This is a genomic window from Nocardiopsis sp. CNS-639, assembly GCF_000381685.1.
In the GTDB taxonomy this organism is placed as follows: Bacteria; Actinomycetota; Actinomycetes; order Streptosporangiales; family Streptosporangiaceae; genus Nocardiopsis; species Nocardiopsis dassonvillei.
This window is the reverse complement of the sequence record NZ_KB906855.1, coordinates 1-228,128: the sequence shown is the minus strand read 5'-3', so window position 1 is coordinate 228,128 and position 228,128 is coordinate 1. Positions and strand designations below refer to the sequence as shown.

The window sequence follows — 228,128 nt, the reverse complement described above, 5'->3', positions numbered from 1 at the left end:
GGATCAGCAAGGGCGTGATCTCCTACCACTTCGCCGGAAAGGACGAGCTCATGGACCAGGTGGTGACCGACGTCTACACCGAGATCGCCGAGTCCGTCTTGCCCGGGATGCTGGAGCAGACCAACGCCGCCGACATGCTGCGGGCCCACGTGCGCGGCGTGGCCGAGTACGCGCTGTCCCACCCCGAGCGCATGGCCACGCTGGCGCAGATCTTCACCCACGCGCGCAAGGCGGACGGCTCCCCGCGCTACGGGGCGGCGGAGTCCGACGTGCTCTACGAGTCCCTGGAGGGCCTGTACCGGTCCGGACAGGAGAGCGGCGAGTTCCGCGACTTCGACGTGCGGGTGATGGCGGTGACCCAGCAGACGGCTATCGACGCGATGTTCGCCTACTGGAGCGTCCATCCCGGCCACGACCTCATGGCGCACGCCCGCGAGCTGGGCGAACTGCTCGTGCGCGCCACCCGCGCCGACCGCTCCCCACCCCCGAACGACTGACGAGGACACCATGACTCAGCACGCCAGCCCACCCCTCCTCCCGGACCCCGCGCCGCCCGCGCGCGGGCGCCTGCACCACGTCGACAACCTGCGGGTCGCGCTGACCGTGCTGGTCGTCCTGCACCACGTCGCGCTCACCTACGGCAACATCCCGGTGTGGTTCTACCTCGAACCGGCCCAGGACCCCTCCGGCGGCCTTCTGGACCTGTTCGTCTTCCTCAACCAGACCTACTTCATGGGACTGTTCTTCCTGCTCGCGGGCTACTTCGTGCCCGGAGCGGCCGACCGCCGGGGCGGGCGCGGGCTGGTCCGTGAGCGCCTGGTGCGCCTGGGGGCGCCCTTCCTGCTGTTCGTGCTGCTGGTCCGCCCGTTCCTGATGATCCCCAACTACGGTCCCGCCGTCGAGATGTTCGCGGCCGAGGGCGGCGAGCTGCCGTTCTGGCTGTTCCTGATCGTGACCTACGACCCCGGGCCCATGTGGTTCGTGGAGGTCCTGCTGGTCATGACCCTGGCCTACGTGGCCGTGCGGAGCCTGCGCGAGCGCCGCGCCCGGCAGACGGGCGCGGCGGTCGAGCCCCCCGCGCGGCCCGCCGACACCGCTCCGCTGCGCTGGGCCGTGCCCGTCGCGGCCCTCACCCTGGGCCTGGCACTGGTCACCTTCGCCTGGCGCTACCTGGCCCCGGCCCCGTACTGGCCGATCGTGGGGCTGCCCAGCCCCGGCTTCCTGCCCCAGTACGTCACCCTGTTCGTCCTGGGCGTGCTGGCCTACCGGGGCAACTGGCTGGTCCGGCTGCCCGGCGCCGCCGGGTGGTGGGGCGCGGCCCTGGCCCTGACGGGTCTGGCGGCGGGAGCGGCGGTCACGGTCCTGCTGGGCGAGATCACGCCCGCGTCGGGCACCTGGCAGGCGCTGGCGCAGATCACCTCCGAGTCCGTCCTGGCCACGGGCGCGATACTCATGCTGTTGGTGGGCTTCCGGCGCTTCGCCAGCGGGAGCAACCGCCTCACGCGCTGGTTGTCCGACAACGCCTTCGCCGTGTACGTCCTGCACCCGCTGGTGCTGGTGGGGCTGGGTGTGGCCCTGAGCGGTTGGGAGGCCGGCGCGCTCGTGAAGTTCCTCGGCATGGGAGCGCTCGCGGTTCCGGCCTGCTGGGCGCTCGCCACCGCCGTGCGGGCGGTTCCCGGAGCGCGTCGGATCCTGTGAGGGACCGGTCGGGACCCGTCTCCGCGAAAACCGGAGACGGGTCCCGACCCGCGTGTGCGCCGGGCTAGGGTCGGAACGCGACCGACACGAAGGGACCGTGGTGACCAGCCAGAAGGAACGCATGCTCGCCGGTGAGCTCTACCAGGCGGACGACCCAGAACTCCAGGCCGACCTCGTCCGGGCGGAGAGGCGTGCGGCGGCGTTCAACAACGCCTCCGTGGACGACCCGGACCGCCGGAAACTCCTGGCCGACCTCGTGGGCGAGCTGGGCGAGGACGCCTGGGTCCGGCCCCCGCTGCGGGTGGACTACGGCTCCATGATCACCATCGGCGCGCGCACGTTCGTCAACTGCGGCGCGGTGATGCTGGACGTGGCCCCGATCAGTATCGGCGCGGACGTGCAGATCGGCCCCAACGTCCAGCTGCTCACCCCCACCCACCCGGTGGACCCCGAGCAGCGGCGCGACAAGTGGGAGGCGGCCGAGCCGATCACCATCGGCGACAACGTGTGGCTGGGCGGTGGGGTCATCGTCTGCCCGGGTGTGACGATCGGGGAGAACACCGTGGTGGGCGCCGGGGCGGTGGTCGTGCGCGACCTGCCCGCCAACGTGGTGGCCGTCGGCAACCCGGCCCGCGTGGTGCGCCACATCTGACCCGTTTCCGGCCTCGGGAAGGGTTCCGGAGCGTCCTCAGGGGTCGTCTCGACGCCGTACGCACCGCCCGGTCGGCACGTCCCCGCGTGCTGACCGGGCACGGAGAACCGTCCCCCGGTGTGGCGCCACCGGGGGACGGGGTCTGTGGCTGCGGAAGCGGCCCCCTTGCGGAGGCGCCCGCCCGAAGGCGGGGGAAGGCTCCGTCCTGGCCTTCCCCCGCAACTCCTCTAGGACACCGCCTGTCCGGCGGGGACCCCCGCGGGGTCGTCGGCGGCGAACTGGGTCCGGTACAGCTCCGCGTAGCGGCCGCCCCGTGCCAGCAGTTCGGTGTGGGTGCCGCGCTCCACGATCCGCCCGGCCTCCACGACCAGGATGGCGTCGGCGGCGCGGACGGTGGAGAGCCGGTGGGCGATGACCAGCGCGGTCCGCCCCTCCAGTGCCTCGGCCAGGGCGGCCTGCACCGCGGCCTCGGAGGTGGAGTCCAGGGCCGAGGTGGCCTCGTCGAGGATGACCACCTCGGGTCCGGCCACCAGCAGGCGGGCGATGGTCAGGCGCTGGCGCTCACCGCCGGAGAAGCGGTACCCGCGCTCGCCGACCACCGTGTCCAGACCGTCGGGCAGGGCGGCGACGAGCTGGTCCAGGCGGGCGCGGCGCAGCGCGTCCCACAGCTCCTCCTCCGTGGCCCCGGGCCGGGCCAGCGACAGGTTGGCGCGCACGGTCTCGTGGAACAGGTGCCCGTCCTGGGTGACCATGCCCAGGGTGGCGCGCACGGAGGCGAAGGACAGGTCGCGCACGTCCACCCCCGCCAGGCGCACGGCGCCCGAGTCCACGTCGTACAGGCGCGGGGCCAGCTGGGCGATGGTGGACTTGCCCGCGCCGGAGGAGCCCACCAGGGCGACCGTCTGCCCGGGTTCGATCCGGAAGGACACCCCGTGCAGGACCTCGCGCTGCTCTGCGGTGTCCAGGACGGCGACCTCCTCCAGGGAGGCCAGCGACACCCTGTCCGCGGAGGGGTAGGCGAAGGAGACGTCGTCGAACTCCACCGACACCGGCCCGGCGGGGACCTCGCGGGCCTCCTCCCGCTCCTCCACCAGGGGCCGCAGGTCCAGGACCTCGAAGACCCGGCTGAAGCTGACCAGCGCGCTCATCACCTCCACTCGGGCGCTGGCCAGGGAGGTGAGCGGGGCGTACAGGCGGGTCAGGAGCATGCCCATGGACACCACCGTGCCCGCGTCCAGGCGGCCGGCCAGGGCGTAGAAGCCGCCCAGGCCGTAGACCAGGGCCAGGGCGAGCGCGGAGACCAGGGTCAGGGCGGTGAAGAAGACCTCCTGGACCATCGCGGTGCGCACGCCGATGTCGCGGACCCGCCCGGCGCGGCGGGCGAACTCGGCCGACTCCTCCTCGGGGCGGCCGAAGAGCTTGACCAGGGTGGCGCCGGGAGCCGAGAAGCGCTCGGTCATCTGGGTGCCCATGGCCGCGTTGTGGACGGTGCGCTCGCGCTCGATCCTGGCCAGGCGCGCGCCCATGCGGCGGGCGGGCACCACGAACAGCGGCAGCAGCACGAGCGCGAGCAGGGTGATCTGCCAGGACAGGGCGAGCATGACGGCCAGGGCCAGGACCAGGGTGACCAGGTTGCTGAGCACCCCGGAGAGCACGTCGCTGAAGGCGCGCTGGGCGCCGATGACGTCGTTGTTGAGTCGGCTGACCAGGGCGCCGGTGCGGGTGCGGGTGAAGAAGGCGACCGGCATGCGCTGGACGTGGTCGTAGACGGTGGTGCGCAGGTCCAGGATGAGCCCCTCGCCGACCCGGGAGGAGAGCCAGCGCACCACCAGCCCCAGGGCGGCTTCGAGGACCGCGACGGCGGCGATGAGCCCGGCCAGGAACAGCACGGGTTCCAGCGGGCCGCCCCCGGTGATGGCGGTGACGACCCGTCCGGCCAGGAGCGGGGAGGCCACGGTCAGGGCGGCGGTGACCACGCTCAGGGCCGTGAACCAGGCCAGCTGGCGCGCGTGGGGACGGGCGAAGGAGGCGATCCGGCGCAGGACGGGCAGGGAGAAGGGGCGCTGGTCCTCGCGGGCGTACATGGCGTGGTACATCGAGTTGATAGCGGCCATTTCCATACTCATGGGCGTCCACCGGATCTGTCGGAGTTGATGACTTGGACCGTAGAACCTCAACAAATGTTGAGGTCAAACTCCCGCCACCGCCCGGAGACCGCCGCGCGGGAGAACGGGACACCCCCAACCGGCACCCGGGCGCGGAACCCTCTCCCGTCGCCCACCGCGTCCCGGAGACCGCTGCGCGAAGAGGCGGAACACCCTCGACGGACGCCCCTTGCGTTACCTACCACCGCCCGGAGACCGCCGCGCGGGGAGGCGGAACACCCGTGACCGACACCCGTGCACCGGCTCCGGCGGCCGGATCCGGTCCCCGTACACCTCTTCTCCGGCCGCCGACGCTCTGGTAGAACGGCCCGGTGGACCCCCAAGGACTCCTCGCGCTCCTCCTCCTGGCCATCTTCTCCGTGTACTCGGTCCACTCCGGCTCCAAGGACCTGTCGGCGGCCCTGCGGGTCCGGCGCGACGCCCGACTCCTGGACCGGACCGGCGTGCGCGTACGGGGAGTCGTCACATCGGTGCACCCCCTTACCCGGAGTCCCCACGGCCACACCGTCACCGTGGCCTTCCGCGACGCCGACGGCCGGGAGCGGGAGGCGGTCGACACCTCGGGGCTGGGCGGATACCTCGTCCGCGAGGGCACCCCGGTCGAACTCCTGCACTCGGCCGACGACCCGCGGCTCGTCCGGGTGGAGAGCGCCGCCCTGCCCGGCTCGGCGTCCGAGCACTACCCGGTCCGCCTCGGACACCGCCCCGGCGGCACGAAGGCGATCGCCGCCGCGCTCCTGACGATGCTCGCCGTTCCCGTCTTCACCGCGGTCGTCGTCACGCTGTCCCTGGTCGGCGGGGACGGCGGCGGTCTCCTGCGCTACCTGCCGTTCCTGTTCACCGTCGTCGGCCTCGGCATGCTCCTCTCCGCGACCGTGTCCGCGGTGCGCGACCGCGCGGGCGGACGGGGCTACACCGGGGAGGCCGACGGGACCGTCACCGACTCCTGGCGGGAGGCCAGCAACGCCACGGTGAACCGCCGCCGCGTGTACACCCATCCGTTCACCGTGCACTTCTCGGCCGGTGACGGGCGCGAGGTGCACCGCCGCTACCGCCGCTCCAGCACTTCCTACCGCCCCGTCCCGGGGCAGAGCGCACGGGTCAGGTACGACCCCGGGGCCCCGGCGCGCTTCTCCGTGCCCGAAGCCCACCGCTGGGGGTGCGGACCCGGCGCGGTCATGGTCGTCGTCGGCCTGGGCTTCGTCCTCATCGGAACGTTCGTCGGCCTCATGCTCCTGCTGTCGGGTTCCCTCTAGCCAGGCGAGTGGTTCCGTGAGCCGTCCCGCGCCGGGGGAGGGACCTCCTCGCGCGCCCCGAGGTCAGGGCGCTGACGGCGTTGGCGGCCACCACCGCCCCGATCGCCGCCCAGTCCAGACCGTCCAGTTCCTGGCCCAGCACCACCAGCCCCGCCAGGGCGGCCATCACCGGGTGCACGCTCATCAGCTTCTCGGCCCTGAAGGACCGAATTTGCGAGTAGGCCCATGGTCTGGCTGCCAGGTCTCCTCCCGCGTCCAACACCCTCTCAGGGAGGGGGCGTAGGGACGGCTGACAGGCGCCCCTCGTGCCACGCGACCTGGCCCCAGCGGGCAAGGTTGTGGGAAGCATTCACATCGGCGTTCATGGTCACGCCGCAGGAGACGCAGGCGAACTTTGCTCGGGTGGTGCGGTTGTTTCTGCTGGGGTGATCGCACTCCGAGCAGGTCTGGGAGGAGTAGGCCGGGTCCACGATGACCACGGGCACCCCCGCTCTGCGGGCCTTGTACGTAATGAAGTCCCGCAACTGCGCGAACGCCCAGGAGTGCAGAGTAGCCCTTTGGGCTTTGGCTTGCCGTACCCGACCACGAATCCCCCGGAGATCCTCCAGGGCGATCCCGTGTCCGGTGCGTTTAGCCCGCTTCACAATGTTCTTCGAGACTTGATGATTGACATCGCGGGCACGGCGCGCCTCCCGACGCCGCAGCCGCTTCAGAACACGTTTGGCACTCTTGGTGCCCTTGCGCTGGAGTTTGGCGCGCAGCCGGTTCATCCTCTTGCGGTGCCGGTTCAACCCCCGGCCCGCGTACCGGCGCCCGTCGGAAGTGGCGGCGATATTGACAACTCCGAGGTCCACCCCCACGAACCCGGCGGGTGAGGTGTTCAGCGGCTCCTCGGGGATCTCGCAGGTGGCGTACAGGAACCACATGCCGTCCCGGTGGACCAGGTCACTTTCCCCTTTGCGGTACTCGGCCAACAGTTTGAGCTGCTCGGTCGAAGCGGCAAAGGACAAATTCCTCATTCGCCCCTGGACGGTCCAGATCGAGACGGTGCGGGCATCCACCTGCCAGGATAGACACCGACTGTCAAAGGGTTGAGCCGCGTCCGGGCGGAAGCTGACCGGCGTGGCGGTGGCTTTCTCCCGACGTCGGGAACCTGGTGGTCCGAGGTCGCCTGCGCGCAAGTTCGAAGCTCGGGTGGTGTAGGCATCGGCGACCTTGCCGATCACGCGCACCACCGGTTGGGCTGAGAGGCCATGCTCGGCTTTGAGACGGTGATAGACCCGCTCGTGGAGTGCGTACTTGTGCGTGGCACCGGTGTCAAAGGCAACCTGGGAGGCAGCGTTAGCAGCCTCGTTGCAGGAGTGCAGAGTCACTGACAACGCCCTCGCCTGCTCGGAAGAGGGCAGCAGCTTGACCTGCACGGTGGCCTTCATGATCGAACACGTTAGCGAATCAGGAAGTAGCCGTGGGGGCGTATCTGAAAACTCTCGTCAGAATTTTCCCAGATTCGCTGACACCTTTCCAGAGCGGGCGCGCCCGGCCCTGGAGCACGTCAACGACATCGACGACTGGCTGGCCGGGATCGCGACCGGGCGCAGCGTCGGGATCACCGCGGAGAGCACCGTGACCCAGTACCGGCGCGACGGCATCGCCTTCCGCCTGGTGGGCGACGCCCCGCGCGTCCCGGTCCGGGTGCTCTGGCGGCGCCACGACCCGCACCCGGCCACCTTCGCGGCCGTGGCACTGCTCTCGGAGCTGTACGGGGAGCGGAGGCGGTCCTGAACGGCACGGTCACGCGGCGCTGGCCGGTGACGGCGCCGCCGCCCGACCCACGGGGCGGGCGGCGGGGGTGCGCCGGGCGGTGGGCCTCACACACCCGTGACCGCGGGCTCGGTGTTCCGGCCGTGCGGTCGCGCGGTCTCCTCCTGGCGCGGCGCCGCGGTGTACACGCCCACGCAGGGGTCCTCGGGGGCCAGCAGCAGGGCCCGGCCCAGCGTGGCCTGGGTGTGGGCGCAGGCGCGCGCCACCAGGGGCAGGGTGAGGGCGAACAGCACTCCGGCGAGCATGTGCACCGCCGTGGTCGCCAACACCGGGTACTCGGGCAGCAGGTAGGTGCCCACGTCGGTGTAGCCGGGGATGGTGTACAGCGACCAGCCCCACAGCGGTTGGAGCAGCCCGGCCAGGGCGCCCGCCCACCAGGTGGCGGTGAGGCAGAAGCCGACCACGGCCACGGGCGGGAGCGCCAGCGCGTGCAGGACGTCCAGCCAGCTCTGCGGGCAGGTCAGCGGGGTCAGGGCCCGGCGCAGGGGACCGGATCCGGGGGCGGGGGAGCGGTAGGGGCGGCGCGCCACCGGTCGGCGGCCCAGGTCGGCCAGGCGGACGCGTTCGACGTGGGCGAACCCGCGTGCGGCGTACAGGGTGCCCGTCATCAGGAACAGGCCCGCCATGACGACGGCGGTGCCCGCCCCGGCGGCCAGACCCGTCAGGACGACCACGAAGGCGATGAGGGCCAACGGCAGGCCCAGGAGGATGTGGCGGGTGTCGGCCAGGAGCCGGGCGACGGCGTTGCGGGTCGTGTCCATGGCCCCGAAGTTACGCCCGGCCGGGCCCGGAGTCAGGGCGGTACGGGTGCGGACCGGGGGTGGTGCTGGCTCCACCCCGCGTCGGCGCCGCCTCGCCGCGGGCCTTCGGTCACAGGCCGCCCAGCAGGGCGGCGGCCTCCAAGGTGACGGGTCCAAGGCTGATGATTCCGTCGAAGACCCCCGCGAGCCACAGCCCGTGCCGCAGGACCAGGAAGCCGACGATGCCGATGATCCAGCCGAGGGCCTCCCGGGAGCCGGACTCGACCTTGGTGCGCCAGCGCTCCATCCGGGGCCGCAGCCGCTCGCCGAAGGCGCGGTGGGCCAGGTAGAGCAGGATCGGCGGGAGCACCATGACGACGTTGTAGGCCGCCAGCAGCGGCACCCAGGCCACGGCGGGGAGCCCGGCGGTGGTCATGATGCCGATGGCGCCGAAGTAGGGCAGCGCGGTGCCGCCCTCCAGCAGACCGGTGGCCAGGCCCAGTGCGACCATCGCGCCGGTGCGCAGCGAGGCGGGCCTGCGCTGTCGGCGAGGTCCGCTCGGCATGAACAGCGCGTAGGCGAGCATGCCCCCGCCCAGCACCACCATCACCCAGCCCAGGACGGGGCTGTCGGCGAGGTCGTCCAGGGCCTCGAACGCGAAGCCGAGGCCGAGCATGAGCGCGCAGCCCAGGGCGAAGTAGAAGGCGGCCACGGTGGCCAGGTAGACGAACAGGGGGCGGGCCACCGACCGCGCCCCGCTGAGTAACACGTACAGCGAGACCCCGATGGTGGCGGGGCTCAGGGTGTCCAGCAGCGCCAGTCCGGCGACCGGCAACAGCACTTCGAGGGACGGCATGGTGGTCTCCTCCCGCTCTCGTTTTCACACGGCTGTGTCAAATAAAATAACACATGTGTGCTAGAAAGGGGAGGTGCCCAAGATCGTCGACCACGAACAGCGCCGCCGGGAGTTGGCCGAGGCCCTGTGGCGGGTCATCGCCGAGTCCGGCCCGGCCGCCGTGTCCATCCGCTCCGTCGCCGCCGAGGCGGGCTGGTCCCCCGGAGCCCTGCGCCACTACTTCCAGACGCGCGAGGACCTGCTCGTCTTCGCCATGAACCTGTCCGAGGAACGCGTCACCGCGCGCGTGACGGCCCTGAACGGCACCCAGGACCCGAACGCCCCGCTCCTGGACCGCATGGCCGAGTACGCCGAACAGCTCCTGCCCCTGGACGCGACCCGCCGCGCGGAGTACCGCGCCTGGGAGGCCGCCGGGCTGCTGGGGGAGTACGACCGCGACCGGGAACAGCGCTGGAACAGCCAGCGCAGGCTCTACCGGCTCCTGATCGCCGCCCTCACCGGGCAGCCGGTGGAGGATCCCTTCCAGCCCCACCCCGACCCGTGGGTCGAGGAGTGGTCCGGGTACCTGCACACCCAGGTGGACGGGCTCGCCCTCCAGCTGATGGTCACCCCGGGCATGAAGGGCCCCGAGGGGGCGCGGCGGGAGCTGCGCGCCTTCCTGGCCCGCACCGAGGAGGCCTGGCTGCACCGCCAGGCCTCCTGAGCGGTCGGCGTGCGGGGGACACGAAGCGGCCCGACCCGCCCCGGTCGGCCGCACCCGGGGGTCCGGGGACCTCACACCGCCCGGCCCGGGCCGGGCGGTGCGTCCGTCCTCGGCGTCAGACCAGCCAGCGGCCGTCGCGCATCAGCTCGCGTCCGGCCATCTCGTTCACCTCGCGCCAGGCCTGGACGCGGAGCGGCGTGACGCGGAACCAGAGGTAGGGGGCGGCCAGCGCGCGCGGGTCGAAGCCCGTCCTCCCGGCGAACCGGTCGCCCCGCTCCCGCGTCAGCGCGTCCATCCCGAGGACCTCGACCCGGCCCTCGATCATGGTCACGTCGCGGGTGCCGCCCAGCCCCAGCCGGACGGTCCGGGTGGCGGCCAGGTTCCTGCCGGTGGGGCTGCCCGCCGCGGTGGCCACCAACAGCGACTCGCCGTCCCAGTCGAAGGACAGCGGCACCAGGTGGGGCACGCCGTCCTCCGAGGCGCTGGCCACCCAGACGTCGACGTCGCGGGCGAGCCGCTCCTCGGTGTCGCGGCGGCGCCGGGCACCGGAGCGGGGCTCGGCGCCCGCCGGACCCGGCGCCGTCGTGGTCTCCTGCGCGTGAGAGCTGGTCACGGTCACTCCCCGTGGTCGTGGTTCGCGGTCGGCCCGGCGGGTTCGGCCGGGTGCGATCGCCGTGGTCCCAGCCTCCCCCGGCCGGGGCGCGGACCGCCTCCGTACCGGCCACGGAAACCACCACCCATATTGACTCCCTCTCCTGCCTGAAGGCAGGAGAATCCGGAACCACCTACCGGTGGTTCGAGGCCAACGCCTCGTCACGGGTCGCCCCGCGGCCTTCCTGTTTCATTGCCGGTCGCCCCGTCCGGGAGGACTCCCGTTGAGGTCTCACACCAGCTCCACAGGCAGATGCCGCCAGCCCGGCGGCCCTGAGGTTGTGCGCCGCGTTCACATCGCGGTCGTGGACCACCCCGCACCGGGGGCACGTCCACGTCCGTACGTTCAGCGGCAACGACGCGTGCACATAAGCGCACCCGAGAGTCGAGCACAACCGGGAGGAGGGGAAGAACCGGTCCACCACGACCAGCTCCCGCTCATACCAGGCGCACTTGTACGCCAACATGGTGCGCAGCTCACGCCAGGCCGCATCCGAGACCGCCCGGGACAGCCTCCTGTTCTTGACCATGTTGCGCACCGTCAAATCCTCGATCACGACCACTTGGTTCTCGCGGACGAGTCGAGTGGAGAGCTGGTGCAGGAAGTCGCGCCTGCGGTCGGTGATGCGGGCGTGCACCCGCGCCACCTTGCGGCGGGCCCGCTCCCGGTTCGCGCTGCCCTTGGCCTTACGGGCCAGCGCCCGCTGCGCCTTGGCCAGCCTGGCCCGGTCGCGTCGCTCGTGGCGGGGGTTGGCCACCTTCTCCCCCGTGGACAACACCACCAGCGACGTCACACCCATGTCCACACCCACCGCGTCGTTGGCGGCCGGAGCCGACTCGACGGTGTCCTCGCACAGCAGGGACACGAACCAGCGCCCGGCCGCATCCCGGGACACCGTCACCGTGGACGGCCTTGCTCCTTCAGGCAGGGGGCGCGACCACACGATGTCCAGCGGTTCGGCCATCTTGGCCAGGGTCAGGTGACCGTCGCGGTAGCCAAAGGCGGACCGGGTGTACTCCGCCGAGGCGCGGGACTTCTTCTTGGACTTGAACCGCGGATACTTCGCGCGCCGGTCGAAGAAGTTGCGAAAGGCGGTGTGCAGGTGGCGCAGCGTCTGCTGGAGCGGGACGCAGGAGACCTCGGTGAGGAAGGACAGCTCCTCCGTCTTCTTCCAGGCGGTGAGCATCGCCGAGGTCTGGGAGTAGCCCATCCGCTCCTGACGCTGCTGCCACGCTGCGCTGCGTTCGGCCAAGGCGCGGTTGTAGACCAGGCGCACGCACCCGAACGTGCGCGATAGCTCAGCCGCCTGCGCATCGGTCGGGTAGAAACGGTACTTGAACGCCCGCTTCACGCTCTTCCTGATCATGGCACACACCGTAGCGACCGCTCCGCGACCGCATGAGCCAAATCCAACAGAAAGCCACAGAAGGGAGAGGGCGTTTCCTCCCCGCCCTGAAGGACGGGGTGTCCACGCCCAACCAACAGATGAGTTCGGTGTCCAGTCCAGTGGTCTCGGCTCGGGAAGCCGAAGTACTCGCCCTCCTCGGGGAGCACCTCAGCAACGCGGAGATCGCCGCGCGCCTGGTCCTGTCGGTGCGCACCGTCGAGTCGCACGTCTCCTCGCTCCTGCGCAAACTGGCGCTGCCGGACCGGCGGGCGCTCGCCCGGCACGCGACCGCCTCCGCACGCGCCGAGCGCGAGCGGTCGGCGCCCGCCCTGCCCGCGCCGTTGACGTCGTTCGTCGGCCGGGTCCGCGAGCGCCGGGAACTGGCCGGGGCGGTGACGTCGCACCGGCTGGTGACCGTGGTCGGGCCGGGCGGGGTGGGCAAGACGCGCCTGTCCCTGGCCGTGGCGGCGGACGTGGCCGACGACTTCGCCGACGGGGTGTGGTTCGTCGATCTGGTCCCGGTCACCGAACCGGGCCGCGTGGGGGCCGCGGTCGCGGCGGCCGTGGGCGTGGGCGAGCAGCCCGGAAGCGGCGTCGACAACACGGTCCTGGCCGCGCTGGCGGACCGCCGGGCCCTGCTGGTCCTGGACAACTGCGAACACGTGCGCGACGGGGTGACGCCGTTCCTGGAACGGCTGCTGGCGGCCTGCCCGCGGCTGCGGGTGCTCGTGACGAGCCGGGCCCGGCTGATGGTGCCGTTCGAGCGGGTCCTGCCGGTCCCGCCGCTGTCGCGGGACGGCGGCGAGGAGTCGGACGCGGTGGCCCTGTTCATGGACCGGGCGGCCGTGGGCGGCTGGCCTCAGGGACCCGCCGCGAGTGAGGAGGTCGTGGCCGTCTGCGAACGGCTCGGCGGTATGGCGCTGGCCATCGAACTGGCGGCGGCGCGGTGCTCGACGCTGGGGCTGGACGGACTCACCGCCGGGCTCTCCGACCAGCTGCGGGTCCTCACCGGCGGCTCCCGGGCCGACGACAGGCACCGGTCGGTGCGGGCGGTGCTGGACTGGAGCCACGACCTGCTGGGGCCGCGGGACCAGGCCCTGCTGCGCCGGGTGTCGGTGTTCGTCGCGCCGTTCACCCCCGAGGCCGCCGCCGGGGTCGCCGGGTTCGCCCCGCTGGACCCGGCCTCGGTCGTCGACGGGCTCGGCAGACTCGCCGAGCACAGCCTGCTCTCCGTGACACCGTCCGCGACCGGTACCCGCTACCACGCGCTGGAGACCATCCGCCAGTACGGGGCGGAGCGGCTCGCCGACACCGGCGAGCTGACGCGCGTCCGCTCCCGGCACCTGGACTGGTGCCTGGCCGGCGCGGCCGACCTCACCGCGACCGCGGGCGCGGACTGGCGCGCCCGGTTCGACGCCGCGGCGGAGGACATGCGGGCCGCCCTCATCTGGGCCTGTGACCAGCCCGAACAGCGCGCGGACGCCCACCGGCTCGCCCGCGCCGTGGCCGAGCTGTCCTTCACCCGCACCCTGCTCGGCGAGGCCCAGCAGCGGTTCGAGCAGGCGGCGCGGCTCGCCGACACCGGCGCCGTCGCCGACGCGCTGCGCCAGGCCGCCGCGGTGGCCGGATGCCGCGGCCTCGACGACGACATGTACCGCCTGCACCGCGCCGCCGCGCACGCCGCCCTCCGGGCCGGGGACACCGCGGGCGCGGGCCGCGACCTGGCGGCCGCCGCCACCGTCGCGTACCGGTTCTCCAGCTCGTTCACGCGGCTTCCCGCCGTGGAGGAGGTGAGGGACGCGCTCGCGCGGGCGCGGGAGCTGTCCGGCGACGCCCCGGCCGCCCGGGCCGCCGTCGCGCTGGCCGAGGCGGCGGTGGTCGCGGACGCGTTCGGCGCGGTCCAGGGGGATCCGGACAACACCGCCGAGGAGACGGTCGAGAGCGCCGAACGGGCGGTCGCGCTCGCCCGCGGCGCGGGCGACCCGGTGGCCGAGTCCGCCGCCCTGGACGCGCTCTCGGGCGCCCAGAGCTGGGCCGGGAACGCCTTCGCCGGTGCGGCCGCCTCCCGGCGCAGGGTCGACATCCTGGCCCCGCGACCGCCCACCCCCGCCAGCACGCACGAGCTGATGGACGCCCTGGCCATGGCCGCCGGAACCTCCCTCGGCGTGGGGCGGCTGCCGGAGGCCCGCCGGTGGGGCAGGCAGCTCGCCGACCACCCGCTGCTGGCCGAGGCGGGTCACAGCGCCACGTCCTGGCTCCTGGTCGCGGACGCGTTCAGCGGTGACGTCGACGGGGTGCTCACCGGCAGCACGAGGTTCCTCGACGCGTGGGAGCAGAACGGCCGGCCGCGGACGCGCTCCCTGGGGCCCGCCGCCGCGTCGGTCGCGATGGTCCACGGCCTGCGCGGCGACCACGACGCACGGGCGGACTGGCTCGCGATCGTCGACCGGGCCGGCTCCGAGGCCGACCACCGCCTGGGCTACGGCGCGGTCTTCGACACCATGGTCCTGCTCCACCACGGGGACGCGGAGTCGGCCCTGGAGCGCGTCGAACCGGAGCCGGACCGGGTGTGGAAGTGGGTGTGCTGGGTCTGGCTCCACTGGTACGTGGCGCTCAGGGCGGAGGCGGCGGTGCTCGCCGGGCACCCCAAGGCCCGGGAGCGGATCGCCTCCGCCAGGGCCGTGGTCACCGGCAACCCGGTCGCCGGTGCCCAGGTGGACCGTGCGGAGGCGCTGCTCGACGGCGACCCGGCGGGGCGGCTCGCCGCCGCCGCGGCGTTCGACGCGGCCGGTTGCCGCTACCAGGCGGCGCGCACGCTGGTGCTCGCCGGGGGTGAGCACGCCGCCGCCGGCGGGGCCGCGCTCACCGGCCTCGGCCTCGCGCCCGGCCGATGAGCGCGCGGGGGCCGGGGCCGGTGACCGCGTGAACCCGGTGACCGCGCCTCAGCTCACCGCACGCCTCACCAGCTCGGCGATGCGCGCCTCCGTCTCCTCCGTCTCCTCCGTCACCTCGGTCAGGGCGAAACCGGTCGCCCACATCGTGCCCTCGTCCAGCTGGGCTAGGTCGCTGAACCCGAGCGTCGCGTAGCGCGTCCCGAACTTGGCCGCGCCCTGGAAGTGGCAGACGACCTTGCCGTCCAGAGCGTAGGCGGGCATCCCGTACCAGAGCTTCGGCGCGAGGGCCGGGGCGTTGGCCGTGACGACGGCGTGGACGCGCTCGGCCATGACCCGGTCCGAGTCCCGCATCCCGGCGATCTTGGCGAGCACGTCGCGTTCCGCCTCCGCCGCCTTCTCCGCGCGCGAGGCGCGGCGCGCCGCCTTCTTCTGCTCCCGGGCGTGGTCCTTCATCGCGGCCCGTTCCTCGGCCGAGAACCCCTCGTACGTGCCGTTGGCGGTGCTGGTCATGGTCACTCCTTCGGTTGCGGGCCGCGGTCGGCCCGGTGTGTGCGGCCGTGCCGGCCTCCGTGTCCACAGCCTCTCCCGGCGGGGGTGCGCGGCGCCTCCGTGCTGACCACGGAAACCACCACGGACCACGGGGTCGGTGGCGGCCCCGCGCTCACACGGCGCCGGGATCCCCTTCCGCCGCGCCTTTCTTGCACGGTGTTCCTCCGCCGCCGTGTTCCGTATGCCCCTTGCGCCCCTCTTGCCCCAGGGGTCCGTGTTCTTCGCTATGTCCGGTGGCCGATACTGGGGGTGCCAGCGGCCGGAACCAACGGGGGAGATGCGTGTGACCACCAGCAGTGAGACGGCTTCGGGGCCCTGGACCGACCTGGTCTACAGGACCGCCGTCACCGATGACGTCCCCGCGCTCGTCGAGCTGGTCAACTCCTGCTACCGCGGCGACTCGTCCAAGCAGGGCTGGACCACCGAGGCCGACCTGCTCGACGGCCAGCGCGTGGACGCCGGGGGCATGGCCGAGCTGCTGGCGCGCACCAACACGATCGTGCTGGTCGCCGAGGCCGAGGGACGGATCGTGGCCTGCTGCGAGCTCCAGCGCGGCGTCAACGGCGCCTACTTCGGCATGTTCTCGGTGCGGCCCGGCATCCAGGGCGGGGGCCTGGGCAAGCGGGTCCTGGCCGAGGCCGAGGACACGGCGGTGCGCGAGTGGGGCTGCCGCCTGATGCGGATGAAGGTGCTCAAGCAGCGCCCGGAGCTGATCGCCTGGTACGAGCGCCGCGGCTACACCAACACCGGCAAGACCGAACCCTTCCCCTACGGTGACGCGACTTTCGGTCTGCCCAAACGCGCGGATCTGGCCTTCGTCGAGCTCACCCGGGAACTTCCCGCCCCCTGACCGGGACGCGGCCGGGCGGGGTCCGGCCGCGTCAACCCTGTTCGAGGTTGGCCGACATCCGCTCCAGCACGTCGACCGCGGTCCGGTACTCCTCGTCGCTGATCCCCCGCGAGATACGGCGGCGGGCCTCGTCGACCCTGGCGAAGAGGGCCTCGTGCGCGGCCTCTCCCGCCGCGCTGAGGTTCAGGGAGACCAGGCCCTCCACCCAGCCGCGCCGGCGCAGCTCCTCCACCACCGGGGTGACGCTGTACTCGTCCTCGTCCAGGAACGCGGCGAGCCTGCGGTCCAGGTCGGCGATCGTGCCGGGGTCGGTGTGCAGGGAGTGGAGCACCTGCCAGTGGCGGCGCCCCAGCGACTCCGCGGCCAGGGTCCGGTCCAGGTCGTTCTCGATGAGCCGGTCCAGGTGCTTGAGCCAGTAGCCGATCGGCAGGTCGGACATGGTGCTTCCTCCAGCGGGGACTGCGCGGGCGTCCACTCTTCGAGACACGTCGAAGATAGATCGCCGCACGGCGCACCGCCAACGACCGGCGGCGGTGTCGGCGCGCGGGGGCCCGGGCGCGGCGGGAGGCGCGCCCGGGCCGCGGACCCCTCGTGGCGGGTCAGGCCCGGCACAGGATCGCGCCGCGCGGGACCACGAACACCCCGTCGGGGTCCTGGCTCCAGGTCGTCCAGCCCGCCGAGATGCGCTCCAGCTCCTCCCGGGTGGCGTGGCCCTCCGCGACCGCCTGGCGGCCCATGTCCGACTCCAGGATGCGCCGGGACCACATACCGCCCCACCAGGCGCGGCGCTCGGGGGAGGAGTGGTTCCACACCTCGGCCACGTAGGTGACGTCCTCGAACCCGGCCTCGCGGGCCCAGGAGGCCATGCGCCGCCCCGCGTCGGGCTCGCCGCCGTTGGCGCGCGCGACGCGCTGGTACAGGTCCATCCACGCGTCCAGCTCGGGCAGGCGCGGGTACCAGTACATGCCGGAGTAGTCGCTGTCGCAGGCGGCCACGACCCCGCCCGGCCTGGCCACGCGGCGCATCTCGGTCAGGGCCCGGACCGGGTCGGCCACGTGCTGGAGGACCTGGTGGGCGTGGACGACGTCGAAGGCGTCGTCGGGCAGGTCCAGGTCGTGGACGTCACCGACCCGGAACTCGATGTTGTCCGCTCCGGCCTCCCGCGCGCTGGCGCGGGCCAGTTCGACGGCCTCGGCCGAGGCGTCCACGGCGGTGACCCGCCCGGGGGCGACCCTGCGGGCGAGGTCGGCGGTGATGCTGCCCGGGCCGCAGCCCACGTCCAGCAGCGAGTGGCCGGGGACCATCCGGTCCAGGGCGTAGGCGGCGGAGTTCTCCGCGTCGCGCCAGCGGTAGGAGTCGGTGACCGTGGGGTGCTGGCCGTGGGTGTAGCGCGTCATCGGAACGCCCTCTCATGGGTCGCAGGCGGGAGCGAACACCTGGGACCCTACACCGACATCTCTGTGAATGAGATTCAATTCTCGCCATATGAGACAAGAATCGGGGTGTCCTGTTCGGAGGGGTTCCTCCCGGGGCCGCGGAGGCGACCGGCCACGGAACGGGCGAGAGGGGCGAAACTCCTGGGAAAAACCCCGCCCGGACCGATGAGTTCCGCCGCCCGGACGCGTCATCACGGGTAGAGCGGACGCGCGCAGGGCCGCGCCGCACACCGAGAGGACCAGACCATGACACGGCTCAACAAGATCACCCCCTGCCTGTGGTTCGACACCCGCGCCGAGGAGGCGGCCCGCTTCTACGTGGGCCTGTTCGACAACTCGCGCATCCTGCGGGTCCGGCACTTCGGACCCGACGGGCCCCGGCCCGCCGACATGGTGCTGACCGTGGACTTCGAGATCGACGGCCAGCAGATCACCGCGCTCAACGGGGGCCCGGAGTTCACCTTCTCCGAGGCGGTCTCCCTCCAGGTGATCTGCGACAGCCAGGAGGAGTCCGACCACTACTGGGCAAAGCTCAGCGAGGGCGGTGAGGAGAGCCAGTGCGGCTGGCTCAAGGACCGCTTCGGCTTCTCCTGGCAGGTCTTCCCAGCCGAGCTGGACGACCTGCTGGCCGACCCCGACCCCGGCCGGGCCGGACGCGCCATGCAGGCCATGCTGAAGATGGGCCGGATCGACCTGCCCGAGATCCGGCGGGCCGCGGACGCGGCCTGACCAGCGGCGGCCGTCCGCGCCGGGAGACGGCGGCACGGACGGCCGCGTCCGGTCCCAGACCCGGGCGAGGGGCAGGTAGGCGAAGCCGAGCGTCTCCCGGGCGCCGCGCAGCCAGAAGTCGCGGTACCGGTCGGCCCTGGCCCGGACCTCGTCGGTGCTCCGGGGCCCGGACACGGCATCCCCGCGTCCGACAGGGCACGGGGCTTCCCCGTCAGCGGTGGTTCGGGAGCGGCCGGGTATTTCCGGTGCGCCGACCCGGCGGCAGGGTCTAGACTGCCGCGCATGATGGCAGTCGCAGTCACGGAGTAGGCGGGCGTCCGCGCCCGCCGCGCGCCGCGCCCGGTCCTGGGAGGACCGGCGGGGCCCGCTTGGCGTACCGCGCGGGCGGAACGGCTTCCCTTCCGTTTCCCGGCCCGCCTCGACGCGGGTCCGACCCGATCGGCCATCATGAACTCCTTCCGAACTCCCGACGCGCGCTCAGGCCGCCGGGAGCGCCCCACCGCTGCCCGCCGCTGGTGGGCGCTCGCCGCGGTGTCGATGCTCCAGTTCCTCATCGCCGTGGACGTCACGGTCGTCAACATCGCCCTGCCCTCCATCGGCGCCGACCTGAACGCCGGGCCGCAGGGCCTGACCTGGGTCGTCGCCGGTTACACGCTGGTCGGCGGCGGCCTGCTGCTGCTCGGCGGACGCGTCTGCGACCTGCTGGGGCGGCGGCGCATGCTGCTCCTGGGCGCCGCCCTGTTCGGCGCTGCCTCGCTGGTCGCGGGCGCGGCGCCGGACCTGCCCTGGCTCCTGGCCGCCCGCTTCGGGCAGGGGGCCGGTGAGGCGCTGGCCTCCCCGGCGGCGATGTCGCTGATCGCGATGCTCTTCCCCGACCCCCAGGAGCGCGCCAGGGCCCTCGGCGTCTGGGGCGCCATCTCCAGCTCCGGCCTGGTGGGCGGGGTGCTGCTGTCCGGCGTGATCACCGAGCTGCTGCACTGGCGGTGGATCTTCCTGGTCAACCTGCCCGTGGTCGCCGTGGTCCTGGTCGCGGTCCCGCTGCTGGTCGCGCCCGACCGCGTCCGCGGCGCGGCTCCGGGGGCCCAAACCCCGGCCGCTCCGGCCGCCGCGACCGGCGCCGCACGGCGCCGCCCCGACGTCCTGGGCGGGCTGCTGCTGACGGCCGGTCCCCTGGCCCTGGTGCACGGGGTGCTCCAGGCGGCGGAACACTCCTGGGCGGAGCCGCGGGTGTACGTCCCCGTGCTCGCGGGCGCCGCGGCGATGGGGCTGTTCGTCCTGGTCGAGGCCAGGTCGCGCAACCCGCTGGTACCGCTGTCCTTCTTCGCCGACCGCACCAGGCTGGTCGCCAACGGGGCGACGGTGCTGCTCAGCGCGGCGCTGTCGACCTCCTTCCTGCTGGTGACGCTCTACCTCCAGCACGTGCTGGGGATGAGCCCCATGCAGGCGGGGCTGGCGTACGTGCCGTTCTGCGGGGCGATCCTGGTCTCGGCGACCGTGGTCGGCCGGATCATCGGCGCCCTGGGCCTGTCCGGGGCGGCGATCGCGGGCCTGCTGTCGGCAGCGGCCGGAACCGCCTGGCTGTCGCGGCTGCCGGTGGACGGCAGTCTGTGGACCGACGCCATGCCCGGCATGCTCCTGGTCGGCGTCGGCATGGGCGTCGGCCTGATCGCCCTGCAGAACGCCGCCCTGCACGGGGTGACCGAGGCCGACGCGGGGGTCGCCTCCGGCGTCCAGCGCTCGGTCGACCAGCTCGGCGGGGCCACCGGCATGGCCGTCCTCGTCGGCGCGGCGGTCGCCGCGGGCGCCTCCGGTGACGTCGCCGCCTCCGTCGAGGGCTATCGCACCGCCTTCTCCTGGGCGACCGTCGGCGTCCTGCTCGCCGCCGCCGGTGTGGCCCTGTCCGCCTGGCGGTCCGTCCGCGCCTGACCGGCGCCACCGCCCTTCCGGGGCCGCCCGTCGCGCGGCGGCCCCGGAAGGGCGTACGGCCGCGGTCAGATGTGGCGGGCGCCGCCGGACCCGTCCGCGGGGCCGGGGTGGTCCACGTAGTGCAGGATCACGTCACAGCTGTACTGGAACTCGTCCATGAGCCGCTGCGCCTCGATCAGGAGGACGCCGTAGGGCAGCCGGAGGTCGTCGAAGGGCGGGGACCCCTCGTCCTCCTTGGCCCGTACGAGGTCGTCGTGGCGCTCCCGGGCCTGCTCCGCGAGCTGGCACAGCCTCCTGGACTGGGGGCCGAGCCGGTCCTGGTCCAACCCGCTGAGCTCGCGGGTGATCTCGGCGACCGAGGCGAGGAAGTCCCCGTAGAGGCGCAGGAAGTCCTGGTAGACGGAGCGCTCCTCGTCACGGCTCCACAGGTGGATGCTGCGGGCCAGGGAGCCCAGCTGGTGGGTGGTGCGCTCCAGGGCGTCGACCAACTGCTGGTAGCCCTCGAAGGCGACGTGGTGGCGGTGTCTGCGCAGGAGCCTGGCCGGGTTGAGGTAGACGCTCTCCCACGCGGTGTCCACCGCCGAACGGGTCTGCCGGACGGTCGACGCGAGCCGGTTGGCCCGCTGGCGCCAGTTCTCGGCCTCGTCCTCGGTCAGTTCCCCCCGTTCCATTCCGCGCCGGATGTCCCCGATCAGGTTGCACTCGGCGTGCGCGAGGGAGCGGATGGCGTACTCCGCGCTGCGAAAGCGCATGGGAGGCAGCACGAGGACGTTGACCGCGGTGCCGATGGCGCAGCCGATGAGCACCAGCAACAGGATCTGGGCCAGGTCCACCAGGCGCCCGGTGTAGCCCTGGGACGTCAGGAAGGTGGAGAAGGCGAAGAACGCGGCCGTGACCACCTGGGAGCCCTGGCTGCCCAGGGGCCTCCACCGGCCGATGATCAGGGCGATGAGCGTGACCACGACGAAGGTCAGCATGTCCGGGCCCGCGGCGAAGCCCAGGACGGCCTGCACGGTGATCCCCAGCGCCACCGCGCCCACGTAGCGCAGCGACTGGACCACCGACTGGTAGACGGTGACCTGCATCATCAGGACCGCGGTGAAGGGCGCGAAGGCCGGTGAGGCGGCCTGGAGCAGGTGCTGTGCGACGAACCACGCCAACGAGGCGGCCAGGGCGCTCTTTCCGATGGACAGCACCGTGTGCCGTTCGTGCCCGTCCGCGCCCACCGCACGGCTCACCCACGCGCGTGCGCGGGCCACGGCTCCGCCCGCGCCCGCCCTGTCCCGACCCGCCACTGTTTCCTCCCACCGGTGCCCTCGCCGACCTTCTTCCAGGGGCGCAGCTACCCGGGGTGAGGGGCGGCGAAGCACGGAGGGGGGACAGGTGTGGATCACTCAGCGGCGCAGGGCGCAGTCCCCGCAGTACCCCGCGCCCGGCACCCGGTAGTACAGGCAGCACGTGGTGCGCCGGAACACCCCCAGGCCGGAAGCGTCCACTCCCGTGTAACCGCCGGTCCCGGCCAGGGAGGGACGTCCCAGCAGGTCCGCGGCCACCTCCCCGGCCCGCGCGCGCACCGCGGGCCGATCGGCGCCCAGGGCGCGCACGGCCCCGGCCAGGGCCGCGGCGGTGTTGCCCCGCAGCAGCCCCGGCGCGACGCCACCCGCCCCGGTCAGTCCCCGTGCCGCACGGGCCAGGACGCCGAGGACCACCGTGTGCTCGACCCAGTCGGCCAGTTCCGCCGTCCCCCCGGTCACCGCCGCGGCCCCCTCCTGCGCGGTGCGCAGCACCACCGGCCCCTCCCGGCGCGGATCCCAGTGGAACCGCGCCGCGTCCACCAGCACCCCGTGGCACAGTCCGGCCGCCAGCACCGGCGACAGCAGCCGCGTCGCCAGCCCCTGCTGGAACACCGACGCCGCCACCCGCCACTCCACCACCGCGTCCGGCCGCCCCGCCAACCGCGCCAGGTGACCGCGTACCCGCTCCACCTCGGCCGCCAGGGCGCGGGGCTCCAGGGCCCCGCCGCCTCCCAGCGGCAGCCACCCCGGGCCGGGAGGGACCGTCTCCACGGCGAACAGCGTGTTGACCCGACCGACCTCCGCCAGGACCGGCCGCACCGCCGTCGTCCCCGCTCCGTCCACCCCGTACCCGTCCTTCCCCTCGCCCGGAAACGCCCGAGTGGTGCCAGCACCACCGGTACTCCACGTGCTGTTGGGTTCGTGCCCCCGGGCCGCCGAACCTAGATTGGTTGCGTGACCGGTCAGAGCACGCGCACCAGAGCCAGGAACGGCGGGGGAGGAGGGTTCCTCACCGCCCTCTCCGCCCTGCCCCGCGTGGCCGAAGCCTACGGGTCCGGCTGGCGCGTGCGCGTGGTCGAGGTCCTGCACCTGATGACCTCACTGGCCCTGGCCCTGTGCTACCTGGTGCCCGTGTCCATGCTGGTCGTCTCGGCCACCTGGGTCGGCTTCGCGGTCTCCGGCCCCTGGCTGCCCGAGGTGTCCCGGCTCGTCCCCGACCGGATGCTCTCGGACTCGCTCGCCTTCCTGGTCGGCCTCCCGGCCCTGGCGACCCTGCTGGCCCGCCTGTCCTGCCGGGTCCAGCGCAACCGGCTGGACAACGTGTTCGGGATCGTGGAGACCAGCCCGCCCGATCCCCTGGCCCACGACAAGCCGCTCGTGCGCGCCTGGCGGTTCGTGTTCGGCCGCGACGCCTGGTCGGCGGTCGTCTACAGCACCGTCGCCGGGGTCCACGGCCTGCTGGCCGGGGGCGTGGTGGTGGCGCTGGTGGTGTGCGGCGGGGCGTCGGTCGTGGGGGCCCTGATGGGGATCGTGTTCGTACTGGTGATGGGCTCTCCCGGCGACCTGGTCGGCCCCCTGGTGCTGGTCGTGCTCGGGCCGCTGTGCGCCCTCGTCGGACTGCGCCTGGCCCCCTACATGGTCGCCACCGAGGTCCTGCTGCACCGCAGGCTGCTGTTCGAGGCGCCCGAGGTGCGCATCCGCCGCCGCCTGCTGCACGTCCAGGACAGCCGCCTGCGCATGGTCGACGCCGCCGAGGCCGAGCGCCGCCGCATCGAACGCGACCTGCACGACGGCGCCCAGCAGCGCCTGCTCGCCCTGACCATGACCCTGACCCGGGCGCGCTCGCGCGTGGCCACCGACCCCGACACGGCCCTGGAGCTGATCACCGAGGCTCAGCGCGAGTCCCGGGAGGTCATGGACGAGCTGCGCCAGGTGGCGCGCGGACTCCACCCCCGGGTCCTGACCGACCACGGACTGGGCGCGGCCCTGCCCGTGGCCGCCGGACGCGCCCCGGTCCCCGTGCGGGTGGACGTCGAGTTGGAGGAGCGCCCCTCCCCGCGCGCCGAGGGGGTGGCCTACTACGTGGCCTGCGAGGCGCTGAACAACGTCGCCAAGCACTCCGGCGCCACCGGGGTCACCGTGGCCGTGGAGCGGGTGTCGCGCCCCGCCCGCGACGGCGGCGACCTGCTGCGGCTCACCGTCGTCGACGACGGCTCCGGAGGGGCCGCTCCCCGGGCGGGCACGGGCCTGAACGGCCTGTGGGACCGCGTGGACGCGGTCGACGGCGTCCTGACCATCCACAGCCCGGCCGGTGAGGGCACCGTCCTGACCGCCGACATCCCTTGGGAGGCATGACCGTGTACACCGGTGCGAACCCCGTCCAGCCCGCGGAGAGAGGGCCCAGGGTGGTCATCGCCGAGGACTCGGTGCTGCTGCGCAGCGGGATGGCCCGCCTGCTGGAGGACGCGGGGGTGGAGATCGTCGCGCAGGTCGGCGACGCCGACGCGCTGATGCGGGCGGTGGAGGAGCACCCCGACGTGGACCTGTGCCTGGTCGACATCCGCATGCCGCCCACCTACTCCGAGGAGGGCATCCAGGCGGGTATCGCCATCCGCCAGAAGTACCCGGAGGTGGCGGTGCTGCTGTTGTCCCAGCACGTGGTCAGCCGCTACGCCGCCGACCTGCTCGGCAGCGGGGCCAGCAGGGTCGGTTACCTGCTCAAGGACCGGGTCGCCGACATCGACGAGTTCCTGTCGGTGCTGCGCCGCGTCGCCGGGGGCGGCGCCGCCATCGACCCGGAGGTGGTCTCGCAGCTGCTCAGCCGACGGCGTGACAACGCCCTGGCCCGGCTCACCCCGCGCGAGACCGAGGTGCTGGAGCTCATGGCGCAGGGGCTGAACAACGCGGGCGTGGCCTCGCGACTGACCGTCACCGAACGCGCCGTGGAGAAGCACATCCGCTCGATCTTCACCAAGCTGGACCTGGGCCACGACGACCACGACCACCGCAGGGTGCAGGCCGTGCTGCGCTACCTGCGCGGCGCGGACCGGGACTGACCGCGGACACCAGAGGGGGCGCGAGCCCGACGAGGAAGGAAGAACAGTGACATTCAAGGCACGGGGCCTGTACGCCTCATCGAGCAAGGAGCCGCGCAGGTTCCGCGTGGGCCCGTGGCTGCTCCTGGGCGCGGTGCTGGTGCTGGGCGTGGTGGTGGCGACCGCCTTCTCGGTCCTGGGCAACGTGGGCGTGGACCGCGGCACCCGCAGCGACGCCTACGACGCGCCCCAGGCCCTGGAGATCGAGAACGGCACCGGCGGCGACGTCGTCCTCACCGGCGGCGCCGAGCGGGTGCAGGTGGACCGCACCCTGCGCGGCACCCCCCTCACCGAACCGGAGGAGGACATCGAGGAGGACGACGGCGCCCTCCAGGTGGAGGCCGAGTGCCTGGGCGTGCCGTTCTTCGACGGCTGCCGGATCGACTACGAGGTCGCGGTCCCGGTGGGGACCGCGGTGACCGTGGAGACGGTCAGCGGCCGGATCAGCGTGGAGAACGTCGACGGCGAACTGGAACTGGGCAGCCTCAGCGGCGAGGTGCGGGTGGACGGCAACAGCGGCGACGTCACCGCCGAGTCCCTCAGCGGCACGATCGACGTGACCGGGGTGGAGGGCTCCGTGGTCGCGGAGACCGCCAGCGGCCGGATCATCGCCGAGGGGACGGGCGAACACCTCCAGGCCGCGAGCACCTCCGGTGACGTGGACGCGTCCGGGTTCGACGCGCGCACGGTCGTGGCCGAGTCCACCAGCGGCGACGTCCGGGTGGGCGGGGGCTTCACCGAGGCCCAGGTCTCCACTGTCTCGGGGGGCATCGGGGTCGCCACCGACGACGCCTTCGACCTGATGAGCCTGGAGAGCGTCAGCGGCGGGATCGACGTGCGGGTGCCCGAGGGCGCCTACGAGGTCACCGGGGAGTCCGCGTCCGGGGAACGCCGCGTGGACGTGGACACCTCCCCGGACGCGGAGGCCCGCATCCAGGCCGATACCGTCAGCGGCGCGCTCAGCGTCACGTCGGGTTAGACCGGCCCGCTCCGGCGCGCTCGAAGCGCAGTGCCGCCCAGTCCGAGTCGATCGGCACCTGGGCGGTACCGCGCCACCCCGAGTCCAGGAGCGGGCCCCAGCCCCGGTCCGCGGCCAGGTCGGTGATGATGGTGCCGCCGCGCCGGGGGTAGCACACCCACAGGCGGGTGCCCGGCCCCACCACCTCCAGGACGCGGGGAGCCTCGCGGCCCACGGTGCCCCGGTCCAGGGCGAACAGGTGCACGTCGTCGTAGTCGGCGCCCTCGATGGGGCCCAGGTCGATGTGGATGTCGGGGGGCGGTTCCAGCAGCCGCAGGTAGCGCTCGGGGGCGTTGAGGACGAGCAGCCGGTCGCCGGGGCGCACCCCGAGCCTCTGGGCGAGAGTGCCTGGGTTGTCCGACATATCCCCCTCCGTTCGTGGCCTGCGGGCGCCTCGCCCGTCTCCTGGCCACCGTACGGGCCGCGGCCGCGGAAACCGAGCACCTTCCCCGCCCGCACCCCGGCGAGGCCCTGTTTTTTAGGATGCTCCCATGACAGATGAAAACGGCGTACTGCGCTGGGGCGTGCTCGGGACCGGCGGCATCGCCCACTCCTTCGCCGAGGCGCTCGGGTCCACCCCCACGGCCCGGCTCACCGCGGTCGGCTCGCGCACCCCCGAGCGCGCCGAGGAGTTCGGCCGGGCCTGGGACGTCCCCGAACGCCACGGCAGCTACGAGGCCCTGGCCCAGAGCCCGAACGTGGACGCCGTGTACGTGGCCACCCCCCACCCCTGGCACCACCCCAACACCCTGACCTGCCTCAGAGCGGGCAAACACGTCCTGGTCGAGAAGCCCATGGCGATGAACGCCCTCCAGGTCTCGCAGATGGCCGAGGCGGCCCGCGAGGGCGGCCTCTTCCTGATGGAGGCGATGTGGACGCGCTACCTGCCCGCCTCCCGCCTGGTCCGCGACCTGGTGGAGGACGGCGCGATCGGCGAGGTGCGCTGGCTCTCGGCCGAGTTCGGCTTCAACGCCCCCTACGACCCCGACCACCGCCTCTTCAACGCCGGCCTGGGCGGCGGCGCCCTGCTCGACGCGGGCGTGTACCCGCTGGCCTTCGCCTCCCAGCACCTGGGCGAGCTGACCGTGGTGGGCGCCACCCGCCACCTGTCTCCCGACCGGATGGTGGACACCGCCACCACCGTGCTCGTGCGCGGCGAGAACGGGGGCACCGGCTCGCTGTCGTGCGCCTCGCGGACCACGCTGCCCAACCGGGGGGTGCTGGCCGGGACGAAGGGCAGGCTGGAGATCCCGAACTTCTGGATGGCCACCGACGTGGTGCTGCACCGCGACGGCCACGAGCCGGAGGCCTTCTCCCGGCCCTTCCGCGCCAACGGCTACGAGTACGAGGCCGAGGAGGTCGCGCGGTGCGTGGCCGCCGGTGAGCTGGAGAGCCCCGACATGCCCTGGGCCGAGAGCCTGCGCCTGGCCCGGATCATGGACCAGATCCGCGACGTGGGCAGCCTGGTCTACAGCCCGGCCACGGTCAAGGCCGTGCCCCTGGCGTGATCCCGGCCGTTCCCTCCCTCTCCTTCTTGGGAGCGGTCCCACGCCCTGGTTCCCCGGCGCCCGCGGGAAGGTCCCCGGCCTCCCGCGGGCGCCGCCGCGCGTGCAGCAGGCGTGCGGCGGTGGCCCGTGTCAGGGCGGGCACGCTCATGCGGACCACCATCAGCACGGCGTCGCGGGGGCCGACCTCGTGGGCGAAATAGTCGTCGAGAGCGAGGTGGCCGCTGCGGGGCCGGATGCCGTAGATCCGGCCGTCGAACATGCGGTAGGCGTCGTGGATCAGCAGCGTGTCGGGGTCCAGGTTGGGCCCGTCGCCCAGCCACTCGGCGGCCTCGCCCGCGACGCGCCGGACCCGAGCGGGGAGGGGCCGGAGCTCGTTGGGAAAGACGCGCGCGTCGCCCAGGCTCCGCCGCCACGCGGCGTAGACGGCCGGGTGGCGGGTGCGCAGGACGACGTAGGTGGTCCGCAGCGGGTGGGCGAGGACCTCGCGGGTCAGGAAGTGGATCATCAGGGCGGCGGACAGGCCCGAGCGGCGGTGGGCGGGGACCACGCCCGCCGCGTCCAGGTACACGGCGCGCCGGGAGGCGAAGCGGCGGCGGTGGTAGCCGCCCCAGCCGACGGGGGAGCCGTCGGGGCCCAGGATCAGCGCCAGGGAGGCGACCTGGTCGAAGAACCCGGCGTCGATCCGGGCGCGCCAGTAGGACGAGTGGTCGGCGCCGAAGGCCCGCGCGGCCAGGTCGCGCAGGACGCGGTGCAGGCGTTCCCGGCAGGGCGGGGCCAGGGTCGCGGGGGAGTCCCAGCGGGCGAGGCGGTAACCGGGGCACAGGTCCCGGACGGTGGGCGGCGCGCTCAGGTCGCGCAGTTCGGGGTTGTGGTCGTGGATGGTCACCTGCACCACTACTTTCACTACTCTCCGGAAAGAAACGACTCCCTAAAGTAGTGGTTTTGGCGCGCGCTCGGGCGAACTCCGCTCGAACGGGAGGGGGCCGGGCTACGATTGCCACACAGGTGTTCTCCCACGATGGGTAGGCGGGTATGTGCGCACAGCCGGTACCGGACTGGCTCATCCCCCCGAGCAGGGGATTCAGAGCCGAGGACCTGGACACTCTGCCCGACCTTCCCCCGCATACCGAACTGATCGACGGGAGCCTCGTCCTCGTGAGTCCCCAGATGGGCTTCCACAGCGTTGTGATGGACCTGCTCACCATCGGTCTACGCCACACGGTTCCAGCTCACTACCGTGTGCGCCGTGAGATGACCGTGACGCTCGGACCGCGCCAGCGCCCCGAGCCGGACATCATGGTCGTGGCCACCGAGGCGGTGGACAATCGGCAGAGCACCTTCCCGCCGAATGCGGTGGCGCTTGCGGTCGAGGTGGTGTCGCAGGAGTCCATGGAGCGGGATCGGCACCGTAAGCCCCAGCTCTATGCCCAGGCGGGCATCCCCCACTTCTGGCGGGTGGAGAACAACGACAGCTCGCCCGTGGTGTACGTGTACGAGCTGGACCCGGCCAAGGCCTGTTATGTGCCCACCGGTATCCACCACGACCGGCTCAAGGTCGAGTTCCCCTACCCCGTGGACATCGACCTGACCGAGGTCCACCGACTCTGAGCGCGCGGGCTCAGCCCGAGGCCGCCGCGCGGCCGAACCTCTCCGACAGGCGCGACATGTGCCCGCGCAGCTCGGCGGGCTCCTCCACCTGCATCTCCACGTCGAGCATGCCCAGGTAGCAGGCCATGTGGAGCAGCGAGTCCCCGGAGCACACCAGCACGCACGAGCGCTCGTCCACCGGCTCGATCCGCCCGAAGCCCGCCGCCGTGCGCTCGGCCTCCTCCGCCGGGACGAACAGCCTGATCCGCGCCCGCACGGGCCACATGTGCACGTCGATGCGCTCCCGCAGGTAGGCGGCGACCCCCTGCTCGGGCGGGTCGCGCGGGGGCACCCGCGGCCCGGTCGGCGTGAGCGGGCGCATCCGGTCCACCCGGAAGGTGCGCCAGTCGTCGCGTTCGGTGTCCCAGGCCACCAGGTACCAGCGCCGCCCGCGCGAGACCAGCCGGTGGGGCTCCACCACCCGGCGCGAGGCGCTGCCGTCGTGGCGCTCGTAGTCGAAGCGCAGCCGTTCGCTGTCCCGGCAGGTGGCGGCCACCAGCGCCAGAACGTCGGCGTCCACCGTGGGCCCGTCGGAGGGCATGGGGACGGTGAAGGCGCCCAGGGCGTCCACCCGGCGCCGCAGCCGCGAGGGCAGCACCTGCAAGAGCTTGGCCAGGGCGCGCACCGAGGTCTCCTCGATCCCCGACACCCCGCCCTGGGCGGCGGTGCGCAGCCCGACCGCGACCGCCACGGCCTCGTCGTCGTCCAGCAGCAGGGGCGGCAGGGCGGCGCCCGCGCCGAGCTGGTAGCCGCCCCCGGTGCCCATGGTGGCCTGGATGGGGTAGCCCAGCTCGCGGAGGCGGTCCACGTCGCGGCGGACGGTGCGCGGACTCACCTGGAGGCGGTCGGCGAGTTCGCCGCCCGGCCAGTCCTTGCGGGTCTGGAGCAGGGACAGCAGGCGCAGCAGGCGCGCGGAGGTCGCTCTCATGTCGGCAGTGTGCCAGGAGCGGAGGACGCTTTCGGTCCTCCACTCCTGGCGCCGGCCGGTCGGGCGGGACGCCCGGGGCGGGGGAGGGACGCCTCAGCCGGTCACGGCGACCGCCTCCACCTCGACCAGCTGGTCGTCGTAACCGAGCACGGCCACCCCGAGCAGGGTGCTGGGCGCGTCGTGCCCGCCCATGTGCGCGCGCACCACATCCCAGGCCGCCACCAGATCCTCCTGACGGTCGGAGGCGACGTAGACCGTGGTCTTGACGACGTCGGCCAGGTCGGCTCCGGCGTCGTTCAGCGCGGTGCGCAGGTTGCGCATGACCTGCTCGGCCTGGCCCGCGTAGTCGCCGACCGCGACGGTGCGGCCGTCCCCGTCGAGCGGGCAGGCCCCCGCGGTCCACACCACGCGCGCGGGCGCCCGGACCGTGGCGGCGTAGGCGTAGTCCACGGCCCCGGTCAGGGTCTGGCTGCGGATCAGTCGGACGGCGCTCATCGTTCTCCCGGGGGCTTCGTCGGTCTTCGGCACCCCCACCAACGACCGCGCGGGGGCCGCGGGTTCCGGTTCTGCCCACGGCAGAGGGCCCGCCCTCCCCCGAGGGAGGGGGCGGGGCCAAACCGCGTGCCCTCCCGCGCCGATCCGCGCCGCCGACCTCTCAGGACCGGTCGGGGATCAGGACGCTCAGGCAGGTCACGCACGCCTCCAGCTTCTCGAACTCGGAGATGTCCACCGGCAGCACCCGCCACCGGTCGGCGCTCAGCTGGTGGATCGTCTCGTGCGCGGCGGCGCTGACCAGCACGTCGCGTCCGCCCAGGGGCAGCACGTGCGCGCCCCGCTCCTCGGTCGCACGGCGCACGGGAGGCAGCGCGTCGGCCTCCACCAGCTCGGGCAGGCCCACGAGCGTGCCGTCGGGCAGCGCGGTCACCGCCGACTTCAGGTGCGGTGCCGCGCCCATACCCACGCGCACGACCTCCCGGCCCAGCGGCTTGAGCAGCTGTTCGAGCTGGGCGGCGCCCTCGGCGTCGGTGCGCCCGCCCACGCCCACGTAGACGGACGATCCCACCTGGAGCACGTCACCGCCGTCCAGGGTCCCGGGCGCCTCGATCCGCGCCACCCGCAGTCCGAGCCTGCGCACCGCCGCCTCGGCCCCCTCCACCTCGCCGCGGCGCTCCCGCGCGCCGGGGCGGGTCAGGACCGCCAGGTCCCCGCACACCACCACGGTGTCCTCCACGAACACCGCGTCGGGGTGTTCGGGCGCCGGTTCGACCTCGCACACCCGCCACCCGGCCGAGGCGACGGCCTCCTGGTAGATCGTGTACTGGCGTGCGGCCAGGACCGGGTCCACCTCCGTGCGGGGGGCGACGCCCCGTGCCAGGTCGGGGCCGGGGCGGCGCATCAGGGCGACCCCGTAGTAGGTGTATCCGTCCACGTACACGTCCTCCAGGGGTGCGGCGCCGGGATCTGGGAAGAGCACAACCTATCGCGCACCCGTACCCTTTTTCCGGACGCGGCACGCGGGTCGTTCGGCTTGTTCGCCGGTGCGGGCGGGGGCAGGGTGGTGGCCATGGACGTGATCATTGTCGGCGGCGGGATCGTGGGGACGAGCGCGGCGTTCCACCTGGCCAGGAAGGGCGTGTCCACCGCGCTGGTGGACGCCTCGCACCCCGGGCAGGCCACGGCCGCCGGGCTGGGGGTGGTCTTCCCCTGGCCGCTGCCGTGGGACGAGCCGCCGGTGTGGGACTTCAAGGCCCGCGCGGCCGAGCACTACCCGCGGCTGATGGCCGAGCTGGCCGAGGACGGCCAGGCCACCGGTTACGAGGTGGTCGGGGGCCTGTCCGTGGACCGGGAGGGCGACGACGCCGGGTTCGACCTGTTGCGCAACCTGTCCGAGCGCGCGGAGTTCGCGACGATGGGCGCGGTGGAGCGCCTGGCCCCGGGCGGGCCGCGCGAGCGGTTCCCGCTGCTGCCCGAAGCCTACGGCGGGGTGTTCGTGGAGGGCATGGCGCGGCTGAACGGGGCGGCGGCGCGGGTCGCCCTGTTCAACGCCGCCGAGGAGCGGGGGCTGCGCTACTTCAAGGGGGAGTGCCGCCTGCTGTGGGACGGCCGCCGGGTGGGCGGTGTGCGGGTGGGGAGCGAGGCCCTGGAGGCGCCCGTGGTCGTGGTGGCCGCGGGCGCGTGGTCGGCCGGACTGCTGGCGACCGCCGGTGTGGACCTGCCCGTGCACCCGGTGCGCGGGCAGGTGACGCACTTCGCGCTGCCGGGGCGCGACACCCGGGCCTGGCCGGTGGTGCGGTTCGGCGAGCACGGGTACTTCGTGTCGGCCTTCGGTCCCGACCGGGTGGTCACCGGCGGCACGTGGGAACCGGAGGCCGGGTTCGACCGGCGGACGACGGCGTCGGGTCTGCTGCACAACCTCTCCACCGCGGTCGAGGTGCTGCCCGGACTGGCGGACGCCACGGTGGTGGAGACGCGGGTGGGGCTGCGGCCGTGCACGCACGACGGACGGCAGCTGCTGGGGACCGTGGAACGGCTGCCCGGTGTGGTGGTGGCGACCGGGCTGGGCGGCGAGGGGCTGACCTTCGGGCCCTTCCAGGGGCTGGTCGCCGCCCGGCTGGCCATGGGGGAGGACCCCGGGGTGGACCTGTCCCCCTTCCGGCCCGACCGGCCCATGGCCCCCGCCTGACCCCGTCCGCGGCGGGAGCGGCCCGGACCGTCCGGGCCCGGCGGGGCCAGGCGAAGAGTTGAGTAGCGGTACTCAGGCGCGCGATCCGGGGAGTCGACAGCATGGACGCATGAACCCCTACACCCCCCAGCCCCGGTCCACCCCGCAGTTCTTCCTCCAGTCCGTCCTGTCCTTCGGCGCTGCGTCGGTCGGAGTGGGCGCGGGGATCGTCTACCTCCCCGTCGACCTGTGGATCCGGGCCTTCCTCGGTCTGGGCCTGCTCTACGTGATCACGTCCACGTTCACCCTGGCCAAGTGCGTGCGCGACCGGCAGGAGGACGCGCTGGCCGCCGAGGCGGCCCAGAACTACCAGCAGATCCCCGTCTGGAACGCGGAGCAGCCCGTCCCGCGCTCCTGAGCGGGACGGGTCGGCGCGGCGCGCGGGGACGGAGCGCGCCGCGCCCCGGGTCGCGCCGGTGTCAGGCGTTGGGCGGAAGAGCGGTTCCGGCGCCCCTCCGGCGCGGCCTGAGCAGGTCGTGGCGCTCCCTGGGCAGGGTGGGCTCGCCCGCGCCCTGCACGGTGAAACCGGCGTCCTCGATCATCTCCAGGTCGGCCCGGCCCGCCTGTCCCTCGCTGGTGAGGTAGTCGCCCAGGAACACCGAGTTCGCGATGTGCAGCGCCAGCGGCTGGAGGGAGCGCAGGTGGATCTCGCGGCCGCCCGCCAGGCGCACCTCCACGTCGGGGAAGACGAACCGGGCGGCGGCCAGGACGCGCAGGCACCGCTGCGGGGTCAGCTCCCACGTGCCCTCCAGCGGGGTGCCCTCGAAGGGCATGAGGAAGTTGACCGGTACCGAGTCCGGTTCCAGCTCGCGCAGCGCGAACAGGGCGTCGACCAGGTCGTCGTCGCTCTCCCGCATCCCCGCGATCAGCCCGGAGCAGGGGGACAGGCCCGCCTGCTTGGCCCTGGTCACGGTGTCCACCCGGTCGGCGAACTCGTGGGTGGTGCAGATGTCGGCGTAGCGCTCCTCCGAGGTGTTGAGGTTGTGGTTGTAGGCGTCGGCCCCGGCCCGGCGCAGCCGGTCGGCCTGGCCCTCGGAGAGCAGGCCCAGGCAGGCGCACACCTCCACGCCGGGGTGCTCGCTCTTGATGCCCTCGATGGCGGGGGCCAGCCGTTCCACGTCGCGGTCGGTGGGGCCGCGCCCGCTGGCCACCAGGCAGACCCGGGTGGCGCCCGCCCTCACCCCGTGGGAGGCGGCCTCGCGGGTCTGGTCGGGCCTGAGCCAGGTGTACCTGACGATCCCGGCGTCGGAGCCCAGGCGCTGGGAGCAGTAGGAGCAGTCCTCCGGGCACAGTCCGCTCTTGACGTTCACGAGGTAGTTGAGCTTGACGCGGCGCTCGAAGTAACGCCGTCGGACACGGAAGGCCGCGGCGACCAGGTCCATCAGGTCGTCGTCGGAGCTGCTCAGAACCCCGAGGAGTTCGGCGCGGGTGGGCGTCTCGCGGCGAAGGGCCTTCTCGGCCAGGGGAAGGAATGTGGTCACGGGGACGATCCTGGGGCTCCGGACGCGGACGGCGCAGTCGCCTAACCAGCCAAAAACGCGGCGGAAGTCTTGTGCGGGGCGGCTGTTTGCCCCCGCCCTTCCTCCCGCCGGGGACTCCGCAAGGGGGTCCGGGCCGCCCGGTGGCCGCTGGCGCCGGTCTTCGTCGCCTGGGGCCGCCGTACGCGGGCCGGGGGCGGCGGGAACCGCTGAGGGCGTGAAGCGCTGGTCAGCGGCTCCCGCCGGGACACCCCCTGGTCACCGCTGGAGCGACGCGGTGAGGCGTCGCAACGAGGCGTGGGCGGGCGGGCCCCAGGTGGCCTTGCCGCCGGGGCGGCCGTGGACCCCGGCGTCCCCGATGTGGATACCGCTGAGGGCGCGCAGCACCGCCCAGCCGCGGGCGCGGCGCAGGGTCGCGGCGTCCGGGCCCGGCCGGTAGGCCGCGTGGAAGAGGTCGGTGGCGCCGTCCGGCAGCAGGATCCACGCGGCGGCGAGGTCGCAGGCCGGGTCACCGGCGAAGAGGTCGCCGAAGTCGATCACGCCCGAGAGGTCGCCGCCCGTGGTCAGGACGTTGGCCGGGTGCAGGTCCCCGTGGAGCCACACCCTCGGGCCCGCCCACTCGGGCGCGGCGACGGCGTCCTCCCAGACCGCGCGGACGGCGTGCGGGTCGCGGACCAGACCCCGTTCGACGGCCGCGGCGAGTCCTCGGGTGAAGTCCTCGGCGGTCTCGGCCAGCGGGTTCCCCCGGTCCCGGCCCGTCGGCGCGTCGTCCGGGGCGGGGTGGTGCAGGGCCGTCAGGAAGGCGGCCAGGGTGGCGGCGGCCTCCTCGGCGCGTGTCGCGGGGGCGCGGTCGGCGGGTTCGCCGGGCACCCAGGTGGTGACGAGCCAGGGCCGCGGGAACCGCGCGGAGGGCTCGGCGAGGCGCTGCGGGACGGGGACCGGCAGGGGAAGGAGCGGGGCCAGGGCGGGCAGCCAGGTGTGTTCCTTGCGCAGCAGCGCGTCCGCGGACCGCGTCGCCCAGGGCAACCGGACGGCGAGGTCGTCGCCGAGCCGCCACACCTGGTTGTCCCAGCCGCGCGCTCCGAGTCTCAGGGGCAGGTCCGCCAGGTCGGGGTGCCGCTCGCGCAGCAGGTCCCGGACCAGGTCCTCGGTGATGTCCGTTCCATGGGTTGTCATCAACGGCAACGATAGAGGGGCGGCGGGTTCGGTCGGCGGACGGTTACCGGCCGTGGGGGCGGGCGCCCCGCAGGAACTGCTCGACCGCGGTCTCGACCAGCCCGTCGAGCCTGTCCGCGTCGATCATGCCGCCGTTGACCATCGTCGCGATGCCCTGCACGGTCGCGTACAGGATGATCCCGATGCGCTCGGGGTCGCCGTGTTCGAGCGCGCCGCGCTCCTGGCCCTCCTCGATCAGCTCGCTGACCTGCCCGAAGGCGGCCTCGGCCGCCTCGACGAGCCGTGTGGCTCCCGGCCGGTGTTTGCCGGAGTTCATCAGTTCGAGCAGCGCGGCGTTCTCGGTGGCGAAACGGGCGAAGGCCAGCACGGCCCCGTGCACCCGCACGTCGAACGCGTCCCCGGCCTCCGCCAGCGCGGTGCGCAGCTCCTCGCCCAACCGGACGAACCCCGCCTCGGCCAGGGCGTCGAGGAGCGCCTGCCGGTCGGCGAAGTGCCGCCGCGGCGCGGCGTGGCTCACGCCGACCTCCCTGGCCAGGTCCCGGAGGGAGAGCTGGTCCGCTCCGTGCTCGCGCAGCTGGCGCGCGGCGGCGTCGAGGATCGCGCTGCGGAGGTTGCCGTGGTGGTAGGGGCGCTGCCCGGCGGGTGGGGTCACGTCCGCCATCCTAACACGCAATGTTTGCATTGACATCATTGTTTGCACTGACTACATTCGGGGGTCATGACAGCGTTCTCCGCCGAAGACGTCCCTTCCATGACCGGCCGCACCGCCGTCGTCACCGGCGCGAACAGCGGGATCGGACGCGTCACCGCCCGCGTCCTCGCCGAACGCGGCGCCCGGGTCCTGCTCGCCGTCCGCGACCTCGACAGGGGCCGCGCCGCCGCCGCGACGATGACCGGTGGCGTCGAGGTCCGCGAACTCGACCTCGCCGACCTGTCCTCGATCCGGGCGTTCGCGCGGCGACTCACCGAGCCCGTCGACCTGCTCGTCAACAACGCCGGCCTGTCGCTCCCGCCGTTGTCCCGCACCGCCGACGGTTTCGAGTCGCAGTTCGGGACCAACCACCTCGGCCACTTCGCGCTCACGAACCTGCTGCTGCCGCGGATCCGGGGAAGGGTCGTCACGGTGGCCTCGCTCGCGCACCTGATCGGCTCGATCGACTTCGCCGACCTCAACTGGGAGCACAAGCCCTACCGGGCCTATCCCGCCTACGGCCAGTCCAAACTCGCCAACCTCCTGTTCGCCTCGGAACTCCAGCGGCGCCTCGCCGAGGCCGGTTCCCCGGTGACATCGACGGCCGCCCACCCCGGAATCTCGGCCACGAACCTGATGAGGACCGAGGGGCGCGGCCTGTGGCTGCGGGCGAGCCAGGCACTGATCGGTCTGGCCACGCAGAGCGCGGAACAGGGCGCCCTGCCCACGCTCTACGCCGCCACGGCGGACGTCCCCGGCGACAGCTACGCCGGTCCCCGCCGTCTGATGGGGCTCCGGGGCGCCCCGAAGCCGGTCCCACGCGCGGCGAAGGCGCGTGACGTCGACGCCGCGCGCCGACTGTGGCAGGCCTCCGAGGAACTCACCGGAGTGGCCTTTCCACTGAGGACACCTCACGCCGCCTGACATCCCCCGCAACGCCATGAACCCGACCGTCCACCGACTCCGCCGCCGTCGACACCGGCGCGCTCCAGAAAGGAACGTCCCTTGATGCGGACACACCACACGCGGCCCCACGACGCCGAACTCAGGCGTCTGCTGGACCGAGCCGAGATCAGCGAGGTCCAGACCCGCTACGCCACCGGAACCGACTCCCGTGACTGGGAGCTGTTCCGCTCCTGCTTCACCGACGAGGTCGAGGTCGACTTCGGCGAGGGCTTCGGCCAACCGGCCATGCGCATGGCGGCCGACGAGTGGGTCGCGGGTACCGCGCCGCGGATGGAGTCCTTCAAGGCCACGCAGCACATGATCACGAACCACGTGATCACCTTCGACGGGGACGACCACGCCACGTGTGTGGCCTACGTGCGGGCGAGCCACCACCTGCCCAACAGCCTGGGCGACAGCGACCAGACGGTCTACGGGTACTACACGAACCGGTTCACCCGGACCCCGAGCGGTTGGCGCATCGCCGGTGTGAAGCTGACGCCCCTGTGGATGACCGGGAACTTCGCCGTCTTCCGGTCCGCCCTCGCCGCAGAGGACGCCGCCTGAGGCGGCGGTACCCGAGCCGAGCCCCGGACCGCGCGGCGGACGGGGCTCAGCCCGTCGGAGCGGACTCCCAGCGCGCGAGGCCCTCGCGGAACCCGTCGGCGGCGGTGAACACGTGGCCGCCCATGCCCAGCGCCTCGGCGGCCCGGACGTTCTCCTCGCGGTCGTCGACGAAGAGGATCCGCCCCGCCTCCACGCCCAGGGCCTCCTGGCACCACCGGTAGGCGTCCGGTTCGGGCTTGGCGCGGCGGATACGGCAGGAGAAGGCGCGCACGTGGAAGCGGTCGAGCCAGGGGTGGTGCGCCTCGTAGTGGGCGGCCAACTCCTCGGGGATGTTGGACAGCAGCCCGATCCGCCGGCCGGAGGCCGCGAGCTCCCCGACCAGGGCGACCATGGTCTCGTCCACGGCGCTCCAGCTGGCGACGTCGGCCTCGACGAGCGCGGCGACGCGCTCCCCGTCGAAGCGTGTGCCCAGGTCCTCGCCCACGCCGCGCCAGTACTCGGCGGCGCTCACGTCCGCGCGGTCGTAGGGCTGGCGCCGCGCCCAGTACGCCTCCCAGAAGGCCGGGGCGGGCGCGCCCGCGATCCGGACCAACCGGTCCTTGCCCTCCTCGGACTGGTGGCGGGCCAGGACACCGAACAGGTCGAAGAGCACGGTCAACAGGACACACCTTCCTCACGGCACCGTCGGGAACCCGTCCAGATCGTACGCGGTCGGGCGCCGCGGGACCGATACACGTTGCGGGCCAAACGATGGACATCTTTTGGCCCGTGGGCGTTTTGTCCGTGACCCTCGGCTTCCCGGCGTGTCCACTCTGGGGACGAGCACTGTGCGACGTGGAAGGGACACCAGACGTGAGCGGAGCCAGACAGGCCGGGGACGAGTCGGTTCCGGCGGGGGAGGGCAACATCGTCCACGTGACGATGATCGCCGCGGCCGCGGCGATGGGCGGTTTCCTGTTCGGCTACGACAGCGCGGTCATCAACGGAGCGGTACCCGCCATCCAGGAGTACTTCGGAGTGGGTGCCGCCACGCTGGGCTTCACGGTCGCCGCCGCGCTCCTGGGCTGTGTCGTGGGCGCCGCGGTCGCGGGCGCCCTGGCCGACCGCCTCGGCCGCATCCGCACCATGCAGATCGCCGGCGTGCTGTTCGCGGTCAGCGCCGTCGGCTCGGCGCTGCCGTTCAACGTGTGGGACCTGACCGCCTGGCGGATCCTGGGCGGTGTCGCCATCGGCCTGGCCTCGGTGATCGCCCCGACCTACATCGCCGAGGTGTCGCCCGCGGCCTACCGCGGCCGCCTGGCGTCGTTGCAGCAGCTGGCCATCGTGCTGGGCATCGCCGCCTCGCAGCTGGTCAACTACGGCATCGCCCAGATGGCCGACGGCACCGCGAGCGGCATGCTGGGGCCGATCCAGGCCTGGCAGTGGATGCTGGGCGTCGAGGTCCTGCCCGCCCTGGTCTACCTGGGGCTGAGCGTGCTCATCCCCGAGTCTCCCCGCTACCTGGTGCGCGTGGGGCAGACCGAACGCGCCCGCCGCATCCTGGCCGACGTCGAGGGCGGCGGAGCCGAGCGGGTGGACAAGCGCATCGGGGAGATCCGCGAGGCGCTGGGCTCGGAGGTCCGGCCCAGGCTGAGCGACCTGACCGGCCGCTACGGTCTGCTGCCCATCGTGTGGATCGGCATGGCCGTCTCGGCGTTCCAGCAGCTGGTCGGGATCAACGTCATCTTCTACTACTCCAGTTCGCTGTGGCAGTCGGTGGGGGTGGAGGAGTCGGCCTCGCTGCTGCTGAGCCTGTTCACCTCCATCGTGAACATCGTGGGTACGTTCGTGGCGATCCTGCTGGTGGACCGGGTCGGCCGCAAGCCGCTGCTGCTGGTGGGCTCGGCCGGGATGACGGTGGCGCTGGCGCTGGCCGCCTACGCCTTCAACCACGCGGTGGTGCGGGGCGAGGAGGTGACGCTGTCGTTCGGCTGGGGCGCGGTGGCGCTGACCGCGGCCAGCCTGTTCGTGCTCTTCTTCGCGCTGTCGTGGGGCGTGGTCGTGTGGGTGCTGCTGGGGGAGATGTTCCCGCTGCGCATCCGCGCCGCGGCGATGGGCGTGGCCACCGCGACCCAGTGGCTCACCAACTGGCTCATCACCGTGAGCTTCCCGAGCCTGCGCGACTGGAGCCTGAGCGGCACGTACCTGATGTACGCGTTCTTCGCGCTGGTGTCGTTCTTCTTCGTGCTGAGGTTCGTGAAGGAGACCCGCGGCAAGACCCTGGAGGAGATGCGGGGCTGAGGGTTCAGCGCTCCAGGTCGATCTTGCGCTGGAGGAACTCCTCCCGGTCGATCTGGCCGCGCGCGTATCTGAGCCGCAGCTCCTCCTCCGCCGCGTCCACGGCCTGTGGCGCGGGCGCGGCGGGGGTCCGGCGACGCCCCGGTCGGGCCAGGTCGGCACGGGCCGCGCCCGCCACGGACGCCACCGTGACGACGAAGAAGACGCCCAGCGCCACCATCACCATGATGACGACCGCGGCCATGACGTAGGTCATCGTCTGCTCCCCACTCCTGGAAGAACCGCTCCTCCCCTTCCTGTGTACCCCTGTCCGGGGTTCTTCTCCAGGGGTCCTTCACGCCTGTGGACAACCGCTCCGTCCGGATCGCCGTAACCTGGATTGTCGGGATCCGGACGAAAAGGGTGGTTATGCGCGTCCTCCTCGTGGACAACCACGACTCCTACACCTACAACCTCTTCCAGCTCCTGGCGCGCGTCCTCGGCCGGACCCCGGCGGTGCTCACCCACGACGATCCCCGCTGGGACCGGATCGACCCGGCGGACCTGGACGCCGTGGTCGTCTCACCGGGCCCGGGCCGCCCCCAGAACCCCCGCGACCTGGGCCGCGTCCCCGAACTCCTGGCCCGCACCCGGCTGCCCGTCCTGGGGGTGTGCCTGGGCCACCAGGCCATCGCCCACCTGGCCGGGGCGGACGTGGTCTCGGCCCCCCAGCCCCGCCACGGCCACCTGTCCCGGATCCGGCACACCGGCGCGGGCCTGTTCGCGGGCCTGCCCCAGGGCCTCACCGCCGTGCGCTACCACTCCCTGGCCGTTCCCGAGCCCCTGCCCGAGACACTGACGGCCACCGCATGGGCCGAGGACGGCGTGGTCATGGGCCTGGAGCACCGCACGCTGCCCCGCTGGGGCGTGCAGTTCCACCCCGAGTCGGTGGCCAGCGAGCACGGCGCGGAGCTGGTCGCGAACTTCCTGGACCTGGCCCGCACGCACACCGCCCTCGCGGCCGCGACCCCGGACCCGTCCCCGGAACGGGACGCGGCCGCCCGGGGCGGGAATGCCCCGACTGCGGTGCCCGGAGAGCGCCCCGACACCCCCGCGGATGCGGCCGCCCCGACCGTCCGCGTGCGCGAACTCCCCCTGGCCGTGGACACCGAAGCCGCCTTCGCCCGCCTGTACGGCGACGCCGAGTACGCGTTCTGGCTGGACAGCTCCCGCCCGGAGGGGCCCGCGCGCTTCTCCTTCCTCGGCGCCGCCACCGGCGAGGTGCTCACCTACCGCGTCGGCGGTCCCGTCACCGTGCGCGCCGCGGACGGCACCGAGCACCGCGAGCCCGGCAGCGTCTTCGACGCCCTCGACCGCCGCCTCCCCCCGCCCTCGCCCTCCGGCCTGCCCTTCGACTTCACCGGAGGGTACGTCGGCTACCTCGGCTACGAGCTCAAGGCCGACTGCGGCGGCGACAGCGCCCACACCTCGTCCGAACCCGACGCGGTGTGGCTGCGCTGCGACCGGTTCGTGGCCGTCGACCACCACCGCGACCGCACCTACGCGGTGTGCGCCGACGACCTCCCCGACGGCGACGCCTGGCTCGACGCGACCCTGACCGCCCTCACCGACCTGCCGCCGCTGCCCGCGCCCGCCCCCGCCGCCCCGTCCGCCGACCTGGCCCGCTTGCTGGAGCGCCCGCGCGAGGACTACGTCGCCGACGTCAAGGAGTGCCTGGCCGAGCTCACCGCCGGGGAGAGCTACGAGATCTGCCTGACCAACCGGGTCCGCCTGCCCCACGACGGAGGAGACCTGGACTCCTACCGCCGCCTGCGCGCCGCCAGCCCCGCGCCCTACGCCGCCCTGCTGCGACTGGGGCCCACGAGCGTGCTCAGCGCCTCGCCCGAGCGCTTCCTGCGCGTGGACGGCGACCGCGCGGCCGAGAGCCGCCCCATCAAGGGCACCGCGCCGCGCCACGCCGACCCGGCCGCCGACGCGCGCGCGGCCCGGGAGCTGCGCACCGGCACCAAGACCCGCGCCGAGAACCTCATGATCGTCGACCTGCTCCGCAACGACCTGGGGCGGGTGTGCGAGGTCGGCAGCGTCGAGGTGCCCGCGTTCATGTACACCGAGTCCTACGCCACCGTGCACCAGCTGGTCTCCACCGTGCGGGGCGTGCTGCGCCCGCGGGTGTCGGCCGTGGAGGCGGTCCGCGCCTGTTTCCCCGGCGGGTCGATGACGGGCGCGCCCAAGGAGCGCACCATGCGCATCCTCGACCGCCTGGAGACCTCCGCGCGCGGGGTCTACTCCGGCGCGCTGGGCTACGTGTCCTCCTCCGGCGCGGCCGACCTCAGCATCGTCATCCGCACCGCCGTGCTCAGCGGCGGCGAGCTGACCATCGGCGCGGGCGGAGCGGTCGTGCTGGACTCCGATCCCGAGGAGGAGTACGAGGAGATGCTGCTCAAGGCCGACGTGCCCGCCCGCGCCCGCTGACCGATCCCCGGCGGGGCGGAAAACCGCTTGCCGCGCCCGGTTCCCGGGCACCACGCTGGGCCCATGGACGTCCCCAGGCACCAGATCCGCGCGCTCCACACCGACACCACGGTCACCGTCTACCAGGCCTACGCCCCCTCGCTCGGGCTGGCCGCCGCGCGCGAGGGACGCTTCCCCTCCGCCTGGAAGCGCGACCGCATGACCTGGCTCAAGCCTTCGTTCATGTGGATGATGTATCGCTCCGGATGGGGGCTGAAGAGGGACCAGGAGACCGTGCTGGCGGTGGAGATCACCCGAGCGGGCTTCGCGTGGGCGCTGCGCAACGCGTGCCTGTCGCACCACGCGCCCGCCGTCCACCCCGACCGGGAGACCTGGCGCGCGTGGCTGCGCGAGGCGTCGGCCCGCGTGCAGTGGGACCCCGAGCGCGACCTGTACCTGACCCCGCTGGAACACCGCTCCCTGCAACTGGGGCTGGCGGGCGAGGCCGCGCGGCGCTACGCGGACGAGTGGATCGTCTCGATCACCGACGTCACCCCGCTCGCGCACCGGATGCACACCCTGGTCCAGGAGGGGGACACCGCCGCGGCGACCCGGCTGCTGCCCGCCGAGCGCCCCTACCCGGTCGCGCGGGGGGAGCTGGACCACCTGCGCCCCGTCCGTGAACACGACGCCGCGGTGTGACCGCGCACCGCTTGGTCGGTGTCGCCGTGGTCGGACAGCTCGGACGAGGGATCGGTCGTGTACGGAGCCGCAGACGGGGCAGGCGAGGCGGTCCAGCGGGTGATCGAGGGGGAGCTGCGGCTGCTGGAACCCCACGTACGCGCCTCGCGCAGGCTCGCCGGGGAGCTGCTGGACCCCGAGTTCACCAAGGTGGGCAGGTCGGGCAGGCGCTGGGACCGGGAGACGATGCTGGCCGAGCTCCCCGTCATGGACGGCCCGGACACGACGGGGCCGCAACGGCGCCGGGTGCGGGTCACCGACATGGTGGGGCGGCTGCTCGCCCCGGACCTGGTGCACCTGACCTACGCCACCGAGGCCGACGGGGCGCGGGCCCTGCGCAGCTCCCTGTGGCGCCGCAACGCGGACGGCGCGTGGCGGCTGTACTACCACCAGGGCACGCCCGCACCCTGAGCACGGGTCCGGCGGGCGCCCGGAAAATCCCGGCGGGGCGGTCGCGCGGAGCTGTACCATCGGGCGGCGCGTCCGACGACCGGGGGGACCCCGTCTCCTGGCGGGCAGGACACCGGTGCGGGCGGGCGCCGCCCGCCCGCGCGCACCACTTCACGAGTACACGGAGCGAGGCGGCCAGACGTGAGCGAGTACGACAGGGCGATCGCCCAGAACCGCGCGAACTGGGACCAGCGCGCCGACGTCCACGCCCGGTCCGCGATGTACGACGTCGACGGGCTGATCGCGGACCCCTCCCGCCCCTCCCCGGTCGTGCGCAACGACCTCGCGGTACTCGCGCCCCACCTGGAGGGCGGCACGGTGGCGGGGAGGTCGCTGCTGCACCTGCAGTGCCACATCGGCACCGACACCGTCTGCTGGGCCCGGTTGGGCGCCGTGGACGTCCACGGCCTGGACCTGTCGCCGAACTCGCTGGCCCACGCCCGGCGTATCGCCGACGCCGTCGGCGCCGACGTCACCTGGGTCGAGGGCGACGCGCGCACGGCCTCCCAGGTCATCGACCGCACGTTCGAGGTGATCGTGACCAGCGCCGGGACGATCGTGTGGCTGCCCGAGCTGCGCTCGTGGGCCCGGTCGATCCACGACCTGCTGGAACCGGGCGGGGTGTTCGCGATCCGCGACGACCACCCGATCCTGGGCGCCATGGACTTCGAACCGTGGCAGGTGAGCGGCGACTACCTCAGCGGCGGGGGCGCCAACGTCTACGAGGACGCGGCCACCTACACCGACGGACCCGCGGACTCCATCACGCAGACCGTCAACCACGAGTGGCGCCACGACCTGGCGGAGGTGACGGGCGCGCTGCTGGAGGCCGGGCTGGTCGTCGAGGCGCTCGGAGAGCACCCGTTCATGGACTGGCCCGCCTTCTCCGGCCTGGTGGAGTGCCCGCAGGGGTGGCGGCTGCCCGAGGGCGCCCCCAGGATTCCGCTGAACTTCTCGGTGGTCGCGCGCCGCCCTGGGTGACCCCCACGCGAGCCGCCCCGCCAACAGCGGGAACAGGGGAGCGCTGCGACGGCGTGCGTACTCCTCCCCGGGTGCGGGGGCCGGGGCCAGGGACAGGTTGTCGCCGTCCGGGTCGGACACGACGCGGCGCACACCGTTGTCGTAGGTCTGCACAGGGTCGTGGCCGATGCCGTGGGTGGCGAGGCGGGCCAGAGTCTCTTCGGGGTCCTCCACCTCTCATGTGGGCAGGGCGCCGCCCGCCCGCTCGGGGTGCTCGTCGACGAAGACCCACGCGGTGTCACTGGTCCGCCAGAGCGCCTCGTCTCCGAGGACCTCGTCCGCAGGTCGTCCGAAGAACGCCGTGGGCCACGTGAGTACCCCGGCCCGGTCGCTCACGGGCAAACCGGAGTACAGACACGTCATGGTTCCCCTGGCCGCAACCTCACACTCACCACCGGGAAAGAACAGCCACGAGGAGTGGTGCGCATCCGAGGCAAGAGAAACCTCGTCGAGGCACTTCGGGACGGGTTCGCCCGTACTCGGCTCCCGGATCCGGTCCAACCCCGTGGGCTCAGGCCGCGGGCGACTGGCTCACAGGCATACGCAGTTCGTGGTCTCCGAAACGAGCGACGAGTTCAAGCCGACCACCCAGTGCCTCAACGTAACGGGCCACGACGTCGAACGACGCGACCTCTCCATGTTCGATTTGGGACACCCTGGCCACACTGACCCCCATGGCCTCGGCGATGTCCCGCTGAGTCAGTTCGTGGAACCTGCGTGTCTCGGCGAGCTGGTAACCGCGCGCTTCAGCCAGGAGAAGACGAGTCCCGGCCTCGACCTCCTCACGGTTCGCACCAGCCGCATACAGTTCCTCCTCCAGGGCTTCCCAGTCCTGTGGGACGCGCTTGGGCATGCTCACTCCTCCGCTTGGTCGACATGGTCGGCGTAAAGCTGTTCGGCACGCGGAACGCGGGACCGGTACCACCGTTTCCAGTTTCCCGCTTTGTCGCCCCCGAGCAGGAGCAGAGCCGAACGTGAGGGATCGAAAGCGAAGATGATCCTGATCTCGGAACGTCCACCGGAGCCCGGACGAAGCTCCTTGAGGTGGTGCAGGCGAGACCCCTTGAGTCGGTCGACGAAGGGCCGCCCCAGAGCGGGCCCTTCCTGACGCAGAAGGCCAACGGCCTGGGTGACCTGCACAGCCGAATCGAGATCCTCCTTGAGGAGCGTTCGGAACCACTCCGCGTACTCTTCGGTGACCTTGATGGGCCAGGACAAGGGAACTCCTCAGACATTCAAGGTCGACTTCATGTTAAGGCATCCCTTGAAATGTATCCAGAGAGTCACCCTGCGTCCTGAGAACGGGAATTTCCGCCCCCGGAAGTCCGCTGGCTTCGGGGCTCAGGCGGTGGCCTCGGGGGCGATCCGTTCCAGCGCCCCCACGGCCGCCTTCACCGAGGGGTGCTCGCGCGACCCCCTGCGGGTGCAGGTCACCAGCTTGCGCACAGGGGCGCGGGGCCCGTCCAAGCGCACCCGGGTGACCGGCAGGGCGGGGGAGACGTGCACCAGGCGGGGCACCAGCGCCACCCCCAGGCCGTGCGCGACCAGGGTGGTCACCGAACTCCACGACCGCGCCTGGTGCGACCCGTGGGGCGTGAAGCCCGCCGCGCCGCACGCCATCACGGCGTGTGCGCGACAGGTCGTGTCCGGTGGCGACAGCACCCAGGACTCGGTGGCCACCTCCTCCAGCGGCACGCTCGCGCGCCCGGCGAGGCGGTGGCCGTCGGCCACCAGCAGGTCGAGCACGTCGTCCAGCAGCGGCGCCTGGTCGAAACGGGTGTCGGTGGGCGGCGGGGAGCCCGGCGCGACCTCGATGACGGTCAGGTCGATCTCACCCCGGAAGAGCAGGTCCGTGCACTCGCCGGGCTCGGCCTCCAGAAGCCGCACGTCCAGGCGCGGGTGGTCGGCGCGCAGGGCGGCGGCCATCGGCACGAGCAGGCACGCCAGCGCGGTGGGGAAGGCCGCCACCCGCAGGGTCCCGGAGGGCTCGATGCCCAGCCCGAGTCGCGCGGCCGTCCCGCGCCGGCTCCGGACGCCCGGGAGTACCGCGCCTGAGGTTGTCCACAGGGCCGATGCGCACATGGTGGCCGGTGAGCCGTCCGCGATACGGTTGGGATCATGGACAACGCACCGACACGACCGTCCACGTCGGTTGAGGACTACGTGAAGGTCATCTACGACCTCCAGGAACGCGGCACCGGGCCGGTGACCATCTCCGGCATGGCCGAGCGCCTGTCGGTGTCCAACTCCTCGGTGTCGGGGATGCTGCGCAAACTCAGCGAACTGGGTCTGGTGGAGCACCGGCGCTACGGCGCGGTCAACCTCACCGAGCCGGGCACCAAGGCGGCCCTGTCGGTGCTGCGCCGCCACCGTCTGCTGGAGACCTACCTGGTCGCCGAGCTGGGCTACTCCTGGGACGAGGTGCACGACGAGGCCGAGATCCTCGAACACGTGGTCTCGGACAAGTTCGTCGACCGCATCGCCCACCACCTGGGAGACCCCGTGGTCGACCCGCACGGCGACCCCATCCCCACCCGCGACGGCCACATCGTCGAGCGCGAGAGCCTGCTGCTGTCGGAGGCGGAGAAGGGCGTCAGCGGCGTGATCGTGCGCGTCAACGACACCGATCCCGACCTGCTGCGCTACCTGGCCGACATCGAGATCGGCATCGGGATGCGGGTGGAGGTGGCCGAGCGCCGCCCCTACGCCGGGTCGATGCAGATCACCGTGGGCGCCGACGCGGGCGCTCCCCAGCGCTCCCAGGCCCTGGGTCTGGTGGCCGCCGAGGCACTGTGGATCAGCCCCGACGACCAGGGGTAGGACTTTCCCGGAAACGCCGTCGCTACCCGAAGGACGTGGCTACCGTGGGTGACGAGAACGATCCGACGACCGGAGGCAGCGACATGCCCGTTTCCCCTGTGGCCGAACGCCAGTCCTCCACCGAATCCCGGTACGAGCCGCTGACCCCGCCTCCGGAGGGATTCACCGCCGACGACCTGGACAGCATCCCGGATCTTCCGCCGCACACCGAACTCATCGACGGAAGCCTGGTACTGGTGGCCCCTCAGAAGTTCTTCCACACCTTCGTGCTGTCGCTCCTGGACCGGACACTGCACGGGCAAGCACCTGAACACCTGGTGGTCTGCCGAGAAATGACCGTCCGTATCGGTAAACGGCAGCGCCCCGAACCGGACCTGCTCGTTGTACAAGCCCAAGCGATCGGCGACCTGGACGGAACTTGGCTCCCGCCGGAGGCGGTGCTGCTCGCAGTCGAGGTTGTCTCCCCCGAGTCGGAGCTCCGTGACCGTCAGCGCAAACCCGAAATCTATGCTGAAGCGGGCATACCGCACTTCTGGCTGGTTCAGCAGGATGGGAACGAAGCCGTGGTGTTCGCTCACGAACTCGCTCCCACCGGCGGGTACGCCAGGCCCACGGTTCACCGCGGACGCCTCCAGCTGTCCGCTCCGTTCGACATCGACGTGGATCTGACAGGTATCTGGCGCGGATCCCGCTGACGTCGGCGACCGGGGCGTGGTCGTGGCCACGCCCCGTCGTCTTCACCCCTCCACGCGCACGCCCGCCACGCCGTCCTCGATCACGAACCGCGCACGGTCGCGGACGGGCGAGCCCGGCTCGCTCACGTGGCCCACGACGCGGTAGTCGGCCGTCCACTCGGTGGGCGTGACGACGTTGCGCACGTAGCCCCGCTTGCGGTTGACGAACCTGATGTGCGGGTTCTCCCGCAGCTGAACCTCGTCGCCGGGGGCCTGTTCGGTGCCGTCACCGCCGCTGGTGACGGACGTGCCCACCAGCTCGGTGGCCACCGTCGGCGACTCGGGGGCGTCGAAGTCGGCCTTGACGTCGCACACGTAGTTGGCGTGCACGTCCCCGGTGATCACCACCCCGTTGCGCGTGCGCGCCAGCTGGTCGCGGACCTCGTCGCGGTCCACGAGGTAGTTGTCCCAGGCGTCGTTGCTGAAGTCGGTCGCCCCGCCCTCGGCGAAGTCGCGCTGGGAGAAGAACACCTGCTGGGCGAGCACGTTCCAGCGGGCCCGCGACGAGGACAGCCCCTCCCGCAGCCACTGCTTCTGCCGGGCGCCGAGCAGGGTCCGCGAGGGGTCGCCGCGCTCGGCGTCGGACACCTGCGGGTCGCGGTACTGGCGGGTGTCGAGCAGGTGCATGTCCACCAGGTCGCCGAAGGCCAGTCTGCGGTAGAGCTGCATGTCGGGGCCGACCGGCGTCTGGGCGAAGCGCAGCGGCATGTGCTCGTGGTAGGCCTTCAGCGCCTGGGCGCGCCGGCGCAGGAACTCCTCAGGCGGGACGTCCTCGCCGTTGGAGCGGTCGTCGGCCCAGTTGTTCTCCAGCTCGTGGTCGTCGAAGACCACCGCCCACGGGAAGGCGGCGTGCGCGGCCTGGAGGTTGGCGTCGCTCTTGTACTGGGCGTGCCGCACGCGGTACTCGGCCAGGGTGCGGACCTCCCGGTCGGGGAGGTGGCCCCGGCCCAGGCTCCCCTGTCCGCCCGTCTCGTAGATGTAGTCGCCCAGGAACGCGACCAGGTCCAGGTCCTCCTCGGCCAGGTGCGCGTGGGCGTTGTAGTGCCCGGCGGTGTAGCTCTGGCAGCTGGCGAACGCGAAGGAGAACCGGTCCGTGCGGATCCCGGGAGGAGGGGCGGTCTTGGTGCGGCCGACCTGGCTGATCTCGTTGCCCACGCGGAACCGGTAGAAGTACTCGGTGCCGGGCCGCAGCCCCTGCGCCTCCACGTGCACCGAGTGGGCGGCGTCGGGGCCCGTCTCCACGGTTCCGGAGGCGGAGAGCAGGCCGAAGCCCTCCTCCCGCGAGACCTGCCACTCGACCTCCACCCGCCGGTCGGGCATGCCGCCCAGCCCGTCCTCGGCGAAGGGGTTGGGTGCCAGACGGGTCCAGAGCACGACGCTGCTGTGGAAGGGATCGCCGGAGGCGACGCCCAGGGTGAAGGGCTCACCGATGCCGCCGGACCGGGCGGGGATGTCGGCGCGGACGGAGGCGTCGGCCCGCACGCCGGGGCTCCAGGAGGTGCCCAGCGCGACGGCGCCCAGGGTGGCCGCGCCGCCGACCAGGGCCTGGCGCCGTGTGGTGCTGCTGACGATCGGGTCGGGGACGGGAAGGGGGGCGGGGGTGCGAGGGGTTCCCGGCATGGGCGGTCTCCTGATCGGGTCGCGGGGGAGCCCGACCCTCTGTCGGGCCGGGCGGGGGACCGTCGCTTCTATCCGGCCATGGCGAGCGGAACGTCCCAACCACCGGGTGGTGAACGTTGGACCCCTTAGCGTGACTAACAGGTGACAGCCTGTTGCGGCGCAGGTCAGGCCCGCAACACGCCGGAGGACCGGAAAACTCGTCGCGCCGAGCGCGGACGGCGGCCGTCCGCGCGCGGGAAGCCCACCCCGAATGGATACTTCGGGCACCCGAAATAAGATGGGTTCCAGAAGGCCCTCCCCGCCACCCCCCGAGGAGTCAGCATGCGCATCACCGTCCTGGGCGCCACCGGAGGCACCGGGCGCCACGTCGTGGACCAGGCCCTGAACGCGGGACACCGGGTCACGGCCCTGGTCCGCGATCCGGCGCGGCTGCCCGTCACCCACGAGCGCCTGGAGACGGTCCGGATGCCCGTCCCCGAACCCGACCGGCTGCGCTCCCTGCTCTCCGCGACGGACGCGGTGGTCTCGGCGCTGGCCGCGAGCGCCAAGGGCGGATTTCCCGCCACCACCTGGACCGGCGCGGTGCTGAGCGCGCTGGAGGACGACCGCGCCACACGTCTGGCCGTGGTCAGCGCCTCACCCGTCGGCCCGAAGGAGCCGGGCGGACCGCTGCCGCAGCGGCTGCTCATGCCGCTGATCGGCAGGCTCTTCCGCGACGCCTACCTCGACCTGGGGCGGATGGAGGCCGCCCTGGAGGCCAGCGGCGCCGCCTGGACCGTCGTACGCCCGCCCCAGCTGACCGACGCCCCGGCCACGGGGGAGTACCGGCTGGTCCTGGACCGCAACGTGCCCTCCGGCTACCGGATCTCGCGCGCGGACCTGGCGCACGCGCTGCTGCGGGTCCTGGACGACCCGGCCACCGTGCGCCGGGCCGTCGGCGTCGCCGACTGAGCCCCGAACGACCACGTCACGCCCCCCGGTAGCATCGGCGCATGGAGCAGGGGGCGGGCCGGCAAGAGGCCGACGACACGCGCGTTCCGGACCGCGCGGCGGTGGAGGGGGCACTGCGCTTCGTGCCCCTGATCGAGACCTACTACCGCCGCGCCCACGCCGAGATGCCCGCCGAACTGCGGCGGCTGTTCACCGACCACCACCTGACCGCCCGACACGGCGCGGTGCTGTCCCAGCTCGTCCACGGCCAGGAACTCGGCATGGGCGAACTCTCCTCCCGTCTGGGGGTGGGCCCCTCCACCGTCAGCGAACTGGTCGGCGACCTGTCCCGGGTGGGGCTGGTGGTGCGCCGCGAGGACCCCGCCAACCGGCGGCGCGCGCTGGTGTCGCTGGCCGACGAGCACCGCGAGCTCATGCGCGCGTTCGTGGCCAGTCGAGCCCGGACCCTGCTGCGGGCCTTCGACCGGCTCTCTCCGGAGCAGCGGGAGGGGTTCGCCGCCGGGCTGGAGGCCTGGGCCCGCGAGCTGCACGGGATCTGACCCGCGCCCCCTCCGAGGACGTCCGCCTTGCCAGGGGGCTCCCGGCGCTCACGTGCGGTCGCGCACGAGCCCGCGCGCTCCCCCTGGCCCCCACGGGGCGGTCGGGGCTCAGCGGACGCCGCCCGGCTTGGGCAGCGGCCTGGCGCGCCGCACCGAACGGGGCTTGGGGCTCTCGTCGCGGTACCTGCGCCGGGGCTGGGGCTGGGGAGGGGTGAAGGGCAGGGTGATCTTCGGGCGGACCTCGGCGGACGGCGCGGCGGTCAGGTCCAGGCGGAGGGAATCGGCACGCATGGGGTTTCCTCTCAGTTCTACTCACTCCGTAGTACTCTGTGTGGAGTGGTAAGAACATAGTACTACGCTCGAAGTGGTGTCAACTTCGTTCTGAGGAGAGAACCGACATGAGGCAGAATCCGGCACGCCGGGCGGCCCTGCTCGACGCGGCCATCGAGGTGCTCGCCCGCGAGGGCGCGCGGGGGCTGACCTTCCGGGCCGTGGACACCGAGGCGGCCGTCCCCAACGGCACGGCGTCCAACTACTTCAACAACCGCGACGACCTGCTCACCCAGGTCGGCCACCGCTTCTACGAGCGTCTGGACCCCGACGACAACGTGATCGCCGCGGCCCAGGCGGGACCGCGCGACCGCGACAGGGTCGCCGAGCTGATGCACGAGATGGTGGGGCGCCTCACCGACTTCCCCTCCGGCTACCTGGCCCTGCTGGAGCTGCGGCTGGAGGCCACCCGCCGACCGGAGCTGCGCCAGTTGCTCACCGAGCGCGTCCGCGCCGACCTGGACGCCAACATCGCCTTCCACACCGAGTCCGGCATGCCCGGCGACGCGTCCACCGTCGTCCTGCTCTACCTGGCGCTGAACTGGCTCATCCTGGAGCGGCTCACCCTGCCCGACCTCTTCTCCCAGGACCGGTTTCACGACCTGGTGACCGACGTGGTCGAGCACATCGTCCCCGGCCCCGGCCGCGCGGACTGACGGCTGCGAGCGTGGGGCCGCGGGTGCGGGCACTCGGGCCCGCTCGGCGGCCCCGCGCACCCGTGTACGACGTCCGTGACCGGGTTGTCCACACCCCCTGTCGCTGCGGCTGGCGCACCCCTATCCTGGAGGCATGTTCCAGCGACATTAAGTCCCCAGCCGGTCCTCGGTCCGAGCACGCGGTCCACCCCGGGCGGTCCCCGCCCCGGTGCCCGTCTCCGCTCGACCGAAAGACCTCCATGATCACTCTGTCCCCGCGTGCCCCCGGCATGCGTGCGTCCCGTCTGACCCGACCCCTGTACGCCTACGCGGCCCTGGGGGAGTTCGTCCTCCTCTACCCGCTGTACGCGCTGCTGTTCGACGAGACCGGCCTGACCGTCGCCCAGATCAGCTCCCTGTTCGTGGTCTGGTCACTGTCCTCGGTCCTCGCGTCCGTCCCCGCCGGGGCCTGGGCCGACGTGGTGCCGAGGCGCTACCTGCTGGCCGCCGCGCCGCTCCTGGCCGCGTGCGCGTTCGTGCTGTGGCTGCTGTGGCCCGGCTACTGGACCTTCGCGCTCGGCTTCGTCCTGTGGGGCGCGGGCGGCGCGCTGTCCTCGGGCTCCCTCGAAGCCCTCGTCTACACCGAACTCGCCCGCCGCGACGCGGCCGACCGCTACGCCAGGGTCATGGGCGTGACCCGCGCCCTGGACGTGGCCGCCGTCGGAGCCGCCACCCTGCTGGCCATCCCCGTCATGGCCCACGGCGGCTACGCGGCGGTCGGCGCGGCCAGCGTCGCCGCCTGCGTGCTGTGCGCCCTGGCGGCCCTGGCCCTGCCCGAGCACCGCGCCGCCGAGGGCGGACCCACCTCCGCCGACGGCGCCGCGGGGGCCGGGGAAGCGGAGGAGGGGCCCTCCGGCTACCTGGACGCCCTGCGCGGCGGACTGGCCGAGGCCCGCTCCAGCCGGCGGGTGCGCGGCGCGATCGTGCTGGTGGTCGCGGTGACCGCGTTCTGGGAGGCGCTGGACGAGTACGTCCCCCTGCTCGTCGCCGAGTCCGGCGTCCCCGCCGCCACCGTTCCCGTGGCGGTCCTGGTGGTGTGGGCCTTCGTGCTCCTGGGCGGGCTGCTGGCGGGGCCCGCCTCCCGGCTGCCCGTACGGGCCCTGGCCGTCCTGGTGGGCCTGGCCGCGCCCGCCATCGCCGCCGGAGCCCTGCTGGACGGCCCGGTGGGATGGGTGCTGATCGGCGTGGGCTTCGGCCTGTGCCAGACCGCGGGCGTGGTCGCCGACGCCCGCCTGCAGGACCGCATCACCGGGTCGAGCCGGGCCACCGTCACCTCCCTGGCCGGTCTGGGCACCGACGCCCTCACCACGGCCTCCTACCTGCTGTACGCGGGGGTGTTCGCGGTGACCGGGCACGCCCTGGCGTTCGCCCTGTTCGCACTGCCCTACCTGGTGGCGGCGCTCTTCCTGGGCCGCGGTACCCGCGGTGCCCGTCCGGTCCGCCGCTCCCCTGACCGGAAGGGGGAGGCGCGGCGGTGAACCGCGTCCGAACCCGACGGCGTCCGGGCGCGTCTTACCTGTAGCCGGACGCTCCGCGTCCGGCGCCGTGTGGCGGGCGCGCCCGCCACGCCGTACCGCGCCCGAGAACGGCGGGACGCGGTACCCGCGGGCCGTAGGTGTCGAGGGACCACCTACGGCCCGGCCGTGACCCGGCTCTGGGGGACCCTCGGTGGCCAGGGCCCTTGCACGCCTGAATAGCATCGGTTCCTGTGGCACATCAGACGACGAACACGGCGAGCAGTGAAGGCCCGGGCATCGCCTCCGTGCGCGGGATCAACGTCACCTACACCGACCGCGGCGCCGGGTACCCCACCCTCCTGATCCACGGTCACCCCTTCGACCGCACCATGTGGGAACCCCAGGTCAGGGCCCTGGCGGGACGCGGTTACCGGGTGATCGCCCCCGACCTGCGCGGGTACGGGAGCAGCACCATCGTCCCCGGGACCACGACCCTGGACACCTTCGCCCGCGACCTGGACGCGCTCCTGGACCACCTGGGCCTGGACGTGGTGAGCGTGGTGGGGCTGTCGATGGGCGGCCAGATCGCCCTGGAGCTGTACCGGCTCTTCCCCGACCGCGTCGACTCGCTGACCCTGGCGGCCACCAACCCCAGCGCCGAGACCGAGCGGGGCCGTGCCGCCCGCGTGGCGCTGGCCGAGCGGCTGCGCGCCGAGGGCATGCGCGGCTACGGCGACGAGGTGCTCGTGGGCATGATGACCGCCGCCAACGTGCGCGAGCTGCCCGCGGTGGCCGACCACGTGCGCGCGATGATGTACGCCGCCCCGCCCGAGGGCGCGGCGGCCGCCCTGCTGGGCCGCGCCAGACGCCAGGACTACGCGCCCCTGCTGCGCCGGGTGTCCGCGCCGACCCTGTTGGTGGGGGGCCAGCACGACGTGTTCACCCCGCCCGATCTCACCGAGTCCATGCACGTGCTGGTGCCGGACTCGGTCGTGGAGATCATCGAGGGCGCCGGGCACCTGCCCAACCTGGAGCGGCCCGAGCGGTTCAACGAGGTGCTGCGCCGCTTCCTGGACCGCTGCCGCACCCGCGTCTAGGAAACGGCCGCCACGGCCGGTCCGCGTCAGCGGCCGCGCGCCTTCGCCGGGCTGCGGGGGCGCGTCAGACGCGCTCGACGGGCAGCCACAGCTCGGCCTCGGCGGTGGCGCCGTCCTCGGTGTAGGAGACCCGCAGGATCTCCGGCCCCTCGGTGGCCCGGTAGGCCGTGTTGGAGGGGAACCACTGGCCGAAGGCGTCCGCCCACATGTGCTGCAACCCCTCGGGGCACCGCGCCACGGGCACCGACTTGGGGAAGACCACCCAGGTACCGCTCGGCACCTCCAGCGTCTCCATGCCCTCCGCGCCCCGGGCGGAGGTCGCCGCGGCCTCGTAGTAGTCGATCAGGCTCCCCTCCCCGCGGTCCGGGGACAGGGCGGCGGTGACGCCCAGGACACCGCGCGGTTCCTGGTCGGAGAGCTCCGCGACGCGCGCCCGGACCCCCTTGTCCAGGTTCCTGACGAACTCCTCCATGGCGTGGTTGCGGCCCTCGTGGACGATCGGCACCCGCACCTTGGGACCCACGAGGCGGAAGGCCTCCTTGTCCACGATCCGGTAACGCATGGTGGTACTCCCCTCGACGGTCAGGCGGAAGGACATCCTCGGTTGTGAGGCGAGCACCGCGCCGGTCCGGCGCGCCTCGCCCGGCCCCACGCCGTGCATGGCGCGAAAGGCCCGGGCGAAGGCCTCGGCCGACCCGTAGCCGTGGCGCACCGCGATGTCGAGCAGGCTGTCGCCGCCCCCGAGCACCTCGGCCCCGGCGAGGGTGAGCCTGCGCCGCCGCACGTACTCCGACAGGGGCATCCCCGCCAGCGCCGAGAACAGGCGGCGCAGGTGGTGCTCGGAGGTGAGCGCGATCCGCGCCATCTCCGCCACGTCCACCGGCCGCCCGGTGTCCTCCTCGACCTTCTCCAGGGCCCGGTTGAGCCGGTCCAGCATGGTGCCCTCCTCTGCTGCGTCACCGACGCTAGCGACGCGGGCCCCCTCCGCGCCCGACAGTCGGCGACCCTCTTCTGTGAGTTCGTTGTCCCTCGCCGCCCATGTCCGGCGGCCGACGGGGTAGGGGGCCCGTCCAAGGACGGGAAATCCTTGGGCAAGAAGCGCGTCTGTGCCGACGTGGCGTGCCCCGAAGCAAGCATCATGGGCCCGAGGATGGCCCGCAGACCGACCCCGAGAAGGAGGTGGGCGGGGCGGGGACACACGCCCCGCGGACACATGGACCTGGGTTTTCTGCGACCTCTGTACGAGAGCGACGCTCCGGTGGCCTCGGTGCACCTGGACACCAGCCGCGACAGGACCGACGCCGGCAAGGAACTCGAACTGCGCTGGCGCCACCTGCGGGACGAACTCTCCTCGCTGGGCACCGACAAGGCGACCCTGGACGTGCTGGAACAGGCGGTCAGGGACGGGTCCTCCCGGGCCTTCGGCAGCCACGGCCACTCCCTGTTCGCCTCCGAGGGGCGCCTGCTCGGCGCGTACACGCTCTCCGAACCGCCCGCGCAGAGCCGCGCCCTGCGCATGCCGGTTCCCGATCCCCTTCCCGTGGTCGTGGACCGGGGGCGCTACCTGCCCTACGTCCTGGTGGCGCTGGACCGGGTCAACGCCAAGGTGTTCTCCTACACCGGCCACCCCTCCAGCGAACCGGCCTCCGAGAAGGACTTCTCCGGTGCCGACCTGCGCAACATCGACCCGATGGGCCGCGGCGGGCCCGGTGTCCTGAGCGGGTACAACGGCCGCTTCGACGGCAAGCACTACCCGATGGAGACCTGGCGGGAGAACACCGCCCGGATCGCCCAGCAGGTGCGCGAGGCCGTCGCCGAGGTGGACGCCCGGATCATCTTCGTCGGCGGTGACGAGGAGGCCATCGCCTACCTGCGCGACAACCTGGGCGAGCGCAAGCTGAGCATCCCGATCAGGCTGGTGGCCGGCGGACGGGGCGGCCCCGACGCCGAGGAGCGCCTGCACGCGGCCGCGGCGGAGGCGCTGCGCGACTTCGTCATCGACGGCCATGACGACATCATCGCCGACTACCACCAGAAACTCGCCAACGACCAGGCGGTGCGCGGCACCGAGTCCACCCTGCCGATGCTGTCGGAGGCGCGGGTGCGCACCCTGCTGCTGGGCGCCGACCGCGACGGCGAGCCCGAGCTGTGGGGCTCACCGGGCGAGCCGGTGCTGGTGTCGAAGAACCCGGCGGACCTGGACGACCCCGACGCGGCGTTCCGGGCACCGGCCAGCGCGCTGATGCTGCGTTCGGCGATGGCCGCCGACGCCGGTTTCGGCGAGGTCCTCGACCACGGCCACACCAGCAACGAGAACGGCGCCATCCTGCGCTTTCCCACGTCGCCGAACGAGAGGGTCTGACCGACCCCACGGGGCCGCCCGCGTCCGTTCCGGGGCGCGGGCGGCCCTGTGCGCGGTACCGGCCGCGGGCGCACGGACCTGCGCGGCGCGGCGCCCGGCGTCAGGCGGCCCCGGCCGGGAAGCGCACGTCGGTGACCGCAGCGGTCCTCAGGCCCGCGGACGCGGGGCGCGTCCCGGTCAGGGGCGGGTGGTCATCCCCAGCAGGGCCAGCAGTTCGGCCTCGGTGACCAGGTCGATGCGCTGGCCGCGCTCGCGGTAGGTCTCGGCCCGCAGGTGCTTGGCGGTCTTGCCGGGGCCGCCGTGGCCCCCGAGAACGAGCACGTCGGTCTTCTTGGTGACATTCTTGGCGGGCCGCCCGCCCGCCTCGGCCACGCGCCGCCACACCTCGGGCTTGTCCATGGACTCCAGGTCGCCGGAGACGCACACGGTGCGCCCGTACAGCGGCCCGGTGGGGTCGGCGTCCGGAGAGGGCTCGGGCAGCGGCGTCTGGGCGTCGCGCTGCCACCGTCCGAACCGGTCCTCGGACACGGCAACCGCGGCGGACGCGGCGAACAGCGCGGGCTGGGCGGGCGCGGCGGCGGCCGGGACCGGGGCGGGCACCGCGCTCCCGGACGAGGCCTCCACCCGGCGCAGGTCCGTCCGCGCGGCACGGGTCAGGTCGGCCAGCGACGGGGTGCCGTAGCGCTCCATGGCGGCGATCACGATGCGCGCGGCGGCCTCGGCGTCGGCGTCGGCGCGGTGGTGGTGCGTCACCCGGTGCCCGATGTGGGCGCACACGGTCGGCAGCTTGTGGTCGGGCAGCCCGCCCCAGGTGCGCCGGGACAGCGCCAGCGTGCACGCGTACTCCCACGCCGGGTGGGGCAGCCCGGTGTGCCCGCAGGCCTGGCGCAGCACCCCCATGTCGAAGGCGGCGTTGTGCGCCACCAGGGGGCTGCCGTCGGCGAACTCCACGATGCGCGCGTGCGCCTGTTCCCAGGAGGGGGCGTCGGCGACGTCGGCCGCGGTGATGCCGTGCACGGCGATGTTGTGGCGGGAGAAGAAGTCCACCTGCCTCGGCGGCCGGATCAGCGTGGTGTACCGGTCCACGACCGCGCCGTCGCGCACCCGCACCAGACCGACCGCGCACGCGCTGCCGCGGTCGTGGTTGGCGGTCTCGAAGTCGATCGCGGTCCAGGTCCGGGACACCGCGCACCTCCTGCAAACGGGGAACGGACCGAGGCTATCCGGGCCCGAACGCCTTCGGGGACGAAACGGCCCCACCGGTCCGGTGCCGACGGCGCGGCCTCGTCCCCGCCCTGAGGAAAACCCCACCCCCGCCCTGGCGCGCACCGCACCCGACCTGGCGGTACGCACCATGGCCCGGCCGAGGTCCGGATTCCTAACGTGGTCACCGCCGCACGAACGACGAGACGAGGACCGCACATGATCACCCTGCGGGGACTGACCAAGCGCTACGGGGAGACGCTCGCCGTGGACTCGCTGGACCTGGAGGTCCGCCCCGGCCGGGTGACCGGCTTTCTGGGGCCCAACGGCGCGGGCAAGACCACGACGATGCGGATGGTGCTGGGCCTGGACCGGCCCACCGCCGGACAGGCCCTGGTCGGGGGCCGCCCCTACCGGGAGCTGGACCGGCCCCTGCACCACGTGGGCGCCGTCCTGGACGCCCGCGCGGTGCACCCCGGACGCAGCGCCCGCTCCCACCTGCTGGGGCTGGCCCGCACCCACCGCATCCCCGACCGCCGCGTGGACGAGGTGCTGGAGGCCGTGGGGCTGGCCGAGGTGGCGCGCAGGCGCGCGGGGGCCTTCTCCCTGGGTATGAGCCAGCGCCTGGGCATCGCCGCCGCCCTGCTGGGCGACCCGGATCTGCTGCTGTTCGACGAGCCCGTCAACGGCCTGGACCCCGACGGCGTGCGCTGGATCCGCGACCTGATGCGCTCCCTGGCGGACGAGGGGCGCACGGTGTTCGTCTCCAGCCACCTGATGAGCGAGATGCAGCTGACCGCCGACCACCTGGTGGTGCTGGGCCGGGGGCGGCTCATCACCGACGCGCCCCTGGCCGAGGTGCTGGGCAACAGCGCGTGGACGGCCGTGCTGGTGCGCGCGCCCCACCCCGAGGACCTGGTCACCGCGCTGGAGGCGGAGGGGGCCGGGGTGGAGCGCCCCGGCCCGGGCGAACTGGTGGTCACCGGCGTACCCGTCGAACGGGTCGGGGAACTGGCCCACCGGGCGGGGGTGGCCCTGCACCAGCTGAGCACGCGCGACGCGTCCCTGGAGCAGGCCTACCGGGAGCTGACCGCCGACAGCGTGCAGTACACCACCGCGAACAGGAGCCGACCGTGACGACCTCCACCACGACCGGGAAGCCCCCGGTCTCCGCCGCCGACCGCGCCCCCGGCCCGGCCCGTGCCCTGGCCGACCTGGCCGCGGCCGCCTCCTCCGAGTGGGTCAAGCTCCGCTCGGTGCGCTCCACCTGGTGGGGCCTGGCCGCGGCCCTGCTGCTCATGGCCGTGGTGGCGCCGGGCGCGGCCGTCTCGACCGTCGGCAACATGCAGAACGGGAACCTGCCGGCCGCCGAGGTCCCGGCGTCGGAGATGGCGGTCTACGCCGCCATGTGGGCCGTGCAGTTCGCCGTCATCGCCGTGGCGCTGCCGGTGATCACCTCCGAGTACTCCTCCCGCTCCATCCACCCCACCCTCCAGGCGGTCCCGGTGCGGATGCGCATGCTCGCGGCGAAGGCCCTGGCCGTGGCCGCCACCGTGTTCGCGGCGTCCCTGGTGACGGGGGCGGTCGGTACGCTTCTGGCGCACCTGGTGACGCGGCACCCCTACCTGGAGGGGTACGGCACCCTGGACCCGGGGCAGGCCGCCGCGGACGTGGTACGCATGGCCGTGTACCTGACCGCCGTGGCCGTGTCCACCCTGGGGGTCGGCACCGCGCTGCGGTCAGCCGCCGCGGCGCTGACCACGGTGTTCATGCTGATTCTGGGCCTGCCGGTGATGTTGTTGCTGATGGGCAGCGAGGTGGGCGTCTACCTCGCCGGGCGCATGCCGTTCCTCGCCGGGATCTCGTTCGTGGACAGCGCCTTCGTGATCGGGCGGTTCGACCACGCGCTCACGCCCGCCGCGGGCGGCGCGGTGCTCGCGTGCTGGACCGCGGCGAGCCTGGCCGCGGGCGCCCTGGTGCTCCGGTTCCGGGACGCCTGAGGCGGCGGGTGCGGACGGCCGGAAGGGAAGAGGGGGAGGGGCGGATGGCCGAGTGGGCCGGGGACGGGGACGGCCCCCGCGCCTGGGTGCGTGCGGCGGTCGCACCGCTGGCACGGGCCGGGCGCGAGTTGACGGGCACCCTGCTGGGGCTGTGCACCGCCGTGCTCACGCTGGTGTGGGTCCTCGCGGCGGCCGCGGCGCTGGTGTGCGCCCCGTTCCTGACCTCCCGGGCCCGGCACCGGTTCCGCGGCGTGGTGACCCGGTGGGCGGTGCGCCTGGGCGACGCGGACCTGGCCCGCCTGGCCCGGTGGTCGGGGGGCGGCGTGGTCGGCCCGGGGGCCGAGGCCGCCCCGCGCGTGGCCTACCTGCTGCTGCGCCTTCCGGCGGCGCTGCTGTGCGGCTACCTGGCGCCCACGGCGCTGATGCTGGTGGTGGTCTTCGTCGGCGGGGCCGCACTGGAGCTGTTCACCGGGGGCGGCACCCACGTGCCGGTGCTCATGCCCGGCGCGCGGATACACGTCTCCAGCATCAGCGTGGGCCTGCTCATGGGCCTGGTCGTCCTGGCGGCGACGTGGCTGGTGGTGGCGCTGGCCTCGGCCGCCGACCGCGCCCTGGCCCGCCGTCTGGTGGGTCCCAGCAGCGAGGACCTGCTGCACCGGCGCATCGACGAGCTGACCTCCACCCGGTCGGGCATCGTGCGGGCTGTGGACGAGGAGCGGCGGCGCATCGAACGCGACCTGCACGACGGGGTCCAGCAGCGCGTGGTGGCGCTGGCCATGCTGTTGGGGCGGGCCCAGCGCGGCCACGACCCCGAGCGCGCGGCGCGGCTGGTCCGCCAGGCGCACACCGAGACCCGGGTACTGCTGGACGAACTGCGGGAGGTGGCCTGGCGGGTCTACCCCACCGCGCTGGACACCCTGGGCCTGGAGGCGGCGCTGACCGAGGTGGCCGAACGCAGCCCGCTGCCGGTGCGGGTGCGCGCGCGCCTGTCGGCCCCGCCGCCCCGCGAACTGGCCACGGCGGTGTACTTCGTGGCGCGCGAGGCCATCACCAACGCCGTCAAGCACGCCGGGGCCGAGGTGGTGATCGTGCACCTGGACGACGCCGACGGCGTCCTGGACCTGCGGGTGCTCGACGACGGCCGCGGCGGCGCCGACCCCGCCGGCGGCGGACTGACCGGCCTGGCCAGGCGGGTCCGGGCCCTGGACGGCACACTGGCGGTACACAGTCCCCGGGGCGGTCCGACCACGGTACGCGCCGCGCTGCCCCTGACCACGATACGGAGCCCCCATGCGCCTGGTGATCGCTGACGACTCGGTCCTGCTCAGGGAGGGCCTGGTGCGGTTGTTGGAGGAGGAGGGCCACGAGGTGGCGGCGGCGGTCGGCGACGCCGACGCGCTGCTGGCCGCGGTCGCCGAGCACGCGCCCGACGCCGCCGTGGTGGACGTGCGGATGCCGCCCGCCCACACCGACGAGGGGCTGCGGGCGGCGCTGCGCATCCGCGCCGAGCACGGGAGGGTCGCGGTGCTGGTGCTGTCGCAGTACGTGGAGCAGCGCTACGCCGCCGAACTGCTGGCCGGGGCCTCGGGAGGGGTGGGCTACCTGCTCAAGGACCGGGTGTCGGAGGTGGGGGAGTTCCTGGAGGCCCTGGAGCGGGTGCGCGCGGGCGGGGCGGCCTTCGACCCCGAGGTGGTGCGCCAGCTGCTGGCGCGCACCACCCACACCGACCCGCTGGCCCGGCTCACCCCGCGCGAGCGCGACGTCCTGGAGCACATGGCGCAGGGGCTGAGCAACGCCTCGATCGCCGAGCGGCTGTACGTGTCGCTGAGCGCGGTGGAGAAGCACGTCAACGCGATCTTCGACAAGCTGGACCTGGGGCACGCCTCCGGTTACAGCCGCCGGGTGCTGGCGGTGCTGCGCTACCTGGGCAGCTGAGCGCGGCCGCGGCGCCGCCCCCGCACCACGGCGCCGGGGTCCGGGGAGCGGGGGCGGGCGGACCGGATCGCGGTGGTTCGGGCCGGAGCGGGATCAGGCCGGGTCGAAGGACTCCATGGCGGCGGTGCGCTGGGCGCCCTGGTCGGCCCACGAGGCGTCGGTGGAGGCCCAGGCCAGCGCGTAGTACACCCCGGGCGCCACCGCGATGTTGCGGGTCAGCACGCGGCGCGTCTCGCCGGTCTCGTCCCGCCAGGTGAACTCCCACTCGGTGGCCGAGTGGAAGCCGGTGTCGCCGGTGACGTCGGTGATCCGCACCCGCTCGTAGCCCGGCAGCCGCCCCGAGTCGTACACGCCCTGCTCCTGGTCCAGGACGTGCTGGTACTCGTCGTCGGTGGGGTGCTCGGCCATGTCGATCTGGAGGTAGTCGGCGTTGTCGGGGGACTCGAAGAAGACGCTGCTGCCGTCCACCCGGCGGATCCAGCCCTCGGGGACGCTCAGACCGAAGCCCTCGGGGTCCTCGGTCCAGGTCGTCCCGGGCACGGGGGCGCCGTCGGCGCCGCCCTCCTGGGGCGCGCCGGTCTCCTCGGGGGCGGTGGCGTCCCCCTCGTTCCCGCCCCCGGCCTGCTGCTCTCCGGCGCCGGGTTCGGGGGACTCCTCCGTGCCCGTCCCGGTGGCGGCGGCGCCGGTGTCGGACCCCCACGGGTCGAGCACCACCACCAGCGCCGCCACCGCCACCAGCGAGGCCAGGCCCAGGGTGAGCACCACCATCGGCCAGGACAGCCGTCCGCCCCGCCGCGGTTCCGGCGCCGTCGTGACCGTGGTCTGCGGCGGGACCGCCGCGGGGCCCCGCGGAACCGGTCCGGGGGTTCCGGGCGGGACCGGCCCCGGGGTGACCGCCCGTGTGGGCGCGCTCAACGGCCGCGTCGGCACGGACACGGTCGTGGCCGAGGGGGCCGCGGCGGCGGTGCCCGCCTCCGCCTCCGCGGTCAGCAGTGCGCGGCAGCGGTCGGCGTCGATCCGCCCGGCCGGGTCCTTCACCAGCAGGCCCCGTACCGCCTGGCCCAGCGGGCCCCGGCCCAGGACGTCGGGCGGCTCCTCGGAGGTGACGGCGTGCAGTGTGGCGGGGATGCCCTCGCGGCGGAACGGGGAGGTGCCGGTGGCCATGTGGTACAGGGTGGCGCCCAGGGACCACAGGTCGCTCGCCGGGGTCGCCGGGCTCCCCGCCAGCCGCTCGGGGGCCAGGTAGGCGGGGGAGCCCATCACCCCGGCCGTCTGGGTGACGGAGGAGGTGTCGGCGATGGTGGCGATGCCGAAGTCGGTGAGCACCACCCGTCCGGCGTCGGTGACCATGACGTTCTCGGGTTTGACGTCGCGGTGGGTGATCCCCTGCCCGTGCGCGGTGCTCAGCGCGCTGAGCAGGTCGAGCCCCCAGCGGGCGGTCACGCGGGCGCCGCGCGGGCCCTCCTGGCGGACCAGCGCGTGCAGGGAGCGCCCGCTGAGGAACTCCATGACGATCCACGGGCGCCCGTCGTCCTGGACGATGTCGTGCACGGTGACGATGTTGGGGTGGCCGCCCATCGCGGTGGCCTGCGCCTCGCGCCGGGCCCTGGCGGCCATCCGGTCGCGCTCGTGGTCGTCCAGGCCCGGGCCCAGGAGGATCTCCTTGACCGCGACGGTGCGGTTGAGCTCGGTGTCGTGGGCGCGCCAGACCCGGCCCATCCCGCCCCGGCCGATCTCGGCCAGCAGCTGGTAGCGGCCACGCAGTGTGCGGTGCGGCTCGGCCCCCATCGGACTCCCTTGCGGTGCGGGCCGTCGTGACCCCGTGGACGTCGAAAAGCCCGCAGGGACAGCGGTTTTCCATGCGAGCGGAGCGACCATAGTACTGAGGTACGACGGTGCTCCGGCCTGGTGGGAGCCCCGTCCCTGGTCAGCCCGCCGCGCCGGAGTCCCAGGGCCGGCGCGGGCCGCGGCGCGGCGCTCCCCGGGGGGTGTGGAACGGTCAGCCCAGGTCGGCGAGTCTGCGCTCCAGCACCTCCCGCTCGCGCTCGTTGCCGCACCGGCGCATGGCCAGCTCCAGTTCGGTGCGCGCCTCACCGGTGCGCCCCAGTCGCACGAGCAGCTCCCCGCGCACGTTCGGCAGCAGGTGCGAGTCCGCCAGCGCCCCGGCCGCCGCCAGCTCGTCCACGATCCGCAGCGCCTCGGCCGGTCCCCGGGCCATGGAGACCGCCACCGCCCGGTTGAGGTCCACCACCGGGGAGGGCGCCAGACGGCCGAGCGCCTCGTAGAGCAGCACGATCCGCTCCCAGTCCGTCTCCCGCACCGAGGGGGCGAGCGCGTGGCACTCGGCGATCGCGGCCTGGAGGCCGTAGGCGCCCAGCCCCCGGCCGGTCCTCCCCGCGCGGGCCAGGGCGGCCCGTCCCCGGCGGATCGCGGCGCGGTCCCAGCGGCGGCGGTCCTGGTGCTCCAGCAGCACCGGCCGCCCGTCCGCCCCGGTCCGGGCGGGGAAGCGCGCCGCGGTCAGCTCCAGCAGCGCCAGCAGGCCGTGGACCTCGGGCTGGTCGGGGACCAGACGGGCCAGCACCCGGGCCAGGCGCTGGGCCTCGCCCGCGAGGTCGAGCCGGAGCAGGTCACCGCCGGAGCTGGCCGAGGAGCCCTCGGTGAAGATCAGGTAGACCACGTTGAGCACCGAACCGAGCCGCTGGGGCCGCTCCTGGGCCGGGGGTACCCCAAAGGGCACCCGGGCCGCCCCGAGGGTCCTCTTGGCCCGGGTGATCCTGGCCTGCACGGTCGCGGTCGGGACCAGGAACGCCCTGGCGATCTCGTCGCTGGTCAGACCGCCGACCACCCGCAGGGTGAGCGCCACCCTGGCCTCCCGCGACAGCACGGGGTGGCAGGCGGTGAACATCAGCGCGAGCACGTCGTCGTCGATCCGGTCCGGATCCCACAGCACGTCGTCGGCCTCCCGTGCGGGGTCGGCGGGCGCGCTGCCCGAGGCGGCGCCGCCCTCGCCCAGGTCACGGGCGAGGACGGCGTACCTGTCGTCCAGGGCGGAGCGGCGGCGGAACGCGTCGATCGCGCGGCGGCGGCCGACGGTGAGCAGCCACCCCGCCGGGTTGCGGGGCACGCCCTCGCGCGGCCAGGTCACCAGCGCCTCGGCCAGCGCCTCCTGGCCCAGGTCCTCGGCCAGGGCGAAGTCGCCGGTGTAGCGCGCGAGCGCGCCGACGATCCGCGCCGAGTCGATCCGCCAGACGGCGGCTACGGCCTCGCGGCCGGTGGGGTCAGCCATCTCCGGTCGGTCCGCTCAGAGCTGGCCGGTGGCCTCGCGCCAGGCCCGCTCCCTCTGGATCCACTCGTTGTCCTGCGGGAACTCGTCGATCGTGGTGACCCGGCGGATCTCGGTCTTGAAACCGGGGCCGGTCATCGGCGACCGCTTGGCCCACTCCACGGCCTCCTCCTTGGAGGCCACGTTGAGGATGTAGAACCCGCCGAACAGCTCCTTGGTCTCGCCGTAGGGGCCGTCGGTGACCACGGGCGGCTCGGAGGAGTAGTCGACGACCACGCCCTCGGCGGCGTCGTCGAGGCCCTCCGCGGCGACCAGCACCCCGGCGCGGATCAGCTCGTCGTTGTACCGGCCCATGGTCGCGAGCACCTCGTCGAAGTCGATCTCGCCCATCTTCGCGAAGGCCTCGTCGGTGGCGCGCATGATCAGCATGTACTTCATGGCTCTGTCTCCCTGGGTGTCGCGGACCCCTTCCGGGCCCTTCCACCCCTAGGTCGAACGGGGGGTGCCGCGGATCGACACGTCCACCGATCTTTTTCCGAGGAATTCTGACAGAGTCCGGATCCACTGGTGGGGCGACGCCCCGCCGGACCGGGCCGACCGTCCTCCAGGGCACTGGCGCCCGGCTCAGGGCGTGCCGGTGAGCCCGCCCATGACGTCGTACACCTGCCGCGGAGTCATCGGGGCGCCGGGAAGCGGTCCCCGGGCGGCGTCCGCGCGCAGCCCGTCGAGCACGAGGGCCAGTCCGCGGCGCCGCCCCGGGGCGGCGCCTACCGGGCCAGCAGGTCGCGCAGCGCCCCGACCACCTCGGCCGGGGCCTCCTCGGCCATGAAGTGGCCGCAGGTCACCGTGCTGTGGTGCAGGTCGGGGGCCCAGGCCCGCCACACCGCGGCGGCGTCGTAGCCCAGCGCCGCGCCCCAGTCCTGCTGGAGCACCGTCACCGGCATGGCCAGGCGCCGCCCGGCCGCGCGGTCGGCCTCGTCGTGTTCGACGTCGATCCCGGCCGAGGCCCGGTAGTCGGCCACGATCGAGGGCACGGCCTCGCGCGAGGCCCGCAGGTAGGCGGCGCGCACCTCGGCGGGGACCGCCTCGGGGTCGCGCGTCCAGATGTCCAGGAAGTGTCCGAAGAACGCGTCCGGACTGGCGCCGATCAGCTGCTCGGGCAGGCCCGGGGGCTGGGCCATGAGGTACAGGTGGAAGCCCACCGCGGCCGAGGCCCCGCGCATGACCTCCCACATGTCCAGGGTCGGCAGCACGTCGAGCGAGGCCAGGTGGGTGACGGCGCCGGGGTGGTCCAGCCCGGCGCGGATCGCGACCAGGGCGCCCCGGTCGTGGCCCGCCAGGGCGAAGCGCTCGTGGCCCAGGGCTCGGGCCAGGGCGACGACGTCGGCGGCCATGGTGCGCTTGGCGTAGGCGTGGCCGTCGGTGTCGGCGGGCTTGTCGCTGTCGCCGTAGCCGCGCAGGTCCGGGCAGATGACGGTGTGGTCGGCGGCCAGGTCGGCCGCGACGTGCCGCCACATCAGGTGGGTCTGGGGGAAGCCGTGCAGCAGCACGAGAGGACTGCCCGAGCCGCCGACGGCGGCGTTGAGCGCCACGCCCTCGGCGACGGGCACGCGCTGGTAGTCGAATCCCGGGATCCTGGGTTCCACGGTGGTCTCCTCCGGTGGGTTGGAGTCGGGTCCCCGGCGGTCGCCGGGGAACTCGGTCGTCCACGAGCCTGCCGGGAGCCGATGAGCAGCCGATGAGCAGCGGTTGAGCAGGGGCGCCGGCGGCCCCGTCCGGTGCGGAGGGCCGGATAGATTGGCTGCCATGGGGGGAGAGGCGACGCAGGCGGCGGTGTGCTTCCGCGTGCTGGGCCCCCTGGAGGCCGTCGGCGCGCACGGACCGCTCGCCCTCAAGGGGCCGCGGCACCGCGCGGTGCTGGCCCGGCTCCTGGTCGCCGAGGGCCGTGCCGTGCCCGTGGACCGCCTCGTGGACGACCTGTGGGAGGTGCCCGCCGAGGGCTCCGTGGCGGCGGTGCGCACCTTCGTCTCCGCGCTGCGCCGGTCCCTGGAACCGGACCGGCCCGCGCGGCAACCCGCACGGCTGCTGGTGACCGCGCCGCCGGGTTACGCGCTGCGGGCCGGCCCCGACGCGGTCGACGCCCGGCGCTTCGCCGCGGCCGTGACCCGCGGCGGCGCGCTGCTCACCGAGGACCGGCCCGGTGCGGCGCTGGACGTGCTGGAGGAGGCCCTCGGGTGGTGGCGGGGGCCCGCCTACGCCGAGTTCGCCGCCTACCCCTGGGCTCGGTCCGAGGCCGACCGGCTGGAGGGGCTGCGTCTGCTGGCGGTGGAGCGGCACGCCGAGGCCCTCCTGGCGCTGGGCCGTGCGGGCGACGCCGTGCCCGCCCTGGAGGCGCACGCCCTGGCCCACCCCCTGCGCGAGAACGCCTGGCGGCAGTGGGCGCTGGCCCTGTACCGCTCGGGCCGCCAGGGTGACGCGCTGGCCGCCCTGCGCCGCGCCCGCCGGACCCTGGCGGACGAACTGGGGGTGGACCCCGGCCCCGAACTGCGGCGATTGGAGGCCGACGTCCTGTCCCAGGCTCCCCACCTCATCCCGCGTGCCGCCGCCACCGCGGTTCCCGCACGGGCGGAGAGCGCGCCCGAACGCGCCCGGCGTCCCTTCGTGGGCCGGGCCCGGGAGCTGGAACTGCTGGAGGGGGCCGCCGCCTCCGCCGCGCCGCTCGCTCCGGCCCGGGTCGCCCTGGTCTCCGGCGACGCCGGGGCGGGTAAGACGGCCCTGGCCGAGGAACTCGCCCGGCGGCTGGCCGGGCGCGGGTGGACCGCGGCCTGGGGGCGCGGCCCCGAGCACGAGGGGGCGCCCGCGGTCTGGCCCTGGACGCAGATCGCCGCCGTGCTGGCGGCGGCCGAGGACACCGCGGCCCACGGGGGCGCCACCGGCCCGGCACAGGCCGCGGAACACGCCGCCGACCCCGGCGCCCCGTGCACTGCCACCACCGATCCCACCGCCACCGGATCCGGGGCCCCGCGCGTCGATGCCGCCACGGGCATCACAGCGCCCAGCGGCACCGCTGCTCCCGCCCGGGACGACGACACCACAGCGCCCGGGGCCACCGGCACGGACCCCGCCGCGGCCAGGTTCGGCGTCCTGCGCCGGGCCGCCCGCCTCCTCGCCTCGGCCGCGCGGCGCGGCCCCGTCCTGCTGGTCTTCGACGACCTGCACCGGGCGGCGGAGGAGACCCTGGAACTGTTCACCTTCCTGGCCGCCGAACCGCTCCCCGGGCCCGTGCTGATCGTGGGGACCTACCGGACCGGCGAGGTCCTCCCCGCGCTGACCTCGGCCCTGGCCCGGCTCGCCCCCGGCGAACCGGCCCGCGCCTACCTGGGCGGGCTGGCCGAGGACGCGACCGGCGCTCTCGTCCGCGCCCTGGTCGGCCGCGACGTCGACGTGCGGGCGCTGCGCACCGTCCACCGGCGCAGCGGCGGCAACCCCTTCTTCGTCCGCGAGCTGGCCCGGTTGCTGTCCGGCGGGGACGGCGCCGCGCTCGACGCGGTCCCCGCCGGGGTGCGCGACGTCATCCGCCACCGCCTGGGCTCCCTGACGCCCGGGGCCCGGACCCTGCTGCGGCAGGCCTCCGTGATCGGCCGCGACATCGACCCCGACGTCCTGTCGGCCCTGTCCCCGGACGGGGACGTCCTGCTCGACGCCCTGGACGAGGCACTGGAGGCGGGCTTCCTCACCGACCGCGCCGAACCGGACGAGCCCGAGGGCGCCCCCGGCCTGCGCTTCGCGCACGTGCTGGTGCGCGACACCCTCTACCAGGACCTCTCCCGACCGCGCCGGGCACACTGGCACACGGCGGTGGCCGAGGCCGTCGAGGCGCTGCACCCCGACCGGGCCGACCTGCTCGCACACCACTTCGGGCGGGCGGGAACCCGCGCCACCGCGGCCCGGGCCGCCCACCACGCCCGCACCGCCGCCCTGCGGGCCGAGGAGCGCTTCGCCCCGCACGAGGCGGCCCGGCTGTGGCGGGAGGCCGTCGCCGCCCACGACCGCTCCGGCGAGGACCGGCCCCGCGAACGCCTGGAGGCGGTCATGGGCATGGTGCGGGCGCTGGCCGTCACCGGCCGCCTGGAGGAGGCCCGCCACCACCGCGCCCGGGCGGTCGCCGCGGCCGAGGAGCTGGGCGACGCGGAGCTGACGGCGCAGGTCATCACCGCCTTCGACGTGCCCGCCCTGTGGCCGCGCAACGACGACGAGGAGCTGGCCCGCCAGATCGCCGGGGCCGCCGAGCGCACCCTGGCCGCCCTGCCCGAGGACCGCCCCGAGCAGCGCGTCCGCCTGCTGTGCGCCCTGGCCCTGGAACTGCGCGGCACCGCCACCGGCCGGGGCCCGGACGCGGCCCGCCGGGCCGAGGAGGCCGCCCGCGGGCTCGGCGACCCCGCCCTGCTGTGCCTGGCGCTCAACGCCCGCTTCATGCAGTCCTTCCAGGGCTCCGGGCGGGCCCCGCATCGCGTGGAGATCGGCGCGGAGCTGGTCGACCTGGCCTCCCGGCACGGCCTGGTGACCTTCGAGGTGCTGGGCCACCTCGTCCTGGTCCAGGCGCACTCCGCGCTCGCCGACTTCGGTGCCGCCGACGCCCACGCGGCCAGCGCCGACCGGCTGGGCTCGCGCTACGGGATTCCGCTGGTGGGGGTGTTCACCCGCTGGTACGAGGCGCTGCGCACGGCCGCGCGGGGGGCCGTCGAGGAGGCCGAGGCCGCCTACCGGGCCGCGAGCGTGCGGCTCGCCGACACCGGCATGCCCGGTGTGGAGCAGGGCATCCTGCCCCTGGCGCTGCTGTGCCTGCGCCTTCAGGGCGGACGACCCGCACCGGTGGACCCGCGCCAGGACTGGGGCCCCTACGCACCCTGGGCCGACGCCCTGGCCTCGCCCGAGTCCGCTCCGCCGCCGCCCGACGCACCGCCCGGCCTGCTCGGGGAGGCTCTGTCCTGTCTGGCCGCCCGGGCCGCCACCGCCGTCGGCGACCACCCCGCGATGGAGCGCGCCCACCGCCTGCTCTCACCCGCCGCCGGGGAGCTGGCCGGTGCGGGCAGCGGTCTGTTGACCCTGGGACCGGTCGCGCACCAGCTCGGCGACCTCGACCGCGCGCTCGGACGCCGTGAGCGGGCCGCGGAGCACTACCGGCTGGCCCTGCGCGTGGCCGCCCGGGCCGGGTCGCCGCACTGGACCGCCGCGGCCCGGGCGGCCCTGGCCGACCTGGACTGAGCCGCGCGCCGTACGGGCGGCCGGGGAGGGGGCGCGGGTTCGGGCGGGGATCCTGCGTGCCGGTCGGCGACCGGCCGGACGGCCTGGCGTGCACGCGTGTCCGCGCAGGCCGTACGGGTGGCGGGGTTTCCGGGGCCCGCCGCTTCCACGCCGTCGGCTCCGTCGGCGCGGGCGTGACAGCGCCGTCCGGGACACGAGGCCCGGGCGAGGACCGCGACACGCCCGCCGCGATGTGTAGTTTGGCCGTGTTGTGGTAAAAAGTTAGGCGTGCCGAACTTTCAAGATGAGGCTTCTTCACACTCCTGGTCGGCGAAGCTCCCCGCCGCCTCCCTCGCCCTGGTCCTGGGCCTGACCGCCTGCTCCTCCTCCGCCGGGCAGGAGCGCGACGACGGACGGCTCCTGGTCCTGACCACGTTCACCGTCCTGGCGGACATGGCACGCAACGTGGCCGACGGACGCGTGGAGGTCGCCTCGCTCACCCGGCCCGGAGCCGAGATCCACGGCTACGAACCCACCCCCGACGACCTCGTCCGCGGCCAGGACGCCGACCTGATCCTGGAGAACGGGCTCGGCCTGGAGGCATGGTTCAGCCAGTTCACCGAACGCGTGCAGGCCCCCACCGCCGTGCTCAGCGACGGTGTCGAGACCATCCCCATCTCCGCGGGGGAGTACGAGGGCCAGCCCAACCCCCACGCCTGGATGTCGCCCGACAACGCCCCCGTCTACGTCGACAACATCCGCGACGCCCTCACCGAGCTCGACCCCGAGGGCGAACGGGTCTACGCCGAGGCGGCCGAGGCCTACAAGGACGAGATCAGCGAGGTCGGCGACTACCTGGAGGACGAGCTCGCCGGGGTCCCCGACAGCTCCCGCGCCCTGGTCACCTGCGAGGGCGCCTTCTCCTACCTGGCGCGCGACGCGGGGCTGACCGAGATGTACCTGTGGCCGGTCAACGCCGAGACCCAGGGCACCCCCCGGCAGACCGCCGCCGTCACCGAGTTCGTCCGCGACAACCAGGTGCCCGCCGTCTTCTGCGAGAGCACCGTCAACGACGGCTCCCAGCGCTCGGTGGCGCGCGAGACCGGCGCCGCCATGGGCCAGACCCTCTACGTCGACTCCCTGTCCGAGGAGGGCGGCCCCGTCCCCACCTACCTGGACCTGCTGCGCCACGACGCCGAGGCCATCGTGGCCGGGCTGCGGGGGGAGGAGCGGTGAACGCCGCCATCGAGGTCACCGACGCCACCGTCCGCTACGGCGACGTCCTGGCGCTGGACGGCGTGAGCCTGTCCGTCGCCCCCGGCCGCGTCTGCGGCCTGCTGGGCACCAACGGGTCGGGCAAGTCCACCCTGTTCAAGACCGTGCTGGGCCTCGTCCCCACCGACGGGGGGCGGGTGCGGATCCTCGGGCACACCGGAGCCGCCGCCCGCCGCCGCGGGCTGGTGGGCTACGTGCCCCAGTCCGAACAGGTCGATTGGGCCTTCCCGGTCCGTGTGCGCGACGTGGTGATGATGGGCCGCTACGGACGCATGGGACAGCGGAGGCGCCCCCGCCCCGCCGACCGGGAGGCGGTCGAGCACGCCCTGGACCGCACCCACCTGGGCGACCTGGCCGACCGCCAGATCGGCGCGCTCTCCGGCGGCCAGCGCAAACGCGCCTTCGTGGCCCGCGCCATCGCCCAGGGCGCCGACGTGCTCCTGCTCGACGAGCCCTTCGCCGGGGTCGACAAGCGTTCGGAGGGGCGCATCACCGAACTGCTGCTGCAACTGCGCGGCGAGGGCCACACCCTGCTGGTGTCCACCCACGACCTGGCCCAGGTGCCCGCCCTGTGCGACGAGGCGGTGCTGCTCCAGCGCCGCGTCGTGGCGCACGGCGCCCCCGAGGAGGTCCTGCGCCCGGAGACCCTCATGGAGGCCTTCGGGGTCCACACCGACGAGGAGGGAACGGCATGGACGCGCTGACCGCGGTCGCGGAGTGGTTCACGGTGCCCCTGGGCTTCGACTTCGTCCGGCGCGCCCTGCTGGTCAGCGTGGTCGCCGGGGTGGCGTGCGCCGTCCTGTCGTGCTGGATGACGCTGGTGGGCTGGTCGCTGATGGGCGACGCCGTCTCCCACGCCGTCCTGCCCGGGGTGGTGCTGTCCTACCTGTTCGGACTGCCCTTCGCCGTGGGCGCGCTGGTCTTCGGCGCCGGGTCGGTCGCCCTGATCGGGGTGGTCAACCGCACCTCCCGGGTCAAGGAGGACGCCGTCATCGGCGTGGTCTTCACGGCCATGTTCGCCCTGGGCCTGGTCCTGGTCTCGCGCGTGCCCAGTCAGACCGACCTGGGTCACATCCTGTTCGGCAACGTGCTGGGGGTGTCCGACACCGACATCTGGCAGGTGCTCGTCCTGGCCGGGGTGGTGCTGGCGGTGGTCTGGTACAAGCACCGCGACCTGACCCTGTACGCCTTCGACCCGGTCCACGCGCACGCGGTGGGCATCAACCCCCGCCTGCTGGAGACGCTGCTGCTGGGGCTGCTGTCGGTCACGGTGGTGGTGGCCCTCCAGGCGGTGGGGATCATCCTGGTCGTGGCCATGGTCATCGTCCCCGGGGCGACCGCCTACCTGCTCACCGACCGCTTCGAGCGGATGCTGGTCATCTCCGCGGCGGTGGCCGTGGCGGCGGCCGTGGCGGGGGTGTTCCTCAGCTTCCACCTGAACGTGTCCACCGGCGGGGCGATCGTGCTGGCCCAGTCGTCGGCCTTCACCCTGGCCTACCTGTTCTCGCCCCGCCAGGGCGTGCTGCGGCGGCGCCGCGCCGCACGGGGGACCGGGACCCGCGCGGGCGGCCGTGGGCGGGCCCGCCCCGCGAAGGAACCGTCCTAGGTCCACCGCCGCCGACGGGCGCGGCCCGACGCGTCACCGCTAGGGGCGCCGCACGTCGATGACGCACTTCCCGCGGACGCTGCCCGCCTCCAGCCTGCGGTGGGCCTCCGCGATGTCGGCCATCGGGAGGACCGTGTCGACCATGGGACGGATCTTCCCCTCCTCGACGGCCCGGGTGAGCTCGGCGATGCGCTCCGCCGACGGGTCGTTGCTGAAGAGCTTGGTCCGGCCGGGCCGCACGGCGGCCCGGAGCCCGGTGCCGAGCAGGGACCTGAGGACGCGGTCCGGGTCGAAGGCGAGCGCGACCATGCGCCCTCGCCGGTGCAGCCGCGCCTGGTAGGCGCCGAGGTCGGTGCCGACCAGGTCGACGATGACGTCGAAGCGGCCGAGGTCCTGCGGCCGGGTCGTGCGGTAGTCCAGGGCCTCGTCGGCGCCGAGTCCTCGGATCCAGTCGAGGTTGCGGGCCCCGGCGAGGGCGGTGACCTCGGCGCCGAGCGCCTTGCCCAGCTGCACCGCGACGTTGCCGACGCCTCCGGTGGCGCCGCGAACCAGGAGCCGTTCGCCGGGCGCGAGGCGGGCCTTGTCCGTCAGCGCGGTCAGGGCGGTGGTGCCCGCCCCCGGAAGGGCGGCGGCCTCCAGGAGGCCGAGGTTCCCGGGCGCGCTGGCGAGCCGCCGCTCGGGGACGACGACGTGGTCGGCGACGGCCCCGAAGACGAAGTGCGGCATGAGCCCCCACACCGCGTCCCCCGCCTGCCAGGCGCGCACTCCGGCGCCCACCGACGCGACGCGGCCCGTGAAGTCGACGCCCACGCCCCGGGGGAACCGGGCGCGGGTGATCTTGCGCATCCTGCCCGAGCGGAAGGCGAGCTCAGCCGCGTCCACGCTCGCGGCGTGCACCTCGACGAGCACCTCGCCCTCTCCCGGGCTCGGCGTGGGCACCTCGTCGACGCGCAACACCTCGGGCGGGCCGAATCGGTCGTACCGCACAGCGCGCATGGTCGTTCTCCCCGGTCTCTCGACAAGAAAGTGGGGTGTCCCCCCACTTCGCTCCGCTAAGATAACCGGAGAACCACCCCACTTAGCAAGCGCAGGAGGTCACGGTGGTCGAGAGCACAGCGCGAAGGCCCTTGCGCGCGGACGCCCGGCGCAACTACGAACGCATCGTCGCCGTGGCCGAGGAGGTGTTCGCGGCGCACGGCGTCGACGCCTCACTGGAGGAGATCGCCCGCCGGGCCGGAGTGGGATCGGCGACCCTGCACCGGCACTTCCCCTCCCGCCGCCACCTGCTGGAGGCGGTCTTCCACGACCGCGTCGAAGCACTCTGCGCGAGGGCGCGGGAGCATGCCCGCACCAGCGGGCCCGGCCCCGCCCTCTTCGCCTGGCTGCGGGAGCTCCACGCCTACGCCGAGGCCAGCCGCGGACTGGCCGCCTCGCTGCTGCGGGACGGCCGCGACGCCGACCTGCTGGAACGCGACGACGGCTGCGCGGCGATGATCACCGCCGCGGCCGGCGAACTCCTGGAGCGCGCCCGTCGGGCGCGGGCGGTGCGCCCCGGTGCGCGCGCCGAGGACCTGGTCGCGCTCGTCAGCGCCATCTCGCTCGCCACCGAGGACCACCCCGACGGCGCGCAGGCGGACCGTCTGCTGGACATCGCGATCGCGGGCGTGCGCCCGCAGGAGCCCGCGGCCGCGACCGGCGGGACCCCCTGAGGCCGGGGCCGGAAGCGGTCGCGGCCCGACGCGGGGACGTCACGCGGCCCGTTCGGAGGCGGTGTCCCCCGCCGGGCGCGCGGGCCCGGCGAGACAGCTGGTCGGCGGCCGACCGGGCACGGGCCCGAACAGAAACGGCGCGGCGGCACGGGGGAGTGGATCCGTGCCGCCGCGCCCGGGAGGGGCCGGGCCGGAGTCAGCCGCGGCCCGCCTCCACCGGGGTGTGGTCCTTACGCGCGGCCCGCCGGGCGCGCAGTCGGCCGACGGCCACGACCAGGCCGATCGTCAGCAGCAGCCCGTAGATGCCCAGGGTGATCCCGCTGTCCACGAGCACCGACACGTCGCCCTGCCCCACGGCCAGGGCGCGGCGCAGCTCCGTCTCGGCCACCGGGCCCAGGACGACCGCGATCAGCACCGGGGCCAACGGAATGTTGAAGCGGCGCATCATCAGAGCTACCAGGCCCAGGATCAGCATCAGCCACAGATCCACCATGGACGACGCGGCCGCGTACACGCCCAGGGACGAGAACACCGCGATCCCGGCGTACATGTACGGCTTGGGGACCAGCAGCAGCTTGGCCCACAGCGGCGCGAAGGGCAGGTTGAGGATGAGCAGCATGACGCTGCCGATGAACAGGCTGGCCAGCAGGGCCCAGACCAGGTCGCCGTCGCGCTCGAACAGCAGCGGACCGGGCTGCATCCCGTACTGCTGGAAGGCGGCCAGCATGATCGCGGCGGTCGCCGACGTGGGCAGGCCCAGACCCAGCAGGGTGCCCATCGCGGTTCCGGCGGTGGCACTGGCGGCCGCCTCCGGCGCGGCCACACCCTCGATCGCGCCGTCGCCGAACTCGTCCTCGCCCTTGCCGCGCCGGGCGCGCCGCGCGGCGAGCTTGCGCTCGGTGCCGTAGGCCAGGAAGGTCGGGATCTCCGAGCCGCCCGCCGGGATCGACCCGAACGGCAGGCCGAACAGGGTTCCGCGCATCCAGGCCGGAAGCGTGCGCCGCAGGTCGCGTCGGCTCAGCCAGGGAGTGCCGGTGCGCCGCAGGCCACCGCGCGCCGCGTCGCCCGCGTGGGCGGTGGCGGCCACGTGCAGCACCTCGCCGATCGCCAGCAGCGCCACGGTCACCGTGATGATGCTGAAGCCCTCGAAGAGCTGGGGCACGCCCAGGGTGAAGCGCTCCGCGCCGCTGAGGCCGTCGATGCCCACCATCGAGATGGCCAGGCCGATGCCCAGGGCGATCAGGCCGCGCACGGCCGAGTCCGAGACCACCGCGGAGGTGGCCACGAACGCGAAGACGGTGAGCGCGAAGTACTCGGCGGGACCGAACTGCAGCGCCAGCTGCACGATGACCGGTGAGAAGAACGCCACCAGCGCCGTGGACACGATCGCGCCGATGAACGCGCCGATCGCCGCCGTGGCCAGCGCCTGCGGAGCCCTCCCGCGCTTGGCCATCTTGTGGCCCTCGATGGCGGTGGCGATGGCCGATGCCTGCCCGGGCGTGTTCATCAGGATGGCGGCGGTGGAGTCGCCGAACAGCCCGCCGTAGTACACACCGGCGAACATGATGAACGCGCCGGTGGGGTCGAGGTGGAAGGTGACCGGCAGCAGCAGCGCGACGGCCATGGAGGAGCCCAGGCCGGGCACCACGCCCACGGCCGTGCCGAGCATGACGCCCAGCAGCGCCAGGAAGAGGTACTCGGGGCTCAGCGCGTTGGCGAACCCCGCCATGAGGTTGGTGAGAACGTCCATTTAGAAGATGCCCCCGAGGATTCCGGCCGGCAGGTTCAGGCCCAGACCGGCGACGAAGGCGAGCTGGATGACGGAGGAGAAGACCAGCGACAGCACGGCGTCGAACAGGTACCGGCGGCTGCCCAGGGCGTAGGCCACGCCGAAGAACAGCAGTGCCGCGGACAGCAGCCAGCCCACCGGCTGGAGCAGCAGGATGAACGCCGTCAGCGAGGCGACGACGATCCCCAGGCAGCGCCAGTCGATGCGCACGGGCCCCGCCTCGCCGGCCGGGGCGCCCCCGTCGGTGGCGTCGGCGTTCTCACCGGTGGTCGGCGCCTCGGCGGTGCGGGCCGGGCGCAGGAGGACCTGCACGGCCAGGGCGACGCCCGTGACGCCCATGAAGATCGCGACCAGGGTGGGGAAGAAGCGCGGGCCGGGCGGTTCGGTGCCCGGCGGTACCGGCATGGCGGCGGTCTGCACGGCGATGAACCCGGCGATGCCCAGCACCAGGGCGGCGACCAGCAGTTCGGACCGGCCCCGCCACCAGGAGGGGCGGGGCGGCGGGGCGACGGGCTCCGTCGCCCGAGTGGGGGTGGTGGCGTCGGTACTCAAGACAGGCCCAGTTCCTCGGTGATGGTGGTGATGCGCTCGGTCTCCAGGGCGAGGAACTCCTCGAACTCCTCGCCGGTCTGGAAGGTGTCGTCCCAGCGGTTGCGCTCCAGCGTCTGCGCCCACTCGGGGGTGTCGTGCATCTCGGTGACGATCGCGGTCAGCTCGGCGCGCTCCTCCTCGGTGATGCCGGCCGGGGCCACGAACCCCCGCCAGTTGGGCAGGACCGCGTCGATGTCCTGCTCGGCCAGGGTGGGGACGTCGATGCCCTCGACGCGCTCGTGCGCGGAGACGCCCAGGGCGCGCACGTTGCCCGCCTCGATCTGGTCGCTGAACTCGTTGTAGCCGCTGATGCCCACGTCGACGCTGCCCGACAGCAGCGAGGTCAGCGCCTCACCGCCGCCGGAGAAGGCGATGTAGTTGACGTCCTGGGGATCGACGTCGACGTCGGAGGCGATGAGTCCGGCCAGCAGGTGGTCGGTGCCGCCCAGGGAGCCGCCGCCGATCGCCATCCCGCCCGGGTCCTCACGCCAGGCCTCGGCCAGGTCGCCCATGTCCTGGTACGGGGAGTCGTCGGGGACCACGACCACCTCGTAGTCGTCGGCCAGCCGGGCGATGGGGGTGACGTCCTGCAGGTCGTGCGAGGAGTTGTTGACGATGATGCTGCCGATCATGACCGTGCCGGTCACCATCAGCATGTTGGCCCGGCCCTCCTGGCGGACGGCCTGGGCCAGGCCGATGGTTCCACCCGCGCCGGGAACGTTGACCACCTGGTTGTTGGCGACGATCTCTCCCTCGCGGAAGGCGTTCTGCGCCTCGCGCCCCACCAGGTCCCAGCCGCCGCCGGGCGCGGCGGGCACGATCGTGGTCAGTCGGCTGCGTACGGCCTCGGCGCCGTCGCCGCCGGTCGACGAGGCGTTGACCGCCGCGGCGCCGATGACGACGGCCGCGGCGACCGCGCCGCCGACGCGCAGAATGCGCTGGATGCTCATGGGGTGGCTCTCTCCGTTGCTGCGGGTCCGCGGTGCGGGCGGGCGCTCGCGGGCCGACGGACCGCCCGAGGCGGGAACGTGGCGGCCGTTACACCGCTCCGTGGCGCCGGTCGCATCCGCACCGGTTTCGAGAGCATGACCCACGGTTTGCCGACCGGTAAATCTTCTGGTCGTTTTGAACACAGAGATTGTTGTGGTCGCCCCGGGTTTCCGCCCGAGGCCGCGACCGCCGACCGCGGGCGGACAACCACCCTGTCCCGCTCCCGATGCGCGCAATAGCCTCGTTTCACCCGACGGGAAACGGCCGGTCAACGGCCTGGGGCGGGCACGGGGCGGCGGCCGGGGGTTCCCGGCCGCACGGGTTCCGTGCGCCCTCCCAGCGGCGGAACCGGCAGGTCCGCGCGGTCCCGGAGGGCGCAACGCACCCGCGACCGACGAAGGACGGCCATGACACTCCTGCTCGCCCACATCAGCGACCTGCACCTGGACGGGACCGACCGCACCACCGGGCGCGCCGCCCGGACCGCGGAGTACCTGCGCGGCCTGGCCCAGGCACCGGACGCGCTCCTGGTCACCGGTGACATCGCCGACCACGCCACCGCCGAGGAGTACCGTGAGGCGGCCCGGCTGCTGGACCTGCCCTTCCCGGTGCTGGTCTGCCCCGGCAACCACGACGACCGCGAGCGGATGCGCGCGTCGCTGCTGGGCCGGGAGCCGTCCGACGCGCCTTTCAACCAGGTGCACGAGGTGGGCGGCGCGGCGGTGCTGACCTGCGACTCGACGGTCCCGGGCGAGGACGGCGGCCACCTGGACACGGCCACCCTGGTGTGGATCAACGAGACGCTGAGCGCCCTGCCCGACGACCGGCCCGCCCTGCTGGCCCTGCACCACCCGCCCGTGCGGGTCCACCACCCGCTGCCCGACTCCATGCGGCTGGACAACGCCGACGACCTGGCCGGGCTGCTGCGGGCCCACCCCCGGGTGGCGGGGATCCTGGTCGGGCACGCCCACACCGGCGGGGCGACCACCTTCGCCGGGCGACCCCTGCTGCTGGCGCCCGGCGTGACGTGGACGCTGAGCATGCCCTGGGAGGGCGGGACCGCGGCCAACCGCGACCAGCCCCCGGGTGTGGCCTTCCACATCCTGGACGAGGACCGGCGCCTGACCACGCACTTCCGCGCGGTGGTCTGAGTCCGGGCGGGGGCCTCGCCGAGGCCCGGTCGATGGTCCGCGGCCGGAACCGGGCGGGTCGGCCCCTCGGGCGGTGACGGGAGCAGCCATCGGCTGGCCCGGTCCGTTCAGGGGAAGCGTTCTCGGCGCGGCGCGGGTCGGCCCGCGCCGAGAGCCTCCGCGCACCGAGGGGAGTTCCGATCAGAGGAGCATGGCCAGCTGGCGGCACTGGGCGACCAGCGTGCCCGTGGCGTCCCAGATCTCCATGTCCTCCTCGTGCAGGCCGCCGGAGACGTGCTTGGTGAACACCCGGCAGGCCAGCCACCCCGGGGCGGGCCTGGCGCGCACGTGCACGCTCAGCTCGACGGTGATCGTCGCGAACTCGCCGATCTCCAGGACCGCGGGCGGAGCGAAGTCCACCATCGAGGCCAGCGCGTGGGTGTCGGGTTCGCGCCCGTCGGCGAAGCGCATCCAGAACTCGGCGTGCGGGCGGCCGTCCTTCCTGCCGTCCAACCAGCCCGGCCGCCCGGGGTAGCGGTAGTCGACGCTGTGCGCGATGCCCAGACCCTCGGGGTTGTCGAACTCGGGCGGAACGGGGCAGTCCTTGGGGGCGGGCAGGCGCGGGGGCTCGTTCAGGGTCAGCACGCGGGCCGAGGGGGCGGGGGACAGGTCGCCGTAGGTGGCGGTGGCGCGCAGGATCTCCTTGCCGCCCTGCTCCAGGCGGACCTGGCCGGTGGCGGTGCGGCGCCCCTCGCGCACCACCTCGGTGCGCGCGGTGGCCGCGCCGGGGGCGGCGGGGCGAAGGAAGAACGCCGAGACGGCCAGGGGGTCGGGCTGGCTCAGGTTCTGGCGCAGCGCGTTGAGGGCGGCGCCCAGGACGTATCCCCCGTTGGGGTGGGAGGTGAAGGTGGTCCAGGCGTCGGTGAGGGTGGCGGCGAACTCGCCGTCGGCCAGTTTCTCGACGCGGGTGTCCCGGTCGAACCGGAAGTCCTCGGTGGTGCGGTCAGGGCTCATACCCCCAGATGTTACCGGCGAGTAAGGCCCGGTGGTGGACGCGGGGCGGCCCGTCCGGGGAAAGTGGTTGACCCTGACGCGGCGTCAGGCCCTAGCTTCGGGCACACGTCACCACCAGCGAGGAAGCGGCAGGACAGATGGGACACACCGTCGGCGAGGCCGCCCGGATGAGCGGGCAGACCGTCCGGACCCTGCACCACTACGACCGGATCGGACTGCTCGTTCCCGCCGAACGCACCCGGGCGGGTTACCGCAGCTACAGCGACCAGGACCTGGAACGGCTCCGGCAGATCCTGACCTACCGGGAACTGGGCTTCGGCCTGGACCGGATCGCCGCCCTCCTCGACGACCCCGCCACCGACACCCGTGCCCACCTGGCCCGTCAGCACCGGCTGGTGACCGAACGCATCGAACGCCTGCGCACGATGGCGCGCGGCATCGAACGCCTGATGGAGGCCGACACCATGCAACTCGACCTGACCCCCGCCGAACGCCTCGAACTCTTCGGCGACTTCGACGTGGACGCCCACTCCGAGGAGGCCCGCCGACGCTGGGGCGGCACCGAGGCCTACGCCCGGTCCCAGCGCAGGGTCGGCTCCTACACCAAGGCCGACTGGGAACGGCTCAACACCGAGGGCGAGGAGATCTACCTGGCCCTGGCCGCGGCCATGAACGACGGGCAGGCGCCCGACAGCCCCGCCGTGATGGACCTGGCCGAGCGGCACCGCGCCCACATCACCCGCTGGTTCTACGACTGCACCGCCTGCGTCCACCGGGGACTGGGGCGGCTGTACGTGGACGACGAGCGCTTCACCGCCACCGTCGACGCCCACGCCGAGGGGCTGAGCGTGTACCTGCGCGAGGCCTTCGCCGCCAACGCCGCACGTCAGGAGGCGTGAAACGGCGGAGGCCGGTGACCGGGCACCCGGTCACCGGCCTCCGCCGGACGAGCATGCGAGAGCGGGGTTCGCACGCTCCACTGTCTGTCTAGGAACGGTCCGTTACCAGAGCTGGTCCACGATGATCTCGGCGTCGTCGACCTGGTGCTGGTACCGGTCGGGGTAGGCCGAGCGCTGCACGTCCTGGGCGACCTCGCCCAGGGGGGTGTCGTCCCAGCTGCCCTCGGGGTAGACGCGCTCGAGCTCGTCGAAGAAGGCGTTGGTGGCCCAGGTGGGGTCGAGACGGTCCTCCTGCGAGCCGTAGTGGTCGCGCTGCTGGAACAGGCCGACGCTGTCGCGGTCGCCCCAGTCGAGGTTGTCCAGGTGGGTCTCGACGATGGAGGTGGCCACCGCCATGGCGGCGGCGTCCTCGCCCAGGTCGCGGTCCTTGGCCGCGTCGACCATCGCGCGGGCGTTCTCGACGTGCTCCTCGGTCATGTGACCGGCCATGTCATCGTTCAGCTTGCCGTTGAGGGTGTCGGCGACCTCCTTGGCGGAAGCCGTGTCCGCGGCTGCGGCGCCCGGTCCGGCCAGAAGCAGCCCGCCGGTGATGAGCAGGCTGGAGGTCGCGGTAAACGTCAACTTGGGTATCGATCGCATAAAGTTCACTCGTGCAACGTATGCGCTGGTCAGGGCTTTGAAAAGTGTTTGAAACCACTTGGGGCTGGTGGGAAAGACAACACCAAGCCCGAGCAACCCCCCGGTCAGGCGGCATGGGGCCGCTTCCGGGCCTCTTCGGCGTCCCGCGACGGGCCGGACCAGCGCGAACGTGACCGTGCCAACAGTGGGGCCCGAGCACACCCGGACCACACCGGCCGCCGAGAGCAGGAGGCCCGCCCAGCCGCGCAGCGACGCTCGCGGCGGCCGGGGCGGCCGGGTAACGGGCGGTAAAAAGCGTGCCGGAACCCGGCCGGACCGCGCGGACCGGCTCCCGCACGCGCGCACGCGGGCCGTACGGGTCGATGAGGTCGCTTCGCGGCTCGGCGCCGACGGCTTCGCTCGCACGCGGGGGCATGCCAGTCTGGTGGTCCCGCTCCCCGCCAACGGAAAGGGCCGCCCGTGCGCTGGACCGTCCACTCCGAGAAGCCCCTGTACACCGACCCGTGGATCGACGTGCGGGCCGCGGACGTCGAACTGCCCGACGGGCACCGGTTCGACCACCGGCTCATCCGCCGACCACCCGGGGCCGGTGCCGTGGTGCTCGACGGACGGGGCCGGGCGCTGCTGCTGTGGCGGCACCGGTTCATCACCGACACCTGGGGCTACGAGATCCCCATGGGCGGCGTGCACCCTGGGGAGAGCCCCGAGCGGGCGGCCGCGCGCGAGGTGCTGGAGGAGACCGGGTGGCGGCCGGGACCGCTGCGCCCCCTGGTCTACGTCCAGCCCTCCAGCGGGCTGACCGACAGCGAGCACCACGTCTTCGTCGCCGACACGGCGGAGAGGGTCGGCGAACCCCAGGACGCCTGGGAGGCCGAGCGCGTGGAGTGGGTGGCGCTGGACCGGGTCCCCGAGCTGATCAGGCGACGCCAGCTGGTGAGCGGCACATCCATGAACGCGCTGCTGTACCTGTACGCCACCGGCCGGGGCTGAGGGGGAGCGCCGCGGCCGACTGCCGGGCGCTGAAGCCCTCGGGCAGCACCACGTCGGGGGCACGGGGCGGACGGCTCCCGGTAAACCCTTTTCCGTTCGCGCGGACCGGTTGCTACCGTGAACTCGTGCATCTACCTCTGTACCTCTGATCCGAGCCTGAGCGCCCGCCCCACCTCCGCGTGGCCGCGGGTGCCCGACGTGTACACCGACCCGCTTCCCGGGTCCTTCCCGTCAGCTCGAAGAGCTCCCGCACACCCCGCCGCCACCGCGCCGGGCGGAGCTCTGTTCGGAGGAACAGTGACCACCCTCAACCCCAAACTCGTGCTGCCCGCCGGTGAGCGGGCGCAACTGGCCGCGAACGGCGTCCACATCGACCGCGGCGGCCGCACGGTCCTCTCCGGTGTCGACATGACCGTCACACCGCGATCCCGCTGGGGAGTCGTGGGCGAGAACGGCCGCGGCAAGTCCACGCTGCTGCACGTCCTCGCCGGTGCGCTCGAACCCGACTCCGGGACCGTACAGCGCATCGGCACCCTCGGCGTCGCCGAACAGGAGATGCCGGCGACCGGCGGCCGCACCGTCGGAGACCTGATCGACATCGAACTCGCCGACGCCCGCGCGGCCCTGGCCGCGCTCGACGCCAGCGCCGAGGGACTGGCCGAGGGCGATCCCCGGGCCGCCGAGGAGTACACCGCGGCCCTGAACGCCGCCGAGGTGCTGGACGCCTGGGACGCCGACCGGCGCGTCGACCTCGCCCTGGAGAACCTGGGCGCCGTCACCGACCGGTCCCGACCGCTGGCGGAGCTGTCGGTGGGCCAGCGCTACCGCGTCCGGCTGGCCTGCCTGCTGGGCGCCTCGCACGACTTCCTTCTGCTGGACGAGCCCACGAACCACCTCGACGCCGCCGGGCTCGACTTCCTGACCGCCCAACTGCGCGGGCACGGCAACGGCGTGGTGCTCGTCAGCCACGACCGCGCCCTGCTCTCGGACGTGGCCACGACGATGCTCGACCTCGACCCGAGCCGCGACGGCAGGCCCCGCGTGTACGGCGGCGGGTTCGCCGGGTACCAGGAGGGACGGCGCGCCGAGCGCGAACGCTGGGCCGCCGAGTACGAGCTGCAGCGGGCCGAGCACGCCCGCCTCACCCAGGACCTGTCCGAGGCGCAGAACCGGCTGGTCAGCGGCTGGCGGCCGGACAAGGGCACCGGCAAGCACCAGCGGGCGACCCGCGCGCCCGGACTCGTGCGCTCCGTCCACCGCCGGCGCGACGACCTGGAGGCGCACGCGGTCACCATGCCGCCGCCCCCGCTGCGGTTCCGGATGCCGGAACTGGCGGCGCTGCCCGGTGTGACCCTGGTCAGGGCCAACGAGGTCACCGTCGCGGGGCGGCTGGACCAGCCGGTCACCCTGGCCCTCGACTCCGGTTCGCGGCTGGTGGTCACCGGGGCCAACGGGGCGGGCAAGTCGACGCTGCTGTCGGTGCTCGCCGGGCGGATCGAGCCGACCGGCGGCGGTGTGCGCACCGCGCGCACCGCACGGGTGCGACTGCTGACCCAGGAGTCACCGCGGGCGGGGGCACGCCGTGCCCGGGAGGTGTTCGCCGCCCACCTGGGACGGCTCGTCAGCGAGGGCGTGCTCAGGGAGAGCGAGACGGTGTCGTTGAGTTCTCTGGGGCTGCTCTCGTCGGCGGACGTCAACAAGCCGTTGCGTGAGTTGTCCATGGGGCAGCAGCGCAGGCTCGACCTGGCCCTGGCGCTGGCGTCCCGGCCGCACGTGCTGCTGCTGGACGAGCCGACGAACCACCTCTCGATCGCCCTGGTCGACGAGCTCACCGAGGGCCTCGGCGCCACCGGGGCGGCGGTGGTGCTCGCCACCCACGACCGGCAGCTCCAGCGCGACGTCGCCTCGTGGGACCGGCTCACGCTGGCCCCGCGGGCGTCCGCGTCCGATCTGGTCGGCCAGTCGGCCGCGCACGGCGGCGGCTGATCCGGTCGGTTGACGTGGCGTGTGGGCCCGGCGGCGTTCCGCCGGGCCCTTCACATCGCGTGGCGCACGGACCCACGGGGATCGTCACGGCTCCGTTACCCGACCCGTCGCCTTCCCGTGCGGGTGCGGTGACAGTGGCGACATATCCGGTGGACTCCACTCGACCCGGGCAGAATAATAGGTCGGCCCCTGGTCGGACGGCACGGCAAACAGGAGAGTGCGTGACTGTGGACCCCGGCGAGCTACTGGCCGCCTACGACACCCACGTACGCGGACACGTCCCCGAATACCCACCGCTCGGGGTGGTCGTGGAACGCGAGGGACCACTGGTGAGCGCGCATCACGGTACACACGCGGTGATCGACCACACCGACACCAGGGGCGCCGACCTGGCCGATCTTGTCCGAGTCCAGCAGAAGAAGGCTGACAGGAGGACGGAACCGGTCGAGTGGCGCGTGCACTCCCACGACAGCCCCGGCCTGGCCGAAGCCCTGCTCGCAGCCGGTTTCACTCCCGGGTGGGAGCGCTCGGTCCTGGTCGCTCCGCTGGAGGCCATCCCCGACGTGGACCCGCCTCCGGGACACCTTCTCCTCGCTGGAACCCACCACTACGACGAGCAGGCGCTGCGTCTGGCCGAGGCGGGCGAACCACACAAGCGCGCGCTCTTCGAGCAGATGAGGGACGGGATACGGTCCGATGGGGTCTCGCTGAAGCTGGTGGAGGAAGGACGCGTCCACGCGGTGGCCTGGTTCCAGGTCCTCACCGGCACCCTGTTCGCCACGGTGGAGGGTATGACCGCTCCGTGTCCGGCTCTGCTCAGCGACATGGTGAAGTGGACCCGACCGACACTGCCGCGCACATGGGGATGGGTCAACGCCGGAATCCGCTTCGTCGCCGCCGAAGCGGATGGTGAGCTGCGGCGGATGTACCTTCGCTCGGGCTTCCATGAGGTGACGACCGTCCGCTCCTACCACTGGTCTCCGGCGGGGGTCCCGGCCGTGGAGCGCCCGGTGCGGCAGCTCCTGTTCGACCCCGACCACGACGACCTGTGGGACCGCTTCTACGAGCGGTTCTCCTTCAGGCCCAGCACCGAAGTGCATCCCGGGATCCGCGAACCCGTGGACTCGGCCACCTGGTTCCTGGACGGGCCCAACGACCCTGAACTGGAACGGATCGTCGTTCCCGAGGTGCTCGCCCTCGCACGCCCCGACGAGCTTCTGTACTGGCTGAACTGGAACCACACGGGCTACCGGTTCGACCCGCCTCGTGTCGGCGGCCCCGGTCAGCCCGAGGTCCCCGGCCAGGTCTTCCCCGATGGGGACTACTACATCTACACCACGCACGACCTGCGAATGGGCACGTTCGGGCACCCTTGGGAGAACACCCTGTGCGTGTTCGGCCGGGATCTGCTGGCCCGCGTCGAGAACGGTCTCACCGCGCTCCTGGGGGAGCCGACTCGCAGGGACGGCCGCAACACGGGACGCGTGTGGACCTTCGGCCCCGAGCGCGGTTCCCTTTAGCGGTGCCGTCCGGTCCGGCGGGCGGGGGCGCGGGCGCCGGGCGGGGCAGGCAAAACCCGTGGCACGCGGCGGTCCGGCCGGGTTAGCGTGCGGGGTATGTCCACCCGCGACGGCTGGCGCACCCCGGAACTGGCCGAGACGATGCGCCTCATCCGCGCGGAGACCGACCACGCCTGGGCCGAGGCGTGCGCCGAGTGGGACGCCGAGCCGGGCAGCGACGCAGAACGCGACCTGGCCGAACTCGTGCTCTCCGACCCCGGACAGTTCCCCTGGCGGGTGGTGGACGCGGCCATGGACCGCCTGGTCTGCCCCGAGTGCGGGCGGGCGCTGGGCTCGGGCGAACCGGGCTGCGGGCCCTGCGACCTGGCCGACGGGCACCGTTACCTGGGTCGGGAACCCGACCGTCCGAACGTTCCCCCGGGCAACGAACACGCGATCCGGGTCGGCTCGGTGGTCGTGCGCCAGTGGTACCGCTACCCGGCCAGGGCGGTGTGCGGCTGGGAGCTGGCCCTGCCCGAGATCCACCGGGGCTTCCTGCAGACCGGGGCGCGGGCGCGGGCGGCCAAGGCCCGGATCAACCGACTCACCGAACAGCAGCTGCGCACGGTGTCCTCCTACCGGGAACTGGAGGAGCTCACCGGGGGCGCGTGAGCGGACCCCGGGCCCACGTCCGTCCGGCCCCGCCGGTTCCCCGGCCGCGTGGCCGCGGCAGGCACATTCGCCCGCCGGTGGTCCCGCCCGACGCCGCCCTCCTCCCGGGGGGTGGAGGCGCGGGTCCCCTGCCCGCGCTTCCTCCCGCCGTCACGCGAGGGCCACCGGCCTCAGCGCATCAGCGCCAGCTTCCCGGTGAGCTTGTTGACGGCGTTGCGCGCCCCGAAGACGGCCACCCCCACGTACTCCACGTCCTGGGGCTCGGTGACCGCGAGGGCGTCCAGGTACTCCACGTAGTCGCGGGAGCGGCGGGCCACCTCGTTGAAGCCCACCACCGTCAGGTCGCGCTCGTCGGCCCCGGCCTTGAGCGCGCGCAACTGCTCCGCCGAGGCCACCAGGGTCGGCACCGGGTGCGGGTTGAGCCCGGCGTGCAGGCCGCCGCCCGCGTCCTTGCCGTCGGCGGCCAGCGAGTTCTCCATCCGTCCGCCCAGCGCCAGGCCGAGCACCACCCCCGCGTTGGCGGCGAGCGCGGGCTCCAGGCCCTCGCGCAGGACGACGACGATCTTGGTGGACATCCCCATGGTTACCCCGTTCATATGGCTTGTGAACGGTGCAGAACCTAGCCATACGGTCGCACCCATGGTGACTGGGCCGAACACTATTCGATCGAGGGGCTACCGTGGTGGCCATGGACGAACTTGATTCGGCGATCGTGCGCGAACTCCAGCAGGACGCGCGGCAGACCAACCGCGCGCTCGCGCACAAGCTCGGCGTGGCACCCTCCACCTGCCTGGAGCGCGTGCGCCTGCTGCACCGGCGCGGGGTCATCCGGGGATACCACGCCGACATCGACCCGGCCGCGCTCAACCGGGAGGTGGAGGCCTTCGTGTCGGTGCAGCTGCGCCCGCCCAGCCGCCAGGTCATCGAGGGTTTCAAGGGCGCGATGTTCGCCCTGCCCGAGGTGTTGGCGGTCTACGTCGTGGCGGGGGAGCAGGACTTCCTGGTGCACGTGTCGGTGCCCTCCCTGGACGCGCTGCACAGCTTCCTCATCGACCGGCTCACCCAGCGCCGCGAGGTGGCCAGCTTCCGCAGCCAGATCATCTACGACAGCGCCCGCAAGCACGTCGCCGCGCCCCTGGAGCCGCCGCAGTGAGCCGGAGCCCCCTCACCGGGAACCGTGGAAAGCGCCCCCGCGTCCAAGAACCGACACACGGCCACAAAGGGGACGCATGAACAAGGACAAGGACAAGAACAACCACCTCGCACTGGGGCTGGCGCTCGGCGTCTGCTTCGGCACCTCCTTCGGCCTGCTCATGGACAACCTCGCACTCGGTGTGGCGCTGGGCCTGTGCATGGGCGTCGCCTTCGGCGTGGCCACCGGCAAGAAGACCACCGACAAGGGCGAATAGCCGTCGCCGGAGGCCGTGCACCCGACCCTCGGACGGCGGCCGGGGCCACCGCGGACCACAACGGTGAAACCCCCACCCGAACCCGCTGACCCACCGGGCCGCCCTCACCCCTGGGCCGCGGTGTCCAGCAGCCAGTTGTAGCGCAGACGCAGCGCGCGCTCCGTGCTGGCCGCCGCAGCGCCGAGCGTGAGCGCGGTGTTGAGCCACACGGGCAGGTGAACGGGCGAGGTGAACGTCCCGAAGCGCTCGGCCACGGGAGGCACCTGGAAGACCACCTCGGTGAGCTGGGGGACGAGCAACAGCGCGGGGACGACGAGCAGGAGCAGCGAGAGGACACCGATCCAGCGGCTCAGTACGGGGTGCTCGCGGTCCAACCGCGCGCGGAGCCCCTCGCCGGAGCGGGGGTCCGGGACGAGCTGGTGCTCGGCCCCCTCGTCGGTGACGTAGTGGCAGCGCCTGAGACCGAAGGCCGTCGCCGCCACCTCGATCACCCCGCCCCGCACGGGGAAGGCGGCGGGGAGCCCCGACTCGGCGTGGTGCCTGCCGTCGAGGTACAGGTGGGCCCTGCCCTTGCCGTCCTCCGAGAAGAACCGCTGCGTGTGGTCGACGTGGACGGCGTAGACCGTCCGCCGACCCTCGGCGTCGCCCAGCACGAGGTAGAACAGGGCACGGGAGGTCAGCTGCCACCACCGGAAGGGCTTCAGCGGACGGCCGTTCCCGGGACTGGCCCGTCGCACGGCCCGACGCCGTTCCTCGAACATCCGGGGCTCCCTGCCGTCTCGTGGACTGCCGTTCCGTGTTTCGAACCTAGGACGGAGCGGGCCCGTGACGGAGTGTCACGGGTCATGTGTTCCCTGTGCGGTCCGCACGGACCGGGCATGACAGATGTCATGCGGCGGGGGAACGACCGTGCCGGTTCCGCGTCCGGCACGAACCCGCGCGTCCACCGGCTTGCATCTCAAGCCGCTTGAGGTACCACAGTGGCTCCCATGCACGACCACGAGCTGTACCCCATCGGAGACGCCGCGCGCCGCAGCGGCCTGAGCGTCAGCGCCGTCCGCTTCTACGCCGACGCCGGAGTCGTCGAGCCCACGCGCCTGACCGACGCGGGCCACCGCCTCTACGACATCGACACCATCGCCCGCCTGGAACTCGTCCGCACCCTGCGCGAGCTGGACACCGACCTGGAGGAGATCCGCCGACTGCTCGCGGGCGGCACGACCCTGCACGACCTGCTCACCACCCACCTGGAGGTGGTCGAGCGCCAGGAGCGCACCATGCGGGCCAGGAGAGCGGTGCTGCGGACCCTGATCAAGCAGGGCGCCACGACCGCGCGGGCCGACCTGATGCACAAGCTCGTCTCGATGACCGACGAGGAGCGCGAGCAGGTCATCGACGACTTCTGGAACGACGTCGGCGAGGGCCTCGACGTCCCCGAGGGCTTCGTCGACCGGCTGCGCGAGATGCGCCCGGTCCTGCCCGCGGACCCCACGGCCGCCCAACTGGAGGCGTGGATCGAACTGGCCGACCTGGTGCGGGACCCGGAGTTCCGCGAGGCGGTCCGCACCTACCTGCGCGACACCTACTCCACGGACGTGGGCAGGAGCATCGCCAGCCCGCGGTTCCAGGACTTCATGTACGGGAGCGGGACCGAGCTCATGAAGGAGGTCCTGGCCGCGCACCGCGACGGCGAGTCCCCCCGCTCCCCCCGGGCCCAGGAGGCCATCACGCGCTTCATGGAGGAGGCCGCGGGGGTGTCCGACACCTCGCTCACCCCCACGATCCGTAACCGGATGGCCGAGGCGTTCCGGCAGATCCCCGATATCGAGCGCCAGATCGCCGAGGAGGACGCCGCCTCAGAGGACCCCGTCTACGACGACACCCACGGCCGGTACCTGACCCTGGTGGCGGCGGTCAACGGGACCCCGCCCGAGGAGGACACGCTGCCCTACTCCTGGATCGCCGACGCCATGCGCACCCCGGCCGCCGACTCCTGAGCACCGCACCGCCCCGGGCACGGTGCCCGGGGCGGTGTCCGCACGCGTCAAGGAAGGCCGCGATCGCCGCGCCCCGGCCCAGGAGGGCGTGGCCGACACCGGGCAGGACGCTCACGGCGGCGTGGGGACCGGCGCCCGCGGGGTCGGGCGCCGCGCCGTCAGGGCGTGGTCACCGCCCTGGACGCGGCCACCGCCACCGTCGCGTACCGCATGGTGAACGCGCCTCCCATGCCGTCGACGGCGGCGCCGACACCTTCCAGCACCTGCTCCTGGAGGTCCGGCGGAACCCAGGTGAGGATGCCGAAGGTGGGCATCTGGTCCAGCCACGCGTCCCGGGTGTAGGACCACTCCCAGTCCCACCGCCACCACTCGGGCTCACCGAACCCGCCCGCCTCCCGGATACCGTCGGCCACCCCGGAGAGCAGTTCGGTGTAGTCCTTCCGGCCCTGCGCCGTCATCCCCCGCGGGTCGAACGGCGAGTCGGACACCACCCGCTGGTAGACGTCGGCGAAGGCCTGCGCCACCTCGGGCGGAAGCTCGAACACGTTCCAGAACGCCGCCAGCACACCTCCGGGGCGCAGCACCCGGGCAGCCTTGGCCGCTCCCGCGACCGGATCCGTCCAGTGCCAGGCCTGGGCGGCGACGACCGCGTCGAACTCCCGGCCGTCCGGGTCCCAGTCCTCCCAAGCGGCCACCTCCACCCCGACCCCGAGTCGACGCGCCAGCTCGGCCATCCGCTCGTCGGGGTCCACGCCCAGCACACGGCAGCCCGCCGCCTGGAACTGCCGGGAGGCGATGCCGGTACCGCAGCCGACGTCGACGACGTCGGGCCCGGGCGCGGCGTCGGTGACGCGCTCCACCAGGGCGTCGGGATAGCGGGGCCGGGCGCGGTCGTAGCGTTCGGCGTCCGCACCGAAGGACTCCGCCACCCGTCGGTGCCGGTGGGGCTTGCGCGTGGAGGGCCGGGGCCCTTCCGGCGGTATAGTGGGCATGTGCCCATTAATAGTGGGCACGTGCCCACTCGTCAACCGGGCGGGCTCGGGCGAGTCGGACGGAGGACACACGGTTATGCCCACAGGGACGGCCATGCGCGACGCGCGCGAGCGGCTGTTCGATGCCGCGGAACGCGTCCTGCTCAGGGACGGGCCGAGCGCGCTGACCAGCCGGGCGGTCACCGACGAGGCCGACTGCGCCAAGGGCGTCCTGCACCGGCACTTCGCCGACTTCGACGCCTTCCTCACCGAACTCGTGGCCGACCGCATCGCCCGGGTCGAGACCTGCTCCGCCTCCCTGTGCGACCGCGCGGGGACCGGCACCGTCGCCGACAACCTCGCTGGCGTGCTAATGGACCTGTTCGGGCCGGTCGCCGTGACGATCGTCGGCCTGGTGACCTCCCGGGACGGCCTGCGCGCCCGGCTGCGCCGGACCACGCCGACCGGCGTTCCGCTCCTGACCGAGGCCGCCGCTGGAATCGCCGCCTACCTCGCCCGCGAACGCGAACGGGGCCGCCTCGCGGACGAGGCCGACATCGACACACTCGCACCCACGCTGATCGGAGCCGGACACCTGCTCTTCGCCGACCGCGGGGGGACACCACCCGGCCCCGAAGCCGTCCACAGGGTCGTGACCGCGGTCATCGCCGATGTCGTGCGCGAACCTCCACCGTGACCGGGAGGGGAGGGCGCGGCCCCGGGACGGTCACAGCAGGGGCCGCAGCTCGTCCTGGCACCAGGCCGCCAGGGTGGTCGGCGTCGTGGTCGCCGCGGTACGGGGCTGCTCGGGTGTGAAGTCCTCACGCAGCCCGGTGGACATGCCCATGACCGCCTCGACGGAGCCCGGCCCCAGGCCCGCGCCCGCGAGCACCTCGCGCATGCGCTCGTCGGGAACGCGTTGGGCGCGCACGCGGTACCCCGTCACCTCGGTGACCACCGCCGCGGCCCGTTCCCAGCTCAGGTCGGCGGGACCGTGCACGGCCCGCACGGTCCGGCCCGCCAGATCGGGGTTGAGCAGCAGGCCCACGGCCGTGTCGGCGATGTCGCGCGGCGCCACCCAGGGCATCGGACGGTCCACGGGCAGCACCACCGAGACGGTGCCGGAGCGGATGGCGTCCAGCTCCATCAGCAGGTTGGTGAAGAAGAAGCCGCACCGCAGGTGCGCCACGGTCGCGCCGGTGCCCTCCAGCAGCTGCTCGGTGCGGGCCAGCCCGTCGATCTCCCCGGCCCCGCCGCGCTTCTCCGCGCCGACGCTGCTCTGGAAGACGACGCGGGAGATGCCGTTGGCGGTGACGGCGCGGGCGGCGTGCGCGCCCATCCGGGCGTGCTCGGCGACCGGGTCCTCGGCCGGGACCGGCGGGCTCACCCAGTACAGCGCGTCCACGCCCGCGGTCGCGTCCAGGACCGCGTCCGCATCGCGCTGGTCCACGGCCACCGAGTCGACCCAGTCGACCAGCGCCGGGTCCAACCGGGCCGGGTCGCGCAGCAGCACCCGCGGGCGCACACCCGCGCGGACCAGGCCGGCCACCACGTGGCGGCCGACGTTGCCGGTGGGCGTGGTCACGGCGATACGCATCACGGACTCCTCGTGCTCGGCGGAAGGTGCCCCCACGCTAGGAAGGAAAGCGGTCGGATTCCGGCCACAACCCACGCTTTCCGTTCCCTCGGCGGCGCGAATGTCCGGTACCTTCCGAGGGCGGCGCCCGCTCACGGTGGTCCGCCGCACCCGGGAGCCCCGGGACGCAAACGCCTGCGGGCGGCCCCGCCGCCGGCGGTGATCCGCACCACAACACCCACCGGGGCCCGCCGCGCCACGAACGCCTCCACCCCCTCCCACCAGGCAGGACAGGGCTTCTCACCGCGGCCGCGCGCTCCGGGTGAGCCGACTGTTTCCCGCGTGTTACGGCTGGACACCTCCAGGCAACGCGGGCTCCCTACCTTCGGTTTCGTCAGCAGCCGTCGAGCAGGAAGGCACGGCCGTGGCCTCACAGACTGGCCCGCGCGCACCGCGCACCGGTAAGAGCTGGATCTCCGCCTGGGACCCCGAGGACGAAGGGTTCTGGAACGGCGGCGGACGACGCGTGGCCCGCCGCAACCTGTGGGCCTCCATCGCCTCCGAGCACATCGGCTTCTCGGTGTGGAGCATCTGGTCGGTACTCGTGCTCTTCATGATCCCCGAGCACGGCTTCTCCACCACCCCCGAGCAGAAGTTCCTGCTCCTGTCGGTGGTCACCCTGGTCGGCGCGATCCTGCGGGTGCCCTACACCCTGGCCGTGCCCGCCCTCGGCGGACGCAACTGGACGGTCATCTCCACCCTGACCCTGGCCGTGCCCACCGTCGCCGCCTTCTTCCTGGTCCGCGACCCCGACACCCCCTTCTGGCTGCTGCTGGTCCTGGCCGCCACCGCGGGCGTGGGCGGCGGCAACTTCTCCTCCTCCATGGCCAACATCAACTCCTACTTCCCCGAACGGGAGAAGGGGTGGGCGCTGGGCCTGAACGCGGGCGGCGGCAACATCGGCGTGGCCACCGTCCAGCTCGTGGGCCTGGCCGTCATCGCCCTGTTCACCACCTCCGCCGGACACCTGGTCCCGCTGTTCTACGCACCGCTGATCCTGCTGGCCGCCTGGTGGGCGTACCGGTCCATGAACAACCTGGTCCACGTGCGCAACGACGTCTCAGCGCAGCTGTCAGCCGTCCGCGACCGCCACTTCTGGATCATGTCGCTGCTATACGTGGGCACCTTCGGCTCCTTCATCGGCACCGGGTTCGCCTTCGGCCTGCTGCTGCAGTCCCAGTTCGGGCTGGCGCCCGTGCAGTCCGCCGCGATCGCCGTGCTCGGCCCGGTCATCGGCTCCCTGATCCGCCCCGTGGGCGGCAGGATGGCCGACTCCCTGGGCGGGGCCCGCGTCACCCTGTGGGTCTTCCTGGCCATGGCCGCCTGCGCCGCCGTCCTGGTGCTCTCCGTCCAGGCCGCCCACCTGGCCCTGTTCATGGGCGCGTTCGCGGTGATGTTCGTCCTCACCGGCCTGGGCAACGGCTCCACCTACAAGATGATCCCCTCCCTGTACGCCGCACGCGCCGAGGACGCCATCGCCGCCGGGGAACCCCGGGAACAGGCCCTGGCCCGCACCAAGCGCGTGGCCTCCTCCGTGCTCGGCCTCATCGGCGCGGTCGGCGCCCTGGGCGGGGTGGGCGTCAACATCGCCTTCCGCGAGTCCTTCGCCGCCACCGGCTCCACCGCCCCGGCCTTCGTCGTCTTCGGCGCCTTCTACCTGGCGTGCGCCGCCGTCACCTGGGCGGTCTACCTGCGCCGCCCCTCCGCCTCCCCGGTCGGCGCCGCCAGCGTGGAGAGCGCCGACCGATGACCACCACGCACTGCCCCTACTGCGCGCTCCAGTGCGCCATGCACCTGGAGCCCGGCCCCGACGGGCGCCTGGCCGCCCGCCCCGCACCCTTTCCCACCAACCGCGGCGGACTGTGCCGCAAGGGCTGGACCTCCGCCGAGGTCCTCACCGTCCCCGACCGCCTCACCCGCCCCCTGGTGCGCAAGGACCGCGGCGCCGACCTGGTCGAGACCGACTGGGACACCGCCCTGGACCACGTCGCCGAACGCCTGCTGGCCCTGCGCGCCGAGTCCGGCCCCGACACCGTCGCGGTCTTCGGCAGCGGCGGCCTGACCAACGAGAAGTCCTACACCCTGGGCAAGTTCGCCCGCCTGGCCCTGGGCACCTCCCAGATCGACTACAACGGCCGGTTCTGCATGTCCTCGGCCGCGGCCGGGGGCACGCGGGCCTTCGGCCTGGACCGGGGGATGCCCTTCCCGCTGACCGACGTCGGCGAGGCCGAGGTGGTCCTGCTGGCCGGGGCCAACCCGGCCGAGACCATGCCGCCGATGATGGGCCACCTGTCCGCGCCCACCCTCATCGTCATCGACCCCCGCCGCTCGGCCACCGCCCAGGTCGCGCTCTCCGACGGCGGCATGCACCTGGCCCCCCGCCCCGGCACCGACCTGGCCCTGGCCCTGGGGCTGCTGCACGCCGCCCGCGTCCAGGGCTGGTGCGACGAGGAGTTCCTCACCGAGCGCACCACCGGGTTCGAGGCCGCCTGGGAGCACGCCGCCGCCTGGTGGCCCGAACGCACCGAACAGGTCACCGGGGTTCCGGCCGCCCGCATCCGCGCCGCCGCCGACCTGCTGGGCCGGGCCGCCCGCAACCGCTCCGCCTACGTCCTGACCGGACGCGGCGCCGAACAGCACGCCAAGGGCACCGACACCGTCTCGGCCTGGATCAACCTGGCCCTGGCGCTGGGTCTGCCCGGCCGCTGGGGCTCGGGGTACGGGTGCATCACCGGCCAGGGCAACGGCCAGGGCGGGCGCGAACACGGCCAGAAGGCCGACCAGCTCCCCGGCTACCGCAGGATCGACGACCCCGCCGCCCGCGCCCACGTGGCCGGGGTGTGGGGCGTGGACCCCGACGCCCTGCCCGGCCCGGGCCGCTCCGCCTTCGAACTCCTCGACGCCCTGGGCAGCGGCGGCGGACCGCGCGCCATGCTGCTGTTCGGCTCCAACCCCGTCGTCTCGGCCCCCGACACCGCGCGCGTACGCGCCCGCCTGGCCTCCCTGGACCTGCTGGTGGCCGCCGACTTCGTGCTCTCCGAGACCGCCGCCATGGCCGACGTCGTGCTGCCCGTGGCCCAGTGGGCCGAGGAGAGCGGCACCATGACCAACCTGGAGGGGCGCGTCCTGCGCCGGACCCGGGCCGCCGCCCCGCCCGAGGGGGTGCGCACCGACCTGGAGGTGCTCTCCGCGCTGGCGGTGCGCCTGGGCCAGCCCGCCGACCGCTTCCCCACCGACCCCGACGCCGTCCTGGCCGAACTGGGCCGGGCCTCGGCCGGGGGAGCCGCCGACTACTCCGGTGTCACCCCCCAGCGCCTGGCCTCGGGCGAGGCCCTGCACTGGCCCGTGCGCGCGCAGGAGCCGCCCACGCCCCGGCTGTTCCTGGACGCCTTCGCCCACCCCGACGGGCGCGCCCGCCTCGTCCCGGTCGCCCACCGCCCACCCGCCGAGGACACCGACGCCGACTACCCCCTCGTGGCGACCACCGGACGGCTGATGGGCCACTACCAGTCCGGCGCCCAGACCCGCCGCGTCGGCGAACTGGCCCGGGCCGAACCGGAGGCGTACGTGGAGGTGCACCCCGACACCGCCGCGCGCGCCGGGCTCGCCGCGGGCGACTGGGCCCGCGTCACCTCCCGGCGCGGCCACACGCGCGCCCGGGTGCGGCTGGCGCCCACCGCCCGCCTGGACACCGTGTTCCTGCCCTTCCACTACGCGGGCGCCCAGTCCGCCAACAACCTGACGAACCCGGCGTTGGACCCCACCAGCCGCATGCCCGAGTTCAAGGTGAGCGCGGTGCGGCTGGAACCCGAGGACACGCACACACCAGGAGGCAGCAGTTGAGCACCGTGCAGGGCGCGTCCCCGCGTCAGATCGTGGTCGTGGGCAACGGGATGGTCGGCGCCCGCTTCGCCGAGGAGACCGCACGCCTGGACCCGACCGGAGAACGGGTCCACGTGAGCGTGGTCGGCACCGAGCACCACCCCGCCTACAACCGGGTCCTGCTCTCGGGCGTGGTCGCCGGGGACTACACCCCCGAGCAGATCCGCCTGCCCGTCCCCGACACCCCCGGCGTCACCGTGCGCACCGGCACCACCGCCACCGCCCTGGACACCGAGCGGCGCACCGTCACCCTGGACGACGGCAGCACGCTTCCCTACGACGAACTCGTCCTGGCCACCGGGGCGCGCGCCTCCTTCCCCCCGGTCACCGGGGTCGCCGGACCCGACGGCGCCCCCGGCGACGGGGTGACGGCCCTGCGCGACCTGGACGACTGCCAACGACTGCTCGCCCTGGTCCGCCCGGGCGCCCCCGTGGTGGTCCTGGGCGGGGGCGTCCTGGGCCTGGAGGCCGCCCGCGGCCTGGTCGGACGCGGCATGCGCGTGTCGGTGGTGGAGTCCTCGCCCTGGATCATGCGCCGCCAGATCGACCAGCCCGCCGCGCGCATCCTGGCCGAACGCTACGCCGCCCTGGGCGTGACCGTGCACTCCTGGCGGGTGGCCGCCCGCTGGGTTCCGGGCACCGGCCTGGAACTGGACGACGGCCGCGTGCTGCCCGGCGACGCCCTGGTGGTCACCGCCGGGGTGCGCGGCAACATCGAACTGGCCAAGGACGCCGGTATCGAGGTCGAGCACGGCGTCATCGTGGACGACCGCCTCGCGACCTCCGACGCCCGCGTGCACGCCATCGGCGACTGCGCCCAGCACCCCGGCGGCGGAGCCGGACTCATCCAGCCCGGCTGGGAGCAGGCCGCCGTCCTGGCCCGGCGCCTGACCGGCGCCGCACCGCACGCCCTCTACTCCGGGGCCAGGCCGCTGACCCGGCTCAAGGCGGAGGGGATCGAGCTGACCGCGTTCGGGCGGGTGCACGAGGAGGACGCCGACGACCTGGAGACGGTGACCATCAGCGACCCCTACGGCGGACGCTACGCCAAGCTGTCGGTGAGCGAGGAGAAGGTGGTGGGCGCGGTGCTGCTGGGCTTCCCCGAGGCCGCCGCGACCCTGGCCCAGCTCTACGACACGGGCGCCCCGGTGCCCGCCGACCGGCTGGCGCTGCTCCAGGGGCTGCCGACCGCCGCCCCGGAGGAGGCCGACGGCGCGGCCGCCGATGCGCTGGTGTGCCGGTGCAACGCCGTCAGCCGCACCGAGATCGAACAGGCCTGGCTGGACGGGGCGCGCACCCGCGAGGCCATCGCCGAACGGACCCGGGCCACGACGGGCTGCGGGGGGTGTGTGCGGGACGTCCGGGCGCTGCTGTCGGGGATGCAGGGCCAGGCCACCGCGGGGGTCTGACCCCGGGGGGACGCGGCCCGGGACCTCGCCGGGGCCGGGCCGGAGGGGGGCCGTCCGGCCCGGGGGAGCCGGGCGCGCGTGCCCCAGCCGCGCCCGGGCGGAGCTTCCGGCCCCGCAGTGGGCGGGAGGGGCAGGGCCGGGGTGCCGCGGCGCCTGGGCCGGGAGCCGACTACTGGCCCCGGCGGCCGTCGATGCGCTCGCGCAGAAGGTCGGCGTGCCCGTTGTGGCGGGCGTACTCCTCCACCATGTGCACCAGGACCTGACGCAGGTCCCACACCCGGCCGTTGTGGGGCTCGGTCCAGGTGGGGCTCTCCAGGTCGGGGGCGCCGGCCACGAACGCGTCGGTGTGGGCACATTCGGCCCGCCAGGTCGCCCAGGCCTCCTCCACCACGGCCGGATCGGCCACCGCCCCGTCGAAGTCCCCGTCGGGTTCGGACGCGCTGGCGTAGAGCAGGGGCGCCTGCTCGCGGCTCCGCCCGCCCAGGCGGCACCGGAACCAGGCCCGCTCCACCTCCGACATGTGCCGCACCAGCCCCAGCAGGGACATGGTGGAGGGGTGCACCGAACGGCGGGCCAGCGCGTCGGCGTCCAGACCCGAGCACTTCAGCTCCAGGGTCATGCGCTGCAGGTGCAGGAACTCGACCAGGACGGCGCGTTCGCCGACGGGGCGGGGGCGGCCCTCGCGGGGGTCCTCGCCCGGGGCCAGGAACATGTCCGCGCGCTGTGTGCTCATGGGAGGGAGCATCGTCCACGCGCCGCCGGTGCGCAACGGGTTTTCCCGCCCCGCCCGGCCGCCGTCAGGGTTGGGGGCTCCGGCTGGTCGGAGGCGCGGGTACGGCTGGGCACGAGCGGGGGAGAGGCCTTTGGCGGTGGGCGTACGCCGGGGTCAGCGCAGCGCGAGGACCACACACAGGAGCGCGACCAGCGAGGTCAGGGTACGCACGTTGTTCCAGCGCACCCACACCGGCTCGAAGGCGGCGCGCACGGCGGCCGGGTCCGCGATCCGCTCGGCCGGGCCCTGCCGGTCCAGGACGTTGTTGCGCGGGACGTTGACCGCGAAGGTGGACACCAGGGCCGCCACCAGGCACAGCAGTGCCGCCCCCGACCACACGGCGGAGGCGGTCGCGCCGACGCTGGCGTAGAGCACGGCGCAGGCCAGCACCGCCACCGGGGCGCCGATGAAGACCACGGCGAAGAACGGGTTGAGGATGGCGACGTTGATCCCCTGCATCGCCTCGATCATCGCCCGGTCCCCGGACCTGCGCAGACCCGGCATCACCGCGATCGAGAACGCGAAGAACAACCCGGCGAACAGACCGGTCGCCACCACGGCGAACACCGGAACGACCACGTGCACCATCTCCGCCACGCCACACCCCGGATTCTGTTGTCCTGCCCGCGTGTTATGGGCGGATTCTACGTGCCGCGCGGAACGTCCACGGCACTCCCGTCCCTTGCGTAGCGGGCGGCACCACCGGCCCGTCCCGCACACCCGCCGCACCAGGCGTCCCGCCCGCCTCCGAGCGACGCCTCGCACACCACTCCCGGAGGCCGCACACCGCCCCGCGCGACACCCACCGCGGATGGACGGAGAGGGCCGGTGGCCGCCCGCCGCGAACGGGACCGCGCGGGGAGTTCCGGGTCAGCCGTGCCACTCGCAGAAGAGCACCGTGGCGTCGTCGCCGAACCTGCCGTGGTGGTACTCCAGCACCGCGTGCACCAGGCGCCGCAGCGTCTCGGGAACCGGCATGTTGTCGGCCTGGTGGCGGATGACGAAGTCCACGAACCGCTCCACACCGAACTCGCGCCCCTCGGAGTCGCGCGCCTCGATGATGCCGTCGGTGTACAGCAGCAGCCGGTCGCCGGGTTCGAGCTGTTCGCGGCACACCGTCACCGGCAGCCCCAGGTCCATCCCCAGCGGGTGGGAGGGCTCGCACTCCAGGTCGCGGACCTCCTCGCCCCGGATGAGCACCGGCGGCAGGTGCCCGCAGTTGACCCAGTACAGCTCCCCGGTGGCCATGTTCAGCTCGGCCAGGATCGCGGTGGCGAAGCGGGTGCGCACGAACTCCTGGATCAGGGTGTGCTCCACCCCCCGGCACACGTCGGCCAGCGGGGTGCCCTTGCGGCGCTCGTTGCGAAAGGCCCCCACGGCCAGGTTCGCGATGAGCCCGGCGGTGGTGTCGTGGCCCATGGCGTCGAACATCGCCAGGTGGGCGGTCTCCCCGTCCAGGGCGTAGTCGAAGGAGTCCCCGGCGTTGTCGTAGGCCGGTTCGGTGGCGGCCGAGATCGTCACCCGAGAGTCGGCGAAGGTGCCGGGCGGCATGAGCGTCCACTGCATCTCCGCCGAGACCGACATGGGCTTGGTGCGGATCAGCCGGGCGTAGGCGTCGCTGTTGGAGCGCTTGGCGATGACCAGCAGCGCCACCATGGAGGCCAGGTCGCGCATCGCCGAGCGGTCGGGGTCGCCCGGGTAGCTCACGTGCAGCACGCCCAGGCGCTCGGCGCCGTCCAGGACCGGCACCCAGTAGCGCTGCTCGTCCTCCATCCGCACGGTCACGCCCGTGACGTAGGCCTGACCGGCCGGGGAGTCGTCCACCAGCAGGTCCTCACCGCCCTGGTGGGCGTCGCTGCCCTCTCCCGTGAACTCGCGCAGGACCTGCTGCTGGTGGTCGGCCAGGTAGATGCGCGCCTGGGAGAGCCCGGCGCTGTCGGCCTTCTTGGCCACGAGCGCGGGTAGTTCCTCGAAGGTGGCCAGGTGTCCGGCCCGCACGAGGGAGACCATCAGCTCGTTGGACGCGTGTTGCACCGTCATGGCAGCACCCCGGAATCCGGCACGACAGCCGTTCGTCTCACGACTCCCCACCCGCCGTGTCATCTTTCGACCAGAAAATACATCTTCGCACGTGAGAGCCTGACCGAACAGGCCACGGCCCTCATCGAAACCTCCCTCGGAGCGCCCGGTCCGAAACCGCTCACTCCGCCGGAAAGGGCGCTGACCCCACGCCCTCTCACCGGTCGGCGGTGCGTTCCCCGCGTTCCCCCACCGCGCGGGCGTCCGGCGTGTGGGGGACGGTGTCCGCGAGCGCGAGTTCGGGGGACGTCCGCTCCCGGGGTCGCGGACGCCCTTCGGGGCCGACCGGCTCCCGCCCCCGCGGGTCGTCCAGTGAGCGGAACACCGGGGCGACCAGGGCGGCGACCGCAGTGACGCCCGCCAGTACGGCGAGGACGGCTCCGGCGACGGGCAGCCCGGCCGCGGTGGCCACGGCCGCGAGCGGGGCGCTGGTGAGGGCGGGCGCGGCGAGCATGACCGTGTTCTGCGCCCCCAGGACCCGGCCGCGCATGTGGTCCGGGGTGGCCTCGACGGTCAGGACGCCGAGCACCGCCGAGGCCGGTGCGAAGGTCAGCCCCACCAGGGCCGCGGCGCCCAGCACCAGCCACGGGGAGGCCATGGTGCCGACCGCGCCGAACCCGACCAGGGTGCCGCCCATACCGAGGACGAACCAGCTGCGGCGGCGGACCCGCCCGGCGGTGGCGGCGTAGAGCGCGGACCCGGCGATGCTGCCCGCCGCGAGCGCGCTCAGCGTCAGCCCGGTGAGCCCGGGAAGCCCCTGACCGGTGAAGTAGGCGGGCATGAGGGTGGTCTGCAGCGAGCTCAGGACGGCGACGAGCACCGCGCTGATCAGGGTGGTGCCGAGCAGGAGCCGGGTGCGGCCCAGGAACCTCCACCCGTCCAGCAGGTCGGCCACCGCCCGGCGCACCGGGCCGCCGACGGCGGCCGCACCGGAGGCGTCGGCGCTCTCGGCCGGGTCGGGGCGCCGCCGGACGACCCGACCGGCCCGCGGGTCGAGCAGCAGGGTCATGGCCGCGGCGAGCAGGCTCGTGGCGGCGGTCACCAGCAGCAGCGCCGAGGACAGCCCGAGCAGTCCCACGAGCAGCCCGCCCAGGCCGGGACCGGCCAGCAGCAGGAGGTTGCCCATGGTCTCGCGGGTGGCGATCATCCGGTCGAGCCTTCCCGGCGCGGCGGCCCCGGAGCGCCCGGCCCGACCACCCGGCCGGTCGGCTCCGAGTCGGGCCAGGGCGGGCAGCAGCGTCTCCTGAGCCGTCATGCCGGGCACGCGGATCACCGCCCCCACGACGGCCAGGGCCAGGAACCAGCCCATGTCCAGGCCCCACAGGGCGTCGACCACCGGCAGCGCCGCCACCGACAGGGCGGCGAGCAGGTCGGAGACCACCGAGACCCAGCGGCGGTCGATCCGGTCCACGATCAGACCGCCGACGAGCCCGGCCAGGGCGGAGGCCGCCGTGGAGGCGGTGGCGAGCACGCCCGCCGCCAGGACGTCGCCGGTGCGGTCCAGGACGAGCAGCGGCATCACCACGCCGGCGATGCCCTTGCCCAACAGGGACAGCCCGTACGAGGCGAAGTAGACCGTGGCGCTGCGGCGCATGACCGTCTGGCCTCCCATCGGTGTTCGGGTCGGGTGGTGGCGTTCCTCCCGCCTCCTGGCCGTGCCGGGAACGCGGGGTGAACCGTGTCCCAGCAAAGGCTGTGCCGTAGCGGCACACTCAAGACCCCGAACCTGTGGCGTGGGCCACTGCGCCGAAGCGAAACCGACGACGCCCCGCCCGAACCGAGGAAGGCCCGCGCCCGGCGTGAGCCGGACACGGGCCTTCCTCGGGGACGCGGTCGTCAGGGGACGTTCGCGTGCCGGGAGTCGCCTCCCGCCCGGCCGCAGCCGGGCGGAGCGCCCTCTACCCCCGACCGGTCTGGTGGGCCTTGTCCAGGGCGGACAGCACCACCTCCACGGACTGGGCCCCCGAGATGCCGACGGCGCGGTCCATGACGAAGAAGGGCACCCCGGTCGCACCCAACCGGCGGGCCAGGGCGATGTCCTCGCGCACGTCCTCGGCGTGCTCCCCGCCCTCCAGCACCCGCCGCACCTCCTCGGGCTCCAGCCCGGCCCCGGCCGCCACCTCCACCAGGACGGCGGCGTCGCTGAGGTCGCGGGCCTCCACCAGCTGGGCGCGCATGAACCGCTCCTGCGCCCGGCCCTCCAGGCCGCGGGTCCGGGCCAGGTGGATCAGGCGGTGGACGTCGAAGGTGTTGACCATGACCCCGCCCGCGAAGTCGTAGTCCAGGCCCTCCTGGGCGGCCACCCGCGTGACCTGCTCGGTCATCGACCGCACCTGCTCGCGGGGCGCCCCCATCTTGCGCGAGAGCGAGTCGTAGACCGGCTCACTCACCCCCGGCGGGAAGGAGGGGTCCAGCTGGAAGCTGCGCCAGCGCACCCGGACCCGGTCGGCGTGCTCGAACAGCTCCAGCGCCCTCTCCAGGCGCCGCTTGCCGATGTAGCACCACGGACAGACGACGTCGGACCACACCTCGACCTGCACAGGCCACCCCCCACTCACCCACACGTTCCCCAGGCGCGTTCGCCGCTCCGGCTCCGAGCCACCCTAACCGGCACCCGGTACCGGCTACGGCGCGCGGACCCCGCGGCCCCACGGCACGACCCCTAGCCGTCGAGGCCGCCGTCCGCCAGCGCCCAACCGGGCAGTTCCTCGGTGCGCTCGGCCCACTCGGCGGGAATCCGACCCCCGGGCAGCCCCGCACCCAGGATCCCCGCCACGATCGCGCAGGTGGTGTCCATGTCCCCGCCCGGAGCGACCGCCGCCCACATCGCCGAGGCGAAACTCCCACCGCCCGCCCGCGCCCCCGACAGGACCCCGCCGTGCCGGGCCGCCACCCACAGCGTGAACGGCACCGTGTCCAACGCGCTGACCCGGGAGCCGTTGCCCAACTCGGCGGCCGCCCCCAACGGGTCGGCGGTCACCAGCAGCCTGCGGGCGGCGCCCACCGCCTCGCGCACGCGCCCCGGCCGCAGACACCCGGCCACCCCGTCCAGGAAGGGCCCGGGCCCCATCGGCTCGCGCCGTGCCACCAGCGCGGCGGCCACCGCCACCGCGACCGCGCCGTCCACCGCCTCGGGGTGGGTGTGGGTCACCCGCGCGCTCACCGCCGCCTCCCGGGCGGCCCGACCCGGATCGTCGGCGTACCAGGCGCCCAACGGGGCCACCCGCATCGCCGCCCCGTTGCCGAAGGAACCCGCCCCTTCGAACAGCTCCGCGGCCAGCGTCCGCCAGTCCCCGCCCTCGCGCACCCGGCGCAGCAGCCGCCCGGTGGCCGGGCCGTAACCGCGGTCGAAGTTGTGGTGGCGGGCGAAGGAGCCCGCCAACCGGTCGGGGTCCACCCCTTCGCCGCGCACCGCCTCCGCGTACACCGACGCCGCCATCTCGGTGTCGTCCGTCCACCACCACGGCCCCGGCGGCAACTCCCGCTCCTCCAAGAAGCGCCGGTTGGCCGGAACGAAGAACTGGGAGCCGAAGGCGTCACCCACGGCCAGGGCGGACAGACAGGACAGGGCGCGCGCGGGGCGCGTGGCGGCGAACGTGTGCATCAGCGCCCATCCTGGCCGAGCCGGGGGCCGCTGTCCACGCACCGCCGCCCGCCACCGGGCACGAAAGGACGGGGGACGGGGGCGGGTCCGCGCGACCCCTGCGGTGTGACCAACCACCCAGACGGGGCCCGCCCGGCACCCACCCTGGCGCTTCACCCCGCATCACGCACCCGCCACCTGCGGTGGCAGCACATCGAAACAAGCGCGACACATACGGCTGACCGTCGGGAAACACCCGGGAGGTTGCCTGAAACCTGTCCGACCCCGCAGCAGGAGGAGCCCATGGAAGAACTCGTCGTCATCGGCAACGGCATGGTCGGCCACCGCCTCGTCGAGGCCCTGCGCGACCGTGACACCGCCGGACACTGGCACATCACCGTCGTGGGCGAGGAGCCCCGCACCGCCTACGACCGGGTGGCCCTGTCCTCCTACTTCGACGGCGCCAGCGCCCAGGACCTGTCCCTGGGCGACCTGAGCGGCCCCCACGTGGACGTGCACGTCAACGAACGCGCCGTGGACATCGACCGCGCCAGCCGCACCGTCACCACCGCGAGCGGACGCGTCCTGCCCTACGACCGGCTCGTCCTGGCCACCGGCTCCACACCCTTCGTGCCCCCCGTGCCCGGCCACGACCTGCCCGGCTGCCACGTCTACCGCACCATCGAGGACCTGGACGCCATCACCGCCTCCGCGCGCGGCGCGCGCACCGGCGTGGTCGTGGGCGGCGGCCTGCTGGGGCTGGAGGCCGCCAACGCCCTGCGTCTGCTGGGCGTGCGGGCGCACGTGGTCGAACTCGCCCCCCACCTGATGCCCGCGCAGATCGACGAGGGCGCCGGAGGCCTGCTGCGCACCCTGATCACCGACCTGGGCGTGCGGGTCCACACCGGCTCGGCCTCCACCGCCGTGGAGGCCGGCCCCGACGGCCGCGTGGCCCGCCTGAGACTGGGCGAGGGCTCCCTGGACGCCGACCTGGTCGTGTTCTCCGTGGGCATCCGCCCCCGCGACGACCTCGCCCGCGCGATCGGGCTGGAGGTGGGCGAGCGCGGCGGCATCGTCGTCGACGACACCTGCACCACCAGCGACGCCCACATCCACGCCGTGGGCGAGGCCGCCAACCACCGCGGCACCGTGTACGGCCTCATCGCCCCCGGCAACGCCATGGCCGAGGTCGTCGCCGACCGGCTCGTGGGCGGCCGGGCCACCTTCACCGGCGCCGACACCTCCACCAAACTCAAGCTCATGGGCGTGGACGTGGCCAGCTTCGGCGACGCCCACGGCCGCACCCCCGGCGCCCTGGACGTGGTCGTCAACGACGCCGCCAGCGGCCGCTACGCCAAGCTCGTGGTCTCCGACGACGCCACCACGCTGCTCGGCGGCGTCCTGGTCGGCGACGCCTCGGCCTACGCCACCCTGCGCCCCCTGGTCGGCTCCCCCCTGCCCGGCGACCCCCTGTCGCTGATCACCCCCGAAGGCGCCACCCTGGGCGCCGACGCCCTGCCCGACACCGCCCAGATCTGCTCGTGCAACGCCGTCACCAAGGGCGAACTGACCGAGGCCATCTCCTGCGGCAACCACGACGTGCCCGCGCTCAAGGCCTGCACCAGGGCGGGCACCAGCTGCGGCTCGTGCGTGCCCATGCTCAAGCAGATCCTCGCCCAGGCGGGCATCGAGCAGTCCAAGGCCCTGTGCGAGCACTTCCCCCAGTCGCGCGCCGAACTGGTCGAGATCGTGCGCGCCACCGGCACCACCACCTTCTCCGGGCTCATCGCCGCCCACGGCACCGGACACGGCTGCGACGTGTGCAAGCCCACGGTGGCCTCCATCCTGGCCTCCCTGGGCAACGGGCACATCCTGGAGGGCGAACAGGCCACCCTGCAGGACACCAACGACCGCTACCTGGCCAACATGCAGCGCAACGGCACCTACTCGGTCGTACCCCGCATCCCCGGCGGCGAGATCACCCCCGACAAGCTCATCGTCATCGGCGAGGTCGCACGCGACTTCAACCTCTACACCAAGATCACCGGCGGCCAGCGCATCGACCTGTTCGGCGCCCGCCTCGAACAGCTGCCCGTCATCTGGAAACGGCTGGTCGACGCCGGATTCGAGTCCGGACACGCCTACGGCAAGTCCCTGCGCACCGTCAAGTCGTGCGTGGGCACCACCTGGTGCCGCTTCGGCGTCCAGGACTCGGTGGGCCTGGCCATCCGCCTGGAGGAGCGCTACCGGGGCCTGCGCTCACCCCACAAGCTCAAGGCCGCCGTCTCCGGATGCGCCCGCGAGTGCGCCGAGGCCCGCGGCAAGGACTTCGGCGTCATCGCCACCGACAAGGGCTGGAACCTGTACGTGGGCGGCAACGGCGGCTTCACCCCCCGCCACGCCGAACTCCTGGCCTCGGACCTGGACGAGGACACCCTCATCCGCTACGTCGACCGGTTCCTGATGTTCTACGTGCGCACCGCCGACCGCCTCCAGCGCACCGCCCCCTGGATCGAGTCCCTGGACGGCGGCCTGGACCACCTGCGCGACGTCGTCGTCCAGGACTCCCTGGGCATCGCCGCCGAACTGGAGGAGGCCATGGCCCGCCACGTGGACTCCTACGGCGACGAGTGGGCCGCGGTCCTGGCCGACCCCGACAAGCTCGCGCGCTTCGTCTCCTTCGCCAACGCCCCCGACACCCCCGACCCCACCATCAGCTTCACCACCACCCGCGACCAGCCGGTCCCCACCGCTCCCGTCAGCCTGGGCATGCCCGCCCGCCGACCCCAGGAGGCCACCCGATGACCGTCACCACCCAAGCCCAGCCCACCACCTGGATCGACGCCTGCTCCCCGGCGGGCCTGCGCGTGGAGGACGGGGTGGCCGTGCTGCTCCCCGACGGCCGCCAGGTCGCCGTGTTCCGCACCCGCGACCAGCACCTGTACGCCGTCGACAACATCGACCCCTACACCGGCGCCGCCGTCATCTCGCGCGGCATCGTCGGCGACCGCGCGGGCGAGCCCACCGTCGCCTCACCCATGCTCAAGAACGTCTTCTCCCTGCGCACCGGCCAGAGCCTGGACGACGAGCACGTGCGCCTGACCACCTGGCCCGTGCGCCAGACCGACACCGCCGTGCAGATCGGCGCACGCGCCCAGGAGGACACACCGTGAACACCTCCCTGGACGACGACACCGCGGCCCCGCCCGCCCACCGCCCGGCCGAACCCGCCACCACCGCGCCGCTGGCCGGGTTCACCGTCGCCGTCACCGCCGCCCGCCGCGCCGAGGAGATCAGCGCCCTGCTGCGCCGCAAGGGCGCCCAGGTCCTGGCCGCACCGGCCCTGCGCATCGTGCCGCTCAGCGACGACCAGCGCCTGGCCGCGGTCTCCGAACAGCTCGCCCGCCGCCCCGCCGACGTCGTCGTGGCCACCACCGGCATCGGCTTCCGCGGCTGGGTGGAGGCGTGCGAGACCTGGGGCACCGTCGACCCGCTCCTGGCGAGCCTGCGCACCTCGCGCCTGCTGGCCCGCGGCCCCAAGGCCAAGGGCGCCATCCGCGCCGCCGGACTCACCGAGGAGTGGTCGCCGCCCTCGGAGTCCTCCGCCGAGGTCCTGGACTACCTGCTCGCCCGGGGCGTGCGGGGGCTGCGCGTGGCCATCCAGCTGCACGGCGAACCCCTGCCCGACTTCACCGCCGCCCTGCGCCTGGCCGGAGCCGACGTCGTCGAGGTCCCCGTCTACCGCTGGACCCTGCCCGAGGACACCGCGCCCCTGGACCGCCTCATCGAGGCCGTCACCAACGGGGGAGTGGACGCGGTCACCTTCACCAGCGCCCCGGCCGCGGCGGGGCTGCTGGCCCGCGCCCACACCACCGGCCACCAGGCCGCCCTGGTCCGGGCCCTGCGCGGCGACGTCCTGGCCATGTGCGTGGGAGCGGTCACCGCACGCCCCCTCATGGCCCACGACATCCCCACCGTGTGGCCCCAGCGCGCCCGCGTCGGCGCCCAGGTCCGCGCGCTCGCCGAGGAGCTGCCCGCACGCTTTCCGACCCTGTCCGTGGCCGGACACCGCCTGCGCCTGCGCGGCCACGCCGTCCTGGTCGACGGCACCGTGCGCACCCTCTCGCCCACCCTGATGCGGGTGCTGCGCGAGTTGGCGCGCAGGCCCGGCCAGGTCCTGGACCGCACCCGCCTGCTCACCTGCCTGGGCGAGGACGCCGACGCCCACGCCGTGGAGACGGCCGTGGCCCGGCTGCGCACCGCGCTGGGCGACCCCCGCATCATCCAGACCGTGGTCAAACGCGGCTACCGGCTGGCCCTGGACCCGGCCGAACGCACCCTCTGACAGCGCACCGGCCCACCCGACCGAGGGAAAGGAAGAAGCGGACCCCGGCCCCGGCCGTCCGCGCCACGCGATGCACCGACACCCCACCCTGCTGCTGGCCGTCCACGGCACCCGCGACCCCCACGGCACCGCCGTGGCCCACTCCCTGGCCCTGCGCGTGGCCGAGGTGACGGGCCAACCCACCCGCCTGGCCTTCGCCGACGTGCTCGCGCCCAGCGTCGGCGAGGTCGCCGCCCGCACCCCGGGGCCGCTGGTGGTCGTGCCCGCGTTCCTGGCCTCGGGCTACCACGTGCGCACCGACATCCCCCACCAGCTCGCCCGCGCCGGACGCGCCGACGCCGTCATCACCCCCGCCCTGGGCGATCACCCCGCGGTCCTGGACACCGCCGTGCGCCGCCTGGTCGGAGCCGAGTACCGGCCCGGGGACGCCGTCGTGCTGGCCTGCGCCGGGACCTCCGACCCCTTCGCGGGCGCCGAGCTGGAGCAGGCGGCCCAGCGCATGTCCCAGCGCCTGGGCACCCCCGTGGAGCTGGGGTTCATCGCCACCGGCGAACCCACCGTCGCCGAACGGGTGGCCCGCCTGCGCGAGCGGGGGCACCGCAGGGTGGCCGTGGCCAGCTGGCTGCTGGCGCCGGGGCTCTTCCACGACCGCCTGGCCGGGGCGGGCGCGGACGTGGTGGCGCGCCCGCTGTGCCCGGACCCGGCCCTGGCCCACGCCGTGGCCGCGCGCTACGACCAGGCCGCCATCGCCCAGCCCGTCTGACCCGGGGGAGCGCGACACCGGCGCGGGGGAGCGGCGCCCCCGGGCCGGGGCGGTGCACCCCGTGCTCCCGGGGCATGGCCACAACCGGCCGCCGGGTGCGCCGGGCCACCGGAGGGGGAAGACCACCCGTGGGTTCCCCACCCCATCCCGGTCCGCACCACCCCGAGGACGGCCATGCCCGCAGTACCCGACCCACTGCTCGACTTCCACCACCCCGCCAGCGACCGGGCCGTCGGCGCCCTGTTCGGCGCCCCGGCCGCCGCCGCCCTGGTCGGCACCCCACCCTCCCTGACCGCGCACACCACCGGACCCGGCACCGCCCACGCCCGCCTGGTCCGCGCCGCGCTCACCGACCTGGCCGGACCCGACCAGCCGTCCCGGCCCCCCGAGGACCCCGTCGAGCACGCCTGGGCCGCGGCGCTGCGCACCGCCGCCCGCACCGGCGCCCTGCCCTCCTCCGCCCCCGCCCTGGAGCACACCACCGCCGACGACCCCCTGGGCGCCTCCTGGCGTGCCCTCACCCGCACCCGCCGCCCCGCCGAGGACCCCGCCCGCGGCTCCTTCGCCTGTACCCACCTGGTCGACTCCGTCTGGTCGGCCCACGCCGCCGCCGGGGACCGGGCCGCCCTGTACACCGGCACCCTGGCCACCGCCCTGTGGGGCGCCTCCGCCCTGCCCCTGCACGCCCTGCGCCGCCTGTCCGAGACCACCGACCCCCACACCCTGACCACCACCGCCCTGACCACCGCCCGCGGCCCCCACCCCACCCTGTGGCCCGAGCACCCCGTCCTGGTCGCCGAACCCCGCCGCCTGCCGCCCTTCGCCGTCCCCCACCCCCTGGACCCGGGCGTCCTGCTGGGCAACCTCGACCACCTGCGCGCCCACCCCGACACCGTGGACGCCGCGGTCTCGCTGTGCCGCACCCACCCCAGCGACGCACCCCACCTGCCCCCAGCCGACTGGGTACGGGTGTGGCTGCACGACCGCAGGGGCGCCAACTCCCACCCGCACTTCACCCTGGACGAGGCCGCCGCCGCGGTCGCGACCCTGCGCGCGGAGGGCAAACGCGTCCTGCTGCACTGCTGGGCGGGCGCCTCGCGCACCCCGGCCGTGGCCACCCGCTACGCCGTCACCGCCCTGGGCGCCCCCGTCCTGCCCACCCTGGCCGCCATGATCCGCACCGTGGGCGGGCACCTGGACAACCCCAGCCTGTCCACCGCCGTCGCCCGGCTCAGCGGCGTGGATCTGCCCGACCCGGCCGCCACCCTCTTCCCCGAGGGCGTGCCGCCCCGGCGCCCCGAACTGCCCGAACCCCACATCACCGGGTGACGGACACCACCGGCCCCTGAGGTGACAAGTTCCACAAACCCTCCCTTTCCGGTACCGTTACCCTCGCGTTACCCCTAGGATCTGCGCCCAGAACCCCGCGCACCACCCGGCGGCCCGCTCCAGGCGCCGCGCCCTCCCGCGGCCCGGGGCGCCGCACCACCCGCGCACCCTGCCACGGCAACCGCGCGCCCCACCCCGGAGCACCCGCGCCGCCACGCCCTGTTCCCGTTCGAAGGACTATCCGTCGTGGGCACACACCAGCCCCAGAACCCGCCGGCCGACGAAGAGGCCACCCGCGCCGACGCGCCCGTGGGTCCCCGCGTGGCCGCCAAACGCTCCCGCCGCAAGCGCACCCTGATCCTGGCCTCGGCCACCGGGGCCGCACTCCTGGTGGGCGGCACCGCCGCCGCGGCCGTCATCGCCACCGGCGCCGACCCGGGCAGCGCCACCAACGCCGCGGGCGTCCCCCAGGCCGACCCGGACCCGCTGGTCGCCGACGACGCCACGCCCAACGCCGGACAGGAGCAGCAGCAGCTCGCCGAGGAGGCCGTCAGCTCCGCCACCCAGCGCTCCAGCACCGACGCCTCCGACATCCTCGAAGAGCCCGAGGAGGAGGAGACCGAGGAGGCCGAGGAACCCGCCGCCGACACCGGCTCCGAGTCCGAGTCCACCGGACAGGGCGGCTCCTGCCAGGCCTCCTACTACGGGGCCGACTTCGCCGGACGCACCACCGCCAACGGCGAGACGTTCGACCCCAACGCCATGACCGCCGCGCACAAGACCCTGCCCTTCGGCACCCAGGTCCAGGTCACCAACCCGAGCAGCGGCGCGTCCGTGACCGTGCGCATCAACGACCGCGGCCCCTACGTCGACGGACGCTGCCTGGACCTGTCCACCGCGGCCTTCGACCAGATCATCGGCACCGGAGCCGGTGTGGGCCAAGTCGACTGGCAGGTCGTGGGGTAACACCCTCCCCACCCGCACCCGTGCGTGTCGCGGCGGCCCCGAACGGGCCGCCGCGCCGCCGCACGCGGCCCGCGTACCAGCGCGAAGACGGACAACCCCACTCCGCCTCCGGGGGCGCACCGGCCACCGTCCCGCGCGAAGCGCACCACACCCCGGCCGAGGCGGCGCCACCGAAGACCACCGGCCACCACCCGCTACGACACCCTGGCCGAGGCGTGCCCGCGCCCGCACGGACCGGCCCCGCCAGCCCTCGCGGCACGCACACGAACACCGCCGCACACCCCGGCACACCTTCGGCGCCCAGCCCCGAGACGGCCCCGCCGAACCCTCACCGCCCCTCCCACCGACCCCTCCCACCGCACCCGCCGCGCGTGTGAGCCCCCACACGTCACCGCTTCGTGGCACAATCCCCAGCACCCACACCAACACCACACAGGGGAGCAGGGGCGTGTTCCGCACCACCACCGGTTGGGTCGTCTCACCCACCGACCTCGTCGACACCCTGGAGTGCGACCACCGCAGCGCCCTGAAGACCGCCCTGGCCGCCCGCGTCGAAGGCGCACCCGCCCCCACCGACATCGACCCGCTCGTGGCCCAGCACGGCCTGGCCCACGAACAGGCCGAACTCGAACGCCTCAGCGCCCTGGTCGAGGTCGTCCGCATGCCCGACCCCCGCCCCGAGGACGCCTCCCTGGCCGCGGCCGCCCAGGCCACCGCCGAGGCCATGGCCGCCGGAGTCCCCGTCATCTACCAGGGCAGCTTCCACCACCGCCTCACCGAACCCGACCCCGACGGGCACACGGTGTCCTTCCACGGCCGCGCCGACTTCCTCATCCGCTCCGACCTGGACCCCGCCACCGGCCGCACCCGCACCCCCGCCCCCGCGAACTGGACCTACGAACCCTGGGACACCAAGCTCGCCCGCCGCCCCGGCCCCGGCGCCGTCGTCCAGCTCGCCGCCTACGCCCACGCCGTCAGCGTCGTCACCGGCCACACCCCCCAGCACATGCACCTGCTCACCGGCGACAACCACACCCACACCCTGCCCACCGCCGACTTCACCCCCATCCTGAGCACCGTCACCACCCGCCTGCTCACCCTCCTGGCCAGCGAACCCGCCCTGCCCGCCCCCACCTGGGGCCAGCCCCGCCCCGCCTGCGAGGGTTGCGGCTACCAGGCCTGGTGCTCCCAGGGGCGCACCGCCGCCCGCCACCTGTCCCTGGTCGCCGGACTGCGCACCGACCAGGCCGCCAAACTCACCGACGCCGGCCTGGACACCATCGACGCCCTCGCCCGGGCCGACGACGACCAGCGCCCCGCCACCCTGCCCCGCCGCTCCTTCGACCAGCTGCGCGCCCAGGCCGCCCTCCAGGTCCGCCAGGACCGCACCCGCACCCCCGACAACCCCCAGGGCACCGTCACCGCCGAGGTCTTCGCCCCCGACGGCCTGGCCAGCCTGCCCGCCCCCAGCCCCGGCGACGTCTTCTTCGACATGGAGGGCTACCCCTACCACTCCCGCGAGGGCGAACGCGGCCTGGAGTACCTCTTCGGCGCCACCACCGAGGACGCCCACGGCGCCGAGACCTTCCACGCCTTCTGGGCCCACGACCGCGCCCAGGAGAAGAAGGCCCTGGAGGACTTCGTCGACTTCGCCACCGCCCGCGTGGACGCCGACCCCGGCGCCCACGTCTACCACTACGCCTCCTACGAGGTGGACCGCCTCAAACACCTGAGCTCGGAGTTCGCCACCCGCGAGGAGGAGGTCAACCGGCTCCTGCGCGAGAGCCGCCTGGTGGACCTGTACACCGTCGTGCGCAAGAGCCTGCGCGTGTCCCAGCGCTCCTACTCCATCAAGTACCTCGAACCCCTCTACCTGCCCGCCGCCCGCTCCGGCGGCGTCACCACCGCCACCTCCAGCATCGACGCCTACGCCGCCTACCTGGCCGCCACCGAGGCCGGCGACCACGACCGGGCCGCGCGGGTCCTGGCCGACATCGCCGCCTACAACCGCGACGACTGCCACTCCACCGCGCGCCTGCGCGACTGGCTGGAGGACCACCGCACCCACCAGGGCATCACCGACCGCCCCCTGGTCCAGCTCGAACTCACCGAGGCCGAGGCCGAACGCGCCCGCAAACGCCAGGAGAAGGCCGCCCGCCACGCCGCCCTCACCGAACCCCTGCTCGACCAGGTCCCCGCCCAGGCCCAGGACCGCGAACCCGACCACCACACCCGCGCCCAACTGGCCGCCCTGGTTGGCTACTACCAGCGCGAGAACCTGCCCCCCTGGCGCGAGCACTACCGGCGCACCAGCGCCCCCCTGACCGACCTGGAGTCCGACACCGACTGCGCCGTGCCCTGGCAGGTGCGCGCGGGGGAGTGGATCGAACCCACCGGCCGCCAGCGCAAGTCCCGCCGCGAACTCTCCCTGCGCCTGGACACCGCCCACCCCCACCCCTTCACCTCCGGCCAGGACGTGCACCTGCTCTACCCCGGCGCCCCCGGACAGCCCGCCACCACCACCCAGGCCAAGATCGCCGAGGCCGACGCCGACACCCTGGCCATCACCGAGACCTGCGACCCCGACTCCACCTACTCCCGGCCCCCCGTCGCCGTCCTGCCCGGCTCCCCGGTCAACCCCGCCCCCAAGGACGGCGCCCTGGAGACGGTGGCCCGCACCGCCCTGGACACCCTGCCCGCGTGGCCCCACCACCCCGGCCTGGACGTGCTGCGCCGCATCCCGCCGCGCCTGAGCACCCCCGGCCCGCTCCCCGACCCCGCCGACCACGACGGCGACCTCATCCAGGCCACCATCGCCGCCGTGGACCGCCTGGACGGCTCCTACCTCGCCGTGCAGGGCCCGCCCGGCGCGGGCAAGACCTACCTGGCCGCCCAGCTCATCACCCACCTGGCCCGCCAGGGCAGGAGCGTGGGCGTGTGCTCCACCGGCCACAAGGCCGTGGAGAACGTCATGACCGCCGCCCTGCGCGCCGCCGAGGCCGCCGGGGTGGAGGTGGCCGCCGCCAAACGCGCCAAGGGACGCGGCAAGGACACCGACCAGGACCTGCCCTGGGAACAGCCCTCCAGCCCCCAGGCCCTGGCCAGCTGGCGCGACAAGCACACCGCCCAGGGCCACCCCGTCCTCATCGGCGGCACCGCCTGGGCCATGTCCAACGCCGCCATGCTCGCCGACCCCCTGGACGTGCTCATCATCGACGAGGCCGGACAGTTCGCCCTGGCCGACACCCTCGCCGTCTCCGCCGCCGCCCGCAACCTCGTCCTGCTGGGCGACCCCCAGCAGCTGCCCCAGGTCGTCCAGGGCACCCACGGTGAGGGCGCCGACGCCTCCGCCCTGCAACACCTCATGGCCGGACGCCAGATCATCGACCCCTCACGCGGCTACTTCCTCGACCAGACCCGCCGCATGCACCCGGCCGTGTGCGCCACCGTCTCCGCCCTGTCCTACCAGGGCCGCCTGCACGCCCACCCCAGCACCGCCGACCGCACCCTGGCCACCCTGGCACCAGGCGTGTACACCCTGCCCACCCCCCACCAGGGCCGCACCACCCACAGCCCCGAGGAGGTCCAGGCGGTGGTGGAGGTGGCCACCCACCTGGTCACCGACAAGGTCACCGACGCCGCCGAGGCGCACCCGCGCCCCCTGACCGGCCACGACATCCTCGTGGTGGCCCCCTACAACCTCCAGGTGCGCGCCCTGCGCCGCGCCCTGGCCCGGGCCGCCGACGACCACCCCGCCCTGGAGGGGGTGCGCGTGGGCACCGTGGACAAGTTCCAGGGCCAGGAGGCCGCCGCCGTCATCTGCTCGATGACCACCTCCAACGCCGCCGAGGCCAGCCGCGGCACCGCCTTCGTCCTGGACCGCAACCGCCTCAACGTGGCCCTGTCGCGCGCCCAGCTGGTCGCGGCCGTGGTCTTCTCACCCGACCTGCTCACCACCGCCCCGCGCAGCATCGACGAACTGCGCCTGCTGTCCTCCTTCACCCGCCTGACCGAGGGCGCCCGCCCCTGGCCCGTCGCGCGCTGACGCGCCCGGCGCTGCGACCGCGCTCACCCCCGACCGGTGGCCCCGCCCACACACCCGCCCACCCCCAGGTCAGGCCCGGTGCGGCGGCGGGGACGACGCCGCACCGGCCTCCACCGCGCGGTTTCGGACACCTCGCGGGTGGAGTACGTTTTACACAGCAACGCACGCGCCCCGGGCCTCACAGGCCAGGGGCGGTGCCCTGCGTCTTCTGACGGCAAGAACCACCACCCGCACCCCGGTGCGGGCGTGCCCCCGCCCGCCCTGGACCGCCACCCGTTCTCGAAAGGCACCACGGCCCCCGTGTCTGACCGTCCCTCCGCCCCCGGCAACGGCCGCAACACCCGCCACCCCACCGGCATCCGCGTCGTCATCGCCCTGTTGGCCCTGATGTGCCTGGTGCTGGGGCCGGCCGGCTACCTCCGGGGACTCAGCGTCCAGGCCCACGCCGGCTCCGCGGCCGAGTGGTTCACCCTGGCCTTCGGCGCCGCCGTGGGCATCCCCCTGCTGGCCGCCGCCGTGGCCACCGTCGCCGGGGACCGCAGGGCCGCCCTGTGGTCGCTGGCCCTGCTGGCCTGGCCGGTGGTCTTCGTCGTGGCCATCCACCTGGCCCAGGCGCTGTGAACCCCGCCCTCCCGGCGCGGCCCGGCTCCCGCCCGAACCGGCGGTAGGCTACCCACGTGTCACCCAAGAAACGCAAGCGCCGCAAGGCCCAGCGCCCCGACACCGCCCCGCACCAGCGGGAGAGCGCCGCGGAGCCCGGCCCGCTCCCGCCCACGGCGAGCGTCAGCCGCACCCCGGTGGTCCTCACCGACCCGCCCGACCGCAGGCTCACCGCCCTGTGGGTGGTGCTGGCCCTGGTGTGGCTGCTGGGCACCCCGCTGGCCCTGGCCAACCTGCTGTTCGTGTTCATGGACCTGCAGGAATCGGTGATCCACGCCGCCCCCGACGCCCCGGTGCCCCCCGAGAGCCTGGACCCGGTCGGCAACGCCCTGATCTGGGTCCTGGTCCTGGCCCTGGCCGTCCCGGCGGCCTCGGCCGTGGCCGCCCTGGTCCTGCGGCGCAGGATCGCCGCGATCGGGTTCACCGCGGCCCTGGTCGTCTCGGCCCTGCCCCTGCTGTGGGTCATGCCCCCGGCCGAACTGTGGGACGCCCTGAGCGCCCACCTGTTCGGCTGACACCCCGCCCCGACCGCTCCGCCGCCCCCGGGGCGCCCGCGCCGCCTGCCGCCTTCGCACGGGCCCCTGGGCCATCATGGATGACCGTGAACACACCCCAGCCCACCCCCGACCCCGCGCCCGCCCACGAGATCGCCCTGCCCGGGGCCGTGCGCGCCCGCCTGGAACAGGCCACCCCCAGCGTCCTGGTCGACACCCGCGCCCTGGCCCGGGTCCGCGAGCGCTTCGACACCGAACAGGCCCAGACCCTGGGCCGCTACCTGGCCAGCGCCCAGTCGCCCAACACCCTGCGCGCCTACCGCGCCGACTGGACCTCCTTCACCGCCTGGTGCCTGGCCCAGGAACGCCAGTCCCTGCCCGCCGACCCGGTGGACGTGGCCGTGTACCTGGCCGCCTGCGCCCAGGAGCGCACCCCCGACGACACCGGCTGGGCCCTGGCCCCCTCCAGCATCGAACGGCGCGCCGCCGCCATCGCCGCCGTGCACGGCGCCCACGGCCTGGACTCGCCCACCCGCGCCGAGGTCGTGCGCATGACCCTGCGCGGCATCCGCCGCACCCGCCGGGCCCGCCCGCGCCGCAAGGAACCGGTCATCCTGCCCGTCCTGGAGGCGCTGCTGTCGGTGCGCCCGGGCCCCGAACACCCCCACGGGGTGGCCCGCAGACGCGACACCCTGCTGCTGCTGACCGGGTTCGGCGGGGCCCTGCGCCGCAGCGAACTGGCCGCGCTGACCTTCGACGACCTGACCCTGCACACCGACCCCGCCACCGGCGCCCCCGCCCTGGTGGTGGCACTGGGCGCGACCAAGACCGACCAGGAGGGCCGCCACGGCCAACGGGTCGCCCTGCCCCGGGGACGGCACCGCCACACCTGCCCGGTGTGCGCCTACGCCGACTGGGCCGCCCTGGTCGAGACCCACCGCGCGGGCGGTGAGGAGGCGGTGGCCGCCCTGCTGGAGCGCCCCGGCTCCGAGGGGGCCCTGGCCCACCTGTGCCAGGGCTGGCCGGGCACGGACCTGGCCGACGGTTCCGAGCGCCCCCTGCTGCCCGCCGTGGACCGCCACGGCCACCTCGGGTCGCGCCCGATGTCGGGCCGGGCCGTGGGGGAGCTGGTCAAACGCTACGCCCGCCGCGCCGGGCTGGACCCCGACGACTTCGGCGGGCACTCCCTGCGGGCGGGGTTCGCCACCCAGGCCGCGCTGGGCGGGGCCAGCGACCGCGAGATCATGCGCCAGGGCCGCTGGACCAACCCGCGCACGGTCCACGACTACATCCGCACCGCCAACCCGCTGGAGGACAACGCTGTCACCCGGCTGGGCCTGTGACCCCGCACCCCTGGCCCCTTGGGCATCTCAGCTTGCCAACAAACACACCAGTAGTACTCGAAATCACCAGTTAAAGTGCGATCCTGCCCTGATGAGACATTAGGTTGGTTCCGTGAGAAAGGGGACGGGCCCATGGTCGACGAGTTTCGCGCGGCGTTCCAAGAACTGATCGACGCCTCCGTCGCCACCGACCCCCAACACTTCCCCCCAGCCGTCCACAAGGTCTACGTGCTGGCCTCCCAGATCCCCGCCTCCGAACGCGAACTCGCCCTGGAGGCCCTGGCCCCCCTGCTCTCGGGAGACCACGCCGCCCCCGGCATCATCGCCGACCTGTCCGTGGTCGCCGGAGCCCTGGTCGAGATGGGCACCGACCCCGGCCCCACCGGCATCGAGGTCCTGCGCCGCCTGCGCACCATGGGCCGGGGCGCCATCGTCTTCGTCCGCGCCTGGGAACGCACCGGCAACGACGCCCCGCCCGACCCCGACGCCGTCACCGCCGACGCCGAGGCCCGCGTGAGCGCCGACCTGGGCAACGACGCCCCCGGCGCCACCATGTGCTGGTGGACCATCCGCCGCCACGGCCTGGCCGCCAGGACCATGCTCAGCGAGGCCCCCGTGCGCGCCCACATGCGCCGCGACCCCTCCCTGCACGCCGAACTCCTGGCCATCGCCAACCAGCTCGCCGACCTGCTCACCGAGTTCGTCCAGGTCCGCGACCTGCTGCGCATGGCCGAGGCCACCGGCGCCCTGGTCCTGGACCGCGCCTCCCAACGCGCCTTCCGCGTCCGCTTCGAGGGCATCGGCGACAACGCCCAGCTGCACACCCTGCTCGCCGACGCCCTCATCGGCCCCCACCGCCAAGGCCTGCCCGGGGACCCGCCCGACCCGCGCTGGGTCGCCGCCTTCCGCGACAGCGCCCCCGACCCCGCCGCCCAGACCGTGCGCGGCTGGTGGAACCTGGTCGCCCACGACGGCACCTGGGTGTGGAACGAGGGCCTGCCCGCCGAGATCCCCACCCTGGAGGGCGAACACCTGCTGGTCCTGGACGAACAGCCCTACCCCCGCTCCTGGAACGCCGCCAGGCGCCACCCCCAGGTACGCGGCTGGCTGGAGGTGGAGGCCGAACTGCCCCCCGAGGAGGCCGCGCTGTGGTGGAAGCGCGTCGCCCCGGCCGAACCGGCCATCCCCACCACCGACGAGGACCAGCACCCGCCGCTGCCCGAACCGGTCGTACTCGGCGCCGAGGAGGCCGAACCCCTCCGGGTCCGCGGCTTCCTGCCCGAGGAACCCCCCGCACCCGAGCCGGCGGCCCCGCCCGAGCCCCAGAGCGCACCCCGCCCCGAACCCGCCCAACCCCCACGCGCCCCGGCCCGGCCCGCTCCCGCCGAGCCCTCCGCGCGTCCGCAGCGGCCCGAACCGCCCCGCGCACCCCGGCCTCCCGCCGAACCCACCGGCGGCAACGGCATCCTGCCGCCCCTGCCGCCCGGGGTGTCCAACAGCTCCGGCTGGGGGCCCGCCTGGCGCTGACGGCCCGCACCGGACCCCGCCCGCCCGACCCCGGACGGCCCTGCCTCAGGCCCGGTGCCGGGGGGTGTGGGGCACCGACTCGGCCGCACCGCGCGCGCCCCGGGGGTCCGGCTCGTCCTCGTACAGGCCCTCGAAGTACTCCTCCTCCTCGGTGGGGCCCTCATCATCCTCACGGCGCCAGCGCTGCCCCACCAGCACCGGGGCCACCAGCACCACCACCAAGGGCACGAACACCCCCAACGGCAGCAGCACCAGGGCGCCCTCGGTCCCGGGCAGCTGCGGCAACCGCTCCAGTAGGTACATCCGCCACACAGCCAGGCCGCTCAGCGACCCCACCGCCAGCGCCGCGCCCAGCGGCAGCATCGGCGTCAACCGCGGCGGAACCGCCACCATCGCCACCAACAGCCCCATACCCACCAACCCGGCCACCGCCAGGGGCCCCGAACCCTGAAGGGCGCCCAGACCGACCGCGTGCAGACCACGCAGGTGGGTGAACGCCCACCCCGCCAGCAGGACCAGCAGCGGACCCAGGATCAGACCGGACAGGAAGCCGACGAAGTGTCGCACGGGGGTGCTCCTCTCAGAGGTTGCGCAGCACCCTAGCGACAAAAACCAGAAACGGCATCACATCACCTCAAGACGGGCACCCGTTCCGGGGGGAGGGAACCGTATCCACGACAACGGGGCCCCGCCCCCACCGGGAGCGAAACCCCGCCAAGCCCGCAGCGTCGGTCGGCGCCCGGTCCGGGACCGCGCCCCCGCCCGACCACCGTTCCCCAAAGCGCGCTAGTCCGCGCCCGGGTGACGGCGCAGCGCCTCCGCGTCGGGCCGGTCGGGCACCGCCAGCACCCGGTCCGTGGGCGGCGTACGCCCCCACCGGCGCCGGAACTCATAGGCCACCAGCGCCACCACCACCGACCCCACCGACGCCAGCAGCGCCTGACGCTGGTCGGGGATGACCACCATCGCCACGAAGATCGTCACCAGACCCCCCAGCACCACCCACGTCAGGTACGGAAACGCCCACATCCGCAGGGTCAGCCGCTGCGGCTCACGCCGACGCACCCGCGCCCCCACCACCAACTGCGAGGCGCAGATGGTCAGGAACAACACCAGCAGGATCGCGCCGATGGAGGCCACCAGGAACGGGAACACCCGGTCGGGCCACAGGTAGTCGGCCACCGCCGCCCCGTACCCCACCACGGTGCCCAACAGGATCGCCCGCACCGGCACACCCCGCCGATTGGTCCCGCGCAGCACCCGCGGGGCGTCCCCCTGCCGGGTCAGCGTGAACAGCATCCGCGAGGAGGTGTACATCGCCGCGTTCAACACGCTCAGCACCGCGATGAGGACCACGATCTCCATGATCAGCGCCGCCCCGGGCACACCCACGTGCTCCATCACCGCCACGAACGGGCTGCGCCCAGGATCCACGCTGTTCCACGGCAGCACCATCACCACCACCACGATCGAGGCCACGTAGAACAGCCCGATCCGCCAGAGCACGTTGGTCACCGCCGAGGCCACACCGCGCTCGGGCTCGGAACTCTCACCCGCGGCCACGGTGATGATCTCCACCCCGCCGAAGGCGAACAGCACCACCACCGTGGCCGCCAGCACCGCGACCCACCCGTTGGGCGCCACCCCGCCGTGCTCCCACAGGTTGGCCACACTGGAGCCGTCCGCGCCGCTCCACAGACCCACCGCCCACAGGCCGCCGATCAACAGGAACGCCACGATCGTGGCCACCTTCACCAACGAGAAGAACGACTCGGTCTCGGCGAACACCCGCACCGACACCAGGTTGGCCACCGTCATCGACAACAGCACCAGCAGCGCCAGCGCCCACCCGGGCACCCCCGGCACCCACTGGCCCAGGATCGCCGCACCGGCCACCGACTCCGCGGCCACCAGCACCGCGTACATCCACCAGTACACCCACCCGATGGTGAAACCGGCACGGGGACCGAAGGCCAGGCGGGCGTAGTCGGAGAAGGAGCCCCCGGCCGGGACCGCCACCACCATCTCACCCAGGGCGCGCAGGGTGAAGAACACCAGCGCCCCCGCCAGGACGTAGGAGAGCACCGCCGCCGGGCCCGCCATCTGGATGACCGACCCGGAGCCGATGAAGAGCCCGGCGCCCACCGAACCGCCGATCGCGATCAGCGCCATGTGGCGGCGCCGGAGCGAGTGGGCCAGTCCGGCACCGGGGGTCTGCGTTTGGTTGGCCGCGCTCGGAGGCGGCGTCGCACTGCTTGTCACCTGGCCAACCTTAGGCAGCATCCCACCCCTTGGACAGGCCGGGACCCACCAAAAACAGCGGATGAACCCATCATGTGCCATATGCAACAGTCACCGACGGGCCATCGCCTCTCGCGAAACGCCCACCGCACCCAGGCCCCGCCCGCTCCGCACGCGGGGGAGGGGGCCTACCAGTACACGGCCGGGACCAGAACCCCATCCACCGGCCGCCGAGCCCTCTCGCACACGACGACACACCCACACCCAGATGAACACACAGCAACAACACTGCTACTTTCAGCAACCACACCGTGTCCACGCCACACCCGGGGAAACCACATGCCCACCACCATCGACCTCAACCACATCCGCCACCTCTACCGCACCCACCGCGACGACCTGGCCCGCGTCCGCGACCAGATGCGCCACCACCACACCGCCAACCCCCACCTGCGCCCCTGCACCGACGACATCGAAGCCGAGATCACCTACCTGCTCCTCCGCGAGAACACCCCCGCCCACACCGTCCAGATCGGCACCGACCACGGCTGGTCCACCACCTGGATCCTGTCCGCCCTACGCGACAACGGCACCGGCCACCTGCACTCCTTCGACACCCGCGACCACGCACCCCGCCACGTCCCCACCGACCTGGCCCACACCCGCTGGACCTTCACCCACGGCGACATCCGCACCAGCACCGCCCATCTGCCCCCGCGCACCGACCACCTGCACATCAACGCCACCCACCAGGGCTGGTTCGCCCGCTGGTACCTGCACCACCTGCTGCCCACCCTGCCCCCGCACACCACCGTCACCGTCCACGACGTCTTCCGCCACCACTCCACCCCGCCCTTCACCGAAGGCGCCCACGTCATGGCCTGGCTCACCACCCACACCACCGGCTTCTTCACCGCCTCCGCCGCCCGCGCACCCCACACCCACCGCGCCCTACGCGAACTCAAGGAGGAACTCGGCCTGACCACACCCCTGCACCTCGGCCACCACAACCCCGCCATCTACTTCCGCCTGCCCGCACCCACCCCCTGACACGCGAAAGGGGGGCGAAGGCACACCGACCCCCGCCCCCCATGACCGCCGCGGCCTCAGCCCTCCCCGGCCTCCACCGCACGCCGCACACGCTCACGCCCCGACACCACATCAGCCGCATCCGCGACGATCCGCGAAAAATTCACCGGCTGATCCAGACTCACCATGTGCCCCGCCCGCGGCACGTTCACCAACCGACCATCCACACACGAGTCGAAGAAACGCTTCTCATGGATCCGGAAGTGGTCCCGCGCCCCGTTGATCAACCACACCGGCCCCTCATACGACGCCAACGCCGCCAACACGTCCATCTCCGAGACCGCGTCGATCACCGCCGTGGCCGCCTCCACCGCCAAACCACCCCCCAACACCGCATCCGCCGCACCATCACGCAACGTCAACCGGTGGAACCGCTCGTTGACCGCCGCACCCTTGTCCGGCAACCGATCCATCAACACCGCCGGAATCCGGTACACCTGCGCCAACAACTGCGCGGGCTTGGCCGTACACCCGGCCGCCACCAACCCCGCCACCTTCCCCGGAGCGGCGGCCGCCGTCGCGATCGAGACGAACCCGCCCAGGCTCAACCCCACCACCAGCGCCCGACCACCCACACTGTCGACCGCCGCCAACACCGCGTCCACCGCACGCCCCAGCGAGAACTCCTCACCCCGGCGCGACCCGTGCCCAGGAAGATCGGGGACCACCACCGTGCGCCCCTCGCTCTCCAACAACTCCACCTGCGGGCGCCACATACTCCCCGACACCCGCAACCCGTGCACCAGAACGATCGGCACACCCATGACCGCCTCCTCCTACCGCACCCGGTAGCGCACCGTCACCGGAGCGTGATCCGACCAACGACCCGCGTGCTCGGACGCACGCTCCACCCGCGCGTCCACCGCACGCCCCGCCAACCCCGGAGTGGCCACCTGAAGATCAATCCGCCATCCCGCGTCGTTGTCGAAGGCACGACCACGGTAGGACCACCACGTGTAGGGGCCCTCCTGGTCCGGATGCAACGACCGCACCACGTCCACGAACCCCGCCTCACCCAGAACCCGCGACAACCACTCCCGCTCCTCGAGCAGGAACCCCGCGTTCTTACGGTTGGCCCGCCAGTTCTTCAGATCCACCTCGGCATGGGCGATGTTCCAGTCCCCGCACACCACCAGCTCACGACCGCGCTCTTCCACCTCGGCCCGCCGCTTGACCAGATACGGCAGGAACGCCTCCATGAAACGCTCCTTCTCCTCCTGGCGCTCGGTGCCCACCTCACCCGAGGGCAGGTACAGGCTCGCCACCGTCACCTCACCCAGGTCCACCTCCACGTAGCGGCCCGCGTCCTCGAACTCGGCATGTCCGAACCCCACCCGCACCTCGTCGGGCTCACGCCGCGAGTACACCGCGACCCCCGCACGTCCCCGCGCCGCGGCCGGAGCCAACACCACGTGCCACCCCTCAGGCGCCACCACACCCGCCGGCAACTGCTCGGCCTCGGCCCGCGTCTCCTGAAGGCACACCACATCGGCGTCCGTGCCCGCCAACCATCCCACGAACCCCGGATCCTTCTTCGCCGCGGCCCGCAACCCGTTCACGTTCACGCTCGAAACAGTCAAGTACGTCGTATCCACAGGCAAAGCCTAGCCACACCCCGACTCAGCCGCCCCCGCCCTCGGCCACCAGACGCCGCAGCACCCCGTACGTACGGTTCGACGACGCCGCCTCCCGCTGCGCCCGCGCCGTCACCTCGATGTAGGCCTGCGACGACGCCACCGACGCGTGCCCCAGCAGATGCATGATCTCCGACACCGACGCCCCGTCCTCCGCCAACCGCGTCGCGAAGGTGTGCCGCAACGCGTGCACCAGCGTCCCCCGCGCCACCCGGTCGTGCACACCCGCGTGCTTGTAACACTGCTGCACCAGATACTGCAGCCCACCCCGGCGCAACCCCTCACCCCGGTTGTCCACCAACAACGGATCCGACCCCCGCACCACCCCGAACCGCTCACGCCGCGAGACCAGATAGGCCTCCAACAACGCCTCCAACGGCACCTCGATCGGCAGGACCCGCTCACCCCCGCCCTTGCCCACCACCCGGATACGACGCTCACCCGAACGCCCGCCCACCGACTCCACCCGAAGCGACAACATCTCCGCCGACCGCATCCCCGTCAGCAGCGCCAACGCCAACACCGCCAGATCCCGCTCCGGCCACGGATCACGCGCCTTGCGCGCTCCCCGCGCCAACGCCTCCAACAACCGCTCCGGCGTGTCCTCGCCCATCAACGGCTTGGGCCCCGAAGGGCGCACCCGCGGCCGCGGCACCGCCGACATCGGATTGCCCGCCACCACCCCCTCCGACACCCAGAACCCGAAGAACCCGTTCCACGTCGACCACGCCCGCACCACGCTGGAGGCCGCCCGCTCCCCGGCGAACTCCGCGAACGCCGCCCGCAGCACCCCCGCCTCCAGGTCCTGCCACTGCACCTGCTCAGGCTCCACACCCATCACCTGCGCCACACACTTCAACACCCCGCGCAGATCACGCCGGTAGGCGGCCACCGTGTGCGGGGAGGGCTTGGCCGCCCGACGCGCCACCAGGTACTGCTCCACAGCCTCGGCCACAGGCCCCGTCTGAGCACTCATGCCCCCAGCATCCCCGATTCCGCGGGCGCTTCCACCGCCCGCCTCCACCGGGTGTCGAACACGGTCGAACGCGTTCGACACCCGGCAGCGGGGGAGAGGGGCCACGGCGCGGGGGCGGGTCCGTCCCCCGGTGTGGGTGTTGCGCTGGATGGCCAGGTCACGGCCCTGGAGGTGTCAGCGACGGGGGGCGGCGAACCGGGGGAGTCCGCACCCGGTCCGATCCTGGTAACTCTCCGTGATCAATCGTGTATGAACGACGTGCCGAGCGGCCCGGACGGGGGAGGGGACGCCCGAGGTGGCGCCTCGCGGGCGGCGCCGGGCCCGCTGATCCGAGAGGGGGAGCAGGGGAGGGCGGGTGGGGTGGGGCGAGCGCACACGGGCGAAGGAGTCCGGCGGGGTACGGGGCCCGCGGTCGAGGGCGGGGAGGGAGAGCGGTGGTCGGGACGGCGGATACCGGTGATCGGCCAACCAGCGGCCACGAAACTTCGCATAGAAGTACAAACCCCTACAAAATCATGCATAACACGGTTTATGCATGAAACATGGATGAATCGGGAGAGAGCCGTGTTCGCAGGGGACACCCCGCCGTCCACCAGCGCCTTCGTCCTGGAGCCGGCCCGCCGCACAGGGCCTCGCGCCCCGCCTGGACGGCCACCGCGGGGGGGAAGACACCCAGGCCACGGGTGGCCGCACGACGCCCAACATCGGGGCGAACGCGGCCTTCGGGACGCCCACGCTGGGGCACCCGGCGCCGAGGCCGCTCTGGACAGTTCGAAGTCGCAGCCGCGCCGAGGACGGCCCACCGGTCCTGTGCGCCAGCCTCCAGGGCCGGGACGCAATCGCCGTGGACTCCGGGCACGCAGCGGCTCCGGGCTCCAGACGTCCGGCCGGGCCCGCAACGATCAACCGACGCCCGTGCGACGGCGTTCAGCGACCCGGCTACTCAGCCACGTCGTCGCACGCGGGTCAGGTCCCGGCGCACTCCGGGCGGCGCAGCAGCGGCGAGAGCGTGCCCGAGTCCAGGTGCGGGGCCCGGCTGAGTCCGGCGAGCCACCGCCCGCGAGCCCCGGGCACACGTCCCGCAGAGCCGCGAACCCCTTCCCCGCAGGCACTCCCATATCGCCGATAATGCACATTATGTAAAGTAGAGGTGGTTGGCTCCTCCTCCGCCCCGGCCCAGCCGCGCCCGACGAACCCCCTCCCGCCGCCCCCGGCAACCGCGTTCCCCGGGACCCGCGACCGCCGCGAGCCCCGGGGAACGCTCACACGGCCCCTATCCGGGCAGCCGCAACCACCCCGTGCGCACCTGCCACGCACCCCCCGACTCCAACCGCTCCACCACCGCACGCTCCAACCGCGTACGCCGACCGGCCGCGGCCACGTCCACCACCGGCATCCCGAACACGAACCGGAACACGTCCGACTCCCCCGGCTGCCCGCGCCCCACCAGGGTGAACCGCCGCTGGAACCCCACGATGTTGGAGCCCTCCCCCAACACCTCCTCCCACTGCGGGTCCAGCAACCACGACGTACACGTGGCCACCACCGGATCGAACCCCAGGTGCGCCCGCGCGAACCCCCGCGCCCGCCCCAGCGCGTCGTCCACCGACGCCGGGTCCAGGCCCCCCGACGGAATGTGCAACCGCAGCGCCAGGTCCCCGCGGCCCATCCCCGGGCCCAGCCGCGCCGCCTCCTCCCGGGTGTACCACTCCACACCGCCCTGGTCGGTCAGCACCCCCGGCTCCAGCTGCAACCCGCCCACCCAGTACAGGCGCCCCCGGAACTGCGCCGCCACCCACGCCGCCGTCTCCACACCCAACCGGCCGAACATCCGCCGCGACCGCGCCACCTGCACGCCCACGTCGGCCAGCGTCGCCGCCGTCACCGCCGGATCCACGCCCAGCTTCGCGTGCGCCTCGAACTGCGCGGGCACCCGCGCCGCGAACGCCCACAGCGACGCCGCGCGCACCCGCGCGTCCTCGGCCTCCACCAACGACGGCCAGTCCCGCCACTCCCCCAGGGCCAGGTCCGCGTCCGCGCACAGACGCCGGTACATGCACCCCACCAGGTACCACAGCTCCGGCGGCCACTCCCCCGCCGCCGAACCCGAACCCGGCCAGAGCGCCGCCACCTCGGCCCGGTCCACCGCCTCCAGCGCGAACAGGTCCAACACCCGCTCCGCCTCAGCACCCACCGGAACCTCCAGAGCCCTCACCGGCTCCGGCAGCCGCTCCGCCTCCTCCAGCCACAGGCGCACATCCGCACCCAGACCGAAACGTTCCACCACCGCGACGCTATCCATCCCCACATCATGTCCCAGCGCCCACGCGACGCGCGAGTGAGGCCAGGCTCACAGGTGGGCATAGTGTTGACGTAACCCGCGAAAGCCCCACACCAACCGAAAAAGAGGACCGCCACCGATGCCCGTGCCCGACCCGGAGCACCACGTCCGCGACTGGCTCGCCACTTACGACACACCCACCACATCGGTGGCCCACCTCCTCTGCGACCGCCACGACCCCCACGCCACCGCCACCACCGAGATCGGCCCCACTCTGGAGGCCACCACCCTCACCTTCGGCGAACTCGCCCGGCGCTCCCGCGACCTGGCCACCGGCCTGGCCGACCTGGGCATCACCAGCGGGGACCGCGTCGCCACCCTCATCCCCAAGGGCGTGGACCTGACCGTCACCGCCCTGGCCGTGTGGCGTCTGGGCGCCGTCCTGGTCCCCCTGCTCTCCTCCTTCGCCCCCTCGGCCATCAACGAGCGCCTCACCGACTCCGGCGCCCGCCTGGTGGTGTGCGACGCCGAGTACCGCGCCAAGCTCGTCCCCGGCGCCGACCGCCCCTGGCACATCGCCACCACCGCCGCCGAGCCCGCCCACGAGGGCGATCACACCCTCACCGGCCTGGCCGCCCGCGCAGCCGCGGCGCCGCCCGTTCCCGACGCCGCCGTGGGCGGGGACGGCCTGCTGGCCGTCGTCTACGTCTCCGGGGTCATCGGCCCTCCCCGGGGCGTGCGGGTGCCCGTGCGCGCTCTGGCCGCCATGCACGCCTACCACCACTACGGCCTGGGCGTGCACGACGACGACGTCTACTGGAACACCGCCGATCCCGGCTCGGCCTACGGCCTCTACCACGGGCTCATCTCGCCGCTGCTGGCCGGGCACAACTCCCTGGCGCTGCGGGCGGGGTTCTTCGACCCGGAGCTGACCCTGGACGTGCTGGGTGTGCACGGTGTCACCAACCTGGCGGCCGATCCCACCACCTACCGCACGCTGCGCGCGGCCACCAAGACCCTGCCGCCCGAGGTGATGGTGCAGAGCCTGGCCAGTGCGGGCGAGCCGCTGGCCCCCGACGTCATCGACTGGGTCACCGACGTGTTCGGCGTCCCGGTGCGCGACCACTACGGGCAGACCGAGCTGGGCTGGTGTGTGGGCGTGCCCAACGGCGACACCGGTCAGGGGTCGGCCGATCCGCCGCCGGGGGCGATCGGTCCCGCCCTGCCGGGCTGGCGGGTGCAGATCCTGGAGGCGATCTCCGACGACCCCGCTCCCCTGGGCGCCTACGGGCGTGTGGCGGTGGACCTGGCGCACAGTCCTCTGGCCTGGTTCGAGGGCTACGTCGGTCAGGAGGGGGCCTCGCAGGTCAGGTTCACCCCCGACCGCGCCTACTACCTGACCGGGGACACCGGTATCCAGGACCGGCAGGGGTCGTTGTTCTTCTCCACCCGTGACGACGGCGCCATCTTGACCTACGGGTACCGGATCGGTCCGAGTGAGGTGGAGTCGGTGCTCAACGCCCACCCGGCGGTGGAGGAGTGCGGGGTGTACTCGATCCCCGACGAGCTCGCCGGGCAGGTGATCGGTGCGCGGGTGGTCCTGGGTGCCGGCCACGAGGCCGCTCCGGAGCTGGCAGAGGAGCTCAAGAAGTGGGTGGGCGAGCGGTTCGCCGCGCACGCCGCGCCGCGGGTGGTGGACTTCGTGGAGGAGCTGCCTCGTACGGCCTCGGGCAAGATGCGCCGGGCGCGCCTGCGCTGAGGGGCCGTCCCTGCCCTGCCCGGTGGTCCGGGGCGGGTGGGTGCGGTCCTGTGCGCTGCTCCCCCTGGGTCGGGGTCAGGGGATGAGTTCGTCCACGCGGGCGGCCAGGGACATGTCCTTGTCGGTGACGGCTCCTTCGGAGTGGGTGCTCAGCGCCAGGTGCAGGGTGTCGTAGCGGATGTCGATGTCGGGGTGGTGGTCGACCTGCTCGGCCGCCTGGGCGATCTCGTTGACCAGGGCGATGGCGGCCGGGAAGTCGGGCAGGCGCACGGTGCGGCGGATGGCGGGTGCGGCGGGGTCCAGTTCCCAGTCGGTGAGGCGGGTCAGGCCGTCGCGGATCTGTTCCTCGGTGAGTCTCATGGCGGGCCCTCTCCCCCGGTGGCGGTCGTACGCGCCGGCGCGTGTACGGGTGGCTGTTGGGGGCTACGTACCCGTGTGCGGTGTGGGGGTCACCTGCGGTACGCGTGCTCTATGAGGTGAGGTCGGAGCCTGTGGTGGTCGGTGCGGCGGAGCCGCTCCTTTGTTTGTTTTTTTGGCTTTTGGAGAAAATGAAGGCCCGACTGTACGACGTAGATTTTAATGTACTTAGTAGCTTAGTAGTTCGCGTTACCAAGCTGAGGCCAGCCTCCCCACCTGCGCAGATCCTCCCCGTATGGCCCGCTGTGTCCCCCTCAGGCTTGCGCAATCCCCCGTTGAGCGGTTCACTCTGGGGAACTCCGGCCCCTCCCCCACCCCGGCGGACCCCCGCAGGTAGCCTCCGCCGCTCTCCCCCAAAGCGAGCCCATGCCCCACAACAAGCGCCGTTCGCTTCGCGCCCGCATGATCACGCTGGTCCTGTTCCCCAGCACCGTGCTGCTGGCCCTGTGGGCCGCCTTCACCGCCCTGCTCGTCAGCGACATCGGTGAACTGCGCACCACCGCCACCTTCACCGAACAGGTCGGCGTCCCCGTGGAGGAGACCATCAGCGCACTCCAGCGCGAACGCCGCGCCACCATGGACGCGGCCTGGGGCACCGAGCGCACCGCCCTGTACCTGACCTACTCGCGCCAGCGCACCGACGAGGCCGTGGACGCCCTCAGCCGGAGCCTGGACGCCTTCGACGTGCAGGACCTGCCCGAACAGGCCCTGACCTTCCGCGCCGCCGTCAACCGCGTCGACACCCTGCGCGCCCGGGTGGACGCCTCCTCCCCCACCGAGATCGACCTGGAGGAGACCTCCACCGTCTACGACGAGGTCATCGAACAGGGCCTGCGCGTGTGGGACGGCCAGGTCGAGCGCGCCGACCCCGCCCAGGCCCCGCACCTGCGCTCCCTGACCTCGCTGATGCGCACCCGCGAACTCCTCAACCAGCAGGACACCGTCCTGGCCCACGCGGTGGCCACCAACTCCTTCCCCGTCCAGGCCCACTCCCAGTTCGCCGCCGCGGCCGGAGCCCAGCACTACACCTGGGACCGGGTCGTGGTCGAGATGAGCGAGGAGGACGGCCAGGACTACATCGAGCTGGAGTCCTACACCGAGGTGCAGCGCATCTACCAGCTCCAGGAGAGCATCATCTCCATGCCGGTGCGGGGCGGGGCCACCGTGCCGGTCAACGCCACCGCCTGGCAGGGCGCCGCCGAGGCCGTGGACGCGCGCATGCGCGACGTCGAACAGGGCCAGATCGACCGGGTCATCGCCTTCAGCCGCTCGCAGTCGGCCGAGCTGCGCACCAGCGTCCTGCTGGTGAGCGTGCCCGCCCTGGTGGCCGCCCTGGTCTCCTCCGCGGTCGCGGTGGGCGCCACCCAGCGCCTGGGCCGGCGCCTGCAGGACCTGCGCACGGCCACCCTGGAGCACGCCCGGGTGCGCCTGCCGGAGGTGACCGCACGGCTGCGCGCGGGCGGCAGCGTGGACGTGGACGCCGAGGTGCCGCGACTGCGGGTGGAGAGCACCGACGAGGTCGGGCAGGTGGCCGAGGCCTTCAACGACGCCCAGCGCGCGGCCGTGGCGGCGGCGGTGGAGGAGGCGCAGGTGCGCGCGGGCGTGCGCAACATGTTCCGCAACATCGCCCGGCGCACGCAGGCGCTGGTGCACCGCCAGCTGGGGCTGTTGGACGCGCTGGAGCGCGCCGAGACCGACCCCAAGGTGCTGGAGTCGCTCTTTCGCATCGACCACTTCAGCACGCAGATGCGGCGCAACGCCGAGAACCTGATGCTGCTCAGCGGGGACGCCCCGGTGCGGCGGGGGCTGGCGCCGGTACGCCTGCACGAGGCTGTGCGGGCCGCGGCCAGCGAGATCGAGGACTACGTGCGGGTGCGGGTGCTGGCGGTGCCGGCGGTGTCGCTGCGCGGCGAGGTGGGCGCGGACACCGTGCGGCTGCTGGCGGAGCTGCTCGAGAACGCCACGTCCTTCTCGCCCCCGGGCACGGAGGTGACGGTGCGCGGCCGGGCCGGGGAGGCGGGCGGGTGCGTGCTGGAGGTGCTCGACCGGGGGCTGGGGATGACGCGGGAGCAGTTGGAGGCGTCCAACGCGCTGCTGCGCGACCCGCCGCGCTTCGATCTGGCCCGCATGCGCGAGGACTCCCAGCTGGGGTTGTTCGTGGTGGCCACCATCGCCGCGCGCCACGGCCTGGAGGTGACGCTGAGCGCCGGGCCCGAGCGCGGCACGTGCGCGGTCGTGGCCGTTCCCGCCGACGCGCTGGCGGACCAGGACGCGGGCGCCGCGGAGCCGGGCGCAGACCGGGAGGCCGCGACCGCGCGGTCGCAGCGGCTGGTCCTGGCGGGCGGCTCCCCGGCCGCGGCGGGCGGGGCCGAGGAACGGGCGGCGCGGGAGAGCGGGGGCCGGGCCGCGCCCGAGACCGCGGACGCGGCCGTGGACGAGGACACGGGCGATACCTACAAGGGTCTGCCCCGGCGGCGGCGCAAGGGCGTGCAGCCCTCCCCCGCGCCCGCCCCGGCCGCGCCCGGGCACCCCGGGGAGTCCGGGGGCCGGGAGGCGGCGGCCGAGCGGTCGCTGACCGAGATCCGGTCGATGATGAGTGCTTTCCAGTCCGGGAGCCTGCGCGGGCGCGCACAGCCCCCGGACGGGGATGGAGACGGCGTGCGCGGTGCGCGCCCCGGTGAGAGCTCGGAAGGGTGATGTCGATGACGGCGGACGCTGCGGCGGGAGACAGGACGGCCGAGGCGGTGGAGGGGCAGTCCCCGGCCAGGACGCTGGACTGGCTGCTGGGCGACCTGGTGCGGCGGGTGGCGGGGGCGCGGCACGCGCTGTTGCTGTCGGCGGACGGGTTGCTGCTGTCGTGCTCGGACGACCTGGGGCGTGAGCAGGGTGAGCGGCTGGCCGCGATCGCGTCCGGTTTCGCGAGCCTGGCCCGTGGCGCTCGGGGGCAACTGGGGGCCGCGGAGGTGCGTCAGACGGTGGTGGAGATGGACAACGTGTTCTTCTTCGTGCTGGCCGCCGGTCAGGGCGCGTCGCTGGCGCTGGTGGCCGAGTCCACGTGCGACATGGGCCAGGCGGCGTTCGAGGTGAACCGTCTGGTGCGCCAGGTGGGCCCGCACCTGTCGGCGCTGCCGCGGCGCGGGAGTGTGAGGAGGTGAGGGCGTGGACGCTGAGCCGTCCGGTGGGGCGTCGGGACGGGAGTGGTCGTTCGAGTCGAGTCTGATCCGGCCGTACTCGTTGACGGGTGGGCGCACGCGCCCTTCGCGTACGGACTTTTCGATGACCTCGCAGGTGGTCGCGGTCGCCCCGGCTCCCGCCGGGGAGGTGGACCCGGAACTGGAGCTGATCCTGTCGCTGTGCGCGCGGCCGGTGTCGGTGGCCGAGGTGGCCTCGCGGTCGGGGTTTCCGCTGGGGGTGACGCGGATCCTGCTGGCGGACCTGTTGGACCAGGGCCGTGTGGTGGTGCGCACCTCCGACTGGGAGCGGCACCGGCCCGACGCCGAGACGCTGCGCTCGGTGCTGGAGCGCATCCGTCAGCTGTGAGGGGCAAGGTGGTGTCGAGGTGGAGTGGATGTGTCGTTGGTCGTGATGGACGCCGAGGGTGCGGGGCCGGTTCCCGACACCCTCAAGATCGTGGTCGCGGGGGGCTTCGGGGCGGGTAAGACCACCCTGGTCTCGGCGGTGAGCGAGGTGGAGTCGCTGCACACCGAGGAGGTCATGACCTCCGAGAGTGTGGGCGTGGACGATCTGGACGGGGTGGAGGCCAAGGCGACCACGACGGTGGCCCTGGACTTCGGCCGGATCACCCTGGACGGGTCGACGGTGGTGTACCTGTTCGGTACGCCGGGTCAGCGGCGGTTCTCGTTCATGTGGGAGGAGTTGACCGAGGGCGCTCTGGGGGCGGTGGTGTTGGCCGACACCCGGCGGCTGGCGGACTCCTTCGACGCGATCGACTTCTTCGAGTCGCGCGGGGTGCCGTTCGTGGTGGCGGTGAACTGCTTCGACGGCCAGCGCACGCACCGGGCGGACGACGTGCGGGTGGCGCTGGACCTGGAGGAGCGGGTGCCGCTGCTGCTGTGCGACGCCCGGGACCGGGAGTCGGTCAAGGAGGTGTTGGTGGAGCTGGTGGCTCTGGTGTTGCGCCTGGAGCTGTCGGGCGCCTGAGAGGGGACGCCCCGAGGGAGGGGCGCGGTGGGGCCCGGGTCGCGTGGTGCGCCCCGGGCCCCACCGTGTTACCCGGGGGGCGCTCCTGGAGCGGGCGGGCGCGGAGGCTCCGTACGAGGGGTCCGGGCGGCGCCGGACCCGGATGCGCCCACCCCCCGGGTGCCCGTGGGCGGGGCTCCGCGCAGGGCGGTTCCCCTCCCCCGCCCTGTGCCCCCACATCCCCCTCCCCTCCGGCTCTGCCACCGGCGGCGTGTCCCGCCCCCTTCCGGGGGGCGGGAGGGCTCAGCGGGCGGACGGCGTGCGGGGCCCGTGTCCCCCTTCCCCGTCAACTCCGGCGCCGGTGACGTGTCCGCGCGCCGCGCAGCGGGGGTCGCGTCCTGCGGGGCCCGGCGTGCCCCTCCCCCGCCGGTGCGTCCCGCGGCCGAGCCCGTCGGCGGCGGGGTCAGCGGGCGGCGCCGCGGCGGTCCACGGGCACGATCATCGGGGTGTCGGTCTCGGGGTCGGGGATGATGCGCACGGGCAGACCGAAGACCTCCTCGACCAGGGACGCGGTCACCACGGTGGAGGGGTCGCCCTCGGCGACGATGGCGCCCTCCTTCATCACGATCAGGTGGGTGGCGTAGCGGCAGGCGTGGTTGAGGTCGTGCAGGACCGCGACCAGGGTGTAGTCGCGTTCGGCGTGCAGCTGGGCGCACAGGTCGAGCATGTCCATCTGGTGGGCGATGTCGAGGTAGGTGGTGGGCTCGTCCAGCAGCAGCAGGGGGGTCTGCTGGGCCAGGACCATGGCCAGCCACACGCGCTGGCGCTGCCCGCCCGAGAGCTCGTCCACCGACCGCTCGGCCAGTTCGGCCACGCCGGTGGAGGCCATGGCCTCGGCCACGACCGCCTCGTCCTGCTTGGACCACTGGCGCAGGAACCCCTGGTGGGGGAAGCGGCCGCGGGCCACCAGGTCGGCCACGCCGATGCCGTCGGGGGCGATGGAGGTCTGCGGCAGCAACCCCAGGCGGCGGGCGACCTCCTTGGCGGGGTAGGAGCTGATGGCCTTGCCGTCCAGGTGCACGTGGCCGTGCGCGGGCTTGAGGGTGCGCGACAGGGCCCGCAGCAGGGTGGACTTGCCGCAGGCGTTGGGTCCCACGATCACCGTGAAGGAGTTGTCGGGGATGGTGACGGCCAGGTCCCGGGAGATGACGCGCTGCTCGTAGGCCAGGGTGAGGTCGCGGCCGTTGAGGCGGGAGGCGGAGTGGTCGGCGATGGTCATCGTTCTTCCTCGGTTTCGGTCAGGCACGTCCGCCGCGCCATTCGGTGTAGAGCAACCAGATCAGGTAGCTGCCGCCGATGACGGCGGTGACCACGCCCACGGGCAGCTGGGTGGGGGCCAGGGCGCGCAGCGCGACCAGGTCGGCCACCGCCAGCAGGGCGGCGCCCATGAGCGCGGATCCGGCCAGGGTGGTGCCTCCGGTGCGCATCAGGCGCCGGGCCAGCTGGGGTGCGGCCAGGGCGACGAAGCCGATGGGGCCCGAGACGGCGATGGCGGCGCCGGTCAGGGCGCTGGCGGCGGCCAGGGCGATCAGCTGGGTGGAGCGGGTGGGCACGCCCAGGCCGCGCGCGGTGTCGTCCCCCAGTTCCATGAAGCGCAGGCGCTGGCCCAGGGCGAGCAGGACCGGCCCCAGCAGGGCCAGGCAGATCCACACGGCCGCGACCTCGGCCCAGCCGCGGCCGTTGAGGCTGCCGATCATCCAGATCTGGGCGCTGAGGGCGTCGGTGAGTTCGGCGCGGGTGAGCAGGTAGTCGCGGACGGCGCCGAGCATGGCGGCCATGCCGATGCCGACCAGGACCAGCCGGTAGCCCTGGACGCCGTTCTTGGTGGAGAGCAGGTAGACGGCGGCGGCGGTGAGCATGCCCCCGGCGATGGCGCCCAGGGACACGCCCAGGCGTGTGGCGCCGAAGAGCAGGATGACGGCGACGGCTCCGGTGGCGGCGCCGCCGGTGAAGCCGATGATGTCGGGGCTGCCCAGGGCGTTGCGCGACAGGCTCTGGAAGACGGCCCCGGCGAGCCCTAAGGCGGCGCCCACGCCGATGGCGGTCAGGGCGCGGGGCAGGCGCACCCCTTGGACGAAGAACACGTCCAGGCGTTCGCCGTAGCCCATAATCGCGGCGGGCACGGCGCCGAGCGGGATCTCGTAGTCGCCCACGGCCACCGAGACGATGAGGGCGGCGGCGCTGAGCGCGGTCAGGACGGCGGCGACGACGAGGGTGCGCGGGCGCACCAGCAGGGACAGGCGTTCGCCGAACAGGCGCAGGGCGAAGGAGCCGCGGGGTGTGGTGCGGGCGTGCTCGCGCGGGCGGCGGGGTGTCAGGGTGCGGCTCACAGGTGGGCCATTCTCGTGCTGCGGACCAGGGCGATGAACAGGGGGGCACCGACGAAGGCGGTGATGATGCCGACCTCCAGTTCGGCGCCCGGCACGATGACGCGGCCCAGGGTGTCGGCGGCGGTGAGCAGGACGGCGCCCAGGACCGCGGAGTAGGGCAGCAGCCAGCGCTGCTCGGGGCCGGTGACCAGGCGTGCGGCGTGGGGGATGATGAGGCCGACGAACCAGATGGGGCCCGCGGCGGCGGTGGCGGCGCCGCACAGCAGGATGACGCCCACGGCGGTGGCGGCGCGGATGAGGGGGATGTTGGCGCCCAGGGTGGCGGCCAGGTCGTCGCCCAGGGCGACGGCGTTGAGGGAGGGGCCCAGGCACAGGGTGAGAACGATGCCCGCGACGAGGAAGGGCGCCACCTGCCAGAAGACGTCCAGGTCGCGTCCGACCAGGGAGCCGACCTGCCAGAAGCGGATGCGGTCGAAGACGAACTCGTTGAGGACGAACACGCCGTGGATGAGGCCTTGGAGGACGACGGCGACGGCGGTTCCGGCCAGGGCCAGGCGTACGGGGGTGGCGCTGGAGCGTCCGCGTGAGCCCAGGGCGTAGACGGCGACGGCGGCCAGGGCGGCGCCGACGAAGGCGGGCCAGACGTAGCCGGTGCCGGTGGCGCCGAAGGCGATGACGGCGATGACCACGGCCGCGGCGGCGCCGGAGTTGACGCCGAGGATGCCGGGTTCGGCCAGGGGGTTGCGGGTCAGGGCCTGCATGAGGGCTCCGGCCAGGCCCAGGGCGGCGCCGACGAAGACGCCGATGACGGTACGGGGGACGCGCAGGCTGCGGATGACGTCGTGGTCGTAGGAGCCGTCGTAGGCGGTCAGTGCGGCCCACACGTCGGCGGCGGGGATGGGTTTGCTGCCGACGGTGACGCTGAGCAGGGCGCACAGGGTGAGCAGGCCCAGGGCGGCGACCAGCCCGAAGGGGCGGATGATGCGCCTGGTGAGTGTGGGGCGCGTGAGGGTGGGGGCGCGCAGGGCCACGGCTTCCCCGTTCGTTGTGGCGTGGGTGGTGGACGCGGCTGCCCTGGTGGGGTGCAACCTGTGGGCGGCACCGGTGCACTGCGCGCCGCCTCGGACAGGTTAGCCTTACCTTCATCCTGTTCGCACGGAAGGGTGCCCGTTATGCCCGAGTTGTCGCGTCCTGTGCGTGCCCTGGCCACACTAACCGCCCTGGCGGCACTGACCCTGTCCGGCTGCGCCGCCCCGCCCTCCTCCCCACGAACCGACGACGGGCCCACGCGCACCGTACAGGCCGCCAACGGAGAGGTGGAGATCCCCGCCTCACCCCAGCGCGTCGCCGTCCTGTGGCGCCCCACCCTGGCCGCCGCGACCCTGCTGGGACACGACGTGGCCGCCACCATGGGCACCCCCGGCGCACCCGAACAGGGCCTGGCCCCCTTCCTGCCCCCGGACGCCGACGGCGACGCCCTGACCCTGGTGACCAACTCCCCCGCCGAGGACGACGTCAACATCGAGGCGCTGGCCAACGCCGCCCCGGACCTGATCATCGGCGTCCACACCCAGTCCGGCGCCCAGGCGCAGATGCTGTCGGATCTGGAGGCCATAGCGCCCACGGTCCTGCTGGAGTGGGAGGGCACCGGCTCCTGGCGCGGCCACCTGCACCAGGTCGCCGAGGTGCTCGACGCCCCCGAACAGGCCGAGCGGGCCGTGGCCGAGTACGAGACGGCCCTGGAGGAAGCGCGCGAGCAGATCACCGGGGCCGGGGTGGACCCGGCCGCCACCGAGGTCTCGCTCGTGCGGCTGCAGAGCCCCAGCGAGATACGCCTGGAGACGCCCGCCTCCTTCCCCGGACAGATCGTCCAGGACCTGGGCCTGGCCCGCCCCCGGGGCCAGCACCAGGCCCAGGGCGCCACCGACTTCATCGCCCTGGGCTATGAGCACCTGGAACGCGCGGACGGCGACACGGTGTTCGTCCTGGCCGGATCGGGCTACCCCGACGCACCCCGCACCTTCTCCGAGGGGGTGTGGTCCAACCTGCGGGCGGTGCGGGACGCACGGGTGTACCGCATGGACCACGACGTGTGGGGCGCGGCCAACCACCACGCCGCCCACCGCATCATCCAGGACGTGACCGAGGCGCTGACCGGACAGGCCGAACCCGCGGTGTGAGGGTCAAGGTCACAGATCGGGCGAACCCTCCGGTAACCCCGGGCGCGCCCGCCATCGTGGACGTACACGCCACGCACCCGCCCGGCGGGGCGAGGAGTCACCCCGCCCGGGCACCCCGCGCGGCACAGCACGCACCGGGCCCCCGTCGGGCCCCACCCGCCGAGGGGGCCTGATGAGGGACCGCACCGCGTCGATCGAGTCGATGGAGCAGCTCACCCGGGTCTGGCGCACCCTGGTGCTGGACCGCGATCCCCACGCCGACGTGCGCGACCTGCCCGGCCTGGCCGTGCGCTGGGCCGACTGCCGGTTCGCCTTCTGGAACTGCCTCACCCTGACCGGCGTCGACACCGACGCCGCGGACCTCGAACACGCCCTGCACCAGGCGGAGCGGGTGATGCGCGCCAAGAGGCACCCCGGTTTCCTGTGGCTCTTCGAGGACCTGCTCGACCCACGGGCGCGCGAACACCTGCACGAGGCGGCCCACCGGGCGGGACTGGAGCACGCCTTCGGCGGCGTCGGCATGGCCGCGGACCTCGCGCACCTGCCCGAACCCTCCCACCCCGACCTGACCTTCGTACGCGTGAGCACCGACGCACACCTGCGCTCCTACGCCGACCTGAACTCCCACGCCTACGGCTTCACCCCGCAGGAGGGCCGCGACGGGCTCGTGGGATCCGCCCTGTGGAAGGACGGCGTCCACGCCTACCTGGGCATGCGCGAGGGCGAGGCGGTCACGTGCGCCGCGACGGTACCCGCGCGGGACTGCCTGTTCGTCGTGCTCGTGGCCACCGCACCGCGGTGGCAACGCAGGGGCTACGCCGAGGCCGTCACCCGCAAGGCCCTGCGCGAGGGCGCCCGGACCAGCGGCCTCAGGCGCGCCGTACTGCAGGCGACCGAGGCCGGAGCGCCCGTGTACCCGCGCATCGGTTTCACCGCCAACTCGCCGGTGCACTTCTACCGGCTGCGCGACTGAGCGCACCGCGCGTAGGGCACGCGCCCCGCGCCTCAGGCGGCCTCAGGTGAAGATGTCCCAGCCCATACGCACGAGCAGGGCGATGACCACCACCAGCAGCACCGCGCGCACGAACCCCGAACCCCGCCGCAGGGCCATACGCGCCCCGATCTGGGCGCCGATGATGGTGCACACCGCCAACCCCAGGCCCAGCAGCCAGTCGATGTGCCCGCCCAGACCGAAGACGACGAGCGCCCCCAGGTTGGTGCACACGTTGACGATCTTGGCCGAGGCCGAGGCCTCGACGAAGTCCATGCCGACCACGGCGGTGAAGGCGATGATGAGGAAGACGCCGGTGCCCGGGCCGATGAGGCCGTCGTAGAAGCTCACGCCCAGGCCCGCGATGGCCACCACCGCCAGGGCGCGGTTGCGGGTGCGCAGGCGGCGGTCGGAGGCGACACCCATGGCGGGGCGGAAGTAGACCATGAGGGCGACCCCGGCCAGGACCACCATGATGACGGGTTTGAGCACGTCGGCGGTGAGCGCGGCGGCCATGGCCGCGCCCAGCCCCGAGCCCAGCAGGGCCAGGGCGGCGGTGGGCACGACCACGCGGCGGTCGATCCTGACCTTGCGGGCGTAGGCCAGGGCGGCGGAGGTGGTGCCGAAGACGGCGCCGAGCTTGTTGGTGCCCAGCAGGGTGGCCAGGGGTGTGGTGGGCGCGGCGACCAGCAGGGCGGGCAGCAGGAGCAGGCCGCCTCCGCCGACGACGGCGTCGACCCAGCCCGCTGCGACACCGACCAGCAGGAGCAGGCCGAGGATCTCGGGGTCCATCTACCGCGCGCGCCCGAGGGAAGAGGTGATCATGGGTTCTTTTCATGGCGGGGATGGCTGACGCACGCAGCCTACTCTTGGCCTCGGGGCGGGTGTCGTCCCAGGGTGTCCTTTGCCTGTGGCTTCGCGCCGGTGCGCGACCGAGAGGGGATGGCGGGGGCGCCGGGGCGGGTTCACGAGGGAAGGGGTGAACCCGCCGTGCGTCGCTGTGCCCGCTGGGCCCCGCTCCTCGGACGTCCACCCAGGGGAGGGACGACGTCGTGGGCGTCCGGCGAAGGCGGCGGTCAGGCCCGCGGGGCCAGCGCTCAGACGGTGATGGTGATGTTGTCGATGATGTCGTCGAGGAAGCCCTCGTCACTGAAGAAGTGCAGGGGGCGGGAGAACCCGGTGGACACGGAGTCCGCCGAGGCCGGGGCGGCGCCGACCAGCAGGACGGTGGCCAGGACGGCACCGGCGGCGGCACTAGCCAGGGCACGTTGCGTCAAGCACATGAAAACCACTCCATGTCACGTTGGGTGTGCATTTCGCTGCCGATGGTATCCATTTTGGTGAGTGTCGCGCTGGCTTTTTCGCGATAAGCGGGAGTACACGGTCCACGACGTGCGAAGCGGCGACGCCCAGGGTCAGGGGACGCCGCCGCGGTTTTGGGAAAAGCGCAGGTCAGAACCGTGATCGGGCGAACCAGTCGCGGGCCCGCTCCAGTACCTGGGGCGCCACCTGGTGCCCGCCGGGGTGCTCCTCGGCCTGTACCCGGGCTCCGCGTTCGCCCAGCTGGTCGGCCAGCAGGCGCGCCTGGTCCACGGTGGTGATCGGGTCGGCCGCGCCGAAGCCCAGGAACACCCGCACCCCCGACAGGTCCACCGGGTCGGGCCGGCGCCCCTGGAGCGGAGCCCCGGCCGCGAACAGGGCGGCGCCCCGCAGCAGGTGCGGGTGGAGCAGCAGCAGGGCGGCGCCGGTGTTGGCGCCGTTGGAGAACCCGCTGACCACGACCCGCTCCGGGTCCAGGTCGTAGGCGCGCACGGCCTCGGTGACGAAGGCGGCCAGGCCGGCGGTGCGCTCGATGAGGTCCTCGACGTCGAAGACGCCCTCGCGCACCCGGCGGAACCACCGGTTCATCCCGTTCTCGTCCACCGTGCCGCGCGGTGAGAGCAGGGCCGCGCCCGGGGCCAGGGCCCGCCCCAACGGCAGGAGGTCGTGCTCGTCGGCGCCGGTGCCGTGGAGCAGCAGCAGGGTGGGCGCGCCTGGGACCGTGGCCGGGGTGAAGACGTGGACGAGGTCGTCGACGCCGCTCACCGGAGGGTCTCCAGGGCGGGCAGGTGGGCGGCGATCTGCTCGCGGTCGGGCTCCAGCCACGGCGGGAGCCTGAGCGAGCGGCCCAGTTCCAGCAGCGGCTCGTCGTAGTCGAACCCGGGGCCGTCGGTGGCGATCTCCAGCAGCACGCCGCCGGGCTCGCGGAAGTAGATGGAGGTGAAGTAGCAGCGGTCGCGGACCTCGGTGACGCCCACGCCGTCGGCCTCCAGGCGTTGGCGCCAGGCCTCCTGGACGGGACCGTCCGGAGCGCGGTAGGCCACGTGGTGGACCGTTCCGGCGGCGACCAGTCCGCGCGGCGCGCGGGGGTCGGCCACCACGTCGACGATGGTGCCCACGCCCCGGCCGGAGGCGTTGGTGTGGAAGCGGGTGCGCCCCCCGCTCTCATCCGCCAGGTGGAAGCCCAACTGCTCGCCCAGCATCTGGACGGTGCCCTCCGCGTCCTGCTCGGTCAGGGTCACCGCGCGGATGCCGCGGATGGCGTGTTCGGGCGGTACCGCTCCCCCGTCCCAGGGGTCGGTGTCGTGGTGGTCAGCGCTGGCGGCCAGTTCGATGACCAGGCCGTCGGGGTCGCGCAGGCTCAACACGTCCTCCTCACCGCGCTCGGCGGGACGGGTGGCCTCCACGTCCAGGGAGGCCAGGTGCCGGGCCCACCAGCCCAGGGAGCCCTCGGGCACGGAGAAGGTCGTGGTGGTGGCCTGGCCCGCGCCCACACGTCCGCGGGGCGCGCCGGGCCAGGGGAAGAAGGTCATGATGGTGCCGGGGTTGCCCGCGCGGTCGCCGTAGTAGAGGTGGTAGGTCTGGGGCGCATCGAAGTTGACCGTGCGCTTGACCATGCGCATGCCCAGGGCGCGCAGGTAGAAGTCGGCGTTGGCCTGCGGATCGCTGGCGATCGCGGTCACGTGGTGGATTCCCGCGGGGCGCACGTCCATGTCCCTCACCCTTCGTCGAGTTCGCCGGGGCGCCTGCCAATGTAGTTTAAATTTAAACTACCACGGTGGTGTGCTCCCTTCCCACACTCCCCCCAAGACAGCCCCCGGGACAAGCACACCGCCCGCGCGGCGCCAGAGCGCGACACGGGCGGTGACACCCCTACCGCAGACGGCGCAGACGCAGACCCGCCGCCGCGGCCACCGAGCACAACCCCAGCGCGAAGACCACCGCACCACCCCAGCCCACGGCGTCGTAGACCAGACCGCCCAACCAGCCGAACAGGCTCGACCCCAGGTAGTAGGCCAGCGTGTAGACCGCCATGGCCTGGGCCCGCCCCCGCACCGCACGGGTACCCACCCACGCCGAGGCGGTGGCGTGCGCACAGAAGAAACCGAAGGTCATCACCAACAGAGCGGCCAGCAGACCCGGCAGGGCCGTGGCGAACATCCCGCCCAACCCGACGGCCATCAACACGGTCGCCGTGGTGAGCACCGCGTACCCGCCCCAACGCGCGCTGGCTCCCCCCGCCACCGCCGAACCCAGCATCCCCGCGGTGTAGGACAGGAAGAGCAGCGAGGCCGCGGCCTGGGAGAGCCCGAAGGGCTCAGCCATCAGACGAAAACCCAACAGGTTGTAGACCGTCATGAAGGCACCCATGAGCAACAGGGCCTGTGTGTAGAGGGCGATGAGCCCGGGCGTGGTCACCGCCGCACGCAGGCGCCCGCCCATCCCGCCCCCGCCCGACCCCTGCGACGGGGACGCCTCCCCCCGCACCGCGACGGTGCGCGCGACCCGCGGACGGCGGGGCAGGACCAGCGCGAACACGGCCAGCGCGACCAGGGCCAGCAGGGTGTTGGCGGCGATCCCCCACTGCCAGCCGCCCAGATCCGCGGCGAACCCGGCCAGCAGACGCCCGCCCATCCCGCCCAACGGGTTGCCCGCGATGTACAGACCCGTGGCACGCGAGGCATCGGCCGGGTGGATCTCCTCCGACAGGTAGGCCACCGCCGCGGCCGGCACCCCGCCCAGAGCCGCACCCTGCAACGCGCGCAGCACCAGCAGCGGCCACAGATCGGCGACGAAGGGGATCACACAGCCCAGCAGCGTCGCGGCCAGCAGGGAGACACCGATGACACGGGCACGACCGAAACGGTCGGCCGCCCCGCTCCAGACCAGCGTGAACCCCGCCAGACCACCCGTGGCCAACGAGACCGCGAGCGCGGCCTGGGAGGCCGAGGCGCCGAAACCCTCCGCGATCGCGGGCAGGATCGGCTGGACCGCCCACAGCTGGGCGAAGGTCGCCACGGCGGCGGCCACCAGCGCGATGACCGTGCGCCGGTAGGCGCCGGTCCCCGCACGGGGACGGGTGTCGTACTCAGGCGGCGAGGCACTGGTCAGGCTCATACCGCCCACGCTAGAAAGACCAGTTTCATACGTCCAATGCATGCTTTGCCGTTGACCCATACTGAAACGCATGGAACGCAGTGAACACGACGACACCGACGCCCTGGCCCAGATCCTGGCGCCCCGCCTGCGCATGGTGGCCGCGGTGGCCGCCACCGAACACATCACCCAGGCCGCCGAAGCGCTGGGCACACCCCAACCGACCCTGAGCCGGGCCCTGGCCCGAACACAGGAGGAACTGGGCATCGCACTGGTCGAACGCACCGGACGCGGAGTACGACTGACCCGCGCCGGAAGACTGCTACTACCGCACGTGGAACGAGCCCTGGCCGACCTGCGCCAGGGCCTGGCCGAACTGACCGGAGCCGAGGAGGGCCGGGTCGCGCTGACCTTCCTGCCCACCCTGGGCGTGGAGGTGGTCCCGGCACTCCTGCGGGACTTTCGCGCCCGACACCCGGGGGTGCGCTTCTCCCTCACCCAGGAGCCGTGGTCGGAGTCCCTGCACCGGCTCACCGCCGGCGGCGCGGACCTGGCACTGACCTCACCGCTGCCCTCGGGGCAGGGACTGGCTGCGGCCACACTGCACACCCAGGTACTGCGCCTGGTAGTGCCCGAACAACACCCGCTCGCACAGGAACACCAGACACCGGACGACGGGGCGGCGGGCGAAGAAGCGGGCACGGCACCGCCCGGGGTGACGGTGACCACCGCGGCACACGAGGAGTTCATCCTGCTCAAACCCGGACGGGGCGTACGCCACCTGACCGACCGCATCGTGGAACAGGCCGGATTCACCCCCCGGGTGGCCTTCGAGGCCGACGACATCGCCACCGCACGCGGACTGGTGGCCGCGGGACTGGGGGTGTCCGTGCTCCCGGCACGCCCCAAGGGACCGCTGAGCGGAACGGTGGAACTGGGCATCGAGGGCGTGGACGCCCGCCGCCCCATCGGCGTGGTCTGGCCCCAGCAGGGATCGGGCGGCGGCTACGAACCCCCCGCGGTGACACTGTTCCGCGACCACGTGCGGCGGGTGGGCCCACGCCTGATCCCCGACCTGACCGGGTAAGGGCACACCCACCCACAGCCCCCACCACCCGGCGGCGAACCCGCCCAGCCCCGCGCTCACGCGAAAACCACTGGTGCGCGGCACGGGAGCCGCGCGAGCATCACCCCATGACGCACACACCGCCCTCCCACCCGCCCCGACCCGTCGCCCTGGTCACCGGCGTGGGCCGCACCATCGGCATCGGCTCCGCCGTCGCCCGCCGCCTGGCCGCCTCCGGATGGGACGTGGCCTTCACCCACTGGAACGCCTACGACGCCCGCATGAGCTGGGGCGCCGAACCGGACGCCACCCGCACCATCCTCAACGCCCTGGCCGAGCACGGCGCCCGCGCCGCGGCCATCGAGGCCGACCTGGCCGACACCGCCACCGCCGCACACGTCTTCGACACCGCCCAGGAGCGGCTGGGCCCCGTGAGCGCACTCATCATGTGCCACTGCGAGTCGGTCGACTCCGGACTCCTGGAGACCACCGTGGACAGCTTCGACCGGCACTTCGCGGTCAACGCCCGCGCCACCTGGCAACTGGCCCGCGAATTCGGCCTGCGTTTCACAGCAGAGCACGGCACCGGACGCATCATCGCCCTGACCAGCGACGACACCGTGGGAAACCTCCCCTACGGCGCGAGCAAGGGCGCCCTGGACCGCATCGTGCTCTCCTGCGCACGCGAGCTGGCCCACCTGGGGGTGAGCGCCAACGTCATCAACCCCGGCCCCGTCGACACCGGCTGGATGTCACAGCGGACCAAGACCGACTGCCTCCAGCACACCCCGCTGGGGCGCCTGGGCACACCCCAGGACACCGCGGACCTGGTGGAGTTCCTGTGCTCACCCCGCGGGCGGTGGATCAACGGCCAACTCCTGACCAGCGACGGCGGCATCTCCGCCTGACCCAACCCCCACCGCCGGGCGCGGGGCCCCTCCCCCGCGCCCGGAAGCCCCTGGAAGGGGCGTCGGGCCGCCCCGACCCGACCCACACGGCCATACCCGGGCCACCCCGTGGGCGTCGGCGACGCCGACCGGCACCATCCCCGGACTCAGCCCCAGAAACCGAAGCTGTACAGCAGACCGTTGGTCGCCGCGATCGCACCCAACGCCAACACCGCACCCGTGACGAACGACGTACGCAACGACCTGACCAGGTACTCCAACGACACCAGGTTGTTCAAGATGAAGTACCCCAGCATCATCGCGTGCCAGAAGGACTCCCACCGCAAGGGCTCGAACGCGTACGGCGCCCCCGTCCACACCTCGGTCTCGGTGGTGAACCACGCCCACGCCAACGCCGCCCCGTACCCCAACGGCACCTGGATCAACGGAATGATCAGCAGCGGCAACAGCTTGACGAAACCCCACAGGCCCGGCTGGTCGGCATGGCGCGCCTGGCTCTGGGCGCGGCGCGCGGCCTCCTGCTCGGCCCGCACCCGCTCACGGTGGGCCCGCTCGGCCTCCTGACGGCGCCGGTGCTCCAGCCGCTGCTCCTGCTGCTGACGCTGCTGCTCCTCCGCCCGCCTGCGCTGCTCCTCCTGGTGGCGCTGCTGCTCCTGCATCCGGCGCTGGCGCTGCTCCTCCTGCTGACGCAACTGCTCCTGCTGCTGGCGGCGCGCGTCCGCGGCCGGATCACGCCGATCACCGTACAGGTCGGCGTAGGCGTCCTCCTGGCTGGGCCGGTCCGGCTGCCGGTGACCCGCGGCCTCCTCCCGCCCGTGGGAAGCACCGCCCTGACCGTGAGCCGCCCCCTGGCCATAGGCCGTGGCGCCCTGACCGTACTGGGCGGTCGGCGGCACCTGCTGCCCCGACGGGAAACGGGCCGTGGCCCCATACCCCTGCTGCTCACCCCACACCGAGGTCGCACCGCCCTCGTGCCCCGGCGCCTGCGGCGTGACCCGGGTGGCCGCCTCATCACCGAACACACCCGCACCAGCCGCAGCTCCCGCCGCACCACCCACAGCAGCAGCACCCCCCTGCCCCAGCACCTCCGTGCGCTGGTGCTGACCGGTGACACGCCCATCCCCAGCAGCGGCCGCCAACGCCCCGTTGACCTTGGCCACCTGCTCCTGCACCCCCCGCATCACCGCCGCGGGCAACCAGGTCGGCCCCGTGGCCACATCACCCAGGTAGTCCAGGATCTCCCCCGGCCCCGGACGGCCCTGCGGATCCTTGGACAAACACGCCGCCACCAGATGACGCAACGACTCGGGCACACCCGACAGATCCGGCTCACGACTGATGATGCGCATGACCATGGTGGGCATACTGCCCTCACCGAAGGGACCCGTCCCCGCCGCCGCGTAGGCCAGCACCGCACCATAGGCGAACAGGTCACTGGCCGGGGTGAGCGCCTCCCCCTGCACCTGCTCCGGACTCATGAACCCCGGCGTACCGATCACCGACTGCGTGGCCGCCGTACCGTCGGTGGCACGGGCGATACCGAAATCGATCACCCGCGGCCCGTCCTCGGCCAACAGCACGTTGCCGGGCTTGAGGTCACGGTGGATCAACCCCACCCGGTGGATGTCGGCCAACGCCTCGGCCAGACCCGCCGCGAGCACCCGCACACTCGCCTCCGGCAACGGCCCGTGGTCGTGCACCGCCGTGTCCAACGGCAACGACGGCACGTACGAGGTGACCAGCCAGGGCACCTCGTCATCGGGACCCGCGTCGATCACCGGCGCGGTGAACGCACCGCTGACCTGACGGGCGGCGTTGACCTCACGGGCGAAACGCTCCCGGAAGGAGGCGTCGGCGGCCATGTGCGGATGAATGCGCTTGACCGCCACCGCACGCCCCCCGGCCGAACGGCCGAAGAACACCTGGCCCATGCCGCCAGAGCCCAAACGGCCGATCAGCCGGTACCGGCCGATACGTTCCGGGTCACTGGGATCGAGCCTAAGGGACACTACAGCCTCCACACACGACGTTTCGCCACCCCCGGGTGCCAGAGGATGACCACCGCCTCCCCCGGTGCCCGAGCACCCGCCGGAAAGACGCCTGCCCCCAACCTATCGGCGGGCGCACCCCCAGCCTCCCCCGCCAACCCCGGCGTGTGCGCCGATACGCGCCCCCACACCCCCAGCACCGCCCCGACCCGGCACCCGCCCCGCACCCGTGACGCCCCGCCCACCCCCCCGGGTTCACCCCACCCCGGCCGACCACACCCACCACCCCACACCCGCACAACCCCGACCACCTGCGACAACCCCACCACCACACCCCACCCGCCAACGCCGCACCCCAACGACGAACCACCCCGCAAAGTTCCCCCCTGACCGCAGGCGGCCAACTCACCCACCCGCCTGACCAGGCACCCCCCACCCGCCTAGGGTCGAAAAAACACGCGACAGGAGAACACACCATGCACATCCCCGACGCCCTGCGCACCGACGCCCAGCTGCGCCTGGCCCACGCCACCTCCTGGACCGCCGCCCAAGCCGGCGACCACCCCAGCAGACTCCTGCACTACCCCTGGCGCGACAACCCCTACCCCACCTACCAACGCCTGCGCGACCAAGGCCACTTCGCCACCAGCAAACTCCGCTTCCGCACCGCCAACACCTACCAAGCCGTCAGCGCCCTACTACGCGGACGCGAATTCGGCGTCCAACCCCCCGACGGAACCGCCCCACTCCAACAGTTCGACATCCTGGACCTGTCCTTCCTCATGCAGGACCCACCCGAACACACCCGCCTGCGCCAACTCGCCCGCCCCGCCTTCAGCCCCCGCCGCATGAGCGAGTACGAAACCCACATCACCAAGATCACCCACGAACTCCTGGACAAGGCCACCGCCAAGGGCCACTTCGACCTCATGCGCGACTTCGCCCAACCCCTGCCCATCGCCGTCATCAGCCACCTGCTTGGCGTCCCCGCCGCCCAGGACGCCGAGTTCGTCCGCATCGGCCACGCCCTGGGCAGCGCCCTGGACGGCGCCCGCTCGGCGAGTCACCTGCGCAGCATCCACCAGGCCACGGCACAATTGGACCTGCTGTTCACCCGGCTCATGCGACAGCGCCGCGCCGACCCCCGCGATGACGTGGTCTCCACCCTGGTCACCCAGGCCGACGACGGCCACCTCACCGCGACCGAACTGAGCACCATGTGCCGCCTGCTGCTGATCGCCGGGTTCGAGACCACCGTGAACCTCATCGGGAACGGGGTGATGGCCCTGCTGCGCCACCGCCACCAGTGGGAACGCCTCGTCGCCGACCCCGACCTGGCCCCAGGCGCCGTGGAGGAGACCCTGCGCTTCGACTCACCCGTCCAGATGACCAGCCGCTGGGTCCACACCGACACCACCGTCCAACACCAACCCCTGCGCCGCGGCGGCTACGCCATGTGCCTCATCGGATCCGCCAACCGCGACCCCGCACGCTTCACCGACCCCGACCGCTTCGACATCACCCGCCCCGACGCCGCCGACCACCTCTCCTTCTCCAGCGGCGTCCACTACTGCCTGGGCGCACCCCTGGCCCGCCTCGAAGGCCGCATCGCCCTACGCGCCCTGGCCGAACGCCTCCCCCACCTGCGCCCCACCGCCCCACCCACCCGCCGACCCACCACCGTCGTACGCTCCCTGTCAGCCTTCCCCGTCACCACCGGCACCCGGTAGAAGGTGAGAGCCGACCAGATGCCCAGCACGGCCTCCTCCCCCTGGCGCCCGCTCACCCGCGGACGCGGAGCCCTGCTGACCGCCGCCGCCCTGTGCGCGATCATCCTCCTGGTCACCGCGATCCTGGCCCTCACCCTGCCCGCCCAACCAGAATCCACCGGCGCCGCCCAACTCCCCCACCTGGCCCGCCAGAGCGACATCGACCTGGGCGTCGCCGTAGCCGTCAACCCCCTCGTCCACGACCGCGAGTACCGCTCGGTGGTCACCGAGCACTACACCTCCCTGACCGCCGAGAACACCATGAAATGGGAGTACGTCCAACCCCAACGCCACACCTTCGACTGGAGCGGCCCCGACACCGTCGTCGACTTCGCCGAACGCAACAACCTCACCGTGCACGGCCACACCCTGCTCTGGCACAACCAACAACCCGCCTGGCTCGCACAAGGCACCTGGACCCCCGACGAACTACGCCAGGTCATCCGCGAACACATGCAGGCCCTCATGGGCCGCTACCAAGGACGCGTCACCTCCTGGGACATCGTCAACGAACCCTTCGAGGACAGCGGCCCCCGCCTACGCGACAACCTCTGGTACCAGGTCCTGGGCGAGGACTACATCGCCCAGGCCCTCACCACGGCCCACGAGATCGACCCCCAGGCCCGCCTCTACATCAACGAGTTCGGCATCGAAGGCGGCGGCCCCAAGACCGAGGCCCTCTACCAACTGGTCACCACCCTGCTCGAACGCGACGTCCCCCTGCACGGCATCGGCTTCCAGAGCCACTTCATCCACGGACACGTCCCCGACGACCTCGCCGAACAGCTACGCCGCTTCACCGACCTGGGCCTGGAGGTCAGCATCAGCGAACTCGACGTACGCATCCCCGAACCCGTCCCCGACGGAGCCCTCCAGGACCAGGCCCGCGAATACGCACAGGTCGTCCAGGCCTGCCTGGACGTACCCCGCTGCGTACGCGTGTCCGTGTGGGGAGTCAGCGACCAGCACTCCTGGATCCCCGAATGGTTCCCCGGCTACACCGCCGCACTGCCCTTCGACGACTCCTACGCACCCAAACCGGCACTCAACGCCATGGTCCAGACCCTCTCCCGCCGACACCCACGCCCCCCGACGCACTGAGCACACACCCCCACCCGCCCACCCGCTACCCTCGAACCCCACAACGAACAACGAACGAGGTGTTCGGTATGCGTTAGACCCGTGGACCCCCGGCGCTCCTTCGTCACCAGCCAGACCACAACGACGAAGGACACACCACATGCACGACGACACTCCCCCCATCCGCGTCCCCGACGCCCTCGCACCCCTGCTGGACCGCTTCTTCGGACCCCAGTGGACCCAAGGGCTACCCGAACTCACCCGACGCCAGCTCAAACGATGGGACCTGCACCCCGTGGGCGCGCCCATGCACGGCATGGTCGCCCTCGTCGTCCCCGTACGACTCCCCCACGGGGACTCCGCCGTGCTCAAGATCCAACCGGTGGACGAGGAGAGCCGGGGCGAACCCGACGCCCTGCGCACCTGGAACGGCGACGGCGCCGTACGCCTCCTCCGACACGACCCCGACACCGGCGCCATGCTCCTCGAACCCCTCGACCCCGCACGCACACTCGACACCGTCCCCATCGACCAGGCCCTCACCACCATCGGCGCCCTCCTGGCCCGCCTCACCGCCCACCCGGCGCCACAGGGCATGCGCACCCTGGCCGACACCACCCGCGCCATGGTCACCCGGGCCCAGCACCTGGCACCACACCTGCGCACCGCACACGAACGCGACCGCATGAACGCACTCGCCGCCCGCGCCCGCGAGATGGCACCCGAAGCCGGAGACCGGCTCCTGCACTGGGACCTGCACTTCGAGAACGTGCTCGCCCCCCTGCCCGGCACCGACCGCGAACCCTGGCTCGCCATCGACCCCAAACCCCTCGCCGGAGACCCCGGCTTCGACCTCTTCCCCACCCTGCACAACCGCTGGGACGAAGCCCTCGCCACCGGCGACCCCCGAAAGGAAACCCGCCGCCGCCTGGACCTGGTCTCCGAGGCCGCCCACATCCCCCGCGACCGCGCACGCGCCTGGACCCTCGTCCGCGTCCTCCAGGAATGCGTCTGGGCCGTCGAGGACGGCGAACCCGCCCTGCCCCGCGTACCGGTGACCATCGCCGAAGCCCTGGGCGCATAACCACCACCGCCCCCGGCTGTCCCCGACGCACGAGGTCGTCGTCGGGGACAGCCGGGACGGACCAGGAACACCACCACAGCACACCCCGCCGTGTGGCGGCACACACCCGCCACACGGCACTGCCCCGCACCCACACCCGCCCCCGACAATGGTGACGCACGACACACCACCAACGGGAGGCACCCGTGACCACACCACCCCGCCCCGCACTCGACCCCGAACTCGCCGCCGCCCTCACCCTCCTCGGCGACGAGATCACCCCCTCCATCACCCCCGACATGATCCCCGCCCTACGCCAACGACGAGCCCACCTCCTGCCCACCGACACCACCCTCCACCCCGCCTACACCGAAACCCCACACCACGCCCCCAGCCACGACCACACCCCCATCCCCCTCATCCACTGGCACCCCACCCACACCACCACCCCCACCGGCGCCCTCTACTGGATCCACGGCGGCGGCATGATCATGGGCTCACACTGCGGCACCGAGATCCCCGGCCTCCTCGAAACCGCCCACGAACTCGACCTCGCCCTCATCTCGGTCGACTACCGCCTGGCCCCCGAACACCCCCACCCCACCCCCGTCGAGGACTGCTACGCGGGCCTGACCTGGATTACCGACAACGCCACCGACCTCGGCCTGGACCCCACACGCATCGTCATCGGCGGAGGCAGCGCGGGCGGCGGCCTCGCCGCCGCCACCACCCTGCTCGCCCGCGACCGCGGCGGCCCCGCCCTCCAGGGACAACTGCTCATCTGCCCCATGCTCGACGACCGCAACGACACCGTCTCCTCCTACCAGATGGCCGGAACCGGCGTATGGGACCGCACCTCCAACGCCACCGGCTGGACCGCCCTGCTCGGCCCCCACGCGGGCGGCCCCGACGTCTCCCCCCACGCCGCACCCGCCCGCGCCCAGGACCTGTCCGGACTACCCCCCGCCTTCCTGGACGTGGGCTCCGCCGAGACCTTCCGCGACGAGGTCGTCGACTACGCCTCCCGTATCTGGCAGGCGGGCGGATCAGCCGAACTGCACGTGTGGCCCGGCGGCTTCCACGGTTTCGACGGCATCGCCCCCCAGGCCGCCCTCAGCCGCAGCGCCCGCGCCCAACGCCTGCCCTGGCTGCGCCGGATCATCGGAGCCTGAACCCGGGGCACCATGAAGGCATGAGAGAGCTCCTGGGAAGGATCTCCGCGCTGGACCCCGAAGCGGGCGCCGCCGTCAAGGTCATCGCCTACTTCGACGAACTCACCGGAGCCGGAATCGAACCCGTCATCCGCGGCGCCGCCGTCCTGACCGGCGTCCCCGCCGGGTTCACCCACCCCGGACGCGGCCTCGCGCTGCGCGCCGACCCCGCCGGAGAGGTCCGGCGCACCGTCGCCGACCCCGACCCTTCCTGGCACTCGACCCGGGTCGGCGGCGGCGTGCTGTGGCTGGAACGCGCCACCGCCGCCCCCGGCCCGGTGGAGGCGATGGTCCTCGAACGCGCGGCCGCCGCCCTGCGCGCCCGGCTCGAACACGCCCCGCCCCCGGCGGGCGGACGCACAGCCCTGGCCTGGGCCCTGGTCGACGCCGACCTGCCCGAGGAGCAGCGCGTCCTGGCCGCCCGCCGGTACGGGCTCGCCCCGGGGTCCCGGGCCCGCGCGGTGGCCGACCACGGCGGCGGCGTGCGCGTCCTGGCCGCCGAGGAGCCCCCGGGGGCGCGGAGGGCGGGGGTGGGGCCGGCCGTGGAGGCACTGGACCTGCCCTCATCCTGGCACGACGCCCGCAAGGCGCTGCGCTTCACCGCCCGGGGGACCGGCGCCGACCCGGGTCCGCGCGTGGTGTTCGCCGAGGATCTGGGCGGGCTGCTGCTCCTGGCCGACACCGTGCGGCCCGGCGGCGAGCCGGTGCCGGACGTCGCGGCCCTGGAACGGGTGGCACGCGAGGCCCCGCCGCTGCTGGCGGTCCTGGACGCGGTGGCCTCCTCCCCCAGTCTGCGGGCGGCGGCCCGGGCGCAGGGCCAGCACCACTCCACGCTCCAGGAAGGCATGGGGCGGGCCGAACGCCTGCTGGGCTGGCCGGTGCGCGAGGTGTCGGGGCGGCTGCGCCTCCAGGTGGCATTGGCCCTGCGTCGGGTGTACTGCAATCTCTGATTGTCGTTCTTGTTTTTCTCCCCTAATCGAAATGATGGAAAGAGACAGGCACCTTTACGACGTAGATTCAAAGATTCGACTGACGTCCTCGCCGCAACTCGGAGCACCTTGCGTCACACCAGCCACGCTTTCGGGCAGCGCACCCCTGGCGAAGGGTCCTACTCCATGACGGTGATGCCCAGGGCTGCCAGGATGGCGCCCGCCTGCACCGGACTGATGCTGGCCCCCCGCAGGTACCCGGCCTGCTCCAGGGTGGGCTCCCCCAGATCGGCGCCGCGCAGGTCGGCCCCCGCCAGCTTGACGTTGACCAGGTTCGCGCCGCGCAGCCGCGAGTCCGTCCACACCGTCTCACGCAGGTCCGCGCTGGCCAGGTCGGCCTCGTCCATGCGCAGTCCCTCCAGGGTCTGCCCGCGCAGCACCAGGCCCTTGCAACGGGCCAGCATGAGGTTGCAGTGCGCGAAGGTGTAGCCGATCCCCCGCAGCGAGTTCAGCCCGGCCCCGGTCATCCGGCAGCCGGTGAAGGCGGTGTCGGTGAGCAGGGCGCCCTGCCAGCGGGTGTTGGCCAGGTCCACCCGCTCGAACCTGGTCTCGGTGCACTCGGCGTGCGAGAACACCGCCCCCGAGGCGCTGCCTCCGGTGAACACCGCGCCCTCCAGGACGGCCCGCTCCAGGCGGGCCCCGTCCAGGCGGCAGTCGCGGAAGACGGCGTCGACCAGGTCGGCGTCGCGCAGGTCCGCCTCGGTCAGGTCGCAGCGGGTGAACACGCGCGGTGCGTCCAGGGGCCGGGACAGCTGGTCGCGCAGGTCGGCGCCGTTCAGATCGGCGTCGGTGGTCTCGGGGAGAAGGAGGTCGGTACTCATCGCCAGCACCCTAGCGGTGACCCGCGACACGCGTGCTCCGGCGCGCCCGCCCGGTGCGGGCCGCTGCCCTTCCCCGCCCCGCAGCCCCTCTCCCCCACCCGCGGCCCTCCCCCGCCCCGGGTCAGTCCCGGAGCTTGAGCGCCAGGAACAGGTCCACCCGGTGCTCCAGGCTGCTCAGATCCCGTCCGGTCAGCTCCTCCACCCGGCCGATCCGGTACCGCAGCGTGTTGACGTGCACGTGCATCGTGGCGGCGCAGCGCTGCCAGGACCCCGAGTGGGCCAGGAACTGCTCCAGGGTGCGCACCAGCTCCGAGCGGTGGTCGCGGTCGTAGGCCAGCAGCGGGCCCAGCAGCCGCTCGCGGTAGGAGGACTGCACCTCCTCGGGGACCGAGGCCAGCAGCAGTTCGTGGGAGTCGATCTCGGCCCCGGCGATCACCCGGGACCGGCCGCCGCGCAGCTCGGCCAGGCGGCGGGCGTGGCGGGCCTCCACGGCGGCGCCGCGCAGGTCGGGCACGCCCCGCACCGCCGAACTGAGGCCGATGGCCAGCCGGTGGTCGAGCAGGCCTCCCTCCAGGACGCGGGCGCGGTGCAGCAGCGCGGAGCGGACCTCCTCGGCGCGTGCGCGGGCGTCGGTTCCGGCCACCGGGACGACGGCCAGGGCGTCCTCGTCACCGGTGACGACGGTGCCGGGGCGGTCGGCGACCAGTTCCAAGAGCACGCGCCGGGCCAGGTCGGGCACGCGCGGCTCGGGCAGCATGACGGCGCTGACCACGACGTGGCTGCCCTGGCCGCCGGTCGGGTCGGTGCCGCGCAGGAGTTCGGTGACCTCGTCGAAGCGCTGGGCGGCCAGCAGCCGGGGCAGTCCCTCCAGGTGGCGGGCGTCGGTCAGGGCCCGCTCCTCGGCGCGGCTGCGGGCGAGCCCGGCGATGGAGACGAGTTCGGCCACCGACTCGTGCTCCTCCTCGGTCCAGGAGGCGTGGTCGCCCTCGCAGACCACCAGCCAGGTGGCCAGGGGGTGGGACTCGCGGGCCTGGACGGGCAGGAGCGTGAGGGCGCGGTCCTCCCGCTGGGGGGTGCGGACGGTGTGGGGCAGGGTGGGGCCGGTCAGGGCGCGGGCGGCGATCCACTCGCGCTCCTCCTCGGGCAGGGGCCCGCCGGAGGCGGCGATGTGGCGGCCGGTGCAGGACAGGACCCAGGCGGCCCGTCCGGTCTGCGCGGCGGCCTCGGCGAAGGCCCGGGGGAAGTCGGCCCCGGCGGCGACGTCGGCCATGAGGCGGCGGTGGCGGTCGCGGGTCTCGGCGATGGTGGTGAAGCGGTGCTGGGTCAGGGAGCGCAGCACCTCCTCGGTGACCGCGCCGAAGGAGGTCTCCGGGGGCACCTCCACCAGGGGCAGGTCGTGCTCGCGGCAGGCCTCCACCAGGTCGGCGGGGACCTCGCCCAGGGCGGTCCCGGCGCCGACGGCGACCGCCCCGGCCCCGGCGACGGAGGCCACGAAGGTGCGCGAGTCCTCGGGGCGGGTGCGCCACATCATCCCGGTGAGGACGAACTCGCCGCCGCGCAGATAGCGGGCGGGTTCGAGCAGGTCGGTGGTGTAGGCCCACCGCAGGGTGCGGTGCGCGTGCTCGGCCCCCGACAGGAATCTCAGGTGCAGCCGTGTGACCGCGAGCAGCTCGCTGATCCGCATGAACGTCCCTCTGTCGCTCGTGTGGGCGGCGGGCGCCCGGGGTGGTGAGGCGGTGGATGTTACTCCGGTGACGCCACTTGTAGGAAACGCCCAACGATAACCGTTCGTTCCGCGGACACTTCATGTCATCACTTGCTGGTAGTGACCGCGCTCCCAGTGGTGTACTTCACAGCATCGGCGAGACCCACCAGGGAAGACGCGACCGACAGACCGCGCCGGGCCGCGAGCGAGCGGCGGCACGACCATGGCGACAAGAGGACCGAGCATGGAGTTCCTGAGCCCCTCCACACTGGAGGAGGCCCTTGAGGCGAAGAGCGCCCTGCCCGAGGCGGTGCCCATCATGGGCGGCACCGACGTGATGGTGGAGCTCAACTTCGACAAGAGGCGGCCGCCCGCCCTGATCGACCTGACCCGGATCCCGGAACTGGCCGAGTTCGGACCGGACGGGGAGCACACCCGACTGGGCGCGGGCGTGTCCTACACCAAGGTGATCGAGCACCTGTCGGAGCGGGCCCCGGCCCTGGCCAGGGCCTCGCGTTCGGTGGCCTCCCCGCAGATCCGCAACCGCGGCACCGTGGGCGGCAACCTGGGCGGCGCCTCTCCGGCCGGGGAGTCCCACCCGCCGCTGCTGGCCACCGACGCGGTCATCGAACTGGCGTCGGTGCGGGGCAGGCGCCGGGTGCCCGCCCGCGAGTTCTACCTGTCGCTGCGCACGACCGCGCGCCGGGCCGACGAACTGATCACGGCGGTGCTGCTGCCCGAGCCGACCGGCCCCCAGCAGTTCGCCAAGATCGGCACGCGCAACGCGATGGTCATCGCGGTGACCTCCTTCTCCCTGGCCCTGGACACCGAGCGCCGGGTGGTGGGGACGGGCGTGGGCTCGGCCGGTCCCACGCCGCTGCGCGCGGAGGCCGCCGAGAAGTTCCTGGCGGCGGAGTTCGACTGGGAGGACGGCCGCCCGCTCGCGGAGCCGGTCGTGCGCGAGTTCGGCGCACTGGTGGCCGCGGCCGCCCGCCCCATCGACGACCAGCGGGGCAGCGCCGAGTACCGCAGGCACGCGCTGTCGGTGATGGCGCGCCGCGCACTGAGCTGGTCGGTCACCGACTACCGGAAGGGAGCCACGCGATGCGCGTGAGTTTCAGGGTCAACGGCGAGGACGTCACCGCCGACGACGTGTGGGCGGGCGAGAGCCTGCTGTACGTGCTGCGTGAGCGGCTGGGGCTGCCGGGCAGCAAGAACGCCTGCGAGCAGGGTGAGTGCGGTTCGTGCACGGTCTACTTCGACGGCGTGACGGCGTGTTCGTGCATGATCGCCGCCGGGCAGGCGCAGGGGCGCGAGGTGCGCACCGTGGAGGGCCTGTCCGGGGGCGAGGGGGCCGAGCGCGAGCTGGGCACGGTGCAGGAGGCCTTCGTGGAGGCGGGCGCGGTGCAGTGCGGGTTCTGCACGCCGGGTCTGCTGGTGCAGACCGACGACCTGCTGGAGCGCACGGTGGGCGCGGGGCTGCCCGCGCCGGAGGACGCCGAGATCCGTGAGGCGCTGGCGGGCAACCTGTGCCGGTGCACCGGGTACGAGAAGATCCTCGACGCGGTGCGTCTGGCCGCCTCGCGGCGGATCGGGAGCGGCACGTGAACGCGGCGGAGGGCTTCGTCATCGAGGGCGCCCACGTGGTGACCGTGGACGGCGCGGAGTACGCCGACGGCCACGTGGCGGTGCGCGCGGGTCGCATCTCGGCGGTGGGCGCGGGACCGGCCCCCGGGGCCGAGGGGCTCCAGCGCGTGGACGGGCGCGGGTGCCTGGTCACGCCGGGTCTGGTCAACACGCACAACCACCTCTACCAGTGGGCGACGCAGGGGCTGTTCGCCGACGGCACGCTCTTCGAGTGGCTGGTGGGCTCCTACGAGATCTGGGCCCGTCTGGACGCCGACGTGGTGTCGGGGACGACCTCGGCCGGTCTGGCCCACCTGGCGCTGTCGGGGTGCACGACCGCCTCCGACCACCACTACGTCCATCCTTCGGGCCGCGGCGACATCGTGGCCGCCGAGGTGGAGGCCGCCCGCGAGGTGGGCGTGCGCCTGGACCTGGCCCGCGGGTCGATGGACCGGGGGCGGAGCCAGGGCGGTCTGCCGCCGGACGCCGTGGTGGAGTCGCTGGATCAGGCCCTGGCGGGCACCGCCGAGGCCGTCGACGCCCACCACGACACCGCGCCCGACGCGATGACGCGGGTGGCGGTGGCCCCGTGCTCGCCGTTCTCGGTCTCGCGCGAGCTGATGGTGGAGAGCGCGGCGCTGGCCCGGGACCGGGGGGTGCGGCTGCACACCCACCTGGCCGAGACGCTCGACGAGGAGGAGCAGTGCCTGGAGGAGTTCGGGTGCACCCCCGTGGAGTACGCCGAGAAGCTCGGCTGGCTGGGCCCTGACGTGTGGTTCGCGCACGCCGTGCACCTGTCGGACGCGGCGATCGGGCGGATCGCGGCCACGGGCACCGGGGTGGCGCACTGCCCCACCTCCAACGCCCGCCTGGGCGCGGGGATCTGCCGGGTGCCCGAGCTGCTGGAGGCGGGCGTGCCCGTGGGCCTGGGCGTGGACGGCCCGGCCTCCAGCGAGCTGACGCCGCTGGCCGGTGAGATGCACCAGGCGCTGCTGATGGCCCGCGCCCGCAGGGGCCCCACGGCGCTCAGCGCCCGCCAGGCGCTGGAGATGGCCACCCTGGGCGGCGCCCGGGTGCTGGGCCGCGACGCCGAGCTGGGCTCCCTGGCGGTGGGCAAGCTGGCCGACATCGCCCTGTGGCGGGTGGACGGGTTCGGCTACGACGTGATCGGGGACCCGGTGGTGGCGGCGGTCTTCGGCCCCACCCCGCCCCTGGAGAGGCTCTGGGTCGGCGGGAACACCGTCGTCGACCGCGGTGAGCTGCGCACCCTGTCCGCGGAGACCGCCGCCGCGCGCGGCCGTGCGGCGCACCGCACCCTGACCCAGGAGGTGAGCCGCTGATGGCGGCGACGACCCGTACCGTGACGGAGCTGAGCAGCACGACCCGGGACGGGGTGGGCTCCAGCCCGCGCCGCCCCGACGGAACCCTGAAGGTCACCGGCGAGTTCGCCTACTCCTCGGACATGTGGATGGAGGACATGCTGTGGGGGGCGACCCTGCGCAGCCCCCACCCGCACGCCGAGATCCGGGGCATCGACGTCACCGAGGCGCTGAAGGTGCCCGGGGTGCACGCGGTGCTCACCCACGAGGACGTGCCCGGGAACAAGCGCTACGGGCTGGAGTACCAGGACCAGCCGGTGCTGGCCTTCGACAAGGTGCGCTACAAGGGCGAGGCGGTGGCGATCGTGGCCGCCGACCACCCCGAGACCGCCCGGCGGGCGATGGAGCGCGTCCGCGTGGACTACGCGGTGCTGGAGCCGATCAGCGACCCCCGGCGGGCCGCGCTGGACCCCGACTGCCCGCCGGTGCACGAGCCGGGCACGGTCCCCGACCACCCCGAGTACAACCCGCGCGGCAACCGGCTGCGCTACCAGCCGGTGCGCACGGGCGCGTTCGCCGCCGTGGCGGGCTCCGCCGAGCGCGAGGGCGAGGTCCTGGAGCGGCTGCGCGCCGAGGCCCACGCGGTGGTGGCCTCCGAGTACGAGGTCGGCATGCAGGACCAGGCCTTCCTGGGCCCGGAGTCGGGTATGGCCGTTCCGGCCGAGGACGGCGGGGTGGACCTGTACGTGGCCACGCAGTGGCTGCACGTGGACCAGCGCCAGATCGCCCCGGCGCTGGGGCTGCCCGAGGACAAGGTGCGGCTGACCCTGGCCGGGGTGGGCGGGGCCTTCGGCGCCCGCGAGGACCTGTCGATGCAGATCCACGCGGCCCTGCTGGCGCTGCGCACGGGCAGGCCGGTCAAGTTCGTGTACAACCGCGAGGAGTCCTTCTACGGGCACGTGCACCGGCACCCGGCCAGGATGCGCTACGAGCACGGGGCGCGCGCGGACGGCACGCTGCTCTACGCCACGGCGGAGATCATCGTGGACGGAGGCGCGTACGCGTCGGCGACCCCCGCGGTGGTGGGCGTGGCCTCCTCCCTGGGCATCGGCCCCTACGAGGTGGAGAACGCGCTGGTGGACGCCTACGGGGTGTACACCAACAACCCGCCGTGCGGCGCGATGCGCGGGTTCGGCGCGGTGCAGGCCTGCTTCGCCTACGAGTCGCAGATGGACCGGCTCGCCGAGGAGCTGGGCATGCACCCGGTGGACCTGCGGATCAGGAACGCCATGTCGCAGGGCTCGCGGATCATCACGGGCCAGGAGATCGACATGCCGCTGCCGATGGCGGAGATGCTGGAGCGCTGCCGCGCCCTGCCGATGCCTCCCGAGCGCGACACGCTGGCCGACCCCGCCGACCAGCGCACCCTGCCGGGCGGGGTGGCGGGCACCACGCGCGGCGAAGGCGTGGTGCGCGGTGTGGGCTACGGCCTGGGGCTGAAGAACCTGTGCTTCTCGGAGGGGTTCGACGACTACTCCACGGCGCGGGTGCGGCTGGAGGTGGTGGGCGGCGAGCCGGTGGTGCTGGTGCACACGGCGGCGGCCGAGGTCGGCCAGGGCCTGGTGACGGTCAAGGGGCAGATCGCCCGGACCGAGCTGGGTGTGGAGAGGGTGGTCATCGCCCCCGCCGACACCCGGGTCGGCTCGGCGGGCTCCTCCTCGGCCTCGCGGCAGTCGTACATGACCGGCGGCGCGGTCATGACGGCGTGCGCGTCGGTGCGCGCCGAGGTGTTCGCGCTGGCCCGCGAGCGCGGGATCGTGCCCGAGGCGCTGCCCGACACCGACCTGTCCCTGGACGGGGGCAAGCTGGTGTCGGCCACGGTCGGCGCGCTGGTGTCCCTGGCGGACCTGCTGGGGGAGTCGGCGCGCGGCGGCACGGTGGTCGAGCACACCCGCGAGTACCACCACCGGCCCACCGAGATGCTCGACCCCAAGCTGGGCCAGGGTTCCTCGCACAACCAGTTCGGGATGTGCGTGCACCGGGCCGTGGTGGACGTGGACGTGGAGCTGGGCCTGGTGAAGGTGGTCGCGCTCGACGCGGTGCAGGACGTGGGCCGGGTGCTGCATCCCCAGCAGCTGGCGGGGCAGATCCAGGGCGGCTCCACGCAGGGCCTGGGTCTGGCGCTGATGGAGGAGGTGCAGGTCAAGGACGGGGAGATCCGCAACCCCTCGTTCACCGACTACCTCATCCCCACCATCCTGGACACGCCGCCGATGCGCATCGACGTGCTGGAGCGGCCCGACCCGCACGCGCCCTACGGGCTGCGCGGCGCGGGTGAGCCGCCGACGCTGTCCTCGACCCCGGCCATCGTGGCCGCGGTGCGCGCGGCCACCGGCAGGGCCCTGACCCACGCTCCGGTGCGCCCGGAGGACATCGTGGGCATCGACCTGTAGCCGCGACCGGCGGCGCGGCCCCCGCCGCGCCGCCCCCATGAACCGCCCGCCCCGGCCTCGTCGGCGCCCCGACACCGGGGCGGGTGCCCTACGGCAGGACGGCGCCGCCCTGCGCACACCCTCGATTGAACACGAAGAGTTATAACTCCCCTACACATGGCGACGACTGCCATGCTCATCTCCCTCCAGGAGGGGACATGACCCGACTCAAGGACTCCGGCCCGCACTCGGGGGCCCGGAAGCCCACGGCTCGATCCTGGCTCGACCGCTTCTTCTTCGTCAGCGAGCGCGGATCCACCTTCGGGCGCGAGGTCCGCGGCGGACTGACCACCTTCATGGCGATGGCCTACATCATCGTCCTGAACCCGATCATCCTCAGCGGCGCCTCCGACGTGAACGGCGACGTCCTGTCCGCGGGCCAGCTGACCACCATGACCGCCCTGTCCGCCGGGCTGGTCACGATCATGATGGGGGTGGTCGGCCGGGCGCCGATCGCCTGCGCCGCAGCCCTGGGGGTGATGGCGGTCGTGGCCTACCAGGCCGCGCCCGTGATGGCCTGGCCCGAGGTGATGGGCCTGGTCGTGTGGCAGGGCGTCGCCATCATCCTCATGGTGGTGACCGGCGTGCGGACCGCGGTGATGAACGCGCTGCCGCACGACCTCAAGATGGCCATCGGCGTGGGCATCGGCCTGTTCGTGGCCCTCATCGGGCTGGACAACGCGGGCTTCGTCAGCGCCGGGGAGGGCGGCGGCCTGCTCCAGATCGGCGCGGCCGGGGCCGGCGGCCACCTCGACGGGTGGCCGATCCTGGTCTTCGTGTGCGGCCTGGTGCTGGCCAGCGTCCTGCTGGTGCGCGGGGTGCCCGGCGCGATCTTCTACGGCATCGTCGGCGCGACGGTCCTGGCGATCGTCGTGCACTACGCGGTGGGGCTGGACGCCCGGGCCTGGGGCGGGGCCAGCCCCGAGCTGCCAGGCAACCCGTTCGCGGCCCCCGACTTCGGCCTGCTGTTCCAGGTGGACATGTTCGGCGCCTGGACCTCGGCCGGTGCGACCACGGCGGGCGTCATCCTGTTCACCCTGGTGCTGGCCGGGTTCTTCGACGCCCTGGGCACCATCCTGGCCATCGGCACCAAGGCCGACATCGCCGACGCCGACGGGCACATGCCCCGGGTCAACCAGATCCTGGTGACCGACGGCGCGGGCGCCGTGGCCGGGGGTCTGACCAGCTCCTCGGCGACGCTGGTGTTCGTGGAGTCCACGGCGGGGGTGAGCGAGGGCGCCCGGACCGGTCTGGCGAGCGTGGTGACGGGGCTGTTCTTCCTCGCGGCGATCTTCCTGGCCCCGGTGTTCGGCGTGGTCCCTGCGCAGGCCGCGGCGGTGGCGATGGTGCTGGTGGGCGCCATGATGATGATGCATATCAGGGAGATCGACTGGTCGGACGTCGCCGTGGCGATCCCGGCCTTCCTGACCATCGCGATGATGCCGTTCACCTTCGACATCGCCAGCGGGATCGGCATCGGGATCATCTCCTACACGCTGGTCAGGTCGGCCCAGGGGCGCGTGCGCGACGTGGGCTGGCTGATGTGGGTGCTCTCGGCCGTGTTCGCGTTCCACTTCTCCATGCACGCGCTGGGGCTGTGAGCCGGATCCGCCACGGGGAGGCCGGGCCGCCGAGGGGGCGGCCCGGCCTCCCCCTTTTTTCGCCGTGGACCGGCCGGGGCCGCGCGTGCCCGGAGCAGCCACGGAGCCGCCAGGGCCGGAAGCCGCGGCCGCGCGGGGCCCGGCGGCTCGTTGACAGCGGTCGACGCCGCCCCTAAGTTGACAATGTCAACTTCGCATCGAGGGAAGCCACCCCATGAACGTTCGAGTCAACGGCGTCTCCTCCCCCGCCCCCGACTCCCCCGACACCACGGCGGCCGAGCACATCCGCGACCGCCTCGGCCTGACCGGCGCCAAGATCGCCTGCGGCACCGGGGTCTGCGGCGCCTGCACCGTCCTGGTGGAGGGCGCGCCCACCGCCTCGTGCCTGCTGCCCGCCGAACGGCTGGAGGGCCGCGAGGTCACCACCGTGGAGGGCCTGGGCGGCGACCACCCCGTCCAGCGCGCCTTCGCCGCCCACGACGGGATGCAGTGCGGCTACTGCACGCCCGGGTTCGTGGTGGAGGCCTCCGCCTTCGTCGACTCCTGGCGCGCCGAGCACGGCGACGTCCGCCCCGGCCGCGACCGCGTGGCCGACGCCCTTTCCGGGCACCTGTGCCGCTGCGGCGCCTACGAGGGGATCTTCGCCGCCGTGGACGCAGCCTGCGCGGGCGAGTTCGACACCGAACCCGAGCAGGCGCCGCCGCGCGCGGACGCCCTGGCCAAGGTCACCGGCCGGGCCCGCTTCAGCGCCGACCTGGCCCCCGAGGGCACCTGGGAGGGGGTGATCGTGCGCTCGGCCCACGCCCACGCGCGGGTGCGCGCCGTCGACCCCGGCGGGGCGCGGAGCGCGGCCGCCCGCCGCCCCGGGCCCGGACAGCCCGTGGACCCGAACCCGGTGTTCACCGACCTGCTGGGCGAGGAGCGCACGGTGCGCTACGTCGGCCAGCCCATCGCCGCCGTGGCCGCGCCCACCGCGGCCCTGGCCCGCGCCGCCGCCCGAGCCGTGCGGGTGGACTACGAACCCCTGCCCGCCGTGCTCGGTGTCGAGGAGGCGCGCGCGCAGGACGCCCCGCGGGTCTACCCCACGCGCGCCGAGCGCCAGGCCGCCCCCTCCAACGCCGAGGGCCCCAGTCTCCCGGGCCGCTGGGACGGCAACACGCGCGGTCCCACCACCGTCGGCTGGCGCGGCGCGACCGCGGTGCGGCGCCTGCGCACGGCCGCCGAACGCCGGGATCCGCGCCTGGTGGCCCAGGAGTACACCACCGCCGTGCAGGTGCACAGCCCGCTGGAACCCCACGTGTGCGTGGCCTCCTGGGACCGCGACGGCTCGCTGACCCTGCGCGCGTCCACCCAGGCGGTGTCCAAGGTCGCCCAGAAGGCCGCCGAGCGCTGGAAGCTGTCGCCCGAGCGGGTGCACGTGCTCAGCGAGTACGTCGGCGGCGGCTTCGGCGCCAAGGCCGGCCTGTCGGTCGACATGGTCGCCGCGACCGAACTGGCCCGGCTGGCCCACGCCCCGGTGCGCGTGTCCTTCGACCGCGCCGAGGAGCTCACCGACGCCGGGCACCGCCCCGGAACCCGCACCCGGGTGGCGCTGCTGGCCGACGACTCCGGGGACCTGGCGGCGCTGACCGTGGACTCCCACGGTGACGGCGGCGTCTCGGTGGGCTCCACCACGGCCGTCTTCGGGCTGTTGATGTACGGGCGCTCGCCGCGCCGGGCCCGCGACTTCGACGTGGTCACCCACCGCCCGCCGGGGGCGCCCATGCGCGCCCCCGGCGGCGCCCCGATGTCCTGGGCCGTGGAGCAGGCCGTGGACACGATGGCCCACCGGCTGGGCGAGGACCCCCTGTCCCTGCGCCGCCGGTGGGACGGCAACCCCAGGCGCCGGGCGCTGTACGAGCGGGCCGCCGCCCTGGAGCTGTGGCGCGAGCGCCCGCGCGGCGCCCGCACCGGCCGGTTCCGGCGCGGGGTCGGCGTCGCCGCCTCCAACTGGCTCTACCTCATGGGCCCGAGCGCGAAGGTCGAGTTGTCGGTCCGCGACGGCGCGGTGGTGGTGCGCTCCGCCACCCAGGACATCGGCACCGGGATCCGCACGGTCCTGGGCGAGGTGGTCGCCGAGCGGCTGGGGATGTCCGCCGCCGACGTGCGCGTGGAGATCGGTGACAGCTCCTCGGTGCACGGCACCGGTTCCTTCGGCAGCCGCACCACCACCTCGATGGGCCCCGCCGCCGCCGACGCCGCCGACCGGCTCCGCGCCGAACTGCGCGAACGCGAGCCCGGGGTTCCCGCCTCGGGGCCGATCCCCGAGCACGCCCTCAAGGACGCCCTGGCCGCCGCCGAGGGGGTGCGGGTGGTCGGCGAGAGGGGCCGGGACCGCCGGGGCGCGCTCACCCCGAACATGGACGACCTGGCCGTGGGCCGGGGCATGACCGGCGCCGTGCACGTGATGGAGGTGGAGGTGGACACCCTGCTGGGCCGGGTGCGCCCCACCCGCTGCTGGGCTGGGCTGGCGGTGGGCCGCGTGTACGCCGAGCGGCTGGCCCGCAACCAGGCCGAGGGCGCCGTGGTGCAGGGCGTGGGGTACGCGCTCTTCGAGGAGCGCCGCCACGACCCGGCCACCGGGGTGGTGCTCACCGACAACCTGGAGGACTACCGGCTCCCGGGGATGGGCGACGTCCCCGAGACCGAGGTGCACTTCCACCAGGAGGGGTTCGAGCACGCCGCGGGCGCGGGGGTGGGCCTGGGCGAGATCTCCCTGGTGGGCGTGGCCGCGTCCGTGGCCAACGCCGTGCACGACGCCACCGGCTGGCGCCCCCTGGACCTGCCCATCCGCCCGGACCGACTGCTGGAGGGACTGCGATGACCGCGACCACACGCCCCGCGGGGCTGGAGGAGGCCCTGGCCCGGCTGGAGGGCACGGGCGCCCGTCCGCGCGCCGGGGGCACCGACCTGACGGCGTGCCTGGCCTCGGGGGTCCTGGAGCCCGCGCCCGTGGTCGACCTGACCGGGGTGCGCGAGCTGCGCGGGGTGGAGTGGCGCCCCGACGGCTCGGCCCGGGTGGGCGCGCTGACCGGCGTCGCCGAGCTGTCCGCGGACCCCGCGCTGGCCGCGGCCTATCCGGCGCTGGCGGCCACGGCGCGGGCTCTGGCCACGCCGCAGGTGCGCAACGCCGCGACGCTGGGCGGCAACCTGCTCCAGCGCAACCGGTGCTGGTACCTGCGCAACCCGGCCTTCGACTGCTTCCAGACGGGCGGGGACTCCTGCCCGGCGCGCGGGGGCGACCACCTGTACGGGGTGGTCGTGGACCGGGGCCCGTGCGCGGCCCCGCACCCGTCCTCACTGGCGGTGGCGCTGCTGGCATACGACGCGTCGGTGCTGGTGGCGGGCGGGGGGCGGACCGAGATGGCGGTGGCCGACCTCTACGACGCCGCCGACCCGACCCGCGACCACGTGCTGGAGCCCGGCCGGGTACTGGTGTCGGTCGGGCTGCCGGTCCCGACCGCGGGTGAGCGGTCCGCCTACCGCCGTGCCACCGGGCGCTCGCGCGCGGAGTGGCCGCTGGTGGAGGCGGTGGTACGCCTGGCCCTGGCGGACGGGGGCGCGGTGACCTCGGCGGCGGTGGCCGTGGGCGGGGTGGCCCGCACCCCACTGCGGCTGCCGGAGGTGGAGGCCGCCCTGGTGGGCGCGCGTACGGGCCGGGCGCTGGACGGGGGCGTGGTCGAGGCGCTGGAGGGTCTGGCCGACCTGTGCTCCCCGCTGCCCGCGACCGGGTACAAGGTGGAGCTGCTGGGTGCCACCGTGCGCGACGCCCTGGAGCGGGCCCTGGACGCCCCGAACGGCTGAGGCCCCGGATCGGATGTACGGCCCCGTTCCCGCACGACGCGGGGGCGGGGCCGACGCCGTGTCCGGGACACACGCTTTTCGGATACGGAACCCTTTCCAGGAAGACCATCCCCACCGCGCATTTCACACATAAGGGATCACCGGGGAAATCCGTCGCCCCCGACCGCGCCGAACACACAGGGGAGCACGCGTCCGATGACGGAGCGCGCTCCGAGGAAAATCGGATTCCCCCGGTTTTCCGGAGACCCGGACATCTCCTATTTTCCCTCACGACCCAGAAGGGAGAAAGGGGATAAAAATACATTTTGGCGCCGCGTTCCACACCAGCAACAACAGAGGACAACAACACCCGAAAACCGCTGTGAGCAGTACCGATGTACCCCCTCACGCCTCCCACGACCCTCGCGTACGCACGTGTTCGCGCATCCCCCACGGGATTCTTTTCCGACCTTCTTGACACAGAAGGGAACGGATGCAAAATTGATGCAGTCGGACCACGGAACACCGCCCTCCCTCGGAAATACCGCGCCATTCCCCCAGCGCCCGGTCGGCGGGAAACGAGAACGCCCTCCCACCCCCGGAACAGGACCAGCACGGCGATCCCCACGACGACCCGGCAGTCGTCCACCACCGAAGCGCGAATCACGGGTGACACTTTGACGCATGCGTTGTCCCAGGACGTGTCCACGGCCGAGCGACGAGAGCGCTTCGCCGAGTCGGGATACCTCGTCCTCCCCGGCCTCCTGCCCGAGAACCTCCTCCACCGGCTCCTCCCCGAGGTGGACCGCTGGGTGGACGAGGGGCTGCGCGACCGCTCGATAGCCGCCTGCCTCGACCCGGAGGGGGGCGACCCCCGCCCGGCCCTGGAGCTGGAGTTGCCCGCCCACGGTGAACTCCTCACCCACGGCCCGCTGCTGGAGGTGATCGCGGAGCTGCTGGAGGCGCCCTTCGTCTTCCACCACCTGCACAGCGCCAGGCACGACCCGGACACCGGGGGCAAGCCCTGGCACCACGACAACGAGCCCAACGACCTCGGGGATCCGGGCCTGGTCATGGTGCACGCCCTGCACTACCCGGCGGGCCTGGACGAGAGCATGGGGAGCCTGGCCGTCCTGCCCGGGTCCCACCGCGAGGAGGCGGACAAGACCGCCCGCGCCCACCTGGGCACCTCGGAGCTACCGGGCGAGGCCGTCCTCGACCGGCTCCCGCCCGGTTCGACCGTCCTGCTCAACTCGGCGCTGTTCCACGCGCGCAGGCCCGCCCCGCGGACGACCCGCCGCCCCCGCTACTTCGTCGACGCCTCCTACTGCCAGACCGGCGCCCGGTGGCGCCCGGTCAAGCCCTACTGGCGGCACATGCTCACCCGCGCCCGCGAACTCGGCCTCGACCGGGGCGGATGGCCGGAGCTGTTCTCGCCTCGGCACTTCACCGACTACACCCCGGCATGAGGCTCCGGAGCCGGTCCCGGGCCCGACGGTGACGGACGCCCCCGTCACGGGGCCGCGCGAACCAGACAGCGGAGACGGAGCGGAGACGATGACGCACGTGTTGCGATCCACCCCCACACTGCCCGACATGCTCACGGAGGGGAGTCGGGCGCACCCGCTCCGTACGGCACTGACCGACGGCGTGCGCTCCCTCAGCTACCGCGACCTCGACACCGCCGCCGAACGGGTCGCCGCCCACCTGGCCGCACGGGGTCTGGGCCGCGGCGACCGGGTGGCCCTGCTCGGGCCGCGCGACGCCCGGCTGTGCGCGCTCCTGCACGGGGTCCTGCGCTCGGGCGCGGCCGCGGTCGTGGTCGACCCGGAGTGGAGCGCCGCCGACGTCGCCGCGCGTCTGGACGACGTCGAGGTCGCCCACGCGCTCACCGCCGACCCGGACACGCGTGCCCCCGGTGAGCGCGACACCGAGGTCCTGGACCCCCAGGCCCCGGCGGCGACCGCCCCCGCCCCCCGCCGCGTCCCGGGCCGGGCCTGCGACCCGGCCTACCTCTCCTTCACCTCGGGTTCGAGCGGGCGGCCCAAGGCCGTCACGGTCACCCACGCCAACGCGGCGCACTACGCGCTGGCGCTGCGCGACCGCCTCGGCCTCACCCGCGCCGACGCGCCGGTGTTCGCGCACGTGACCACCCTGGCGGCGGACCTGGGCCACACCTCCTGGCTGCTCGCCCTGGCCACCGGGGGCCGGGTGCACGTCGTTCCCGACCGCACCGCCCGCGACCCGCGGGCCCTGTGGGACTCCCTGCACCGGGCCCGGGTCTCGGTGCTCAAGACGACCCCGTCCCACATGGCGGCCCTAGTGGAGGAGCGTCCCCCCTCGCAGGAGCCGCTGCACACCCTGCTGCTGGGAGGTGAGGCGCTGCCCCGGTCGCTGGCCTCGGACCTGCTAGAGGGCCGTGTCGCGCACCGGGTGGTCAACCACTACGGGCCGACCGAGACGACCATCGGCGCCACCTGCCTCGTCGCCCGCTCACGCGCCGACCTGCCCGGCGACGAGCCGACGGTGCCCATCGGCGCCCCGATCGGCGGGGCGCGGCTGCACCTGCTGGACGCCGAGGGGCGGGAGGTCCCCGACGGCACCGAGGGCGAACTCCTCATCGGCGGACCCGGGGTCACGGCGGGCTACTTCGGTCGTCCCGAGGAGACCACGCGCCGCTTCGTCGGCCGGGGCGGGGAGCGGATGTATCGGACCGGAGACGTGTGCCGTCGCCGCCCGGACGGCGACCTGGTCTTCGTCGGCCGCACCGACCGCGAGGTCAAGGTGCGGGGGTACCGCGTGGATCCGGTGGGGGTCGAGCGGGTGATCGAGGGGTTCCCGGGGGTGGGGCGGTCCGCCGTGCTGGCCCGGGAGACGCCCGCGGGGACCGCCCTGGTGGCCGCCGTGCGCCCGACCGGCGCGCGGGAGGAGGCGGAGCTGCTCGACGCGCTGCGCGCCCACCTGCGCGAGCGGCTGCCCGGGTACGCGGTGCCCCAGCCCGTGGTCGCCCTGGACGCGTTCCCCACCGGCCCCAACGGCAAGCTCGACCGCGCGCGCCTGGCCGAGGCCGTGAACGCGGCCCTGGACGCGCGGGCCCGCCGCACCGCCCCGGACGGGCCGGACCCGGACGCACGGCCGCTGGTCCGCGCCATCGCCGAACTGTGGGCGGGCGCGCTCGGACTGCCCTCCGTCGGCCCGGGCGCCGACGTGCTCGAACTCGGCGGGGACTCCCTCCTGGCCATGCGCACGGTGGCCTTCCTGCGCCGGTCCGGTCTGCGCGTGGCCTTCGAGGACTTCTACCGCCACCCCACGCCCGAACTCCTGGCCTCGGCCGCCCGCCCCGGCGCGGGGGACCCGGCCGAGCGCGCACCGCACCCGGAGCACGCCCGGGCGCTGGCCCCCGCCCAGCGCTGGCTGCTGCGGCAGCCCCTGGCCGACACGCGCCACTGGAACCAGTCCGTCCTGCTGCGCTGCGCGGCGCCCGTGGACGCCCCGGCCCTGTCCGCGGCCGTGGGGGCCGTCCTGGAACGGCACCCGGCCCTGCGCACCCCCGTCGGCCCGGGCGGCCCCGGGCGTCCGCGGCCCGCGCGGGACCTGCACGCGGTGTCCTTCTCGCGGCTGCCCGGGGAGCCCGGCCGCGCTACGGGAGTGATCGGCGGCGCGTGCACCGAACTGCACCGGGGCCTGGACCCGGACTCCGGGCTCCTGCTGCGCGCGCACCTGTTCACCGGCCACCCCGACGGCGGGGACCGGCTCGCGGTGATCGCCCACCACCTGGCCGTGGACGGCCTCTCCTGGCGGATCCTGCTGGACGACCTCGCGCACGCCTACCGGTCGGCGCTGTCCGGGAAGGAGGAGTGCCTACCCCCCACGGCCGACTTCTACCGGTGGGCGGCCCGGACCCCGCGCGCACCCGGGGCTCCCGGGACCGCGGTCCCGCCCCGGGGCGGGACCGCAGCCGAGCGGGCACGGCCGACGGCCCTGGTCTGGAGCCTGGACGGGGCGGCCACCGACCGGCTCGTACACCGCCACGGGCACGGTCAGGACCTGGAGGCGTTCCTGCTGGCGGCCTTCGCCGACGCCGTGCTGGGCCGCGGCGGGCGCACCCGGCTGGAGGTGGAGGTGGAGACGCACGGGCGTGACACCAGCGACGCGGGGCACGCCTACATGGACACCGTCGGCTGGTTCACCGGCGTGAAGCGGGTGGGGCTCGACCGCGCCGACGGCGGTCCGGCCCCGCGGGCGCGGGCGGTCCGGCGCCTCCTGCGCGAGGCGCCCGAGCTGCCGATGGACTCCCCCGGCCCCAGGCCCGAGGCGGGGTTCAACTTCCTGGGGGCGTTCCGGCCGCCCGGAGACCCCTCCCTCGGCTGGACCGTGGCCCCCGAACAGGCCGGGAACGCCCGATGCTCCGGGGGCGACCCCCTCCAGCGCCTCCGGCTCACCGCCCGCGTCGTCGAGGGCAGGCTGGTGGCCGACCTGGTGTACGCCTGGCCCGACCTGACCCACGAGGACGCGGCGGGCGTCCTCTCCGACTTCGGCCGCCGCGTCGCGGCCCAGGCCCGGGCGAAACCCCCGGCGCACAGCAGGTCGCCGGTGTCGACCTCGGGACAGCCGATGCTCCACGGGGCTCCCCATCACGGCGCGGCCGTGCGGGTGCTCCGCGAACCCGCGCGGGTCCTGCTCACCGGCGCCACCGGCTACCTCGGCACGCACCTGCTCGGCGCGCTCCTGGAGCGGGGGGCGGAGGTCACCTGCCTGGTACGCGCCGACAGCGACGCCGACGCCGTCCGGCGGGTCGGCGCCGGGTCGGGCGGCGTCGATGCCGTGGCCGGAGACGTCACCCGGGAGGGTCTGGGCCTGTCCGGGGACGGGCTGCGCCGCGTCAGGGGGGTCCACGCCGTCGTCCACGCCGCGGCGGACGTGCGCCTGGTGGCCCCGCCCGACGAACTCGAACGCGTCAACGCGACCGCGGTCCGCGCCCTGGTGTCCTGGATCGACGCCGAGGTCCCCGGGGCGCGCCTGCACCACCTGTCGACCCTGGCCGTGTGCGGCGGCGTCGAGGGGCCCGCGCGCCGCTTCAGCGAGGCCGACCTGCGCATCGGGCAGAGCTTTCGCACCCCCTACGAGAGGACCAAGTTCGCGGCCGAGGAGATCGTCCGTTCCTGGGCCGCCTCGGGCCGCCAGTGCTACGTCCACCGCAGCGGCCACATCGCCGCGCACAGCCGCACCGGGGCGTTCCAGAGCAACATCTCGGACAACCGGGTCTACCAGCTCGTGCGCGGGTACGTCCTGGCCGGGGCGGCGCCCAGGCGCCCGTCGACCTCCTTCGTCTTCTCCCACGTGGACACGGTGGCGGCGGGGATCGCGGCGATCGCCACGCACCCGTGCGCCGCGCCCGGCGCCTACCACGTCGAGTCGCCCCACCAGGTCCCCCACGACGAACTCGTGGCCTGGCTCGCCCGGCACGGCTACCCGGTCGCGCTGACCGGCGACGAGGCGTTCGCCGCGGCGCTGGCCCGGGCCGAGCCCGACCACCCGACGGAGATCCGCCTGGCGTCGGCGTGGTCGCAGATGGAGGAGCGCAACGTCGTCGTCGACGGTTCGCGCACCGTGTCCCTGCTCGACCGTGCCGGTGTGCGCTTCGCTGCCCCCACCCCCCGGTGGTGGTCCGCGGCCCTGGGGTGGGCGGCCCGGACCGGTTTCCTGCCCCCGGTCGCCGTCCACGACGGCGCCACCGCCCGCTGAACGCTTCGCGGCACTCCCCGCGAACCCGCCTGACGAAGGGAACGACCCATGTCCGATGACACCGTGACCGACCTGGGATGGAACACCGAGGTCCTGGAGGAGCGGCGCCCGCTCTGGTCGCTGCCGCTGGCGAAGGAGGACACGCGGCTGCTGGCGGAGGCCGCGGCGGCCGACAGCTGGGACGGGGCCGAGGAGGTGCGCGACAGGCTCCGCGCCTTCGCCGTCGAGAGCGTGCGCTCGGTGGGGTTCGCGCACGTGCGCGGCCTGGTCTCCCCCGACGCGCCCTACGCCGTGAGCGAGGCGGTCATGCGGTTCGTGCTGCGCGAGCTGGGTGAGGTCATCCCGCAGAACGCCAAGGGCGACCTGACCCACGTGCTCCGCGACCAGGACGGCGACGGGGCCACCGAGCTGGGCTTCCACTGCGACACCTGCGACGTGCTCGTCCTGCTCTGCCTCCAGCCCGCGGTGGACGGCGGGGGCGACACCAAGCTCGCCAGCGCGCGGACGGTGCGCGACACGGTGGCGGGCGAGCGCCCCGACGTCCTCGCCACGCTGGAGCGGGACTGGACCTTCGACCGGACCGGCCGCGCCGGTCAGCAGGTCGTCGTCTCCCCGATCCTCTTCGTCCAGGAGGACGGCTCCGTCGGCTGCTACTACCAGCCCCGCACGGTGCGGACCTCTCCCGAACGGGGCGGGCCGCCCCTGAGTGAGGACCAGTGGGAGGCCCTGGGCTTCCTGGACGAGGTCCTCTACCGTCCCGAGATCGCCTTCCGCCTACGCCTGGAGGCGGGCGAGCTGCTGCTCATCCGCAACAACCGGGTCATGCACGGGCGCTCGCCCTACGTGGACGTGCCCGGCCCGCAGGCCCGCCGCGTGCTCAGGGCCTGGATGAGCACGGAGGTGCTGTGACCCCCCGTCCGCGCGGCGGCGGGGTCGCCGTGGTCACCGGCGGCGGGAGCGGGCTGGGCCGGGCGGGCGCCCTGGCCCTGCTCGCGGACGGGTGGTCGGTCGCGGTGGCCGGGCGGCGCGCGGACGCCCTTGAGGAGACCCTGGCCCTGGCGGGGGCGGACGCGGACCGGATGGCGGCCGTCCCGACCGACATCAGGGACCCCGACGGGGTCGCGTCGCTCTTCGCGGCCGTGCGCGAGCGCTTCGGCCGGGTGGACCTGCTGTTCAACAACGCGGGCGCGGCCGTGCCGCGCAGGCCGGTCGAGGACATGCCCCTGGACGACTGGGACAGGGTGGTGGGCACCGTCGCCACCGGCGCCTTCCTGTGCTCGCGCGAGGCCTTCCGGGTGATGCGGGACCAGTCGCCGCGGGGTGGGCGCATCATCAACAACGGCGCCCCCTCGGCCCACGTGCCGCGGCCGTACACCATCGCCTACACCGCGGCCAAGCACGCCCTGCTGGGGATGACGCGCGCCCTGGCGCTGGACGGACGCAGGTACGGGATCGCCTGCGGGCAGATCGACGTGGGCAACGTGGCGCCGGTGGACGGAGGGCCGCAGCCCGCGGCGGTCCAGGCCGACGGGACGAGGGCCGTGGAGCCGGTGATCCCGGTGGAGCGGTTCACCGAGTCGCTGACGCTGATGGCGTCGATGCCCCTGGACGCCAACGTCCAGTTCCTCACCGTCCTGCCGACCGCGATGCCCTTCGTCGGGCGGGGGTGAGGGGCCGGTGTTCGTCAGCTCCCGCTCCTTCGAGGAGTACCGGGCGATGTTCGCGCTCTCGGACCGGGACCTGTCGCTGCGGATCCTGGACTGCCCCGGCGGGGCGGCGGGGTTCGTGGCCGGGGCGCGGGGCGCGGACGCCGTCGCCGTGGACCCCGAGTACGCCGGTGACAGGAGGGCGCTGGGCTCGCTGGCCCTGCGCGAGGCCGAGCACCGGCACTCCCTCGTCGCGCGGGGGGCGGCGGATTTCGTGTGGACGTGGTTCGGCTCCCCCGAGCGGTACACGCGGTTGCGGACCCGGGCCGCGCGCGCCTTCGCCGCCGACCTCGCGGCGCGGCCGGAGCGCTACGTCGCGGGCGCCCTGCCCGACCTGCCCTTCGCCGACCGCTCCTTCGACCTGGTGCTCAGCTCGCACCTGCTGTTCTCCTACGGGGCGCGGCTCGACGAGGACTTCCACCGGTGCGCCCTGCTCGAACTGGTGCGCGTGGCCCGGTGGCAGGTGCGCCTGTTCCCCGTGGTGCTGCACACCAGCGGGGAGAGGTACGGTGCGCTCGACCGGCTGCGGGAGTGGCTGGAGGGGCGGGGCGTGCGCACCCGGCTGGAGCGGGTCGACTACGAGTTCCAGCCCGGGGGCGACGAGATGCTCCTCCTCGACGGTCTCCGCGGCGCCGCGGGGCCGCGTCCGTCCCGGGACGGGCGGGGCCGCGCCTTCGGCCTGGACCCGGTGCGCTGGCGCCACCTGGAGGCGGGGGCGTAGCCGCCCGGGCAGCCCCGCGACGGGGTGGGGCCACCGCGTCACCACGGCGCCGGGGTGCCGTGTCCGCTCTCCAGCGGCTCGAAGGGGCGCCCGGCCGGGGCTGTCCGGAGAGGCGCTCGGGCCCCCGGAACGGGACCGGGCCGGGGCCGCCGGGAACGGCGGCGCCCGGCCCGGACGCGTCGGCGGGGTCAGCCGCGCAGCAGCGCCTGGTGGGCCAGCTCCCGGCACGCGACCGCGAAGTCCAGCCCCGCGGCGGCGGCCCCCATCGGGAAGGTGGAGGTCTCGGTCAGGCCCGGGGCCACGTTGGTCTCCAGGAAGGTGACGCGGCCGTCGGTCCCCACGATGACGTCGGTGCGGGACAGGTCCCGCAGCCCCAGGACGCGGTGCGCGGTCAGCGCCACCTCGGTGGCCTCGGCGACCGTGGCGGGGTCCAGGCGCGCCGGGCAGAAGAACTCGGTGCGCCCGGCGGTGTAGCGGGCGGCGTAGTCGTACACCCCGCCGTCGGGCACGATCTCCACCGGCGGCAGCGCCACCGGCCCGTCGCCGGTGTCGAGGACGCCCACGGCCAGCTCGGTGCCCTGCACCTGCTCCTCGACCAGGGCCGAGTCGCTGTAGGCGAAGCAGGACACCAGGGCCGCCGACAGCTCCTGCACCGAGCCGACCGGCGCCGCGCCGAACGCGGAGCCGCCCCGGTCGGGCTTGACGAACAGCGGCAGGCCCAGCCGGTCTGCGAGCCGGTCCATCAGCGCCGGAGCGCCCAGGTCGTGGAAGGCCGACTTGGGCAGGGCGGCGCCGCGCGGCACCCGCACGCCCTCGGCGGCCAGCAGCGCCTTGGCGGCGGGCTTGGAGTAGGCCAGTCGGCAGCCCCCCGGCCGGGCGCCCACGTAGGGCACCCCGACCAGTTCCAGGACCTCCCGGATGGCGCCGTCCTCGCCCGCGGCCCCGTGCAGGACGGGGAAGACCACCTGCGGCGGGTCCTGGACGAGGCGGTCCAGCAGGGTGGAGTCCACGTCGGCGACCTGGACCTCCACGCCGAGCCTGCGCAGCGCCTCGGCGACGCCGCGCCCGGAGTGGACGCTCACCTCGTGTTCGGGGGACAGGCCCCCGGCCAGGACGAGAACCCGGTCAAGGTCTGCCACGGCGCGGACCTCCTTCTGTGCTGCTGTCATGATGGGGTGCCCTCATGGGGTGTCAGGGCAGGTCCGGAGCGGGGGCCTGTGGGCCGTCTGTGCTCGGGGCCAGGGTGGTGCCGAACGTATCACGCAGGTCGATCTCACCCTCGATGGCTCCGACGAGGCGGCGCACTCCCTCACGGATCTGCTCGGGTGTGGGGTAGCAGAAGCTCAGGCGCATGTCGGCCCGGCCGCGTCCGTCGGCGTAGAAGCCGGTGCCGGGCACGTAGGCGACCCGTTCGGTGACGGCCCGGGGCAGCATGGCCTTGGCGTCGATGCCCTCGGGCAGGGTGGCCCAGACGAAGAATCCGCCCTGGGGGCGGGTCCAGGTGCAGCCGGCGGGCATCATCGCGGTCAGCGCGTTGAGCATCGCGTCGCGGCGTTCGCCGTACATGGTGTTGAACGACTTGATCTGCTCGCGCCAGGGGAAGGTGTTGAGGTAGCGGCGCACCACCAGCTGGTTGAAGGTGGAGTGGCTGAGCATCGCCGACTCGGCGGCCAGGACGAGCTTGGCGCGCACCGCGGCGGGGGCGAGCGCCCAGCCGATGCGCAGGCCCGGGGAGAGGGTCTTGGACAGCGATCCCAGGTAGATGACGTTGCCCTCGCTCTGGGAGTAGAGGGTGGGCTCGGGGTCGCCGTCGTAGCGCAGCAGGCCGTAGGGGTTGTCCTCGACGATGAGCACGTCGTGGCGTTCGCAGGCCTCGGCCACCCGCGCGCGCCGCTCGGCCGTCATGGTGATCCCGGCGGGGTTCTGGAAGTTGGGGACGGTGTAGAAGAACTTCACCGGCCGCCCGTCCAGCTCGGCGCGGACGAGCGCCTCCTCCAGCTCCTCGGGGATCACTCCCTGCTCGTCCATGCCGACGTGGCGGATGTCGGCCTGGAAGGCGGCGAAGGTGTTGATCGCGGTGACGTAGGTGGGGGCCTCGGTCAGCACGATGTCGCCCGGGTCGACGAAGACGCGGGTGATCAGGTCCAGGGCCTGCTGGGAGCCGACGGTGACGATGACGTCGTCGGGGCTGGCGGTGATGCCCTCCAGCGTCATGTAGTCGCAGAGCTGCTCGCGCAGCACGGGGTCGCCCTGGGCGGAACCGTACTGGAGGGCCGCCGCGCCCTCCTCGGAGACGACGTCCTTGACCAGTTCGCCGATCTGGTCCAGGGGCAGCGCCGCGACGTTGGGCATGCCCCCGGCGAGGGAGACCACCTCGGGGCGTGAGGCGACGGCGAAGAGTGCGCGGACCTCCGATGCGACCATGCCCTGTGCTCGGCGTGCGTAGCGGCCGACGTGCGGGTCGATACGCGAACCCTGTTGGCTGGGCTGCTGCTCTCGGTGGTCAGCGGACACGGTCCACCTCCGAAGGAAGGTCGTTCTGTGGGGCAGGGCGGGGGCCGTCCGGGAACTCCCTGCGTTCCCGGGTTCGACGCCCTCGCCGTCCCCGCGGTTCACACCCCGTCCACGGGAGCGGGCGCGGTGCCCGGGCTCGCGGGTGGGGCGGTCGGGTGGGCTGGGTCGCGGGTGAACACGACCCGGTAAATGCACCGAGTCTAGCCCAGCCTCGGAGGACGGGCACGGAACGGGCCCCCGCGTGCTGTTCGCCACACCGGTCACACCCGCTCCCCTCGTCCCGTCCCTTCCGGTGGACTACCCGTCCGCGGCGGGGTCCACGGGGAGTGGGGCGAGAACATGGGCCGCTCTTTCCCCTGCCATCGGACGGAGCCCGCGGGGCGGAGGAGGTCGCGCTGGTCGCGGGGCGAGGACGTTTTCGGGAACCGTCCCGGTGGAGCCCCGTCCGTCCACCGGGACGGCGGCTCACCGTGGGAGACATGGCGCGGGAGCGGGTCCCCCTGAACCCGCCCCCGCGCATCGGCACGCCCCGGGAAGCCGGGCTCCCGCGGGGGGCGTACCGTCGGCGCGATGGCCCCAGGGGGTTCCCCCGAATCCCCGTGGTCGGCCATCCGAGCCCGGTGGCGCCTCTGCGTTACTCTCCCCCGGAACCCCCCTCAAGGTCCCAAGGCCGTGGAAGCGCCACGCGTTCCGTCCGCGGTCCGCCGCCGGGCCCTCTCTTGCCCCGCGGCGGCCACCGACGCCGGGCCGCGCACGCACAGTCCATCGCACGCCGCACGACACGGCAACGGTTGCACTAGGTTGCGGTGCCGTCGCGCAGAGCCATGGGACAGTCGCCGTCGCGGAGCGCGTCCCGCAGCGCGCGCACCCCGGGGGCCACCGACCCGGGCAGCAGGTCCACCGGTGAGGGGGGCCGCACCACCCGCACCCGCACCTCCCCGCTGAACCGGTAGGGGCGGCTCTGGATGATGCCGCCCAGATGGCGGCGCACGCGCGAGAGCTCGGCGCGCACCGTCACCACGTGCCCGCCCGCGCCGAACACGTCCTGGGACAGCTGCGCGCCGGTGCGCCCGCCCCGGTGCACGGCCAACAGCAGCAGCAGCTCCGCGTGGCGCGGGGTGAGCCGGTGCGCCCACTCCCCGCTGGGCCCGGCGACCACCATCCTGGGCGAGGGCCGGGTCAGGTCCAGGGTGACCGTGGAGGGCGCGCTCTCCGCCGCCGGACGCGGGCGCAGCAGCCATCCGCCGGGCAGGGGCTCCAGGGCGCACTCCCCCAGGGCGGGCAGCCAGGCGGTGCCGCTCTCGCGCTGTTTGGGCAGCAGCACCCTGCGGACCGGCTCCATGTGGACGGCGGCGGCGGTCCACCCGGCCTCGTCCACCACCAGCGCGCGTTCGCTCATCCCGGCCAGCAGGGGCGCGGCCACCGAGCGCAGCCGCTCCAGGTGGGTGTGGTGGAGGCTCTGCAGGTGGGCCTCGGCCAGTTGGGCCACCGCGCTGACCAGGGCGAGGGTGGAGGGGTGGATGGTGGATACGGGGCCGGTGACGTCGACGGCGCCGAGCAGGCGGCCGTCGCGGGGGTCGTGGATGGGGGCGCAGGCGCAGGTGAGGGCGTGCAGGCTGCGCATGAAGTGCTCGGCGGAGTAGACCTGCACGGGCCGCCCCACGACCAGGGCGGTGCCGATGGCGTTGGTGCCGGTGCTGCCCTCGTTCCAGAAGGCCCCCTCGACGAGCCCGACGCGGTCGCCGAGGGCGCGGACGCGGTGGGAGCCGTCGCGCCACAGGACCTGACCGGAGGCGTCGGTGACCAGCATGATGTGGTCGGCCTCGTCGGCGACCGAGACGAGGGAGCGGCGGATCAGCGGCAGGACCTCGGCGATCGGGGAGGCGTCCCGGTGCCGTTGGAGTTCGTCCAGCCGGGCCATGCGGGGCGGAGGGGCGCTGTCGGGGTCGATCCCGAAGCGTCGGCTGCGGGACCAGGAGTCCTCGATGACCGGCCGCAGGGCGGCCGGCGCCGGGCGCCCGGAGAGCGAGGCCTCGTGCACGCGCCGGAGCAGGCGGGCGTGCTCGCGGGCGTCGGCCCCGGCCGGCAGGGCCGTGTCCAGCGGCGGAAAAGACATGCGGTCCCCTGAGCTCGCGTTCGCAACGGCGTTCATCAATTTTCTCGGTTCGGCTTCGACAGGGTTGAGGGAACGGAAATACACACATGTTTCGGAGGCCGCTCTCGCTTCCGCTTCCGTTTCATCACCGGATTATGCCCCATCGCGCGCCCCGGGGCGGACGGGGATCCCGTTGGCGCCGGGAAGCCGCAAACCCCGTGGCGTCCGCGCGTATCCGGCGCGGCGCCCGCGTCCGCCGCCGCCGAAAGGCCGCGGACGCGTCTTCGAAAAGGGGACCGGGATCGAACGGAACAGCGGAATTGCCGAAAACGGCCGGTAATGCCGCAACGGCACTTTCCCGGACACATGTCCGCGTCCCCGTGGGGGCCGCTCCGGGGTCGCGTCGGGCTCGGGGCGGCGGAGCCCGGGTCAGCGCCGCCAGCGGGTGAGCGCGAACCACAGCCGCATGCGCTGCTCGGCGTCGGCCAGGTCCACGCCCAGATCGCGCTCGATCCGCCCGATCCGGTAGCGGACGCTGTTGCGGTGGGCGCCCAGGTCGGCGGCGGCCCGGTCCCAGTTGCCGTGCCGGGTGAGCCAGACCCGCAGGGTGCGGCGCAGCAGGCGCGCGGAGTCGGTGTCCTCGGCCAGCGGCCCCAGGACCCGCCGGGCCAGGTCCTCTCCTCCCCCCGGACCCAGGAGGGCGTCGAAGGGGTCGGCGGGCTCCTCCAGCAGCGGCCCGCCGACCGCGCGGGCACGGGTGAGCAGGGCGGCGGCCCGGCGGTCCGCGGCGGCCAGCTCCGCCGGGTCCACCGGCCCGCTCAGCGCGCCGATCCAGCCGTGGTCGAGCAGCCGGTCCAGGTGGGCCAGGTGCGCGGCCTCGCCCCGGTCGGCGAGGACGGCGCGCAGGTCCTCGCCGGGGCCCGCGTCCAGCAGCCGGGTGCCCAGGGGGAGCGCGGCGGGGGCGGTGTGGCGGCCCCGCCCGGCGGGCCGGGCGCGCAGGACCCGGTAGGCACCGGGGACCGCCGCCCCGGCGGGGGCGGCCGCTGCGCCCGCGGCGGCGGGGTCCCCCGGTGCGGCGGTTCTCGCGGAGGCCCCGGTCGCCGCCGGCCCCGCGAAGGCGTCCGTCGGGGCGGTGAGTTCGGCCAGCAGCGGCACGGCCGCGCCGGTGAGCCCGCCGTCCAGGAGCAGACCGGTGATCAGGCGGCCCGGGGCGGGCGGGGCGCCCCGGGAGGCCCGGGCGAGCAGGTCCAGCAGGGCGGTGGCGGTGCGCAGGACGGCCCGGTCGGTGACGTCCAGCGGCTCGGGGCGGCCGACCAGGACCACTCCGTGCTCCTGCGGCGGGGTGCCGACGGTGTGCAGGAAGACCTCGTCCCCCCGCACACGGGCCTTGGCGCCGCGCGGGCCGCGCGGCCGGGTGAGCCGGTCCGCGAGCCCGTGCAGTTCGGGGTCCAGCTCCGCCGGGGCGCCCGGCGTGCGGTGGGCGCCGCCCGGCACGGCGGGCGACGGGCGGGCCAGGACCGCCCAGCCGCCCAGGGCGTCGGCCAGGACGCGCAGGACCCGGTCCACGGGGGCGTCGGCGGTGACGGCCAGGGCCAGGGCCTGGTGCGCCTCGCCCAGGCGGCGCAGGTCGCGCAGGTGCAGCTCCTGGAGTTCGGCGCCCACGGCCTGACTGACGGCGGCGAAGGGTGTGGGGCGGGGCACCTCCACCAGGGGCAGCCCCCGTGCGCGGCACTGCTCGACCAGCCCGGCGGGGACGGTGTCGTGCACCGGGGTCACGCCGAAGCCGAGGGCGCTGACCCCCGCGCCGACCAGGGAGTCCACGTAGCCGCGCAGCCCGGCGGGGGCGGCGGGCAAGTTGACGCCCGCGGTGAGCAGCAGTTCGCCGCCGCGCAGGTAGGCGGCCGGGTCGGCCAGCTCGCTGGCCACCGCCCAGCCGATCCCCGGGTCCCCGGCGGCCACGAGGGTGGTCAGCCCCAGGTCGCGGCGGCCCACGACGGTGCTCAACGGGACCGTGTGGCCCTGCGCCCGGCTCTGTCCCGCCACTCCTGCCCCCTTCGCGAACCGGCCCGCGCCCCCGCCCGGCGGACCGGAGAGGACAGATGCCTCCGGGTGCCCGCGTTCGGGCGCGCTGACCGCGTGTTCTGGATACCCCATCTAGTACAACGCACCTTTGTGGATGGTTCGTCCACTGGAGGAGACCGCCTCGGCTGCCTAACCTGACCGGGGTTCGTGTGATCCGCCCCGACATGGTCGCCTTCGTTCCCCCGCGTCCCTCCTCCCGCGCCCGGAGTGCCCGGACAGTCGCCGCGCGGCGGGACGGCCCCCGGCCCGGCCGCGTGGGGGCCGAACGCGACCGACACGGCCGACGCGGGCCCCGTACGCGCCCGCGGACCGTACCGAACACCGCACCGACGACGAGAAGGACACCCGTGAACGCACCGATCGGCCCCACCGACTCCAGCCTCGTACCGCGCTTCGCCGGACCGGCCACCTTCGCCCGGCTGCCCCGCATCGACCAGGTCGGTCACGCCGACATCGCCGTGGTCGGCGTCCCCTTCGACACCGGCGTGTCCTACCGCCCCGGCGCGCGCTTCGGCCCCTCGGCCATCCGCGAGGCCAGCCGCCTGCTGCGCCCCTACAACCCGGGCCTGGACGTGTCCCCGTTCGCCTCCGCGCAGGTGGTCGACGGCGGCGACATCGCGGTCAACCCCTTCTCGATCGGCGACGCGGTGGAGACCCTGGACCAGGGCGCCTCCGAGTTCGTACGGGCGGGCACCCGCCTGGTCACCCTGGGCGGCGACCACACCATCGCGCTGCCCCTGCTGCGCTCGCTGTACCGCCAGCACGGGCCGATCGCCCTGCTGCACTTCGACGCCCACCTGGACACCTGGGACACCTACTTCGGCGAGCCCTACACCCACGGCACCCCGTTCCGCCGCGCCGTGGAGGAGGGGATCCTGGACACCGAGGCCCTGTGCCACGTGGGCACCCGCGGTCCGCTCTACGGCAAGAAGGACCTGGAGGAGGACCGCCGCTTCGGCTTCGGCATCGTCACCTCCGCCGACGTCATGCGCAGGGGCGTGGACGAGGTCGCCGACGCGCTGCGCCAGCGCATCGGGAACCGCCCTCTGTACGTGTCGGTGGACATCGACGTGCTCGACCCGGCGCACGCGCCCGGCACCGGCACCCCGGAGGCGGGCGGCCTGACCAGCCGCGAACTGCTGGAGATCCTGCGCGGGCTGGCCTCCTGCAACCTGGTGGGCGCCGACGTGGTGGAGGTCGCCCCGGCCTACGACCACGCGCAGATCACCGCGACCGCCGCCTCGCACGTGGCCTACGACCTGGTCAGCGTCCTGGCGCTGAACCACGGGGGCTGAGTCCGCGCGCCGCGGCGGAGGCGGGCGCCCGGCCGGTGGCGCCGACCCGCCCCGCCCGGGGCGCCGGGGGTCAGACCTCGGCGCCCTCGCGGCGGGCGCGCAGGTGGGCCCAGGTCAGGTCGGTGACGTGCCGGGCCATGGTCTCGGGGCTCTCCTCGGGGTGCTCCAGGAACCAGTCGGCGAAGGCGTCGGCGGTGCTGACCGCGATGCGCGCCAACAGCTGGGCGTCCTTGGGGTCGAGGTCACCGTAGCCCTCGCGCGTGCACGCGGTGACGAGGTCGGCCACCTCGGCCGTCACGCGGTCCCTGAGCCGCACGGCCTCCCCGGCGAAGGGCTCGCCCCGCAGGTCCGCGTGCCGGTACAGCACGGTCCAGCTCGCGCGGTTGCCGGTGACGAAGACGAAGAAGGCGCGCATGCCCCGGTGCAGGGGGTCCTCCCCCGCCGGGGCGTGCGGATCGTGCGCCGCGGCGCGCACGGCCTCGATGAGCCGGTCGGTCTCACGGCGCACGCAGGCGGTGAAGATCCGTTCCTTGGAACCCAGGTACTGGTACACGGTGGGCTTGGAGGTCCCGGCCGCCTCGGCGATCTCCTCGACGCTCACGGTGTGGTAGCCGCCGCGCGAGAACGCGGTGACGGCGGCGTCGATCATCTGCTCTTCCCTGAGCTGACGCGGGAGTCTGCGATGTGTGCTCTTCACCGTGTCTCCCGGAAGCTGCCCCGTCCTCCAGGGCTGGGAGGAATCCAGGGCACACGACCACCACATTTCCGTTCTGCCTTACCCATGATCTCCCTTGGTGTAATTTTTGCCGTATGCGGACGGCGTACAAGTGCCGGGCCTACCCGGACCCCGCACAAGCGGCCCAACTGGGTCGCACGTTCGGATGCGTGCGCCTGGTCTGGAACAAGACCCTCGCCGACCGCCACACCGCCTACCACCAGCACGGAGAGAAGACCTCCTACAAGCAGACCGACCAGGCGCTGACCGGGTGGGAGAAGACCCCTGAGCTGGCGTTCTTGTCCGAGGTGTCCTCGGTTCCCTTGCAGCAGACCCTGCGCCACCAACACAGCGCGTTCGCGAACTTCTTCGCCCAACGCGCCCGCTACCCCCGGTTCAAGAACCGGTCCGGTCGGCAGTCGGCGCACTACACCCGCAGCGCGTTTCGCCTCCGCGACGGTGCGCTGTTCCTGGCCAAACACCAGAGGCCGCTGAAGGTGGCCTGGTCCTGGCCCGAGACAGACCTGGCCGCCCTGGACCCGACCACGGTGGTCATCTCGCGTGAGGCGGACGGGCGCTGGTATGCGACCTTCTCCGTGGACACCGACGACCCCGACCCCGTACCGGACACCGGTTCTGAGGTGGGTGTGGACCTGGGAGTGAAGGACTTCGCGACCCTGTCCACGGGCGAGAAGATCGCCAACCCCCGCCACCTGGAGCGCAAAGCCCGCAACCTCAAGCGTTACCAACGACGCATGGCACGCAAGGTGAAAGGCTCGAACAACCGCCGCAAGGCCAAGCGCAGGGTCGCGGCCGCGTACCGCAAGGTCCGCCACGCCAGACAGGATTTCCTGCACAAGACCACCACCCGCCTGGTGCGCGAACACGACCTGATCGCGATCGAGGACCTGAACGTGCGGGGCATGACCTCCTCCGCACGCGGCACCGTCGTCCAGCCGGGAAGGAACGTCGCGCAAAAGCGTGGCCTGAACCGGTCGGTGCTCGATGCCGCTCTGGGTGAGTTCCGCCGCCAACTGGAGTACAAGGCCGAACGCTACGGTCGAACCCTCGTGGTGGTCGACCGGTGGTATCCCTCCTCGAAGACCTGCTCGAAGTGCGGGTACCTGCTGGATCGGCTTTCGCTGGGCACCCGGTCGTGGACGTGCCCTTCCTGTCGCACCCGACATGATCGGGACCTCAACGCGGCCAAGAACGTTCTTGCGGCTGGTCGAGTCGCAGCCCGAGAAGCAGTCTCGGGTGATGCCTGTGGAGCTGGTGTGAGTCGGCAAGGGGCCTCCCTTCCGCTGTCGGCTGCGAAGCAGGAAACCGGACCCGTGAGGGTCGCTGCGCAAGCGGCACCAGGCTTTTAGACTCGGTCGGAATCCCCCTCTCCTTCGAGGAGAGGGAGGAAGTCAAGTACTCAGACTTTATTGCGGCGGGGGCGCCCGGCCAGGGGCGGTGGTCCCCCGTACGCGGGACCGCCCGCGGCCCGCGGCGGGCGCGCGTGCGTGACCTGTGGCGTTGGCCCGTTGGCCCCGTTTCGCGGTGGTATTTCCCACACCGGCCCGGCCCCGCGACGGGCCGGACGGCGGCGGGTCCACGCATCGGCGGGTCCGGGCGCCCCTGCTGCGGACCTCCCTCACACGGGGGCGTCGCGCAACACCAGGGTGCAGCACTTGGCGCCGCCCCCGGCCCGGCGCAGTTCATCCAGCTCCACGGGGTGGACGGCGTAGCCCAGGGCCCGCAGGCGGTCGGCAAGGGCGGTGGCCTCGGCGGCGATGACGACGTTGCGGCCGTCGCACACGGCGTTGAGGCCGAGCACGGCGGCGTCCTCCTCGGTGGCCAGGAGCGCGTCCGGGAAGAGCGAGCGCAGCACCCGCCGGCTTCCGGCCGAGAAGGCACCGGGGTAGTAGGCGATCTGGTCCCCGGAGAGGGTGAACAGCGCGGTGTCCAGGTGGTAGAAGCGCGGGTCGGTCAGCTGGAGGGTGACGACGGGGCGGCCCAGGAAGCGCTCGGCCTCCTGGTGCGCGGCGGCCTCGGTCCGAAACCCCGTGGCGGCCAGGACCACCTCGTCCAGGGTGAGGAAGTCGCCCTCGCCCTCGTTGACGTGCTTGGGCTCGCGGGTCTCGGTGTAGCCCGCCTGACGGAACCAGTCGAGGTAGGCCGGGCCCTCCGGGGTGCGCTCGGCGCTGGCGAAGCGCGCCCCGTAGACCCTGCCGTCCACGACCAGGGCCCCGTTGGCGGCGAAGACCATGTCGGGCAGGCCGTCGACGGGGGCGATCTCGCTGACGCGGTGCCCCAGGGAGAGGTAGAGGTCGCGCAACCCCTCCCACTGCCGGATGGCGCGTGCGCGGTCGACGCCCGCCGCCGGGTCCATCCAGGGGTTGATCGCGTACTCGACCGCGAAGTAGGTGGGGCGGCACATGAGGTAGTGCCGCGGAACCGCTGCCGGACCGACCGGTCGAGCCATGGGACCTCCCGTACACCGTGCGGGACACTGGGCGGCCCCGGTGGCGCGTGGGTTCACTGCGCCTCGGGTCCGCACGGACGAAAGGGGACATACCCCTCTGTGGCGCGAGTGCAACGCGGCGCGGCCCTTCCGGGAGGACCGCGCCGCGCCGGATCAGGCCGGGGAGCAGGCCGCGCCGTTGAGGGCGAAGCCGGTCGGCTCACCGGAGTCGCCGGTGTGCGTTGCCTGGTAGCCGATGCCCAACACTGGCGCCGGGGGCGATGACGGCGTTGTAGGAGGCGTTGGCGGCGGTGACCTCGCCCTGGCGCGGACCGTAGGAGGCGTTCCAGCCCGAGGTGATGGTCTGGCCCGCGGGCAGGGTGAAGTCCAGGGACCAGCCGTCGACGGGCTCGGTGCCGGTGTTGGTGATGGTCAGCGAGGCGGTCAGGCCGGTGTTCCAGGCGTTGGTGGTGACGGCGACGGTGCAGTCCTCGTCACCGGGCTCGGGGTCCGGGCCGGGGCCGGGGCCGGTGTCCTGGTCGAGGCCGAAGAAGGTGATGGCGCGGGTCGCCATGCCGTTGGCCATGAGGTTGTGGCCGACGCCCTGCATGCTGACGGCCTCCACCGGGGCCCGGTCGCCGGTGGCGCCGTAGCGGGTGCGGGTCCAGCCGGGCTGGGGCTGGTCGGTGGCTGCCGGGGTCTGACCGAGGCCGTGGACGTCGGTCCACTGTTCGATCTCCTCGGTGAAGTTGGCGTAGCGCAGGACGTCGTCCTCGGTCCCGTGCCACAGCTGCATGCGCGGACGCGGTCCGGTGTAGCCGGGGTAGGAGTCGCGGACCAGGTCGCCCCACTCCTGCGGGGTGCGGTCGATGGTGCCGGTGGAGCAGGCGTTGTTCCAGCCGGAGCCGTCGGTGGTGGCGAAGCAGCCGAAGGGCACACCGCTGAAGGCGGCTCCCGCCGCGAACACGTCGGGGTAGTTGGCCAGCATGACGTTGGTCATCATGGCGCCGGAGGAGACGCCGGTGACGAACACGCGCTCGGCGTCGGCGTCGTGGGCGTCGACGACGTGGGCGACCATCGAGCGGATGCCGACCGGGTCACTGCCGCCGCCCCGGGTCAGCGCCTCGGGCGAGGACACGTCGAAGCACTGGCTGCTGCGCGTGACGGAGGGGTAGATGACGATGAACCCGTACCGGTCGGCCAGCGAGGCGAACTCGGTGTTGGCGTGGAAGACGGGCCCGGTTCCGGTGCACCAGTGCTGGGCGACCAGGACGGGGGGATCGTCGGTGACGCCGTCCGGCACGTACAGGTACATGCGCAGACCGCTGGGGTTGGGGCCGAAGTCCTCGACCTCGGTCAGGGCGGCGGCCGAGGCCGGGGGCGCGGCGAACAGGAGTGCGGCCAGCATGGGCAGGATGACGGCGGCGGCGAGCGCGCCGACCGCCCTGCTGACGGGGTTGGTGCGGGTGTGGTTCACGTGCGGGGCCTTCCCGACTGCGGGGGGTGGGGGACACTGCGCCGCCCGCCTGCGCACCGGTCGCCTCGCGGGGCCGACGCCGGTGGGCGCGGGCTCAGCGTGCGGCGTTCCGGTCGCGGTGGCGGCCCGACCTACAGGTTCGGTCGGCGGCGGGGCACAGGGCGCTCCGGCGGGGTCTCCGCCTCTTTTGGGAGCGCTCCCAACACTGTCCGTCCGCACGGGGTATCCGTCAACCCCGGTAAGCCCCTCGCGAAGGGCCGCCGTCGTGCTGGGCCGGGACGGGCGTGGAACACGCCCTGGTGGCGAGGCTCCGGCCCGGGCCCCGGGGCGTCGGGACACTCCGTCCTGGAGCCGGGCCCCTCGCGGCGGCGAGGGGCCCGTCCGGCGCGGTCCTCAGCGGCGGGCTTCGGCGCCGTTCAGCCCCACGGCCTCCTCCAACTGGTCCCGGCTCATCTTCGACCGGCCCGGCACGTCCAGCTCCGAGGCCCGCTGGAGCAGTTCGCGCTTGGTGGCCCTGCCCTCGCCGCGCCGCTCGGCCCGGGCACCGCGCGCTCCGGCTCCCCGGGGCTCGCGCGCCCTCCCGGCCCCCTCCGCACCGGTGGACGCGCGCGGACCGCGCGACCGCGCGCCCTGGGTGCGCTGGGCGGGCAGACTCTGGCGCAGGGCCTCGCCGAGGCCGTCCGCGTCCTCGGGGGGCACGGCCTGCTCGGGCCGGTGGGTGAACGTCCTGCCCCGGGCCTTGGCGCGCACCAGTTCGGTCAGGCGCTGGCCGTAGCTGTCGGAGTAGTCCTCGGGGTCCCACTCGATCGACAGGGACCTGACCAGCTCGCGGGCCAGTTCGAGTTCGCTCTTGGCCAGTGCGGCGTGGGCCACGGGCGGCATCACGTCGTCGGGTTCGCGGACCTCGTCGGGCCACCACAGGGTGGAGGCCGACAGTACGCCCCGGTTCGGTTCGATCAGGACGGGGTACTCGCGGTCGCGCAGGACGATGGTGGCCACGCCCGTGCGGCGGGTCTGCTCCAGGGCCGTGTACAGCAGCTGGTAGGCCTTGGCGTCGGCCGCGGCCCTGGGCGCGACGTAGTAGGTGGAGGCGTACCACAGCGCGTCGACGGCGCCCTGGGACAGGAAGCCGGTCAGCTCCATGGTGCGCGAGCCGTGCGGGAGGATCTCCTCCAGCTCCTCCGGTTCCAGGACCACGTACTCGTCCTCGACCCCCGTGCGGGCCCCGCGCACGACGTCCTCGCCGGCGACCTCCTCACCCGTGCGCTCGTTGACGCGGACGTAGCGGATGCGGTCGGCCGTGCCCCGCTCGAACTGGTGCAGCACGGGCCCCCTGCGTTCGCGCGCGCTGTAGAGGCGCACGCCGACGGGCACCCTGCCGAACATGAGGGTTCCCACCCAGACCGGATTGACCATGACCCCCTCCTCTGCCCCCATCATTACCGTTACCAGGCAAAATGTCGGTCGACAACGGCAAAGGACCCCCAAGGCGGGAAGGACCGCGACCATCGGTGGGAACACGGGTCCGCACGCCCCGGGTCCTTGACCGACCGGTCGGTATTGCTACTGTCGCGGCAGTCCGTGATTGGAGCCTCCCATGAGTACGACCGTCAGGGCCGCCGTCTTCTCCGAGCGCGGCGCCCCTCCCCGGATCCGCGACCTGGTCCTGCCCGACCCCGGCCCCGGCCAGGTGCGGGTGCGCCTGGCAGCGGCCGGGGTGTGCCACTCCGACCTGTCCCTGTCCAACGGCACCCTGGCGCAGAAGTGGCCCGCGGTGCTGGGCCACGAGGGCGCCGGAACCGTCGACGCCGTCGGCGAGGGCGTCACGGAGGTGGTCCCCGGCCAGCAGGTGATCCTGAACTGGGCCCCCTCGTGCCGCGAGTGCTGGTTCTGCCGCCAGGGCGAGCCGCACCTGTGCGAGCACGCGCTGGACCGCACCGTACTGCCCTACGCCGAGCTCGCCGACGGCACGCCCGTCTACCCCGGCCTGGGCTGCGGCGCGTTCGCCGAGGCCACCGTGCTGCCCGCCTCCGCCGTCGTGCCGCTGCCCGACGGGATCGACCCGGCGGTGGCCGCCGTGCTGGGCTGCGCTGTGCTCACCGGTTGGGGCGCGGTCAACAACTCCGCGGGTGTGCGCGAGGGCCAGTCCGCCGTGGTGCTGGGCCTGGGCGGGGTGGGTCTGTCGGTGCTCCAGGCCGCGCGTCTGGCCGGGGCCGACCCGGTGGTCGCGGTGGACGTCTCCCCCGCCAAGGAGGAGCTGGCCCGTTCGCTGGGCGCCACCGAGTTCCTGCTCGCCGACGAGACCCTGGTCAGGGCCGTGCGCGCGCTGACGGGCAGGCGCGGCGCCGACCACGCCTTCGAGGTGGTGGGGTCGGCGAAGGCGGTGCGCTCGGCCTGGGACGTGACCCGGCGCGGCGGCACGGTCACGGTGGTGGGCGTGGGCAGGGTGGACGACGAGGTGTCCTTCAACGCGCTGGAGCTGTTCCACCAGGCGCGCACGCTGCGCGGGTGCGTGTACGGCTCCAGCGACCCCGAGCGCGACGTCCCGCTCATCGCCGAGCGGGTGCGGTCGGGGGAGCTGAAGCTGGCGGCGATGGTCACCGACGAGATCCCGCTCGAAGGCGTGCCCGAGGCCTTCGAGCGCATGGCCCGGGGCCGGGGCGGCCGGTCGCTGGTGCGCTTCGGGGGCTGAACCCGGTGGGCTCCGGCGGCACCGCGCTGACGCGGTACCGCCGGAGCCCGTGGTGTGCGGTCCGCGCGGTTCAGCGCCCGGGCCGCCGGACGGGGTTGCCGTCGGCGTCGAGCATGGTGACCTCCATGGGCGCCGCCTGCCCCGTCAGCCGCTGGTAATGCCGGACGAGCAGGCGCAGGTAGCGCACGTAGCAGTAGGCGGCCAGACACCAGGCGACCAGGGGCACGAACAGGGAGCCGGAGAACAGGATGGCGTGGCACAGCGCCACCAGCGCTCCGTACGCGGCCATCGTGAGCATCGGCCGCACGCCCTGCCCCCACTCCTGCCAGCCGAGGGCCAGAGCGACGGCGGCGACCGCGGGCAGTGGGCCGACGAACACCGTGACCAGCGGGTAGACGACCACGAAGAGCACGACCGTGGTGGCCAGGCCGCCCAGAGTGACGTGCCCCAGCGCCCAGCGCCACTCGGCGTCCCCCCAGTTCACGGGATCCTCCGGACCCGAGGCCGGGCCGGACCCACCGGCGCCGTCGTGGCGCCTCTGCACCACGAGAGCCGCCACGAAGGCCGCGGCCGCCACCAGGATCACGACCGTTCCGACCCAGGAGACGAGGTCTCCCGCCAGCGGGGAGGGCGCCTCGGGCTCGTGTCCCTGGAGCCGGGGCACGATGAGGCCCAGGTCGGCCGGGGTGACCACGTCGGCGGAGGCCACGAACGCCGCGGCCGCGAGGACCTCGGTGAGGGACAACAGCGCTCCGAGGCGACGGCGGCGCGTCAACGGCGAGACGCGGCCGGGTCGACCGGGGCGGCGGGTGAGCGACCGCACCAGCAGGGGCTGGACGAGGAGCAAGAGCAGGGTGGCGAGCCCGACGAGGGTGGCGAGCCAGCCGGGGTCGAGGGTCGGGGGATGGAAGTACACGCGGAGTCCTCTGTCTTGAACACGGTGTGACCAGCACGAACGGCGCCGAAAGGGGTCCGGCGCGCGGGTCGCACGATTGTGGCCGAGCCGGGAGGGTTTGTCACCTTCTGACAAATCCTGTGGCGCACGACACACTTTGCCCTTGCCGCGCCGCCGCGGCGGCGGCACAGTCGTCACCATCGCGCACACCGTGCCCCGGGCACGGCCGACCTGAGGGGAACAGCATGGGTAGCAGCGGAGACGACCGCGCCGACGTCATCGTCGTCGGCGCCGGACTCGCGGGCCTGACCGCGGCCGCCGAACTGGCCGACGCTGGCAGGAGCGTGCTCCTGCTGGACCAGGAGCCCGAGCAGTCCCTGGGCGGCCAGGCGTTCTGGTCCTTCGGCGGGCTGTTCCTCGTGGACTCCCCCGAGCAGCGGCGCATGGGCATCAGGGACTCCGCCGAGCTGGCCATGCAGGACTGGACGGGCACGGCGGGGTTCGACCGCCCCGAGGACGCCTGGCCCCGCCGGTGGGCCGAGGCCTACGTGGACTTCGCCGCCGGGGAGAAGCGCTCCTGGCTGCACCGGCAGGGGATACGGTTCTTCCCCCTCGTGGGCTGGGCCGAGCGCGGCGGCTACCTGGCCGACGGCCACGGCAACTCCGTGCCCCGGTTCCACATCACCTGGGGTACCGGCCCGGGCGTGGTCGCGCCGTTCGAGCGGCGGGTGCGCGCGGCGGCCGAGCGCGGCCTGGTCTCACTGCGCTTCCGCCACCGGGTGGACGAACTGGTGGTCACGGGCGGGACGGTCACCGGCGTGCGCGGCGCGGTCCTGGCCCCCAGCGGCGTCAGGCGGGGCGAGGCCAGCGGACGCGAGGCGGTGGGCGACTTCGAGTTCTCCGCCCAGGCGGTGATCGTCACCTCCGGCGGGATCGGCGCCAACCACGACCTGGTGCGCCGCAACTGGCCCGAGCGCCTGGGCACCCCGCCCGAGCACATGCTCTCGGGGGTGCCCGAGCACGTGGACGGGCGCATGCTGGCCATCACCGAACGGGCGGGCGGGCGGATCGTCAACCCCGACCGCATGTGGCACTACACCGAGGGCATCCAGAACTGGGACCCCGTCTGGGCCCGGCACGGCATCCGCATCCTGCCGGGGCCCTCCTCGCTGTGGCTGGACGCGACCGGCAAACGGCTGCCCGCGCCCTACTTCCCCGGGTTCGACACCCTGGGCACCCTGGAGCACATCATGCGCAGCGGCCACGAGTACACGTGGTTCGTGCTCTCACAGAGGATCATCGAGAAGGAGTTCGCCCTGTCGGGGTCGGAGCAGAACCCCGACCTGACCGGCAAGGACCTCGGGCTCGTCCTCAAGCGGGTGCTGCCGGGCGCGCCGGGGCCGGTGGAGGCCTTCAAGCGCAACGGCGCGGACTTCGCCGTCGCCGACCGGCTGCCCGAGCTGATCCGGAGGATGAGGGAGATCGCGGGCGACGGCGTGCTCGACGCCGACACCGTCACCCGCGAGGTGGTGGCCCGCGACCGGGAGATGGTCAACACCTTCACCAAGGACCTCCAGGTGACGGCGATCCACGGGGCGCGCAACTACCGGGGCGACCGCCTGGCCCGGGTGGCGTCCCCGCACCAGATCCTGGACCCCAAGGCGGGCCCGCTGATCGCGGTGCGCCTGCACGTGCTCACCCGCAAGTCCCTGGGCGGCCTGCACACCGACCTGGACGCCCGCGTGCTGCGCGCGGACGGCACGCCGCTGCCGGGGGTGTACGCCGCGGGCGAGGTCGCCGGGTTCGGCGGCGGCGGGGTGCACGGCTACCGGGCGCTGGAGGGCACCTTCCTGGGCGGCTGCCTGTTCTCGGGCCGCACGGCCGGTCGGGCCGCCGCGGCGGCGCTGGGCTAGCACACGCCCCTCCCCGGGCCGTCGTCCCCCGCCCGGGGCCCGCGCGTGGCGACGGCTCGGAGCAGACGTCCTCGGGGTCGGCGCGCCGGGCGCCGCGCGCGGCCGGGCCGGGCGCCCCCTCGGGCGCCCGGCTCCGCGACTCCGGCGGCGTCGCCGTCACTTCCCCGGACCGTCGTCCTCCTGCTCGGGCTCCGGCTGCTCCGGCTCGGGTCTGCGCGGTCGGCCGCGGCGGGGGATGGCCCCCGCCTCCTTGGGCATCCGCCCCGCGTCGTCCAGCGCGCGACGCAGCAGGAACTCGATCTGGGCGTTGGTGCTGCGCAGCTCCTGCCCGGCCCACCGCGCGAGCGCGTCGTGGACGGCGGGGTCGAGCCGCAGCAACACCTTCTTGCGCTCGGGCACTGCCACCTCACGCGGTCACTGGTACAGGGTTCCGGCGTTGACGACGGGGCTGGCGGGGCGGTCGGAGCACAGCACCACGAGCAGGTTGCTGACCATGGCGGCCTTGCGCTCCTCGTCCAGCTCCACCACGCCCTCCTCCGACAGGCGGGCGAGCGCGCGGTCGACCATGCCCACGGCCCCCTCCACGATCTCCTGGCGGGCGGCGATCAGTGCGCTGGCCTGCTGGCGCTGGAGCATGGCCTGGGCGACCTCGGAGGCGTAGGCCAGGTGGGTGAAGCGCGTCTCCACGATCCGCACTCCCGCCGCCTCGACACGCTCGCCGACCTCCCGGGACAGCTGCTCGGTGATGAGGTCGGCGCTGCCGCGCAGGGAGCGGCTGGTGTCGGTGTCGTAGGAGTCGTAGGGGTAGTTGCCCGCGATGTGGCGCACGGCGGCCTCGGTCTGGATGGAGACGAACTCCACGAAGTCGTCCACCTCGAAGGAGGCGCGGGCGGTGTCCTCCACCTGCCAGACGATGACGGCGGCGATCTCGATGGGGCTGCCGGAGGCGTCGTTGACCTTCATCACGGAGGTCTCGTGGTTGCGGATGCGGGTGGAGACGCCCTTGCGGACGGTGAAGGGGTTGACCCAGCGCAGGCCGTCGGTGCGGACGCTGCCGACGTAGCGGCCGAAGAGCTGGACGACCTTGGCCTCGTTGGGCGCGACCATCTCCAGTCCGATGAAGAACAGGAAGCCGACCACGGCGAGGACCACGCCGACGGCCACCAGGGGCACGGGCAGTCCGACGATGGGCGACAGCGCGACGGCGACGCCGAGGAGGAAGAGCAGGATGCTGACCACCGCCATCACCATGCCGTTGATGCTGGCGGCGGGGTGTTCTCGGTACTGGGGCGCCGGGGTGGGGACCTGGCCGGTAGCGGTCATCTGAGGTTTCCGTTCTCTTCTGGGTGATGACGCGAGCATAGCATTGTGATATCACTTTTAAAAGACACCGGCCCGCCGGGGCCCCGAACCGAAGGAGGCGTGGACGCGATGAGCGCCGACACCCCCCGCCTGCGCCCACCCCGCCACCGGGTGGACGGGCGCGCCGTCCACTGGTGGACCACCCGGTCCCTGGCCGTGACGGTCGTCCTCACCGCGATCCCCGTGGTGCCCGCGATCATCTGGGAGCCGCCGCGCGCGTGGTTCCTGGCCGCCGCCGCGGTGATCGGCGGGATCGGGCTGCTGATCACCGTGGTCATGCCGCGGTGGCGCTACCGCGTCCACCGCTGGGAGGTCACCGACACGGCCGTCTACACCTCCAGCGGCTGGCTCTGGCAGGAGTGGCGAGTGGCCCCGATGTCGCGCATCCAGACCGTGGACACCGCCCGCGGCCCCCTCCAGCGGGCGTTCGGGCTCTCCAGCGTCACCGTGACCACCGCCTCCGCCGCGGGCCCGATCGAGATCACCGGCCTGGACCACGAACTGGCCACGCGCGTGGCCGACCAGCTCACCGACACCACCCAGGCGACCCCGGGGGACGCGACATGAGCGACGGACACCGATCCGGCCCCGAGGAGTTCCCTCCGGCGCCCGGACAGAGCGGACCGCCCGCCCCGCGTGCGGAAGGCGTCCCCGCCGGACCGGCCGACACCGACCCGGGCCCCGCCCCGGCGGGCGCCGCGGCTCCCGCCGGACAGACCTTCGCCTCTCCCACCGGGGCCCCCGCCGCCTCCGCGGAACCCGTCCCCGCAGAGGAGACCCCCGTCACCGACTGGCAGCGGCTGCACCCGCTCAGCGTGTGGGCCAGCACCGTCGTCGTCGGGCTGTTCCTCGTCCCGAGCGCGATCGTGGTCACCGTCGTGCTGGTGGTGGCCGGACAGCCCCTGTGGGCCCTGCTCCCGGTCCCCGCCGCACTGGCGTTCACCGCGCTCATGACCTACCTCGACCTGCTGCGCCTGCGCGCGACCCGTTACCGGGTCACCGACGAGCGCATGGAGATGCGTTCGGGCATCGTCGCCAAGTCCTACCGGTCCATCCCGCGCGAGCGCGTGCGCAGCGTCGACGTGGCGGCGCCGATCTACGTGCGGATCTTCGGACTGTGCTCGGTCACGGTCGGCACCGGTGAGCAGGTCGGGGCCGGGGCCGACCAGCTCCAGCTGCTCTACGTCACCGCGGAGCAGGGCGAGTGGCTGCGCCGCGACCTGCTGCGCCGGGGCGCGCCCGCCGGCGCCGTGTCCGGTACCGGTGAGGCCGCCGAGGACGGCGCGGGCGGGGACGGCGAGACCGAGCTGGCCCGCCTCGACCGCCGCTGGTTCGCCTACGCCCCCGCGACCACCGCGACCCTGGGCGTGGGCCTGGGCGCCATCGCCGGTCTGCTGGGCCTGAACGCCCAGACCGGCGGCGTGGGGTGGGACTGGCTCTCCGAGCAGGCCAACCTGCCCAGCGTGGAGGAGATGTCCTCGTTCGTGATGGGGCAGATCCTGATCGTGGTGCCCCTGACGCTGCTGGGTCTGCTGGTGTCCGGTGTGGTGGTCCTGACCGCCGTCGCCGTAGAGACCTGGTGGAACTACCGCCTCACCCGGGAGGCCGACGGGACCGTGCGGCTGCGCCGCGGCCTGCTGACCAGCGTGTCGCTGTCGGTGGAGGGGCGCCGCCTCAACGGGGTGACGCTGCACGAGCCGTACGTGCTGCGGCTGTCGGGCGGAGCGGACGTGCGCGCGGTGGCCACCGGGCTGGCCGCGGCCGACGACCAGAAGACCAGTGCCAGGAGCCGCCTGTCCCCGGCCATGCCGCGGGAGCGGGCCCGGAGACTGGCCGCCGACCTGATGGGCACGCCGGACTCGCCCCTGGACGTGGCGCTGGCCGTGCACCCCCGGGCCGCGCTGCGCCGCCGCTTCACGCGGGCCGCCGTGGTCGCCGTGCTGGGCGCGGTGCTCTCCGGCGCCCTGGCCTGGCTGCACACGCTGATCGCCGAGGCCTGGTGGGACGTGGTGCACGAGGTGGAGCGGGAGATCATCCCGGTGCCGCTGGCCACGAGCACGGTGGAGGTCACGCCGAGCTGGGCGTGGGCGGTGCTGGCGGTGGCGATCGCGGCGGCGGCGTTCTGGTACGCCGTGGGCTCCTACCGGGGGCTGGGCCACGGTCTGCACCCGCGCTACCTGGTGGTGCGCAAGGGGATGGCGGTGCGCGACACGGTGACCCTGGAGCGGTCGGCGGTGATCGGCTGGCGGATCAACCGCTCGCCGTTCCAGCGCAGGCTGGGCCTGGCCGACGTGGCCGCCACGACGGCGGCGGGGCAGGGGATGTACGCGGCCAGGGACGTGGGGTTGGGCCAGGGCCTGGCCTGGGCGGACGAGGCCGTCCCCGAACTGCTGGCGCCCTTCCTGGTGCGCGACGGGCAGGAGGACGAAGGCGGACGGGGCACCGGGGGCGGGGCGTCCCGCCCCTGAGGCGGGGGTTTGGCGCGGGCCGCGGTCCCGGTCCCCCGTGCGGGGCGGGGACCGGGACCCGGTCACGGGAGTTCGGGCACCGTGTTGCGGATCGGGTCGCCGTCGACCCGCAACCCGCTGGTGTGTGTGAGCGCCATTTCCAGGAGGGGGTAGATCTCGAACACGCGCCCCATGCCCAGCGCCTCCAGCACGCGCGCGGCGATGGGCGCGGGCTCGGCCAGGACCACGTGCCGCCCCTCGCGGGTGAGGCTCTTGTAGACCGCGACCAGGGCGCTGACGCCGCTCGCGTCGAAGAAGTCGAGCCCGGACATGTCCACCACCAGGCAGTCGCACCGTGAGGCGTGCGCGGCCTGGAGCAGCCGATCGCGCACGCGGTCGGCGGTGGCGAGGTCAACCTCGCCGTGGACGGGCACGACCGTCACACCCGTACAGGGGAAACGCTCCTGGGCAGAGAACCGGGCATTCCTCGCCACTCGGGCCACCTCTCACCGGACGTAACCTTTCCACTACGCAACCGCGTACGAGATCGTAACCTCTCCAGAGAGACCGTGGGAGCTTTTCGTGAGAAAAACCCGCGAAAACTCGCTGATGTGGCCGTAGGGACAGTCCCGTGTCACCCCGTCCGACGGGTAGCGGGAGGCACCGCGCGCGACCGCGGCTTCGACCCCTCACTTCTCCTCTCGGACACTCCGGGCACGCCCCCGCGCGTGGCCTTCCGCGCCCGAGTGCGGTAGAAGCGGTACAGGTGGCACCCCCGCGTGCCCGCGCCCACGGGCCGGGCCCGGGGCCGATCCCAGGGACAGCCCACGAGAAGGGAGGGAGCGGCGGGCCCCGGCCGACGGCCGCGGCGTTCCGCCGCGCACCCGATGACCGAAACCGCCGACACCCAGCCCGGCTGGTTCTCCCCCGAGGAGCTGGAGAGCATCCGCGGCCGCATGCCCGTCCTCTACGTCCAGGCGGTTCCCGTACGGGTGGACGAGGTGGGGCAGGTGACCCATGTCGGCCTGCTCATGCGGGCCGCGCCCGACGGCAGCTTCCACCGCTCGGTGGTCTCGGGCCGCGTGCTCTACCACGAGCGGATCCGCGACGCCCTCCTGCGCCACCTGGAGAAGGACCTGGGCCCGGTGGCCCTGCCGCGCGTCCCCGTCTCGCCGCAGCCGTTCACGGTGGCCGAGTACTTCCCCACTCCGGGGGTCACCCCGTTCCACGACGCCCGCCAGCACGCGGTGGCGATGGCCTACATCGTCCCGGTCTCGGGCGACTGCCAGCCCCGCCAGGACGCCCTGGACCTGGTGTGGTTCACCCCGGAGGAGGCGGTCGGCGCGCACCTGCGCGAGGAGATGACGGGCGGCCAGGACGTGCTGGTGCGCCAGGCGCTGGCCCACGTGGGCCACGTCCCCTGACCGGGACCTCCGGGCCCGGCGGGGCCACCGCCCCGGCGGGCCCGGAGGAGGCCGCCCCGCACGGTCCGGGGCCCGGCGCGGCCGACGGGGCGGACCCGGACACCGCCCCGGCGCGGGGCGCCCCGGGGTGCGTAGGCTCGTTCCATGTCCGAACCGCTCGTCGCCGACGCCCTCGCCCTGGCCGCCGCCACCGGCGGCCCCCGTCGCCGCGTACTCGGCCTGGTCGGTGCCCCCGCCGCCGGGAAGTCCACGCTCGCCCGCCACCTGGTGGCCGGGGTCAACGGCGTGCTGGGCCCGGGCACGGCCGGGTACCTGCCCATGGACGGCTTCCACCTGTCCAACGCCCAGCTCGACCGGCTGGGGCGGCGCGACCGCAAAGGCGCGCCGGACACCTTCGACGCGCACGGGTACGCGGCCCTGGTGCGCCGCCTGCTCGCCGAGACCGACCACCCCGTCTACGTGCCCGACTACGACCGCGTGCTGCACGAACCCGTCGCCGCGCGGCACGTGATCGAGCCGCACACCCGGCTGGTCGTGACCGAGGGCAACTACCTGGCGGGCGACGAGGAGCCCTGGGCCGGGCTGCGCGGGCTGTTCGCCCAGCTGTGGTACGTGGAGGCCGACGACGACCTGCGCGAGCGCAGGCTGCACCGGCGCCAGCTCGCGGGCGGGGCGACCGAGGAGGCCGCCCGGGAGTGGGTGGAGCGCAGCGACCGCCCCAACGGGGAGCTGGTCAAGCGCTTCCGGGACAACTGCACGCGGGTGGTGCGCCCGGGCCCCCTCCCCGAGGACTGAGGGCCGCCCGGCGCACGGCCCCGGACCGCCGCCCCTGTCCCGGGAGCCGCGCCCGGCCCACCGGTCGCGGTGTGCGGATCGCCACCGCCGCCGCCCGCGACCGGGCCCGGGGGCGCGGGGTCAGGGGAGGCGAAGGCCCGTGTGCGCGCGGGATCCGCGCTTCCCGGCCCGCGGAAAACCCCAGACGGACACAGAGAACGCACACGTCCATATAGTGAGACAAATGTTTCATACAGTGGCGAGCGAGGCTAGCATCCAGCCATCCGCACCCACTGACCTGGAAAGAAGTCCCATGACGGACGTCGCCCCACGCGCACCAGAAGAGGCCGAGCCACCGGCCAATCCCAAGAGGAAGGTCCTCACGGCCAGCCTCGTGGGGACGTCCATCGAGTTCTACGACTTCTACATCTACGCGACGGCCGCGGTCCTGGTCTTCCCCGCGCTGTTCTTCCCCGAGGGCGACATGCTGGCGGCGCGGTTGCAGTCGCTGGCCACCTTCGCCATCGCCTTCGTCGCCCGCCCCATCGGCTCCTGGGTGTTCGGCCACTTCGGCGACCGCGTCGGGCGCAAGGCCACCCTGGTGGCGTCGCTGCTGACCATGGGCATCGCCACCGTCGGCATCGGCCTGCTGCCCACCTACGCGCAGGTGGGCGTCCTGGCCCCGCTGCTGCTGGCGGTGTGCCGCTTCGGCCAGGGCCTGGGACTGGGCGGGGAGTGGGGCGGCGCGGCCCTGCTGGCCACAGAGAACGCCCCTCCCGGAAGGCGCGGCTTCTACGGCTCGTTCCCGCAGCTGGGCGCGCCGATCGGGTTCTTCCTCGCCAACGGCGTGTTCCTGCTCCTGAGCCAGTTCATGAGCGACGCGACCTTCCTGTCCTGGGGCTGGCGCGTGCCGTTCCTGCTCTCGACCCTGCTGATCGTGATCGGCCTGTGGGTCCGCCTGACCCTGCACGAGACCCCGGCCTTCGCCAAGATCGTCGCCTCGGGCGAGCGGGTCAAGTCGCCGATGGTGGAGGTGTTCCGCACCAACTGGCCCGCCGTGGTGCTGGGCACGCTGATCATGCTCGCCACCTACGTGCTGTTCTACCTGATGACCGTGTTCTCCCTGGGCTTCGGCACCGACCCGGTGGCGGGCCTGGGCTACGACCGGTCGCAGTTCCTGGTGTTCCTGCTGGTGGGCGTGGTGTTCTTCGGAGTGTTCACCCCCGTCGCGGGCCTGCTCGCCGACCGGTTCGGCCGCAAGCCGGTCCTGCTCTGGGTCACCGTCGCGATCATCGTCTTCGGCTTCGCCATGGGCCCGCTGATGGGCGGCGGCGGCACGGTCGGCGTGCTGGCCTTCCTCATCGTGGGACTGAGCCTGATGGGCCTGACCTTCGGCCCGATGGCCTCCGTGCTGCCGGAGCTGTTCCCGACCAAGGTGCGCTACACCGGCGCCTCGGTGGCCTACAACCTGGCGGGCCTGCTGGGCGCCTCGTTCGCCCCCTACATCGCGACGTGGCTGGCGGGCACCCTGGGACTGAACTGGGTCGGCGGCTACCTGGTCCTGGTCGGCGCGATCACCCTGGTGGCGCTGCTGGTCAGCCGTGAGACGCGCGACGACTCCCTGGACGACACCCCGGTGCGGGTGACCGGCCGCTAGATCGTCCGCCCCCACGGGGACGGGCCGGGCGAGCACATGCCGCCCGGCCCGTCCCCGTCCTCACACGATCCGGTGCGGCAGCTCCCGGCCCCGGACGAAGGCCTCCACCGCGGCCGCCCAGACCCGTCGGCGCCGTTCCTGGCACTCGCGGGTGTTGGCGGCGAACCGGGAGCTGAGCACCAGGTTGTCCAGCGGCGGGTAGGGGTTGCGCTCGCCGACCAGGTCCAGCCCCGCGCCCCGCAGGCGCCCCGCGCGCAGCGCCTCCGTCAGCGCCCCGGAGTCGACGACCTCGTTGGGCGAGATGCTCACCAGGACCGCCGAGGGCTTCATCAGGGCGAGTCGGGCCGCGCCCAGCAGGCCGTGGGTGGCCGTGTCCAGCGGCAGGGTGAGGAAGACCGCGTCGGACACCGCCAGGAGCTCGTCCAGCTCCACCTGGACCGAGCCCTCGGCCCGGCGCGGACTGCGGTTGGCGTGGACGGCCGCCATACCCAGGCCGCGCACCATACGGGCCACCCGTGCGCCGATGCCGCCCATGCCGACGATCCCCGCGGTGCCGCCCGCGAGCTCCATCCCCTGCTCCCCCGCGCACAGCAGGTCGCCCGACCGGACGCGGGCGTGGACGGGCACGACCCTCTTGGCCACGGCCATCATCAGCGCGACGGCGTGCTCGGCCACCGCCGCGCCGGTGTACCCGGCGGTGTTGCACACGGCCACGCCGCGCTCGCGGCAGTACTCCAGGTCCACGTACTCCACGGCCGTGGTGGTGGCCACCACCAGCTCCAGCTCGGGCAGCAGCCGCAGGTTCTCCGCGCCCAGGTCCGTGTAGGTGGTGACCAGGACCCGCGTGTCCGGGCGGCGCCGGAACTCCTCGGCCGGGTCCAGGCCGCCGTCGGCGGTCTGGACCCAGTGCGCCTCCAGCGCGTCGGACAGGTGGTCCAGGGTGTCGGTGGGAAGGGGGTGCCGGTCGTTGAGCACGAGACAGCGGACGGGCCGGGTCAAACCGTTCCTCCAGGGGGTGGTGGGGTGCGCGGTCGCGGTTCGGGCCTGGGCGCCGCCGCCGACCGGGTGTTCAGGGCCGGGGAGCCGACGCATCGCCCAGGACCTCCCCGACCTCCTTGTAGCGCTTCCAGGCCAGGCCGCGCAGGAACTCCTCGGCCCCCTCGCCGTGGGCCTCCCAGACGTCGGGGGCCCACTCCTGTTCCAGGTTGCGCCAACCGGTGAGGGGATACAGGTGCTGGAAGGGCGGCGGCGGGGGCATCTCCGCCGCCACGCGCTCGGCCAGGGAGGCCAGACGCGGGCGGTCCACCTCCCCGACCAGTGCCAGGGCCTCGGCCAGGTCGGTGTTGCCGCCGCCCAGGCCGTACCCGTGGAGGGAGCCGTCCACGAGGTCGAAGCCCGCCTCCAGCGCGATCCGGGAGTTGGCGACGGCGTGGCCGAGGTTGTCGTGGCCGTGGAAGCCCGCCAGGCCGGGCCAGGCGGCCCGCACCCCGGCGAAGAGTTCGGCGGCGTGCTCGGGCAGCAGCGCGCCGCGCGAGTCGGCCAGGTAGAGCCAGTCGGCGACTCCCGCCCGGGCGACGCGCTCGGCCGCCTCGGCCAGTTCCCCGGGTTCGTAGGCGGTGACGCTGATGAGGTTGAGCGAGCAGGTGACGCCGGTGGCGCGGACGGCCTCCGCCGCGGCGAGCACGTGGTCCAGCCTCTCCACGAGGCAGGTCAGGCGGACCACGTCGAGCACCTCGGCGCGGGGCCGCAGCAGGGCGGCGACCTCGTCCGGGCTCCTGCCGTTCACACCGAGCATGGCGACGACGCGGGCCGGTCCGGCGTCCTCGCCGACCTGGCGCAGCAGGTCGGGCGCGCACCGGAGCGTGGGTTCGCGCCCGGGATCGTCGCTGATGTAGCCGACCTCCACGTAGGGTACGCCCACCTCGCCGAGGACCTTGGTGTGCTCGCGCACGGTGGCGTCGGTGAAGCGCCAGTCGTTGAGGTAGCCGCCGTCGCGCAGGGTGACGTCCAGGATCCGGGGTCGCCGGGGTTCGGCGTCGGTGTGTCGAGCGGGCACGTCATGCCTCCTGACAGGCGCCGGACATTCACCCTAAGTAAGTTGACCGCTACCCAGGGGAATCAAACATCCCGTCCCGTCCGGGGACGCCCCGGGCCGCCCCGGCTGTTTGCGCTGGTCGCCCCGGGGGGTAGTCGGGGAGCGGGGACCTTCGCCGACGACGCGCGGGCCGCGTCCCCGGGCCCGCGAACCGCGCCGACGGCGGAGGGAGGACACGGGGGCACTCTTCTCGGGGGAGCTAGCGATGGCTGGATCAGAGGGCGCCGACCGGATGAAACCGCCGCCGGTCTCGGTCACGGGACCGGTCGCGCCGCCGGAGCAGCGGGGGCCGTCCGACGAGTACGCGGGGACCGACCGCCTCGCCGACGAGCAGGAGCTGCTGGAGGGCGCCGACATCATCGAGGGCGACGACGGGGCCAGCTTCACCGTCCTGGAGCGCCAGACCTGCTTCAACCTGCTGGCCACGCGCGACATCGGGCGCGTGGCCTTCACCATCGAGGGGGACGCGGCGCCCACGGTGCTGCCGGTGAACTACACGATGGTCGACGGCGGCATAGTGTTCCGCTCCACGCTGGCCGGGGCCATCATGCGCCACGCGCGCGGGTACGCCGCCTTCCAGGTGGACAGCCTCGACGAGGAGCGCCGCGAGGGGTGGAGCGTGCTGGCCAGCGGGCCGTGCGCGTGGATCCGCGACGCCGCCGAGCTGGCGCGCCTGCCGCAGGGCGACCTGCCCCGGCCCTGGGCCGAGGGGGCGCGCGACCAGGTCCTGAGGATCACGCCCGGCAGGCTGAGCGGACGGCAGATCCACCGGCGCTGACCCGGCGGCCCGGCCCGGAGGGGTTCGGAGGCCGCCACAGGACCCGACGGGCACCGGGGCGGGCCCGGAACCCGCCGCCGCGCGGCCCGCGCGGCGGTCAGTCGGCGGGGCGGTGCAGCAGGAACGCCCCGGCGTAGACGGGCCGGTCCGCGCGCTGGCCGTCGGTGGCCACGTACTCGTCCAGGACAGCGACGATGCGGCGGTCCAGCTCCGCCACCTCCTCGTCCGACAGGTGCAGCACGAAGCGCGAGTAGGTGCGCACCGACTCCGGTCCGGCCTCGCTCAGCTCCTGCTGGAAGGCCTCCACCGGCGCGACGGCGGAACCGGCGTCGGTGTCCAGAAGGGGGCCGTCCAGCCACCAGGTCTCCCCGGTGGCGCGGTAGGGCTTCTCCAGCGCACCGCTGGCCCCGGTGCGCACGGGCGCGGGCAGCAGCAGGCCCGCGTCCACGAGCTGGCGGACGTGGTACAGGACCGTGCCCGGGGTGACCTCCAGGCGGTCGGCCAGTTCCTTGTTGGTGAGCTCCCGGGTCAGGCAGAGCCGCAGGATGCGCACCCGCAGCGGGTGGGCCAGGGCCTTGGCCTCCTGGACCGTGGCCGGTCGTCGCGTGCGCGGGCGGCGGGCGGTCCCGCTCTGTTCCGGTTCTCCCATGTCCCGAGGGTAACAACGGTCAACTTCCGGCAATCGATTGAGTTTTCTCAATCGATCTGCCATTCTCGACCGCATGACGGAAGCCAGCCCCCCGCACACCCCTCCCCCTGCGGTACCGCACCCGCGCCCCGCGCCGATGGGCGCCGCCTTCTGGAACCTGTGGACCTCCTCCGCCCTGTCCAACCTCGCCGACGGCGTCCTGAAGACGGCGCTGCCGCTGGTGGCGCTGCGCTTCACCGACTTCCCCGTCCTCATCGCCGGGGTGACGTTCGCGCTGACCCTCCCGTGGCTGTTCTTCGCGCTCCCGGCGGGCGCCCTGGCCGACCGGCTCGACCGGCGCCGGACGATGCTCGGCGCCAACCTCGCCCGGGCGCTGCTGCTCGGCGTCCTGGCGCTGTCCCTGGCCCTGGACCTGGGCTCGGTCTGGCTGCTCTACGCGGTGGCGCTGTGCGTCGGGGTCACCGAGACCCTCTACGACACCTCGGCCCAGTCGATCCTGCCGCAGGTGGTCGGCCGCGACCGGCTCCCCCGGGCCAACGGGCGGCTGCACGCCGCCGAACTGACCGCGAACCAGTTCCTCGGGCCTCCCCTGGGCGGCCTGCTGGTGGCGGTGGGCGCGGCGGCGGCCTTCACCGCCCCGGCGGCCCTGTGGCTGGTCGCGGTGGGCGCGCTGCTGCTGGTACGCGGCCGGTTCCGGACCGCGCGGACCGCGCCCGCCACCCTGCGCGCCGACATCGCCGAGGGGCTGCGCTTCCTGTGGCGCGACCGGATCCTGCGCTCGTTCGCGGCGATGGTGGGCGCCAGCAACTTCGCCAGCAACGCGGCCTTCACCGTCTTCGTGCTCTTCGCGGTGGGTCCGGACTCGCCCATGGGCCTGTCCGAGCCCGCCTACGGCCTGCTCATGACCGCCGTCGCCGCGGGCAGCGTGGTGGGCGCCCTGTGCGCCGGGCGGATCGAGCGGCTCTTGGGACGCGCCCGGGCGCTGCGGACCTGCGTGCTGACCTTCGCCGTGCTCGTGGGCCTGCCCGCGGTGACCGCCGACCCCGTCCTGGTCGCGGCGGGCTTCTTCGCGGGCGGGCTGGGGATCGCGGTGTGGAACGTGGTCACGGTGTCGCTGCGCCAGCGGATCACCCCCGATCCCCTGCTCGGCCGGGTGAACAGCGCCTACCGGCTGCTGGCCTGGGGCACCATGCCTCTGGGGGCCGCCACGGGCGGCCTCCTCGCGGAGTTCCTCGGACTGACCTGGGTGTTCGCCTCCATGGGGCTGCTGTGCCTGGGGCTGCTCGCCGGACTGGCCCGGTTGGACGACGCGTCCCTGGCCGCCGCGGAGCAGCGGGCCGACGAGGCCCGGCAGGCCCCCGGGGACCGGTGAAAACCGGTGGACTCCCCCGCCCGCGCGGTGGAGCATGGGAGACCATGACCCCACCCGAGGAAGAGGTGCTGGAGGGCGGCAACGTCGCCGACCAGGTGGTGCGCGTGGGACGGACCGTGCGCAAACCCTGGCGGCGCTCCTCCCCTTCCGTGCTGCTCCTGCTCACGTACCTGCACGCGTGCGGCTACGAGGCGTCCCCTCCCGCGGTCGGCAGGGACGAGCGGGGCCGCCAGGTGCTCGGGTACGTGCCGGGGACGATGGCGGACCGGATGGCGCCGATGACGGAGGGGGAACTGCGTCGGCTGGGCGGGACGATCCGCCGCCTCCACGACCTGACCGCCGCGTACCGGCCCGCGGAGGAGCCGGTGTGGGAGGTGCCCATCCCGCACGAGCGCGAGGAACTCGTCTGCCACAACGACCTGGCGCCGTGGAACCTGGTGCGCGACGGCGACGCCTGGACCTTCATCGACTGGGACTGCGCCGGTCCGGGCACGCGCATGGGCGACCTCGGATACGCCGCGCACGGGTTCGTGCCGCTGCACGAGGGCGGGGACCCCCGGCGCGACGCGCGGCGGCTGCGCGCCCTGGCCGACGGGTACGGGTGCGACGGGGCCCAGCGCCGTGAACTGCCCGACGCGGTCCTGGGACGCGTGCGCGGCATGTACGACCTGTTGACGGAGGGCGCGCGGACGGGTGAGCAGCCGTGGGCTCGCCTGCACGCGGAGGGGCACGCCGACCACTGGGGACCGGCGTCGGAGTACGTCGAGCGCAACCGCCGGCTGTGGCGGGAGGCGCTGCTGCGCTGACGGAGACCCCGCGCCACCCGCCGACCCCCGCGGACGCGACGCCCACGGCCCCGACCACGCCTTCCGCCCGGACACCGCCCTCAACGGACGTGGCGGACAGGCCCCCACCCCCTCCGCCTCGCCCCGTGGACGCGAGCACACCCCCGGCGCCCTGCGGGTGTGAGCGTGGTGTTGGCGTGGGTAGTGTGGGGCATCGAGGGCCTTCCGGTTCGGTGGTAGATGTCGCAATCCACACCGATACCGGAGGCCCTCTTTGTGTGTGTCAGGCGGGGTGGGTGTCACCAACCTCCGTGGTCAGTACAGCTAGGACGCGGTCCACACGAAGGCCGCCGAGATCGGGTGGCCCCGGAACCTCTCCCACGTGGGCTTGGCCGCCACCCAGGTGTCGTCCACGGTGCCCTCCGCCATCTCGGCCAGCCGCCACCCCGCGGCCGAGGCGGCGCGGACGTGGTCGCTGATGAGGTGGACGTGGGTGGTGATGGCGATGTCCTCGCCGGAGGCGTCGGTGTAGTGGGTCGGCATCCCCGAGACCATCGAGAACTGCGGGTGGTAGGCGACCAGCACGCACGTCCCCCCGGGCCGGACGAGCCGCCGGGCCTCGGCGTAGAAGGGCGCCAGGTCCGGCAGGTGCTCGTCGATCAGGGAGGCGATGACCAGGTCGTAGGCGGCGCCGGTCAGGCCCGTGTCGCGCACGTCGCCCCGGGTGAGGCTGTCGTGGGCGCCGCGCCTCTCGGCCAGGGCCAGCATGCCGGAGCTGAGGTCGACGCCGTCCACGCGCCCGGCCCCGCGGCCGCGCAGCCACGAACCGGTGCGGCCGGTACCGCATCCCAGGTCGGCGGCGCGGGCGACCGCCGACCAGTCGGGGACGGTGAGGCCGTCCAGGAGGGCCAGGTCCATGGCGTCCAGGACGGAGTCCTCGTAGGTGTCGGACCAGCCGTCGTAGCCGGTTGCCACGTCGACGGTGCGGTAGTGGCGGGTGTCGAAGTCCGCGAAGTCGGGCATGGGGGTGAGTATGGCGCGGTCGGGCCGGGCGGGGCGAACCCTTTTCGGGCGGACCCGCCGGTGGGAAAACCGGTTGCCGCCGCCGCGGGCGTGCTCCTAGGTTGGTCGCCATGTGCTGCTTCCAGGCGATCATCTGCCGGGCCCACGCCTGGCCGGTGAGCTGCCACACCCACGTCGTCCGGCCCCGGTCCCCGCACCTGGGCCGGTAGTCCGCCGCCCCGGCCGCCGGGAACCCCGCCCGCGGGGTCCGTCCGGCCCGCCGGGAACCCGCCCCTTCCTTCCCCCGCTTCGCGCGCGTACCCCACCGCGTGTCCGGACGGTGGGGGGAGGGGTGCGCCGTCCGCCGCCGTTGGCGCGGGCGCGCCCACGCGCGCCCGCACGGCGGTCGGCCCGGCGATGACCACGGACGACACCTCCTCCTTCCCGTGTGACCCTCCGGTCCAGGCACAGTCGCGTCCCTTCTTTCCTCGGACGGGCTGCCCGGACCTCCTTTCGCGTTGTCGCGCGCCGTGTGGCGCGCCCGTCCGTGCCGCCCGTCCTCGTCGGCCACCGCAGGGTGGCTGGAACGGACCTTCCGTGGCACGTACCGAACGCTCACGTCGCACGGGTGCCGGTGACAACCGGCGCCGCTTCTCCCAGAACTTCCTCGCCGACCCGGGCGCCGCCCGCCGCGTGGTGGCCGTGTCCGGGGTCGGCCCGGCCGACCTGGTGGTGGAGGTGGGTCCGGGCGAGGGCGCCCTCACCCGCTTCCTGGCCCCGGCCGCCCGCCGCGTCCTGGCCTACGAGATCGACCCGCGCCTGGCCGAACGGCTCTCCGTGCGCTACCGGGACCCCGCGAGCGGGGTGCGGGTGGTGCGGGCCGACTTCACCCGGGTGCGCCCGCCGCGGGGCGAGTTCCACCTGGTGGGCAACATCCCCTACGCGCGCACCGCCGACATCGTGCGCTGGTGTCTGGACGCGCGGGGCCTGGCCTCGGCCACCCTCGTCACCCAGCTGGAGTACGCGCGCAAGCGCACCGGCGGGTTCGGTCGGTGGAGCCGGTTGACGGTGCTGACCTGGCCGGAGTGGTCGTGGTCGCTGGCCGGGCGAATCGACCGGCAGCGGTTCCGGCCGGTGCCCCGGGTGGATTCGGGCATCCTGGTGCTGCGCAGGCGCCGGACGCCCCTGGTGGACCCGGGGCGGATGAACGGCTACCGGCGCCTGGTCGAGCTGGGGTTCGGGGGCGCGGGCGGATCGCTGGGCGCGTCGCTGCGCCGCGCCCACCCCGCCCGGCGGGTGGACCGGGCGCTGGCCCGGGCCGAGGTCGCGCCGAACGTCCCCGTCGGGCACGTGGACCCGGGGCAGTGGCTGGAGGTCTTCCGGGCGCTGGAGGGCTGAGCCCGCGCGTCACGCGACCGCCACGACGGCGAGGAGATGGTGTTCACCGGGCCGGTCGGCCGACCGGCCCGGGTGCCCTCAGCCCAGGAAGTCCAGGAGGGCGGCGGTCAGCTCGGCCGGTGCGTCCTCCTGGACGAGGTGCCCGGCCCCGGGCAGGACGCGCAGCCGCGCCCCGGGGATCGCGGCGGCGAGCCGCCGGCCGCGGTCCAGGGGAAGCCAGGTGTCCTCCTCGCCCCACACCACCAGCACCGGCAGGTCGAGGTCGGCGTAGGCGTCCTCGACCTCGGCGGTGTGGCGCTCGTCCGCCTGCGCGATCTGCCGGTAGAACGCGGGCTGGCCGTCCGCGCCCAGCCAGGGGCGCACGAGCGCGTCCAGGACGTCGCCGCGGGGTTCGCGGTGCGCGGCGGAGGAGACGTAGGCGCGCACCAGTGCCTCGTGCAGGTGCGGGGGCAGCGCGGCGAACACGTCGGCGTTGGCGTTGACGAGGCGGAAGAAGTCGCTGCCCCAGGGGCGGACGCTGACCGCGTCGACCAGGGCGAGGCGGTCGTAGGCCGCCCCGTCCAGGACGGCCGAGCGCAGGGCCACCGCGCCGCCGAAGTCGTGCGCCACCACGGCGGGGCGCTCCAGCCCCCAGTGGTCGAGCAGGGCTGTGAACGCGGCCTGCTGGGCGGCCAGCGACACGTCCTGCCCCTCGTGCTTGGCCGAGGCCCCGTAGCCGGGCATGTCCCACACGTGGACGGTGTACCGGGCGCTCAGGGCACGGGCGACGTGGCGCCAGACGTGGGAGGAGAAGGGCGTGCCGTGCAGCAGCACGACCGGGTCCCCGTCCCCGAACCGGGCCCAGCGCACGGTTCCGTTGGGAGCCTCGAAGCTCCGGTCGAGTGTCCAGGAGTCGCCGCTCATGTGCTGCCTTTCCGTCATGGGGTCGCGGGCCGTACCGAGGTTAGGGGGCCGCGGTGACGTTCCGGCGCTCCCGGGCGGGCCCGCGCGCGGGAGCGCACCACCGCGCCCCGCCCGGGCGGCTACACCCTCAGGACGGCGAAGCACTCCCCCGGCACGGTGACGGTGGACCCCGCGGTCCTGGGCTCGCCGTTGGCGAGCAGGAGTTCGCGCGGGACCGCGTCCAGCTCCACCTCGGCGCCGTCGGCGTCCAGGTTGCACACCACGCGCAGGCTTCCCCGGGTCAGGACGAGCCGGCGTCCGCCGCCGCCCGCCTCGACCGAGGAGCGGTCCAGGCGCGGGTCGGACAGCTCCGGTTCCACGCGCCGCAGGGCGATGAGCGCCCGGTAGGTGTCCAGGACCAGCCCGTGCGGTTCGCGTCCGGGCTCGGACCAGTCCAGGACGGCGCCGTCGCGGGTGGCCGGGTCCATGGGGTCGGGGATCTCCTCCTCGGCCCACCCCAGCGCGGCGAACTCGCGGCGGCGGCCCTCGCGCACGCCCCTGACCAGGTCGGGGTCGGTGAAGGAGGCGAAGAACGGCCAGGGCGTGGCGGCCCCCCACTCCTCCCCCATGAAGATCATGGGGGTGTAGGGGGAGCACAGCACCAGCGCGGCGCCGCAGGCGAGCAGACCCGGGGAGAGGTGTTCGCCCATGCGGTCGCCCCGGGCCCGGTTGCCGATCTGGTCGTGGGTGCTCAGGTAGGCCAGGAAGCGGCTGCCGGGGACGCGCGCGGTGTCCACGGGCGCGCCGTGGGTGCGGCCGCGGAAGCTGGAGCGGGTGCCCGCGTGCCAGAACGCTCGGGTGAGCACGGCGGGCAGCGCCCCCGGGTCGGCGAAGTCGGCGTAGTAGCCGTGCGTCTCCCCGGTGAGGGCGACGTGCAGGGCGTGGTGGAGGTCGTCGGACCACTGGGCGGTCATGCCCAGGCCGCCCGCCTCGCGGGGCAGGACGGTGCGAGGGTCGTTGCGGTCGGACTCGGCGACCAGGGACAGCGGCCGGTTCAGGGCGGTGGCGAGGGCGTCCACCTCCTCGGCGAGTTCGGCCAGCAGCGGGGTGGCGCGGTCGTCGCGCAGGGCGTGCACGGCGTCCAGGCGCAGTCCGTCCAGGTGGTAGTGGCGCAGCCAGTCCAGGGCGTTGTCCAGGACCGTGCGGCGGACCGGGTCGGAGTCGGGGCCGTCCAGGTTGAGGGAGGGGCCCCAGGCGTTCTCGCCGCGGAAGTAGGGGCCGAAGCGGGGCATGTAGGCGCCCGAGGGGCCGAGGTGGTTGTAGACCACGTCGAGCAGGACGGCCAGGCCGCGGCGGTGGCAGGCGTCGACGAGGGCCTTGAGGGCGTCGGGGCCGCCGTAGGGGTCGTGGACGGCCGCCCACAGGACGCCGTCGTAGCCCCAGCCGTGGGTGCCGTCGAAGGCGTTGACCGGCATGAGTTCGACGTGGGTGACGCCGAGGTCGACCAGGTGGTCGAGGTGGTCGGCGACGGCGGCGAGGGTGCCCTGGGGGGTGAAGGTGCCCACGTGGAGTTCGTAGACGACGGCGCCCGCGAGGGGGCGCCCGGTCCAGTCGGCGTCGGTCCAGGCGAAGGCGGCGTGGTCGTGGACGCGGCTGGGGCCGTGGACGCCGTGGGGCTGGTGGAGCGAGCGGGGGTCGGGCAGGGGCTGGGGGTCGTCGTCCAGGAGGTAGGCGTACTCGGTGCCGGGCCCGGCGTCCTCGACGCGGACGCGCCACCAGCCGTCGTCGTCGGGCCGCATGGCGACGTCGCGCTCCCCTGTGTCTCCGCGTCCCGGCGTGCCGTCGCGCTCCGCGGTGCCGTACAGGCGCAGGCGGACGCGTTCGCGGTGGGGCGCCCACACGGCGAAGTCGCCGCGGACGCCGACCCCCGCGACGGCGGGGGCGGCGAGGGCGTCGGACGTGGTCGGGGTGGTCTGGGCTTCGCTCACGGAGGGTGGTCTACCCGGCTTGCGCGCCCGCCATCCGCGGCTGCCGGTGTTGCCCGGACCTGCCCGTTTCGGCCGCCGCGCCCCTGACGACGGGTCCGGGGAGGACTCCTGCGACGGACCGCCCCCTGACCGGCGGCTCCCCCGGCCCCGGGAGGGCCCGCTCCCGGCAGGAGCCTTCTGGGAGGGCCCCGCTCAGCGGAGCGGGCGGTAGAGGTGCAGGCGCACCGACGCCGTGACGGCCGCGGGTTCGGGCAGGGCGGCGATGCGGGCGCGCAGGTCCCCCGCGTCGATGTGGCGGGCGCTGGGCCCCATGCCGACGACGGTGGCGGCGTCGGCGTGGTCCAGCTCCATGGTGAAGCGCAGGTCCTCGGCCCCGGCGGGGGCGAAGTGCCCGTGCAGCGAGTCGGCGAGGCGTTCGTCCTTGCGCGGGTCCACCTCCAGCAGGCCCAGCGGCCCGCGCAGTTCGGCGAGGTGGTCGGCGGCGGGGACGAGGACCAGCAGTACCCCGTCGGCGCGCAGCACGCGGTGGAACTCGGCGGCGTTGCGCGGCGCGAACACGTTGAGCAGGGCGTCCGCGGAGCCGTCGCGCAGCGGCAGGCCCCGCCAGGCGTCGGCGGTCACGGCGCCGCCGCGCTCGTGCGCCCTGGCCGCCTTGCGGGCGGCGAACTTGGAGGCGTCGGCGGTCAGCCCCACGGCGTCGGGCAGGGCCTCCAGCACCCGGGTCAGGTGGTGCCCGGTCCCGCCACCGATGTCGGCGACCAGCGGGGCGGGCGCGGTGAGCTCACGGGCCAGGGCGGCGGCCAGCGCGGCGGAGATCGGGGCGTGGTGCCCGGCCTCCTGGAACCGGAGGCGGTCGGCGACCATCTCCCGGCTGTCGCCGGTCCCGGGCGGCGTGGCCCCGGTGAGCAGGCTCGCGTACCCCTCCTTCGCCACGTTGAAGCTGTGCCCCGCGTCGCAGGAGAGCCCGCGCTCGCCCGGGTCGAGCCCGCGTCCGCAGGAGGGGCAGGCCAGGGCCGCCGCGACGGCCGCGGGCATGCGCAGCCTGGGGCCGGTGGTGTGTGGGGTGTCGGTACGCGCCATGATCGCGGCAAGCCTACCCGCGCTCCGAAGGGGCCGGGGCGCGGCGGCGCGACGCCCCGGTCTCCTCCGATGCGCCTCCCCGACCGCTCCACGCCGCCGTTCGGCGAGGACCGCCTCCCCACGGACGGCGGTCCCGTGCTCGCGGCGGCCCCGCGACGCCCGGCCGGGCCGCCCATGTCAGTCCGGCCGGGAACGACCGCCGCCGCGCGGCCCCGGTCCGGCACGGGGCCCCTCCCAGCCGTCGGATCCGGGCCGACCACCATCGCGCGGACCCGGACACCGCCTCCGGACGGCGCTCCTCACTCCCGGGTCAGGACCGCCACCGGGTACCGGTCGAGGACCCCGGCCAGGTGCGCCAGGGTGAGCCCGTCGGCGCTGTCGGGCGCCACTGCCCGGCCCGTGAGCCGGTCGGTCCACGTCCCCGGCCCCGAGGGCAGCGCCACGACCGTGTCCGCCCAGCCCCCCGCGTCGGCCAGCCCGATGGGCAGCCGGGTGGCGACCACCGCCAGGTCGGGCCGGTCGGCTCCGGCCGAGGTCCGCGCGAAGGCCAGCGCGTGGTCCCGGGCCGGGCCGGAGGCGGTGAGCGGCAGGTACCCCCGGGGGCGCAGCTCGCGGCGCGCGCGCAGGCACGTGCGGACCAGGTGGAGCTTGGCCGCGCCGGTGGCGTCCACCGGCGGGCGCCAGCCGTCCTCGATCCGGGTCAGCAGGTCCGCGCGGGCCTGGTGGTCCACGGGCCTGCGGTTGTCGGGGTCCACCAGGGACAGGTCCCACAGCTCGGTGCCCTGGTACAGGTCCGGGACGCCCGGGCCCAGCAGCTGCACGGCCTTCTGTCCCAGGGAGTTGCTCCACCCGGCCTCGCGCACCGACTCCACCACGGAGGCCACCTCCCCGCGCAGGACCCTGTCGCCCAGCACCCGCGCTGGCCAGGAGCGGACGCGGTCCTCGAAGTCGGGGTCCGGCTCGGTCCAGGAGGTGCCCAGCCGCGCCTCGCGGGCGGCCTTGAGCAGGTAGTCGGCCAGTCGCTCCTCCCCGATGGGCCAGGCGCCGACCAGGGTCTGCCACCCCAGGAGGTTGAGCGCGGGTTCGGGCAGGGCGCACCGCCCGGTCCAGCGGCGCACGGCCTCGGCGAAGGGTTCGGCCACCTCCGACAGGGCGGCCAGGCGGGCGCGCACGTCCTCCGAGCGCTTGGTGTCGTGCGTGGACAGGGTGGTCATGGTGTGCGGCCGGGCGGCCTCGCGGCGGGCCGCGCCGTCGTGGAACTCGCGCGGCGTGACGGCGAAGTCGGCGGGGTCCCAGCCCACCTCGTTGAGGGCGACGAACCTGGTGGTGCGGTAGAAGGCCGTGTTCTCGGTGCCCATGGCCACGACCATCCCGCTGGTCTGCTGGATGCGCCGCGCGGCCTCGCCCCGGGGGTCGCGGCGCACCCGCATGTCGAGGGCCTCCAGGTCGTGGGCCAGGTCGGGGCGGTGCCCCATGGCGGTCTCCACCGCCCGGGCCCAGTCGCGCTCGCCCTCGGGCAGGTAGGAGCGGTACACGTCGAAGGCGCACAGCAGCTCGGCCACGGCCTCCTCGCGGCGGCGCACCGCCTCGGGCGAGGGCGCCTCCCGCCCCCGTTCCGGCCGGGGCGGCAGCAGGGCGGCGATCCGCCGCACCTCGGCGCGCAGCAGCTCGGTGGCGGCGTGGCGGCGGGCGCGCAGGTCGGCCCGGGCGACGTCCACCTCCACCCCCTGGTCGAGGGCGAGGGTGGTGAGATCGGCCTCACCGGAGGGGTCGACGAACACGCCGCAGAGCTCGCGCAGGGCGTCGTACCCGGTGGTCCCGGCGACCGGCCAGGACTGCGGCAGGTCCTCGCCGGGGGCGAGGATCTTCTCCACCACGACCCAGCCGCCGAAGCGCTCGGCGAGGCGGCGCAGGTAGCCGCCGGGGTCGGTGAGCCCGTCCACGTGGTCCACCCGCAGACCGTCGAGCTGGCCGAGCTCGGCCCAGCGCAGGATCTCGGCGTGGGTGGCGTCGAAGACCCCCGCGTCCTCCACCCGCACGGCGGCCAGCTCGCTGACGTCGAAGAACCGGCGGTAGGTGAGTTCGCCGTCACCGCGCCGCCAGGACACCAGCCGGTAGTGCTGGCGCTCGTGCACCGCCTCGACGGAGTCGCCGGGTTCGTGGGTGCCCGGGGCGAGCGGGTAGCGCTTGTCGTGGTAGGCCAGGCAGCCGTCGGCGAGGACGAGGTCGGCCAGGGCGGCCCGTCCGCCGTCGCCGTCGTCGCCCAGCACGGGGATGAGCAGGGGTCCGGCGTCGAAGTCGATGTCGAAGCAGCGCGCGTACACCGAGTCCCGGCCGTGGGCGAGGACGTCCCACCACCAGCGGTTGGCGTCGGCGCGCACCACGGACATGTGGTTGGGGACGATGTCGGCGACCACTCCCAGGCCCAGCTCGTGCGCCTTGGCGGCCAGGGCCTCGCGGGCGGCGTCCCCGCCCAGTTCGGGCGAGACCCGGGTGGGGTCGACCACGTCGTAGCCGTGCTGGGAACCCGGCGCGGCGGCGAGCATGGGGGACAGGTAGACCGCCCCGGTTCCCAGGCGGTCCAGGTAGTCGAGCAGGTCCGCGGCGTCCTCCAGGGTGAACCCGGGGCGCAGTTGGAGGCGGTAGGTTGACGTCGGAGCGGTGGACGTGTCGTGCGTGCTCATCACGCATCTACCCGTGCCCGTACCGTCCGCGTGTCATGCACGCCGGTCCGCGTGAGCGCCATGCCACACGGGGCCGCCTTGGGGGTGGTCGTCCGCCGATGGTTAAATTCTTCGGCGGTGCTCCATCACCAGCGACGACGCGCCCGTTCGGGGACGCGCGGCGGTGAACGCAGACCAGGACCACCGACACCGACGAAGGGGATAGAAGCAGTCGTGCTCCCGTCCAACAAGCGCACCAAGACCGGCGTCCTGCGCCACAGCGGGGCCTCCAGGGGGGCCGCGTCGGCCGCGCTGGCCGGCCTGCTGCTGGCCGTGACCGCCTGCGGCAGCGACCAGGCCGTCCCGGACAGCGCCGCGCCGGAGGTTCCCGAGGGCCTGGAGTGCTTCTCCGGCAGCCTCTCGGGTGCCGGCTCCAGCGCCCAGGAGAACGCGATGACGACCTGGATCGCCGGTTACCAGTCCGCCTGCGACGACGCGCGCGTCTACTACAACTCGATCGGTTCGGGCGGCGGACGCAGCCAGTTCATCGACGGCGCGGTGGCCTTCGCCGGGACCGACGCGGCGATGGACCCGGACGAGAACGCCGACGCCAGGGAGCGGTGCGGCGGCTCGGACGTGGTCAACCTGCCCGCCTACGTGATCCCGATCGCGGTGGTGTTCAACCTGGAGGGCGTGGACTCGCTGAACCTGCGCCCGCAGACGCTGGCCAAGATCTTCAACCAGGAGATCACGCGCTGGAACGACCCCGAGATCGCCGAGGACAACCCGGACGCGGACCTGCCGGACATGGCGATCACCCCGGTCAACCGCTCCGACGACTCGGGCACCACGGAGAACTTCGCCAACTACCTCAGCGCCGCGGCGCCCGACGCCTGGCCGCACGAGCCGAGCGGGCAGTGGCCGCTCACCGCGCGCGAGTCGGCGCAGGGCAACAGCGGTATCGCCGACACGGTCGAGCGGGCCGGGGGGTCCATCGGCTACGTGGAGATGTCGCACGTGCACGGCATGTCCACGGTGGACATCGGCGTCGGCGGCGAGTTCGTGGAGATCTCCCCCGAGGCCGCCGCCCAGGTGGTCGCCGAGTCCCCGCAGCGCGAGGACAACCCCAGCGAGTACGACCTGGCGCTGGACCTGAACTACGGCACGACCGAGGCGGGCAGCTACCCACTGGTCCTGGTCAGCTACGAGGTCGTGTGCCTGGACTACCCCGACGACGCCCAGGCCGAGCGGGTCAAGTCCTTCCTGCGCTACGTGGTGAGCCCGGAGGGGCAGTCGGCCGCCTCCGAGGAGACCGGGTCGGCCCCGGTCAGCGACGCCCTGCGCGAGAAGCTCTTGGAGTCGATCGACGCCGTCGGCTGAGCGGTCGCGGCGGTGACGCGGCGGGCCGGGCCCGGTCGGGGGCCGGGCGGCGGTGACGCGGCGGGGTCCGGCCGCGCGCGAGACGGACCCGGGCCGCGCGAGCCGCGGGAACGGACGTCACGGGCACGTCGCCGAGGCGGCGTGCCCGTCGCACACCCGGCGTCGGGTACCTTGAGTACCGGCCGCGTCGCCCTCGGTCATCCCCGGGATGCGGGGGCGCTCGGCGGGGTCCGCCCGCTCTCCGGGTCGATGTCTTCCCCCATCTGCCCGGTCGCGGTCGGACCCCGGGAGGCGGTCAGCCGCGCTCGCGGCGCAGCCGCTGACGGGCCCGCGCCCATCCCGAGCGCAGCCACCCTCCGGACCGCGCGGCGCCGGTGCGCTCCTCCCCCGTCCCGTACTCCCACGTCCCGCACTCGCCCGCCGGGCGCTCCTCGGTCCCGGCCCGCGGGGACGGTGCGGCCAACTCCGCCGGTTCGGGTTCGGTGCGCGGGGGCGGTAGCACCGAGCGGTACAGCGACAGGTCGGTCAGCGTCTCCTCCCCGGCGTGGATCCGGTAGCGGCCGTGCAGCGCGGCGACCACGTCGCCCAGGTCCTCGTCCTCCTCGCGCACCCGCAGGGCCCGGGCCAGCGCCCGGGTGCGCCACAGCCGCACCCCGGCGTCGCGGGTGGGCGTGGCGGCCGGGAAGAGTTCGGTGAGTCCCGCGCGGGCGCGCTCGGCGCTGGCCAGCAGGCGCGACAGGGCCACCTGGCCCAGGCCCCAGGAGACCGGGACCTGGAGCAGGAAGGGTGAGGGGAAACCGGTGCGGGGCGCGGACGTGGCGAAGGAGATCCGGGGTTCGCGCAGGTAGTTGGCCTGGATCAGCCGCAGGTCCAGGTGGGGTCCGCCGACGTCGCGCCGGGCCCGGCCGTCCACCGCCCGCAGCCGCCGCGCCCCGCGCGCGCCCCCTCCCTCCTCGGCGCCCTCCCAGTCGGCGACCAGGGTCAGGGCCAGGTCGGTCTCGGCGCTGTCCAGGAGCCGGTCCACACAGCCGCGGACCAGGTCGTAGGGCGCGCCGGAGACCTCGACCACGGCGTGCACGAGCGGGATGCGGCGCCGGTGGGCCGGCACCCGCTCGCGGTAGGCGTGCGGGTGCGGCATGAACTCGGCGAGGACCTCGGTGCGGAAGCGTTCGGAGGGCAGCCGGGTGCGCGCGGTGCCCGCGCGGCCCACGTGCCAGCCGGTGGCGGCGGGTTCGGGCAGCAGGACGGCGCCCGCCTGCCAGAGGCGGTAGCCGAACTCGGTGTCCTGGCCCAGGTCGAGGTCGGGGTCCACTCCCCCGGCGGCCTCGTACAGACTGCGGCGCACGGCCGCCGCCGCGCCGACGTAGGCGTGGAAGCCCAGGTGGTCGGCGTCGCGCAGGCCGTCGCTCCCGGTGAGGACGCGCTCGACCCACGCGTGGTGGCGGCCGGTGTCCAGGGCGCCGTGCAGGGCGTCGGTGCGGGCCAGGGCCAGGACGTCGGTGGGGCTCTGGGGCCCGGTGTCGGCGAAGCGGACCCGGCCGAGCGTGACGGCCTCGGCGTGCACGTGGTGCCAGCGGGCCTGGGCCTCGACGAACTCGCGGCACACCACCATGTCGGCGTCCATCCACAGCAGGACGTCGCCGGTGCTGGAGTGGGCGCCGTAGGCGCGGGCGTACCCGGCGCCCCAGCCGCCGTCGGGGACGGTCAGGACGCGGCAGTGCGCGGGACGCAGGTCGGGCAGTCGCAGCGCCGGGGAGGAGTGGTCGTCCACGACCACGACCTCCATCAGGTCCTCGGGGTAGGTCTGCGCGGCCAGGGAGGCCAGGGCGAGGTCGAGGCGGCGCTGCCCGCCGCGCGCCGGGATGACGACGCTGACCCGCAGGTCTGGGGTCCAGCGTCCGATGTCGGGCGGTGTCAGCGCACCCCAGTCGTTGCGGAAGACGCGGGTGAGGACGCGTTCCACCCGGCCACGGTGCGACACTCCGTCAACATGGGACCCTACGTGCTTATTCAGTGACACATAGTAACCATACCCTCACTCGGCTCCACCGCGGAGGCCTTCGCCCATGTGTCAGGAAACGGGTCCGCGGCGAACGGACCGGGCACACGTGCGGGGACGCGCCGCACGGGTTCGGGCGGCGCGTCCCCGACAGGAGGTGCGCGGTCAGCGGTCCTGGCCGCTCTGCGCCCTGAGCATCCGGACGCCGAGGTAGACCACGCCCGCGAGCAGGGCGACCATCAGGAGCCAGACCAGGAGGCCGACCACGACGGACAGGATCCAGAAGAAGGCGATGACGACCGCGACCGCGGCCGCGACCCTGAACACGAGACGTCCCATGGGCGGCAGAATACGCGGAACGCACCGCCGTCCGGAACCCGCGTCCCCGACCCGCTCCCGAGAAGGATGCGTCGGCCGAACCCGTGCGGCGCTGCCCTGTACCCACAGCGCGTCTGGAGCTCCGGCACCGGCTGTGGGTACAGGACCACCGCGGGCCGGAACCGCCGCTTCACACCAGTGACGGTTCCGGTCGGTCCACTAGCCGACGCGGACGGCGACGGTGAAGACGCTGTCCCAGTAGGCGGCCAGGGAGACCTCCTCCAGCGGCTTGGACGGGTTGGAGCCGTGGATCATGTTGCCGTTGCCGGAGTAGATCCCCACGTGGCTGGGCGAGGACTCGCTGTAGAAGAACAGCAGGTCCCCGGGCTGGACCTCGTCGCGCGAGATCCGGGTGCCGGCGTTGACCTGGTCGTAGGTCGTGCGGGGCAGGTTGACCCCCGCCTGGGCCCACGCGGCCTGGACCAGGCCCGAGCAGTCGTAGCCGTCGGGACCGGTACCGCCCCAGACGTAGGGCTTGCCGATCTGGGCGCGGGCGAAGTCCAGGACGGCCTGGACGTCACCGGAGGCCGCGACGGCCTCGCCGCCGCCCGTGGAGGCCTCGGAGGCGGTCGGATCCTGCCCGTCCAGGCTCTCCAGGACCTCGGACTGCTCGTCCAGGGCGGCCTCGCCCTCCTCCTTGGCCGTCTCGGCCTCGGAGAGCGCGGTGGAGGCGTCCGCCTCCGACTCGGCGGCCTGGTCGCGCAGGTCCTCGGCGCGCTCCACCTGGGCGACGTAGTCGTCCAGGACGGCGTCCTGTCCCATGGACAGGAAGTTCAGGTCGGCGATGTTCTGCAGCGACGCGTCCGGGTCGCCGCGGAACAGGACCGTGAAGAGGCTGTGCGTGGACCCGGTGTAGGCGGTCTGGGCGATCCCGGCGACCGTGCCGGACATGGTCTCCAGTTCCTCCTGGGCCCTGGCGAGCTGCTCCTCGACCTCCTCCAGTTCGGCCTCGGCGGCCGCGTGGTCCTCCTCGGCCTGGTTGTAGGCCTCGTTCAGGGCCGAGAGCTCCTCCTGGAGCTGCTCGTAGCGTTCGCGGGCCTCCTCGGCGGTGGGCTCGGCGAAGGCCACGCCCGAGGACAGGACGACGGCGCCCAGGGTGGCGCAGCCGACCGTCGCGACACGGCGCCTGCTGCGCCTTCCGGGCTCGGGGTTGCGAGTCAAGGGACCGACTGCCTTTCTCCCACACCCGTCTACCAGCGCAGGGCATCCCGAGGACGCGCCCGGGTGAGGACGCGTGGGAATGCGGTGAGGGGGATCCCGGCGGGCGGCGCTCAAGGGGGCCGAGGGAGGTGTGCCGGAGTTCTGCGGTGGCCTCTGCTCATGGGAAAGGACTGCTCGTGAGCGAGAGTGCGACGGAAACCGGACGCCGTCACCCTTGTGGTGACTAACGGGGGCGTTCCGGCCTGAGGGAACACTAATTCACCACCGGGAGCGGTCGCGACCCTTTCGTTACCTTCCCTTGGGCAACCCTCTGACCAGCGGTTCCATAACAAGAGGCCTGGAAAGCCCGTCCGATCGGGCGTGACGGGACTTAGTTCTCCCCTCTGGAGACACCCCAAAACGAGGCAAAGCCCGCCGAAAAAGTGGCGTGTATCACGCGAACCACTGGAAGGGGGCGGGGGCGGGCCCCCGCCCCCGCACAGGTCACAGGTGTCGCTGCCACCAGTCCAGGACCGCCTCGAAGCGGGCGACGCGGTGGCTGGGCAGGCCCGAACGCGACAGCTCGTGCCCCTCAGCGGGGAAGAGCAGCATCTCCACCTCCTGACCGCGCAGCTTCAACGCCACGAACAGGCGCTGCGCCTGCTCCACCGGGCAGCGCCAGTCCTCCTCGGAGTGGATGATCAGGAACGGGACGTCGATCCGGTCGGCGTAGGTGAGCGGACTCTCCTGGGCCCAGGTCTGCGGCGGCCCGTACAGCGGTCCGGGGAAGAACGAGCCGATGTCGGAGGAGCCGTGGAAGCTGTCGATGGCGTTGACCGCGCGCTCGCTGATCGCCGCCCGGAACCGCTCGCCGTGGTGGGCGGCGATCCAGGTGGTCATGAACCCGCCGTGGGATCCGCCCATGACGCCCACCCGCGAGGAGTCCAGCCGCTGGTCCTCCAGCGCCGCGTCCAGGAAGGCCAGCACGTCGGTGGCGGTGGTCGCGCCCACCGAGCCGATGACGGCCCGGCCGTGCTCGTGCCCGTAGCCCGATGAGCCGCGCGGGTTGCACATCACCACGGCGTACCCGGCCGCCGCGTAGACCTGCGTCTCGTCGAAGAGCTGGTGGCCGTACTGGGCGAAGGGACCCCCGTGGATCATCAGCACCACCGGGTGCGGGCCCTCGCCCTCGGGCACGGTGACCCACCCGTGCACGGGGTAGCCGTCGGCGGTGTGGGCCGTCAGCTCCCTCATCGGCAGGGGGTCCAGGGCGCCGGCGAACTCCGTGAGCGCCCGCGTGCCCCCGTCACCGACCAGGACCAGTTCACCGCTGCTGCGGCCGTCGGCGACCACCGCGACGGTGACGCCGCCCGCGCTGTCGAAGGACTGGACCTGTACAGGGCCGCCGACCACCGTCTCGGGCTCGCCGCCCCGGAAGGGCACCAGGACCAGGTCCACCGCGCCCCGGTTCTCCGCCAGACCGAGCAGGCCCCGCCCGGTGACCTTGGGGCCTCCGGCCATCCGCGGGTTGTGGGAGGGGGTCAGCCGGACGGGCGCCGCCGAGGCGTCGGCGGGCACCGACCACAGGGCGCTGGTCTGGCCCACGAAGTCGTCCAGGTCCGGGCCGAGCTCGTCGCCGAGGAAGTAGACGGTGGCGCCGTCCTCGGAGAACTCGCCCCGCACGGCGTCCAGGTTCCCGGCGGTGACCCGGCGCGGCTCGGCGTCCTCCTCCGGCGCGCACGCCCACAGGTCCTCCACCAGATCCGTGTCACGGGTGGCGTGGCGCGCGGCCGCGAAGACCAGCTCGGTGCCGTCGGGTCTCCAGGACACGGACCGGTGCTCGAAGTCGCCCCGGGTCACCTGGACCGGTTCCCCTGCCTCGCCCGAGGGGTCCAGGGGCGCGGAGACGAACACGTGCGTGCGCCGGTCGTTGGCGAACCCGAGGTCGTCCAGCCGGTACTTGAGCTGCGTGATCCGCCGGGGCGGCTCCTTGCCCGGTTCCCGGTCCACGTAGCGGTGGGGCTCGGGGACACGGGCGGTGTAGGCGATCCGGGTGGAGTCCGGGCTCCAGCGCGGGGCGCCCGCGCCCAGCGGGTGGGAGGTGACCTTCCAGGGCTCGCCGCCGTCGGCGGGCAGGACGTGGACCTGCGGGCGCTTGTCCTCGTCGGGGCGCAGGAAGGCGACCCACCGCCCGTCCGGGGAGAACACCGGGCCGTTGTCCCTGGTGCCCCGGGTGAGCCGGGCGGGCGGCGCGGAGCCGTCGGTGGGCACGGACCACAGGGAGCCCAGGTAGGCGTCCTCCTCCAGGTCCGGCCGGGTCACGGCGAAGACCGCGCGGCGGCCGTCGGGGGACAGGGTGGGCGCGCCGATGCTGTGCAGGTGGGCGATGTCAGCAGGTTTCATACAACGGATGGCCGTCCCGGCGCGGGGAGCGCCGTGACCGCCCCCTCCTTTTCGCTTGGCGGTGGGACCGTCGTTGGGGGCCACCGCGTGCCGGGAACGGTCGGGCCGCGACGGACGCCGCCGTTCGAAGACGGGACGCGCTCCGGTCCGGAGAACACCCCAGGGGGACCCTATCCAGGCTTCTCGCCGGAAATCCAGGTGCTTTCCGTCCGGCGGAACCCGCGTCCGCGCCGGGCCCGGACGAACGGAGGACGCCCGCCCGCGGCCCAGCCCACGGGACTCCGCGGGGAGGCGGGCGTGGGAACCGGCGGTGACGCGGGCGGGCACCGGCCGGGCCGCGGGACCCACCGCCCGGCGTCCGTCCCGCGGCCCGGCACGGGGGCCTCACCCGGTCGGCTCGACGGGCATCCCGCCCCGGCCGCGCACGGCGCCGTCGGTCTCCAACCGGGTGCACACCCAGCGGCCGTCGGCCTCACGCCGGGCCCGGAAGGCGAACACCCGGGAGCGGCGGTCGCAGCGGATCACGGCGTTGGCCTCCACACCGTCGGCGTCCACGGGCTGGTGGTAGACCTGGGTCAGCCTCGGCGCCAGCTCGCAGGAGACCGTGCCCCGCAGACGGCGCAGCTCCTCGCGGACCGGGACGGTCACCTGGTCGCGCAGCGCCTCGGGGGTGCGGCGGCCGACCAGGACCTCCGCCACGCGCTGGGCCAGCAGGTGCACGGGGCCGGGGGTGCGGTGGCCCGCCAGGAGTGGGGGCCCGCACCGGCGCACGGGCGCGTGGCGCGGAGGCAGGGGCGTGCGCGCGGGGGTGCGGACCGGCCGGTGGTACGCGGGGGCGCCGTAAGCGCACAGGGGCCGGGGGCAGGGGTAGCGGTGAGGGGTGTACGACATGAACAGGTCCCTTCCGGGAGGATGACGTTCCGCCTTCACCATGCACAGAGGCGCCGCCACCGTCCCCGTGCCAGCTGGCATTCCAGGTTTCGGAAATGTTCCGCCGCTCCCGGGCGCAGGGCGGGCAGCCGCCCGAAACCGGCATACTGCATGCGTGACTTCCGCCTACCTCTCCTCCCCCGTGCCCGTGGCCCTCGCCCACCGCGGCGGGTGGCTCCCCGACGACCAGGGCGTGCGCCGCACCGAACTGGAGAACACGGCCGCGGCCTTCCAGTACGCCGTCGACCTCGGCTACACGTACCTGGAGACGGACGTGCACGCCACCAGCGACGGCGTCCTCATGGCCTTCCACGACCCCACCCTGGACCGCGCCACCGATATGAGCGGCGCGATCGGCGACCTGCCCCACCGCGAGGTGGCCCGCGCCCGGGTGGCCGGGCGCGAGCCAGTGCCGGTGCTGGAGGACCTGTTGGGGACCTGGCCGGAGGCGCGGTTCAACATCGACGTCAAGGCCGACGCCGCGGTCCTGCCCCTGCGTGAGGCACTGCGCCGCACCAACGCCTGGGACCGGGTGTGCGTGGGCTCCTTCGACCAGCGCCGCCTGGACCGGGCGCGGCGGCTCTTCGACCGGCCCGTGGCCACCTCCTGCGGTCCCCTGGACGTGGTCCGGCTGCGGGCGGCCTCCCTGTCCCCGCTGCTGCGCTCCCTGGCCAGCCGGGTCCCGGTCTGCGCGCAGATCCCGCTGCGCCACGGCGCCATCCCCCTGCTCAGCCGGGACCTGATCGCCACCGCGCACCGCCTGGGCATGCAGGTGCACGTGTGGACCATCAACGAACCGGGGACGATGGAGCGCCTGCTCGACGCGGGGGTGGACGGCATCGTCACCGACAACACGAGCGCCCTCAGGGAACTCCTCGTCCGGCGGGGCCAGTGGCCCGGCCGCACCCCCTCCGACTCCACTGACACCTCCACCGGCACCTCCACCGACTCTCCCACCGACTCCCCCCAGCGGAACGGATAGCCCCCATGGCCACCACACCACCGGAGACGGACGCCACCGGCGCCCCCTCGGCCGATCCCGGCCAGCGCAGGCGCGAACAGCGCGGCTGGTACCTCTACGACTGGGCCAACTCGGTGTTCACCACCTCGGTGGTGACCGTGCTCATCGGCCCGTACCTGAGCAACCTGGCGTGTGTGTCCGCCGGGGCCCCGGACGCCGCGTCCTGCCTGGACCCCGCGCTGTCCATCAGCCCGCTGGGCCTGGACTTCCTCTCGCTGCACCCCAACGCGCTCTACCCGGCGCTGACCACGGTGGCGATCCTGCTCCAGATCCTGTGCCTGCCGATCGTGGGGTCGATGGTCGACCACTCGCGGCACAAGAAGCGGTGGCTGCTCTGGCTCGCCGTCAGCGGATCGGCGTGCACGCTGGGACTGTACTTCGCCACCGACGGCTACCTGGTGGCCTCGGTACTGTTCGTGCTGGCCAACCTGCTGTACGGGCTGGCGGGCGTGGTCTACAACGCGTTCCTGCCCGAGGTGGCCACGGCCGAGGAACGCGACCGGGTCTCGGTCGCCGGCTGGGGCATCGGCTACCTCGGCGGGGCCCTGCTGCTCGCCGTCCACCTGGGCCTGGTGGTCGGCGCTCCGTCCCTGGGCCTGGGCACGGACGACGCCGCGCGCATCGCCTTCGCCTCCTGCGGCCTGTGGTGGGCGGGGTTCACCGTCCTGGCGCTGCGGCCGCTGCGCAACCGCTACGGCGCCCTGGCGGCGAGCAGCCGGGGGCGGCCGAAGGTCGGACGGTCGCTGCGCCAGTTCGGGCACACGCTCAAGGACATGCGCAAATACCCGAACACGATTCTCTTTCTCCTGGCGTTCATCCTGTTCAACGACGGTGTGCAGGCGGCCATCCGCTACGCGGCGCCCTTCGCCACCCAGGATCTGGGACTGGACCAGAACGTCCTGATCGTCACCATCCTCATCATCCAGTTCGTGGCCTTCGGGGGCGCCTTCCTGACCGGCCGGGTGGCCCGGGTCCTGGGCAGCAAGAACACCGTGCTGGCCACGCTCGCGGTGTGGAGCTCGCTCGTGGCGGCGGCCTACTTCCTGCCGGTCGGGAACGTGCCGCTGTTCGTGGCCATGGGCGTGGGCATCGGCCTGGTGCTGGGCGGCACCCAGTCGCTGGCCCGGTCGCTGTACTCCCAGCTCATCCCCCGTGGGCGCGAGGCGGAGTACTTCAGTCTGTACCAGATTTCGGACAAGGGATCGAGCTTCCTGGGATCGCTGACCGTGACCGTGGCCGTCTCGCTCACCGGCGGCTACCGGATGGCGATCCTGTCGCTGATCGTGTTCTTCGTCATCGGCGGTCTGCTGCTGTGGCGCACGCGCATGCGCGAGGGGATTCTCGCGGTGGGCAACGAGGTACCGCGCAACCTGTAGACCGTCGAGGGGGCGGGGGTGTTGAGGGGGGCGGAGGTGTTGAGGAGGCGGAGGCGGCCACGTTTTCCCCAGGTGGGGGTTGGGGGTGTCCCGGGGTGGGGCGGGGATGGTTTCCTGAAAATAGGGGGGATCCCACCCTCGGAGGTTTTGGCATGCACTTAAACACTCCACATCCCGAACCCCACACCCTACGCTCAATGGGAATAATGAATTGAGGGGTAGGGAGGGGCCGCCCGCAGGTCTCTCCCCTACGCCGTTCTTGTCGGGGGTTGTTGGCGGC

At 73.8% G+C, this 228,128-nt stretch carries 201 protein-coding genes (1 of these 201 running past the window's edge); 108 read left to right on the top strand and 93 right to left on the bottom strand.

Annotated elements, in window-relative coordinates; all coding sequences use genetic code 11:
- The 3 genes from G011_RS0103580 to G011_RS0103570 all read left to right on the top strand — a co-directional run.
- Positions 1 to 497 carry the 3' portion of a TetR/AcrR family transcriptional regulator gene (locus G011_RS0103580; RefSeq protein ID WP_019607268.1) on the top strand. 145 nt of this gene lie to the left of the window's left edge, so the window shows 497 of its 642 coding nt (coding positions 146-642); its start codon lies off the left edge, out of view; its stop codon occupies positions 495 to 497.
- 10 nt (positions 498 to 507) lie between these two features.
- Complete coding sequence (locus G011_RS0103575) at positions 508 to 1,698, top strand: acyltransferase family protein (protein ID WP_019607267.1); 1,191 nt, start codon at positions 508 to 510, stop codon at positions 1,696 to 1,698.
- 97 nt (positions 1,699 to 1,795) lie between these two features.
- Positions 1,796 to 2,350 (top strand): sugar O-acetyltransferase, encoded by a 555-nt coding sequence (locus G011_RS0103570; protein ID WP_019607266.1) that lies wholly within the window; start codon positions 1,796 to 1,798, stop codon positions 2,348 to 2,350.
- A gap of 227 nt (positions 2,351 to 2,577) precedes the next feature.
- Here G011_RS0103570 and G011_RS0103565 read toward each other — a convergent pair whose 3' ends face one another.
- Positions 2,578 to 4,476, bottom strand: coding sequence for an ABC transporter ATP-binding protein (locus tag G011_RS0103565; protein ID WP_026337982.1), 1,899 nt, complete (start codon positions 4,474 to 4,476; stop codon positions 2,578 to 2,580).
- A 350-nt stretch (positions 4,477 to 4,826) separates the two neighbouring features.
- Here G011_RS0103565 and G011_RS0103560 point away from each other — a divergent pair, with 350 nt between their 5' ends.
- Entirely contained in the window at positions 4,827 to 5,771 is a 945-nt protein-coding gene (locus G011_RS0103560; RefSeq protein WP_019607264.1) for a DUF3592 domain-containing protein, read from the top strand.
- Here the strand turns inward: G011_RS0103560 and G011_RS30885 are convergent.
- Both G011_RS30885 and G011_RS0103555 read right to left on the bottom strand, forming a co-directional pair.
- Complete coding sequence (locus tag G011_RS30885; protein WP_231391368.1) at positions 5,743 to 5,955, bottom strand: hypothetical protein; 213 nt, start codon at positions 5,953 to 5,955, stop codon at positions 5,743 to 5,745. The two genes, G011_RS0103560 and G011_RS30885, sit on opposite strands and share 29 nt — an antisense overlap.
- An 82-nt stretch (positions 5,956 to 6,037) precedes the next feature.
- Positions 6,038 to 7,204 (bottom strand): RNA-guided endonuclease TnpB family protein, encoded by a 1,167-nt coding sequence (locus G011_RS0103555; protein ID WP_019607263.1) that lies wholly within the window; start codon positions 7,202 to 7,204, stop codon positions 6,038 to 6,040.
- Between G011_RS0103555 and G011_RS30880 the strand changes: the two genes are divergently transcribed.
- The gene (locus G011_RS30880; protein WP_231391367.1) at positions 7,203 to 7,553 is read left to right on the top strand and encodes a hypothetical protein; all 351 of its coding nucleotides are present in this window, start codon (positions 7,203 to 7,205) and stop codon (positions 7,551 to 7,553) included. The genes G011_RS0103555 and G011_RS30880 overlap by 2 nt on opposite strands.
- 86 nt (positions 7,554 to 7,639) lie before the next feature.
- Here the strand turns inward: G011_RS30880 and G011_RS0103545 are convergent, their stop codons facing one another.
- Entirely contained in the window at positions 7,640 to 8,353 is a 714-nt protein-coding gene (locus G011_RS0103545) for a sensor domain-containing protein (protein WP_019607261.1), read from the bottom strand.
- A gap of 109 nt (positions 8,354 to 8,462) precedes the next feature.
- Positions 8,463 to 9,188: a GAP family protein gene (locus G011_RS0103540; protein ID WP_019607260.1), complete on the bottom strand. Its 726-nt coding sequence runs from the start codon at positions 9,186 to 9,188 to the stop codon at positions 8,463 to 8,465.
- Between the two features lie 73 nt (positions 9,189 to 9,261).
- Between G011_RS0103540 and G011_RS0103535 the strand changes: the two genes are divergently transcribed.
- On the top strand, positions 9,262 to 9,891 hold the full coding sequence (locus G011_RS0103535) for a TetR/AcrR family transcriptional regulator (protein ID WP_019607259.1): 630 nt from the start codon (positions 9,262 to 9,264) through the stop codon (positions 9,889 to 9,891).
- A 115-nt stretch (positions 9,892 to 10,006) separates the two neighbouring features.
- Here G011_RS0103535 and G011_RS0103530 read toward each other — a convergent pair whose 3' ends face one another.
- Together G011_RS0103530 and G011_RS0103525 are read right to left on the bottom strand one after the other, a co-directional pair.
- A complete protein-coding gene (locus tag G011_RS0103530; RefSeq protein ID WP_026337981.1) occupies positions 10,007 to 10,504 on the bottom strand; it encodes a pyridoxamine 5'-phosphate oxidase family protein in 498 nt (165 codons plus the stop codon).
- A 172-nt stretch (positions 10,505 to 10,676) separates the two neighbouring features.
- Positions 10,677 to 11,909 (bottom strand): RNA-guided endonuclease TnpB family protein, encoded by a 1,233-nt coding sequence (locus tag G011_RS0103525; RefSeq protein WP_019607257.1) that lies wholly within the window; start codon positions 11,907 to 11,909, stop codon positions 10,677 to 10,679.
- A gap of 119 nt (positions 11,910 to 12,028) precedes the next feature.
- Between G011_RS0103525 and G011_RS0103520 the strand changes: the two genes are divergently transcribed.
- Positions 12,029 to 14,824, top strand: a complete 2,796-nt coding sequence (locus G011_RS0103520) for a LuxR C-terminal-related transcriptional regulator (RefSeq protein ID WP_196808488.1) — start codon at positions 12,029 to 12,031, stop codon at positions 14,822 to 14,824.
- A 48-nt stretch (positions 14,825 to 14,872) separates the two neighbouring features.
- Here G011_RS0103520 and G011_RS0103515 read toward each other — a convergent pair whose 3' ends face one another.
- Positions 14,873 to 15,334 carry an iron chaperone gene (locus G011_RS0103515; protein WP_019607255.1) on the bottom strand — a complete coding sequence of 154 codons (462 nt, stop codon included), beginning with the start codon at positions 15,332 to 15,334 and terminating at the stop codon, positions 14,873 to 14,875.
- A gap of 316 nt (positions 15,335 to 15,650) precedes the next feature.
- On the opposite strand from G011_RS0103515, the gene G011_RS0103510 reads away from it, so the two are divergent.
- Positions 15,651 to 16,223, top strand: a complete 573-nt coding sequence (locus tag G011_RS0103510; RefSeq protein ID WP_019607254.1) for a GNAT family N-acetyltransferase — start codon at positions 15,651 to 15,653, stop codon at positions 16,221 to 16,223.
- Positions 16,224 to 16,254: 31 nt separating this feature from the next.
- Here the strand turns inward: G011_RS0103510 and G011_RS0103505 are convergent, their stop codons facing one another.
- Both G011_RS0103505 and G011_RS0103500 read right to left on the bottom strand, forming a co-directional pair.
- Positions 16,255 to 16,662, bottom strand: coding sequence for a MarR family winged helix-turn-helix transcriptional regulator (locus G011_RS0103505; RefSeq protein WP_019607253.1), 408 nt, complete (start codon positions 16,660 to 16,662; stop codon positions 16,255 to 16,257).
- A 160-nt stretch (positions 16,663 to 16,822) separates the two neighbouring features.
- Positions 16,823 to 17,620: a methyltransferase domain-containing protein gene (locus tag G011_RS0103500; RefSeq protein ID WP_019607252.1), complete on the bottom strand. Its 798-nt coding sequence runs from the start codon at positions 17,618 to 17,620 to the stop codon at positions 16,823 to 16,825.
- A 285-nt stretch (positions 17,621 to 17,905) separates the two neighbouring features.
- Here G011_RS0103500 and G011_RS0103495 point away from each other — a divergent pair, with 285 nt between their 5' ends.
- Together G011_RS0103495 and G011_RS0103490 are read left to right on the top strand one after the other, a co-directional pair.
- Positions 17,906 to 18,388, top strand: coding sequence for a VOC family protein (locus tag G011_RS0103495; protein WP_019607251.1), 483 nt, complete (start codon positions 17,906 to 17,908; stop codon positions 18,386 to 18,388).
- A gap of 447 nt (positions 18,389 to 18,835) precedes the next feature.
- Positions 18,836 to 20,314, top strand: a complete 1,479-nt coding sequence (locus tag G011_RS0103490; protein WP_196808483.1) for an MFS transporter — start codon at positions 18,836 to 18,838, stop codon at positions 20,312 to 20,314.
- Positions 20,315 to 20,379: 65 nt separating this feature from the next.
- Here the strand turns inward: G011_RS0103490 and G011_RS0103485 are convergent, their stop codons facing one another.
- A complete protein-coding gene (locus G011_RS0103485) occupies positions 20,380 to 21,573 on the bottom strand; it encodes an aromatic acid exporter family protein (protein WP_051104319.1) in 1,194 nt (397 codons plus the stop codon).
- Positions 21,574 to 21,708: 135 nt separating this feature from the next.
- The gene (locus G011_RS0103480) at positions 21,709 to 22,452 is read right to left on the bottom strand and encodes a (2Fe-2S)-binding protein (RefSeq protein ID WP_019607248.1); all 744 of its coding nucleotides are present in this window, start codon (positions 22,450 to 22,452) and stop codon (positions 21,709 to 21,711) included.
- 192 nt (positions 22,453 to 22,644) lie between these two features.
- Between G011_RS0103480 and G011_RS0103475 the strand changes: the two genes are divergently transcribed.
- The 3 genes from G011_RS0103475 to G011_RS0103465 are packed head-to-tail and all read left to right on the top strand — an operon-like array spanning position 22,645 to position 25,683.
- Positions 22,645 to 23,964, top strand: coding sequence for a histidine kinase (locus tag G011_RS0103475; protein WP_019607247.1), 1,320 nt, complete (start codon positions 22,645 to 22,647; stop codon positions 23,962 to 23,964).
- Entirely contained in the window at positions 23,961 to 24,665 is a 705-nt protein-coding gene (locus tag G011_RS0103470) for a response regulator transcription factor (protein ID WP_019607246.1), read from the top strand. Before G011_RS0103475 ends, G011_RS0103470 begins: the two co-directional genes overlap by 4 nt.
- A gap of 46 nt (positions 24,666 to 24,711) precedes the next feature.
- Positions 24,712 to 25,683 (top strand): DUF4097 family beta strand repeat-containing protein, encoded by a 972-nt coding sequence (locus G011_RS0103465; protein WP_019607245.1) that lies wholly within the window; start codon positions 24,712 to 24,714, stop codon positions 25,681 to 25,683.
- Here G011_RS0103465 and G011_RS0103460 read toward each other — a convergent pair.
- Entirely contained in the window at positions 25,670 to 26,086 is a 417-nt protein-coding gene (locus tag G011_RS0103460) for a hypothetical protein (RefSeq protein ID WP_019607244.1), read from the bottom strand. The two genes, G011_RS0103465 and G011_RS0103460, sit on opposite strands and share 14 nt — an antisense overlap.
- Positions 26,087 to 26,213: 127 nt before the next feature.
- Here G011_RS0103460 and G011_RS0103455 point away from each other — a divergent pair, with 127 nt between their 5' ends.
- Positions 26,214 to 27,230, top strand: coding sequence for a Gfo/Idh/MocA family protein (locus G011_RS0103455; RefSeq protein ID WP_036552183.1), 1,017 nt, complete (start codon positions 26,214 to 26,216; stop codon positions 27,228 to 27,230).
- Here the strand turns inward: G011_RS0103455 and G011_RS0103450 are convergent.
- Positions 27,208 to 28,125 carry a GNAT family N-acetyltransferase gene (locus tag G011_RS0103450; protein ID WP_019607242.1) on the bottom strand — a complete coding sequence of 306 codons (918 nt, stop codon included), beginning with the start codon at positions 28,123 to 28,125 and terminating at the stop codon, positions 27,208 to 27,210. The genes G011_RS0103455 and G011_RS0103450 overlap by 23 nt on opposite strands.
- Positions 28,126 to 28,262: 137 nt before the next feature.
- Here G011_RS0103450 and G011_RS0103445 point away from each other — a divergent pair, with 137 nt between their 5' ends.
- A complete protein-coding gene (locus G011_RS0103445) occupies positions 28,263 to 28,838 on the top strand; it encodes a Uma2 family endonuclease (protein ID WP_019607241.1) in 576 nt (191 codons plus the stop codon).
- 10 nt (positions 28,839 to 28,848) lie between these two features.
- Here G011_RS0103445 and G011_RS0103440 read toward each other — a convergent pair whose 3' ends face one another.
- From G011_RS0103440 to ddaH (G011_RS0103430), 3 genes are all read right to left on the bottom strand, one after another.
- Positions 28,849 to 29,805: a YafY family protein gene (locus G011_RS0103440; RefSeq protein WP_019607240.1), complete on the bottom strand. Its 957-nt coding sequence runs from the start codon at positions 29,803 to 29,805 to the stop codon at positions 28,849 to 28,851.
- Positions 29,806 to 29,898: 93 nt separating this feature from the next.
- On the bottom strand, positions 29,899 to 30,300 hold the full coding sequence (locus G011_RS0103435) for a RidA family protein (RefSeq protein WP_019607239.1): 402 nt from the start codon (positions 30,298 to 30,300) through the stop codon (positions 29,899 to 29,901).
- Positions 30,301 to 30,460: 160 nt separating this feature from the next.
- Entirely contained in the window at positions 30,461 to 31,234 is a 774-nt protein-coding gene (gene ddaH, locus G011_RS0103430) for a dimethylargininase (protein ID WP_026337975.1), read from the bottom strand.
- 135 nt (positions 31,235 to 31,369) lie between these two features.
- On the opposite strand from ddaH (G011_RS0103430), the gene G011_RS0103425 reads away from it, so the two are divergent.
- The gene (locus tag G011_RS0103425) at positions 31,370 to 32,488 is read left to right on the top strand and encodes an FAD-binding oxidoreductase (protein ID WP_026337974.1); all 1,119 of its coding nucleotides are present in this window, start codon (positions 31,370 to 31,372) and stop codon (positions 32,486 to 32,488) included.
- Between the two features lie 109 nt (positions 32,489 to 32,597).
- A complete protein-coding gene (locus tag G011_RS0103420; RefSeq protein ID WP_019607236.1) occupies positions 32,598 to 32,885 on the top strand; it encodes a YiaA/YiaB family inner membrane protein in 288 nt (95 codons plus the stop codon).
- Positions 32,886 to 32,946: 61 nt separating this feature from the next.
- On the opposite strand, the gene bioB is transcribed toward G011_RS0103420, so the two are convergent.
- The 3 genes from bioB to G011_RS0103405 all read right to left on the bottom strand — a co-directional run bounded on the left by bioB (position 32,947) and on the right by G011_RS0103405 (position 35,842).
- On the bottom strand, positions 32,947 to 34,008 hold the full coding sequence (gene bioB / locus G011_RS0103415) for a biotin synthase BioB (RefSeq protein ID WP_019607235.1): 1,062 nt from the start codon (positions 34,006 to 34,008) through the stop codon (positions 32,947 to 32,949).
- A 255-nt stretch (positions 34,009 to 34,263) separates the two neighbouring features.
- Positions 34,264 to 35,181: a phosphotransferase gene (locus tag G011_RS0103410; protein ID WP_019607234.1), complete on the bottom strand. Its 918-nt coding sequence runs from the start codon at positions 35,179 to 35,181 to the stop codon at positions 34,264 to 34,266.
- A 43-nt stretch (positions 35,182 to 35,224) separates the two neighbouring features.
- Positions 35,225 to 35,842 carry a TetR/AcrR family transcriptional regulator gene (locus G011_RS0103405; protein ID WP_019607233.1) on the bottom strand — a complete coding sequence of 206 codons (618 nt, stop codon included), beginning with the start codon at positions 35,840 to 35,842 and terminating at the stop codon, positions 35,225 to 35,227.
- A 57-nt stretch (positions 35,843 to 35,899) separates the two neighbouring features.
- Between G011_RS0103405 and G011_RS0103400 the strand changes: the two genes are divergently transcribed.
- Positions 35,900 to 36,796 (top strand): oxidoreductase, encoded by an 897-nt coding sequence (locus tag G011_RS0103400; protein ID WP_026337973.1) that lies wholly within the window; start codon positions 35,900 to 35,902, stop codon positions 36,794 to 36,796.
- A gap of 84 nt (positions 36,797 to 36,880) precedes the next feature.
- Positions 36,881 to 37,384, top strand: coding sequence for a nuclear transport factor 2 family protein (locus G011_RS0103395; protein WP_019607231.1), 504 nt, complete (start codon positions 36,881 to 36,883; stop codon positions 37,382 to 37,384).
- A gap of 46 nt (positions 37,385 to 37,430) precedes the next feature.
- Here G011_RS0103395 and G011_RS0103390 read toward each other — a convergent pair whose 3' ends face one another.
- Positions 37,431 to 38,042: an HAD family phosphatase gene (locus G011_RS0103390; protein ID WP_019607230.1), complete on the bottom strand. Its 612-nt coding sequence runs from the start codon at positions 38,040 to 38,042 to the stop codon at positions 37,431 to 37,433.
- 194 nt (positions 38,043 to 38,236) lie between these two features.
- Between G011_RS0103390 and G011_RS0103385 the strand changes: the two genes are divergently transcribed.
- Positions 38,237 to 39,664 carry a sugar porter family MFS transporter gene (locus tag G011_RS0103385; RefSeq protein WP_019607229.1) on the top strand — a complete coding sequence of 476 codons (1,428 nt, stop codon included), beginning with the start codon at positions 38,237 to 38,239 and terminating at the stop codon, positions 39,662 to 39,664.
- A 4-nt stretch (positions 39,665 to 39,668) separates the two neighbouring features.
- On the opposite strand, the gene G011_RS0103380 is transcribed toward G011_RS0103385, so the two are convergent.
- On the bottom strand, positions 39,669 to 39,917 hold the full coding sequence (locus G011_RS0103380; RefSeq protein ID WP_019607228.1) for an SHOCT domain-containing protein: 249 nt from the start codon (positions 39,915 to 39,917) through the stop codon (positions 39,669 to 39,671).
- A 152-nt stretch (positions 39,918 to 40,069) separates the two neighbouring features.
- Here G011_RS0103380 and pabB point away from each other — a divergent pair, with 152 nt between their 5' ends.
- From pabB to G011_RS0103360, 4 genes are all read left to right on the top strand, one after another.
- Positions 40,070 to 42,133: an aminodeoxychorismate synthase component I gene (gene pabB / locus G011_RS0103375; RefSeq protein ID WP_019607227.1), complete on the top strand. Its 2,064-nt coding sequence runs from the start codon at positions 40,070 to 40,072 to the stop codon at positions 42,131 to 42,133.
- 63 nt (positions 42,134 to 42,196) lie between these two features.
- A complete protein-coding gene (locus tag G011_RS0103370) occupies positions 42,197 to 42,814 on the top strand; it encodes a DUF4291 domain-containing protein (RefSeq protein ID WP_019607226.1) in 618 nt (205 codons plus the stop codon).
- A gap of 57 nt (positions 42,815 to 42,871) precedes the next feature.
- The gene (locus G011_RS0103365; RefSeq protein WP_026337971.1) at positions 42,872 to 43,264 is read left to right on the top strand and encodes a DUF4440 domain-containing protein; all 393 of its coding nucleotides are present in this window, start codon (positions 42,872 to 42,874) and stop codon (positions 43,262 to 43,264) included.
- A 180-nt stretch (positions 43,265 to 43,444) separates the two neighbouring features.
- On the top strand, positions 43,445 to 44,284 hold the full coding sequence (locus G011_RS0103360; RefSeq protein WP_019607224.1) for a bifunctional 2-polyprenyl-6-hydroxyphenol methylase/3-demethylubiquinol 3-O-methyltransferase UbiG: 840 nt from the start codon (positions 43,445 to 43,447) through the stop codon (positions 44,282 to 44,284).
- Between the two features lie 216 nt (positions 44,285 to 44,500).
- Here G011_RS0103360 and G011_RS31995 read toward each other — a convergent pair whose 3' ends face one another.
- From G011_RS31995 to G011_RS29490, 4 genes are all read right to left on the bottom strand, one after another.
- Complete coding sequence (locus G011_RS31995) at positions 44,501 to 44,659, bottom strand: hypothetical protein (protein WP_196808482.1); 159 nt, start codon at positions 44,657 to 44,659, stop codon at positions 44,501 to 44,503.
- Positions 44,660 to 44,834: 175 nt separating this feature from the next.
- A complete protein-coding gene (locus tag G011_RS0103350) occupies positions 44,835 to 45,176 on the bottom strand; it encodes a helix-turn-helix domain-containing protein (RefSeq protein WP_019607222.1) in 342 nt (113 codons plus the stop codon).
- 2 nt (positions 45,177 to 45,178) lie between these two features.
- Positions 45,179 to 45,541: a type II toxin-antitoxin system RelE/ParE family toxin gene (locus G011_RS0103345; protein WP_019607221.1), complete on the bottom strand. Its 363-nt coding sequence runs from the start codon at positions 45,539 to 45,541 to the stop codon at positions 45,179 to 45,181.
- Positions 45,542 to 45,664: 123 nt separating this feature from the next.
- Positions 45,665 to 46,405, bottom strand: a complete 741-nt coding sequence (locus tag G011_RS29490) for a LysR substrate-binding domain-containing protein (RefSeq protein ID WP_081642914.1) — start codon at positions 46,403 to 46,405, stop codon at positions 45,665 to 45,667.
- A 36-nt stretch (positions 46,406 to 46,441) separates the two neighbouring features.
- Between G011_RS29490 and G011_RS0103335 the strand changes: the two genes are divergently transcribed.
- Positions 46,442 to 47,143: a metal-dependent transcriptional regulator gene (locus G011_RS0103335; RefSeq protein ID WP_081642913.1), complete on the top strand. Its 702-nt coding sequence runs from the start codon at positions 46,442 to 46,444 to the stop codon at positions 47,141 to 47,143.
- A 44-nt stretch (positions 47,144 to 47,187) separates the two neighbouring features.
- A complete protein-coding gene (locus G011_RS0103330) occupies positions 47,188 to 47,838 on the top strand; it encodes a Uma2 family endonuclease (protein WP_019607218.1) in 651 nt (216 codons plus the stop codon).
- A gap of 42 nt (positions 47,839 to 47,880) precedes the next feature.
- On the opposite strand, the gene G011_RS0103325 is transcribed toward G011_RS0103330, so the two are convergent.
- The gene (locus G011_RS0103325; RefSeq protein WP_019607217.1) at positions 47,881 to 49,497 is read right to left on the bottom strand and encodes an alkaline phosphatase; all 1,617 of its coding nucleotides are present in this window, start codon (positions 49,495 to 49,497) and stop codon (positions 47,881 to 47,883) included.
- A gap of 321 nt (positions 49,498 to 49,818) precedes the next feature.
- Between G011_RS0103325 and G011_RS0103320 the strand changes: the two genes are divergently transcribed.
- Both G011_RS0103320 and G011_RS0103315 read left to right on the top strand, forming a co-directional pair.
- Positions 49,819 to 50,448, top strand: coding sequence for an NAD(P)-dependent oxidoreductase (locus G011_RS0103320; protein WP_019607216.1), 630 nt, complete (start codon positions 49,819 to 49,821; stop codon positions 50,446 to 50,448).
- A 41-nt stretch (positions 50,449 to 50,489) separates the two neighbouring features.
- A complete protein-coding gene (locus G011_RS0103315) occupies positions 50,490 to 50,987 on the top strand; it encodes a MarR family winged helix-turn-helix transcriptional regulator (protein WP_013153153.1) in 498 nt (165 codons plus the stop codon).
- Positions 50,988 to 51,095: 108 nt separating this feature from the next.
- Here G011_RS0103315 and G011_RS0103310 read toward each other — a convergent pair whose 3' ends face one another.
- Positions 51,096 to 51,278, bottom strand: coding sequence for a hypothetical protein (locus G011_RS0103310; RefSeq protein ID WP_019607215.1), 183 nt, complete (start codon positions 51,276 to 51,278; stop codon positions 51,096 to 51,098).
- A gap of 107 nt (positions 51,279 to 51,385) precedes the next feature.
- Between G011_RS0103310 and G011_RS0103305 the strand changes: the two genes are divergently transcribed.
- The 3 genes from G011_RS0103305 (at position 51,386) to G011_RS0103295 (ending at position 54,566) form a co-directional block, all read left to right on the top strand.
- Complete coding sequence (locus G011_RS0103305; RefSeq protein WP_019607214.1) at positions 51,386 to 51,973, top strand: TetR/AcrR family transcriptional regulator; 588 nt, start codon at positions 51,386 to 51,388, stop codon at positions 51,971 to 51,973.
- A gap of 239 nt (positions 51,974 to 52,212) precedes the next feature.
- Positions 52,213 to 53,490: an MFS transporter gene (locus tag G011_RS0103300; RefSeq protein ID WP_019607213.1), complete on the top strand. Its 1,278-nt coding sequence runs from the start codon at positions 52,213 to 52,215 to the stop codon at positions 53,488 to 53,490.
- Between the two features lie 284 nt (positions 53,491 to 53,774).
- Positions 53,775 to 54,566 carry an alpha/beta fold hydrolase gene (locus tag G011_RS0103295; protein WP_019607212.1) on the top strand — a complete coding sequence of 264 codons (792 nt, stop codon included), beginning with the start codon at positions 53,775 to 53,777 and terminating at the stop codon, positions 54,564 to 54,566.
- 64 nt (positions 54,567 to 54,630) lie between these two features.
- On the opposite strand, the gene G011_RS0103290 is transcribed toward G011_RS0103295, so the two are convergent.
- Positions 54,631 to 55,503 (bottom strand): helix-turn-helix domain-containing protein, encoded by an 873-nt coding sequence (locus G011_RS0103290; protein WP_019607211.1) that lies wholly within the window; start codon positions 55,501 to 55,503, stop codon positions 54,631 to 54,633.
- A gap of 276 nt (positions 55,504 to 55,779) precedes the next feature.
- Here G011_RS0103290 and G011_RS0103285 point away from each other — a divergent pair, with 276 nt between their 5' ends.
- Complete coding sequence (locus G011_RS0103285) at positions 55,780 to 56,928, top strand: hypothetical protein (protein ID WP_019607210.1); 1,149 nt, start codon at positions 55,780 to 55,782, stop codon at positions 56,926 to 56,928.
- Between the two features lie 177 nt (positions 56,929 to 57,105).
- Here the strand turns inward: G011_RS0103285 and G011_RS0103280 are convergent, their stop codons facing one another.
- Entirely contained in the window at positions 57,106 to 58,113 is a 1,008-nt protein-coding gene (locus G011_RS0103280) for an exonuclease domain-containing protein (RefSeq protein WP_019607209.1), read from the bottom strand.
- 237 nt (positions 58,114 to 58,350) lie between these two features.
- Between G011_RS0103280 and G011_RS0103275 the strand changes: the two genes are divergently transcribed.
- From G011_RS0103275 to G011_RS0103260, 4 genes are read left to right on the top strand one after another with little or no spacing between them, the layout of a single operon-like run.
- Complete coding sequence (locus G011_RS0103275; RefSeq protein WP_019607208.1) at positions 58,351 to 59,268, top strand: ABC transporter ATP-binding protein; 918 nt, start codon at positions 58,351 to 58,353, stop codon at positions 59,266 to 59,268.
- Positions 59,265 to 60,131, top strand: coding sequence for a hypothetical protein (locus tag G011_RS0103270; RefSeq protein ID WP_019607207.1), 867 nt, complete (start codon positions 59,265 to 59,267; stop codon positions 60,129 to 60,131). The genes G011_RS0103275 and G011_RS0103270 overlap by 4 nt, the downstream gene beginning before the upstream one ends.
- A gap of 44 nt (positions 60,132 to 60,175) precedes the next feature.
- Positions 60,176 to 61,441: a sensor histidine kinase gene (locus G011_RS0103265; protein ID WP_019607206.1), complete on the top strand. Its 1,266-nt coding sequence runs from the start codon at positions 60,176 to 60,178 to the stop codon at positions 61,439 to 61,441.
- Complete coding sequence (locus tag G011_RS0103260) at positions 61,422 to 62,066, top strand: response regulator transcription factor (RefSeq protein WP_019607205.1); 645 nt, start codon at positions 61,422 to 61,424, stop codon at positions 62,064 to 62,066. Before G011_RS0103265 ends, G011_RS0103260 begins: the two co-directional genes overlap by 20 nt.
- Before the next feature lie 93 nt (positions 62,067 to 62,159).
- Here the strand turns inward: G011_RS0103260 and G011_RS0103255 are convergent, their stop codons facing one another.
- From G011_RS0103255 to G011_RS0103235, 4 genes are all read right to left on the bottom strand, one after another.
- Entirely contained in the window at positions 62,160 to 63,854 is a 1,695-nt protein-coding gene (locus G011_RS0103255; RefSeq protein ID WP_019607204.1) for a serine/threonine-protein kinase, read from the bottom strand.
- A 211-nt stretch (positions 63,855 to 64,065) separates the two neighbouring features.
- Complete coding sequence (locus G011_RS0103250) at positions 64,066 to 65,352, bottom strand: RNA polymerase sigma factor (RefSeq protein ID WP_019607203.1); 1,287 nt, start codon at positions 65,350 to 65,352, stop codon at positions 64,066 to 64,068.
- A 15-nt stretch (positions 65,353 to 65,367) separates the two neighbouring features.
- Positions 65,368 to 65,787 carry a YciI family protein gene (locus G011_RS0103245; protein WP_019607202.1) on the bottom strand — a complete coding sequence of 140 codons (420 nt, stop codon included), beginning with the start codon at positions 65,785 to 65,787 and terminating at the stop codon, positions 65,368 to 65,370.
- A 329-nt stretch (positions 65,788 to 66,116) separates the two neighbouring features.
- Positions 66,117 to 66,995 (bottom strand): alpha/beta fold hydrolase, encoded by an 879-nt coding sequence (locus tag G011_RS0103235; protein ID WP_019607200.1) that lies wholly within the window; start codon positions 66,993 to 66,995, stop codon positions 66,117 to 66,119.
- 160 nt (positions 66,996 to 67,155) lie between these two features.
- Here G011_RS0103235 and G011_RS0103230 point away from each other — a divergent pair, with 160 nt between their 5' ends.
- The 4 genes from G011_RS0103230 (at position 67,156) to G011_RS0103215 (ending at position 73,474) form a co-directional block, all read left to right on the top strand.
- A complete protein-coding gene (locus G011_RS0103230; RefSeq protein ID WP_019607199.1) occupies positions 67,156 to 70,614 on the top strand; it encodes a BTAD domain-containing putative transcriptional regulator in 3,459 nt (1,152 codons plus the stop codon).
- A gap of 267 nt (positions 70,615 to 70,881) precedes the next feature.
- The gene (locus tag G011_RS0103225) at positions 70,882 to 71,829 is read left to right on the top strand and encodes a metal ABC transporter substrate-binding protein (protein WP_019607198.1); all 948 of its coding nucleotides are present in this window, start codon (positions 70,882 to 70,884) and stop codon (positions 71,827 to 71,829) included.
- Positions 71,826 to 72,572 carry a metal ABC transporter ATP-binding protein gene (locus tag G011_RS0103220; protein WP_019607197.1) on the top strand — a complete coding sequence of 249 codons (747 nt, stop codon included), beginning with the start codon at positions 71,826 to 71,828 and terminating at the stop codon, positions 72,570 to 72,572. The genes G011_RS0103225 and G011_RS0103220 overlap by 4 nt, the downstream gene beginning before the upstream one ends.
- On the top strand, positions 72,560 to 73,474 hold the full coding sequence (locus tag G011_RS0103215) for a metal ABC transporter permease (protein WP_019607196.1): 915 nt from the start codon (positions 72,560 to 72,562) through the stop codon (positions 73,472 to 73,474). The genes G011_RS0103220 and G011_RS0103215 overlap by 13 nt, the downstream gene beginning before the upstream one ends.
- A gap of 39 nt (positions 73,475 to 73,513) precedes the next feature.
- Here G011_RS0103215 and G011_RS0103210 read toward each other — a convergent pair whose 3' ends face one another.
- Positions 73,514 to 74,470: an NAD(P)-dependent alcohol dehydrogenase gene (locus G011_RS0103210; RefSeq protein WP_026337968.1), complete on the bottom strand. Its 957-nt coding sequence runs from the start codon at positions 74,468 to 74,470 to the stop codon at positions 73,514 to 73,516.
- 104 nt (positions 74,471 to 74,574) lie between these two features.
- Here G011_RS0103210 and G011_RS0103205 point away from each other — a divergent pair, with 104 nt between their 5' ends.
- Positions 74,575 to 75,183: a TetR/AcrR family transcriptional regulator gene (locus G011_RS0103205; protein WP_036552178.1), complete on the top strand. Its 609-nt coding sequence runs from the start codon at positions 74,575 to 74,577 to the stop codon at positions 75,181 to 75,183.
- Positions 75,184 to 75,379: 196 nt separating this feature from the next.
- Here G011_RS0103205 and G011_RS0103200 read toward each other — a convergent pair whose 3' ends face one another.
- From G011_RS0103200 to G011_RS0103190, 3 genes are read right to left on the bottom strand one after another with little or no spacing between them, the layout of a single operon-like run.
- On the bottom strand, positions 75,380 to 76,933 hold the full coding sequence (locus G011_RS0103200; RefSeq protein ID WP_019607193.1) for a tripartite tricarboxylate transporter permease: 1,554 nt from the start codon (positions 76,931 to 76,933) through the stop codon (positions 75,380 to 75,382).
- A complete protein-coding gene (locus tag G011_RS0103195) occupies positions 76,934 to 77,524 on the bottom strand; it encodes a tripartite tricarboxylate transporter TctB family protein (protein WP_019607192.1) in 591 nt (196 codons plus the stop codon).
- Positions 77,521 to 78,513 (bottom strand): tripartite tricarboxylate transporter substrate binding protein, encoded by a 993-nt coding sequence (locus tag G011_RS0103190; RefSeq protein WP_013153177.1) that lies wholly within the window; start codon positions 78,511 to 78,513, stop codon positions 77,521 to 77,523. The genes G011_RS0103195 and G011_RS0103190 overlap by 4 nt, the downstream gene beginning before the upstream one ends.
- A 447-nt stretch (positions 78,514 to 78,960) precedes the next feature.
- Between G011_RS0103190 and G011_RS0103185 the strand changes: the two genes are divergently transcribed.
- Positions 78,961 to 79,704 (top strand): metallophosphoesterase, encoded by a 744-nt coding sequence (locus tag G011_RS0103185; RefSeq protein WP_019607191.1) that lies wholly within the window; start codon positions 78,961 to 78,963, stop codon positions 79,702 to 79,704.
- A gap of 180 nt (positions 79,705 to 79,884) precedes the next feature.
- On the opposite strand, the gene G011_RS0103180 is transcribed toward G011_RS0103185, so the two are convergent.
- Complete coding sequence (locus G011_RS0103180) at positions 79,885 to 80,697, bottom strand: thioesterase family protein (protein ID WP_019607190.1); 813 nt, start codon at positions 80,695 to 80,697, stop codon at positions 79,885 to 79,887.
- Positions 80,698 to 80,834: 137 nt separating this feature from the next.
- On the opposite strand from G011_RS0103180, the gene G011_RS0103175 reads away from it, so the two are divergent.
- Positions 80,835 to 81,596, top strand: coding sequence for a MerR family transcriptional regulator (locus tag G011_RS0103175; RefSeq protein WP_019607189.1), 762 nt, complete (start codon positions 80,835 to 80,837; stop codon positions 81,594 to 81,596).
- Between the two features lie 102 nt (positions 81,597 to 81,698).
- Here G011_RS0103175 and G011_RS0103170 read toward each other — a convergent pair whose 3' ends face one another.
- The gene (locus G011_RS0103170; RefSeq protein ID WP_026337967.1) at positions 81,699 to 82,235 is read right to left on the bottom strand and encodes a hypothetical protein; all 537 of its coding nucleotides are present in this window, start codon (positions 82,233 to 82,235) and stop codon (positions 81,699 to 81,701) included.
- Between the two features lie 459 nt (positions 82,236 to 82,694).
- Between G011_RS0103170 and G011_RS0103165 the strand changes: the two genes are divergently transcribed.
- The 4 genes from G011_RS0103165 (at position 82,695) to G011_RS0103150 (ending at position 87,382) form a co-directional block, all read left to right on the top strand.
- The gene (locus G011_RS0103165) at positions 82,695 to 83,225 is read left to right on the top strand and encodes an NUDIX hydrolase (protein ID WP_019607187.1); all 531 of its coding nucleotides are present in this window, start codon (positions 82,695 to 82,697) and stop codon (positions 83,223 to 83,225) included.
- 297 nt (positions 83,226 to 83,522) lie between these two features.
- The gene (locus G011_RS0103160) at positions 83,523 to 85,211 is read left to right on the top strand and encodes an ABC-F family ATP-binding cassette domain-containing protein (RefSeq protein WP_019607186.1); all 1,689 of its coding nucleotides are present in this window, start codon (positions 83,523 to 83,525) and stop codon (positions 85,209 to 85,211) included.
- A 221-nt stretch (positions 85,212 to 85,432) separates the two neighbouring features.
- A complete protein-coding gene (locus G011_RS31990) occupies positions 85,433 to 86,731 on the top strand; it encodes a DUF2716 domain-containing protein (protein ID WP_231391365.1) in 1,299 nt (432 codons plus the stop codon).
- 96 nt (positions 86,732 to 86,827) lie between these two features.
- A complete protein-coding gene (locus G011_RS0103150) occupies positions 86,828 to 87,382 on the top strand; it encodes a hypothetical protein (RefSeq protein WP_019607184.1) in 555 nt (184 codons plus the stop codon).
- A gap of 170 nt (positions 87,383 to 87,552) precedes the next feature.
- On the opposite strand, the gene G011_RS0103145 is transcribed toward G011_RS0103150, so the two are convergent.
- Entirely contained in the window at positions 87,553 to 87,963 is a 411-nt protein-coding gene (locus G011_RS0103145) for a DUF2000 domain-containing protein (protein WP_013153187.1), read from the bottom strand.
- Positions 87,964 to 88,070: 107 nt separating this feature from the next.
- Here G011_RS0103145 and G011_RS0103140 point away from each other — a divergent pair, with 107 nt between their 5' ends.
- Complete coding sequence (locus G011_RS0103140; protein WP_036552214.1) at positions 88,071 to 88,535, top strand: Lrp/AsnC family transcriptional regulator; 465 nt, start codon at positions 88,071 to 88,073, stop codon at positions 88,533 to 88,535.
- Between the two features lie 76 nt (positions 88,536 to 88,611).
- Positions 88,612 to 88,791: a hypothetical protein gene (locus tag G011_RS0103135; RefSeq protein ID WP_019607182.1), complete on the top strand. Its 180-nt coding sequence runs from the start codon at positions 88,612 to 88,614 to the stop codon at positions 88,789 to 88,791.
- A gap of 104 nt (positions 88,792 to 88,895) precedes the next feature.
- Here the strand turns inward: G011_RS0103135 and G011_RS0103130 are convergent, their stop codons facing one another.
- A complete protein-coding gene (locus G011_RS0103130) occupies positions 88,896 to 89,552 on the bottom strand; it encodes a hypothetical protein (RefSeq protein WP_019607181.1) in 657 nt (218 codons plus the stop codon).
- Positions 89,553 to 89,780: 228 nt separating this feature from the next.
- Here G011_RS0103130 and G011_RS0103125 point away from each other — a divergent pair, with 228 nt between their 5' ends.
- Positions 89,781 to 90,788, top strand: coding sequence for a MerR family transcriptional regulator (locus tag G011_RS0103125; RefSeq protein WP_019607180.1), 1,008 nt, complete (start codon positions 89,781 to 89,783; stop codon positions 90,786 to 90,788).
- 158 nt (positions 90,789 to 90,946) lie between these two features.
- On the opposite strand, the gene G011_RS0103120 is transcribed toward G011_RS0103125, so the two are convergent.
- Positions 90,947 to 91,780 (bottom strand): class I SAM-dependent methyltransferase, encoded by an 834-nt coding sequence (locus G011_RS0103120; protein WP_196808481.1) that lies wholly within the window; start codon positions 91,778 to 91,780, stop codon positions 90,947 to 90,949.
- A 76-nt stretch (positions 91,781 to 91,856) separates the two neighbouring features.
- Between G011_RS0103120 and G011_RS0103115 the strand changes: the two genes are divergently transcribed.
- Positions 91,857 to 92,456, top strand: coding sequence for a TetR/AcrR family transcriptional regulator (locus G011_RS0103115; protein ID WP_026337965.1), 600 nt, complete (start codon positions 91,857 to 91,859; stop codon positions 92,454 to 92,456).
- A gap of 30 nt (positions 92,457 to 92,486) precedes the next feature.
- Here G011_RS0103115 and G011_RS0103110 read toward each other — a convergent pair whose 3' ends face one another.
- Positions 92,487 to 93,356: an NAD(P)H-binding protein gene (locus G011_RS0103110; protein WP_019607177.1), complete on the bottom strand. Its 870-nt coding sequence runs from the start codon at positions 93,354 to 93,356 to the stop codon at positions 92,487 to 92,489.
- Positions 93,357 to 93,759: 403 nt separating this feature from the next.
- Between G011_RS0103110 and G011_RS0103105 the strand changes: the two genes are divergently transcribed.
- The 3 genes from G011_RS0103105 to G011_RS0103095 are packed head-to-tail and all read left to right on the top strand — an operon-like array spanning position 93,760 to position 98,686.
- Positions 93,760 to 95,145, top strand: coding sequence for an MFS transporter (locus G011_RS0103105; protein ID WP_019607176.1), 1,386 nt, complete (start codon positions 93,760 to 93,762; stop codon positions 95,143 to 95,145).
- Positions 95,142 to 97,238 (top strand): molybdopterin oxidoreductase family protein, encoded by a 2,097-nt coding sequence (locus tag G011_RS0103100; protein WP_019607175.1) that lies wholly within the window; start codon positions 95,142 to 95,144, stop codon positions 97,236 to 97,238. The genes G011_RS0103105 and G011_RS0103100 overlap by 4 nt, the downstream gene beginning before the upstream one ends.
- Positions 97,235 to 98,686 (top strand): FAD-dependent oxidoreductase, encoded by a 1,452-nt coding sequence (locus G011_RS0103095; RefSeq protein ID WP_019607174.1) that lies wholly within the window; start codon positions 97,235 to 97,237, stop codon positions 98,684 to 98,686. The genes G011_RS0103100 and G011_RS0103095 overlap by 4 nt, the downstream gene beginning before the upstream one ends.
- A 169-nt stretch (positions 98,687 to 98,855) precedes the next feature.
- On the opposite strand, the gene G011_RS0103090 is transcribed toward G011_RS0103095, so the two are convergent.
- The 6 genes from G011_RS0103090 to G011_RS0103065 form a co-directional block, all read right to left on the bottom strand.
- Entirely contained in the window at positions 98,856 to 99,419 is a 564-nt protein-coding gene (locus G011_RS0103090; RefSeq protein WP_026337964.1) for a DinB family protein, read from the bottom strand.
- A 153-nt stretch (positions 99,420 to 99,572) separates the two neighbouring features.
- On the bottom strand, positions 99,573 to 100,055 hold the full coding sequence (locus tag G011_RS0103085) for a DUF1772 domain-containing protein (RefSeq protein WP_019607172.1): 483 nt from the start codon (positions 100,053 to 100,055) through the stop codon (positions 99,573 to 99,575).
- Between the two features lie 273 nt (positions 100,056 to 100,328).
- Positions 100,329 to 101,498 (bottom strand): PP2C family protein-serine/threonine phosphatase, encoded by a 1,170-nt coding sequence (locus G011_RS0103080; protein WP_019607171.1) that lies wholly within the window; start codon positions 101,496 to 101,498, stop codon positions 100,329 to 100,331.
- A 196-nt stretch (positions 101,499 to 101,694) separates the two neighbouring features.
- The gene (locus tag G011_RS0103075; protein ID WP_019607170.1) at positions 101,695 to 103,149 is read right to left on the bottom strand and encodes an MFS transporter; all 1,455 of its coding nucleotides are present in this window, start codon (positions 103,147 to 103,149) and stop codon (positions 101,695 to 101,697) included.
- Between the two features lie 286 nt (positions 103,150 to 103,435).
- A complete protein-coding gene (locus G011_RS0103070; protein WP_019607169.1) occupies positions 103,436 to 104,077 on the bottom strand; it encodes a DsbA family oxidoreductase in 642 nt (213 codons plus the stop codon).
- Between the two features lie 122 nt (positions 104,078 to 104,199).
- Positions 104,200 to 105,141, bottom strand: a complete 942-nt coding sequence (locus G011_RS0103065; RefSeq protein ID WP_019607168.1) for an ADP-ribosylglycohydrolase family protein — start codon at positions 105,139 to 105,141, stop codon at positions 104,200 to 104,202.
- Between the two features lie 282 nt (positions 105,142 to 105,423).
- Between G011_RS0103065 and nirB the strand changes: the two genes are divergently transcribed.
- The 11 genes from nirB to G011_RS0103010 all read left to right on the top strand — a co-directional run bounded on the left by nirB (position 105,424) and on the right by G011_RS0103010 (position 120,592).
- Complete coding sequence (gene nirB, locus G011_RS0103060) at positions 105,424 to 107,925, top strand: nitrite reductase large subunit NirB (RefSeq protein ID WP_019607167.1); 2,502 nt, start codon at positions 105,424 to 105,426, stop codon at positions 107,923 to 107,925.
- Complete coding sequence (gene nirD, locus G011_RS0103055; protein WP_019607166.1) at positions 107,922 to 108,293, top strand: nitrite reductase small subunit NirD; 372 nt, start codon at positions 107,922 to 107,924, stop codon at positions 108,291 to 108,293. The genes nirB and nirD overlap by 4 nt, the downstream gene beginning before the upstream one ends.
- Positions 108,290 to 109,465: a uroporphyrinogen-III synthase gene (locus G011_RS0103050; protein ID WP_019607165.1), complete on the top strand. Its 1,176-nt coding sequence runs from the start codon at positions 108,290 to 108,292 to the stop codon at positions 109,463 to 109,465. Before nirD ends, G011_RS0103050 begins: the two co-directional genes overlap by 4 nt.
- A gap of 70 nt (positions 109,466 to 109,535) precedes the next feature.
- Positions 109,536 to 110,228, top strand: coding sequence for a sirohydrochlorin chelatase (locus G011_RS0103045; RefSeq protein ID WP_019607164.1), 693 nt, complete (start codon positions 109,536 to 109,538; stop codon positions 110,226 to 110,228).
- Between the two features lie 174 nt (positions 110,229 to 110,402).
- A complete protein-coding gene (locus tag G011_RS0103040) occupies positions 110,403 to 111,557 on the top strand; it encodes a dual specificity protein phosphatase family protein (protein ID WP_019607163.1) in 1,155 nt (384 codons plus the stop codon).
- A 246-nt stretch (positions 111,558 to 111,803) separates the two neighbouring features.
- Complete coding sequence (locus tag G011_RS0103035) at positions 111,804 to 112,523, top strand: septal ring lytic transglycosylase RlpA family protein (protein ID WP_026337963.1); 720 nt, start codon at positions 111,804 to 111,806, stop codon at positions 112,521 to 112,523.
- Between the two features lie 448 nt (positions 112,524 to 112,971).
- Positions 112,972 to 116,568: a TM0106 family RecB-like putative nuclease gene (locus tag G011_RS0103030; protein ID WP_019607162.1), complete on the top strand. Its 3,597-nt coding sequence runs from the start codon at positions 112,972 to 112,974 to the stop codon at positions 116,566 to 116,568.
- Positions 116,569 to 116,868: 300 nt separating this feature from the next.
- On the top strand, positions 116,869 to 117,189 hold the full coding sequence (locus G011_RS0103025) for a hypothetical protein (RefSeq protein ID WP_026337962.1): 321 nt from the start codon (positions 116,869 to 116,871) through the stop codon (positions 117,187 to 117,189).
- A gap of 56 nt (positions 117,190 to 117,245) precedes the next feature.
- Complete coding sequence (locus G011_RS0103020) at positions 117,246 to 117,743, top strand: hypothetical protein (protein WP_019607160.1); 498 nt, start codon at positions 117,246 to 117,248, stop codon at positions 117,741 to 117,743.
- Positions 117,744 to 117,823: 80 nt separating this feature from the next.
- Positions 117,824 to 119,065, top strand: a complete 1,242-nt coding sequence (locus tag G011_RS0103015) for a tyrosine-type recombinase/integrase (protein WP_051104315.1) — start codon at positions 117,824 to 117,826, stop codon at positions 119,063 to 119,065.
- Between the two features lie 132 nt (positions 119,066 to 119,197).
- Entirely contained in the window at positions 119,198 to 120,592 is a 1,395-nt protein-coding gene (locus G011_RS0103010; RefSeq protein ID WP_019607158.1) for a hypothetical protein, read from the top strand.
- A 45-nt stretch (positions 120,593 to 120,637) separates the two neighbouring features.
- On the opposite strand, the gene G011_RS0103005 is transcribed toward G011_RS0103010, so the two are convergent.
- Positions 120,638 to 121,159 carry a hypothetical protein gene (locus G011_RS0103005; RefSeq protein WP_019607157.1) on the bottom strand — a complete coding sequence of 174 codons (522 nt, stop codon included), beginning with the start codon at positions 121,157 to 121,159 and terminating at the stop codon, positions 120,638 to 120,640.
- Positions 121,160 to 121,378: 219 nt separating this feature from the next.
- Complete coding sequence (locus G011_RS0103000; RefSeq protein WP_019607156.1) at positions 121,379 to 122,764, bottom strand: amino acid permease; 1,386 nt, start codon at positions 122,762 to 122,764, stop codon at positions 121,379 to 121,381.
- A 408-nt stretch (positions 122,765 to 123,172) separates the two neighbouring features.
- Between G011_RS0103000 and G011_RS0102995 the strand changes: the two genes are divergently transcribed.
- The gene (locus G011_RS0102995) at positions 123,173 to 123,883 is read left to right on the top strand and encodes a class I SAM-dependent methyltransferase (RefSeq protein ID WP_019607155.1); all 711 of its coding nucleotides are present in this window, start codon (positions 123,173 to 123,175) and stop codon (positions 123,881 to 123,883) included.
- Between the two features lie 56 nt (positions 123,884 to 123,939).
- Here the strand turns inward: G011_RS0102995 and G011_RS0102990 are convergent, their stop codons facing one another.
- From G011_RS0102990 to G011_RS0102975, 4 genes are all read right to left on the bottom strand, one after another.
- Positions 123,940 to 124,686: an alpha/beta fold hydrolase gene (locus G011_RS0102990; protein WP_019607154.1), complete on the bottom strand. Its 747-nt coding sequence runs from the start codon at positions 124,684 to 124,686 to the stop codon at positions 123,940 to 123,942.
- Between the two features lie 12 nt (positions 124,687 to 124,698).
- The gene (locus tag G011_RS0102985; RefSeq protein ID WP_019607153.1) at positions 124,699 to 125,517 is read right to left on the bottom strand and encodes an exodeoxyribonuclease III; all 819 of its coding nucleotides are present in this window, start codon (positions 125,515 to 125,517) and stop codon (positions 124,699 to 124,701) included.
- A 25-nt stretch (positions 125,518 to 125,542) separates the two neighbouring features.
- Positions 125,543 to 126,532 (bottom strand): tyrosine-type recombinase/integrase, encoded by a 990-nt coding sequence (locus G011_RS0102980; RefSeq protein WP_019607152.1) that lies wholly within the window; start codon positions 126,530 to 126,532, stop codon positions 125,543 to 125,545.
- Positions 126,533 to 127,805: 1,273 nt separating this feature from the next.
- A complete protein-coding gene (locus tag G011_RS0102975) occupies positions 127,806 to 128,834 on the bottom strand; it encodes an acyltransferase domain-containing protein (RefSeq protein WP_019607151.1) in 1,029 nt (342 codons plus the stop codon).
- A gap of 118 nt (positions 128,835 to 128,952) precedes the next feature.
- Between G011_RS0102975 and G011_RS0102970 the strand changes: the two genes are divergently transcribed.
- The gene (locus G011_RS0102970) at positions 128,953 to 130,572 is read left to right on the top strand and encodes an AMP-binding protein (protein ID WP_019607150.1); all 1,620 of its coding nucleotides are present in this window, start codon (positions 128,953 to 128,955) and stop codon (positions 130,570 to 130,572) included.
- A 75-nt stretch (positions 130,573 to 130,647) separates the two neighbouring features.
- Here the strand turns inward: G011_RS0102970 and G011_RS0102965 are convergent, their stop codons facing one another.
- Positions 130,648 to 130,932 (bottom strand): 4a-hydroxytetrahydrobiopterin dehydratase, encoded by a 285-nt coding sequence (locus G011_RS0102965; protein ID WP_013153228.1) that lies wholly within the window; start codon positions 130,930 to 130,932, stop codon positions 130,648 to 130,650.
- Positions 130,933 to 131,355: 423 nt separating this feature from the next.
- Here G011_RS0102965 and G011_RS0102960 point away from each other — a divergent pair, with 423 nt between their 5' ends.
- The 4 genes from G011_RS0102960 to G011_RS0102945 are packed head-to-tail and all read left to right on the top strand — an operon-like array spanning position 131,356 to position 135,150.
- Positions 131,356 to 133,686, top strand: coding sequence for a nitrate- and nitrite sensing domain-containing protein (locus G011_RS0102960; protein ID WP_019607149.1), 2,331 nt, complete (start codon positions 131,356 to 131,358; stop codon positions 133,684 to 133,686).
- Entirely contained in the window at positions 133,686 to 134,144 is a 459-nt protein-coding gene (locus G011_RS0102955) for a roadblock/LC7 domain-containing protein (protein WP_013153230.1), read from the top strand. The genes G011_RS0102960 and G011_RS0102955 overlap by 1 nt, the downstream gene beginning before the upstream one ends.
- 4 nt (positions 134,145 to 134,148) lie before the next feature.
- Positions 134,149 to 134,529: a DUF742 domain-containing protein gene (locus G011_RS0102950; RefSeq protein WP_174548378.1), complete on the top strand. Its 381-nt coding sequence runs from the start codon at positions 134,149 to 134,151 to the stop codon at positions 134,527 to 134,529.
- 45 nt (positions 134,530 to 134,574) lie between these two features.
- The gene (locus G011_RS0102945) at positions 134,575 to 135,150 is read left to right on the top strand and encodes an ATP/GTP-binding protein (protein WP_036552209.1); all 576 of its coding nucleotides are present in this window, start codon (positions 134,575 to 134,577) and stop codon (positions 135,148 to 135,150) included.
- A 442-nt stretch (positions 135,151 to 135,592) separates the two neighbouring features.
- On the opposite strand, the gene G011_RS0102940 is transcribed toward G011_RS0102945, so the two are convergent.
- From G011_RS0102940 to G011_RS0102930, 3 genes are read right to left on the bottom strand one after another with little or no spacing between them, the layout of a single operon-like run.
- Positions 135,593 to 136,408 (bottom strand): ABC transporter ATP-binding protein, encoded by an 816-nt coding sequence (locus G011_RS0102940; protein WP_013153233.1) that lies wholly within the window; start codon positions 136,406 to 136,408, stop codon positions 135,593 to 135,595.
- 19 nt (positions 136,409 to 136,427) lie between these two features.
- A complete protein-coding gene (locus tag G011_RS0102935) occupies positions 136,428 to 137,519 on the bottom strand; it encodes an iron chelate uptake ABC transporter family permease subunit (RefSeq protein ID WP_020722857.1) in 1,092 nt (363 codons plus the stop codon).
- A complete protein-coding gene (locus G011_RS0102930; RefSeq protein WP_019607146.1) occupies positions 137,516 to 138,550 on the bottom strand; it encodes an iron ABC transporter permease in 1,035 nt (344 codons plus the stop codon). The genes G011_RS0102935 and G011_RS0102930 overlap by 4 nt, the downstream gene beginning before the upstream one ends.
- Positions 138,551 to 138,691: 141 nt before the next feature.
- Here G011_RS0102930 and G011_RS0102925 point away from each other — a divergent pair, with 141 nt between their 5' ends.
- Positions 138,692 to 139,699, top strand: a complete 1,008-nt coding sequence (locus G011_RS0102925) for an ABC transporter substrate-binding protein (RefSeq protein WP_026337960.1) — start codon at positions 138,692 to 138,694, stop codon at positions 139,697 to 139,699.
- A 172-nt stretch (positions 139,700 to 139,871) separates the two neighbouring features.
- Positions 139,872 to 140,672 (top strand): GNAT family N-acetyltransferase, encoded by an 801-nt coding sequence (locus G011_RS0102920; protein WP_019607144.1) that lies wholly within the window; start codon positions 139,872 to 139,874, stop codon positions 140,670 to 140,672.
- 42 nt (positions 140,673 to 140,714) lie between these two features.
- On the opposite strand, the gene G011_RS0102915 is transcribed toward G011_RS0102920, so the two are convergent.
- The 5 genes from G011_RS0102915 to G011_RS0102895 all read right to left on the bottom strand — a co-directional run bounded on the left by G011_RS0102915 (position 140,715) and on the right by G011_RS0102895 (position 145,127).
- Positions 140,715 to 141,482, bottom strand: coding sequence for a TSUP family transporter (locus G011_RS0102915; RefSeq protein ID WP_019607143.1), 768 nt, complete (start codon positions 141,480 to 141,482; stop codon positions 140,715 to 140,717).
- A 305-nt stretch (positions 141,483 to 141,787) separates the two neighbouring features.
- Complete coding sequence (locus G011_RS0102910) at positions 141,788 to 141,973, bottom strand: hypothetical protein (protein ID WP_019607142.1); 186 nt, start codon at positions 141,971 to 141,973, stop codon at positions 141,788 to 141,790.
- Between the two features lie 169 nt (positions 141,974 to 142,142).
- Positions 142,143 to 142,775: an alpha/beta hydrolase gene (locus tag G011_RS0102905; RefSeq protein ID WP_019607141.1), complete on the bottom strand. Its 633-nt coding sequence runs from the start codon at positions 142,773 to 142,775 to the stop codon at positions 142,143 to 142,145.
- Positions 142,772 to 143,722, bottom strand: a complete 951-nt coding sequence (locus tag G011_RS0102900; RefSeq protein WP_019607140.1) for a ring-cleaving dioxygenase — start codon at positions 143,720 to 143,722, stop codon at positions 142,772 to 142,774. Before G011_RS0102900 ends, G011_RS0102905 begins: the two co-directional genes overlap by 4 nt.
- Positions 143,723 to 143,882: 160 nt before the next feature.
- A complete protein-coding gene (locus G011_RS0102895) occupies positions 143,883 to 145,127 on the bottom strand; it encodes an MFS transporter (protein ID WP_019607139.1) in 1,245 nt (414 codons plus the stop codon).
- A 70-nt stretch (positions 145,128 to 145,197) separates the two neighbouring features.
- Here G011_RS0102895 and G011_RS0102890 point away from each other — a divergent pair, with 70 nt between their 5' ends.
- Together G011_RS0102890 and G011_RS0102885 are read left to right on the top strand one after the other, a co-directional pair.
- The gene (locus tag G011_RS0102890; RefSeq protein ID WP_019607138.1) at positions 145,198 to 146,193 is read left to right on the top strand and encodes a LysR family transcriptional regulator; all 996 of its coding nucleotides are present in this window, start codon (positions 145,198 to 145,200) and stop codon (positions 146,191 to 146,193) included.
- 107 nt (positions 146,194 to 146,300) lie between these two features.
- A complete protein-coding gene (locus tag G011_RS0102885; RefSeq protein ID WP_019607137.1) occupies positions 146,301 to 147,080 on the top strand; it encodes an SDR family oxidoreductase in 780 nt (259 codons plus the stop codon).
- Between the two features lie 146 nt (positions 147,081 to 147,226).
- Here the strand turns inward: G011_RS0102885 and G011_RS0102880 are convergent, their stop codons facing one another.
- A complete protein-coding gene (locus G011_RS0102880; RefSeq protein WP_026337959.1) occupies positions 147,227 to 149,089 on the bottom strand; it encodes a serine/threonine-protein kinase in 1,863 nt (620 codons plus the stop codon).
- A gap of 455 nt (positions 149,090 to 149,544) precedes the next feature.
- Here G011_RS0102880 and G011_RS0102875 point away from each other — a divergent pair, with 455 nt between their 5' ends.
- The 5 genes from G011_RS0102875 to G011_RS0102855 all read left to right on the top strand — a co-directional run bounded on the left by G011_RS0102875 (position 149,545) and on the right by G011_RS0102855 (position 155,141).
- Positions 149,545 to 150,798, top strand: a complete 1,254-nt coding sequence (locus tag G011_RS0102875) for a cytochrome P450 (protein WP_019607136.1) — start codon at positions 149,545 to 149,547, stop codon at positions 150,796 to 150,798.
- An 18-nt stretch (positions 150,799 to 150,816) separates the two neighbouring features.
- Positions 150,817 to 151,938 carry an endo-1,4-beta-xylanase gene (locus G011_RS0102870; RefSeq protein ID WP_019607135.1) on the top strand — a complete coding sequence of 374 codons (1,122 nt, stop codon included), beginning with the start codon at positions 150,817 to 150,819 and terminating at the stop codon, positions 151,936 to 151,938.
- Positions 151,939 to 152,077: 139 nt separating this feature from the next.
- On the top strand, positions 152,078 to 153,001 hold the full coding sequence (locus G011_RS0102865; RefSeq protein WP_019607134.1) for an aminoglycoside phosphotransferase family protein: 924 nt from the start codon (positions 152,078 to 152,080) through the stop codon (positions 152,999 to 153,001).
- 185 nt (positions 153,002 to 153,186) lie between these two features.
- Positions 153,187 to 154,152, top strand: coding sequence for an alpha/beta hydrolase (locus G011_RS0102860; RefSeq protein WP_019607133.1), 966 nt, complete (start codon positions 153,187 to 153,189; stop codon positions 154,150 to 154,152).
- A gap of 20 nt (positions 154,153 to 154,172) precedes the next feature.
- Positions 154,173 to 155,141, top strand: a complete 969-nt coding sequence (locus tag G011_RS0102855) for a helix-turn-helix domain-containing protein (RefSeq protein WP_019607132.1) — start codon at positions 154,173 to 154,175, stop codon at positions 155,139 to 155,141.
- 158 nt (positions 155,142 to 155,299) lie between these two features.
- Here G011_RS0102855 and G011_RS0102850 read toward each other — a convergent pair whose 3' ends face one another.
- Positions 155,300 to 156,001, bottom strand: a complete 702-nt coding sequence (locus G011_RS0102850) for a pentapeptide repeat-containing protein (protein ID WP_026337958.1) — start codon at positions 155,999 to 156,001, stop codon at positions 155,300 to 155,302.
- Between the two features lie 121 nt (positions 156,002 to 156,122).
- Positions 156,123 to 157,685: a PucR family transcriptional regulator gene (locus tag G011_RS0102845; RefSeq protein ID WP_019607130.1), complete on the bottom strand. Its 1,563-nt coding sequence runs from the start codon at positions 157,683 to 157,685 to the stop codon at positions 156,123 to 156,125.
- 265 nt (positions 157,686 to 157,950) lie between these two features.
- Between G011_RS0102845 and G011_RS0102840 the strand changes: the two genes are divergently transcribed.
- The 12 genes from G011_RS0102840 (at position 157,951) to G011_RS0102785 (ending at position 176,738) form a co-directional block, all read left to right on the top strand.
- A complete protein-coding gene (locus G011_RS0102840; protein WP_019607129.1) occupies positions 157,951 to 158,820 on the top strand; it encodes a xanthine dehydrogenase family protein subunit M in 870 nt (289 codons plus the stop codon).
- Positions 158,811 to 159,314, top strand: coding sequence for a (2Fe-2S)-binding protein (locus tag G011_RS0102835; protein ID WP_019607128.1), 504 nt, complete (start codon positions 158,811 to 158,813; stop codon positions 159,312 to 159,314). Before G011_RS0102840 ends, G011_RS0102835 begins: the two co-directional genes overlap by 10 nt.
- Positions 159,311 to 160,672: an 8-oxoguanine deaminase gene (locus G011_RS0102830; RefSeq protein WP_019607127.1), complete on the top strand. Its 1,362-nt coding sequence runs from the start codon at positions 159,311 to 159,313 to the stop codon at positions 160,670 to 160,672. The genes G011_RS0102835 and G011_RS0102830 overlap by 4 nt, the downstream gene beginning before the upstream one ends.
- Positions 160,672 to 163,104, top strand: a complete 2,433-nt coding sequence (gene pucD / locus G011_RS0102825; protein ID WP_019607126.1) for a xanthine dehydrogenase subunit D — start codon at positions 160,672 to 160,674, stop codon at positions 163,102 to 163,104. The genes G011_RS0102830 and pucD overlap by 1 nt, the downstream gene beginning before the upstream one ends.
- Before the next feature lie 197 nt (positions 163,105 to 163,301).
- A complete protein-coding gene (locus G011_RS0102820; RefSeq protein WP_019607125.1) occupies positions 163,302 to 164,744 on the top strand; it encodes an NCS2 family permease in 1,443 nt (480 codons plus the stop codon).
- Positions 164,745 to 164,958: 214 nt separating this feature from the next.
- A complete protein-coding gene (locus tag G011_RS0102815) occupies positions 164,959 to 167,607 on the top strand; it encodes a molybdopterin-dependent oxidoreductase (RefSeq protein WP_019607124.1) in 2,649 nt (882 codons plus the stop codon).
- Complete coding sequence (locus G011_RS0102810) at positions 167,604 to 168,587, top strand: xanthine dehydrogenase family protein subunit M (protein ID WP_019607123.1); 984 nt, start codon at positions 167,604 to 167,606, stop codon at positions 168,585 to 168,587. Before G011_RS0102815 ends, G011_RS0102810 begins: the two co-directional genes overlap by 4 nt.
- Positions 168,588 to 169,255: 668 nt before the next feature.
- Positions 169,256 to 170,035, top strand: a complete 780-nt coding sequence (locus tag G011_RS0102805; protein ID WP_019607122.1) for a phytanoyl-CoA dioxygenase family protein — start codon at positions 169,256 to 169,258, stop codon at positions 170,033 to 170,035.
- Between the two features lie 88 nt (positions 170,036 to 170,123).
- Entirely contained in the window at positions 170,124 to 174,311 is a 4,188-nt protein-coding gene (locus tag G011_RS0102800; protein WP_019607121.1) for a non-ribosomal peptide synthetase, read from the top strand.
- A gap of 48 nt (positions 174,312 to 174,359) precedes the next feature.
- Complete coding sequence (locus tag G011_RS0102795; RefSeq protein ID WP_019607120.1) at positions 174,360 to 175,220, top strand: TauD/TfdA family dioxygenase; 861 nt, start codon at positions 174,360 to 174,362, stop codon at positions 175,218 to 175,220.
- Positions 175,217 to 175,981: an SDR family oxidoreductase gene (locus G011_RS0102790; RefSeq protein ID WP_019607119.1), complete on the top strand. Its 765-nt coding sequence runs from the start codon at positions 175,217 to 175,219 to the stop codon at positions 175,979 to 175,981. Before G011_RS0102795 ends, G011_RS0102790 begins: the two co-directional genes overlap by 4 nt.
- Before the next feature lie 7 nt (positions 175,982 to 175,988).
- Positions 175,989 to 176,738, top strand: a complete 750-nt coding sequence (locus G011_RS0102785) for a methyltransferase domain-containing protein (RefSeq protein WP_019607118.1) — start codon at positions 175,989 to 175,991, stop codon at positions 176,736 to 176,738.
- Positions 176,739 to 176,926: 188 nt separating this feature from the next.
- On the opposite strand, the gene G011_RS0102780 is transcribed toward G011_RS0102785, so the two are convergent.
- From G011_RS0102780 to G011_RS0102765, 4 genes are all read right to left on the bottom strand, one after another.
- Positions 176,927 to 177,877 (bottom strand): D-alanine--D-alanine ligase, encoded by a 951-nt coding sequence (locus G011_RS0102780; protein WP_019607117.1) that lies wholly within the window; start codon positions 177,875 to 177,877, stop codon positions 176,927 to 176,929.
- 52 nt (positions 177,878 to 177,929) lie between these two features.
- Entirely contained in the window at positions 177,930 to 179,162 is a 1,233-nt protein-coding gene (locus G011_RS0102775) for a PLP-dependent aminotransferase family protein (protein WP_019607116.1), read from the bottom strand.
- An 886-nt stretch (positions 179,163 to 180,048) separates the two neighbouring features.
- On the bottom strand, positions 180,049 to 181,368 hold the full coding sequence (locus tag G011_RS0102770; RefSeq protein ID WP_019607115.1) for a GAF domain-containing protein: 1,320 nt from the start codon (positions 181,366 to 181,368) through the stop codon (positions 180,049 to 180,051).
- A gap of 408 nt (positions 181,369 to 181,776) precedes the next feature.
- Positions 181,777 to 183,390: a PucR family transcriptional regulator gene (locus G011_RS0102765; RefSeq protein ID WP_026337955.1), complete on the bottom strand. Its 1,614-nt coding sequence runs from the start codon at positions 183,388 to 183,390 to the stop codon at positions 181,777 to 181,779.
- A 386-nt stretch (positions 183,391 to 183,776) separates the two neighbouring features.
- Here G011_RS0102765 and speB point away from each other — a divergent pair, with 386 nt between their 5' ends.
- A complete protein-coding gene (gene speB / locus G011_RS0102760; protein WP_019607113.1) occupies positions 183,777 to 184,724 on the top strand; it encodes an agmatinase in 948 nt (315 codons plus the stop codon).
- Positions 184,725 to 184,794: 70 nt separating this feature from the next.
- Here the strand turns inward: speB and G011_RS0102755 are convergent, their stop codons facing one another.
- Positions 184,795 to 185,421, bottom strand: a complete 627-nt coding sequence (locus tag G011_RS0102755; RefSeq protein ID WP_196808480.1) for a TetR/AcrR family transcriptional regulator — start codon at positions 185,419 to 185,421, stop codon at positions 184,795 to 184,797.
- A gap of 113 nt (positions 185,422 to 185,534) precedes the next feature.
- On the opposite strand from G011_RS0102755, the gene G011_RS0102750 reads away from it, so the two are divergent.
- Complete coding sequence (locus G011_RS0102750) at positions 185,535 to 186,809, top strand: RNA-guided endonuclease TnpB family protein (RefSeq protein WP_019607111.1); 1,275 nt, start codon at positions 185,535 to 185,537, stop codon at positions 186,807 to 186,809.
- Positions 186,810 to 187,078: 269 nt separating this feature from the next.
- On the opposite strand, the gene ddaH (G011_RS0102745) is transcribed toward G011_RS0102750, so the two are convergent.
- The 3 genes from ddaH (G011_RS0102745) to G011_RS0102735 form a co-directional block, all read right to left on the bottom strand.
- Positions 187,079 to 187,909: a dimethylargininase gene (ddaH, locus tag G011_RS0102745; protein WP_013153273.1), complete on the bottom strand. Its 831-nt coding sequence runs from the start codon at positions 187,907 to 187,909 to the stop codon at positions 187,079 to 187,081.
- 199 nt (positions 187,910 to 188,108) lie between these two features.
- A complete protein-coding gene (locus G011_RS32835; RefSeq protein ID WP_304412439.1) occupies positions 188,109 to 189,365 on the bottom strand; it encodes a PHB depolymerase family esterase in 1,257 nt (418 codons plus the stop codon).
- Positions 189,366 to 189,758: 393 nt separating this feature from the next.
- Positions 189,759 to 190,781: a Ku protein gene (locus tag G011_RS0102735; protein WP_019607110.1), complete on the bottom strand. Its 1,023-nt coding sequence runs from the start codon at positions 190,779 to 190,781 to the stop codon at positions 189,759 to 189,761.
- 181 nt (positions 190,782 to 190,962) lie between these two features.
- Here G011_RS0102735 and G011_RS0102730 point away from each other — a divergent pair, with 181 nt between their 5' ends.
- Positions 190,963 to 192,057 (top strand): alcohol dehydrogenase catalytic domain-containing protein, encoded by a 1,095-nt coding sequence (locus G011_RS0102730; RefSeq protein ID WP_019607109.1) that lies wholly within the window; start codon positions 190,963 to 190,965, stop codon positions 192,055 to 192,057.
- Positions 192,058 to 192,127: 70 nt separating this feature from the next.
- Here the strand turns inward: G011_RS0102730 and G011_RS0102725 are convergent, their stop codons facing one another.
- Entirely contained in the window at positions 192,128 to 192,973 is an 846-nt protein-coding gene (locus tag G011_RS0102725; RefSeq protein WP_019607108.1) for a hypothetical protein, read from the bottom strand.
- 224 nt (positions 192,974 to 193,197) lie between these two features.
- Here G011_RS0102725 and G011_RS0102720 point away from each other — a divergent pair, with 224 nt between their 5' ends.
- Complete coding sequence (locus tag G011_RS0102720; RefSeq protein WP_019607107.1) at positions 193,198 to 194,865, top strand: FAD-binding dehydrogenase; 1,668 nt, start codon at positions 193,198 to 193,200, stop codon at positions 194,863 to 194,865.
- Between the two features lie 156 nt (positions 194,866 to 195,021).
- On the opposite strand, the gene G011_RS0102715 is transcribed toward G011_RS0102720, so the two are convergent.
- Both G011_RS0102715 and G011_RS0102710 read right to left on the bottom strand, forming a co-directional pair.
- On the bottom strand, positions 195,022 to 195,264 hold the full coding sequence (locus tag G011_RS0102715) for a hypothetical protein (RefSeq protein WP_019607106.1): 243 nt from the start codon (positions 195,262 to 195,264) through the stop codon (positions 195,022 to 195,024).
- A gap of 15 nt (positions 195,265 to 195,279) precedes the next feature.
- Entirely contained in the window at positions 195,280 to 196,188 is a 909-nt protein-coding gene (locus G011_RS0102710; protein WP_013153279.1) for an SPFH domain-containing protein, read from the bottom strand.
- A gap of 108 nt (positions 196,189 to 196,296) precedes the next feature.
- Here G011_RS0102710 and G011_RS0102705 point away from each other — a divergent pair, with 108 nt between their 5' ends.
- Both G011_RS0102705 and G011_RS0102700 read left to right on the top strand, forming a co-directional pair.
- Positions 196,297 to 196,794, top strand: coding sequence for a PH domain-containing protein (locus G011_RS0102705; RefSeq protein WP_019607105.1), 498 nt, complete (start codon positions 196,297 to 196,299; stop codon positions 196,792 to 196,794).
- Positions 196,791 to 198,695 (top strand): PH domain-containing protein, encoded by a 1,905-nt coding sequence (locus G011_RS0102700; protein ID WP_019607104.1) that lies wholly within the window; start codon positions 196,791 to 196,793, stop codon positions 198,693 to 198,695. Before G011_RS0102705 ends, G011_RS0102700 begins: the two co-directional genes overlap by 4 nt.
- A gap of 62 nt (positions 198,696 to 198,757) precedes the next feature.
- Here G011_RS0102700 and G011_RS0102695 read toward each other — a convergent pair whose 3' ends face one another.
- Positions 198,758 to 199,117, bottom strand: a complete 360-nt coding sequence (locus tag G011_RS0102695; protein ID WP_019607103.1) for an STAS domain-containing protein — start codon at positions 199,115 to 199,117, stop codon at positions 198,758 to 198,760.
- A 444-nt stretch (positions 199,118 to 199,561) separates the two neighbouring features.
- On the opposite strand from G011_RS0102695, the gene G011_RS0102690 reads away from it, so the two are divergent.
- The 3 genes from G011_RS0102690 to G011_RS0102680 all read left to right on the top strand — a co-directional run bounded on the left by G011_RS0102690 (position 199,562) and on the right by G011_RS0102680 (position 202,529).
- Positions 199,562 to 200,098 carry an NUDIX hydrolase family protein gene (locus tag G011_RS0102690; RefSeq protein ID WP_013153283.1) on the top strand — a complete coding sequence of 179 codons (537 nt, stop codon included), beginning with the start codon at positions 199,562 to 199,564 and terminating at the stop codon, positions 200,096 to 200,098.
- Between the two features lie 144 nt (positions 200,099 to 200,242).
- Positions 200,243 to 200,893: a nucleoside/nucleotide kinase family protein gene (locus G011_RS0102685; protein ID WP_019607102.1), complete on the top strand. Its 651-nt coding sequence runs from the start codon at positions 200,243 to 200,245 to the stop codon at positions 200,891 to 200,893.
- A 292-nt stretch (positions 200,894 to 201,185) separates the two neighbouring features.
- Complete coding sequence (locus G011_RS0102680) at positions 201,186 to 202,529, top strand: MFS transporter (RefSeq protein WP_026337954.1); 1,344 nt, start codon at positions 201,186 to 201,188, stop codon at positions 202,527 to 202,529.
- A gap of 60 nt (positions 202,530 to 202,589) precedes the next feature.
- Here the strand turns inward: G011_RS0102680 and G011_RS0102675 are convergent, their stop codons facing one another.
- Both G011_RS0102675 and G011_RS0102670 read right to left on the bottom strand, forming a co-directional pair.
- Positions 202,590 to 203,528 (bottom strand): 2-hydroxyacid dehydrogenase, encoded by a 939-nt coding sequence (locus G011_RS0102675; RefSeq protein WP_231391363.1) that lies wholly within the window; start codon positions 203,526 to 203,528, stop codon positions 202,590 to 202,592.
- A 70-nt stretch (positions 203,529 to 203,598) separates the two neighbouring features.
- Positions 203,599 to 204,585: a hypothetical protein gene (locus G011_RS0102670; RefSeq protein ID WP_019607099.1), complete on the bottom strand. Its 987-nt coding sequence runs from the start codon at positions 204,583 to 204,585 to the stop codon at positions 203,599 to 203,601.
- A gap of 244 nt (positions 204,586 to 204,829) precedes the next feature.
- On the opposite strand from G011_RS0102670, the gene G011_RS0102665 reads away from it, so the two are divergent.
- Positions 204,830 to 205,402 carry a pyridoxamine 5'-phosphate oxidase family protein gene (locus G011_RS0102665; protein ID WP_026337952.1) on the top strand — a complete coding sequence of 191 codons (573 nt, stop codon included), beginning with the start codon at positions 204,830 to 204,832 and terminating at the stop codon, positions 205,400 to 205,402.
- Positions 205,403 to 205,499: 97 nt separating this feature from the next.
- Here G011_RS0102665 and G011_RS0102660 read toward each other — a convergent pair whose 3' ends face one another.
- Positions 205,500 to 206,051, bottom strand: a complete 552-nt coding sequence (locus tag G011_RS0102660) for a transcriptional regulator (RefSeq protein ID WP_013153289.1) — start codon at positions 206,049 to 206,051, stop codon at positions 205,500 to 205,502.
- 136 nt (positions 206,052 to 206,187) lie between these two features.
- Between G011_RS0102660 and G011_RS0102655 the strand changes: the two genes are divergently transcribed.
- Both G011_RS0102655 and G011_RS0102650 read left to right on the top strand, forming a co-directional pair.
- Positions 206,188 to 207,423, top strand: coding sequence for an MFS transporter (locus tag G011_RS0102655; RefSeq protein ID WP_019607097.1), 1,236 nt, complete (start codon positions 206,188 to 206,190; stop codon positions 207,421 to 207,423).
- Between the two features lie 44 nt (positions 207,424 to 207,467).
- Entirely contained in the window at positions 207,468 to 208,229 is a 762-nt protein-coding gene (locus tag G011_RS0102650; protein WP_019607096.1) for a phosphotransferase, read from the top strand.
- Between the two features lie 303 nt (positions 208,230 to 208,532).
- Here G011_RS0102650 and G011_RS0102645 read toward each other — a convergent pair whose 3' ends face one another.
- On the bottom strand, positions 208,533 to 209,231 hold the full coding sequence (locus G011_RS0102645; protein ID WP_019607095.1) for a class I SAM-dependent methyltransferase: 699 nt from the start codon (positions 209,229 to 209,231) through the stop codon (positions 208,533 to 208,535).
- Positions 209,232 to 209,807: 576 nt separating this feature from the next.
- On the opposite strand from G011_RS0102645, the gene erm reads away from it, so the two are divergent.
- Positions 209,808 to 210,608 (top strand): ErmE/ErmH/ErmO/ErmR family 23S rRNA (adenine(2058)-N(6))-methyltransferase, encoded by an 801-nt coding sequence (gene erm / locus G011_RS0102640; protein WP_019607094.1) that lies wholly within the window; start codon positions 209,808 to 209,810, stop codon positions 210,606 to 210,608.
- Between the two features lie 78 nt (positions 210,609 to 210,686).
- Here erm and G011_RS0102635 read toward each other — a convergent pair whose 3' ends face one another.
- The 4 genes from G011_RS0102635 to treY form a co-directional block, all read right to left on the bottom strand.
- Complete coding sequence (locus G011_RS0102635; protein WP_019607093.1) at positions 210,687 to 211,511, bottom strand: alpha/beta fold hydrolase; 825 nt, start codon at positions 211,509 to 211,511, stop codon at positions 210,687 to 210,689.
- 119 nt (positions 211,512 to 211,630) lie between these two features.
- A complete protein-coding gene (gene treZ, locus G011_RS0102630) occupies positions 211,631 to 213,478 on the bottom strand; it encodes a malto-oligosyltrehalose trehalohydrolase (RefSeq protein WP_019607092.1) in 1,848 nt (615 codons plus the stop codon).
- Positions 213,479 to 213,670: 192 nt separating this feature from the next.
- Entirely contained in the window at positions 213,671 to 214,513 is an 843-nt protein-coding gene (locus G011_RS0102625) for a putative RNA methyltransferase (protein ID WP_064972184.1), read from the bottom strand.
- Between the two features lie 344 nt (positions 214,514 to 214,857).
- Positions 214,858 to 217,242, bottom strand: a complete 2,385-nt coding sequence (treY, locus tag G011_RS0102620) for a malto-oligosyltrehalose synthase (RefSeq protein WP_019607090.1) — start codon at positions 217,240 to 217,242, stop codon at positions 214,858 to 214,860.
- Positions 217,243 to 217,455: 213 nt separating this feature from the next.
- On the opposite strand from treY, the gene pstS reads away from it, so the two are divergent.
- On the top strand, positions 217,456 to 218,601 hold the full coding sequence (gene pstS, locus G011_RS0102615; RefSeq protein ID WP_019607089.1) for a phosphate ABC transporter substrate-binding protein PstS: 1,146 nt from the start codon (positions 217,456 to 217,458) through the stop codon (positions 218,599 to 218,601).
- A gap of 295 nt (positions 218,602 to 218,896) precedes the next feature.
- Here the strand turns inward: pstS and G011_RS0102610 are convergent, their stop codons facing one another.
- The 5 genes from G011_RS0102610 to G011_RS0102590 form a co-directional block, all read right to left on the bottom strand.
- Positions 218,897 to 220,564 (bottom strand): glycosyltransferase family 2 protein, encoded by a 1,668-nt coding sequence (locus tag G011_RS0102610; RefSeq protein WP_019607088.1) that lies wholly within the window; start codon positions 220,562 to 220,564, stop codon positions 218,897 to 218,899.
- Positions 220,565 to 220,765: 201 nt separating this feature from the next.
- Entirely contained in the window at positions 220,766 to 220,939 is a 174-nt protein-coding gene (locus tag G011_RS31580) for a hypothetical protein (protein ID WP_019607087.1), read from the bottom strand.
- Between the two features lie 198 nt (positions 220,940 to 221,137).
- Entirely contained in the window at positions 221,138 to 222,139 is a 1,002-nt protein-coding gene (locus G011_RS0102600) for a C40 family peptidase (protein ID WP_013153302.1), read from the bottom strand.
- 483 nt (positions 222,140 to 222,622) lie between these two features.
- Positions 222,623 to 224,521, bottom strand: a complete 1,899-nt coding sequence (locus tag G011_RS0102595) for a S9 family peptidase (protein WP_019607086.1) — start codon at positions 224,519 to 224,521, stop codon at positions 222,623 to 222,625.
- 384 nt (positions 224,522 to 224,905) lie between these two features.
- A complete protein-coding gene (locus G011_RS0102590) occupies positions 224,906 to 225,412 on the bottom strand; it encodes an Rv3235 family protein (RefSeq protein WP_019607085.1) in 507 nt (168 codons plus the stop codon).
- Between the two features lie 154 nt (positions 225,413 to 225,566).
- On the opposite strand from G011_RS0102590, the gene G011_RS0102585 reads away from it, so the two are divergent.
- Positions 225,567 to 226,433 carry a glycerophosphodiester phosphodiesterase gene (locus tag G011_RS0102585; protein WP_019607084.1) on the top strand — a complete coding sequence of 289 codons (867 nt, stop codon included), beginning with the start codon at positions 225,567 to 225,569 and terminating at the stop codon, positions 226,431 to 226,433.
- Positions 226,434 to 226,438: 5 nt separating this feature from the next.
- Positions 226,439 to 227,848: an MFS transporter gene (locus tag G011_RS0102580; RefSeq protein WP_019607083.1), complete on the top strand. Its 1,410-nt coding sequence runs from the start codon at positions 226,439 to 226,441 to the stop codon at positions 227,846 to 227,848.
- The last annotated feature ends 280 nt before the right edge of the window (positions 227,849 to 228,128 follow it).

Bases quoted from the DNA above. Each gene is read 5' to 3' on its own strand.
- G011_RS0103575 (WP_019607267.1), top strand. From the start codon at position 508: ATGACTCAGCACGCCAGCCCACCCCTCCTCCCGGACCCCGCGCCGCCC.
- G011_RS0103565 (WP_026337982.1), bottom strand. From the start codon at position 4,476: ATGAGTATGGAAATGGCCGCTATCAACTCGATGTACCACGCCATGTAC.
- G011_RS30885 (WP_231391368.1), bottom strand. From the start codon at position 5,955: ATGAGCGTGCACCCGGTGATGGCCGCCCTGGCGGGGCTGGTGGTGCTG.
- G011_RS30880 (WP_231391367.1), top strand. From the start codon at position 7,203: ATGATCGAACACGTTAGCGAATCAGGAAGTAGCCGTGGGGGCGTATCT.
- G011_RS0103555 (WP_019607263.1), bottom strand. From the start codon at position 7,204: ATGAAGGCCACCGTGCAGGTCAAGCTGCTGCCCTCTTCCGAGCAGGCG.
- G011_RS0103545 (WP_019607261.1), bottom strand. From the start codon at position 8,353: ATGGACACGACCCGCAACGCCGTCGCCCGGCTCCTGGCCGACACCCGC.
- G011_RS0103540 (WP_019607260.1), bottom strand. From the start codon at position 9,188: ATGCCGTCCCTCGAAGTGCTGTTGCCGGTCGCCGGACTGGCGCTGCTG.
- G011_RS0103525 (WP_019607257.1), bottom strand. From the start codon at position 11,909: ATGATCAGGAAGAGCGTGAAGCGGGCGTTCAAGTACCGTTTCTACCCG.
- G011_RS0103520 (WP_196808488.1), top strand. From the start codon at position 12,029: ATGAGTTCGGTGTCCAGTCCAGTGGTCTCGGCTCGGGAAGCCGAAGTA.
- G011_RS0103515 (WP_019607255.1), bottom strand. From the start codon at position 15,334: ATGACCAGCACCGCCAACGGCACGTACGAGGGGTTCTCGGCCGAGGAA.
- G011_RS0103510 (WP_019607254.1), top strand. From the start codon at position 15,651: ATGCGTGTGACCACCAGCAGTGAGACGGCTTCGGGGCCCTGGACCGAC.
- G011_RS0103505 (WP_019607253.1), bottom strand. From the start codon at position 16,662: ATGTCCGACCTGCCGATCGGCTACTGGCTCAAGCACCTGGACCGGCTC.
- G011_RS0103500 (WP_019607252.1), bottom strand. From the start codon at position 17,620: ATGACGCGCTACACCCACGGCCAGCACCCCACGGTCACCGACTCCTAC.
- G011_RS0103495 (WP_019607251.1), top strand. From the start codon at position 17,906: ATGACACGGCTCAACAAGATCACCCCCTGCCTGTGGTTCGACACCCGC.
- G011_RS0103490 (WP_196808483.1), top strand. From the start codon at position 18,836: ATGAACTCCTTCCGAACTCCCGACGCGCGCTCAGGCCGCCGGGAGCGC.
- G011_RS0103470 (WP_019607246.1), top strand. From the start codon at position 23,961: ATGACCGTGTACACCGGTGCGAACCCCGTCCAGCCCGCGGAGAGAGGG.
- G011_RS0103460 (WP_019607244.1), bottom strand. From the start codon at position 26,086: ATGTCGGACAACCCAGGCACTCTCGCCCAGAGGCTCGGGGTGCGCCCC.
- G011_RS0103455 (WP_036552183.1), top strand. From the start codon at position 26,214: ATGACAGATGAAAACGGCGTACTGCGCTGGGGCGTGCTCGGGACCGGC.
- G011_RS0103445 (WP_019607241.1), top strand. From the start codon at position 28,263: ATGTGCGCACAGCCGGTACCGGACTGGCTCATCCCCCCGAGCAGGGGA.
- G011_RS0103440 (WP_019607240.1), bottom strand. From the start codon at position 29,805: ATGAGAGCGACCTCCGCGCGCCTGCTGCGCCTGCTGTCCCTGCTCCAG.
- G011_RS0103435 (WP_019607239.1), bottom strand. From the start codon at position 30,300: ATGAGCGCCGTCCGACTGATCCGCAGCCAGACCCTGACCGGGGCCGTG.
- G011_RS0103425 (WP_026337974.1), top strand. From the start codon at position 31,370: ATGGACGTGATCATTGTCGGCGGCGGGATCGTGGGGACGAGCGCGGCG.
- G011_RS0103420 (WP_019607236.1), top strand. From the start codon at position 32,598: ATGAACCCCTACACCCCCCAGCCCCGGTCCACCCCGCAGTTCTTCCTC.
- G011_RS0103410 (WP_019607234.1), bottom strand. From the start codon at position 35,181: ATGACAACCCATGGAACGGACATCACCGAGGACCTGGTCCGGGACCTG.
- G011_RS0103405 (WP_019607233.1), bottom strand. From the start codon at position 35,842: ATGGCGGACGTGACCCCACCCGCCGGGCAGCGCCCCTACCACCACGGC.
- G011_RS0103400 (WP_026337973.1), top strand. From the start codon at position 35,900: ATGACAGCGTTCTCCGCCGAAGACGTCCCTTCCATGACCGGCCGCACC.
- G011_RS0103395 (WP_019607231.1), top strand. From the start codon at position 36,881: ATGCGGACACACCACACGCGGCCCCACGACGCCGAACTCAGGCGTCTG.
- G011_RS0103380 (WP_019607228.1), bottom strand. From the start codon at position 39,917: ATGACCTACGTCATGGCCGCGGTCGTCATCATGGTGATGGTGGCGCTG.
- pabB (WP_019607227.1), top strand. From the start codon at position 40,070: ATGCGCGTCCTCCTCGTGGACAACCACGACTCCTACACCTACAACCTC.
- G011_RS0103370 (WP_019607226.1), top strand. From the start codon at position 42,197: ATGGACGTCCCCAGGCACCAGATCCGCGCGCTCCACACCGACACCACG.
- G011_RS0103350 (WP_019607222.1), bottom strand. From the start codon at position 45,176: ATGCCCAAGCGCGTCCCACAGGACTGGGAAGCCCTGGAGGAGGAACTG.
- G011_RS29490 (WP_081642914.1), bottom strand. From the start codon at position 46,405: ATGTGCGCATCGGCCCTGTGGACAACCTCAGGCGCGGTACTCCCGGGC.
- G011_RS0103335 (WP_081642913.1), top strand. From the start codon at position 46,442: ATGGACAACGCACCGACACGACCGTCCACGTCGGTTGAGGACTACGTG.
- G011_RS0103325 (WP_019607217.1), bottom strand. From the start codon at position 49,497: ATGCCGGGAACCCCTCGCACCCCCGCCCCCCTTCCCGTCCCCGACCCG.
- G011_RS0103320 (WP_019607216.1), top strand. From the start codon at position 49,819: ATGCGCATCACCGTCCTGGGCGCCACCGGAGGCACCGGGCGCCACGTC.
- G011_RS0103315 (WP_013153153.1), top strand. From the start codon at position 50,490: ATGGAGCAGGGGGCGGGCCGGCAAGAGGCCGACGACACGCGCGTTCCG.
- G011_RS0103310 (WP_019607215.1), bottom strand. From the start codon at position 51,278: ATGCGTGCCGATTCCCTCCGCCTGGACCTGACCGCCGCGCCGTCCGCC.
- G011_RS0103305 (WP_019607214.1), top strand. From the start codon at position 51,386: ATGAGGCAGAATCCGGCACGCCGGGCGGCCCTGCTCGACGCGGCCATC.
- G011_RS0103300 (WP_019607213.1), top strand. From the start codon at position 52,213: ATGATCACTCTGTCCCCGCGTGCCCCCGGCATGCGTGCGTCCCGTCTG.
- G011_RS0103290 (WP_019607211.1), bottom strand. From the start codon at position 55,503: ATGCTGGACCGGCTCAACCGGGCCCTGGAGAAGGTCGAGGAGGACACC.
- G011_RS0103285 (WP_019607210.1), top strand. From the start codon at position 55,780: ATGGACCTGGGTTTTCTGCGACCTCTGTACGAGAGCGACGCTCCGGTG.
- G011_RS0103275 (WP_019607208.1), top strand. From the start codon at position 58,351: ATGATCACCCTGCGGGGACTGACCAAGCGCTACGGGGAGACGCTCGCC.
- G011_RS0103265 (WP_019607206.1), top strand. From the start codon at position 60,176: ATGGCCGAGTGGGCCGGGGACGGGGACGGCCCCCGCGCCTGGGTGCGT.
- G011_RS0103260 (WP_019607205.1), top strand. From the start codon at position 61,422: ATGCGCCTGGTGATCGCTGACGACTCGGTCCTGCTCAGGGAGGGCCTG.
- G011_RS0103255 (WP_019607204.1), bottom strand. From the start codon at position 63,854: ATGGGGGCCGAGCCGCACCGCACACTGCGTGGCCGCTACCAGCTGCTG.
- G011_RS0103250 (WP_019607203.1), bottom strand. From the start codon at position 65,352: ATGGCTGACCCCACCGGCCGCGAGGCCGTAGCCGCCGTCTGGCGGATC.
- G011_RS0103245 (WP_019607202.1), bottom strand. From the start codon at position 65,787: ATGAAGTACATGCTGATCATGCGCGCCACCGACGAGGCCTTCGCGAAG.
- G011_RS0103230 (WP_019607199.1), top strand. From the start codon at position 67,156: ATGGGGGGAGAGGCGACGCAGGCGGCGGTGTGCTTCCGCGTGCTGGGC.
- G011_RS0103215 (WP_019607196.1), top strand. From the start codon at position 72,560: ATGGACGCGCTGACCGCGGTCGCGGAGTGGTTCACGGTGCCCCTGGGC.
- G011_RS0103210 (WP_026337968.1), bottom strand. From the start codon at position 74,470: ATGCGCGCTGTGCGGTACGACCGATTCGGCCCGCCCGAGGTGTTGCGC.
- G011_RS0103200 (WP_019607193.1), bottom strand. From the start codon at position 76,933: ATGGACGTTCTCACCAACCTCATGGCGGGGTTCGCCAACGCGCTGAGC.
- G011_RS0103190 (WP_013153177.1), bottom strand. From the start codon at position 78,513: ATGAGCATCCAGCGCATTCTGCGCGTCGGCGGCGCGGTCGCCGCGGCC.
- G011_RS0103185 (WP_019607191.1), top strand. From the start codon at position 78,961: ATGACACTCCTGCTCGCCCACATCAGCGACCTGCACCTGGACGGGACC.
- G011_RS0103180 (WP_019607190.1), bottom strand. From the start codon at position 80,697: ATGAGCCCTGACCGCACCACCGAGGACTTCCGGTTCGACCGGGACACC.
- G011_RS0103175 (WP_019607189.1), top strand. From the start codon at position 80,835: ATGGGACACACCGTCGGCGAGGCCGCCCGGATGAGCGGGCAGACCGTC.
- G011_RS0103170 (WP_026337967.1), bottom strand. From the start codon at position 82,235: ATGCGATCGATACCCAAGTTGACGTTTACCGCGACCTCCAGCCTGCTC.
- G011_RS0103150 (WP_019607184.1), top strand. From the start codon at position 86,828: ATGTCCACCCGCGACGGCTGGCGCACCCCGGAACTGGCCGAGACGATG.
- G011_RS0103145 (WP_013153187.1), bottom strand. From the start codon at position 87,963: ATGGGGATGTCCACCAAGATCGTCGTCGTCCTGCGCGAGGGCCTGGAG.
- G011_RS0103140 (WP_036552214.1), top strand. From the start codon at position 88,071: ATGGACGAACTTGATTCGGCGATCGTGCGCGAACTCCAGCAGGACGCG.
- G011_RS0103135 (WP_019607182.1), top strand. From the start codon at position 88,612: ATGAACAAGGACAAGGACAAGAACAACCACCTCGCACTGGGGCTGGCG.
- G011_RS0103130 (WP_019607181.1), bottom strand. From the start codon at position 89,552: ATGTTCGAGGAACGGCGTCGGGCCGTGCGACGGGCCAGTCCCGGGAAC.
- G011_RS0103125 (WP_019607180.1), top strand. From the start codon at position 89,781: ATGCACGACCACGAGCTGTACCCCATCGGAGACGCCGCGCGCCGCAGC.
- G011_RS0103120 (WP_196808481.1), bottom strand. From the start codon at position 91,780: ATGCCCACTATACCGCCGGAAGGGCCCCGGCCCTCCACGCGCAAGCCC.
- G011_RS0103115 (WP_026337965.1), top strand. From the start codon at position 91,857: ATGCCCACAGGGACGGCCATGCGCGACGCGCGCGAGCGGCTGTTCGAT.
- G011_RS0103110 (WP_019607177.1), bottom strand. From the start codon at position 93,356: ATGCGTATCGCCGTGACCACGCCCACCGGCAACGTCGGCCGCCACGTG.
- G011_RS0103100 (WP_019607175.1), top strand. From the start codon at position 95,142: ATGACCACCACGCACTGCCCCTACTGCGCGCTCCAGTGCGCCATGCAC.
- G011_RS0103090 (WP_026337964.1), bottom strand. From the start codon at position 99,419: ATGAGCACACAGCGCGCGGACATGTTCCTGGCCCCGGGCGAGGACCCC.
- G011_RS0103080 (WP_019607171.1), bottom strand. From the start codon at position 101,498: ATGACGGTGCAACACGCGTCCAACGAGCTGATGGTCTCCCTCGTGCGG.
- G011_RS0103075 (WP_019607170.1), bottom strand. From the start codon at position 103,149: ATGGGAGGCCAGACGGTCATGCGCCGCAGCGCCACGGTCTACTTCGCC.
- G011_RS0103065 (WP_019607168.1), bottom strand. From the start codon at position 105,141: ATGCACACGTTCGCCGCCACGCGCCCCGCGCGCGCCCTGTCCTGTCTG.
- nirB (WP_019607167.1), top strand. From the start codon at position 105,424: ATGGAAGAACTCGTCGTCATCGGCAACGGCATGGTCGGCCACCGCCTC.
- nirD (WP_019607166.1), top strand. From the start codon at position 107,922: ATGACCGTCACCACCCAAGCCCAGCCCACCACCTGGATCGACGCCTGC.
- G011_RS0103045 (WP_019607164.1), top strand. From the start codon at position 109,536: ATGCACCGACACCCCACCCTGCTGCTGGCCGTCCACGGCACCCGCGAC.
- G011_RS0103040 (WP_019607163.1), top strand. From the start codon at position 110,403: ATGCCCGCAGTACCCGACCCACTGCTCGACTTCCACCACCCCGCCAGC.
- G011_RS0103015 (WP_051104315.1), top strand. From the start codon at position 117,824: ATGACCGTGAACACACCCCAGCCCACCCCCGACCCCGCGCCCGCCCAC.
- G011_RS0103010 (WP_019607158.1), top strand. From the start codon at position 119,198: ATGGTCGACGAGTTTCGCGCGGCGTTCCAAGAACTGATCGACGCCTCC.
- G011_RS0103000 (WP_019607156.1), bottom strand. From the start codon at position 122,764: ATGGCGCTGATCGCGATCGGCGGTTCGGTGGGCGCCGGGCTCTTCATC.
- G011_RS0102995 (WP_019607155.1), top strand. From the start codon at position 123,173: ATGCCCACCACCATCGACCTCAACCACATCCGCCACCTCTACCGCACC.
- G011_RS0102990 (WP_019607154.1), bottom strand. From the start codon at position 124,686: ATGGGTGTGCCGATCGTTCTGGTGCACGGGTTGCGGGTGTCGGGGAGT.
- G011_RS0102980 (WP_019607152.1), bottom strand. From the start codon at position 126,532: ATGAGTGCTCAGACGGGGCCTGTGGCCGAGGCTGTGGAGCAGTACCTG.
- G011_RS0102975 (WP_019607151.1), bottom strand. From the start codon at position 128,834: ATGGATAGCGTCGCGGTGGTGGAACGTTTCGGTCTGGGTGCGGATGTG.
- G011_RS0102970 (WP_019607150.1), top strand. From the start codon at position 128,953: ATGCCCGTGCCCGACCCGGAGCACCACGTCCGCGACTGGCTCGCCACT.
- G011_RS0102965 (WP_013153228.1), bottom strand. From the start codon at position 130,932: ATGAGACTCACCGAGGAACAGATCCGCGACGGCCTGACCCGCCTCACC.
- G011_RS0102960 (WP_019607149.1), top strand. From the start codon at position 131,356: ATGCCCCACAACAAGCGCCGTTCGCTTCGCGCCCGCATGATCACGCTG.
- G011_RS0102955 (WP_013153230.1), top strand. From the start codon at position 133,686: ATGTCGATGACGGCGGACGCTGCGGCGGGAGACAGGACGGCCGAGGCG.
- G011_RS0102945 (WP_036552209.1), top strand. From the start codon at position 134,575: ATGGACGCCGAGGGTGCGGGGCCGGTTCCCGACACCCTCAAGATCGTG.
- G011_RS0102940 (WP_013153233.1), bottom strand. From the start codon at position 136,408: ATGACCATCGCCGACCACTCCGCCTCCCGCCTCAACGGCCGCGACCTC.
- G011_RS0102925 (WP_026337960.1), top strand. From the start codon at position 138,692: ATGCCCGAGTTGTCGCGTCCTGTGCGTGCCCTGGCCACACTAACCGCC.
- G011_RS0102920 (WP_019607144.1), top strand. From the start codon at position 139,872: ATGAGGGACCGCACCGCGTCGATCGAGTCGATGGAGCAGCTCACCCGG.
- G011_RS0102915 (WP_019607143.1), bottom strand. From the start codon at position 141,482: ATGGACCCCGAGATCCTCGGCCTGCTCCTGCTGGTCGGTGTCGCAGCG.
- G011_RS0102910 (WP_019607142.1), bottom strand. From the start codon at position 141,973: ATGTGCTTGACGCAACGTGCCCTGGCTAGTGCCGCCGCCGGTGCCGTC.
- G011_RS0102900 (WP_019607140.1), bottom strand. From the start codon at position 143,722: ATGGACGTGCGCCCCGCGGGAATCCACCACGTGACCGCGATCGCCAGC.
- G011_RS0102895 (WP_019607139.1), bottom strand. From the start codon at position 145,127: ATGAGCCTGACCAGTGCCTCGCCGCCTGAGTACGACACCCGTCCCCGT.
- G011_RS0102890 (WP_019607138.1), top strand. From the start codon at position 145,198: ATGGAACGCAGTGAACACGACGACACCGACGCCCTGGCCCAGATCCTG.
- G011_RS0102885 (WP_019607137.1), top strand. From the start codon at position 146,301: ATGACGCACACACCGCCCTCCCACCCGCCCCGACCCGTCGCCCTGGTC.
- G011_RS0102875 (WP_019607136.1), top strand. From the start codon at position 149,545: ATGCACATCCCCGACGCCCTGCGCACCGACGCCCAGCTGCGCCTGGCC.
- G011_RS0102870 (WP_019607135.1), top strand. From the start codon at position 150,817: ATGCCCAGCACGGCCTCCTCCCCCTGGCGCCCGCTCACCCGCGGACGC.
- G011_RS0102865 (WP_019607134.1), top strand. From the start codon at position 152,078: ATGCACGACGACACTCCCCCCATCCGCGTCCCCGACGCCCTCGCACCC.
- G011_RS0102855 (WP_019607132.1), top strand. From the start codon at position 154,173: ATGAGAGAGCTCCTGGGAAGGATCTCCGCGCTGGACCCCGAAGCGGGC.
- G011_RS0102850 (WP_026337958.1), bottom strand. From the start codon at position 156,001: ATGAGTACCGACCTCCTTCTCCCCGAGACCACCGACGCCGATCTGAAC.
- G011_RS0102845 (WP_019607130.1), bottom strand. From the start codon at position 157,685: ATGCGGATCAGCGAGCTGCTCGCGGTCACACGGCTGCACCTGAGATTC.
- G011_RS0102840 (WP_019607129.1), top strand. From the start codon at position 157,951: ATGGAGTTCCTGAGCCCCTCCACACTGGAGGAGGCCCTTGAGGCGAAG.
- G011_RS0102835 (WP_019607128.1), top strand. From the start codon at position 158,811: ATGCGCGTGAGTTTCAGGGTCAACGGCGAGGACGTCACCGCCGACGAC.
- pucD (WP_019607126.1), top strand. From the start codon at position 160,672: ATGGCGGCGACGACCCGTACCGTGACGGAGCTGAGCAGCACGACCCGG.
- G011_RS0102820 (WP_019607125.1), top strand. From the start codon at position 163,302: ATGACCCGACTCAAGGACTCCGGCCCGCACTCGGGGGCCCGGAAGCCC.
- G011_RS0102815 (WP_019607124.1), top strand. From the start codon at position 164,959: ATGAACGTTCGAGTCAACGGCGTCTCCTCCCCCGCCCCCGACTCCCCC.
- G011_RS0102810 (WP_019607123.1), top strand. From the start codon at position 167,604: ATGACCGCGACCACACGCCCCGCGGGGCTGGAGGAGGCCCTGGCCCGG.
- G011_RS0102800 (WP_019607121.1), top strand. From the start codon at position 170,124: ATGACGCACGTGTTGCGATCCACCCCCACACTGCCCGACATGCTCACG.
- G011_RS0102795 (WP_019607120.1), top strand. From the start codon at position 174,360: ATGTCCGATGACACCGTGACCGACCTGGGATGGAACACCGAGGTCCTG.
- G011_RS0102775 (WP_019607116.1), bottom strand. From the start codon at position 179,162: ATGGTCGCATCGGAGGTCCGCGCACTCTTCGCCGTCGCCTCACGCCCC.
- G011_RS0102770 (WP_019607115.1), bottom strand. From the start codon at position 181,368: ATGTCTTTTCCGCCGCTGGACACGGCCCTGCCGGCCGGGGCCGACGCC.
- G011_RS0102750 (WP_019607111.1), top strand. From the start codon at position 185,535: ATGCGGACGGCGTACAAGTGCCGGGCCTACCCGGACCCCGCACAAGCG.
- ddaH (WP_013153273.1), bottom strand. From the start codon at position 187,909: ATGGCTCGACCGGTCGGTCCGGCAGCGGTTCCGCGGCACTACCTCATG.
- G011_RS0102735 (WP_019607110.1), bottom strand. From the start codon at position 190,781: ATGGTCAATCCGGTCTGGGTGGGAACCCTCATGTTCGGCAGGGTGCCC.
- G011_RS0102730 (WP_019607109.1), top strand. From the start codon at position 190,963: ATGAGTACGACCGTCAGGGCCGCCGTCTTCTCCGAGCGCGGCGCCCCT.
- G011_RS0102720 (WP_019607107.1), top strand. From the start codon at position 193,198: ATGGGTAGCAGCGGAGACGACCGCGCCGACGTCATCGTCGTCGGCGCC.
- G011_RS0102710 (WP_013153279.1), bottom strand. From the start codon at position 196,188: ATGACCGCTACCGGCCAGGTCCCCACCCCGGCGCCCCAGTACCGAGAA.
- G011_RS0102705 (WP_019607105.1), top strand. From the start codon at position 196,297: ATGAGCGCCGACACCCCCCGCCTGCGCCCACCCCGCCACCGGGTGGAC.
- G011_RS0102700 (WP_019607104.1), top strand. From the start codon at position 196,791: ATGAGCGACGGACACCGATCCGGCCCCGAGGAGTTCCCTCCGGCGCCC.
- G011_RS0102690 (WP_013153283.1), top strand. From the start codon at position 199,562: ATGACCGAAACCGCCGACACCCAGCCCGGCTGGTTCTCCCCCGAGGAG.
- G011_RS0102685 (WP_019607102.1), top strand. From the start codon at position 200,243: ATGTCCGAACCGCTCGTCGCCGACGCCCTCGCCCTGGCCGCCGCCACC.
- G011_RS0102680 (WP_026337954.1), top strand. From the start codon at position 201,186: ATGACGGACGTCGCCCCACGCGCACCAGAAGAGGCCGAGCCACCGGCC.
- G011_RS0102665 (WP_026337952.1), top strand. From the start codon at position 204,830: ATGGCTGGATCAGAGGGCGCCGACCGGATGAAACCGCCGCCGGTCTCG.
- G011_RS0102660 (WP_013153289.1), bottom strand. From the start codon at position 206,051: ATGGGAGAACCGGAACAGAGCGGGACCGCCCGCCGCCCGCGCACGCGA.
- G011_RS0102655 (WP_019607097.1), top strand. From the start codon at position 206,188: ATGGGCGCCGCCTTCTGGAACCTGTGGACCTCCTCCGCCCTGTCCAAC.
- G011_RS0102650 (WP_019607096.1), top strand. From the start codon at position 207,468: ATGACCCCACCCGAGGAAGAGGTGCTGGAGGGCGGCAACGTCGCCGAC.
- G011_RS0102645 (WP_019607095.1), bottom strand. From the start codon at position 209,231: ATGCCCGACTTCGCGGACTTCGACACCCGCCACTACCGCACCGTCGAC.
- G011_RS0102635 (WP_019607093.1), bottom strand. From the start codon at position 211,511: ATGAGCGGCGACTCCTGGACACTCGACCGGAGCTTCGAGGCTCCCAAC.
- G011_RS0102625 (WP_064972184.1), bottom strand. From the start codon at position 214,513: ATGCCCGCGGCCGTCGCGGCGGCCCTGGCCTGCCCCTCCTGCGGACGC.
- treY (WP_019607090.1), bottom strand. From the start codon at position 217,242: ATGAGCACGCACGACACGTCCACCGCTCCGACGTCAACCTACCGCCTC.
- G011_RS31580 (WP_019607087.1), bottom strand. From the start codon at position 220,939: ATGGGACGTCTCGTGTTCAGGGTCGCGGCCGCGGTCGCGGTCGTCATC.
- G011_RS0102595 (WP_019607086.1), bottom strand. From the start codon at position 224,521: ATGAAACCTGCTGACATCGCCCACCTGCACAGCATCGGCGCGCCCACC.
- G011_RS0102590 (WP_019607085.1), bottom strand. From the start codon at position 225,412: ATGTCGTACACCCCTCACCGCTACCCCTGCCCCCGGCCCCTGTGCGCT.
- G011_RS0102580 (WP_019607083.1), top strand. From the start codon at position 226,439: ATGGCCACCACACCACCGGAGACGGACGCCACCGGCGCCCCCTCGGCC.